Raw genomic sequence first — 204,162 nt, 5'->3', positions numbered from 1 at the left:
CAACCCAACCCAACCCAACCCAACCCAAGCCAAGCCAAGCCAAAAGGTAGAATAGTTATTTTGTTTACACTGCTCATCTTTTAAACACTCTATCTCCCCAATAATACGTAAAATACTTGGCATACAAAGTGCATATATATAAGTCACAAGGGGAAAAATATGAAGACTATTCTTAAGCTTACAATTGCACTTTTTATCACTTTAAACGCATTTTCTTATGATCAAATCTTTGCAACAACAGGTGACCTGAAAATAAGAGGACCTTATTATGGTGACCAAGAGATCCTTTCAATTAGAGTTTATGGAGATACTGTAAGCGCATATTCTAAAAATAGGAATGGTAGACAATATAATGACGTCCTTTTTAAAATCACTGAAGAGTACCAACCATACAAAGAATTCATGCTTGATATTTTAGAGAAGGGGGACTTTGTTGTTCTTCCAAATAGCTCAGGAAAAATTGAAGATCTAAGACTAATGTATAAAGGTAAGAAGTATAGCTTTCTTGAGGCAGCTTTATATTTAAATAATAAAGACCTTTGTGGGTTAGGAATGGATTGTCCAACAAGTAGTGTTGCTGTTAATGATGGAAGAAGAACAACTACACCTGGAACAAAGGGCCCTTTAAGAAGAACAAGTGCTAGAGATGTTGATTATATGACTCGCGTAAATATCTTTTAATTTGCAAGCTCTTTAGTTAAGTCATCGAGCTTTGCGGCCATAAGATTACGAGTTTTATTCATTAGCTCGTCAATATCGTCAACAGTTAACCCTTGTGTTGAGATAGGCTCCAAAGCTTCGATAATAACTTTACCAGGTACTATCTTTCCAAGATCAAATGAATCCTCATATTTAGAAAAAACTACTGGGTAAATTGGCATTTGCCCTTTAATAGCAACAATAAATGGGCCTTTTTTAAAAGGAAGAAGTCCTTTGCCTTTTGATCTCGTACCTTCAGGCATGATCCAAACATTGCAATTATCTTCTTTTATTGTCTGAGCAACCTTTTCCATAACAGACCAGGCTTTTCTCTTATTTGTTCGATTGATCAGGATATTTCCTGCAAGCCAGTACATTTGACCAAATACTGGTATCCAAACAAGAGACTGCTTTCCAAGTGAAACAGTTCGTCTTGGAAGGGCCGGGCCTACAAAGAATATATCTAGGTTTGATTGATGATTTGAGATAAAAACAGCATTGCGAGTACTCTTGTAACCTGCTGGTAGGCGTGTTTCGATTTTAATATTGAGAAATATTCTCGTCAGCCATGAATAGTAACGAGCAATAAAGAATGTATTTCCACGATTTGCAGGACGCAGCATGCATATAGGAATCCACACAAGGGTTCCAAGAACGAGAAATATACCAACTAAGAGTAATCTTAAATAAGCTAAAACCATAAGTTTCTTATAGCATAATATTTTAGCGGTGCTTACGTTAAATTTATTCTATTTTAACGCAATCTTTTAAAAATGTTAAAATAGCGTAATAAGAAGAACTGAAGCTATCGCCATAAGAACACCAAGTCCTTTTGGGACAGTCATTGGTATATTCTCTATGAATAAATCCCACATAACACTCGTCACCATTTGGGCGGCAATAAGTCCAACTGTCGTCTTAACAGCTCCAATTTGATAAATGCCGATTGGAAGACCGACTACGAAGAGGAATCCAAAGATACCAGGAATGACATACCACCATTTAAATTGAAATTCTTTTAGACGAACAAAATCAGGAAAGAATTCTGGGTTGGCCTTTGCAAAGAAATAGAATCCTATACAAACAACTAAAGTCACAAAGTTACCAAGAAGGGCCATCCAAGTAAGGCCAATGTCTTGGGTCATTACACGATTTAGTGCTCCTTGAAGGATACCAATAAAACCAATTAATACAGGTACTAGTACATATATATTTGTTGTCATTTATTTTCCTATTTCTTTAAAAGCGTTAAACCTTTTAGATAATCACCTTCAATAAAGCCTTTTAGAGAAGGGCAGTCGCCTGTCAGTCTTAAAGCTCCTGTGATACTTATCTTTCTTTTTCCAATATACTCTTTTACTTTTGTTTCAAACTTCTTTCTTGTAATTGAGTGAGTATTTAAAAAGATATGTGCTTTTCCACCTTTATTTAAAATCATATCGAATAAAGGGATCATATCTTTATATGCATCAATTGCCTTTGATACTTTCTTTCCATCACTTGAAGCACTAGGAGGGTCACAGATAATAAGATCAAATTTTCGACCTTCTTCTTTAAATTTTTCTAATGCCTTGATTGTAGGCATACAAAGAGAAGTATTTCCTTCCATCTTATTTAATTCTAAGTTCTCCTCAAGCCAGTCCAGGTATTTTTGTGAAAGATCAACACTTGTAACATCCTTTGCTCCTTGCTTTAGAGCAAAGAGAGTGTATGCACCTGTATAGCTATATAAGTTTAGAACTGACTTATCTTCAAAGTCATCCTTTACTCTATTTCTTATCGCTGCCATATCAGTGTAGAGACCAATATCGTAAAATTGATTGAGGCGGATTATATAATCGACTCCAAACTCATTTACAGTGAACTCATCTTCTTGAATCGATTTATTACTTGCACAGTAAAATTCTTTTTTACGTTTCAAGTTTCTCTTTTGTACCCAAACTTTATCATTCGGATAAAAGTCTTTGATAATCTTTAGAATATCTTTTTCAAAGTGATTCCAAAAGTTAGAGTAGAATTGAACAAGAATACGATCTTTAAGTCTGATTATGAAAAGACCTGGCAAGAAGTCAGTTTCACCAAACGCCAGATAGTAGTTCTCACGGTCTGTTATTCCTCGGCGGGCCTCAAAGCTATCTTGCATTCTTTGTCTTAATTCAAAGTAGAAATCTTTAGGGCCAAGGTGTGAGCCTTCTCCAATTCTCCATAAGCGAGCTAGCACACTATCGTGAGTAGGGTCATTTAATAAAATGGCAAATTTACCTTCTTCTAGTTTTGCCGTTACAAATGGAGATCCCTGAGGAAACTTCATTGAGAAGCGATCCTTTGTAATCCAAGGATGGCCTTTATAAAGATATTTGATACTTGCAGGGTGTAGCTCGACTCGTGGTGTACGGATGCGTGAGCGCCCTGTTGATTTCCCCTTGGATTTTCCAGAGGATGCTGACGTCTTTTTATTCATGATTATTTGTTCTCTTGTAACTTTATACGATACTGAAGGTTGTTCTCTAATAAGAGTAGTAATTTATTTGTGATATCAAATGGGTTAGAAAGATCAATTATTCCAAATTCTTGTAGACGGAATTTTGTCTCAAGATCTAGGTCTCGGTAAGGGTCAAAGTCTTGGCAGAACTTCTGAAGCTCTTCAAGTGTCTCATCATTTAGATAGAAGTCTGGATGAGAAACTTTCTCGCTTTCAGCTTGAAGTTGTCTGTTTTCATTTCGAATGTGAAATAACTCTTCTTTATTATCCATTAGTAATTGTTATTTCAGATACATAGCGTTACGTCAAGATATTGGAGGTTCACTTTGGCAATAATATCATTCCTTTCTATCTCAATCTTGGTCTTCTTACTTCCTGCAGAGAAGCTCATTCGTAAAACCAGTAACTTATCATATCGTTATCGTAGTCAATATCGGAGAGGAAAGGATCTGCTAATTGACTTGTCGCAACTAAACCTAATGGGAGATTTGACGCACCTCTCTCATTATAAGTTCTTTGATGAGTTAATTTGTGAAATTTCACAAGTTGCTAAGGAGTTTGGAGCTGCAACAAGTAAAACACTTTCAAAGCTTAGGCACTCATTGTCTACAGACTTACAGATCGAGAAGAAGAGCTCTGGTGTAATGAATGAAAGCTATTTCCAATTTCTTCTTGCTGCTTGCTTAACCTTATTCCTAAATATTTTCTCGACGAAGATTCTCGATTTTGAAATCGATACACTTTTTATTAGTTGTGCCCTTGCTTACAATCTAATAGGAATTATAACTTTTCATTATTTAATTAAGAAATTAGCACAGAAGCAAATTGTCCCAATTGGCCATGTGCTTCACAGTTTTTTAATTTTCAAGCTTATGTATGATGTTGGAACACCTCTTAATCAGTTAATAAGTAGTTCAAGAATCAATTCCTTAGTAGATATACAGTTGTCCTATGCAAAGGAGTTATTTCGCCGTCTAACGGCCCTCGTTGAGATGAAACAGGCACAAGGACTAGATATTGGGGATGACCTTGAGTCAATTGAAATAGGACTATGGGATGAATACAAGTCACAAAACGAACAACTACTATCAAGAATTAAAATATGTAAGTTTATCTGGCTGGTTGTCTTCTTTTTCATTCCTTATGTGGGAAACTTCTTTCGTTTGATAAGTCATTTAAATCTTTAGATTGGAACGCGCTGAGTGATTGATATTCCATACTTTTGTAGGTACTTTATTTGTGTAAGTATTTAACCAAATGGAGTTACTCGATGGCCTATCAAAACGATAAGCAAATTATTTATTCAATGAACCGTGTTGGAAAAGTTTATAAGCAAAAGCACGTTCTAAAAGATATCTCTCTCTCATATTTCTATGGTGCCAAAATTGGTGTACTTGGTCTTAACGGATCAGGGAAATCAACGTTACTTAAGATTATGGCCGGCCTAGATGAAGATCACTTAGGTGAGACACATTTAGCAAAGAACTATTCTGTTGGTTATCTGGAACAGGAGCCAAAGCTTGATCCTGAGTTAACTGTTAGAGAGGTTGTTCAGCAAGGTTGCCAGGAGACTGTTGATCTTCTCGCTAAGTTTGATGAGATCTCTGCAAAGTTTGCTGAGCCGATGAGTGACGATGAGATGAACGATCTTCTTGATAAGCAGGCCAAAATTCAAGATAAACTTGATGCAGTTGATGCATGGTCTCTTGATAGCCAGCTTGATCTTGCAATGGAAGCTCTAAATTGTCCTCCTTCAGAAGCAAAGTGTGGAAACTTATCAGGTGGGGAAAAGAGAAGGGTTGCGCTATGTCGTCTACTTCTTCAAAAACCAGATATTTTACTTCTAGATGAGCCGACAAACCACCTTGATGCTGAAACAGTATGGTGGCTTGAAAGACATCTTCAGCAATATAAAGGAACAGTAATCGCCGTAACACACGACCGTTATTTCTTAGATAATGTCGCTGGCTGGATTCTAGAACTTGACCGTGGACAAGGGATTCCTTTTGAAGGAAATTACACTGGTTGGCTAGAGACAAAAGCAAAACGTCTTGCTCAAGAAGAGAAGTCTGAGTCTAAAAGACAAAAGGCCATGAAGGAAGAACTTGAGTGGATTCGCTCAAACCCTAAAGCTCGTCAAGCTAAGTCAAAAGCTCGTATTAAAAACTATGAAGAAAGAGCAAAGTTATCTAATGAAAAGAGAAATGAAACAAATGACCTTTTTATTCCTGCAGGTCCTCGACTTGGTGATAAAGTAATCGAAGCAAAAGGTGTTTCAAAAGCATTTGGCGATAAGCTTCTTTATGAAAACCTTGAATTCTCTCTTCCTCCAGGTGGGATCGTTGGTATTATTGGCCCTAACGGTGCTGGTAAAACTACATTATTTAAGATGATTACCGGACAAGAAGAGCCGACATCAGGAACTTTTGATGTAGGTGAAACAGTTAAGCTTGCTTATGTTGATCAAGGACGTGACTTAGATCCAGAAAAAACAATTTATGATGTTGTTGCTGATGGGACAGAGTTCATTAACGTTGCAGGTACTGAAGTTAATTCTCGAGCCTATATTGCAAAATTCAATTTCTCTGGTGAAGACCAAAAGAAGAAAGTTTCTGAACTTTCTGGTGGGGAAAGAAATCGAGTTCACCTTGCAAAAGTCTTAAAAGAAGGTGGAAACGTTCTATTACTGGATGAGCCTACAAATGACCTTGATGTAAATACGCTTCAGGCCCTTGAAAAGGCCCTCGTAGACTACGCTGGTTGTGCTGTAATTATTTCCCACGACCGTTTCTTCTTAGATCGTCTTGCAACTCATATTCTTGCTTTTGAAGGAGAAGGAAAAGTTGTTTGGTTTGAAGGTAACTTTGATGAGTACGAAGAAGATAAGAGAAAGCGTCTAGGTGATGCCGCTCTTAATCCAAAACGTTACACTTATAAGAAATTAACAAGAGACTAATTTTTTGCGTAGTATTTATAAATTTGGTGGCAGCTCGATAAAATGTGCTGCCACTATAAAACAAATAGCAGACCTTATTATAAAGTGCCCAAATAATTGCTTGGTGGTTTTGTCTGCAACTTATAATTCCACAAACGAGCTAGAAGAGATCTTTGAAACTTCTAGTCTTGATCTCGTTAAAACTTTTTTTAATAAGCATCAAGTTATTATTGATGAATTAGAGACATCCACTGATCTATCTGATTTCCAAAGTGAACTTGAGTCTTATCTTAAAAATGAAAAGACTAAGTCTGTTTTAGATAGTGTTTATAGTATTGGGGAGAGAGTCTCAACGAGGATTCTCTCAGATTATCTTCAAAAGAGGGAAGTTCATAATCATCTTGCAGATGCTAGAGACTATATTACAACTAATCGTAATTTTAATGAAGCTAAGGTTCTCTTTAAAAATACAAAAGATAAGTGCCACCCATTAAATGAGAAAGAACTAATCATTACTCAGGGATTTATTGCAAAAACACTTAGCGGGGAAACTTCTACGCTAGGCCGAGAAGGATCTGATTATTCTGCTGCTATTTTTGCTTGGGCCTTAGATGATGTTCGAGAACTTGTGATTTGGAAGGATGTAAAAGGGATTTACGGCCATGATCCAAAGTTATTAGACTCTGCGCCACTCATACCAAATCTTAGCTATCGTCAGACTAAACTTCTAACAAATAAAGGAGCAAAGATTCTCTTTCACCGTACAATGAATCCATTGATAGAAAAGAATCTGCCCCTAATTGTTAAGAGTGTCTTTTTTCCTGATGAGTCTGGAAGTTGTATTAGTGAAGGTGAGGTTGCAAAACTTAAGGCAATCTCAACTCAAGAGATCGATGGGGCAAAAGCTTTATTAACTGTTTTTGGACTCGATTATGATCAGTCCTTGGTTACAAATGAGCATCCTTATGAACTTGATGAGAATAATGATGACTATTTTAGCTTGGAAGTTAGACAGCAAGATTTGGCGGCGTTGATAAACCTTTTTGGTGATCATCTTTTTTCTTCTCATAAATAGTAGAGTAAATAGGATTGTCTCCTTCACTTCCATAGACTTCTATAATCTCAGTGACTTCTTTGTTTTCAACAAAGACAACATTATCCACGCATTGGCAGATTAACTTTAAGACTTGATTAAATTCAATACCATTCTTACTCGATGAGAATATAGAAAATAGAGTACTAAGCCTTAGTAGAGTGTCTTTGGCATTATTTGCATGGATTGTTGTCATCATTCCTTTATGTCCCGTATTCATCGCTAGTATAAAGGGAACAATCTCTTCAGAACGAATTTCTCCTAAGAATATTCTCTTTGGCGACATCCTAAGAGCATAGGTACAATAATCATTTAAGCTCTTTCCTGAGCTCGAGTGCGAAAGGAGGTGAGTGGTATTTGAAATATCTCCATCTATTTCAGCGACATCCTCAATAATGACATGATGTTCATTTGAGTTTGCCATATCTTTGCAAACCTTTAGAAAGCTCGTTTTTCCACTTCCAGTCGAGCCAGCAATTACGATATTCTTATATTCATTAACTAATTTATATATATGTGACTTAACTTGATTGTCTTGTGTGAAATTATCTAAATTAAAAACTTCTTTACTATGAACTCGAATAAAAGCTTTCGCTTGCTTAACTGGGGAAAGGCAAGGATGTGTTAAACTTATTCTCATATCAATTGGTTTTTCTGTAATTATTCTTGAGACTTTGAATGATGCAAATGGTGAACTAAAGCTCCATTCAATATTTAACTTTCTTGTTAAGAAAGTCAGACTTAATTGAAAGTCTTCGTTAGATAGGAATTCTACTTTAAGCTTTTCATTTGTTTTTGCGTGAACCTCGATATCGCTCGGAGAGTGAATAATGAACTCTCTTGCATCATACATTTTAAGAAGATCATCGATATAGCTTTGATTGTATACATGCTCAAACCAAATCTTTATTTGATCGATATTATCTAAGTCAGATAGCCTAAGATTATTAATTGATAGAGCCTCCTCTACGATTAAATCGAAGCTTAAGAGATTTGATTTCTTTGACTTCTCAATTAATAAAGCTCTAAATTCATTAAAGAAAAACTGATTTAAATCTTCCATCTTTATATCCTTACTTAAGCTTTGCAATTGCAATGATTCGTTTATAAGTTTTAAATTTTGCTGAAGAAGAAAAGAGCTTTCCTAAAACTGGAATCTTTCCAAATAATGGAATTGATCTGCCGCTTTGATCATCTGTTGTGAGATCAATTTCAAACATTTGAATAGGTGAATCTTTTTGAATTAGAAAACTTGAGCACTGAGCGCTTCCATTTATATAAGTGTCGCCATTGTTTTGGGCCATGGGTCTGGTTAGTTTTGTTTGATATTCAATCTTAAATCGATTGTTAATTCTCTCAAGTGTCATTGAGATCTTTAAACCAGCAAAGCGCCATTGAGTATTATTTCCATTGTTGGCCGTTGTCGTTGTAAATGGGATCTCTGATCCAATCTGTACCGTCGACTTTTGTTTTGTACGCAGAAGAATCTTTTGCGTTGCTAGTGTTGAAACATTATATTCAGTATCTCTTAACACTATATTCTGATTACGAGTAAGTGCTATTGCTCCATTGTCGAGAAGATCAGTTAAGCCTACATCAATTTGATCAAGTCCAAAGTTAATTTCCTTACCATCAAGACGCTCAATTTGAATAATTCGCATCTCTAATTTGTGATTTCTCAAGTTATTAAACCGTTGAGATGTTCTAAACTTAACTTTGAATTTATCCTTGATAGGTGAGAGAAAACCTTCATCTGAAAGGATCTCTTCAGTTGTTAAGCATATAATATCAAGTTCTTGTTTTTGACATCGAATATCATCATAAAAGTTTTGGAAGAAACGATGGTGAACTTCAGATATAATCTTCTTGGCCACTTTATTTTGTAGCTCTCCTTTATAGATTATGTCCTCATTACTTTTTAAAAGTTCTTTGATTATTCGATATTGATCAATAGTTTTAATATCACTATAGATGAGAAGCTTATCTCCTTTTATTGTTCCTCTGATGCCAAAGTTTTTTAAATTTGATAAGGTCTCAAGGATTTTAAATTGGCCACTTTTAGACAATACATAGACTGTATAGACGACTTTTTTTCCATTGCTTTTCCAGACTGTAACTAGTGACTGTCCCTTCATTTTGCCTTTTATATATAATTTTTGTTTGGCTTTTATGACCTTGGAAGAGAGGATCTCTTTATTGGAAACACTGAAGTTCTCAGCATCTTTTAATGAAATTTCAGATACTTGACCGATACTGAGTGTTATTTGCTTGTGAACTTGTGCGTAAACGTTTAAATTTACTAAGAACATTAAGCAAATGACTTTGACAAACGGCATGAAAGTTAGTATAAAGCTATACTCGAAAACTGTTTTCAGATTAGTTTTAAATATATTGAGGAGATTTATCATGGTATCAAGAACTCGTGTTACAAGAAATAAGCGTAATGCTAAAAAAACAAAAATGGGTGCTAGAAGAAAAGCGCAAAACAGAAACAAGGGAACAACTCCTAAGTTTAAAATTCATCTAGATTAATAAATAAATTAATTTTTAGATATAAGAAAAGGGCCCTCTTCAGGGTCCTTTTTGCTATTTGTTAAAAGTATTATTTAAAGCGACTCTGTTCTGGCGAACAACTTTAAATTCTTCATTTTTCTCACTAATACAAATATGAAGAAGAGCATCTTTGTAGATGTCTTCACATGGATTACTCTTTTGAATAAACTTAATATCTTCACTCTTTACAGCATTTTCATCTAAAACAAGTTTCATGACTTTTTCAAACATGACGTCCTTAATATCATAAGTATAGACAACGACATTTCGTGCATTAGTGTTTAGGGAAATAAGTAGAAGTAGTAAGCTAAATTTCAATTTCATATACGCCTCCAATAGACTTTGGTTGATTAGTAACTGGATAGGAATCTAACTCAAGTGCCTTATATGGAGCTATTTTATTCAGTTCTGAAATAGATATTTTTACTAAGTAAATGGACTTCGTATTGTCTTCAAGCCTTTTTACAATCTTTGCCTTGTTTGTAAGGTGGTTATTTCCCGAATAAAGGGCAACATATTGGTCTTTTCCAACAAGATTAGTCATCTCATTAATTCTCAGTTTTAAAAGTCTTTCATCTTTAGCAATATTTATTTCTTTTTCAATTGTAGCCTTTGTCATGGGTTGGGATAGGATGAATGTGAAGATATTAGTTAGGACAAGTGCTACCCAAAATCTAAGATAGAGTGATTTTTTTAATTGTTGTTCTTTTTCTTTATTAAATAAAAGCTTAGAAGTACAAGAGTTATTTGATTGCGTTCCATTGCTTGGTAAAGTTTTTGATTTCTTGTTGTTTAGAATTTTCAATTTTAATCTCCAGGTTAATTATTAAAACGAGGGTACTTATAAGAATTGAAGACCATAGTATTCCTTCAATTGTTGAAAACCCATTGGTGCCATATGTCTTGAGTTGAGTGTGAAATCGTCTAAGACATAGCCTTTCTTTAACTTGAACTTTAGTGTAATTACGAACGAATGATTTTCTGATAGATCACTTCCTTTGTAGTGAAAAGGCATAAATCCCTTCCATTCTTTTTGAAATATTGCACCTCCATCGAATTGCCTTTTAATTTTCCAGACTTTTTGTCCAAGAGGATCATCCTTCATTAGAGAAACAATATTTAAAGAGTTACATTCACTGATTTGTAGCAACTTTAATCGAAAATAAAATCGATAACTTGCTTGTAGGATTTTTAATCCTTTTTCTCCATATGAAAGAAAGGGCCTTAGCCAGCTTAATATTGGTATAAATTTTCCATAAAAGAAGGAGCGAATAACGATATTCGTCTGAGAGATAAACTTGTAAAAGTCATTGTAATGTTTAACGGTTTTTTTTGCACAGATATATGATTTGTTATAGTGCTTGATAATATGAAGTTCTTCATAAGACTTTGCCATATTGTAGAAAGTGATAGCTATAAAAGTCATAAAGAAGAAAGCACCAATAAGACTAACGCTACCTCTTTCATTATTTAGAATCTTCTTATGGTTTAAGTCCATCTTTCATCCTTAGGTAGTGTTTTTTACCTTTATAGATAAGAAATTTTTCTGTCTTTGTTTTCACGAAAGTTAATTGTGAATTTGGATCAATCCATCTCTTAAGAGAAATAAGACTTTCACATGAGAAATGTTTGAATCGTTCATTTTTATGATGAGTATTTGCTAGGGTGTGAACATAACTTCGAAATACCATCATATTTTTACAACGGTATTTCTCGCTAACTGAAATACCCGCAAGAAATACCGTTAAAATTAGAATAGTTGATATGAAAAAAGGAATGACTTTCATTAGTCGATCTTAATGCTTTCTGTGATCTTTGATGAAGCATCCTCAAGTCTTGTTTTAACTCGGCTACCTAGGCCTTTTACTGCCGTTATACAGATGATTCCTACAAGGCTTGTAATGATCATATATTCCATAACACCTTGGCCTTTATTATTTCTTAGAATCTTTTTCACTTTGTACCTCCGAAAATTAAGTTAGAGGCGTTATAAATGATTGCATGAATGTTTTCATTAAGATGAGAGAAAAACTCGGGGATTATTTCATTTATGAAATAAAGGATTATTTTTCCTAGTATTTTCAGCAAGTTGCTAATAATTTGGGAGAGATTAAAATATCCTTATGAATGATAAAAGTAACTTCTACGTTTTTGAGAAAAAAGAAATCCTATTGGTTGTTATCTTCGTTATTTTAGTAGCGGTAACATCTTTCTTCTTTGGTTTAAAGATTGGTTCAAACTATGCTTTTGAAAAGTCTGGTTTAGATCAAGAAGCTGAAAAGGTTTTAGATTCACCGGTAACACAAAAAGAGAAGATCGAATTAACTTCACCAGAAGAAGAAAAGGTTCAAGAACTTGTTCAAGAGCAACGTACAAAAGACGTTTCAAAAGAAGATCTTAACAAGCGCATTGAGGAATCATTGAAAGAGAAAATGGTTAAGGAGTTCTCAAGTGAGAATAAAGAGTTCAATGACCTCGCTGCAGATACTCCACCTGTTCAAGAACAAGTAGAAGAAAGACAGGCCGAACCAGTTGTTCAAGCTCAAACAGAGACGACTCAAATTCAAGAGACATCAAGTGGTACAGATGAGTACACAGGTAAGTACACAATTGTTGTTGGTTCATTTGAGTCAATTGATGATGCTAAAGAATTTGCTGAAGGCTTTAGAGTTCTTGGTTTTAGTCCAATTATTAATGAGAAGGATATTCCAGGAAAGGGGAATCGCTTTCGTGTAAGCTTGGGAGCTTTTGAGAGAATTATTGAAGCGAAGCAGTATGTTAAGAAAAATCGTTCTCTTTTTGCAGGGCGTGATTACTTCTTTACCAAATTTGATTAATTCAGCATTTTAAAATTTTTATGATATGATGGCCCTTAATAATTAAGGGCTTTTTTTTATGAATATTTATACACTTATCATGGCCGGTGGCAAGGGAACTCGTCTGTGGCCAGAATCAACTGAATCTAAACCGAAACAGTATCTTTCATTAGTTGGTAGCGAGACTTTACTTGGTCAAACTCTTGAGCGATTTGATGGTGCAGTTGATATTGATAAGAGATTCATAATTACAACGCGTGATCAAAGTGAATTGGCCATCGATTGTTCTAAGGATCAAGTTAATAAGAATAATATCATTTATGAGCCAACAGGAAGAAATACCGCACCATGTATTCTCTTATCTCTTGCAGCAATAGAAGCAGCAGGAGCTAAAGATGAAGATATCGTAGCTGTTATGCCTTCAGATCATGTCATCTTAAATAAAACGGGCTTTCGCTCGAGTTTCGAAAAAGCTGTTAAGCTATCAAGTGAGTCAAAAACCATTACAACAATTGGTATTCCGCCTCACTTTCCACATACTGGATACGGCTACATTAAGGTTGCGGATGCTCTTGGTGATGGCTTTCAGGTTGAAGAATTTGTTGAAAAGCCAAATTTTGAAAAGGCCACGGCTTACCTAAAGACTGGTAAGTATGTTTGGAATGCCGGAATGTTTATGGCCCCTCTTGGTGTCTTCAAAGAAGAATTTAAGGCCCATTCACCAGAGATGTTTAATTTTTATGAAGATTTAAAGGCCAATCTTAATGAAGAGGCCAAACTGGAAGAAGTTTATAATAAAATTCCAAAAGACTCTATTGATTATGCCATCATGGAGAAGTCGAGCCGCATTACTCTAGTTAAGGCCGAGTTTGATTGGAATGATCTTGGTTCATGGGAAGCACTTGAACAAGTAGTTGACCGTGTGGAAGGAAACACTATAATTGATAGTAACGGAACTTTCTTAAAGGACGCTACGGGAAATATTATTTATGCACCGGATAAGCATGTTTCTTTAATTAATGTTCAAGATCTTGTTGTTGTTTCAAATGATAAGGCCGTAATGATTGTGCCAAAGGATGATTCGCAACGAGTGAAAGAAATTGTTCAACACTTAAAAGATAACAAACGCAAAGAATTATTATAGGAGAATTCATGGAAGTTGTTAAAAAAGTAGGCGAGTATACAATCGTTAAAAAAAGATCTGGCCGTTTTGCTGTTAAAGATGCAAATGGAAAATTTATCAACAAAGAAGAAAAAGTAAAAATCCTTTTAGATGCAGGCTTAATTAAAGCTCCTGCTCCAAAAGTAGAAGAAGCACCTGCAGAGGAAGCTCCTGCTGAAGAAACTCAAGAAGCTGCTGCTGAATAATTCCAATAAAAAAAGCTCCTTAGTGGAGCTTTTTTTTTATTATAGATAATTTGGTCTTTGATCGTACTCAATCGGATCTTCAATCCCGGCCTTTTGAAAGCCTCTAAGTCTTAGAGCGCATGAATCACAAACTCCACATGCTTTGTCCCCTCGAGCATAACATGAATAAGAAAATTGAAGTGGAGCACCTAGGTCTACCGCTTTTTGGACAATCTCATTCTTTGCCATGTCAATTACTGGAGTGATGATTTCAATATCACCATCTTTTGTTCCCTGCTTGATTAGCTCATTATAAGCTGCGTAGTAACTTGGACGACAGTCTGGATAACCAGATGAATCTTCGTTAACAGCACCTATGTAGATATTCTTTGCACCAACAACCTCTGACCAAGATACGGCCATTGCAATGATGTGAGTATTTCTAAAAGGTACATAACTATCAGGTATTTCTTCTGAGTCACCTTTGTATTGTTTTACATCAATTCCATCGTCAGTCAGTGAGCTTCCACCAATCTGCTTTAAGAAAGATACGTCGATTACTTTACGAAGAGATTTATCTACACCGTAGTGATCAGCGATTTTTTGGAAGCAATCAAGCTCTCGTTCTTCAGTTTTTTGTCCGTAGTTAAGGTGAAGAAATGCAAGGTTCTCATGCTTCTCATTTGCAATTGCAGCACAAACTAACGAATCCATACCACCACTAACTAATACAACTGCAAGTTTATCACTTTTCAAAATTTTTACTCCTTAACCTTATAGTCCTTCTGCTGTTTTATTAATAAACGCTAAGAACTCATCAGTTACTTTTGAAGCTTTTGCTTTTTTATCTGCTAAGCTTCCTTCTTTTTCCTGAATCATTATGTAGAACTTAATTTTTGGTTCTGTTCCAGATGGGCGAAGATACAGGCGGTTTCCATTTTTAAAGTGGTAACCAATTACATTACTTACTGGATACTCCAGCTTTGATTCTTCACCAGATTCAAGATCTTTAACAATACCTGTCTGATAGTCTTCTATAACGTGAATATCCTGACCACACAAGCTCGACGGAGCTAAGTCTCTAAAATGACTCATAATTCGTGTAATTTTTTCGGCCCCTTCTCTACCTTGGTAAACAAGATTTAAAAGGGTTTCTTGGCTAAAGCCAAATTCTTCATAGATTTTATCGAGGGCCTCAATTAAGTTTAGGCCTTGTTTTTTGAAGTAGAGAGCTACTTCTGACATGAATGTTATTGAAGCAACACCATCTTTATCTCGAACAAAATCATGAGGTAGGTAACCAAATGATTCCTCAGTTCCAAATAGGAAGTTTGCAGATGGATCTTCTTTTTCGATCTTATTCATAAGTCCACAGATCCATTTGAACCCAGTAAGAGTAGAATATGATTTAACTCCGTACTTATCTGCAATAAGTTCTTGTAGAGGAGTTGTTACAACAGTTTTAACAAAGTATGGATTTGCAGGCATTGTTCCATTTTCTTTTAGGCTATGTAACATATAGTAAAGCATCAGAATTCCGATTTGGTTTCCGTTGATATACTGAACTTCACCTTCGTGTTCAAAAGCAACTCCAAGACGATCTGTATCTGGGTCTGAACCATAAGCGATATCAGCTCCAGTTTCTTTCATTAAATCAACGGCCATTTTCATTGCCGATGGATTTTCTGGATTAGGTGAGCTTACTGTTGGAAAACTTGAATCTGGCTGGGCCTGCTCTTTTACTACTTCAACATTTGTGAACCCAAGTTGTGCTAAGGCCGTAGTACAAGGAATTAGTCCTGTTCCGTGAATTGGAGTATAGACGATTTTTAGATCCTTCCCATCTTTCTTACACATTTCAGGATTTACTGTTTTTGATAAGATATCGTTATAGAAGCTTTGTTCAACATCTTCGCCAACCCAGTGAATAAATCCTTCTTTTTCAGCTTGGTCAAATTCCATGAATTTAACTGCATCATAAGAAGTAATATCGTAGTAGCGATTAATAATATTCTTATCATTTGGAGGAGTAACCTGTGCTCCATCATTCCAGTATACCTTGTAGCCATTGTACTCAGGAGGATTGTGAGAAGCCGTTACCATAACTCCTGCTTGGGCCTTGTGATATCTTACAGAGTAAGAAAGCATTGGCACTGGATTAAGTCTTTTGTAGATATAAGACTTGATTCCATTGGCCGCCATAACGCCACAAACTTCCTTTGCAAATTCAAAAGAGAATTTACGAGAATCGTAGCTAACAGCAATTGATGGATTATCAATTCCGTTTTTAGAACTATAGTCCAAAACTTCACCGGCCAGAGCTTGTGTGGCACGACGTACAGTGTATTTATTAATACGATTATGCCCGGCCCCAAGAATGGAACGTAGTCCACCTGTACCGAACTCGATATCTTTATAAAATCTTTCTTCGATCTCTTTCATATCGTCAGCGTCGATTAATTTTTGGATTTCAGCGCGTGACTCGTCGTCAAAGTAAGGGTTATTGGCCCAAGCATTAGCTTTTTCAAGGCTCGTTGTCATTTTGAAAATCTCCTGTGAAATTTATGATTGAGTATCTTGTGCTATATTCTCAAATCTAGTAGACTTAGGCAAAATAATATCAACAATTTATTACGTTGTGTGTTAATAAAATCAAGGAGTTAACATGGCAAACAAAGATATGAAGCATAAGGATAATGTAGCAGGTAAGTGGTACTGTACAGATCCTGATGATGATAATGGAGAAGGATGCATTGCATGTAACGTTTGTTACACAGGTGCACCAGAGTTTTTCGCTGAAGATGAGGACGGAAATGCTTATGTTAAGAAGCAGCCTGAAACTCCTGAAGATGAAGAGCTTTGCCAAGAGCAAATGGATGCATGTCCAGTTGCTTCAATCGGTGATGACGGATAATTAAAATTTCATATCAAATCTAATATATGCGGAAGTCTGATCAGCTAGTCTGTTCAGACTGTCGTTATCTGTTGCATTCTGAGCGATGCCGTTTTTTCTAACTTCAAAAGTAACGATAGCATCATCAAATACATCAATTGATCTTCCAGCAACAAAATCGAAATCGCCATTTTCTGCTAAAATTGTACCTGTTTGAATAATCGTTGAGCCATTTAAACGAAAGTTATTATCAATTCGAGTATTTCGATTTGAGTCATATGAAATATCAGTTTCAAAATCAAAGTTCTTGAATCGAGGTGAGGCCATTGAAACACCGACTCGATAAGTTCCATCTGCTTCGACGTGAGCACTTGCACGTCTACGGCCATTTACTTCTAAGGCCATATCAAGCTCCTGATCTTTTGGAGAGAGCTCAAGATTACTTTTGAGATCAATTGTTTCTGTTAGTTTATTATCCACACCGATATTTAGTTCTTGATCACGATCTGAAATATCTAGATTACTTCTAATCGTTGTATTCTCAAAAGGCTTACTCTCAGTCTCCATATTAATCAGAGTGAGAGATGTTGGAATATAGTAATCTTGTCTAAGATGGAGGGCCTTATTAATTCTTACAGAACCTAGGCCTGTTTCGTAAGATCGATTCTCTAATGCAGACAACTCTCTTCTTCGAGGAATGATCTCTTCTTCTGAAGTTGTAAGATCTGGTAGGGCAAGCTTTCGATGAGCGATGGGATCAACAAAGGATTCACCTGCATAGTAAATCTGAAAATATGGCCTCTTATCTTTAATATTAACGACTTTGACAAATATATCTTCGCCAACTTCATCCGTGGCCCTAAACCACGTGATATGAGAAAGGATATTTGAGCTACTTTGAAGAGTCATTGAAGAAAACTGAGATAAATCTGCTTCAGATGTAAAAACAAGTTCGAAGTCCTCAAACAGCTCAGGTCTGTAAAAGGCCTCTTTACTGGCAAATGTATTCGTTATACATCTTGGCTGACCATCGTTGTCAGTTATTTTCGTATAGTCTAGTACTGCTTGTAATTTAAAGCTTTCCTGTGAGAGTTCAACATTGTCTTTTGTAGGGTTGTCTTCATTAAACTTTTGAACAATGTCGACAATTTGAGATGTAAAGTTTGTCATGTCTTGGCATTCGATACAGATCTCTCTAGTACCTTCATTTCTAACAGGGGTTTCACCGTATTCATGAGGTATTAGTCGAGGTGAGACGTGTTTTGGATCTCTGGCCCTGGCAATACGAACAATATCTGAAATAACATCTTTAGCTCGATAATTAGTGCCGTTGATATTGATAATCTGATTAGAAATCGAATCGATACCTGCAATGCTCTTGAGAGCAAGAATAAATGAAAATAGGAATATGCTAATTTTATTTAGTGACACGATATCTATTCGGTTTTCATAGAATGAAGGTTTAGAAAAACTTTAGGAAAATACTAAAATAAATTAATGTAGATGAAAATTTCAGTACTTGCGCAGTTTTGCCGACAGGAATAAAATAAAAGAGTATTTTTACTTACAAAGGACGTAACATGAATCCAACTAATCTACAGCTCGTAGGTACGATTCTATTTGCATGTGCCATCTTGCACACGTTTCTAGTTTCGAAAATTCAACATTTAGCACACAAGTACCCAGAAGGGTCGATGATGGAAAACCTTTTACACTTCTTAGGTGAAGTTGAAGCGGTTTTTGGAATGTGGGCAGCTGCTTTTATTGTTTATTACAGTGCAACTCAAGGTTTTGCTGTTTACGATGATCACCACAAGGTTGTTGGCGGTGCTCTAAAGTATCTTGAACAAGACGTTAACTACACAGAAGCAGCCTTTGTTTTTGTTATTATGTGTATGGCCGGTACGAGACCAATTATCGTTCTTGCTGAAAAAATTATTGGTATGATTGCTAAGGTTCTACCTTTCCCAGGAAAGATGGCCTTCTATATTTCAGCTCTTATCATTGGGCCTATTCTAGGTTCATTCATTACTGAGCCTGCGGCAATGACAGTTACTGCACTAATCCTTCTTGATTACTTCTTCACAGATGAGAAGATGAGTATGAAGTTTAAGTATGCAACGATTGGTCTTTTATTTGTAAACGTTTCAATCGGTGGTACTCTGTCTCACTTTGCTGCTCCACCTGTTTTAATGGTTGCTGGAAAATGGCACTGGGGATTCATGCACATGCTGACTAACTTCGGTTATAAAGCAACGATTTCAATTATTATTGGAACATTAGTTATTGCATTCCTATTTAAAAATGAACTTGCAGGAAAGCTTGAAATTAAAGAAAAGAGTGAAAATTGGCTTGCTCCAACTTGGTGGATGACATTAATTCATATCATCTTCATGGGACTAGTTGTTTTCTCTGCTCACCATATGGTTTTCTTCCTAGGTCTATTCCTATTCTTCCTAGGTTTCACAACAGTAACTAACGAATACCAAGATCAAATCAAACTAAAAGAATCACTTCTTGTTGGTTTCTTCCTTGGTGGTCTTGTTACACTTGGTGGACAACAAGGTTGGTGGCTACAACCGATCCTAACTCAGTTAGGTGATTTTGTTCTCTTTGTTGGTGCAACTTCACTTACAGCGATTACTGATAACGCAGCTCTTACTTATCTAGGGACACTTGTTGAACTTACAGATTCGGCTAAGTATAACCTTGTCGCTGGTGCGGTTGCCGGTGGTGGTCTTACTGTTATTGCCAATGCTCCAAACCCTGCTGGTTTTGGAATCCTTAAGGGGACATTTGGTAAAGATGGGATTAATCCTGGAAAGCTTCTTCTTGGAGCCTTATTTCCAACAATCCTAGCAATGGTATTCTTCCAAATTCTTCCTAATCTAGGAAAGTAGATATAACAAGGGCCTCAATTTGAGGCCCTTTTTTATTTGATCTAAAGTTTTACAACCCAGTTAAATTGATCTTCCACTGTTTGTTCTTGAATACCGAGAAGAGTCTCTCTTAGCATTTTTGTGGTTGGACCAAATTCTTCTTTCACATTATATCTTTCTCCACTTTCTTCATGAAGAGAGCATATTGGAGTGATAATAGCGGCCGTTCCACAAGAAAAGCATTCCGTGCATTTATTTGATTTAATATCTTCAATTAAATCATCGATACTCATCTTTCTCTCAATAACCTTAAGTCCTTTTGAGCGTGCAATATCAATGAGTGAGCGACGTGTGATTCCATCAAGAATTGTCTCTGTTAATTCTGGAGTGTGAATTTCTCCATCAATGACAGCAAAGAAATTCATTCCACTCAGTTCTTCAATAGAGCTTCTATCACTTGCAGATAACCAAAGACTTTGGTGAAGGCCAAGCTTTTGCGTGCGTACACCAGAGTTTAGAGCTCCTGCATAATTACCGCCTGTTTTTGCTGTCCCCATTCCACCTGGGCAGGCACGAACCATTTGTCTTTCAATTAAAACTTTATAGCTACCACCAGAAAAATAAGACTCAACAGGTGAGGCGATAACCATGAAGAGAAACTCTTCACTTGGCTTTATCCCAAGGTTATTTTCTGTTGCGATCATAAACGGTCTTATATAAAGAGATTCACCACTTCTTTTTGGGATGAAGTTTTCACCCATCTTTGTAATTGTATTTACCGCATTTACAAAAATCTCATTTGGAACTTCTGGCATGGCCATTCTTCTTGCTGAATGATTAAAGCGTTTGAAGTTCTCTAATGGACGAAATAGGTTTGGTCCATTTCCTTTGTAATTATATGCCTTCATTCCTTCAAAGATCTCTTGTCCGTAATGAAGAACTTTACATGTTGGATCTAGTTCAAGTTTTGCATATGGCCTAATCTCAAGCTCGCCCCATTCGCCACGCTTGAATTCACACGTTGCCATAATTGGTAAAAGAACTTTTCCAAATCCTACTTTATCAGGCATCGAAAAATTCTCGATGGCCTCTTTAGCACTTGCTAAAACTTTCATAATACTCCTCAATTAATTATTTGCAGTGATAACCCATTCCTGTCACTTTCCAGCGACCGCCTTCATTAACTGCTTCTTTGATAAAGATTGTATTTCCACCTTTATCTGCAACTTGATTGATAGCGTGGTTAATTGCAAGGTCTTTTATTCCGTTTTCATTTTCACCGATTACAGAAGTGAAGACAGTACAGTTCTTACGTGGTTTTTGGTATGTAACCTTAACTTTGCTTCCTTCTTCTGTAAGCTTTGTCTTTGAAACGGCACAACTACAAAGTAGTAGTATCATTAAAATATATTTCATATATCCTCCACGAATTTTGGTTATATTAGCAAATCAGAAACAATGAGGCTTAGGTTTGTGCGTCAATTTTATCTTTTGACGTTGTTTGAGAATTTTAATATTATTCTGAGTGATTTTAGGACTATAGCTCAGTTGGTTAGAGCGCTACCTTGACATGGTAGAGGTCTGCAGTTCGAATCTGCATAGTCCTACCATCTTTGATTTGATCTAGTACAATTCGATTCTTATACCCAGTACATTTCAACTTTAATCTCCATGACATTTAATGATGGATTTCTAATACGTCTTTATCTCGATTGCTAAGGCTTCTTTTTGCTACAATTTGTGTATCAATTGATGTGTCAACATATGCTGCATTTACGAATTTTAAGCGAAATGTCGATCCTATCTCGTCTCGATTATTAAATGCCTTAATATCTCCGCCGTAGAAATTCATATACTTCTTAACCACTGGAAGACCAAAGCCTGAGCCTTCTTCGCCATGAGTTCCTTCTCGATGAGTTTCATTTGTAAAAGAGAAAAGACCACTTAGCATGCTTTCTGGAATACCTATTCCTTGGTCAATAATATCAACCTGAATTGCTGAGTTTCTGTTGCTGACTTTGATTAGGATCTCTGATCCTTGTGGAGAGAATTTTGAAGCATTAGTAATAAGATTTGTGAAGACACTTTGATTTAAGGAAGATGGTTCGGCCATTGCTTTTAGGTTTTTATTAAGAATCTCAAGCCTAATATGCTGTCCTTTCTTATCGAGCCTCTTTCGCACTAACTGAATTGAGCTCTTTATTGTATCTTCTAATTTAACAGGCTCTAATTTGATTGTGGATTTTCCGGATTCGATGGACTGGATTTTTCTTATATGTTGAATTAATTCACTCATATTCTCAATCACGCCACTTACTCGACCAAGATTTTTAAGAATCCCTTCTTTATCTTTCATTGCCAATATTGTTGAGTCACTTAAAAGAGATAATAATGTTGTTGAATTAGAGAGGTCGTGGAAGAGGACAGATAATAAGTGCTGCTTTTCTTCAAGACTTTGAGAAAGATCGTTCTTATCGACCTCAAGCTGTTTATTTTTAATGACCATGTGCATTGTTGTTGCCATGGATACTAAGAGTAATACTAAGAGAATCGCGGCGATATAGGTCACAATGTTTCCTTTCAGAAGTGTTGTTGTTTAAATTATTTTTATGGATATTAACTGTAAAGTTATTCAATAAAAAGACGGCAGGTTTAAACTTAACTTAAATTAAGAAGGTATCTTCATATTTTGTTGATTGTTCATTATATAAATCACCATAAACCCTTGTATAGACTGATAGTTCTTATTCAAGTAGACTGTGCGCAATGAAAAGCTATCTTAATAAAAAATTAACTTCACTAGTTGTGAGCCAATTTATTCATTACTGGTATTACTATATAGGGGCTTTTATTTGTCTCTATTTAACTCATAATATTCAAAGTGAATTACCATTTATTGCTAAAGATTTGGCAGAGAAAATATCAGAGGGAATTTCAATTCCTGTGGGGCATTTATTTTTATTAGCTCTAGGGATTATTATCTTTAGAACTTCATCTAGGCTTCTCTTCTTTTACCCAGCACGAGTCCTGCAAAAAATCTTAAGATTTGAGTTAATGAAGAAGCTTGAGACAGTCAGTCCATCTCGTTATAAAGAATTTTCTAAAGGACAAATCTTTCAAATTATTGGAGGGGACTTAGAGCATGTTAGGGCCCTCGTTGGTTTTGCTCTACTTCAAATTGCAAATATTATTATTGCACTTTCGATTCTTGTTCCAAAACTTTTAAGTTTTAATAAAGAATTATTTGTTGCCTTACTGCCGATGTTCTTTGCTTTCATCGTCTTCAGCGTCATTGTCTCTACAAATAGAAAGTTTTATCGAAAAACTCAAGACCTACAAGGTGAAGTTCAAAATACAATTATTGAAACTTATGCAGGAAAGAAAACAATCAAAAACTTTCATGCAGAAAAAGCATTTATTGATTTATTCTCAAAGAAGTCTCAAGAAGAATTAGATAACTTCTATGAAGCCGGTAAACGAGTCGGTATCTCGATTCCTCTTATGCCTACTGGTGTGGGGCTATCGCTTGTTTGGGGTGCTTTTATTATTTATAAGGAACAGCTTGGTGCATCTTCACTGATCTTATTTTCTGGTTTTGTTTACCTATTCTTAGAACCAATTATGTTCCTAGCTTGGATTGGAGTTGTCTTTACTCGTTCTGCTGGTGCATGGGCCAGAGTAAGAGAGCTCGTTGGTGCCATGAATAGTGAAAGTGATTTAGAAAAGTCTTTGAAACGAGAGTTCTCATTAAAGAAGAAAGAGGAAATTGTAGAGTTACAACTTCCATTTTGGGAACGTGATTTAGCGCTTAAAGTTCATGTGGGACAAAAGAATGCAGTTGTTGGAAAGACTGGTTGTGGGAAATCTGAGCTACTAATAAAGATCAGTGAACTTTTAAAACTACAATCTCATACAACAAGTTATGTCGCACAAGATCCATATCTTTATAACGGAACTATTTTTGAAAACTTATCACTGGGCCAAGACTTTAGCGAAGAGGAGTCTAAAAGAGCCTACGAGTTATTAAAAATATTTGGATTAGATTATCTCGCCCAGGACCGTGAAAGCTTATTTAATTTAGTTGTAGGGGAGAATGGTAAGAGATTATCAGGTGGACAAATTAAACGTGTTGCACTCATAAAGTCTCTACTCTTTGATAGTGAGTTTATTATTTGGGATGATCCATTTTCATCGATTGATGTTGTACTCGAAAGAGATATTTTAAAGCGTTTAAACGATATGGGCGTTTTTGATGGCAGAACACTTATTATGTCTACTCACCGCTATACAACGGCCATGCAGTGTGATCACTTATCTCTTATTTGTGATGATGGTGGTCTCTTAGAAGAAATGACAGTTGAGGCCTTTAAGAAAAAAGAAGAAAACAGTAATTTAGAAGGAGAAATATATGAACATTTCAAAAAACAACTCCTCTAAGTTTTTATTCTTTGAAGGTAGTGGAAAGTATCTTCTAAGTATGACTTTATGCCTAGTTATCTCAAGTGCGCTTGGAGCATCCTTGCCACAGTTAATAAATAAATTAACGGCAAATTATGATAATGAAGCTATTTATCGCCAGACCCTTCTAATCATGACATTTGTCTTTCTAGGGACAGCTATAAACCGCGCTGTTTATAATTTGATTATAAATCGCTATGTTGTGGGAATGGTTCAATTTGTTAGAACTCATTGTTATTCGAAGTGGCTATCAAGTGTAGAGCTTCAAACGTCAAAAGAAAATCGTAATGATCGTTATCCTCAAGGAGAAGTTCTTGCACGTATCATGAGTGATACAGAGAGTTTAAGAGAGCTTGTAACGTCTGGAACATTTGGAATCATTATTGATATCTTCTTCGTTTTAGCTTCTTTGGTGAGTTTTGTTAGTTTAAATGCCATCGCTGGTGCATATCTTGCTGCTATTCAATTTGGTGCAGCCTTAGTTCTTATTTGGTGCTCTAAGTATATGAGAGCAGTATTTTTGAGTGTTAGAAACTCAAGAGCTAAGCTTTATCGCGTCGTTGCTGATTTAATCGGTGGGGTTCGTGAAAACTATTATAATCCGGCAAAGCAATATACTTCAAAAAAGTCGTTAGTGGTTTTTGATGAGTTCTTAAGAAAAATTCTTTCTTCAAATGTTTGGGATGCTTCTTATTATTCATTTGCTGAATCTCTTTTTCCTGTTTTCTTGGCCTGTGCAATTTTCATTATTCCAAATAGTGGTATAACTCAGGTTGCTTTAATCTTTGCATTAATTGATTTAATTCAACGCTCAATTAACCCAATTAAAGACGTTTCATCTAAGGTTGCAAATATACAAAGGGCAGCTACTGGGGTTGGGCGAATTGACGAATTTTTAACTGATCTAGAAAGAGAGAAGTCTTCAGATATAGACGCAAAAAGACGCAAATATGATGTTGATACAATGGATATTGATATCCAAAAATTTACTTATCCTGCAAAGGGTAAGAATTCGACGCCATTTACTCTTGAAGATATTAATTTCAGTGCAAACCAAGGTGACCTCATTGGTATTGTTGGCCTATCAGGTAGTGGAAAGTCGACTCTTTTAAATATTATGGCAGCAAATATTATTCCTGATGAAGGAAGGGTCTATGTTCAAAACCACGATGGACTGAAAAAAGAATATAATTTCGATTATATCGATGACTTTAACGAGTATCGTGAATTAATAGGAATAGTTTCACAAGATTCACATATCTTTTCTGAAAGTGTTGAGTTTAATATTACGATGGGTCAGCCTGGATTTGGTGACTTCGATAGTTTCTGGAATGAAGTCTGTACACAGATCTCATATATTTCTAAGTGGGGAATTAGGCCAGATACAGTATTAGACCAAAATGAGATTTCTTTGGGACAAAAACAACTTATCTCAGCTATCCGCTCTTGTTATTTAAAAAAGCCAATTGTTCTCTTTGATGAAATCTCATCATCTCTAGATAGTGATCTTGAAGAAGCATTGCGTAGAATGATTTTATTTGTACAAAAGCAAGCGGTAACAATTATTGTCGCTCACAGAGTTGAGACAATTCTAGAAGCACAACAAATTATTGTGATGGAAGGTGGACGTATTGTTGCTAAAGGAACACACGGAGAGTTGAAAAATACTTCACCGCAGTATGATCAATTTGTTAAAGAATTATCAAATTGACAAAAAAATGACGTACTCCTTAATGCATTATTTCTCTTTTTTACATATAATTAATTTAAATTGATGTGAAGGAGAACAAACATGATCAAAAAATCCAAGATTGCTCTTGGTCTGATTGCTATTTCTGCAATGGGACTAATTGCTTGTACGAGTGATGTAAATTCAAAGCCTAATTTTCTATTTAAGAAGGCTCCAAATGATACAGCTGTAATTAAATTCAATGGAAAAGAAGTAAGTCACGATGAATTATTCAAAGGTTCAGAGGCCGAAATCTATGAAATGAAGCAAAAGCTTTATGAGCTGAAGCTAGGGAAGGTAAAAGCCTACCTACTTGAACAATATAAGAATGAAGACCCAGCTCGTACTTCAATGAATATGGAAAACTTTATTGATACAGTTGTTGCTAAAGATATTGAGATCACAGAAGAAGAAATCAATGCTTTCGCAAAAGAAAGAAATATTCCACAGATGAATCCACAACTAAAAGTGAGAATTATCGACTTCCTAAAGAATACAAAAAAGCGTGATGCTATTGAAGCTTATATCGCTAAGAAAACAAAGGACTCACCAGTTGAGATCTATCTTGCAAAGCCTGAGAGACCTCGCTTCGATATTCCTGTTACAGGAAATGAGCCAACTTTTGGTGGAAAAGATGTAGCAGTAACTATTGTTGAGTATTCTGACTTCCAGTGTCCTTTCTGTGCAAAGGGTGTTGAGATTATGAACGAAATCAAAAAAGCTTATGGAAATAAGGTTAAGATTGTATTTAAGAACTTTCCACTTAGCTTCCATAAAGATGCTGCAAAAGCTGCTGAAGCTGCACTATGTGCAAATGAACAATCATCTGAAAAATTTTGGAAATTACATGATGAGATGTTTGCTGATCAGTCAGGTCTAGCAGTTGATGGACTTAAGGCCAAGGCGAAGAAAGTTGGACTTGATCAAAAGAAATTTAATGAATGTCTTGATTCTGGAAAGATGAAGTCACAAGTTGATGCTACTGTACAAGAAGGTGTAAAGGTTGGTGTTAAATCAACTCCAACATTCTACGTAAATGGTATGTTAATCAATGGAGCTCAACCATTTGAGGTATTTAAAGAGCTTATTGATTCAGAAATGACAAAGTAAAAGACTCTGATATTTACTATATAAAGAAGGCCGGGCATTTATTCCCGGCCTTTTTAAATTCTTCAGAATTGATAGAATAGTAAGGTAATCTGGCCAATTTTGGCCTATTTAATCTTCATATTTTAGGTAATTGGAAGAAAGTTTATGGACGTTAGAGACTATAGTAAGAGATTGTCACAGAGCAGAGAGGATTTTAATCGTAAGCGCGAAGAGCAGCGCCAAAATTATGATCGTCAGTTAGATGAGTTAAAAGAAACTCAAGAATATCGTCTTAATAAGCAAAGAAAGGCTTATGATAATTCAATTCAGAAGCTAGAAGAAACTCAAGATCGTTTCAGAGAAATCTCAACGGAAGATACTAAAAAGAAAATTGAAGAGCAGCAAAAAGATTACCTAAGTAAATTAAATACAAATAAGCGCGACTTTGAAAGAGAACGTAAAGATATACGTGATGATTTTAATAATCGCTTTAAAAATATCCGTGAAGCATATGAGGCCAAAGGTAAGAATGATGTGGCCACGATGGGAAATCGACTTTCAACGAATCAAAGACGTTTTGAAAATACTATCGATAAAATGGAAGGACATTTTAACGAAAAGATCAAAGATGTTTATGCTAATGCCCGCGATACAGCTCATGATCATGAATTAGCAACAAAGAATGATCGTCGTCGTTTGATTGGAAGATTTGAAGATGAGATCAGACAATCAAATAAGGCCCATGGTAGTGAAAGAGCAAAACTGTACGAAGAATTTAATGATGATGTAACAAATCTACGTAAAACTCATAAACAAAGAGAAGCATCTCTTAAATCATATCAAGATGAAAGAATAGAGGATTTGCGAGATCAAAAAGATAAACAACTTGCTGAAAATCAAAAGAGCTTTAAGGCCTCTATTGATGATATCAATATTCGTAACTCAAGAAAGAGAAAACTTGAACAACGTGATAATAAGCAAGCTGCAACAGATCTTCAAAATCAACATGCGCGTTCTCTAGATAGAGCACGTCGTGAAATGAACCAAAAACTTTCAGGTGGTAATCGCGAAGATATTTTCAATGATAAATTAGATCAAACAAAGCGTGGTTACGAAACTCGTATTAAGAATATTCGCGATCAAATTGAAGACGATCGATTTAATGCAGATATTCAAGAACGTCGTCGTACCCAGTCAACAAAAGAAGTTTTAAGAAATCAAAAACAAAAAGCATCAAATTATATCGCAGCTCTTGAAAAGGATATGGCCGAATTTAAGAGTGATAAGCTAAGTGAAATCAATGTTGAAGTTAATAATGACATTGAAGAGCTTCATGATAGTTATAAGAGAAAGCTTATGGCAAAAGATGTCAATGCTTACAACGAACAAGAACACGCTAAAAAGATAAATGAAAAACAAAGAAATCAATTTAGTGAAACGATTCAAAAGATCAATAATAGAAACTCTGAGGCAATTTCTCAAATGCAAGAAGACTTCTCTGATGAGTCAAAAGAATTTATTCAAGAGACGCGTTTCAAGCATGCAAAAGAGATGAAAGAAGTTAAAGAAAGCTTCCTGGAAAATAAAGAGAAGCTTACTAAGTCTATGACGCAAAAAATCGAACAACTAGAAGAACAAAACCAAAAGTTAATTTCTTCTTATGAAGGTAAGTTAAGTCGTCTTAAGAAAGCTAATGCTAAAGAGATTGAGCGTATAAAAACGACAAACCACTTACAAGCAGAGCATTTGAAAGAACAGACTAGAAATGCTATTGCTCTTAAAGATAGAGAAAATCAAAATCATCTAGCAGAAGTTAGAGGTGACTTTGATAAACGTTTATCTCAAGTTAAACAAAGAGCAGACATTCAAGTAAAAAGAATGGTAGATTACTATGAAGATATGCTTGCACGTGAACGTGATGAGTCTCAAAGAAAGTATATGAGTAAAGTGACAGAACTTGAAAATCAATATAATACTTTATATGAGAACTCTAAGCTTGAAAGAAGAAACCTTATTAATCAATATGAAAACCGTATTGAAGAGGTACGCGCTGCAAATGCAATGGCCTTAGAAGAAAGATCTAAGGAGATTAGCTCGGGAATGTTCTCAGAGCAGCAAGCAAGTCGAAAAGCTTAATTAGAAAGAATTGAAATATAAGAATTCAGGGAGAGATAATGGGAATGGGCAGAGTCCGTCGTGCGAAGATTGTTGCGACTTTAGGTCCTTCATCAAACACTGTTGAGATGATTGAAAAACTCATCAAAGCAGGGATCAATGTTGCTCGTGTAAATATGAGCCATGGTACTCATGAGGCACATGCACAGCTTATCTCAAATATACGTCAGGCTTCTAAGAACCTTGGACGTGAAATTGCGATTCTAATCGACCTTCAAGGTCCAAAAATCCGTACAGATAAATTACCAAATGGCCTTCAATTAGAAAAAGGCCAAACATGGGTAATAGGTCCTTCGTCTAAGCAAGAAGATTATCCTGAGTATAAAGATTGCTATATTCCTACGATATACGAAAAGCTTGTTGATGATTGTCATGATGGTGCAAGAATCCTCTTTGATGATGGAAAGTTAATAGCAAAAGCGACAACGCGTGATCGTGATGTTTATAAAATCGAAGTTATTGTAGGTGGCGAGCTTAAGTCTAATAAGGGAATTAATCTTCCTGACTGTGAAGTTTCTGCTCCTGCATTTACTGAAAAAGATGAAGCAGATTTAATGTTTGCTCTAAAACATAATATCGATTACATCGCACTTTCTTTTGTTCGTAAAAAAGAAGATATTCAAACAGTGAAGGCCTTACTTCATAAGCTAAAAGTAAGAGTTCCTATTGTTTCTAAGATAGAAAAACCACAGGCCCTAGATAATATCGAAGAAATTCTTGATATTACAGATGTCATTATGGTTGCTCGTGGTGATATGGGGGTTGAAGTAGGTAACCACCTTGTTCCTTCTATTCAAAAAGAGCTTATTCAAAAGTGTAATGATCGTATGATTCCTGTTATTACTGCGACACAAATGCTTGAGAGTATGACAGATGCACCAACACCAACTAGAGCAGAAGCAAGTGATGTTGCCAACGCTATTTGGGACGGTACAGACGCTGTTATGTTATCTGGTGAGTCGGCTTCTGGTATGTATCCAGTTGAAACAGTTACTATGATGAGTAATATTATTTATGAAGCAGAGAAGACTCCAAAGGAGAGACCTCTTCTTAGAAATATTGACCTTTCTTCTGTAAATTCATCAGTAATGGTTGCAGCATCAATGATTGCTGAAAAAGTCGAAGCAAAGAGAATTCTTGCAGTAACTGAAGGTGGTAATTCTTGTCGTAAGGTCTCGATGTTTAGACCACAAACACCAGTTGCAGGTGTGACTCATAATCTTCGTACCGCTCGTCGTATTTGTTTATACTGGGGTGTTTATCCATATCTTGTAGAAGAAGAAGTACAAGATACAGGCTCTTACGTTAAGTATATTGTGAATCATGCAAAAGAGAAGATGGGGCTTTTTAACGGAGATAAGATCGTTGTTACCTTAGGTGATGGAAAGATCTTCTCTAAAGGTTATTCTAACTCGGTGAAAGTTGAAATAATCAAACAAGCAAAGCATCATGAAGAATCTGGTGAAGAACCTTTTGATATAGCAGAAGATAAAAAAAAAAGAATTTTACTAGATCATAATATCTGCTCAACTTGTCAAAACTGTGTTTCAATTTGTCCGCATGAGATTTGGCAAGCTGATAAGAAAACAAAGCTTACAAAACTTAATAAAGACAATATTAAGCACTGTACTCTTGATTATGAATGTATCAGAGTGTGTCCAACAGGTGCTATCGAAATTATTGAAAAGTCATGATTAAAAGAGATGATATCCAAAATATCCTAAATGGCCAAGGCCTTAAAGTATGGGGTGTCGTCTCTGAATCAAAACCAAAGTCTCTTGATCGATTCAAAAAGTGGGTAAGTGATGGGCTCTATGGTGCCCTTGGCTATCTTGCGGATGAACGTGCTATAAAAAGAGAAGATCTTAAAAATTACTATCCTGATATTAAGTCAACATTAGTTATCGCTTTTGATTACTCTCATATCGCTCGTAGTGCTAAGAAGTTCTATGAAAGTAGCGACAGCAATGGGCTAAAAATCGCCAATTACGTTGTTGGATTTAAAGGTCGTGATTATCATTATGAGGTGAGAGATAAATTACAGGCCATAGGGGAAGAGTTACAAAAGCTTGACCCGAATCTTGAATTTAAGTTCTCTCTTGATACACAACCAATTCTTGAGCGTGACTTTGCTTATCAGTCAGGGCTTGGTTGGTATGGAAAGAATTCCATGCTTATTAATCGTCATATTGGAAGCTACTTCATAATCGGCTCACTCTTACTTAATAAAGAAGTGGAGGCCCCAAATGATAAATTTGAAACGGATCACTGTGGCCAGTGCACACGTTGTGCGGATGCTTGTCCTACAGATGCTATTGATTTAGAGAAGCGAACAATTATTGCAGATAAGTGTATATCAACTTTTACCATCGAACATTTTAAAGATATTCAAGCACCTGAAGGCTTTGATAAGGCCCGCGGAGAATTCTTTGGTTGTGATATTTGCCAGGATGTTTGTCCTTGGAATAAGAGGCTTGAGAGAAAGCTAGAAAGCGACTCTGAAGCGTTTAAAGAAAGTGGAAGGCAATTTATCGACTTCTTTTTAACAAGGCCTGTGGATGAGATTATTAATGATCTTGAGGCCATGAGTAATCGTGAGTATCGACGTCAATTCAAAGGCACTCCTCTTGAGCGCACTGGACGTGTTGGGATGCTAAAAAACCTTCGCTATTATCTAGATTAGATCAATTTTCTTTGCATACTTCTTTATAAAACTTCCGGCCATATCTGGTAGGTGATGGCCAAGCTTCTTAGGCTTCTCCATTGTCACTGTATTGCCAAGTTCTTCTAAGATCTTTGCAAAATTCTCCATTCCCTCTTTACCTACAACCACATCATCTTCACCTGAGATGAGGTGAATTTTGTGACCTGATAAGGTTAAATTGTGTTTTTGATCCTTGATCCAAGGAAAGATTGTATCTGGGCCAAGATGAGTTGAGACAAGCTCTGCTCTTGCTCTTACTGTGGCCTGATAAAAAGGCGTATCAAATACATGTGTGACACCTTCTGGTGGAACACCAAAGCCAACACCAACATGATGAATGTCAAAGCCTTCAAAGTAGTTATTTTGAACTGCTAGAATAGATGTAAGAGCTCCGAGTGAGTGGCCACCAACTAGAAGTTTCTTTTCTTGATTAGGATAGGCTTGAGTTAATTTAGCAATTGCTTCTTTAAAAAGTTCCGGTGCGTCATTTTTAAAGTCTTCAAATGAGTTCACATCGTGAAAAGATCCAGTAAAGTGACCCGGTTGGTCAAAGATTAAAGTTGGGACTCCATCGTCACAAAGCTTCTGTGCCCATGAAAAAATACTTATCTTGTGAGAAGTATATCCATGAGTAAAAATAGCGTAACCAGTATTTTTTAGCTTAGTTTGTGGTGGTCTAAAGAGTAGGGCGTTAACCGTAGTCTCATTTACTGTTAAAATAATTTTATCGATACTTAAAAATTTTTCATTCATAGAAGACATAATAATTAAAGATATCTCAAATTAAAATTAAAAAACTTTTTAATTTTCTATTGACGAAGAAGGCATAAACCATTAATTTATTGGAACCAAATCATTTATGCCCTGATAGCTCAGTTGGTAGAGCAAAGGACTGAAAATCCTTGTGTCCGTGGTTCGAATCCGCGTCGGGGCACCATAAAAAGCTACTTTTTTGAAGTAGCTTTTTTTTTGCCTTCAATCATCAAAACATTGCACACTAAAAAACTACAAGGACTTTTCTGGCCTTTGCTCGTTAGAGCAACCTGACCGAAAAAACGTGCCCAAAGTGCACGTTTTTATCTCTTAAGTACCAAGTAAAAAGATGATCTATATGAGTGCGAGTTCGGGCAGGCCGTAGCCCACGATGGGCGGAGGTGTCCAACGAGCAGGATGCGGGGGAGTTTGCATCGAGTATTTTTTTACCTTCAATCATCAAAACATTGCACACTACAAAACACTATTTTTTACAAGGGCATTTTTATACCCTAAAATAAGTTTTCAAATTAAATTAGAATGGGAGAGCAAGTGCACCTTGATTTTAATCCAAATAGTGAGCCAGCTGCTGAAATCAATTTTAATCAATTTCTTGATGTTGATATGAGAATTGGAGAGGTCGTTGAAGTTGAAGACTTTCCGGAAGCTAGAAAACCAAGCTTTAAGCTTAAAATAGACTTTGGTGAGGGTGTAGGTATAAAGAAATCAAGTGCGCAAATCACTGTACATTATTCAAAAGATCAGTTGCTCGGTAAAAAAGTATTGGCCGTAGTAAATTTCCCTCCAAGGCAAATAGGAAAGTTTATGTCGGAAGTTCTTGTTATGGGATTTTCAGACAAAAACAATGATATTGTTCTTTTCGATTTAGATAAAGACGTTCCAAATGGTGCTAGACTTCATTAATGTAAGGTAAATGAAGTAGCACCTGGATTAGAAAATTACACTAGTGTTATTTGGATCTTCTTCATTCGGCCTTCACCGATCGAGACTGTTTTAACTTCTTTGTGCTTATCAAGGTGTTGATGAACAAGCCTGCGATCTGAAGAGTTTAATGCTTTAAGTGTGACTGGCTCACGAGTGTCTAGCACTTTAGCTGTCTCGCGCTCAACCATCTTAATAAGATAGTCTTCTTGATTCTTAATACCCTTACACTTGAAGTTTAGTCTAACTTCTCTTGGGACTTCAACACTGTTGTAGAGGTGTAGTCTTGTCAGGTGCTCAAGAGCTTGGAGTAGCTCATTATTATCACGTGTTAACATCTTCTCATCTTTTCCTGAAAAGAAGATTTTAATATTCTTGCCATTAAATGAGAATTTTGCAAATAGCTTTAAGTTTGCCTTCTTTATCACATCAATTAAGAAAGGCATCACGATCTTCTTATACGTTGGTCTAAGACTATAAGTGAACTTTGTAAGCCTTTTTCCAAATAAGAAAAACTTCTTACGTCCTGGTGTCGATTCATCAAGGCTTAGTTGAGAATCATACTTTATCTTAAAGAATTCAAGAGCGGCTTTTTTTGCACTTTCTTGAGAGTCTGCTTGAATCGTAAACTTTGGTGTATTTGGTTTCTTTTCTATTTTCTTAACTGGTTTTGTTGTCGATTGCTCATTTGCAGGCGTTTTCTTCACTCTTTCTTGAGTTCTCTTCTTTGAATTATTTTGGGCGTTCTTGCGTACAGGTTTCTTTCGCTTATCTTTTTCCTCTTGAGTTAGAGGCTTGCCAGTCGTTCTATCGACAACTTTGTAAGTTTTACGATCAATGAATGGCTTCTTTGAAAGCTGCTTAGAAATATCATCTGGTCCAACTTCAAATTTTGGAATTTTATCGCCAATAAATTCTTGAATTGGGTCTAGGTATTCACAGTCATCAAAAGAGCAAAAGCTTATTGCTTCACCTTCTGAGCCTGCTCGCCCAGTACGACCGATTCGGTGAACATAATTAGCAGCATCTTGAGGAAGATCGTAATTGATAACAAGGTTAACATCTTTAATATCAAGCCCTCGTGCTGCAACATCTGTACAAACAAGAATTGTCGTCTCTTTCGATCTAAAATCTTTGATTAGCTTTGTTCTCTTACTTTGAGAAAGGCCACCTGAGATTGCCTTTGCTTTGAAATCCATTGCGATTAGCCACTCAGCGACTAAGTGTGTTTGAAACTTTGTATTACAGAAGACAAGTGCATATGCATCTTCGTGGTTTCGGATGAGGTTTACGAGAAGGCCCATCTTTTCATTTTCGTTAACCATCGCTAGCTTGTGATCAATGTGATCAACAACCATATTATCTTCATTTAACTTAAGCTCAATTGGTGTTGAGTTAAATTTATAGGCCGTATTTAAAACTGCCATATTAGTCGTGGCCGACACCATGATTAATTGCCTGTCATCTGGCATTTGAGCAAGAGTGTATTCGATATCTTTTTGGAAGCCCATATCAAATAAACGGTCAGCTTCATCAAATACGATTCCGTAAGTGCGATCAATGAGGACGGCCTTTTGCTTAAGTAGGTCCACTAAGCGGCCAGGAGTTGCAATAATGATATGCACACCCTTATTTATTTGCTCTTTTTGCTTTGCGAGGCTTTCACCACCAATAACGCAAATCGTTTTAATTCCAGAGTCATTACCGAGATCGTTAAAGACCTTTGCAGTTTGCTGCGCTAATTCTCTTGTGGGAGATAGGACAACATAGTGAACATCATCAATTTTCACGAGGTCATCGTGAATGATGTGTTCGATGATAGGAATGGCAAATGACGCAGTCTTTCCAGAGCCTGTTTCAGCAAGGGCAAGTATGTCTTTACCTTCTAAAATTGGATCAATTGTAAGTTCTTGGATGGCGCTTGCTGTTGTAAAACCACATTTTTTAATGGATTCAAGGAGGCCTGCGCTTAAATTAAAGTCTTCAAATGGTATATTATCTGTCATAGCAATGAATATACGCTATATGACACATTAATCTAAGTAATTTCTTAACTTTCCTTATAATAACTGCGTTTCAGTACTTTTTTGCCAACAATTATTAAATTATTGCATACTATAGTAGAACAAGGGCCATAAATACCATTTGTTCAACTTTCAAACTATTTAATAGGGATAAGTATGAGTAACAAGAATGCAGGGTCTTGCTTATGTGGAAAGATTAAATTTGAGCTTGAAGGAAGTTTTGAAAGCTTCTTTCTTTGTCATTGTAAGTATTGTCAAAAAGATACAGGATCTGCTCATGCGGCAAACCTCTTTACGACAAATTCAAAGCTAAGTTGGTTATCTGGAGAAGACCTCGTTAAGACATTTAATTTGCCTCAAACAAGACACGTTAAAAGTTTTTGTACTAATTGTGGCTCAGCTGTTCCTAGCATTCAAAATAATGGTGGCTTGATTGTAGTACCTGCAGGTAGTTTGGACGTTCCTGTTAGTATAAAACCTAATGCTCATTTATTTATTGGAAGTAAAGCGAATTGGGAAGATGAGTTAGATAAACTACCTTCATTTGAAGGGCTGCCTAGGTAGTGTTGCTAAGTTTATGATTCTTATGAATTGAGAATTTCCGCTAGTACTTCTTGGCAGCTTTGGGGCGGCCTTAAAAAGTCGGGGGCTTTTGCAAGAATATCTTTAGTTCGATAGCTGATTAGTCCAAAATCACCCTTAAGCTTTTTAATTGTTTCTGTGGCCTCTGGCGACTCTGTTGTATTAGAGAGTATTCTTTGAATATTATCAGAGATAATATTTGAGATATCGTCTTCAAGTTCTTCGTCTAATCCAATTTCATTCATTTTCTTATAGATGAACATAAATGCATCAAGGTCATAAATATTGGCCATGACTTTTTCTGCAAATTGAGAAAAGTAATAAGGAGAAAACTTTCCTAAGTGATTAAGAAGTAGTTCTAACTCTTGTTTCTTTAACTCACCAGATGGGAATTTGTTTAAGTGATTGGAGATAAAGTCCTTTTGTAATAAGGTGTAAAAAGACATTAAATGCTTTGTTTCAATTTCTTTGTAAACTTCTAAGATCTTCTTGTAATCTGTTATTTCACTAAGTTGTTGCTTTATTTTTTCAAGCTCAATTGTATCTAGTTCTGATTGTTTCGTTCTTTCTTCACTGACAATCTCGTTTAAGCTATTTAGTAAATTCGTTTCGTATTCTGTGATAGGACGTTTGCTATTTGTAAAAAAGTGTTGAGTAAATAGAGTTGGTGATGATGGCAGTCGTGCTAATTCATGGCCAGATGACCAATCTAATAGAAACCATTTACCTTTTGCCTTTGAATAGACAAGTTGTTCGACATGGAAATCTCCAATCGTTTGATAAATTGCACTTTGTTTTGCAAAGTCAAAAAGAGCTTCTTCAATATGAGCTTTTTCTACATCTGGTATTGATTCGATATTTGTAAGAAAGTCTTTCAAGTCAAAGTCATTTTCTATTACATCTACAAGAAGGTAAGAGCTATCCTCATATGAATGAATCATTGGAATTGGAAGTTTTGTTTCTTCTAGCTCACTAAATCCTGCAAAGGAATGATTTATATATCGCTTCCCATCATGAATATTATAATTCTTTTCTTGGTTTCCATGGGGAAGTCTAAGGGCCAAATCTTGTCCCATTTCATTGTCGTGTACTTTTAATATTAAGGTCGTATTCCCACTTCCAAGGACTTCTTTGTAGATGACGCTCTTTCCACGTAGATGGATACTTTCGCCAGCTTTAAGCTCCCCTGAAAGAATACTTTGTGCAAAGTTGTCATTGAAGACATCATCTGAATTAAACAGATGAAGATCTGCTGACCAAACTGAGAGGTTGAATGTGAATAGTATAAATAAGAATCTTATCATCATTAGTTTAGATGCAGATGAGGTGCCAAAAAAACGATCGTTATTTCAGTAGGTTACATGAGTCTTGTGTCTAAATAATGATCAAGTGTAGTATATGTAGAATAAAATTATCTTATATTCTAAGTCGCTATATTCCCTAAACAAAAAGAATACCCTATGATAATTTTTTTAAGTGTTAATTTAGTGAGGAGATATGCAGAAGGCAACAAAACTTCGAATTGTCATAAAAAGAGATGGCAAAGAAAAAGCAAATATAAAACTTCCTATTTATTCTCTAAAGCATATCGAAACATTAATGCCAGATGTTGCATTAGTTAAATTAAAAGAAAGAAATATTGATCTTAAGAATATTGTCAAAAAAGTTAAAGATAGTGATTATAGGCCTCAAACACTTTTTGAGATTAATGACCCTAAAAAATCATATCGAGTTTGGATTGAATAAATATGTCAGATTATGAGTACCGAGAATATACAAAGAATACCGATGAAGTTTTTGAAATCGTTTCAAAGGTTAATGGCTATATCTTTAGTCTTCCATATAGTATAGAAAAAATGCGAGATAAAACTCGTCATTGTAAGAAGTTTCTTGCGCAGTTCTTTTTTGATGGTGATGAGCCTATTGCCTTTAAAATTGGTTATGATCGCGAGGATTATTTCTATAGTTGGATTGGTGGTGTTTCATCAATTTATCGTGGACAAAAGTTAGCAACAAAGCTGATGGAAAGACAGCATCAATGGGTAAGAGAGCAGGGATTCCAAAAATTGCGTACTCATACAGATGATCGTTTTCCTGAAATGATAAGTCTTAATTTAAAATTTGGTTTCTATATTTTTGAAAAGCGTTTTAAAGATGATGGTATCGAGCAAATCATCATGGAAAAGGAAATATAAGTTTCCAAATATGTTCACATTGTAAGTAAAAAGCTTATTCTTTACCTTAATTAGTTAGTAGTTTTTATAAAATCAGGCGATGATGGTTATAGTCTCATACAGGAGGTCTCTATGAATCGTTCATGGGTAATTGTCGCCAATAAATCTAGTGCTCGAGTTTATGAGCGTATTAAACGAAAAGATTTAAAACTAATAGAAAGTTTAGAAAATCCTACGGCCAAAAGAAGTGAGTCTGAACAGGTTTCTGATCGTCGAGGTTCAATGTCCCAAAGTCATAGTCATGGGCAACAATCATTTTCCCCAAAGACAACTGCTAAAGAGCATAATGAAATTAGCTTTGCAAAAGAGATCAATGATTTTCTTGAAAAGAATCGTACAAGAAATAAATTTGATGAACTTGAAATTGTAGCGGCACCTTCCTTTCTAGGGATTCTTAAAAAGAACTTAGATAAAGAGCTAGGCAAGCAAGTCACTCAATATACAAATAAGGACTTTGGTGAACGCTCTGATCGTGAAATCAAAAAGTTAATCGCTTCTTAGGTGATTTAGTTCATTGTATTTAAGACTTTTAATTGAAACAAATGTAGGTGTAGGCAAACATCCTAAATACGCTGTAAAATAAGTAAGCTTAAAAACAAGGAAGTTTAAGTTTGCTATTTATTAAGTCTACATTTTTTAAAAGAGTTCTAATTTTATTCTTTTTTCTTATCTATAATCCAGTCAGCTCTCGTGCGAATGAGTGTGGTTGGTTCCTATCTGATTTCACTTCACCTGTTTGTACTGATGCTAAGTATATTTTTTGGACCGGAACAACAATTACTGCTGGTCTTCGTCTACTTAAACAAATTAAAGGCTTTGATGAAATCCAAAGAAGAGCAGTTGCTAAGAATCACCTAAAAGGCTTAGGTGAGTTTGGCGGGGATATTGGCTATGGTTATCTAAATGGAACATATATCTTAGGCAACTACTTATTAGGTGGTGCTAGAGGCGCTAAAAAAGCTTCTCATATGCTTCAGGCCACTTTCTATACTGTAGGGACAACAGTAGCGTTAAAAAGTATGATTCATGAAACGAGACCTGGTTATCCTCAAGAGCATGACTCTTTTCCTTCTGGGCATGCTTCGGCGTCTTTTGCATTTGCTTCTGTCGTTTTAGCGCAGGATGGTGTTTTGTGGGGGAGTTTGGCCCATCTCGCTGCAATATTTATTTCCTTTAGTCGTATAAACGACGAATGGCATTATCTTCATGATGTTACAGCAGGTATGACCATTGGGATGAGCTATGCATGGGGGATTTACTTCAATAATATGGATTATGGAAAACCATATTGGTTCACAGTACTTCCTACTGAGAATTTAGATGGCCTAAGCATAGGATATGCATTAAGTTTTTAGGTATGAAAAACCTATTCTTATCTGTATTAATTTGCGTTTCACTTCCGTCATTTGCTTCTGATGGACTAATCTGTGCAATTGAATCAGCTACATATTATAAAAGAGTTCTTGAAACACAGAATCTAGAAGTTGATAAGTATAAGCATTGTACAATTTCTTGTATTGTTGGAATTGAATGTGGAGTTAAGCCTACGGCAATGATTGGTGTAGCAAAAGAGCTTTATGACTTATTTGGTGGAGGGACACCGGAGTTAGAAGATCTCTTAGCAAATTTAAGAGGATTGAGATTAAGTCAGCGCGGTGATATTCAAAACTTCGAAGAGTGTTCATCTCATTGCCAAGTCTATTATTCAAAATAATAAAAAAGGGCACTTAAAAGTGCCCTTCATATTTCTATAATTTAAAAATATATTAGAAGTCTTGGATTTCTGAAACAAGTTCAGGAGCGTCGATAAATGGATTTCTATTTCCTTGAATACGCTCAATCTTTTCATTTCTTTCTCTTTCATCAGCATCCACAGGGTCTTGCTTATGCCACTGGCGAAATAGTCTTTCTTGATGAGAGTTTAAGCTGCGGCCATAACGTACTGAGAAGTAGAACATTGCACGAGCGACATTTCCTTTGTGAAATTCTGGTGGCTCAAAAGTGTGGTTGTCAAATTTTGATACCTGACAATCATCAAGTCTTGCATTCTTACTATCAACTTCACCAAAGTTATAATTTCCTCTGATGCTATTTGCACGACTTTGAGTAGGAAAGAGGTGGTGAAGGTCAGACACTTGGTATCTTTGATCAGCTCCTCCAAACTTTGATTGTGGCCATGTATGCTCACAATTTACGACTTGGTGATTTGGTATTCTATTTCTTCCAATTGTTCCGATATTTGGTGTTGAGTTCGTGTAGACCTCATCGCAATAAACATCGCGAATATATTGTCCATGGCCTCCATCTCTTTTTAAGTGAAGTTCTCCAAAGAGGTATTCACGGGCCGTACGATAAGAGTTTCTGTAGTGACCATCTGAAGTCATTCTTTTTAAATTATTTTTTAAGTCTGAATTTGAATAAGATTTTGAAATTAAGGTTTTAAGTTGTTGAGGGTTGTAGCTTGCTGTCGCAGCGAACGACAGTAGGGTTACGAAGAGTAGTTTCATCTTCATTTTTTTCTCCAGTGGTCATTTTTTTCTTTGTGTGTGTACTTAATTTATAGGCCAGTTTAATTAATCTGTCTAATAAGAAAAATTAGACCCCCTTATATGTAATAAAATATTAGGAACTTATCTTAATATTTTGAAGGCCTTTTTTTTGACAACACTTGTTAACAAATAATTAAGTTTAGAATGTTATGTAGATGACGATGTGAGTTAGGTGAAAATAAAAAAGGTCCTTAATGATGCGTGGCTTATCTAAGATTTCCATTGTGTTATTACTCTCTGGGTTGGCCTTCCTTGTCATTCTCTACTTTCAAAGGGATGGAGTGTTGAGGGAGAAGTATCATGAAGAGTTCAAAAGTGATGCAAGGAAACTGTCTGCAGGGATAGTGGCCGCTCGAAATTTAAGGAGTGAAGTTCTTAGTACAATTGCACAATTTTTTGCATCGTCGCTAAATGTGAATAAGTGGGAATTTCATAATTTCACAAATAATATGCTCTCAGATTTAAATATTTCTTCAATCTGTTATTTTGGTGAAGATGGAACAACATATAAAACTCTAAATAGTAGAAGAGATAATTGCGGTAAATATCAAAGTAAAAATTCCTCTGGTTTCGATAAAGACACTTCTAACGTTTATATCTTTCAAGATGTAAGCTCTGTTGACGGCACGAAAGGTCGCGCTCTAATGGTTTTTAAATTTAATTCTTTAATACCTAGAGACCTTATGGAAGGTGGTCTTTCAGGGATTAGGATTAACTTACGAACTAGTCAAAGTAATCTAGATTCAGGAATGATGAATTACTTTAATGAAGAAGTCTTTATTGTTGACGGTAATCAAAATTACTATATAGAAGTCACAAAACCTGTTTCTTTCTCTTCTCTAACTTTATCTTTTGACTATATTTTAATTCTTACTTTATTTGCGGCCTTATTTGGACTAGTTATCTACAACGTGGAATCAGCTTTAAAACGAGAGAAATTAATTTCTCTAAAAGTTAAAAAACAAAAAAGAGCAATTGAGAGACAATTTGATGAAATTGCGACACAGAAGAAAATAGCTAGTCAGAATGAAAGGCTTGCCTCAATTGGAGTTTTAGCAGCTGGAATAGGTCATGAGATAAATAATCCTTTATCTATTATTATTGGACAACTAGGGAAATTAAAAGAGCTAGTTAATCGTCAAACTGATGTCGGCGAAAGACTCTTTAAGGTAGATAAGTCAGTTAAAAGGATTGAGAAAATCGTTTCTGCACTTAGAAAATTTTCACGTCAGTCTAGAGATGATGCTGATGAGTCAGAAAAACTTTTTAATGTAAGTGCACTTTTTATTGATACAGTTTCAATGCTTAAGGAGTTGTATGAAAAAGATGGGATTAAAGTTCTTCTTTCACTATCAATTGATGAAGACCTCTATATCAAAGGAGATAGAGGTAAGTTTCAACAGGTGCTGATTAATCTAATTTCTAATGCAAGAGATGCCGTTGAAAATCGAAAAAATGCACTCATAAAAGTTATCGTAAAGTCAGATAGCGAAAACATAGCTGTTTCAGTTTTAGATAATGGAGCTGGTATTACTAAGGAAGATCAGGAAAGGATTTTTGATCTATTTTATACAACTAAAGACGTTGGACGAGGGACAGGTATTGGACTTTCATTAACTCGTGAATTCGTCCAGGATATATTTCATGGAAAAATAAATGTTAGTAGTGAGATTGGAAAGGGGACTGAGTTTCAAGTTGTCGTTCCTGCATATATGGACGAGTCCAAGAAAGAGGAGATAAAGCAAGAAATGATGAATCAAAGTGTCGAAGTTAAAGCTAAAGAAATTAAATGTGTAAAATGTAATGCCTTAGTCGTTGATGATGAAGAAGGTATTAGAGAATTATTACAAGAGATGTTAATGGACTTGGGAATTAATACTAAGACTGCTGAAGATGGAAAAGTTGCCTTAGAGATGTACTTAGATGATCCAAAGGAATTCGATATCATCATTTCTGATTTAAAGATGCCAAATATGAATGGCCCACAGTTATTGAGAGAAATTCGCTCACATAAGAACCTTGATCAACCCAAGTTCATATTAACTAGTGGGTGTGTAAACTTAAACTTTGAAGGTTCAGACAAGGATGTATATGAATATGTAAATGGATTTATCTATAAACCATTTACTGAAGAGCAGTTGATTGAAAAGATCAATGAAGTCTTGTCTAATCAGGAACTTAAATCGGCAGCATAAATTCAATGTAAACTTAATGTTAAGATTTGATCATTATTTTGCCGGGCCCTTTAAAATGCTCCCAAGGTGCAGTATTATTAACTTGTAGGGAAACTTAACGCATTTCAATTCCCGAAGGAAATGGGAGGTTATTTATGAAGCGTTTATTATTGTTTGCCATGATTTTTAGTTCGCTATTTTCATACGCTGAAAAAGATCGAAATATTTCAAGCGTAGGAAATGAAGGTAGTTACTCAAACTCAGCGGCTTATGTCGAAGACAAGATTCCTGAAGATTCAAGAGAGAAGGATGACTCTCGCCAAAGGATATCTCGAGACTATTTTGAAAAATATGTTCATCCAGAAATACACGATAAAAAATTTAGAGAAGATTAAACAAGGGCCACTTTTATAGTGGCCTTTTTATTTAATTACTATTCATTATGCTCTTTACTTGAGATTGGATATCTTTGAATTGTTTTGAGTCAAAATCAATATTCTTTGCCGCGCTTTCTACATCAAAATCAACATTTTTGTTATTCATCTGCTTTGAAGCAAGCTTTCTTCCTAAGTCTGATAATTGATTCCATTCTTGATCAGGCATCGCCGCAAGTTTAGACTTTGCATTATTTGCTTCTTCTGGGCCAATAATTCCTTTTGCTACCATCTTATCAATCATGGAGGCCGTCATATTTCTATCAACACCACTGGCCTGTAGTGAGAAATTAAATAAGAGGCCAAAAACAACTAGTCCTAAACACTTCATATTGTATCCTTTTTTTACTTCACAAAATTATACGATAAGGTCCAGGGCCTACAAAAACCTTACGAAATTTTAGTACGTTATCGCCATTTTTCTTGTTAATATGAGTTTAAAATTGACCACAAAAATTGGATAAAATAGGAGGTCGTGATGGAATTTCTCCACACAATGGTTCGTGTAACTAATCTTGATGAAAGTATGGACTTTTACTGCAATAAATTAGGGCTTAAAGAAGTCCATCGAATTGAGAGTGAAGCTGGACGTTTTACACTGGTTTACTTAAGTGCTCCTGGTGATGTTGAAAGAGCAAAGAAAGAAGAGTCTCCACTTATTGAACTGACATATAATTGGCCAAATGAAGATGGAAGCTTTGAGCAAATGCCAAATAGTAGCCGTAATTGGGGACATCTAGCATTTAGAGTTGAAAATATTTATGAAACTTGTGAGCGTTTACAAGAAATGGGGATAACGATAAATCGTCCACCTCGTGATGGATATATGGCGTTTTTAAAATCTCCTGATGATATTTCAATTGAGCTACTTCAAAAAGGTGAAGCTCTTGAACCAAAGTCTCCTTGGAAAGAAATGGAAAACACTGGAACTTGGTAGAATTATAAATAGACGTTGCCATGATTCCTACTTACAATGGAATTATGGCAATTTCAGATGATGAACTAAATGAAAAAAGAGACTTAAAATACTATTTCACTTTCGTGGTATTGGGAGTTTTAACAGGAATTGCTTCTTCAGTTTTTCTACATCTTCTAAAGTTAGTTACTACAACTCGATTTAAATACCCAGCTCTTATTTATTTCTTACCTATTGCAATGGTCGTTGCAAATTTTTGTTATAAAAAATTTTCTCCACTTAGTGAGCAAGGAAATAATCTGATCATTGATGAGGTTCATCGACCTAAAAGAAAAATACCATTTATTATGATTCCTCTCATTATGTTTTCAACTCTTATATCCCACTTATTTGGAGCAAGTGTTGGACGAGAGGGAAGTGCTGTGCAAATGGGAGGCGCCATCGGCGAGCAATTGGCAAAACTCTTTAAGCACTCAAAAAGAAAGCGTGCCGTTTTATTAATGGCCGGATGTGGGGCCGGATTTGGTACGGCCATAGGTGCACCATTGGCAGGTGCTATCTTTGGTATTGAGGCCATTTATTTAAATGTAAAGATAAAGCTTTCAACATTTCTAGAATGTTTGATCGCTTCATATATTGGCTTTTACACGACTCATTTACTATATGCACCTCATTCAACTTATATACGATTTACAAGTTTGGACTTTAATTGGCATTGGCTTTGGTATTCAATCATTGCAGGGCTATTCTTTGGTGCTCTTGCTAGAGGATTTATTTTACTGATCGATAATGTGAAGTCATTTATTAAAAGCTTTGGTAAGCCTCTACTTATAACTTTTCTAGGTAGTTTATTATTAATAATGATTTACTACGTATTAGATGACATCTCTAAGCAAAGATATACAGGCCTTGGTATCGAAGTTATTCAGCAGGCCCTTGTTGAGTTCGTATCGATAAAGGATGTTATTTTAAAATTTCTACTTACTGCAATATCCCTAATATCTGGAATTAAAGGGGGAGAGTTTACTCCCTTAGTATATATTGGTACGACTGCTGGTTCATGGCTTTCATCAATTCTAACGATAAACCCTAATCTTTTGGCCGCAATCGGCTTTTGTGTCGTCTTTGGAGCAGCTTCAAATACACCTCTTGCTTGTATCGTTATGGGAGCTGAAATATTTGGCCATCATATTTTACCCTATCTGATCGTTGCCATGATTATTGCTCAAATTGTTTCAGGCAAGGAGAGTATTTACTCAGCTCAAATTCTTAAAAAGATTAATAGTTGAGTAAAATGCTTCTGACTTAAACTCGCAAATAAAAATTTTTTCTTTTCAAATAGTTTTCAAAATTTCTATAATGACTTGTTTACATTTAATTATATACTTTCAGGGAGGAAAGAGATGAGAAAATCAACGCTATTGATTGCACTAATCACTGCAATCTTTTCAATTCAATCTTATTCTTGTGATATTCACGGAAAAACAGGTTTCATGCCAACAAACGATATGTATCGTGGAGTTGATGCTCTAACAGGTAATGGAATGACTGAAGAACTTTTCAATATCATTATCGATCGTGCAAATGAAGTTTATGCTCCAGTAGTAGAAACAGAAGGTGCAACTCTTAAGTTTCACCGTAAGTGGGAAGACGGAACAGTAAATGCATACGCTAACCAAGCTGGCGGAGTATGGAATGTTCACATGTTTGGTGGTCTAGCTCGTCATGAGCTTGTAACTCCAGATGGATTTGCACTAGTAGTATGTCACGAATTAGGACACCACCTAGCAGGTGCTCCAAAGATCAAGAGATTTTGGATCCCATCATGGGCATCAAACGAAGGTCAATCTGATTACTGGGCATCACTTAAGTGTTTCAGAAGAATCTTCCAAGATGACAATAATGCTCGTATCGTTTCAAAAATGGAAATCGATCCAGAAGTTGAAAAGAAGTGTGATTCAGTATGGTCTGATGAAAATGAAAATGCACTATGTAAGAGAATGGCACAAGCTTCTAAAGGTTTAGCAACTCTTTTAAACTCTGGACGTCCAGTATCTTTTACAACTCCAGATTCATCAGTAGTTAGAAAAACAGATGATAAGCACCCAGCAGGTCAGTGTCGTCTAGATACTTACTTCCAAGGAGCTCTTTGTGATAAAGATCTAAATGAAGATGTATCTAAAAGAGATGCAACTATTGGTACTTGTAATAGAATCGATAATTACGAAACAGGTATTAGACCACTATGTTGGTATAAGCCAAAAAATATGTAATTTCTTATTAAGTTAGATATTGATATAAAAGAAAGGCAGGTGAAAACCTGCCTTTTTTTATTTTAGAACTTCTTTTATTTTTTCTAGATTTCCATCTATCGTATATTGATTTTCAAGACCTAAGATTCTAAGGATAAGAGGGAAGATATGAATATTCTCTTTTGATTCTCCTAAGTAACTCTCTTTAAAGTCGGGGCCACTTGCATAGAATATTCCATGCATATCCATATCTGAATATTGATCCCAACCATGAGAGGCCTTAGGCATTTTAAATTCTGTTGCGGCAATCCAATATCCATCTTGAGCGATACAGGCAAAATTACCAACTCTTGGACTTGATCTGAAGTGTAGTTTTTCTGGAGTTGAATCTTTATCAAAACATTTAAAATTCTGTGCTAACTTATTGATAGAGCTAATATCTTGGGAGATATTTCTTTTGTTCTCTTTTAAATAGAATTGAACAATCGGACCTGAACCGTAGATTCGATAATCCTCTTTCATGCTTAGAAGTTCCTCATTCTTAAGAATTAATTCTTTCTTATTTTCGTCTACATCCTTCATTCCATGGTCTGAGACAATGATGATATTTAAGTTAGGGACAATCTTTCTTGCAGTGGCGATAAAACCTTCTAGCGTTTTATCTACTTTTAAAATCGCTTCTTTTACTTCTTTGGAGTTTGTTCCATAGTGATGTCCTGCTGAGTCTACGTCTGGAAAATAAAGTGTAATAAAGTATGGCCTTTCCTTTTGAGGAAGTTTTAGCCATTCAATGATTTGTTTCGTTCGCGCCTCATGTGGCATTGTGTGAATATAGTCATACCAATAACTTGGCCTTTGGCCACTGATCTCGGCTTCAGACCCTGGCCAAAATAGAGTCGCAGACCTAAGTCCTTGCTCTTCTACAGCTGACCAGATTGGAGTGGCAAGATAGAAGTCGGAGTTTTTAACTGCTTTGCGATCTCTAAGTGAGTAACTTTGGTTTAAATCAGGTGCATAAAAGTGATTGGCCACAATTCCATGATTCATTGGATATCGGCCAGTGGCAATAGATAAATGATTAGGAAAAGTCTTAGTCGGGTATGCTGGAACAAGGCTCTTTAATTGTGTCCCACTCTTTGCAAACTGAGAAAGAAACTTCGGTGAATATTTCTTAGTATAGTCGTGACGATAACCGTCAAGAGAGATGAGAAGAACTGGGTTGATGTTTTGAAGCTCTTCGACTGAAGCAGCATTGGGGTTCTTCTCTTCTATGTGATAGCTATTTTTAAATTCTGAGTCATTCTTTGTACATGATATTAAGAGTACAAGAATAGGTAAGATAATTCTTAACATGAATAAATCCCTTATTTTAAGTCATTAATAATGACATTTTAAGGGATGATCCTAACTTTTGTATATTAGGAATTAATAACAGTTATAATCATCAAACTCGATATCTTGATAGGCGAATTTCAATGTTCTTATATGATCAAGTGGAATATCAATTTCCTGGCGAAATAGGCCATCGATATCTTTTGTAAAAATGATCCCGTCAACTACTTGGTACTCTACTGTTTCTATCGTCATGGTAGAAACCTCCCTTTCAATCTTCTTCATTGAAGAATTCTAATAATTTGAAAGTTTAAGAACAAGTAAAGTTTTTCTTAAGAAAGCCGGTGATAGAGGAGTTCTAAAGGATTTCTTAAGGTTTGTTATCTGTTAAAAAGTGGGTGCGTTCCTATCCCTGTGTATTTAGTAGTGATATAGAAGATAACTGCAATAAAAGTTGTTACGATAACTGTGGATAGTAAGAACGTTAAATTATCTGAGATATTTTTGGACTCCATCAGCTTTACAAGCTTCTGTTGACCCCAAATGCCTCCACCAATGGCCAATGCAAAAACAATTGCCGTTGAAAAAAGGGTGAGTGTGATATTCATAGGTGCTGAATAGCTACTAGACTCTTGTGGAGCAGGGGACTTTGGGGCCTTCTTTTCTGGCATAATGAGATCTCCCCCTGATGTTTTAGCATCAAGGGATACTTCTCTTTTTACCGAGTTTGTTGGTAGATAAAACCTCGAAAATGCAGGCTTTTCATTGGACTGGTATGCCTCAATTGTAAAATTGATATGAACATCTTTATCCACGACGTTACCACCATCAAAAGTTTTGCTCCAGTTGATATCAAAATCAAAACGATCAATGATAAAGCTGCCTTGAAAATAATGTCCTTCTTTTTCTGTCCATGGATCACTTCTTTTACCAAGATAAGTGATTTTTACAGGTACTGTTTTTTGAACTTTCTTAATTTTGACCTGGATCTCAGTTTTTACTTCTTTTTCTTTTATTGAAAATGGTTGTACAGACTGAAACTTAATTACAGGATATTTCTTTGCATCAAAGAAATCGTCTTTTTTTAGGTGTTGATCACGCTTTTTATCAAAAGTATTAATCGAATTAACTTTGATTTGGCCAACAAGGTTTGAGATGGTCTTATTTTTCATATCAAAGTAGATTTTATAATCTTCAAATTGTCCCTCAACGTCTGTTAGGGCCATATACTTAACTTTGAACTTTAACTTAGAATGCTCTTTGTTAACTATATATGAAGCTGACTGTACATTTACAAAAGACAGGCAAAGAATTAGTGCAAAAAAAAGGTGCCAAATTTGGCACCCTTTATATTTCTTACTTAACGTATTTTTCATTATAATCTTCAATTCCAAGGTTAATTACTTTCATTGCATCTTCAGCACCGTATAGGTCTGTGATTTCAACTTTTGCTTCACCTTCTTTTACAGGAATTTCTTTATAAGTTAGGAAGTAGTGCTTAAGTTCTTCTAAAACAGCAGTTGGAACTTGATCTACATCTGTGATGTGCCCAAACATTGCATCGTCTTTTAGAACAGCAATGATTTTATCATCAATTTCACCACCATCTAGCATTCTGAAACCACCAATAGGTACACAGTTAACTAGGATATCACCTTGCTTAATATTCTTTTCTGTAAGAACACAGATATCAATTGGATCTAGATCACCAACAATTCCTGTTCTTCCTGTTTCTGACTCAGCAAAGTCAGCAGATTTCTTATCTGAGTAAGTGCGTGGAATTAATCCATATAGTTGTGGAATAATATTTGAGAACTTTTGTGGACGATCAACCATTAGGTAACCGCTTTCTTTATGAACTTCATACTTAACACGGTCATTTGGTGTGATTTCAATATATGCGTTTAGAACTCTCTTTGATTCGTCATCCCATGTCTTGATACCATGCCATGGATTTGGTCTAAACATTTGTCCGTACTTTTCTAAAAACTCATTTAGCTCTGCGTTATTCATTATTAATCCTTTGAAAAATATTTGCCAATAACTTAGCACAAAGAGAATTAACTAGGAAGTAAATAGGAGCTCAAATCTTATTTGGTAAAGAACTTGATGATTTCAGCAAAGGCCGACTTTCTTTTGACTTCAATCTCACTTTGAGACATCTTTTTCAGTGCTTCGGCGCTTTGTGTCGTGGCATTGTAAATACCAATCTTAGTCTCTATTTCTGCAAGAATCTTCTTTAGGTAAGCCTCTTCTTTAGGATCGAGCTCATCTGAACGAAATAGGATATTTGCTAAGTGATGCAGTTGAGAGAGGTGGGCCGGATAATTAACATGCCCAATGAACTCGTCTGGTCGATGACGTTGTTCAAGATCCTGACGTAAGATCTCCTTATCCTCTTCATTTAACTTTGCATTATGGATAAATTCCTGAATAAGCTCTCTTTCTTGCTCGGAAACAATATTATCGAGATGAGAGACCGCAATTAGGGTTCTCCACATATTAAGGAAACTTTCGTATTTCTTTGTATCTGTTAGCTCATTCATATAAAAATACTAACATAATTGAGAATTCAATGACTTATAGAGGATATACTTTGCCTAGTAAAAAGCATCCTATAAAGAAGGTATAATAAAGAAGTGTTTTAATGGGCGATTATTTTTATCGCATATAGGTTTATGAAAGTAGAAGATTACTCTAAGAAAATTTCACAGATGAATAGTGAGCAGCGTAAGCAGCTTGATCGTATTCGTTCAGGATATCGTGAAAATCTTAAGAACCTAGAGGATAATAACGAAGAGAAGTTAAATACTCTAAAGCACGAATACTCGAAAAAACAAGATGCTCTCATCAAAGATAATCAATCGAAATTAGAGATTGCTGCCAAAAAGGCCAAAGAGGCCATCGCTAAATCTAAAGAATTCTTTCGTAATAAGAATGAGCAAACACAAGAAGAATTTCGTAAAGTTTCAAAAGAGCAAAAAACAAACTTTGATGAAAAGCTATCTACTTTAAAAAAGTCATATTCAGATACAATTGAGCAGCGAGAAAAGACATTCTCTAATAGCCTAACTTCTCAAAAAAGAAGAGCAGATGAGCGTGTCGAGTTAAACCAAGACCGCTTTCAAGATAAGATTAAGGAACTTCATAAGCATAGTGAAGAATCGACTGAGAAGTTAAATAATGACTTTGCTAAACTTGAAAAAGAGCAAGTTAGAAAGAATCGAAAAGAATTAAATGAATTAAAGTCTCAATTCACTCTAGAAAATCATGAGTTAAAGAATGATGCTAATAAAACACTACGTAAGGTAGTTGATGAAGGCAAAAGACGTGAAGACTTCCTTGTTGAAACGAAGAAGCAAGCTTTAGAAGAGGCCAACGAATCATATGTTAGAGAATTAAATAAGAAGCAAGAAGGCGTTGATCAGATTGCTCGCGACCTACACCTTAAAACACAAAAAAATCTTCAAGAACAAAGGCTTGCTCATCAAGTTGAAGTCAGTGATATCCTTCGCGCAGAAAAGAATAAGCGTGAGGATATTAAGAGTAACCACAATGTTGATATTGCTCGATTTAAAAGTTCTCAATCAATGAAGGCCGTTGAGGATGCTGGCATAAAAGATACTTACGAACAAAAGCTTGAGCGTTTAAAGCAATTGAACGCTGATATTATTAATGATTTTGAACGAAAGTTAGTTCAAAAAGATATTGGTGTTACAAAGAGAATTAAAGAGCAGTCCCTTGATCAACAAGAGCGCTTTATTAATTTTAAAGATGATATGAGAGCGAATATGGATCAGATTCAGGCACGTTCTCAAAAACAACATGAGATAAAGAAAGCACAATATAATCGCAATATCACTCATGAAAAGAAAGTTGCTGAAGATAATATGCTTCATAAAGAAAATCAATATCGTGATCTAATGCAGAGTCAAAGAGAGCACTTTAGAGATAATCTTATTCGTACAGAAGAAAAGAGTGTGGAAACCGTAAACTCTCTTCAGGAATCATTTAGAGAAGAGAAAGAAGAGATTAATGCTCGTAATCGTCGTATGTATGAAGATACACTTATGACTCATCAAAAAGAGATGGATCAAAAGATCGGTGATATTCAAGCTTCTTATGAAAAGAAGTTTCAAGACCAACAGGCACAGCTTAAGAAAACACTTGCTGAAACAGAAGAGAAACTTCATATGCTTACTGAAACAGGCAAGCGTAGACAACAAGCTGAAAATGAGTTCTTTCAAGAGCAAAGCCGTATGCAACGAGCTGAAATGAAGGATAGTGTTGATCATATTAAGGATCAGTATGAGAAGCGTTTCCAATCACTTCGTGATGATTTCAACACAAAGCTTAAGATGATGAAACAAGAAAATGAAGTTAAGCTTTCACGTATGACTCATAACCATAATATGGAAAAACAGAAAATGACGGCCGATCATAATACAGATATGCGCCGAAAGCTAAATATGGCCCAAAAGAAATTAGAGCGTCAGATGAGTGATTCTAAAAGACTTAGAGATCAACTCGTATCTAGTTACGAAGAAAAAATTAAAAACTTAAAAAAACAATATGAATTAAAACAAATTGAAGAATATAAGAAAGTTTAATGAAGATAGTTGTCCAAAGAGTTTCAAGTTCCCAAGTCAAAGTTAATAATAAAATCGTCGGCCAAATAGAAAAAGGTCTTAACCTTTTAGTATGTATCGAACACGATGATACAATGCAGACTCTTAAAAAAGCCGCTGATAAGATTGTCGCCTTAAGAATTTTTTCTGATGAAAGCGGACGCATGAATAAATCCGTTGTTGATATTGAGGGAAGTATTTTGGCCGTCTCACAATTTACCCTTTCTTGGAATGGAAAGAAGGGGAATCGTCCAAGTTTTGATGGAAGTGCCAAACCTGAAGTCGCTCAGAATTTATTTAATGAATTTGTTAAATTACTAAATGAAAAAGTTCCAGTAGAAACTGGTATTTTTGGAGAAAGTATGGCCGTCGTCATAAATAACGACGGGCCAGTGACATTTCATATTGAATTCTAAGAATTGATAAAAGTTATGCTGTAACTTTTGAGTTTTCTGATGCTTTTTCTTTTCTTTCAATAGCAACAGCTGCTTTCCAGATCCCTGCAAAAATAAAAGCAAAGATAACAAAGAAAGTTGCGATGTGAAGTACTTCGATCGTCATCGATGAAGCAATCATTTCTTGATTTCTAACAGGCTCAAGCATTTCACCCTTAGGTACAATAGAAGTTTCGTAAACTTTAGCGTTTGCCATAAGGTCTCCGTAGTAGGTTTAAGTTGTCGATATCCCGAATATATTAAACAATTTTAAAATAAAGTCTAGTAATATCTTAACCTCTCTTAACTTTTTGAAACATGCTCTAGGTCATCTTTTCAGAAGTTTTAAAAATGAGTACATATTTCATAGTATTTATGCCAGTATGGACAAACAAAATTACGTTTGATAAATATTTTTTATTTTAACTTAGGGGGAGAAATGAAATTTTTAAAAATGGCCCTTCTTATGACTATTTTATTTAGCTGTAAGGAATTTAAGGGTAATTTATCTGTCACTTCAGAATTAAACTTAAAAACATCAAAAGATAGCCTAACTCTAGCTCCAGGTGAGTACCGTACAAAGGTTAAATTTGTAGGTAAGAGAAAAATGGTTATTAAAGTTGCAGATGAAAAACTAAAAGTTAAGTTTGATGATAAGCTTAAGCTTCCATCAAATGGTGAATTCTTTTTAGACAAGCTTGATACTTCATTAAATTATGACATTGCTGGAACAATTTCAACTGAAGTTGAAACGGGTCCAATCCGTCATCGTAGTGAGTTCTGTGAAATTACTCATCCACAAGTTGTTTGTAACAGACGTGGAGAGTGTCGTACAATCTATCGTCGATTCCCAGGACGTACTCACGTTGAATATCGTGTTGATACAGTGACTAAGGAATTTGCTCTAGACTTTACTGATGCAGGTCAGACTTATTCAACATTTAGCTCAACAGATGTTAGTAGAGATACTGTTTATCTTTATAGAGGACATTGCGCTATTTACTAGACTAAAAAAATATTCAAGCAAAAATATAAGGGCTTCTTTTTAGAAGCCCTTTTTATTTATTTCATCTATTTGTTCATTAAGAGTCCAGAAGTCGTATAGAATCCCGAATAGGAAGAATCCACCAGTTAAGAGATAGAGAACTCCCATAATAATTTTACCTTGGTAAAACTTATGAAAACCAAAGACTCCTAAGAAAGTTAGGAGAACCCAAGCAATATTGTAGTCCAATACTCCGTCGTAGTAGCGTACATCACATTCTTCATCCATGGCCGGAATGAGAAAAATATCAATAAGCCATCCCACACCAAAAAGACCTAGAGTTAGCATCCAGATTGTTCCTGAAACAGGTTTACCATAGTAGAAGCGGTGAGAGCCCATAAAGCCAAATAGCCATAGAATATAGCCCATGACTTTACTGTGAGTATTATTAGGTAGTGTATTTTGATTCATTACTTATACTCCTTAGTTGCCCATGGAGGTGCCTTACTGTCAGATAACATTTGATCAAATGAGTTTTCAATCTTTTCAAAAATCTCTTTTGCCTCAAAGAAGTCTTCCAATTCTTCAATTTGTTCCTCTTCTTCTAAAGAGAGGGGAATACCAGTGATGATGAAATTTAGTTCACTACCTTCACATTTTGCATTGATGTAAAGTGTGTGAAAGCGCATTTCTTCATTTTGATACTTGGTAAGCTTCGAACCAGAAAGAAAGAGATGGTATTTATCATTAGTATTTGCACCAATTTCTGTTTGGAAAAAATACTCAATATCGTTAAATTCGCAAGAGAACTTCATAATTTGCTCGTTGGTTTATTACATTTAAATTTCCTATACAATATAATTATACTAGACTTGGAGATATATGTGAAAGTTGATTATCTTAAATCACAAAATACTGATGACTTAAATGGAGATAACGTGAGCGAGCAGGATAACAAGCAAAGGCGAGAGCCGCGACGAATTTTAGTTGGTGGAGATAAGAAAACTCTGCCGCTTAATGATCAAGAAATTTTAATTGTTGCTTCAAAACTTAAGAAATATATTAAAGACAAGCATGGCCTTAATACTTCGGCCAACGTGATGCAGGTTCTATCTGATATTGTTAGAGTAAAATGTGATGCAGCAGCTGAGCGCGCGATGCAAAGTGGCCGCAAGACTCTTCAAGATAAAGACTTCTAATAAATGAGTAAATTAGAAGAAATTGCAAATCAGGTTGAGCTGTTTTCCTCAAAAGAAAAAACTTCAGTAACTCTCTTTGGTGGGAGCTTTCACCCATTTCATAAAGGACATCTTGAATGTCTTAACCAATGTTCTAAGTTTGAGGATAATATCATTATTGTTCTCGACTACAGTCATTGGAAGTCTAATGAGCAAGACGATCCATATGGAGAGTACTTGAAGATTAAGTACATGACTGAAGATCGTTTTCAGATCTATACGGGCTTTTGGGCAAAGAAGCAGCGTCGGCCTACGTATGAATGGTTAAAAGAAGTCGACTACCCTGAGGTTAATTGGCTTATGGGTGATGATACATTTGGTTCGTTCTTGCAATGGCATGAAGTTGAGAAAGTATGTCAAAAGCTTAGCAAGGTCTATGTTGTTCCTAGAGAAGAGAAGATGGCCCAATATCGTGAGGTTGAGAAAGTTATTAAAGAATATAACCCTAAGCTTGACGTAATTTATCTAGAGCCTCATGAGTTTCAGGACTTGAGTTCTACTGAGATTCGAGAAAATAAATAAGAGAAGATTGTTTATAATAAGCTAAGAATTAAGGCTAAGAATTAAGGCTAAGAATTAAGGCTAAGAATTAAGGCTAAGAATTAAGGCTAAGAATTAAGGCTAAGAATTAAAGCTAAGAATTAAAAAAGCTCCTGTAGGGAGCTTTTTTATTTCTATCGCTAAGGCTTTCCCATAGCTCCAGATACAACAAAGCCGGGCTTGAACCCGGCTTGTTGAATAGATAATTTGCCCTCTTCGAGGGGAGCTAGCATCGCGTCCAATAGGTTGCCTTTGGGCAACCAATGCCGCGAGTGCTTACTTAACCTTCCAGTAGTACTCAATTACTAGCTGAGAGTTGAAGTCAAATGGTACATCTGACTCAAGAGGTGCAGCAACCATAGTTGCTTTCTTCTTGTCTGAACCTTCAACATTGTAACAAGCTGGAACAGCTGCGAAACGTGGAGATTCTTGAGTTTGCTTGTAAAGTTGGTTGTTGTAACCTTTTTCAGTTAGAGTAACAACATCACCTTCTTTAACGATGTATGATGAACGGTCAACTTTCTTTCCGTTAACTTGTACTTGTCCGTGAGAAACCATTTGAGAAGCTGCCATCATTGATGGTGCAAATCCAAGTCTGAAAACAACGTTGTTCAGTCTTGACTCAAGGTTTGTAAGAAGTACTTCCATCCACGGCTTACCAGCAGTGTTCTTCTTAGCTTGCTTAACGTAAGTAACAAGTTGCTTTTCTCTTAGACCGTAGTGAAATACTAGTTTTTGTTTTTCTTTTAGACGAACGGCATAGTCAGAAATTTTCTTTCTTTTGTTACCGTGAACACCTGGACCGTATGGACGACGAGCTAGTGCTCCACCTTTACCAAGACCTGGAAGTTCAACACCTAGTGCTCTTTGGATTTTAAAGCGTGATCTCGCTGTAGTACTCTTTGCCATGAGGCTCTCCTTATGAATTAAGATTGGGTGGGACAAGGATAAAGTTGCATCACATCTCAAAGGCACAAAGCCTTAGGCCCATCAATCTTATCTAATATTTTCGGATGCAACTGAAGCTTTATAGCTAATAGTCATTACTTTTGTCAATGAATAAATTCGTAAATACAAGAAATTATAGAGGAATGCCTTGTTGCTTTTTAAAGATTTCAAGTACTTGTAACGTTTTTGCTCCTGGACGCCCTCCGCCAATGGCCTGATTATCAATTTTTACAATAGGAACAAGGTATTTTGTAGAGGAAGTTAGGAAGCACTCATCTGCTTCTTTTAATTGGGAGCCAGTGATATTTGTCTCTTCAAAAGGGATATTATTTTCACCTAGAATCTTAATGACATTTTCTCGAGTAATACCTTTTAAAAGTCCGGCCGCAATTGGGGGAGTTTTAAAGACGCCATCCTTAACGATCCACAGGTTACTTGTTGTACATTCAGTTACATTACCGTCTTGGTTGAGCATGATTGCATCAAAGTAGCCGGCTTCACGGGCCTCGTTGTAAGCTAGGATATTGTTGAGATAATTTCCTGACTTTATATTTGGGTCCATTGATTTAACTGGGTTTCTAAGTGTTGAAGAGACGATGACTTCAACACCATCTTGATACCAAGTTTTTGGATTTTCTTGTAAGTCTTTTCCAATAATAATGAGGTTTTGTTTGCTGGCCGCTTTTGGATCAAGTGTAATTTCACCTTCACCTCGCGTAACAACTAATCGGATATAGCAACGCTGGAATCCCTCTTTATGAAGCTTTGTGGCAACTTTCATAATTTGTTCTTCCAACTCTTTGGCCGTGAATTGAAGGTGCATATGCATCTTAAGAGCTGAGTTACGAAGACGTTCAAGATGTTCGTCGAGAAAACCAATCTTTCCATTTCGAACTTCAGTTACCTCATAGACAGAGTCACCATAGAGAAAGCCTCGATCAAATACTGAGATTTTGGCATTTTCTTCATCAATAATTTGGCCATTGATACTAATTACTTTCATGGAAGAATCGACTCATATCCCTTAGGAACGATATTCCAAGCGTCATTTTCAAAGCGTATCTTTTTCACTTCTTTATTATCTTTATAAATCTTTTCCCCACATTGAAGCCAGTCTAGAATTCCTCCAAAGAGGTTTTTAAATTCCGTTTTCTGATTTGACTTTGCTAGCTCAAGAATGGCCTTTGTTGCACGTGTTCCAATCGTTGAGTAAACGATAACTTCGCGTCCATCTAGGCTTTGGTGAGTCTCATGGAGTTTTGAAAGGGGAATGGCCCTTTGAATATGAGAGACATCGTATTGATAGATATTTCGAGCATCAACGAGAACTAGTCTGTTGTCGCGGCGTAATAGTCTTTTTGAAAGATATTGGCAGTCCACAGACTTTACACTTGGGTACTTCTTCCCAAGGGCCGTTGCCATACTTGTTATAACTTGTTTTTGGTTCTTTATACCTTCAGTGTCGATACACGAAGTAAGAAATAATAATGACAAGATAATATACTTCATTGTGCTTCCTATCTGCTCTTTGAATCTATGTTATTTAAGTAACTTATAAGTGACTTCATTCTTATCAAATCTATTATTATTTGACCAAGAAGAAAAGATAAACCATAATTTTAATATGCAAAAATTATTGAAATCACTCATCTTATTAAATTTATTCTTCATCGCAGGTCAACTCTCACACGCTGCCAGTTTGGGACTTGATGACATAGAGGAACCTATTTTTAGATTAAGAGGTGATTCAGGTACCAACCTTAATGAGCTTTTTATTAATATGGGTGGTGATAGCTCGACTCCAGAGGCTGCAATTACACTTTATGTTCCAGTAAAAGTTACGGCCAGCCAAGAAGCAGCTTATTATTTTGATACTTCAAGTGATCTACCGGATGTCGTTTCTACTGATGGAGGATTGTACTTTCAGGATATCGATACTAAAGGTTACAGCGATGAGGAATTATATGTTGCTGTAAAAGATAATAGTAATGGATCAGATGCCAGCTTTAGAATTGTGACTCAAATTCCTAGCTCTGATGTGGAGGCTCCTTTTGTTAGCTTCATTGATCTATGTTCAACATCGGAATTAAATTGCGCTGGTTTTACAGATAAGCTTGCAACAATTAAAGATGAGATCGAATTGGTTTTCTTTTTAAAGCCTGATGGAACTGACTATCCACCAAATGAAGATAATATCGTCATTCCAGATACTGTCGGGCAAGCACTTTATTTTAAATTAGTCATGAGTGCTGCTTCAGAAGATATTCAGACAAAATCCTCTCTTGTTATTAATGCAACTTTTGACGGGGATGCAACGGGGATCATTGAGTATACAGGTGATCACGGAGGAAATGGTTCTTATATTTCTAGAATGGCCTTATATTTAGTTAATCCATCAGCCGCTGTAGCAAAGGCTAACTTCAGAGAAATTATTGAAGAAAAAGGTGAAGATGGAACAATAAAAGTTTCTAGGCTGACAAATGGATTAAATTATCGTGCGGCCATCGCTTACGTTGATCATTTTGGTTTTATCGGAACACTTGTTGAAAGTAGTGATATTAACCCTAAACCAATTGAGAAATTATTGGCCAAGAATCAATGTTATTTAGTCACTGCAGGCTTTGGCCATGATCACTATGTCTTAAATTACTTTCGCCATATTCGAGATGAGTACTTAATGAGCTTTGGAGCAGGGCAATTATTTGTCGAGTTTTATTATGGAACAGCGCCAAAGTTTGTAAAATATATCTTAGAAAACAAAGCCTTGGCCTATACTATTAAACTGTATAGTTTATCAATTTATTTTATTTTACAAAATATAGTATTTATAATAGGATGCATTACATTATTATCGACTTATACATTTAGAAGAGAAATTAAAACATGCCTTACAAAGTACTAATCGTTGATGACGAACCAGATATTTTAGAGCTTTTAGCTGAAGAATTACAGTTTGAAGGTTATGAGACTGAATGTGCAAGTTCTGGAAATAGCGCTGTTAAACTAATCAATAGTGGTGGAACTTTTGATGCGATTATTTCTGACTATAAGATGCCTGATGGTAACGGAAAAGTCGTACTTGATTGTTCAAATAGTCACAAAGAACAAAAAGATAAGGTTTTCTACTTCGTCTCTGGCCAAGCAGATATTTCTCTTAAAGAGGCCATGAAAGAAGGGGTAACTCGCTTCTTCTATAAGCCATTTGATCTTGATGAATTACTAACGAGTTTAAAAGGCGATTTAAGCCAATAGATATATCAAGGCCCTGTTTAACAGGGCCTTTTTTTTAGTTTAGAATTGTTGAGTGAGTACCGCGAACAAAGCGATTTTTACCAAGGTGGTCTTCCTTACTTTCCTCAATTAATAGATCCCAAAAGTCATCCATTTCATCATATTGAGCAAGCAGTTCATAAGTACGGCCAAGGCCTTGTCTTGAAAAAGCACTTCTTTGAAACTCAACATTTGTACGAAGAGTATCAAATTCATCTTTTAGAGTATTAATTGTTTCAGTACTTAGGTCATCGAATTCCTCTTGCATTAGTTCAAGAATTCGAGTGGCCATTCTCTTAGGTCCAAAGTAGCTAGAGATGAAGTTGATAAATACCTTGGCATTAATCTTTCTAAGAATAGGGTTGGCCTTATTGTAGAAAGTTGCTAGGAAACATTCATCAATTTGTTGGTGTCTCACTTCATCAAGCATGTGGTAGTAATGGCACTGCCAGAAGTTCCAATCAACATCTTTTTCTTTTAGGGCCTTATTATATTTCTTCGAGATATCTAATGTACGTTCTTCAAAGAATAGGGCAATCCAAATCCACCATAGAAAGATTTGTGGAAATTTCGTCACAATTTTCATGATAAAGTTTTGAGTCTTAGAAAGCTTAAAAATTCTTAGAGGATTCTCTTTTGAGTAATTCTCAGGTTCAGCTTTCATTAGCATACGAAGAAAGATTTCACCGTGCTTATCTTCTTCTTCCATAAAGTGATCGATGGCCTCGTTCATTTCTGGATTTAGCTTATAGATTCTCTTACAGCTTCTAAGAGCTGGATTGAGAAGTACATTTTCAAACCATATAAATTGCTCGCAAATTGAAAGGCCAATTAATTGGTTAAAGCGAAGCTTTTGAGCATCAGTTAATAAGTCATAACTAGGAAGATATGAGATTGTAATCATCTCATCTGGTGTCCACTTTAAACTCTTATCAATTGGCTTTGTCCAATCAAGAGCTTCTACAGTGAAAGCACGGTCCACAGATTGTTTATTAAGTCTTTGCAGTCTTTCTACTAATCTTGTTTCCATAGTTCTTCCATCTCTTCTTTATGATTATTTTCTAAGTATTTAATTAAGTCTGTTGTTGTTTGGCACTGTAAGAAGATCGTAACAGGTAGATCTTCAAAGTCTTCTTTAAGTCTGGCGATAAAACTCATGGCATCGTATGAATCTAGTCCAAGAGTTGCAAACTTTGTGTCTTCACTTAGCACAACTTCTTTATCTGAAACTTCTGCTATTGCTTCATTTAAATATGTAAGAAGTTTTTGTGCCATTATTTATCCTATTTTTTCTCTTAATAAGAAATTAAACTTAAACTTATTTTTAATCCACTTTGATGCAAGTAAGTTAAGGCCAAAGCGTTTTTCAACTTTATTTAGCTCTCCCTTAAGAAAGCGCTGTCTCGCATCCTGTCTTTTTACTTTACCACTTGTGGTCTTCTTTAGGGTCAACTCTGGAACAATGATAATACTGTCTAAAGTTAGTGCAATTTTAGATCTAAGGATTTCAATAACTTGCTCCTTTATCTTATTGCGGCCCTCTAATGACTTCTCATTTGTTTCAATAACGATTTTGGCCAGTTCACCATCTAGTCCTGGTACACTGAAGGCCACGATGCGACCTAATTTTACTTGAGGTACTTTTGCGGCCTCAAACTCGATATCATTGGCATAAATATTGACTCCATTACAGATAATTAAGTCTTTGCTTCTTCCTGTAATATAGAGGTTTTTGTCTTCATCTAGAAAGCCTAGATCACCGGTATTGAGCCATCCATCTTCTAGGTGAGTGGCACGGCCATAGTAGTGGTCTGAAATTGATGGCCCCTTAATATAGATTTCTCCAATTCCATTTTCACTATTTCTTATCTCTAGCTCGGTAGGAGAGAGGACTTTCCCACATGAGATATACTCTTCATTATCACGAGACTGTTTTCTATACTGAGTTCCTACTTCGTGAAAGGTAACAGCAAGTGTTGCTTCTGCAAGTCCGTAAACAGGCATTATGGCCTTTGAGTTAAATCCATATTTCTTAAAGCGTTTGCTAAAAGCATCGAGAACATTTGCCTTGATTGGCTCAGCTCCACATTGAGCAAAACGAATATGACTTAGGTCAAGACCTTCTAGTTTGCTTTCTGGAATCTTTGTGGCACAAACATAGTAGGCTGAATTTGGTATACAAAGGGCACTACACTTCGTTTCACTCACTAGGTGTAGCCATTTGTGAGGGGCAATAACATAATCCTGAGTTCGCACAATATGACATTCTAAATTACTTAGAAGTGCTGTCATTAGACTTCCTATTAGTCCCATATCGTGATGAAGCGGAAGCCAAGTACAAATCGAGTCTTTATCTGTTAGCTTAATCCCAATATTAATTTGCTCATTATTTGCCAGTAGATTTTTATGACGAATAACAACACCCTTTGGTGCAGAAGTAGAACCTGAAGAGTATTGAATAAAACAAGTATCTTCAAGTGTTGGGTTTGCAAAGCTTGATGCCAGTTTTTTTGCTTCGTCTAATTTTAATATATTTGTGTATCCCGCTGGTGTCTTCTTTGCGGCGATATACTTTGTTTTTGCACTAGAGGCAAATTGAAAGAGTAGCTCTTCAAAGTCTTTCTTTAGCATCAGGGCATTTGAGGCCATTGGAACAGGTGTATTTCCAGATAAGATAATCCCAAAGAAGTAAGTGACAAAGTTTTCTTCGTTTTCAAAAGATAGAATTATATTCTCATCTTTAATATCGTTTTCAATAATCTTAGATGCAATCTGACATGCTTTTTCCATCATCTCATTAATGGATAGAGAAGACACAAGCTTATAATTCTTATAAAAGAATAAGACTTTCTTATTTCTTTCTTCAATCGAGTGTGAAAGTAGCTTTTGAATTAGATTATGCATCAAGCTCTCCTTCAATGAATTGGATGATTTCAAGCGTTTTATTAAAGATATGTGGCATAAATACATATTCATTTACACTGTGACCAACATAGTAGAAGAGTACGCGATTAAGTAAGTACTCATATGAGCATGCCAACATATTTTCTAATTTTTCATTTCTCGCTAGCTCAATACCGTCTTTTTCAAAGAATAAATCAATATCACTTGCAATCTCCTCACTTGGAGTTGTAAAGCTCATGAACTCTACTAGATCACGGTATGGAGAATTAAATCTTGATAATTCCCAGTCGTAAAAACATGGGCGACCTTTCTTAAAACAGATATTTCTTGGGTTAAAGTCATTGTGTGTAAGAGTCTTTGGACCTTCATCAATAAGCTTTGCCCATTTATTGATATTAGAAAGAATTTCTTCTAATTTACTTTCTGTTTCTGCACTTATGTAGCGCTGAGCACGGATATAGGTAATAATTGATTTAGTTAAATCAGCGTCAACTTTCGTCTTTCCTAAGTTTAGTGAAGAATTACTAACTTCTTCACTTGAAAGAAAGCTTGTGTGTACCTTTGAAATGGCATCATAAATAAGCTCTCTCGTTGAACTAATCCACAGCTCTGGAGAGGCTTCAGTATTAATAAGCTCTACTTGTGAGAAGTTTAAATTTTCAAGAAGAATTAAATATGCTTCTTTTTGAGTATTGATATAGGTACCGTGTAGAGTAGGTATATAACGTGAAAAATCACGTGATACCATACGGTAAGCTTCTATTTCTCTAATATGACATTTTGTAAATTCGTTATCTCGAATAGTCTTTAGGAATTTGCGTCTTATATCACTATCTGCAAAACCAGCAATTGCTGCAAGGCCTGCAATAACATCAGTATCTAGTGGTTTTGATTTTAAAATAACTTGTTTTTCTTTATCCACTTCAAGTGCAGTAAAGCCCAGCGACTTATTTACAACTCTTGATGTTGCTTCTGTGATGATTCCATTTTCAACGTTAACTTTTACATCGTGTTCAATAGTCTCACTTTCTTTTAGTGATTCTGAAAGATCAGAGAAGTTTTCTTTGATAAAGTCTTTTGTTATATCTTTTGTCTTAAGCTGATCTTTTGGATTATTTCTTCCAAGCTTGTCGTGAGCGTAAGCAAATTGTCCACCACAGATGGCCGACATTGTTGAAAGCTCAAGAGATAGAGCAGCTCCTGCAATAATTTTTGCAAAACGCTCAACCTTTCCAGCTCCTGCACAATCAATTGCTTGAAGACAATTCTTATAATGGCCAAGTCCTGTTCCACCACCAACTGTACCGATTACAAGAGATGGAAGAGTTAAGCTTACATATAAACCTTTTTCGTGTTTTTCAAAATTTAAAACCGCCGTAGATGACTCATGGATACAAGCAAGGTCTTGTCCCGTTGAAGCAAAGATTGCAGCAACTGCATTGGCAACGTTTACGTTATATCCTATCATCCCTTCAAGGCGTGTGATTGGAAGTGATCTAAGATATAGATTAATCAAGTCTGTACTTGAAGTTTTTAGGATTCTCTTTAGTACTTTTTCTGTGATCACACATTCCGCAGTCACGTAAGTTCCACGCGTTTGCATGGCCGATCCAACAGAAACTTTCTTATCACTTGAGCCATTTCCTTCTAAGAAAAATTCAATAAGATTAATCTTAGAAGTAAGAAGTTCTTCTTTAATCCATAGACATGACTGCCAAGTACAAACTGTAGTCATATTCTGACCAGAAGCATCTGCACATTCATAAATGAATTTAGCGTGAACATTGCGACCAATAAGAGTCGTCTTGATCTTTTTTAGATCAGCAAAATTAGAATATTTCTTTGTGATACTTTTGATTGTATTAAAATTATCTTCAAGCCATGCCTTAAATTCATCAGCATGATCAATATCTTCAAATGTAAAAACAGGTGCGCGATACATGCGCTTTCTTGTGACCTTTGCTTTAAAACCACCACATAGTGAAACAGCAAGTGCTCCACGAGTAATTGAAGAAACCAGAGCACCCTCTGAAGTTGCAATAGGGATGTAGAGCTCTTCCGTCTCTCCCTTTTCATTCATTTTCAGTGGCCCACAAATTCCCATAGGAATTGAAATACTTCCAGCGTAGGACTCGATATTTCCCTTTAAATTTAGGCCATCTAGGTCCGTTGTTGCAATGGCATCAAGGTCTTGCCCACATTGCTCTTCTAGAAGCTCGATACGCTTTAGACGAGCTGCCTCAGAGTAGTCAAAACGAGATGGGGCCGACAGCCTCTTCTTTGTCGCTTTCTGAGCAGTTTTTGGGGCAGGAGCAAGCTCCACATTTGCAGAATTTGTGTGTGTTTGTTCTATCTTCATCCTTCTAATATAGCGTTTTGAGCGTTTCACATGGGGGAGTTTGAAATTAATACTATAGGTGTTCAGAGTTTTTACGTTGTTTTGAGTCTCATTTATTAATTTTGTAACTGGTATAGATCTTAAGAATTTCAGGTGTTTATTTTTGGTTTCTTTGAACTGCCTAAATATAAAATATTTTTAACTTTTCTTTGTTTAGTTGCCGATAAGTGACTGTAATTATAGGGGAGTTATTTTGATTAATAAAATTTATTTTTTTGTGTTAGTTGTTTTATCGCTTCTTCAGTTAAATTCTAATGCTCGTTATGCAACTAAAAAAGATCTTAGTTTTCAGATTCTTGATAGTCATTCAACATACTTTTTTAAGTCTTCAGGGCATTTGAAGGAAGAACAAAAGCAAACATATGAGGTTTTAAACTCTCATGGCGTCGAAAAGTATAAGATCTTTAAGATACCTTATAATTATGTACGTGATAACTTAATCGTACATTCTATAAAAGTATCAAATGGTGATAAGACAATCGTTGTTGATCTGAGTAAATCACAAAGAATTCCTGCTTCTGCAAGTAATGATGGGCTTACATCGACATACTTCTATGCTGTTCCAATACCAAGTCTAGCTGTCAATTCTACTTTTACTGTAAAGTATACAAAACAATCAAAAATACCAAGAATGAATTTTGATAGTGTTTTTACATATGGCTATAATGTTTTAGAGCAAAATTCTACAGTAGAAATATATTCAGAAAAACCAATTTTTTATAAAGAAAATGATCCAACAAATTCTGTTCTTGTAGAGAGTTCAAAGAATGATAATGGCCATAAAATCACGATAAAGCAGATAAGGCCTGTTTTATCGATGCCGTATAGTGAGCAAGGTGCGATTGTTGAGTCTAAGGATGTACATTGGGTGACATTAAGCTCAGTTAAGAATTGGGATGAATATGCAGATTTATTTCGGTTAAAATATGAAAGTAGATTATCTGACAAATTACCTAAAAGCTTATTGAAGATTAAGGAGAAGGCCAAAGAACTTAAAGGTATCGATAAAATAGTTGATTTTATTCTAGCTTCAGTTGCAAAAAAATATAACTATATTGGAGATTGGCGAACTGCACAGAGTGGATACATTCCTCGTTTATTAAAAGATATTGAATCAACAGGTTATGGTGATTGTAAGGACTTTTCAATAACTGTTATTAAGATCCTAAGAGAGCTTGGACTCAAAGCATATCCTGCATTTATAAAGAGAGGAGTAAGTGGATATACTCAGTACTTTGATATGTCTATACCACGTAGCTCAGCATTCAATCATGCAATTGTCTATTTAGAATATGAAGGAAAGTCGTATTGGATTGATCCAACAAATGAGAGTTCATATGGACTTAAGTTAAGAGACGATATAGCGAATAGAGAAGCACTTATTCTATGGGATAAGAAGGAAAAATTAAAGAGAACTTCTAATGTCTCATATGATGACAATTTAATTAAAATTACAAAAAAATATAATGTTTCTAATAATTTAAACTTCAGAGTTTCAGGAAACCTCACATTAACAGGCTCAAATATTTTGTTATTAAGTGAGTTACAAAAGAGAGGCGGGAGTGAAGTTGTTAATAAGTTTCTTGTAAACTTAACAAAGGGAATAGACCCAGTCGATAATATTACATTTAATAATATAAATGTTGATAGATATTCATACAATGACCTTAAGTCTAGTTTCGAATATAAAGGTGTTTTTACTGATCGAGATAAAGATGGTGTTGAAATTGGCTCTCGTGGATTAGCTACGTTGAATACTATTACAAGTGCATTCCAAAGTAATAATAAATTCGCTAGGTATCTTGGTCCTATCATGAAATATGAAAAGAATTTATATTTTCAAAATGTGAAGCTAGGAGAATACCATAATTCGATTTGTGATATTAAGTCGGAGTGGATCGATTATAGAAGTGGTGTTGAATTTAAAGATAAAACACTTCATTTCTTTGAAAATTATACGCTAAAAAAGAACATCATCTCTCGTTCTGAAATAAAGAAGTCTGGCCATAGTAAAGTGAATACTGAGATTGATCGTTGTCGTATTGGAATGCTTGCTAAGTTTACAAGTTTAGATAAAGAAATAAAAAAGAATGACTCTGTAAAAATAGCGAAGATGTCTGTTGCCGAGCGATTAGCATATGCAAAGAATCAAATAAGAAAAGGTAGAGGAGGCGATAAGGTCGTAGACATTCTAATGGGAGTTATTGCAGATGATCCTTCTCAGATTGAGGCGCTGTATTTGGCATCTAAGATTATTGAAGGCTTTGCAAAACATCGTGGCTATATTGATAAAGGGAAGCTTAAGTATGCTCAGCTATTAGTGAATAAAGCACTTGAAAAAAATAGCGAGTACGTAGATGCTTTAGTACAAAAGATCTGGCTTGATTATAGAATTAATGGCCTTGGAATAATATTTAAAATAATTGAAGAAAAGATAAGTGAATTTCCGACTCAGAAGAAAAGCTTTTATCGATTACTTGGAAAGATATTTTATAATGAGAAGAAGTATGAAAAAGCAATTGAACTTTACACAAAAGGAAGCGAAGGTGTTTTAAATCCAGATATATTATACGATGTCTACCTTAATGTGGGGAGAAGTTATACTTTCTTAAAAAAGTTCAACGAAGCTCGCGAAAGTCTTAATATGTGCTTGAGCATAAAACCAAACAACCAAATGTGTACAATGCGCATGAGAGATTCTTATATTCAAGAAAAAGATTATGCAAATGCTATAAAGTGGGGAAAGAAGACTTATGAAATAAGTCAGAATGGATATGGTGTCGATACATATGCTTTTTCTTATATTTATTATGGAAATAATTTATTTCAAGAAAAGAAATACGAAGAAGCTATAAAACAGTATAGTGAAAGTTTTAAAATTCGGACTACGGGGGTCGCTCTGTTAAATACGGCCCGCTCATATAATAAATTAAAAAAGCATGAGAAAGCTTATGAATACCTAAGTCGTTTATTAAAAATTGAAGAGTATGAATATTATATAGATGAAACTAATAAAGAAATTGTTGAAACTTTAATAGCGCTTAAAAAGAATAAAGAGCTTCTTGAGTTTTCTCAGTCTATAACTCCAAATAATAAGAATTCAAAATCGCAAGTTCATTTAATGGCCCTTGCTTCTTATTATTTTGTTAAAAATAACCATATTGATGAGTTAGAAATCATTTATGACAGAATGAAAGAACTTTATAAGTTAGAGTCCGTTCGCGAGGACTTCTATCTTGTTAGTCAAATCGTAAATACAGTATATAACTATGCTTTCTTGAAATTTGACGAAGATGCTGTCAGATATGGAAAACAATTAACAAAGAAGTTAGAAACTTTAGTGAAGTCAAAAAAAGATAGATCTACAGCACGTAGGTTTAAAAAGAATTTTGCTAAATTCACTCCTGAAAATATTGCTCAAGTAAAACAAAGGAGAAAGATTGCTTCTGTAACAGGATCTGAGGAACCTGGCTTTATTGATTATATATTTATATTTATTACGTATTATAAGAAAGAGTCTATGGCGATTGGTGCTCTATTGTTCTTACTCTTTATTAATAGGAGACATAAAAAAATTAAAGCGGAAGAAAAAAGGCGTAGGAGAAGACGTAAGAAAAAAAGAAAGATGAAGAATAATAGAAAGAATGCAGCATAGCGATGTACAAGAACTTAAACGGTGACCTTCTCAAAAATCATTCCAGTTGATTTTATTAAGAGAAATATAGTCCTAAGACAGGTTATGAATATCAGTTCTAGGTTAATTTCCTTTACGCACGGTAAACGAAAAGTGAGCTGGAACTAAAACTTATCTACCAGAGTAGGAATGATATGAGATGTACAATCTGTAATGGTAAATTAAATAATAAATTCGATAAAAGGATCATTTGTTCTAATTGTGGTGCTAACTATAGTGTTCATTTCAATATCTTAGTCTTTTTAATTAGTATATGTGTTACTCTTGCTGGTTTGTATCTACTTCTTAAAAATGAAGAAGGTATTGGATATTATACGCTTACAGGATTAATTGGAATTGGAGGAGTTATATCTTATAAGGTTTCTATCCTATTAGGAAGTATCGTTCGAGTTCATGATGAATAAAGTTAGCAGTCATTATTCATCTTATCTTTATAGCTTTAGTATTACTTTCTTAAACTCTTATGCACAAGGTGAGCACTCTTATTCTGATGTAGAGTAGAGTATACTTTTCGAAATATATTCAATTCCTGATTTAGTATAGAATTGTTGATTAAATTTTGTCATAGAAACCTCCGGCCATAAATAATCGAACATAAATTTTCTTGAATAAGGCTTTGTTTATAAACCCTTGTTATTGTTGAAGAATTATCGTTTAGGATTTTCTTAAAATTTTGATGTTTGTAACTTCTATGATTACAGTAGTTTATCGTTTGTAACTATGATCTTTCTTAAGTTACTGATATTGCTCATGTTTTTTGACTATCAAACGATAAAGTGTCGTATATTACTAGATGTGTATTTCGAAAATTAGTCAGATTTTAAAAGAGATACGACTTATACGAATTACTTAGGCTACATCAAAATATTTATGATTATTGAATTTTATAACTACTTAATGACGCAACTGAAAGGGTTCATTCCTGTAGGAAGCTATACAGAGAAAGTATTACTACTTCTCATTGTCACCATAGCTGCGTTGATCTGGTTGAAGTTAATAACTTACTGTTTAAAAAAGTTTATTGATGAGAGAGCAAAAGAGAAGAGTATGGATATTGAGATGACTTTAGATGGTGATTTGAAAATGACAGAGCCCGCACTTAAGGATTTCAATATTCGTCCTTGTCCAAGTTGCGGGAAGCGCACAATCTCTTGGATGCATGCAATAAAGAAGCCTCAGACTTGTGGAAATTGCGCAAGACGATTTGTCGGTGTTATTCCTGAAAGCAAGAATCGATTCTGCTTTTGTCTTGCTATGATCAGTATTCTCGTGGGGGTGTTCTTACTATCGATACAAAGTGTATCAAGTAAAATTAGCTTTCTTGTGGCAATTGTTGGCCTTCTAATATTCTTTCTTTATAGGCTCTGGCCAAAAAAACTTGTTGAAGTTAAAGACTAATCAAAGACTAAATAAGTGATAATGGCGATCCTTTTGTGAAATATCCTTAGCAAAAAGTGATGGTAGATTTCCCTCTCGCATAAGACAGAGAAATGCCTGGTCGTAGTTTTGACGTACTTGAGGAATTATTTCTTTAAGTAAGTAGATAAAGCTTAGCCCCATATGGCGATGATCTGGATGAACTCCCATCGTTTTTATAAGAAGTCTCTTTCGGTCAGCGGCCGTGATATCAATGAAGTTTAAAATTATTCCCACTATTTGTTGGTTGTCTTTTGAAACGAGACAGCGAGAAGTAAATGGACAGATAAGTCCCGCTGCTTGTTCTCCATACTTTGCTTTAAAAGTCTCAAATGAAAGGGTTGAATAAGCTAGATTTTCTCCAAAGACTTGATCTGCACTTTTATAAAAGCGTTCGATATTATCCATCCAGTACTTTGTATCAATGACTTGGAGAGTGTATTGATCTTTCATGACACTATCATCGATTTCATCAAATTGCTTTGACCAGTCTAAGAGTTTTTCAAAGTCATTAATTTCATACGTTAGATAACTTTCAAAGATTTCACCATGTGACTTTAGTAATTGATAAAGCTCAGGCTCATATGGCGGCTCCATTAAGTGATGGGGAAGGTCTTCATTTTCTTTTAAGCGATATGTATTATAAGTTGAAAAGTTTAATGGCCCTACAATCTTCTCACTTTGATGCTTGGTCTTATATTCCCTGGCAGCATCAATGAAATCATTATTAAGCTTACCTTGGCAGAATCCAAAATAGGCCTTGTTATCAATGAGGAAAAAGACAGCGCTTGAGTCATCATCACTAAACTGCTCAATGCTTGAGATGGAATCATTGTCTTTAAAGAGTTCAAATTCCTGTTTATGTTGAATTGATAGGCCTTCTAAATTAATTTCCATACATACCTACTAGTAGTGCAACGTAGAGAAGAAGAGCAAAGAGTCCAAATGATTTTTCATTCTTCTTTCTTCCATCTAGGCTAGGTTTCTTTAAAAACTTTAAAAGAGTTGACTGTGCTGCTGCAAAGCCAGCTATTCCCATTCCTACAGTAACACCACGAAGGTTAGGGATAAGTGTTGTGAAATATAGAAAACAGGCAAGTGTAATAATATTCATAATTGAGATAATGAGCACACTTCCACCAATGCCGTAGATCTTTGTATAAGAATCAAGAGTTTCGCTTTCTTCTTCTGGGCCTCTTGTCTTTCTTGTAATTTCGTAAGAGAAGCCTGAAGTTAAGGCCATGACGAGAACAATAATAGAATAAGTTTCAAATTGAGGAACCTGCCACTTTGTTGAAAAGATCCAAATTATGATAAGAGGAGAGACCAGCATGTGAGAGAAAGAATAAAGAGTTAGTCTTTTTTCAAGCCAACTTCCAACAAAGAATTCCTTTGCCATAAGAACGGACCAAATATAGACGATCCCGTAGCAAATAAGACTTAAATAATTATTAGAGATTAATAATGAAAAGCTCACACAGATGACAGTGAAGATGGCCGCCATGATATCGAGATGCCAGAGCTTTATAAGTCCTCTTTGAAGTGCTCTTTCTGGATGATTGATACAATCAATTTCAAAGTCCTTGTGCTCATCAAAGACTCTTAAAATATAATAGTGTCCAATTACAGCAACGGCTCCAAGAAGATCCATTAAGACAAAATCTAGACTTTGATCAGTTAGAAAGAGTGCGATACGAGACATTACGAAATATGTAATGATACCTGAGATAACATTATCGATCGGAAATCTTTCCTGTGACCAAGCGAAGTATCTCTTTAAAAATGAATCTTCCATTGTAATGTGACTAATGTCTTTACTCATACACCCTCATTTGAATTTATTTTCTTAATATCATTATATAATGAAAACATTTATAATTGGACTATGGCGAAATATTTTACTGATAAACTTAATTATTCATTAGCTAACGAAGACATTGAGCTAGAGGCCAATATTTGTAAAAAGTTGAAGCCCAAGAGCATTGGTTCTATTTGTGGAGCAGGACCTCGCGGTCTCTACTTATTACCTCAAACTGGCTGTCAGCTAGATTTATTCGATGTCTCAGAGATTCAGATTGAATGGGCGAGGGCCTATGAGAAGGCCATTTGTGAGCTAGATGAAGTAAGCTTTCTTCGTGCTTATCACGATGATTCATCGATTTTAAAGAGTATTGGAATAAATATTGAGCTTCACGATATTCTCGATAGTAATGAAATTGCTGCCCTGGCTGGAAGTTGGGAGAAAACTTTTCTTAAGTTTTCTAAACTTGCCAGAAAGATTCTTGGCCACAAACTTATTCGCCAGTTAAAGAATTGCCAAAGTATAGAAGAGCAGAAATATATCATCACTTCAACTTCGTTTAGCGTGCGCTGGACGGTGGTTTTGGCCATTGTTGGTAATAAGGCCATGATGAATTCTTTACTTTATAGTGGGGATTTTATTAAAAAGAACTTGAAAGAAAGTTATGTGAAATTCTATCGTTCACGCTTTGCCCGACTTTTTTCTACAACTTTGATAAAGGATAATTTCTTCCTAAGTCTATGTCTGTTTGGTGAAGTAACGTTGACGAATACACCTCTTAGGTGTCGAAGCTTCAATGGCCTTCAAACAAGTGTAAAAGAATCTGAAATACATTATCAAATAGGTGATATCGTCTCTACTTTATCAAATGGCGAAAAACAATATGATTATTTTTCATATTCTGATGTTCCAAGCTATTTTGATGATGAGCTTGGAAATAACTTTATTCAAAAGGCCAAGCCTTCAATTAAAGTTGGTGGAGTAATTTGTGTTCGCTACTATCTAAGAGTATTTGAGCCTGATCTTGCAGGCTTTGAGGATATTACAGATCAATTTTCTTCAGAGATTAAAAATGAGAAGGTTGGTGTTTATAATATTAAACTTTATCGCAGAATCGCATAATAAAAAAAGGACCTAGTAGGTCCTTTTTATTTTACTATCTTTACAATTCCTCTTTCACAATCCATTTCAATTTCATCACCATTTTCAATAATTTTAGTGATGCCTGGTATACCTACAATTGTTGGTATCTTTAACTCTCTTGCAATGACTGCTGAGTGAGATAAAGTTGAGCCTTTCTCAACTAATAGGCCCTTGATCGAAGGAAAGAGCGGGGCCCATCCTGGATCTGTTCTAACTGTACAAAGAATTTTATCATTTACATCAATTCCTTCATCAGGCTTAAAAAGTAGGGCGACTTCACCATTGATCTGTCCAGGATAGCAACCAATACCTTTTAGGGCACCATCTGGATCGATTTCTGTGTGTCCTTCATAGATAAAGTCATTACCAGCATGTACGAAACCAAAAGTTTTAAAGTGATGGCCCGGCTCATCATTTTCATATGACTCGTACTCGGCCTTTCTAAGTTCAATTAAGTCTTTTAATCGTGTTTGCACAATCCTTGCATCTTTTAATTCTTCAATTTCACTTAAAGTTAAAAAGAAAATATCTTCTGGTGAATTAATAAGCTCAAAAGAGGCCATTTGATTTCCCATTTCTCGATAAATTTGACGGGAAATACCAAATGATTTTGTACGAAGTAGCCTTGTGTTTTCGCGGTAGCGAATCGCCTTACGTAGCTTTGCAAGGTCCTTATAGAAGCGCTTTCTTGCAAAGAATGATAATTTCTTTTTTACAACAGGAGCAACTTTCTTTTCTTCACTTTCTCTTAATTCGACTTCGCCAGCAATGAAGGTTTCATATCCTAAGCTCTTTTTAACGACATAATTTTTTAAAATATTTATTAAGAAACTTGGATCTTCACGTAGAGAAAGACTTTCAAGTTTTAATTCTCCAATTGTACGATCACCAAAGGCCTCAATATAATCTAAGCACATTTGATATACTTTCTTATCATTTAAATAGATAAAGTCTAAGACATTCTTATTTTCAACTTTAAGAAATTCATCAATAAGAGTATTGTCCCACTTTTTTATCTCATCACTTATTTTTAGTAATTCCTTAGTTGGCTGTGTTGAAGCAATATCAGACTCACCAGAGAGGAGATTCCCTAGAACAAGATCTGGATTTTCATAGCCTAATTTATCCATCCAACGATACATCTTCCCATTCATCATCATAACGTAGAAGTCATTGATGAGAGGGGCATGCCATTTTTCAGTGATTTTCTGATCCAGCTCTTCAGTTAAGTCGTAGAGCTGTGTAAGGTTAAGACGATTAAGCTTTGAAAAGTCGATTTTATTATATACTTCGTAGAAGCCATCCATAAAATCAGCAACGACCTTATCTATTTTAGAAAAATACCACAGTAGGCTACCAAAAGATTTAATCATATTTGGTATCATGGCCATGCGCTGGGAAAATGAAAGGTCCTTATCTTCGATAAAGTCGACTGGATCTGTAATTCCCATCATCTTTTCCATATCTCCTTTTGATTGTTTAAAAGATGGAAGTAGCAAAAGACCTTTGTACCATGATTGAATATTATAGAAGACGCGCCCATTGATAAGCGCAATCATATTCTTATGTCGTTTTTCGTGTTTCTTTAGTTCTTTCTCGCTTAGCCCCGTTAGACCTAGAAGTTGATGATAAACCTTGAAGTACATTTTAGATGCATATGAGAAAGTAAGGGGAGTTGTAACACCATTAAAAGATTCTTGAATATTTGAGTTATCAAAGACATTCATAAATTCATGTCTTTTATCCATAGGTAAAGAGGTAATATCTCTTGTTTGTACTATGTAGATTTCACCATCTTGAATGCAAAACTCTATATCTTGAGGCTTCTTTTTAATTTTAAGGATAGAAAAGGCAAGTTCTCTAATTGCTCTTATTTCATCATGAGATAAGACCGGTGATTTAACTTCATCTTTTTCTACATCGATTTTCTTTGTGGTCTTATTTTCGAAGTCAGCGATGATCTTGAAATCTTTTTCTCTAATTTCACTTTTAATCACGTCGCGATCATCAATAGTGAATTCATCAGTATTACATTCACCACTTACAACACCTTCACCTTGACCGAAGTTTGCTGAAATTAGCATTTCATCTCTGTGCCCATTTATAGGGTTTGCAGTAAAGAGAACTCCCGACTTTTGAGGATCAATCATTTCTTGAATGATAACGGCCATCTTGGGTGTTGTATGATGAATATTATTCTTAAATCGATATGTAAGTGCAGTTAGTGAAAAGTTACTTTTAAAGCAGTTTCGAATGGCCTGAGCGATTCTATCTTTACCTTGGACGTAGAGGAATGACTCCAGTTGTCCTGCAAATGAGAAATGACTTCCATCTTCATCTGCTGCAGAACTTCTTATAGCGTAGTGGAGCTCTCCATTAACATGGGCCATGACATCTTCAATTATATCAATTTCACATTTATCAATTTCACTATGAATGGCCGCGATCAATTGCTTTAGTGAGTCGAGATTTTCTAATCTTGTATAATCATCAATAAGATTCTTTAGCTTATCATTTTTGTCAATCAATGTTTGAAAATAATGAGTTGAGAGACAAAACCAATCAGGGGTCTGTACTTTACACTTCTCAAGTTTAGCTAAATTAAAAGCCTTTCCACCAATGTCATTCGTTGTTGCAAGCAATGCTTGCGATTTCGTTAATAGATACATTTCCTACCCAACATTACTTTTTAATAGATTTCATTTAATATTATCATATGAAAAAAATTGAGGATATAAGGAAAACTCTGGGGTACTCGGGGATACCAATAAATGGTTGCCATTATTTAGACGAGCATTTTCGCTCTCAGTTAAATAAGCGCTGTCTTGTTTATCAAGGCCAAGATCTTAATTATGAAGACTTTATGAAAGAAGTTGGAGCATGGATCAAGACACTTGAGTCTCAAGGCCTAAAGAAAGGGGATCGCATAATTGTTATTATGCCTCTTCGACTGGAGCTCTATCAACTCATGTGTGCTATTTTTTATTTGGGACTAGTTGTGGTGTCTGTTGATTCTACAATGCCTAAAGAGAAGTTAAAGCAGGCCCTCGTGGATGCTAATGCACAGGCAATCATTTCAGTAAAAGAGCTTCTCAAGTGGACACCTTTTCTACCAGCTCTTTGGAAGATGAAGCGTTTTACTTTTGATCAAAGTTGTCTTTTTTCAACTCAATTAACTAAGATAAAAGAAGATCCAACATTGGAGTTTAAACAAGTTCCTCTCCAATCAGATGCTCCGGTTCTTATTTCTTTTACAAGTGGCTCAACAGGAAGGCCTAAGGCCGCAAATCGAAGTCTTGATATCTTTTTATCCCAAAAAATAGTATCTGAATATTTTTGGCTTCACAAAGACGATGAAGTGGATATGCCATTTTTTCCAACTCTTGTTCTGCAGAATTTAGGACTTGGAATAACCACAATCTTTCCTGATATGGACTTTAGAAAAATTAGAGAGTTTGAACCTGAAAGAGTTGTAAAACAAATGAATCAATATGGTGTTACGCGCTTTAGTGCCACTCCTATGATCATTAAAAAACTTGCCAAGTACATAAGTGAAAATGAGATAAAAATTCCAAGCCTTAGAAGTATTATCATCGGTGGGGCAGAGATAACGACAAAGGATGCAAGTATTGTCTTAAATGCCTTTAAGTCAGCTTCTTCACAAGTTGAAATCCATATCATTTATGGCTCAACTGAAGTGGAGCCTATAAGTTTCACTCCTATTGATGAGTATATTAACAATGATGGAGTGGGGCTTAGACTCGGTCAAGTCATCGATGTTTTAGATGTAGAAATTAAAGAAGTTGATAATGCCTTTGATTTTAATCAAGATGTGCAGTGGGGTGAGATATGTTTAAGTGGGCCCCATGTAATTAAAGAATATATTGATAATCATCCAGCAAATAAAACCACAAAGCATAGAGATGAGAACGGGACTCTTTGGCATTTAACTGGGGATGTGGGTTATCTTAAAGATAATAAAATTTATCTCTTAGGAAGATTAAAAGATTGCCTGAAGATAGATGGAAAATTAATTCCTACATTTCACCTTGAAAATGAATTGGCCAAAGTTGATGGAATCTCTCGTGTTGCATTTGTTCAAGTTGATACAAAGGTCTTATGTCTTGTCGAGGGACAGGAGAGCTTAAAAGACGCTGTAGGTGTATTTATTGCCAAGTGGAACTTAGGAAATGTTGAGATTCGTTTTGGAGAAGTTCCTGTTGATACGAGACACTTTTCAAGAGTTAATCGAAATGAGATTCGAAGCTTTTTATAAGGAAATGGATAAAAAGCTTCGAATCACTATTTTAGTCCCTGCTCACAGGACTAATATTTATTACAGATATAATTAATTTTCTTTGTTAGCTTACTCGGTAGAGTACTTCTAAAGATCGACCAGAAACTTCTTTTGTGTCCACGACAACGAAGCCATGCTGGTATGTACATTGGTCCATCATCATCTACATTTGTTTCTCTCATAAAGTCTTTTAGGTGGAGATCAAGGAGTTCCTGAGAGTCTCTTTTTTCAATGACATCTCTTTGATACAGATTGTCTGCAATTTCAAATGGTGTCACAAAACTTCTTTGGTCTGGATAAAGAGCATTGCTCTCGTCAAAGTGGTATGCAGCTCTAATATACGTATAGAATTTAACTTCTGGATACTCTTGAGCAATATCGTGATAGAAAGTATTGTCATGCTCTCCGTTATCACCAACTAGAATTACATTTTTCGGATCTTCTCTTTCAATTAATTCTCTTAGCCTTTGTGCTTTAAATACTTTAGTTGATACCTTAATTGGCCTAATCTCAAGACTTCCTTGTGGAAAGTCACCAAGATATAAAAGAGTTGAATGAGACCACTTCATTAATTCTTCTGGAGCATTTGTAAGATAGTAAACTTCTGCTCCAGTTCGATCCTTAATAATATGATAAAGATCTGCCATTCCTAGAAAGATATTATTGACCTTGAATGCATTCTTTACGGTATCGATCTTATCTCTGATATGACCAATTTTAATTGTATCGTCGATATCAGAAATTAGGATTGTCTCAGCTGCAAGCCCTGCAGTTGAGAAAGTGGAAATAAGAAGTGTAAGTATCGAATTTTGAATAAGTTTCTTCATGATTTGATGTTAGGAAATTAAATCCTCAAAATCATGACGCACAGCTAATTTTTGAACATTATACAGAGATTTCGTTAAAGTTTTCCATCCAAGTGGCAAATTGCTTACAATTTCGCACCTCTAGGGTCTTTAAAATATAGAGTTTTTTATGTCCGTTAAAGCTTAGAATCTCGCCGCGGGCCTTAAGCTCCTTTAATCTTTCTAATTCTTTAAAGTGCTCAATATTTCGGTAATCACAGGTACTAATTGTTTCTGTGGTAAGTTTCTTCTTTTCTAATAATTCACTTTCTAGCTCTTTTAATAGCTTTAATTGGTCTCGATTTAACTCATTCTTCATGAGGTTAAGCTGCTCTAAATACTGCTCTCCATTTGAGAGACTTCTCTTTGCTAATGTTCCCATTCCGCGTGAAGTAAGCCTTGAGAACTCCTCAAGATTTGCTTGCGTATTGTAGAGATAACGACTTGCCAGTGCCGCTTGTGAAGCATTTGAACTAAAGTGGTAGACTCCAATTAATATGAGTAAGAAGTAACGTATTTTCATACTAAATAAGATGCAACGACGATGCCAATTTCACAGGGGTGATGAGACGGGGTTTCAGGGCCTTAGGCCGTTTATTTTATGGACAGTGTCTAAAAATATCGTTATTTAGGGTACTTAGTTTTTATTTCGTGTTATAAGGCATCTTATGTATTATTTCGATCACGCGGCCTCCACAAAGCTTTATCCAGAAGTTGTGGAAGTGCTATCTAAGAGTTTTGAATTAGATTACCCAAATCCTGCGGCCAAGCACGCAGCTGGAAAGGCCTGCGCTAAAAAAATCGAAAATGCCCGCCAAGAAATCTTAAAAGGTTTAGGACTTTCTGGAGAGGGACAATTTGAAATCATTTTTACTTCTTCTGCTACGGAGTCAAATAACCAGGTTATTAGAAGTATTGAGGATGGGATTGTCTACCTTGCTGGAGATCATCCATCTGTTACTAAGGTTATTGATGGTGGTGAAGGCCTAAGATCAATAGATGAAATTGTTGATGCCGTTAATGACACGACAAAGCTCGTTTGCATAAGCCTTGTCAATTCTCAGTCTGGACAATTATTTGATGTAGAGTCAATTACCCAAAAAATAAAAGAGAAGAATAAGAGTTGTCTTGTTCATGTTGATGCCACTCAAGGCTTTGGTAAAGTTCCATTCACTCTTAAGAATTCACAAATTGATTTTGTATCCTTCGGGGCCCATAAAATGGGAGGTCCTCGCGGTATCGCTGGGCTAATTTATCGCTCAAGTCTAAGTGAAAAACTAAAGCGCTACTTACGAGGTGGCGGACACGAAAAGGGGCTACGAGCTTCAACTCCAGCGACTTCACTTATCTTAGCGCTTGCTAAAGCATGCGAGCTTTCCTTTGCTGACTTAGATAAGAATATGGCCCGAGTTAGTGAGCTAAAAGAAGAAATAAAAACGAAGCTAGCTTCTTTTCACAATAATATCAGTTATCCATTTGAAGAGCGTAAGACTTCTCCTTATATTTTGTGTGTTCAATTTGCAGGTATTGCAAGTGACGTTCTAATGCGCCATTTAGAAATGAAGCAAATTATGATCTCTTCTTCAACTGCATGTTCGGCAAAGATAAAGGGAAAGAATCCTTTATTTGTAGGCCTTGGTATTGATGAGAAATATCATAAGAATATCCTTCGTATCTCATTAGGTAAGTCCACGACGAAAGAAGAGGTGGATGCAATGTTAGATGGATTTAAGCAAGTGATAGATGAAATTGGTTTTTTAATTAAGTAGGACTAAATATGTATAAGAGTTTAATTTTAACTGTTGATGAATTATGGCTAAAGGGAAAGAATCGCAAGAATTACTATCGTAAGCTGCAATCAAATCTTTCACCAATCTTTAGTAAGTTTCATCACACGAGTTGGAAATTAAAGAATAATCAACAAAGACTTGTTGTAGAAAGTGAGGAACCATTTAGCGATGAGCTAATTGATCGTCTTCGTTGGGTTCCAGGGTTAAGTTCTGTTACTCCAATGAGAAGCTGTCCACTTGATCTTGATTATGTTTGTGAGCTGGCCGTTAAAGAAATTGGTGCCCTTGAAAATGTAAAAACATTTAAAGTTCATACTAAAAGAGCATTAAAACAATTTCCTAAAAATAGTGATGAAATTAATCGCTACATGGCCACGGCCTTATTAAAAAATACTGATCTTAAAGTTGATGTTCGCAATCCAGATATCATGGTTGATATAAAAATCATGAATGAAGAAATCTATCTCTCATGGGAGAAGATTCCTTGTGTTGGTGGACTTCCTGTTGGAACAAGTGGTCACGGCGTGACACTTCTTTCTGGTGGGATCGATTCTCCTGTTGCTTCATATATGATGGCACGACGTGGAATGAGACAAACTTTCGCATTTTTCTGGGCCTATCCTTATGTGGGTGAAGAAGTAAAAGATAAGATTATTGAACTTGGTAAGAGTCTATCTCGTTTTCAAAATGATGGAATCAAGCTCTATGTCCTTCCTTTTGGTGATATTCAAAACTATCTTGCAAAACATTGTAAAGAAGATTACCGCACATTATTTTTTAGAAAGTTAATGATGGATGCATCGGCCTATCTAGCAAGGAGAGTAAAGGCAAATGCTCTCGTTATGGGAGATGCGCTTGCTCAAGTTTCGAGTCAAACAATTCATAATATGAGTGTACTTGATCGTTCTTGTCCGATGTTAACACTTAGGCCTTTAGTAGGTATGAATAAAATTGATATTATCTCTTATGCAAAAGAAATTGGAACTTTCGAGACATCGATTATTCCACATGATGATGCGTGTTCTATGTTTGCGCCAAAGCACCCAGTTATTAAAGCAGATATAAAATACTTTATGGAATTTATGGAAGAACACGATATGCATCAACTGATTAGAGATTGTGTCAATAATGCTGAAGTGTATCGCTATGACATTGAAGGGAACTTTACACAAAAATGACATTCGCTAATGGGCGAGTAATTTATTCCCGATATATTGTCCTTTCATAAACTAATAAGAAGCTTTAAAATAGAGGTTAGGAACTACCTAATTTTATTAGAATCGGAGCTTCAATGCACAAGAAATTAAGAACTACTTTTGGCCTAGTATTAGGTCTTGCCTTGTTGTCAACGCCACTTGCGCTTCATGCAGAAAATGGCCTTTTTAGTATCAATAAAGATCAAGTCTTAGGAAATCGTTTAATCGAAGTCCTTGAGCAACTTCATTATAAAAAGTTGAAAGTTAATAACGACTTATCAAAAAATGCTTTTCAAGAATTCATTAAGAAAATGGATTTCTCTAAGCAATTCCTATACAAGTCTGATGTCAAAAAACTTGAAAAATACGAACTTCTTATGGACGATGAAATGCGTTCTGGAAATTATAAGTTAGTTCTGGATGCCATGAAAATTAAGGTTGATCGAATCAACCAAGCAGACGAGTTACGTAAGAAGCTTTTTAAGGAAAATAAGTTTAACTTCAGAGGAAATGAAGTTATTGAACTTGACCCTGAAAAAAGACACTTTGCAAAGGATAAGAGTGAGTTTGAAAAGAACTGGCGCTTAACTTTCAAGCAATCGGTAATGGCACGTTATATTTCTATCAAAGAAGATCAAGAAGATCTTAAAAATGGAAAAAATAAGAAAGATAAAGATAAAAAAGAAAAGAAATCAAAAAAGAAGCTAGAGTCTGAAAAAATCTTAACGGAAAAAGAAATTCTAGCTAAAGCACATGAAGCAATTGATAAAAAATACCGTCTCTATTTTGAAAGACTATTAAAAGAGAGACGTGAAGATTATATGGAAATTTTTTATAACTCAATTGGTGCTGTATTTGATCCACATACGGCCTACCTCGCTCCAAAGAAGAAAGAAGATTTTGATATTGATATGTCAGGTCAACTTGAAGGGATTGGTGCCGTTTTATCTGAAGATGAAGGATATATCAAAGTTGTTGAGATCGTTCCTGGTGGAGCAGCTTGGCGTCAAAAAGAACTTGAAGTTGATGATCTTATTCTTGCTGTAAGTGAAGGTGATTCAAAAGAAGAGCCTGTTGATCTCGTAGGGATGAGAGTTGACGATGCTGTTCGCTATATTAGAGGTAAGAAAGGAACTGTTATTCGCCTACACGTTAAAAAAGCAGACGGAACAAGAAAGACAATTGGTATTACTCGTGATGTTGTAAAGATCGGAGCTTCATTTGCTAAGTCTTCTGTTCTTGAACTTGATGGTGTTAAAGGTAAGTATGGTTATATCAATGTTCCAAAATTCTATCGTGAATTCAATGGAACAATTAATTGTACAGACGATGTTAGGGCCGAAATTAAGAGACTTAAGAAACAGAAGGTTAATGGAATTATTCTTGATCTTAGAAATAATGGTGGTGGAGCTTTAACTGATGCACAATTAATGTCTGGGCTATTTATTAAGAAGGGTCCAATTGTTCAAACGAAGAACTATATGCACCAAGTAGAAACACTTGCTGATACAGATCCTGAGGTTGAATATGATGGGCCATTAATTGTTATGGTTAACCGTTACTCTGCTTCGGCATCTGAAATTCTAGCAGCAGCAATGCAAGATTATAAAAGAGCTGTCGTAGTTGGTGGTGAAGTTACTCACGGTAAAGGTACAGTACAAGTTGTTTACAACCTTGATCAAGGCCTTGATAAAATGCTTGGTGAGAAGTTTGGTGCTCTAAAGCTTACAATCCAAAAGTTCTATCGTATAACAGGTGGTTCAACTCAATATAAGGGTGTAACTCCTGATATAGTAATACCAGATCCAATGGCCTACGCTGAAAATCGTGAGCAAGATCTAACTTATTCACTTAAGTGGGATCAAATTAAGCCTAAGAAGTTTCAGAAGTGGACGAAGCATCAGTATGATCTTAAGAAACTAATTTCTAATTCTAAAAAGCGTGTTGCTAAGAATGATCGCTTACAAAAAGTACAAGAAAGTGTTGATTATTTAAGAAAAAGACGTAAAGATACAAAGCTTAAGCTAAACATCGATTCGTGGATGAAAGAAGAAGAAGCGAATAAGAAGAAGCTTGAAGAATTAAAATTAGATGAAGAAAATACGAAGCTTACTATCACTCACTTTGAAGAGTCATTAAAGTCTCATGAAACTGTTAAGAAAGGTGAAGAGAAGCAGTGGAAGGACGACTTTAAGCAACGTAAGGAAGAGTGGGTATCATCTCTTCGTAAGGATGCTGGACTTGAAGAGGCGATCCATATCATGCGTGATATGATCGATCAGCTAAAGAAGTAAGAATCGATTAAGGAAGAAAAATGAACTTAAAGGACTTAATAGATAATCAAGATATGAATAAGGTAATGGAAGTGCTCGAGAATATGGAAGATGAGCAACTTTCAGTTGAGCTTCTAAAAAAGTTTAATGATCGTACCAAGGAGTTAGGGGAGTTGATCATGAATCAGGATCCAAAACTTGATCACGGACATTGGAAGGCCCAGTGTGATGACGCTAAAAAGGCCGTAGAAGAAGTCGTAAAAGAAATATTTTCATATCAGAAATAACTATTTCAGGTTAAATGAAGTAAAACTTTCAATAAAAAAATATATTTATAATTAACTAAGGCCAAGTTCTCGTAACTTGGCCTTTTAGTTTTTATTAGCACTAATTTTGCGCACTTAAAAAAAAACGAAAAGTAACGAATAATAAGTACCATGTAAGTCTTTTCTTACTATCCTCACATCAAGTTAGTCTAATTTTGTTAGACGGATTGGCCCTGGCCCCCACCGGGGCCTTTCTTATTTTGTAAGCATAAGTTTTCTCATAAAGTCACCGGCGCTTCGAACCTCTTTAGATGCATCTTCTTCAGTGATATATCCACGCTCCAAAAGAGTGAAGATTGCTTGATCAAAACTTTCACAAGGAATGTCACCAGAGTTTGTTCCACCATTTTCAATAATTGATAGAATTCGGTCAATTGGTTCATCGCCTCGAATACATTCTTTTACACCTGGTCCTGTTACCATAATTTCTTGAGCAACACGGACACCATTTGGTGATTTTTTTGATTTAATCATTCTCTGTGAGATCGTTGAATAAAGAGCGTCAGATAGGCGCTTTCTTGCCTCTGTTTGCTCATCTGATGAGAACATTGAAATAATACGACTTATTGTTGAGATGGCATCTGTCGTGTGAACAGTTGCTAGAACGAGATGTCCAGTTTCAGCTGCCTTAAGAGCAATCTCAACTGACTTTTGATCCCTGAGCTCACCAAGTAAGATAATATCTGGATCTTGTCTGAGCGCAAACTTTAAACCGTCTTCAAAGTTTTCTGTGTCGATTCCAACTTCTCTTTGAGTAATACGAGATTTTTTTTGAGTATGGATAAATTCAATTGGGTCTTCAATAGTGATGATATGTTTGGCCCTTTTTGAATTAATATAATCAATCATACTGGCCAGGGTTGTTGACTTACCGGAGCCTGTTGCACCAGTTACTAAAATTAGGCCACGCTTGGCTCTTATAATTTGTTTTAAAGAATCACTAAGTCCTAGTTCTTTAAATGATGGAATTTCTTTTTTTACAACTCTTAAAACGATTCCATTTTTATTATTGTAGCGAAAGTAATTAAAGCGTAATCGACATATGTCTTCAAAGTCCACTGCACCATCAAGATCTTTTATGTCTTCAAGATTTCCAATTTGTTTATTATCTTTTGTAAGTAGTCTTAGAATGTCGAGTACACTTTCTGTTGTTAAAGTCTTATTGGACTTTACTGAAACCATATCGCCATTAATTCGAAAACAGGGCGTCTCTTCAGCACGGATATGAATATCACTGGCATTATTATCAATTGCCACATTTACTAGTGATTTAAAATGAGAGAATTCAAAACCCATCGCTTTCTTCCTAAAGTCTAAATAATCTGTCTAAACACTTGTCGGAAAACCGCGTAGAAAAGTTTAGTATTATTTAACATTTCAGTAGTTTAGCGTGGATTTAGCTAGCGTACCTTTTTCTCATCTCCCACAGGAGGTTACTAATATAAGGCCTTCTGGTCTCTTTTGTTGTGAGCATCAGAAGCTTGGTGATTTTTAGGTTATTTGCATCAGAGTAGAGAAGAATAAGCATCTCTCTAATGAAGTCAGTGGATAAGGTTATGTAATTATCTGTTCCAACACCTAAGTTTACACCTTTCTTCTCCCACCATGAAAATGGGTGGTCCTTAAAATCTGGAAAAGCTCCAGTAAGCTTTAAGTTTGAAGAGGGAAGTGCAACGAGAGAGACTCGTTTTTGAATAATTCGGTTTAGAATATCATGTTGATAGTGCTCAACTTCACGAGCGTTATGAAATTTAGTTTTTAAAAATAGCGTGATATCTTCTTCACTTAAAAGCTCTCCTTTTAAAAGCTTCTCTTTTACATGGGCCGCATCTTGTTCCCATTCCATCTCTTCAAGTTCTAATCCTTGAATTGATTTCGCATCAATTGGCTGATGCTTGCTATTAACCTCTATGATTCGTTGAAAGAGTCTATGATAGTAGTAATTAGGATTGATCCCAAGACTTAGTCCATGCTCAAGTGTATCGATATGCCAAATATTCATCGCATTATCAACGGACTGGATACCTTTTTTAAGAGTTAGCCATGTCTCCCCATGGTGAGAACGAATCTTTAGTCCACGATATTGTAGCTTTCTTAAACCGCTTTTAAGCTCTTTGAAATGGGCCTTTCTATAAAGGGCCTTCTCATCACCAACGGTATCAATTTCAACCAAGTTTTCTTTTAAGTATGGATACTTTTCTAAAAGCTCCAGTAGGGCGTCAACTTGATGCTCAAAGTGATCTTTCTTTGTTTTAAAATTATCATTATCAAAGAAATTTAATTCCTTTCTAAATGAAGGTGAGAGGATAAATTTAAAGCTTGGAACCTCTTGTTGAAATTTCTTAAAGCCCTCATAAAGTCCTAGAACAACATCCTCTTCTGTTACTTCTTTAATGCCTGGAATTTGTTCTGAGTCCATTTTTGAGGCACGAGAAAGCGTGAATTTAAGTCGAATACTTCCCACATTATAATTTTCATAAAGTTCTTTTGCCATGTGATAGGCAGCATCTTTATGTGCCTTCTTATTTGTTAGAATGAGTTTTGCAAGAAATAGGATTCTTAAATATGTCGCAAATTGCTCGCCTTCTTTTAGGCGTATGAGATTATCAACGTCTTCAACACTCTCAATTGGGATAGCATCTTTTCCATAAACGGCCTTAATCCTCTTTTCATAAATGGCCTTATTTTTACCGTTTAATAGTTTTTTTAATCGAGGATATATGAATTCTGCGTTGAGTGATCCTGTTAAGTGGATATGTTCTTCATAATATGGCAGTGGAAATTTTTTAAAGAAGTTAAAGACAGCATCAGATACTGGATGATTCAAAACTGTTTCAATATCAACTTCGTCAATTTGAAAAGAAGAAAGAAGCTTCATGAATTCCAAAACTGGTTTTTCCAGTAACTGATTATCGCGAATACTTGGAGAGTGAGCCAATAGCTCAAGAGTATCACTTAATGAGATTCCATTTGTCTCACTGATAATCTTGATGAGCTCTTTTTCAATACTGCTAATAATCTGTTCTTTTTTCTTTTGCATAATCTTCTCTTTTATTACTTATAAAGCTTTTGAATTAAATTAAAATTTTCTCTAAGCCTATCGTCGATGGCCTGTGATTTTAAATCTCCATGCCATTTATCTGGATGATAGATCTGCACTAATTTCTTATATTTCTTTTTTCGGTCACTCTCACTAAGATTATTAAATTCCTTTTCTAATTTCTCAGTTTTTAGAGGAAGTAGTGGATATAATTGATCAAACGTTTTATTTAGGCCACTAATCAAATCCCTGTACAAAATAGGGGACTCTTTTATGGAATCGATTGCTTCAGCGTTGATATAACTCTCTATTAACTTGATCTTGGCCTTTGTGTCTTTGATTGCAGCTAAATTTAATATAAGAAGCAATTGGTTTTGATCAGCAAAGCGCTTACTCTTTATTTGATTAATATGCCTGAAAATAAATAAAGTTGATGCTAGGCTTAGAAAGCTTTGTTTGTCTATTTTTCCACCATTTAACTTTTTCAATGATAGTAGAGTTTCTTTATTATATATTGATTTGATAAATTGATTTATTCCTTCGCTTGCGCTTTTATCAATTATTTCAAAGTCATTTTCAATTTGATTTAGTATTTTCTTTGCTTCTTGAAAATCACCCCATTGCATTGAAGAATTCATTCCCTCAAAGAACTGCTCATCTTCTGGTGAAGAAAATAAGTCTTTTTCTTTAAAATATGAAAGGAATGATCTCTCCTTTGGGCCTTGTCCTGATTGTCCTTTAACTCCTTGTGCTCCACCTGACATGGACATTCTTTCGATCTTTCTTTTAACCATTTCATCAAATTCTTCTTTTGAATGTGACTTCTTTTTTGGTCTATTTGAATTAAAGATACTATCAAGAATATCTTTAAAAAGTGGGGCCAGGGTATATAGGACAACAATGGCAATAAATGCTAGTGTGATATTTGAAATTATTTTTGGTAACATACTTTTGTCTTATTAGTTATCAATATACTTATTATTTTAAAGCTTTAGGTCACAATATGGAATGGGCAATAGATACTCAACTCGTAACACTAACAAAACCTTGGAAGATTTCAGGGGCAGAAGTTAATGCAAAACAAATTATTTATGTCACATTGAAAAATGGGCAATACATTGGTCGAGGTGAAGTTAGCTATGGATCTAAAGAAGACATAGATGTGGATTCATTAAGATCAGAACTTGATGAATTTGCTCGTGATTATGAAAATCACAGTGTTGTTCAATTTAATGAATTAAACCTATATTTAGATCAGTACGACTTTCAAACGCCTAGACTTAGACTAGGAATTGAAACGGCCTTCCTTGATTATCTTGTTAGGGCCACTGACTTATCTCCTTGGAAGATCCTAGGAACAAATACTGTAAAAAGTGTTAGCTCACTTGAGTCATTACCTGTTTTTTCAACTCTTGAAGAAGGCGAGAAGCTTGTAAAAGAAGCACAAACAGATGGTGTATTAAAACTTAAAATAACTAAAGAAACTTTTCCTACGCAAGTCGAGTTAATAAATACGTCTGCTAGAACTTTTGTTCTTGATGCAAATGAATCTTATGAAGCTGATGCAGAGCTTGTTTTAGAACATCTTGCTTTAATTAAAGGGGATAATGTCCTCTTTATTGAACAACCGCTGTATCGCTCTGAATTTGCTGGCTATCGTAAGCTAAAAGAGGAATCTCCAATTGATATCTTCTTAGATGAAGGAATTGAAGATCATCGCTATCTCGATTCATTTAAGGACCTATGTCACGGTGTTGTCTTAAAGGTTTCAAAGGCAAATAGCCTTATGAAGTGCTTTTCTCAGCTGCAACAAGCAAAGAAGCTAGAGCTTAAAACGATGCTTGGCTGTATGGTAGAGTCAACTGTTGGAATTTCATCGTTATTCAATATTGCCTATGGTTTTGATTACTATGATTTTGATGGTTTCACTAAAATTAAAGATGAGTCAGATCCTCAGGTAATTTGGGAAAATGGAAAAGTCTTTTTGTCTAATATGAATTAAATTCCCCCTCGAAAAATTAGGGTGTTCATTTAAAATAATAGGACAAGTTGTTTTATTATTTTATAACACATTTTTGAGCACGAAATTTGAGGGCCCATGAAAAAAATCAATATCTTACTACCACTAATTATTCTTGTATCTTGCGCGAACGTTAAACCTAAATACACTAAAGGTATTGACCACGAAAAAGTAGAACAACCGAGTGTTGTTTATAAAGAAGTTGTAAAATATAAAGAAAAAGAATTAGAAAGCCTTAAGTCTTACACCATCAATAATATGGATAGGCTAGAGCTACACTATCATAAGAAGCACTTTGACTTTTGGGTAAAATATTTTACTGAAAAACAAAGAGATCTTTTTATTCGTTATGTAAATAACGGAGCTAAGTATAGAAATGTTATCGAAAAGATTATGCGCTCACATGGACTACCGGAAGACTTATTCTTCGTAGGACTTATTGAATCAGGTTATAATACTTTTATCAAATCAAAAGCAGCTGCTGTGGGTCCTTGGCAATTTATTAAGGCCACTGGTAAAAGATATAAGCTAAGAGTTGATAGCTATGTTGACGAAAGAACTCATATCATTAAATCAACAGAAGCTGCTGCCCAATACTTTAAAGACCTTTATAATATTTTTGGTTCATGGGAACTTGCCTTAGTTGCTTATAATAAAGGTGAGTACGGGATTATTCGCTCTATCAGAAAGGGAAAGACTCGTGATTATATGAAATTAGTTTCAAGAAAGTTAATTCCAACTGAAACAATTTATTATGTTCCAAAAGTTGCTGCCGTAAGAGAAATTTATAATAATCCTGAAAAATACGGAATCAAGATTACTGAGTCGAAAGATAGTCCGTTTGAAAAAGTAAAGGCCCATCGTGTATCGAGTTCATTTAACCTTTATAAATTTGCAAAAGCTCGCGGGATTTCTGCCAAAACATTAAAAGTATTAAATCCTGATCTTAAGAGAAAGTGGATTAAAGTAAATCGTAGACGTGCTCAAGATATCTTCTTACCTTCAAGTAACTTCACAGACTATAAGTCACTTGCTGAATATGAGACTCGTAAGTATTTAAAGGGATCAGCATCAAGCTCATCTAAAACAGCTGGTGTTTACCGAGTAAGAAGAGGTGATAACCTAAGTACGATTGCAAGCCGTCTAGGAGTTAGAGTTTCTGATTTAAAGAGAATCAATGGAATTAGAGGATCTAAGATTCTTGTTGGACAAAGGCTTAAGTATTCAACTCGTGGTGAAATGGTTACTCACCGTGTAAGAAGAGGTGATAACTTAATCGAGATCGCTAGACGCTACGGTGTTTCAGTTAGAAGTATTAAGTCTCTAAATGGCCTTCGTTCAAGTAAGATCTTTATTGGTCAAAAGCTTAAGATCGCTTCTAATAATGCAAAAAGAGTTGCTCTTAAAAAGTATCGTGTTAGACGCGGTGATAATCTAACTGCAATTGCTCGTAAATTTAAAACTTCTATAAGAAAGATCAAGAAAGTTAATAGTATTAGAGGAAGTGCTTTATATGCTGGTCAGGTTATTAAAGTACCAAGTGAGGGTTAGGCAAATAGCTTGTCTTCCCTTAAGCCGGGCCTTATACTGTAAAGATGAAAATTGGATTCGATGCTAAAAGAGCATTTCATAACTTTCGTGGACTAGGGAATTATTCTAGAGATTTAATTGCAAGTTTAAGTCGCTATCACACAGAACATTCATATTACTTATTTACGCCAGACTTTAATGACGATAGGGCCATTCATTGGCTCGATCAATACAATAACCTTAATGTTGTTAGGCCTAAAGATTTTGTTTCACGTAAGTTTCCAGCTTCATGGCGTTCATTTAAAGTTGCCCAAGAGGCCAAGGATTTAGAATTAGATATCTTTCACGGCTTAAGTCACGAACTCCCACAAGGTATAGAGAAAACAGGGATCAAGACAGTAGTAACAATACATGATCTATTATTCTTACGTTTTCCTCAAAACTTTAAATGGCTTGATCGCCAGGTTTATTTTAAAAAAATTAAGTATGCTACAGAAGTTGCAGATGTGGTAATTGCAATTTGTGAACAAACTAAAACTGACTTAATTAATTATCTCGGTTGTTCGGCCGAAAAAATTCGTGTCGTTTACCAAACTTGTAATCCACGTTTTTATTCGCCAATACCTGTTGAAAAACAAGTGGCAACAGTAGAGCGTTACGGAATCCACGATAAATTCATTCTCTATGTTGGTGCAATTGAGCCAAATAAAAATACCATGACGTTGGTTAAGGCCTACGCTGATCTTAAGAAATCAATTAATCACAAACTCGTTATTGTTGGAAATGGCGGTAAGTATAAGAAGCAGGTTGAAAGCTATATTCATTCAAAGGGACTTGAAGATAGAGTTATTATCCTTTCAAATGTGACCAATGATGATCTTCCTGCCTTCTATCAACGTAGTGATCTTTTTTGTTTTCCATCTTTCTTTGAAGGATTTGGAATTCCAATTATTGAAGCATTATTTTCAAAGACACCAGTTATTACGTCTAAAGGATCTGTCTTTCCAGAAGCTGGTGGCCCAAATACGATTTATGTTGATCCAAATAACAAACAAGAGTTAAGTGAGCAGATTAGCAATGTGTTAACTAATCATGATCTTGCTTTTGAGATGGTTGAAATGGGCCGTAACTTTGTTGAAAAATTTCATCGTCGTCAAACGGCCCAGAACTTAGTTGATCTTTATAATTCTCTATAATTCTTTATTATCTACTTTTCAGTAATAAGTGAAAGATTTGTAAGACTGTACTTCTTTAAGACATCAAGAATCTTTACAAGTCTTGCATACTGAACTTCTTTATCTACTCGAAGATCAATAGGCTTATTCTTATCCTTAATTGCTGCTAGTTTTTCGTCAAGCTCATCCACTGTAAATTTCTTTCCAGCAATGGCCACTTCTTCTTTTGATAATTCTATTGTTAAAACTTTAGAGTCTTGGGAAGCTTTCTCTCCAGACTCTGTCTTAGGTAGATTTAACAGTAGCGCTAATTCTGACTTTTTAAAGACAGTTGAAGTCATAAAGAAAATAAGAAGGAGGAAGACAACATCAATTAAGGGGGTGATATCCGCGCTTGCTTCTTGTCTTGTTCTTTTTTTACTTCTGGAACTCATAGAATTTTTTCCATAATTTCTTGTTCTAATTTTGATTCTAATTTATCCACACTTCCTAGTAGGTAGTTGTGACCAACAAAGTGAGGAATTGCGACAATCATCCCACCAACTGTTGTAATAAGGGCCATTGAGATACCTTGTGCAAATGATGCTGGATTCGATAATCCTGTTTGAGACATTACGTGGAAGGCCTTTAATACACCAACAACGGTACCAAGTAGTCCAAGTAGTGGAGAGATTGTTGCAATAATCTTAACTGTATTTAGACCCTTTTCTGCACCCATAACGTGACCTGCTAGATACTGCTTTGCAATTTCGATTTTTGACGTTGCATCCTTTTCTCCAACATCAGTAATTCTTTTTTGAATGTCACTTGATGTTTGAGAAGTCATCTTCATCTCCACAGAGAGAAAGTATGCCTTAGATAACATAATTGCCCATCCAACAATATTGATGAATAGTAGAATGTACATAATCAATCCACCTTGCTGGATATATTCGTATAAGCGCATTAAAACTCCTTCTAATTTAATAAATGTAACTATCTAATTTTATGATAAATATGGTGTCATGAGAACACTAAAATATGATCTATTTCATACACCTTTCAAACAATTTATTACTTTAAATCTTTTTGACAAAAACCTAACATAAAACAGATTTCAAAAAAGATGAGAGTGCTATTATGTATTTGTAGAGATAAATAGGAAAAAACAAACGGAGGTCCTATGAAATACAATTTAAGCTTTCACAATGTCGATCACTCAGATGCTTTTGAAGACTATGTTGCAAAGAAATTAAAAGGTATCTCACACGATCATAGAAATGTGGGGCATATCCAATTCGTGGCCGACAAAAAAGGTCCAGAATATATGTTCTCTGCAAATGTTAATGGTCATAAGCATCAATTCCATAAAAAAGCTAAAGGAGACAACGTTTACCAAGCCGCAGCAGATGTTCTAGTGGCCTTTAAAAACTGGTATCGAGATCAAAAAGCTGCCAGTTAGTTGAGATTACTAGGTATTAGATAATCTTTTCATTTTAACTTCCAAACACCGCCCAGAGCTCAAGGAATTTTCTTAAGCTCTGGGCAAAAATTTCCGATAAATTCAATAACATTCAGTTTCACTCAAGGTTAGAGTGAATTTAACAAGTACTAACTAGGTAATATCAAGGATGAGAGTAGGTACTAACGTCACATCGCAATTAGCGAAGCGAATGTTAGGTAATGTGAATGATCGCCATATGAGCGAGACTCGCAAACTATCAGGCGCTAAGCGTATCTATGAAGCTGCAGTAGATCCTGCAGGTTCTGCTATTGCGCTTAAAATGACGGCCCAGAACCGCTCTAATCTCCAGGCCCAAAGAAATTCAAACGATAGCTACTCAATGCTAGAAATTGCTGATGCAACGATGGGGACGATGCATGATATTGCAATACGTCTAAAAGAACTTTCAATCCAAATGGCCTCCGACACATACGCGCCAAGTGAGAGAAGAAATGCTGATAGAGAATTTCAGCAGCTTACTAGTGAGATGATTCGAGTCCAAGAAAATGCTCAATACAATGGAACAAGACTTCTCGATGGCACAGGTCGAGACCTTGAGATGCAGGTGGGGATTCGAAATGATGCTAAGAATGATCGAGTTCGCTACAATATTAGTGAAATTATGACATCAAATCGCCACCTTAGTGCACACTCTGTTAATACCAAGGAGAGTGCTAGAAATGCCATGCAAGCGGCCGATGATATGATAGAGAAGATTTCACACTCTCGCTCAAAGGTTGGCTCAACAATGAAGCGCATCGAGAGTACGACAACAAACTTACAAATTAATTATGAAAACTCAGAGTCTGCGAGATCAAAGATTGAAGATACTGACTTTGGAGAGTCTGCTGCTAAAAAGGCCTTGGAGTCAATAAAGATGGAGTCAGCAACTGCCTTTTTAGCACAAGCAAATGTTGGGCCTTCAGCAGTTGCTAAATTACTTGATTAGTTTACACCAAGTGCCTTTTTAACTTCACTTAATGAAATTGTCTCACCAAGTTTAATAAGATTACCTTTGTCATCAATGACAAAGTAGGCCGGAACTCCTACCATTCCTTGTGACTTAAGCCATCTTCCGATATGCTCATCTTTCTTTGTCCAGTCTCCAAGTAGTAAGTCGACATTATTCTCATCAACCATCTCTTTAAATGAATCTGTATTTATAACGAGCTTCTCATTAACTTTACATGTGATACACCAACGTGCTGTGAAATCGATAAAAGTTAATTTCTTTTCATTAATTCGCTGGTTCATAGCATCTTCTGTCCACTTAACCCACTCTAGGCCTTCACGCTTTTTGTCTTCAATAAGAGAGTTCCCACTTCCACTAGTATTAAGTGGAGTTGTAACAGAAGTATAGCCTAAGTATAAAGTAGGGATTAGAACGAGAATTGTCGCATAGACTTTCTTGGTCATTTTCTTTCTCATGTAAAAGAAGAAGAAAGTAAATACCAGCGCTGATTTTATATACATCATGGCAACAGCAGAACCAACAAGAGCTGAGTAAACGTCTAGTAGCCAAACTACTGTAAGGATAAGTGTTAGGCCAAGTAGCTTTTTAACGTGCTCCATCCACATACCTGGCTTAGGTAAGAAACGGATAAGAGCAGGAAAGAATCCTGTTAATATAAATGGAGCACTTAGTCCTAGACCGATAAATAAAAAGATTAAAAAGATATTTAACGTCGACTCAGAAAATGCAAAAGTTAGTGCGGTTCCTAAAAAAGGAGCCGAACATGGTGTTGAGAGAATCGTTGCAAGAACACCGCTAATAAAATCACCTGAGTACGTATTCCTAATTTCAACATTTCCTAAGGTTGAACCTCCTGGAGTTTTGAATTCAAATAGTCCAAATAAGTTAAGTGCCATAATGAAGATGACAAAGACCATTAAAGAAACAAAGAGTGGAGATTGTAATTGGAAGCCCCAACCAACTTGTTCACCTGATGCCTTTAATCCAACAATCGCAGCTGCTAATGCTATAAATGTGGCCATAACACCAAGAGAGTAGAAGAGATTGTGCTTAAAGATTCGCCCACGACTTTCTTTTGAGTGTTTAATTAATCCAAAGAGCTTTAGTGAAATTACCGGTAATACACACGGCATGATATTTAATATTAAACCACCAATAAAAGCCATGAGTAGAAAGTAAGGTAGTGAAGAACCTGACTGGTTATTCATTACTTTTGAATCAACTTTCTTTTGAGTGTTATCTACTGGTGTTAAGGTTTTATAGAAACTAGAAAATGATTCACCATTTTTTCCAAAAGATGCCACTTCGTAATCAACTCTATAACTTTCATTAGTCACTGGATCATTAAAGACAAATTTGAACGTAATAGGCTCTTTAAAGTTACCATCTTCTGGTAGGGGATATTCTGGCTCAAGATATGCACCATCCCAGTCCATCATGAAAGAGCCGTAATGATTTCCCTTTTTATCTTGATAAATCTTTTCTCTCTTAAAAGTGAATGGACTCGTTGTATATGGTGTCAGAATATTTTGAGCTCTCTTAAGCTTTTGTCCTTCTCCAGTAATATTGTAGAAAAGGGCCATATCATCACCATGTTGAGTTAGTGTGATATTTAAATATGTTGGTAGAGTTCTCTTTCTTGGAAGATTATTGAATCGCTCTACAATTTCACTCTCAGAGACCGTAATATCATTTTGGCTTGATGAAAATTTTCCATCGCTAAATGTACCTTTAATGATTTTTTCTTGTGGGATACAAATATCACGACAGATTAAATATTTAAGATGAACTTGAAAGTTATCACTATTTTTAAATTGGTTATTTAAATAGAAGAAGTACGAGTAGTCGTTCTTATGACCAAATGTTTGAATATCTCCTTTTTCAATGAACTTATGAGGAGTAGGCCATTCAACCATCTCAAGGATTATCTTATCTCCTTGGTCTTTAAACTCAAACTCTGTGGCAAGTCCAGAATCACCAGGATTTTCCCAATAGGTGTGCCATCCTTCTTTATTACGTAGGTTGATGACGAGAAAGTTGGAGTCATTAATTTTAGTTGAGGTTACTTGTGTCTTTAGGAGATCAGAGTAGTCTTCTTTTTGAGCATGAGCTGTAAAACTGCTTAGGAGTACTCCCGTAAATACTATAGAGAGCACAAGTCTTAATTTATTCATCTTTTATCCTTAATGATTCTTAATAACTGATAAAGCCTTAGCGGTAATTATACGCTAAAAATTCACGCTAAATCCATGATTTGACAAAGATTTGACGTTAAAAACCGAGAAAAGACATTTAAAAGCTTAAATTTATTAAGTGCTTGAAATTACGTTGGTCTAATTTTTACTAAATATTTTAGTCTGATATCCGAAGAGATAATAGAAGAGGTACTAATAAACGAGGAAAAAAACGTGAAAACCTTGAATAAATTATTTTTTGCAATGGCCGTGGTTTCGCTAACATCTTGTAGTTATGTTGAGCATTTTGAAAAACGTGCTCAAGTTATTAACGGACTAGAGGATCGAATTCTTCTTTTATCTAAAGAGAATCAGGATCTAAAGAACAAGCTGATGCAGGCCAATTATAAGGTTAAGACTCTTGAAAGTCGCAATTTCTATCTTGAAACACAATTGAAGGATAAAGCGCCAAAGAAAGAGACTTATAAGCAACGTGAGATTGCAAGTGTTGCAAAGGTAAATAGTAACGACCTTGTTAAGTATGACGTGTATAAGTGGGATGCAAAAGAGATGATCTCTATTGCTCAAAAAGAATTTGATGCGAAAAATTATGAAAAGAGTGCACAGTTCTTTAACTCATACACAAAGAATTTTCCTAACTCAAAAGATGTCGATGCTGATTTCCTCTTTCAAGCTGGTGTCGCAAGTTACGAGTCAGGTAAGCATTATGATTGGAGTGAGAAGTACTTCACATATCTTACAAAAAAGTATCCAACTTCAAAGTATTACTTAGGTGCTAAGCTTTGGCTTGGAATGAGTTACCTAAAGCAAAATAGAAGAGATGAATTCTTTGCTGTCGTTGAAGAATTCAGAAAGAAATATAGAAACACTCCTGAATGGAATATTTTAAGTGGGCACTATGAGAAAATCGTACAGAAGTATAAAAAGAACTAGTTTACTCGTTCTAACATTAATAAGCTCTTTTGTTATGGCCGCACCTGAGTCCTCAGTTGAGAGAACTCCTCGTGCCGTTGTTGCCAAGGTTCAAGGGAATGTCTTTGTTACTAATGGCGATAAGACAAAGAAGGTCGATGCTGGAAGTTATCTTTATGATTTCGATGATATCTTTACAGAAGTCGGAGCAGAGCTTGTTTTTAGAGATTACTTCGATCACGAATACCATGTTTCTGGTTCAAGTTATATTTCAGTTCTAAATAAGATTGTTGAACTTAAGTCTGGATATATCTGGGTTAAGTCAATGGAAGAGACTGATGATTCATTTCAATTACAAACAGTAAACTCAACAATAAATTACAATAATGGAGAGTTCATTGCTTCTTATGATCCAGATAATGGAAAAACTCAAATTCTAAGTATTAAAGGAACACATACTTTTAATAATAATGTTTATGAATTTATGAAAGAAAAAGTTGGGCCAGGACGATTTTCATTTATAAAAGAAGATTATGAAAATGGTGCACCAAGAGTTCCAACGCCTATTTCTTCAAGTGCATATCAGGCAGTCACATCTTTATTCCCAGCAGTTAAGCCAATGGATGAGAGACGAATTGCTGCAAAGGCACCAACACACAAAGATAATAAAATCAAACAAGAGCTTTATTCAAAGAAGGCAAAGCGCTCTACGGCCTCAGTTCATTTAAGAGAGGAGATGAGAGTATCTAATAAGCCTGGTGAAATTGTTGTACGTCGTTCAACTTATGATCAAACAAGACGTAATATTGCTTCTGTTCCAGTAGAAGAAAACAGCAGAAGTGAAAAACTTGAGAGAATTTATAGAGAAAAAATGAGAAAACTTGCTTCACAGGCACCTGCGAAAAAGCCTGTAAAAAAGAAGTTTAAGCCAAGTTATACAAAGAAATCTGATGTAGAAGTAAATATTCATCGTTCGAACTTGCGAGTTCCGGCCTCTGATGATTCTTCAACTCCAGATCTGCCACAAATGGCCCCTGAGATCGCTCCGGAAAAGCCGGCACCAGTAAGAAAGTTTCGTCCAGCGAAGCCTGCGCCACAGGCGGCTCCAATTCCAATAAAGAAGAGCTCATCTCGTAATCCGGCATCTGTTCCAAGTCCTGTTAGGGATGATCTAAAGAACGATATCTTTGAGAGTTCTTTGCGTCGTGAATATATCAATCAAAAGAAGCATAACGATGCTATCAATAGCTTAATTAATGATCTTGAGAGTTATAGTCAGGATTATAAGCAAGCGTACTAAAAAAAAATCCAGCTATTATAAAAAAATGATCTCAGTTAAAATATAAGCAATTATTTTGCTTATATTTTAACTATTTAGCTGGGATTAAAAAATGTCAAACACACCAATTGAACAGGCCTTAACTTATGATGATGTCTTACTTAAGCCAGGCTATTCTGAAGTCCTACCAGGGGATGTAAATCTAAACACAAAATTTTCTCGAAATATTCATTTGAATATTCCAATTGTATCTGCGGCAATGGATACAGTTACAGAATCAAAAACTGCAATTGTTATGGCCCAACAAGGTGGAATAGGGGTTATTCATAAGAATATGAGACCTGAAGACCAAGCCTGGGAAGTGGAAAAAGTTAAGAAATTTGAATCAGGTGTTGTTTTAAATCCAATTACAGTTAAAGAAGATATGCATCTTGAGGATGTCATCCGATTAACAAGTAAGAATAAAATTACAGGTGTTCTAGTTGTTGATGATAAGGACTATCTAATCGGAATCCTAACAAGTCGAGATATTAGATTTGAGCAAAACCTCAATCAGAAAGTTAAAGATATCATGACGCCAAAAGATAAGCTTGTTACTGCTGTTGAAGGAATTGAATTAGATGAAGCACAAAAGATCCTTCATAAGAATCGCATTGAAAAGCTTCCTATCGTTTGTAAGGAAGGTAAGCTTAAAGGGCTGATTACGATTAAGGATATTTTAAAGAGAATTAATTTCCCAAATTCTAATAAAGATAGTCTCGGAAGACTTCGTGTTGCTGCTGCAATTGGAGTGGGAGATAAAGAAGTTATGCGTGCTCAACACTTAATTAATGCAGATGTTGATTGCATTATTATTGATACTGCTCATGGACATTCTAAAGGTGTCATTGAGATGGTTAAAACAGTACGCTCATTAATTAAAAAAGATCAAAATGTTGATATTATCGCCGGAAATATTGCAACACCTGAAGCTTGTCAGGCCCTAATTGATGCCGGAGTAGACGGAGTAAAGGTAGGAATTGGTCCAGGATCTATTTGTACAACTCGTGTTGTTGCCGGTATTGGGGTTCCTCAACTTTCGGCCATTATGGACTGTGCAACAGTTTGTCATAAGGCAGCTATTCCATTTATCGCAGATGGTGGAATCAAGTACTCTGGAGATATTGTTAAGGCCCTTGCTGCTGGAGCAAGTTGTGTCATGCTAGGTTCAATGTTTGCTGGCTGTGATGAAACTCCAGGTGAAATGGTTTTATATCAAGGACGAACTTATAAAGTTTACCGCGGAATGGGATCTCTTGGTGCCATGAAACTTGGTTCTAAAGATCGTTATGGTCAAGGTGATGTTGATGATCAAAAACTCGTTCCAGAAGGAATTGAAGGACAAGTTCCTTATCGTGGAAGCCTTGCTTCAAATATCTATCAATTAAATGGTGGTATCAGAAGTGGGATGGGCTATATCGGCGCAGAAACAATTGTTCAAATGCAAGAAAAAGCACAATTTGTAAAAATCACAGCGGCGTCTTTAAAAGAAAGTCACCCACATGATGTCATGATTACAAAAGAAGCACCAAATTATCAAATTGAGAAATAAAAGGTTTTAAAAAGATGAGTGCAAGACAAATATGGATCGTGGACTTTGGTTCACAATACACACAATTAATTACAAGAAAGTCTCGTGAACTTGGTTATTCAAGTGAGATTATCACAGTAAAGAAGGCCCGTGAATTCTTTAAAGAAGGCAAAAGACCTAATGCTTTAGTTCTTTCTGGTGGGCCACAATCTGTTTTCGAAGATGATACCAATTATGACTTTGTCTTTGATAATAAGGACCTTCCAATTTTAGGTGTCTGCTACGGTATGCAACTTATGGGGAAGTACTTTGGTGGCGTTGTTGAAAAGGGAACAATCGGTGAATATGGCCATGCTAAGATTCATCTTTTAAATGAATTTAAAATGGATGGTGTTCCTGATGAAGTCAATGTTTGGATGTCACACTCCGATCATATCTCGAAGCTACCAAAAGACTTTGATTTGGTCATGGAGTCTGCAAACGGTCTTGTTTCAGCTATTGAACATAAAGAGCGTCCAATGATGGGGCTTCAATTTCATCCTGAAGTTGAACATAGTGAACATGGAAAAGATATTTTAAATCATTTCTTTAAAGATGTAGCAAAGCTTGAAAAAGACTGGGATGCTACAGAGATGCTTGAAGAAGCAAAAGATCTTGTACGCGGAATTGAAAAATCAAAGGTTCTTTGTGCATTTTCTGGTGGAGTTGACTCACTAGTTGCAGCTCAACTCTCACATGAAGTTATTGGAGATAATCTCTATTGTTTCTTTGTTGATCACGGACTTCTTCGTCCACAAGATTATAATCATATCGAAATATTAAAAGAAAAAACAAATCTTAATATTGAAGTTATCGATGTTAAGGATGAGTTTATGGCCAATCTAAAAGGGAAGTCAGATCCAGAAGATAAGCGTAAGGCCATTGGTAAAACTTTTATTGATGTCTTTGAAAAGAAAGTAAAAGAATATCAGGATTCACACGATATTAACTTTGAATACCTTCTTCAAGGAACTTTATATCCAGATGTTATTGAGTCAATTTCTCCACATGAAGAAGATGGAAAGTCAGTAACAATTAAGTCTCACCACAACGTTGGTGGACTTCCTGAAAGAATGAACTTAAAGCTTCTTGAGCCTCTTCGTTACCTCTTCAAAGATGAAGTAAGAAAAATGGGTGAGGAATTAGGTCTTGAGCACGGCTGGGTTCATCGCCACCCATTTCCTGGTCCTGGAATTGGGATACGTGTTTTAGGAGAGCTCACAGAGACTCGTATTGCACAAGTTCAACAAAGTGATCAAATTTTATTTGAAGAATTACACGCAAATAATTTATACCAATCAACATGGCAGGCCTTAACAGTTTTACTTCCAGTTAAAACAGTTGGTGTAAAAGGTGATGGCCGTGCTTATGAAGAAGTTATTTGTCTTCGTATGGTTAATTCTAGTGATGGAATGACTGCTACTTGGACAGATATGCCTCATGCATTCTTATCTCGTGTCTCATCTCGTATCACTAATGAGGTTAAGGGAATCACACGAGTGGTTTATGATATTACGTCTAAACCTCCTGGCACCATTGAATGGGAATAGCACCCGCATCATTTTGCATACGCAAAATGGGATGCGGTGCTACCGCCCGTGGCTTAAAATGAAACAATACTTCAACCGACCGACGTTTATGTCGGTCGTGTTGTTTCTGGCGGTATGGGAAATACTTCGCAAAAAACGCGGCTATAGCGCCCCATGCTTGAATTTTAATACTTATCCAACAAGCCTGCTTTTAAGCAGGCTTTGTTGCCTTAGGCGCAATGGGAAGGTCTACGAATTGTAGTACCACCCAACCAGCGCCAGTTAATCACGAAGTGATTAATTAAGCGAAGTGATTAATTAAGCAAAGTGATTAATTTAGCGAATACTTTAACCCCTGGCCCAGTATTTACTCATTAAAAATTCTTTTTGATTATTTTCGACAGACTAGCTTATAAACAGTACCACCATTTACACTGGCCAATTCAAAGCGATTATTCATGTCAAAAGTTGCTGTTGAAGCAATACCTTTTGTATAATCTGGTCCAAATGTGATTTTAGCGACGTATTTTTCTTGATCGTATCTAGTGAAGACAAAGTATGCTTCTTCAATATCTGCATGAATCTTATCATCTGAGTAATCAAATGCCTTCTCAAGCATCACTTCTTTACGTTGTGAATTCCCAAGATTATCTCGAAATGTTTTTGATCCAACGCATTCCATAGCAAAAGTGCTAGAAGCAAGAATTAGTGCGAGTGTGATTTGTGTCATTTTCTTCATTTGAAATTCCTTTTTATTTGGGGACTTCAAATTCTAAGAAATGAACGGTTATTAAGCAAAGATAATCTAAGCCTAGTTAGAAAGTGTAAGATTTTTCTCGGTTTTAGTGGATTTTGAACTTACTGGATAAGTTTTACGAGTTCTCCACTAAAAGCACGTGACATTAGAGCTGAGAATAAGAATATAAAGAATGTGGCCAATACTTGTTTGATAAATTTCTTTTCCATGAAAGAAATCTTACTAAATTTTAACAATAGAAAATACTTTTTTAATAATTGCCTAGGCAGTGTTCAGAATTTTACTTAGTTACTGAGCAAAAAGGTTAAGCTGATCAAGGCGAGATTCGCTCTTAGAAAAGATTGTTTCAACTGAGTGTTCAAGAACTTCACGTTTTTCGAAACCGTTATCATAAGTTTGGATGACAAAGAATGACATACGTGGAAATTTTGCTTTAAGCTCTTTCATCGCATCTGTAATGAGATCAATATTTCCAGCATCGTCATCACTCATCCCAAAGCGGTGATAATCAGAGTATCCGTATTGCTTTATAGCGAGTTCAACTGATTCAATAATGGCCTTGTACTTTAATTCTGGCACATTGTAGTTTTCACTTTCACCACCAAGACGTACTCGTGTTTCAGGATTTGAAACGGCGTAGACAGTGTGAAAATTCGGCATATTCGGAAGATGGCCCTCATTGTAGATAACCTCAATTCCTTGCTTGATGGTATCTTCTCGGTGGCCGCGAGCTGTAATAATAGAAACAGGTCTTTTGTTATAAGTTGCATGATAGAAGTGATTCCAGCTTGGAGCTTTCCAAGTAGAATCACTTCTTTCAAGTGCATTCTGGATATCGGTGATTAGTGACTGCTTTCTTCCGGTTAGTCGTTGAGTAAGCGAAAGATCTGAATCTCTAAAGTTACGGAAAGTTCCCGTCTCATCATCGAAGTCCATATGATAATCTTTATATAAACCTTCTTTACCTATAATTTTGTTGTGAGCAGCGAATTCGTGAGAAGAAAGAAGCTTCTCTTCGCCAGTTTCATTATGAAAGATAATAATAGGTGTTGAAAGGAAGACAACATTATCGTCAAAGTCAAAGAAGTAAAAAGACTTTCCACCTAAGTGAAAGTTACGATCTTGCTCACGTGGCAAATCGAAACTTAGCTCAAGCTGTTCCTTATTCTTTGGGACTTTATGTCGATGGCGTCTTCTGGTAAAAACCATTTCCCTCTCTCATTATTATCTTTATCGCTGCATAATCGCAGAATAGATGGTCGTGTTCAACAAAAGAGAGGGGAGTGCGCATTTTTTACAGATGCTAAGGTGTTGAAATCTTAAGTTATATACAACGCTCGTCTCTTAAAACACCTAGTAGAGAAGAGATAATCATATTTATATCGCTCTTATCCACTACATATGACTCACTCGATAGTGAATTGAGGCTTTGCTCAATCCCTGTGCAGATAAGCCAATTTTCAGATGCAATACTTACGGCACTGATGAACTCAGATGTATAATTCTTAAGCATAGAAAGACTCTCTTGATTCACTTCAAGGTTGGCCATTCTTACCTTAAAATAGAAGTCCTTTAATAGAAGCAGTGTTAAAGAGTTTAGTATTTTATAGTTATTTTCACCCATAATCGTTTGGTATGAAAGCTTATCAACCATAGGTATAACATCTCTTAATAATTTGTAGTCTGCTCTCATTGTTTTTAATAATGAAAGCTCACCGGCATCCTTTTTTATAGCTTTTGAAAATTCAATATTAAGCTTTATCAGTTTTGCTAGTTCAATTGTATTATAGTTTTTTAACTTCTTATTTGCTTGTTCAAAGTAGTTTAATTCCTCTTCAATTGACTTTGAATGAAATGAGCGAAGTTGAGTCGTTTTCACAATATCAAAAGATTGCTTGGCCCACTTCATTCTGAAGTTACCAATGTCTAGAATATCTTGTTTCTTAAGAACAATGCTTGAGTACACATAATTATCATCATTAATCCCTTGCGCCCTAAGTAGTTCATGTAAAACCATTATATTAGCTAGGCGCGAGTTCTTAAATATATTATCCCAATGTAGCTCAGGTATCTCATCTCCCACATAAAGAGTAATACTTCCTGGCTCTCCAATTGCACTAACAGGGTTTCCAAGATTATCAATTAATAAATCTTTAGATGTTCTAATTGTTTGAATATTTAGATGTCTTTTAAGTAGAATAGGTGAGATGAGGACATCATCTATTGATTTAAAACCATCTTTATAATATTCAATTATTCCTTGGCCAGTACTAATAAATCTTAGTCTAACTGTGTCTCCACCATTTCCCACACCTGATCCACCAGAGCGAACTCTTGGTTTTGCAAATACAGCATTAGAAATTGTTAAAATCGATAGTGCTAAAATTAAAAGTACTTTCATTATTCAACCTTATTGGAAATAGCAAAAAAGTTAATTGCTAAATGATATAATTGATTACCTTCAAAATCCTTTTCTATAAATTTTTGTGAAAACTCTTCTCTGAATTTTCTTAGTTCTTCTTTGGCCTGAGGAAGGTTTTCTGTTTTAATACCGAAAGTAAATCCAGAAAACTCTCTTTCAAGTGGTGCCTGCTTAGAAACTGCTTCTTTTGCAAGTTCTGCGATATTTTTATGATATTCCTGCTTTGCTAGGTTAGGAATATCATTGGCCGTAAAAACAGTTCCATGTGCCTTTCGGTAGGAACCATCTTTAACGATTAGCATTTTGAGTTTTGTTAATAATTCAACACTCTTTCTAATCTCATTTAAAGGGTAGTGATGGATTAAACTCTTTTGAATCTTTAATGGTGTTAGTTGCCCATCAATAAGGCAAAATAGCTCTAAGATAAAGAAGTTTAGAGGACTTCTTATTAATTCGTAGCTATCGACTTCATATACCTCAACTGATTCATTATTTTTTTGTATCGATTGAAGATAAAATAGTCTTTCTTCTTCCGATTTTGCCGCTTGAAGTTTAACGAGTTTTTCAAAATAATCAGCTTCACTTGTCGTTAGTTTCAAATTCTTTGCAATGCTTATAATATACTTGCTTGGAAGATTTCTCTTTCCATTTAAAACCTGGTGTAGCTGAGTATGTGATTTGATACCGAGATTGTTGGCCCAAGATCTTATTGAAAAGTTGGGGTTATTTTCTTTCTTCTTTAGCCAAGTATCTCGTAGGTATAAAGATGCATTCACGTAGTTGAATATATCTACGTGATGCATATTATTTGAATTTGGGGAATTTGTTTCTAAGTTCAAGTCTATTTAAACCTAACGTTTAGTCCGTGCTCTAGATCCCATTTACAGTTGTAACCTTTGCGACCTTTTGTAAACATGCTCATATCTTCTGAGATTGATAAGTCAAACTTTCCGCCGTGAAAAGTTGCATTACCAAAGACTTCGTTTTTAAGATACGAATCTTTATTCTTGTAGAGATCATAACCTCCAAAACCATCACCTTCACCGATTAGTTTAAGAGTGAATCCAGCACACTTTTTCTTATCTTGTGATGTGACAACCATTGAAATTCGATCAGAACTTGTCTTTGTAACAGATGCTTTAAGTCTAATATTGTAGTTTTTCGTTTTAGTAACTGATTGATCAAAACAAAGAACACCAATCGTTCCTTGGGAAGCTGCTAGTGTTATTAATCCTGTGATTGGACTAACGGCATAAGCAATTCCAGTTCCTAGTAGTGCTAGGAGTTCATAGTCACCTAATTTATAACTTGAGCAGCCTTTTAAAAATGAAGCACCTAGATATTCAAGAGCGATTCTTTCTTTACCTTTATATTCTCCACTGATTTCTTTCTTTCCAAAGAAAGCATTTGTGTTAAAGCTTGCAAGCGTTAGTAATGTGAAAATCGTTATTAACTTTTTCATTTTTTCCCCCACTAATAAATTATTTTTTTAGACTAATATTTAGACCGTGCCTAAGATCCCAAAGACAATTGTGTCCATTGCGACCTTTTGTATAAAGTTCTAGTGCCTCAGTAACAGCGATATCAAGTTCTTTGTCAGCATAAGTCGCAGTACCAAAGACTTCATTCTTTAAATATGAATCCTTATTCTTATAAAGGTCATATGCGCCAAAACCATCTGGTTCACCGATTAACTTAATAGAAAAACCTGCACACTTCTTCTTATCTTTTGAAGAGATCATTAACGTAATTCTTTCTGAGTTTGTTTCAACTACTTTTGCCTCAAGTTTTACTTTGAAGATATTCGTGCGGCCAACGCTCTTATCGACACAGGCTGCTTGTTTCCAGCCTTGCATAAGGGCAAAAGTTGCTACGGATGCAGCAGGAGAAAGTAGTGTCGCTAAGCCTGCAGCTGCAACAGAGGCAACATTAAAACCAAATCGCGAATCACCATTACAGTCACCAAGTAATCTAATTCCATTATAGTTTAGAGATATCCTTTCTTTACCTTTGTATCTACCAGAGATTCCCTTTTCCTTGCCAAAGAAGGCCATTGAGCTGGTACTCATAACTGATACACATAAAATCGTTGCAATTAACTTTTTCATACTCTCTCCAATTAACTCTTTTTTCTTAGTTACAGCCGTTATTTCTCATTAGTCGATATGCACTCAGTACGTTTCTTCTCTTACTCATGACATCTCTAGTTTGAAGTGCAAAAGTTAAACTCTTTTTTGCACACTCATATTTTCTTGAGAATGTACTATCTTCGATAAGATCAATTGCCAGTGTTGATACTCGATCAAGAACAGCAAGTTCTGTCTCATCATTTTTTGCTCTTTCACCTTCAGTTAGTCCACGTGAGAGAACGTCTTGTACATATTCTTTGTGATTTCCGTAACACCAAAGACAAAGTTTTCTTGTTAGTCGGTAGTGGAATTTATCAAGATCACTAATGGCATCCCTTAAGTGTCTTCTAAGGAAGAGTACTTGATGCTCAGTTGACTCATATACTTGAGTTCCATCTACTGCACTTGCAAGAGTTGTGTAAAAGTAGAAGAAGTTTTTCTTAGGAGTACTTTCAAGTACATAGTGTGATGCATCGAGAAGAATTTCTAGTTCTTCTTCATATGTAGTTGTGTCAAAACCACTTACGATTGCATTCTCTAAAATAAAACTCGTATCTTTACACCATTTACTAACTTCAGCATTTGCCGTTAACGCTAAAAATGTACAAACCAAAACTAATAAATTCTTCATAACAAACCTCCAACATTATTTCGTTGAGGCTTTTTATCCAGTGCGACGAAGAATTAAAATGCGAATGTATACAATCTGTATCAAATTTGTAAACAGCTTGCCTGATTTCTTGTAAATGTTACGTGTTTATAGAGATTTACCAGTTGGTTCCCTTCATGTTGTGAATCACTTCAAAGACGGTTGTCCTTTCAACGATTCCAATGACTTGGCCATTCTCAATAACGGGAAAGGTGTGGTAGGGGTAGTGAAGAAATAATTCCACGATGAATGTTAGAGTTGATTCTTTTGGAATCGTCACAACATTTTCGCTCATATAATGTTCGACCTTAGATGATGCATGATTATAGTACTTGGCATCAAGGCTGTATTTGAGACAGTCTTTTTGAGAAAGAAATCCTACAAGACGCTCATGTTCATCAACAACGGGAAGTCCTGTTATTTGATGCTTAATAAAGAATTCTCCAGCTTGCTGAATATCCATATCTGCATGAAGTGGAAGCGATTCTTTAATAACTCGGTTTATAATATTGTAGCTTGATGTAAAGTGCTCATCCTTTTCTCGTTGTCTTGGGGCCTTATCCCTTTCAATTGGTGGAGTATAATTTACCATGGTGATCATTCCTTGAATTAAATTTGTATTTGGCTTTATGCTGATTTTATTGGGGAATTGTTAAAAGATTTTGCTTAATTGTTTGAAAATAATCATAATGATGAACAATGGACCTTATTCAAGAATATGGGGTTTTTGGCCTCTTCTTAATCTCATTTGCAGCAGCGACGATCCTGCCTTTTAGTTCTGAAGTATTTCTCTTTAGCGCTGTAAAACTAGGACTTCCCAAGACTTCAATTTTCTTGGCCGCAAGCTTTGGTAATTTTCTCGGTGGAGTGAGTTGTTATTACCTTGGCCATCTGGGGGAATTAAGTTGGTGTGAAAAATTCTTTAAAATTAGTAAAGAGAAAGTTCTTAATTTTCAACACCACATTCAACGCTTTGGGGCCTTACTTGCTTCACTTACATGGATGCCAATAATTGGTGATCCCATGGCCGTGGCACTAGGATACTTTCGATGTCGCGTCGCGCCTACTTTTATCATGATGTTCATCGGTAAAGCGTTGCGTTATGTCTTTGTTATTTGGTTAGCAAATGAATTATAAGAATATGACAAAACACCTGGAAAATGGGATAATTAAATGCACAACACACTAATAAAATAAGACATTTTGAGGAATCCATGGAACAAGATAGTAACATCGAATCGAATGACACTACCGAAGCCAACGAAATTCAGAAATCATTAAAAGAAACACACCCTGATAGTTTTGTACATTTACACCTTCATACACAGTATTCACTACTGGATGGAGCGATCCGTTTAAAGGATTTAATACCTGAAGCTCAAAAGCTTGGTGTTCCTGCAATCGCACAAACGGATCACGGAAATATGTTTGGTGCTATTGATTTCTACACTCGTTGTAAAGATGCAGGTATAAAACCAATTCTTGGTTCTGAAATTTATTTTACTCCTGGTTCTCGTTTTGATCGTCGTGCTGCCAAGAAGTCTGCTAATATTAGCTCTCAAGATGCTGAAGAGTCTTCAAGACAAATTCACCACTTAATTCTTCTTGCTAAAAATAATACTGGTTACCAAAACCTATGTAAGCTTCTATCAAAAGCCTACCTTGAAGGTTTCTACTATAAGCCTCGAGCGGATGTAGAATTACTTCGTGAATATTCAGAAGGTCTCATTTGTACGACTGCTTGTTTAAAAGGTGAGGTTGGTTATAACTTCTTTACTGGTCAAGATGAAAAGGCCATACGTGCAATTGAGAAACTAAGCGATATCTTTGGACCGGAAGACTTCTATTTAGAAATTCAAGAAAACGGTATTCCTGAGCAAAAAATTGTTAACGAAAAGGTTATCGACTTTGCTAAGAAAAATAATATCAAATTAGTTGCAACTAATGACTCTCACTATATGACGCCAGAGGATGCAACTGCACAAGAAGTTCTACTTTGTATTCAAACAGGTAAGACTTACGCCGATGAGAATAGAATGCGCATGACTTCAAATGCATTTTATTACAAATCACCAGAAGAGATGCGTGCCGCTTTTCATTATTGCCCAGAGGCCTGTGACAATACTCTGGAAATTGCAGATAAGTGTAATGTTGAACTTTCTTGGCATGATGATGATGGAAATCAAATTTATCATCTACCTGATTTTGAAATTGATACAGGTGAAACTCTTGATGAGTATTTCATAAGAGAGGTAAGAGAAGGACTTCAAGCTCGTTTTGATGGCCCGCAATTTAGAAATATTGTTAACCAACCGGATTGGGAAGAGCAGAAACCAAAGTATTATGAGCGTCTCCAGTATGAGATGGATCTCATTATGCAAATGGGATTCGTTGGATACTTCCTTATCGTTGCAGACTTCATTCAATGGTCAAAAGATAATGGAATTCCTGTAGGCCCTGGACGTGGTTCCGGAGCAGGTTCTCTCGTTGCTTATGCCTTAACGATTACCAATATTAATCCACTTCCATATAATTTACTATTTGAGCGTTTCATTAACCCTGAGCGTATTTCCATGCCTGACTTTGACGTCGATTTCTGTCAAGCGGGACGCCAGCGTGTAATTGAATATGTAACGCAAAAATATGGTGAAGATAAAGTAGGACAAATCATTACCTTTGGTAAGCTTCAAGCAAAGGCCGTTGTAAAAGACGTTGCTCGTGTATATGACTTAACATTTGCTGAAGCCAATATGATTTCAAAACTTATTCCTGATGAGATTGGAATTACACTTGATAAAGCAATTGAGATGGAGCCAAAACTTCAGGAGTTAATTGAAACTGATCCTAAGATTCGCCAAATCTTTACCATCTCAAAAAGACTTGAAGGACTCTATCGCCACGCTGGTATTCACGCGGCCGGTGTTATCATTACATCTGAGCCTCTTGTGAATTACTGTCCATTATTTAAAGGGGCAAAGGGTGAGAAGGTTGTTCAATTTGATAAGGACTTCTCTGAGTTAATTGGACTTGTTAAATTTGACTTCCTTGGGCTTAAAACTCTAACCGTTATTGACTACGCTTCTGACTTTATTAAGCGTGACTATATGCCTGACTTTGATATCGAGGCAATCGACTACGAAGATAAGAAAGTTTATGACTTGATTTCTGAAGGGGATACAATTGGTGTTTTCCAACTGGAATCTTCAGGGATGCAGGATTTATGTCGTCGTATTTCACCAGATACTCTCGATGATATTACGGCCATTAATGCTCTTTATCGTCCAGGTCCGATGGGCTCGGGAATGCACGATGAATTCGTTGAGATCAAACACGGCCGAAAAGAAGAGACTTATCCATTTGAAGATCTTAAGCCAATTCTAAACGATACTTACGGAATCATCATCTACCAAGAGCAGGTTATGAATATTGCTCGTAAGGTTGCTGGTTACTCTCTTGGACAAGCGGATATGCTTCGTAAGGCCATGGGGAAAAAGAAACTTAAGGAGATGGAGCGCCATAAGCAAATCTTCTTAGATGGTGCAAAAGAAAGAAATTACGATCTAAAGATTGCAGAAACTCTTTATGATCAAATGGCAAAGTTTGCGGAATATGGTTTTAACAAATCACATGCCGTTGCTTATTCTTATATTGCTTATCAAACAGCATTCTTAAAAACTTATTATCCACCAGAGTTCTATGCAGGACTTCTAAGTACAGAACTTTCTAATACAGATAAGATCACGACAATTATTAACGATGCTAGAAAGCATGATATTGAAGTGCTTGCTCCTTGTGTTAATGAGTCCCTTTGGCTCTTTAACGTTGTTGATGGAAACCTTCGTTTTGGTATGGGTGCCATTAAGGGTGTTGGTGAAGGTGCTGTCGAAGAAATTATTCGAGAGCGTACAGAAAATGGGCCATTCGTTGGCTTTGTTGACTTCTGTGAGCGTGTAAATTTACGTCAAGTTAATAAGAGAACTATTGAAGCATTAATTCGCGTTGGTGGATTTGATGGTTGTGAAAAAGAACTTAATCGTCGAACGATGGTTGAGAATATGGAGATGGTTGTTGCCTTTGCTCAGAAGCGTCAAAAAGAAAAAGAGATGGGACAAACGAATCTCTTTGATCTTGGAGAAGGTGCAGAAGATACAGGTGCAAATAAATTAGATATTGATTATGTTAGCGACTGGGATGATCGAGATAAACTCCTTCAAGAAGCAGAGCTAATCGGAGTCTACGTTTCAGGTCACCCGCTTGATCGTTACCAAGGTGTTATTGAACAAATGGCATCGATGCCAATTGGGAAGATTCAAGACATTGATGGGCAGTCAAAAAGGGATATGGTTCTTGCGGGGATGATTGTTGAACGTAAGAATATCATGACAAAGAAAGGGGACCGCATGTGTTTTGCTACCCTAGAAGATTTGTCGGGTAAGATTGAATGTATCATTTTCCCAAAGACCTTTGTTCAGTATGAAGAAATTCTGGCAACAGATGATCCTCTCATTATGACTGGACAAGTGAACCTGGCAGAAGAACCGCGAAAATTCTTCCCATCTAAGATACAAAAACTTAAAGAACAGGCCGAGGAGCGAGTGTCATCAGTTAGACTAAATGTTGATACAGGTTCACTAAATGAAGGCCGTCTAAACCGTCTTAAGCAAACAATATTAGGTCATAGAGGGACTGTTCCACTGCATATTATTTTTGAACATGAAAATGGTAAGGCCCGTATGCCACTTGGAAGTGATTATCTTGTTAACCCAACGCCACAGATGGCCGCGAAAATTAATGAGATTTTTGATGCAGACGCGGTGAAGTTTATTATTGATGGAAAAATCAGTGATGTAAGGTAAAATAAATACGTAAGTTATTAAAGATTAGAATAAATCTAGGGATGGATATGAGAAAACTGATAATTTTACTCGCTTTTTTAGGCACAAGTGCGACTTTTGCGGCCAGTGTAACAGCGAAGGGTCAATTCACATCAAAGCCAGGTGACACCCTCTCTTTCATAAAAAAGCAACTTTATGCCAATACAGTTCGTAATGTATTAGATTCAGAACTTCAAAAACTTGGCCTTGATCGAAAAACATTTTGGCAAAATTACGAAACAAAGTTTGAAGAGCACTTTGCTCCTATAAAAGAAAATTATGATCAAAAATTTGGTGCAGTAGATGAAGAGGGGAATCCTGTTCAATTAAGTGCTGCCCAAAAAGATCGATACGATCGAGGACTTCGATATAAGAAACTTACTTCACAAGCTTCTTATGGAAAGTTCAATTCTATTATCACTTCATATGCGATTAAGAAGATGTCGAAGTCTCTATCTCGAGCTGATACTCACTACATTACAATTAACGCTAAAGTTAATCGTAAACTTGTTTCAGAGATCTACTATCGATTTATTGGTACAGGTAAGAACCGTACATTCTCAAGACTATATTTGAATATCAATTACAAGTTAAATGATCTGACTTGGGAAGAAGTAGGTGTAAGTTCAAAATCAAAATTTACTGATGTTGTTGAAGAACATTGGTTGCAAGAGCTTTCTGCCAGCGTTGGTGGTGTTTTCCTAGATGGTATTGAAGTTGTAAACCCGTCAACTCGACAAGAAATCTATGAGCATTTAAAACAGCCCCTTGCTCAACTAAGAGAGGGCAATGACACTGCTATTTTTGGCTCACGCCAAAATGAACTTAGAAACTCTCTTATGATGAACTTAGATATTACATTATCTAAAGAGTACAAGGACGAAAAGCAGCAGATCATTAATATCAAAACCTTTGGTGGTTTTGTTCTAACTGACTTACGTGATGGTGCTGTGGTTACTTTTACTGATTTTGCTCCAGCTTCTCAGGAGTATTCGACAAAAGACCCACATAAGCAAAGCTCTGAGATCGCAAGTTTTGTTTATCAGCTTCCAATTAGTGAAATGAAGTCATTAAAGAGAACTGTTAAAGAAAAAGTCTCTATCAAGAACTCATTTGAGATCGTATTAAAAAATACGAAAAATATTAATGAAGCTTTTGATTTTGCAGGAATGCTAAAAGAAGAAGGTGTTGTTTATTTCTTTGATCCACAAATTTCTGCAACTCTTCGTAATGTTGTTAATATAACAATCACTTTTTCTGGTGATAAAGATAAGGCAATGGAAGTCTTAGAAAAGTTTAAAACAGTTAAACTTGGTGATGAGGCCATCGTAAAAAGAGATGATACTCTTCCATTTGTTTTTAATGTTATTCATAATAATGAAAGTCCATTAACAAAAAAAGTTGAATCAAAGAGACAGTAATAAGGCATAAGAGTTATGAGGAAATATTTTTTACCAATTTTATTAATCTTAGCAACTTCTTGTTCACTGCTTGCTCCACCTCAAAGAAGAGATAATCGTGGACGTCAAGCGAGACCAATGGAGAGGACACACTTTACAGGTGTTAAGAAGAAAGTTGCCCTTTTAACTTTTTTCAATGAGTCGCCGTTTGGAGGTCAGGACCTTGGTGTTGTGGCAACAGAAGAGCTTAGACGTGAAATAAATCGAACAGGTCAATTTATTGTTGATCCAATGTCTGCAAGACTTTTTGGTTCCTCAAAACAGGTTTACTCACAAGGTGGATCTAAGCTTGTACAGATGACAAGAAAGGCCAAAGGTGAAGGAATTAACTTCGTGATTTTTGGGCGTATCATTGAGGCCCGAGTCAGAGAAAAGTCAGATGAGGTTGGCTTTGTTAGAAGTACAAAGAGTTATAGTGAGGCAAAAGTCGAAATTCGCATCTTTGATGTAAATTCAAATAAAGAAATCTATACTGACACCTTAAATGGTTATGCTGATGATAAGAGTTATCGATTCTTTAAATCAGATCAACAATCTAAATCAAAATATAGACAAGACCTTCTAAGGTATGTCGTTAAGGTTGCAGTTAGAAGGTCTATTCCTCGAATCCTAGATACCGCCGCAAAGCTTGAATGGGTTGGACGTGTTGCAAAGATTATAGGAAATAATATCTATGTTAATGCTGGAAGAGATTCAGGACTTAATATTGGTGACGTCTTAAAAGTTGTAACAGAAGGTGTTGATATTTACGATCCTGAAACTGGAGCTCTAATTGGTGTTTCTAAAGGTGAAGTGAAGGGAACTATTGAGATCATTGACTATGTTGGACCTGATGCTTCAATTGGTATTCTCCATTCTGGGGGCTCTGTTCACGAAGGTGACTTTGTAAAGTTATACTAATGGTTTATTCAGCTTTAAAATCTCTTCTTTTTAAACTCGATGCCGAGGATGCTCATGATTTAACGATAAAGTTAATGGAGAGCTTTCCTCTTTTTGCATCTTTATTTAATACTCATATTGATCCCAAAACATGTTTAAAAGTTGGGAACCTAACGTGGAAGTCTCCCGTTGGACTTGCTGCTGGGCTTGATAAGAATGCAAGGGCCTATGAATTCTTATCTCAAGTTGGCTTTGGCGCTATTGAAGTTGGAACTGTTACACCTCGTCCACAAATCGGAAATGAAAGGCCAAGGCTTTTTCGCTACATAGAAGAAGAGTCTATTAGAAATTGTATGGGCTTTAATAATCTGGGCTCAGACTTTATGTATCAGCAAGTATTAAAGCTAAAATCAAAAGGCCTAAGTATTCCTCTAGGCGTCAATATTGGCAAAAATAAAACAACACCTGATGAAGAAGCTCCTAAGGATTATGGACTTCTTTATCAAAAGTTTAAGGATATAGCGGATTATATTGTTATCAATGTATCTTCTCCTAATACTCCTGGCCTTCGTTCTCACCAAACAAAAGATGCGTTAGAGAAATTATTTAAGGCCTTAGATAGGAAAGAAGAAGAGGTGGATCTGTATCTAAAAATAGCACCAGATATTGAAATGGATGAGATCGATGCAATTCTAGAAACAGCTGCTAAGTTTCATCTAACAGGTATTATCGCTACGAATACAACGATTATGCCAGAAAGGGGAGTTGGTGGCATTTCCGGAAAGCTTCTTTATAAGAAAGCACATAATATTCGTAAGGCCTGTTTAGAAAAGATTAAAAACTATCCTTCACTTGAATTTATCGGTGTTGGTGGTTTTGCTAGCTACAATGATGTGGTTGAGTATTGGAGAGCTGGGGGGCGAGCACTACAAGTTTATTCAGCTTTCATTTTTCAAGGACCTAAATTACTTTCTTCTATAAATGAATCAATTCAAAGTGATTTGGCCCGTCTTGAGTTAAAGTCTATTGATGAACTCATAAATTATTATCAAAGAAAAGCGCTCTAAGTACCTGATTATTAGAGCGAGAGATAAAGTATTGCTTAATATTTTCTTGATCTTGACCGACAAGTGATTAGGTTGGTTAATATTAAAGGAAAGCAATGATAAAGAGCTTTATCAACACTGTCGTTCTCGCTTCTATATGTGGGGCGGTTTTTCTAACAAGCAGTGATATCGAAACAACAATTATGCAAGAAATTGGTCAAGGAACGAATCCGTATAAGCATGTGGATCGCTCACCTGATTTCGTTAAAAGAACAATTGCTTCGATTTCTGATGATGTTAACACACGAGCATTAAAGAAGAGAAGAGTTGAAGATATGCATATTTATAAGTCATATGAAGAATCTCTTTCTCAGTTAAAATCATGCTTGCGCACTATCTGTGATGAATATTTTAAAAGTGATGAAGTTTCTGAAAACTATGATCGTTATGAGCAATTAGTTGCTTCAAAGATTAGTGATAAGGTTAATAAGCTTTATAATTTCACACTTAAAAGAGGTTTTAGGTCACATTCTATTGTTACAACGGCCCTTGATCTAATTGATATTCCACATGATGAACTAAAGAAGAATTCAGTTTTATTATTAAGTACTCAAAAGAGTGATATTAGATCTCTCAATGCTATCGTTAAGCTTGCAAAGAAATCTCAAAATCGAGAGCTTACTAATTTACTAATTCATGAGCTAGATCGTTATTCTAAGTCCGAAAGCTTTAAGCATAAGGTAAGTGATCAGATAATTAGTGAAATACAAGCTTCTCCTGCTTCAAGTGACTCTATTCTTGCAACTCAGATGTCTCGTTTTATTACTAAAGAGAATTATCTTAAGTTTGGAGAACTACTAACAAAGATTCCAACTGAGAGTAAGGTCTACTCAAGTATTATTGGTCAAATTGAAAAGATTGAATCAACAAACTTATAATTTGATTGGAATTTTCTTTGCTAATTTTATTTCTTCTTCATTCATACTTAGCTGATAAGCAAGGATTTTAACTCCTTTTTTCTTGGCCTCATGGAGAAGCTCTTTATATCTTTTGTCCACATCGCTTACATTAAAGCTTTTAATATCTTCCCTTGAAACAACGTAGAGCATGGTTGCTTCATGGCCTTGTTCCTTTAATTGCATTAACTCTTCTAAATGCTTTTGTCCTCTTGTGGATACAGCATCTGGAAATTGTGCTTGATCATCAACTTTTAGAGTAACATTTTTTACTTCCATAAAGTTGTACTTTACTTGTGAGTTATCTAACTCAAGGTTTTTCTTATCAATCTCTTTATTGCTAAGTAGAAAGTCGATACGACTTTTTCCAATTTTTACTTCGCTTTTAAAGTGAGAATATTTTGAAAGCTCCTTTATAGCGCCATTTTCTAATGCTTCTTGAACAAGTTTATTTGTTAATCCAGTATTGACCATGATCCATGATTCTCCATTTGAGATCATCTGAGCAGAGAACTTAAGTTTTCTCTTTGGGTCATCACTATGGGTCATTAAAACCTTCCAATTAGGCTCCCAGCAGCTTTTCATGCTCCCTGTATTGGCCAAGTGAGCTGTATGAATTTCATTCTTATCGTAATCCTTGAATTTCTTAGTTAGTTTAAAATCGAGTAGGAAGCGCTTGTAGCGCTCAACAATTTTTCCTGTTACTAAATCTTTCTTATTCAAATGCATTTTTTTCCTTTTGGTTTGTAATGCTAACTATCTGTAATTGTATATGCTACAATATCTGTAGAATATCATTTAAAGAGGAATTTGTGAAAACTGCATTAATTATCTGCGATAATGAGGTCTTAAATTCAATTTATAGCGTTAATTTGAAAACCTATACAGAGTTGAACCTTATTTTTGAATCGAACTTAGACAAGGCGTTGATTCATATTGAAGATCCAGATGTGGCAATTGATGTATTAGTTACGATGGCAAGTATTGATGGAGAGGATACTGCATTATTGGCATATCATAACTGCATTGAGAACGACCGAGATATTCCTTCTATTGTAATTGGTGAAGGTGACTTGATCCCAGATGAGAATCATATCGTTAAAAACCAATTTGATATTCCTGGAATTATTCAAAATATTTTCAAATCACTTGGAATGAATCCAAAAGAGGTCTTAGCAGTTATTACTGAAGACTTATATGAGATGCCAATCCGACTTTTCTTCCCATTTAAGAAAGCATTCTGTGACACATATTATATGCTAGAAAATAATGGCCAATCTGCTCCAACTAAAATCTTTGATAAAGAAAGTGATGTGTGGCCAAAGGTAAGAGAATTCCTTGATCAAGGTGTATCAAATTTACTCATACCAGCTAAAGAGCGTTTTGCTTTCACAAAAAAAGTTACTCAACTACTTATAGAAAGTATGGAGCAAATAACTCCAGAGACTCCACAACAGGAATCTTTAGACTTTGTTGAACAAAGTATTGATGCTGTTGCTGAACAATTATTTGAAGATCAAGAAGTTACAAAAGAAGTCATTCAATTATCTCAGATGTGTATGGATACAATGGAAGAGGTTATTGAGGATGTTCCTGATCTTAAATCTCTGCTTAAAGACCTTGCGGCACTAAAGTCTGGATTTCTCTATAGTCACTCAATTATTGCAGGTTACGTTTCTACTCATATTCTCGATAATGTTGAATGGGGCGGTGATGCGCACAAAGAGAAGTTAAAGTTTGTTCTTTATTTTCATGATATGTACCTAGTTCAAATCTACAAGAAACATCCTGATCTAATGTATGAGGATAAGCTTATCTTTGATCCAAATATCACTGAAGATGAAAAAGAAATCATTATCAATCACGCAAGTGAGGCAGCAGATGCTATTAGACGCTATCCAGGTTGTCCTCTAGGTGCAGATGTTATTATTATGCAACATCATGGTACTCCTAATGGTCAAGGTTTTGCCACAAGCTATAAAGATGATATTTCACCACTCGCAAAAGTTCTTATTATCGCTGAAGCCTTTACGGAAGAGATCTATCAAAAAATTGAAAATAAAGTTCCTGTAAATGTTGAAGAGATAATGGAAAAACTAAAAGAGCGCTTCACAAAGCACACTTATAAGAAAATTATCAATACACTGGCAAATATTAAAATATAAGATATGAGGCTAGTAGAATAGATTTAGTCCTGCATAACCTTGTTGGTAAAACTTATCTAAATATTCGTATCCAATTTTAAAACTCATTTTCTTATTTAAGTGATAACGACTTTCAAATTCAACTTCTTGTGTCTTATTAAATTTCGACTGATTACGAAATAGGTATTGGTAGGAGCTATGAATAGAGTATTTATCGTGACTATAAACGAAGAATAGCTTTGGGCCGTAGCTTAACATATAATCTAAATTTGAATTATATATATAAGCATTCTGAGTAGCTGCTAAAAGTCCAAATATAAAGCTATCATTACCATATACTTGTCCAATATTTAGATCTAAGTATGGACTCAAGTTACGATTACTAAACATTTCTCTTTCTTTGTATCCAACCTCGAGTTGGAAACTAATATTATTAGCAAAGCTTCTTACTGGTCGATATGCTTCAATATTGGCAAGCCTCACTTCACTTAGACGAAATTGTTGATCTTGATATTTATTATATGTAAATTCTAGACTAAAGAGTTCTGTCGTACTCATTGGCAGAAAGCCGTTTGGAGTATCAAGTTTATCGTGTAAAGCTCCACGCCAGCCAATTTGTAAATAATCTCCATTAGTATCAACATTATTTCTAATATCAAATCGTCCCGTTAGGTGTCCTTTATGGGGAGCTTTATCATAAACTTCCTGATAGCTAATTTGCTTTGGCCTTGCGGTTAATTTAGATCTTGCCTTATTGATTTGAAATTTCTGCTTTCGGTATTCAAGTTTTTCTTTATTGGCCAAAGTTGTCGTCGTATCGACTTCTGCATTTTCAAAATCAACATAGAGATTATATGTGTCTAGGACAAATATATCACTTTCATTATTTTTAATTTCGCTTAATTGATACCTCTTATTTATGAGATTTTGAAAAAGGCTACTTTGATACTTATCCATATTCTTGATATTTAAATTTATTTTGGTATAAGAAGCCGGTCTAAATTTTACGTTTCTTATAATCTCGTCATTCTTATAAAGAGCATAAACTGTATCAACAGGAGGTACCGCTATACCCAACTCTTCAAGAAGCTTCCATTCAGGTTTTATCGCGTCTAAGAATGCTAGAATATGATAAGAGCAATTTTCACTAAGGTAGTAATAATCAAAATAGGCCCTATTCATTTCATAGAGATGGGCCTGAAAATAATCGACTTCATTATCAGATAAATTTAATTCATAATCCCATAAATCTCGAGATTCCATATCATTGTATTCTTTGACCTTCACGTAATAGGGCATAAGGGTAAATTCGCCTTTAAAGCCACCTGTAATTCCTTTATATCCGTAGACAATAGGATTTACAGTGTCTACTTGGGCAGAGAAATCAACTCCATAATCAAGGAGATCATTATTTTGTTTAATAGAAGTTTTTGATCTTAGCCTTAAAAATGTATGACCGAATGTTGAGGCAGGTTTTTCTATAAAATAAGACGAAAAAATTAGGGAAACAGAATCGACACTGAGTTTTTTTACAAAGGCCTGATAGACTTCACAGTCTTTTAAATTAATTGATGAAGGTATCTTTTTATACTTTTTTAGAAATTTCACTCGTGCTGGAAAAAGACATTTAGGGTGCTTATTCATGTCTTTAATAGGGGCTGAAGTGATTTCTTTTATTGATGCATTCAGCTCACTTGTTGGGTTTGTCATTCCATCTTTTGCCAAAAAGTATTTTTTTGATTTAACAGCAGACTGATAACCACCAAAGAGTGTTTTTTGATAACGCATTAATGATAAGAATTGTGAAGAAAACTCGATATTACTTTGTTGGCCATAGGTATATGGCCCTAAGATTAAAAGAGATATTATTATGATAACTTGTTTTAACATTGTATTTCTTTAAAATAAGAAAGAGGGAGGCATCTCCCTCTTTTTTTTTATATTAATAAAACAGACTTAATATTTTCATGAACCATCTGTGCAGTTGCATTATCTGCAAAGATTAGATCAAAATTACTTTTTAAAATGTTCTTATCTGCGTTAGTTGCATTAATAAGGGCAAGGTAAGCATCTAGACTTTCACCTTCACCTTTTGCAATATCAGAAGAGAGTGCAATCATATTGTTTTCAACAAATGAAACTGCAGCAACTCTTGCTGTTTTAGCATCTTCACATTTTAAAGTTCCTGTAGACATTGCAAATGTCTGGTTACTAAAGATTCCGTTTGTAATACCAGCTAAAGCATTAAGAGCTAAACCTGACTTTCCTTCAAAGATTACGGCACCAAGACCACAACCTGCTGGGCCATGGGCCGCAAATGCAGTTGATGTAAGTACTGTAAAAAGAGCTGCGCATAATAATTTTTTCATCAATAAACTCCTTAATATTGAATGTATGATTTACAATAAATAGAGTTTATCTCAGGGCCAATAAATGTAAACTAAAGAACGGAAGTTTTTTAGATGAGAAATCATAATGAAAATTAAGATTTTTTTTACTTACACAATCGTTCTTTGTAATGCATTTAGTGGGTCTTTGAAGTTTCCTTGGTTGTAAACTTCTTTCATCTCTCTAAAGATATTGAGAAGATTCTTCTTTCCACCAGTACTTGTACAAAGTCTTAGGATGAAATTATTTGCTAAGATAAATGCACATGAATGTGCTGTAAGTTTATTGGTACTTAGGTTATTAGGAAAACCGTCACCTTTAGGTTTTTCGTGGTGTTGCGCGATAACAAAGTCTGCTTCAGGATAGCCTGTAAAATACTGTGCTATTTCTGCTGCCTTAATAGGGTGGATACGATAATTTTCCTGTTCTTCTTCTTTAAACATTTTCAGCTGTGGATCTTCTAATGATTGAATACTAATAAGGTCTTCATTCTCAAGCATTGAATCATATAAAAGAGAGGCAAGACCAAGTTTTTTCTTAGATGTCTCAGACGCCCAGCCAAGCGCTTGTAAGATAAAGTGCGATAAATAAAGAGTCATAATTGCTTGAGTGGCAATATCAAATGGCCCACTCTTTGGAAATAAAGAGAGTACGTTACGATACTTCTTATTCTCAAGAACAATATCGCGACTACAAAGAATAACCTTGTCGCATAGATTAATCACATTCTCTGATACACCAACAGTCTTCACATATTGATGTATAAGAAGTACGGCCTTAATTTGGTTTTCGATAACCTCTTCTTGCTTTAACTTCTTCTTGCTCTCAAAGACTTTTAATAAGTTCTCAATTCCTTCCTCTAAAAACTTTAAGTAATCATTCTTTTTTAAATAAAGTACCTTAATATTCTTTCTTGCATAAGAATGAATCGTTGAATGAGAGTATTTCTTATTTGCAGAAATGATTTTTGTATATTTTGTTTGAGTTAGTTCTAGATAAACATCATAGGCCAATGTTTCAAAAAGATAGAAACCTCTAATCTTCATAGGTAGAAGGTCATCTTCTTCAAATTCTTCAATACTTGAACCAAAGTCTTCACTTTTTACCCAAGCGAGTGCTTTATTGACCGCCGTTACAAAGTCTTCTTCTTCGATAGGTCTAAAAAGGGCCGAAGAAGATTCACTTCTTGCATATAGCGCATCAGGAATCCTTTCTTTTACCATTGCCTCCATACCAAGGAAGATAAAAGGTCTTTGACCAGTAATGGATAGAATTTTTCCAGCAAGTTGAGAAGGGTCCTCATTCTTTAATGAGACTTCGATTAGGATCATAGCAAATGGACCTTCGAAGCTTAGTAAATCGATTGCATCGTCACCACTGATTGCACAGTGTAGTTGAATATCAGGAAAGCAGTTAGAAAATGAGTCTCTTATATATCCCCATTCATCTTTCTCATCACAAATATACAATGCCTTCAAAATAACCCCTTAATTCATTATTTCATCTTAATTATGTATTTCTTATGCCCACTCATCGGTAAGTTATTGAAATAATAAAATTTAGTTAGTTAAATATTTGTAAATCAGTTGATTATTATACAATGATTCTTCTTTTTAAGATGGATAATTTTGATTAAACTAATTTAAAGGGGTTAGCATGCATTCTAAAATTCAAGATCTTGTAAAAGAGATGATAAAATTTGGCTTAATTAAAATTTCACCACAAAATCCATTTAAATATGCTTCTGGTAAAGAAGGGCCGATTTATTGTGATAATCGTCTCATGTCTTCAGATCCAAAAATGTGGGCCTTAGCAATAGAGCTCTTAAGTGAGACGATAAATAATAAAAATCTTAAATATGACTTTATAACTGGTGTCGCCACTGCTGGAATTTCACATGCGGCCGCATTGGCATATGCTCGAAAAGAACCAATGAATTATGTTCGCTCTAAACCTAAGTCTCACGGGACAGGTAAGATAGTGGAAGGAAAAGTTGGCGAAAACAGTAAACTACTTTTAGTTGAAGACCTGGTAAATCAAGGCTCAAGTATTGAAAAAGTCATAAGGCTTATTCGCGATCAAGGCCATGTGGTAGACTCTGTTTTGTGTTTGGTGGACTACCAGACACCTAATGCGAAGAAGGTGGCAAAAGAGTTGGAGATTGATATCTTTTCACTAATAAATTTAAATCAATTAGCCGATATCTGTTTGTCTGAAGATATTATTAATAAAGAAGGCCATCAATTACTGATGAGATGGCAGCAAGACCCTGATAATTGGCAGGTCTAAATTGTGCGACGCATGTTTTAGACGCAAGACGTGTCGACATATCTTGCAAAAGAATATATGTATCATACTAATATTATTCGTATTACCTTAACATCTATATGTTTTTAAGTTATTCCAACTTAAATTTTGGAGGAAACAAATGGCCGAAAGTGCAAAAATAGAAATCAATGGTCAAACGATCGAAGTTCCAACTCTTAAAGGAACTGAAAATGAGCTCGCTTTAGATATCTCAAAGCTTAGAGCACAAACTGGAGCAATTACTCTAGATATCGGTTTTGTAAACACTGGATCATGTACGTCAAAGATCACTTTTCTTGACGGAGAAAAGGGGATCCTAAGATACCGTGGTTACCCAATTGAACAACTTGCTGAATCTTCAAACTTTGCTGAAGTATCTTATCTTCTATACAACGGGGAGCTTCCAACAGCTGCTCAATTAGAAGCATTCAACAAAGATATTGCTGCTTCAAGTAAGCTTCCTGGTGGAGTCGAGAAGATCATTGATCAATTCCCTGGTTCAGCACACCCAATGGGTGTTTTAGCTGCTGCTATTTCATCATTAAGTGGGTTTTATCCTGAATTCCTAAACCCTGAGGCAACTGAGGAAATTAAGAATAAGGCAATTACTCAAATGATGGGACAAGTTAAAGTTATGATGGCGCAATTCTATCGCAAGACGATGGGGAAAAGCCCTCTAGCTTCAAACGCTAAGCTTGATTACTCATCAGACTTCTTAAACTTAATGTTTGATGGTGAAGTTGATAAAGATGTAGCAGATGCTCTTGATACTTTATTAATTCTACACGCAGACCACGAACAAAACTGTTCAGCATCAACTGTAAGAGTTGTTGGTTCATCTCATGCTAACGTATTTGCTTCAATTGCAGCTGGTGTTACAGCTCTTTGGGGACAATTACACGGTGGAGCAAACCAAGCTGTACTTGAGATGCTTGAAGAAATTAGAAAAGATGGTGGTGATTACCAAAAATTCATCGAAAAAGCGAAAGACAAGGAAGATCCATTCCGTCTTATGGGATTTGGTCACCGTGTTTACAAGAATTTTGATCCACGTGCAAAAATCATTAAAAAAGCATGTGATACAATTCTTGAAAAGCTTGATATTCAAGACCCTCTTCTTGACATTGCAAAAGGTCTTGAAGAAGTTGCTCTTAAAGATGAGTACTTTGTTAAACGTAACCTATATCCAAACGTAGACTTCTACTCAGGTATCATCTACAAGGCACTTGGTATTCCAACTAATATGTTTACAGCAATGTTCGTATTAGGACGTCTTCCAGGTTGGCTATCTCAGTGGAAAGAGCTTAGAGAAGATGGTGTACGTATTTCACGTCCACGTCAGGTTTACATGGGTGAGAATGAAAGAGATTACACGCCAGTAATCAAAAGATAATTTTAAGATAAAATTATGACGATATTTAGGGCCTCGATATGAGGCCCTTTCTTTTGGCCTTTACTTAGCCTCTAATTAGGAAAGAAAATGTTTGATTATGATGCAATTTTAAACTCTCTATTAAATCCAAAGTTAAATAAGCAACAACTTGGCAAGCTTGTTCAGATTCAGTCGCAACAATTTACAAGTGAGCGTAAAAACTTAAAGGAGAACTACTCAAATGAGGATTTGATAAGTGCATATACAGCATTCTATTTCCCAACAAATGCATATAAATTAGACTTTCTCTTTTCTCAATTAAGTGAGGAGAGTTTGTCTGCAATCTCAGAAACGACGATTATTGATATTGGTTGTGGCCCTGGAACTTATACTTATGCTGCTGCCAATCTCTTGCCTAATGTAAAAGAGTTCATTGGTGTTGATGAAAGTGAGTTAATGCTTAAACAGGCCAAGAAGCTTAACGATGAATATTTTAAAGAAGATAGGGTTTTCTTTAAAAACCGTGTCCCTCAAATTGAAAACTCAACGCTAATCTTTGGTAACTCTTTAAATGAAATGGGAATGAAGGTAGCTTTTAAGCTAATAAAGAACCTCAAGCCTAAGTTCATCATCTGTATTGAGCCGGGAACCAAAGAGGTCTTTAAAGAAGTTTTAGAGCTTAGAAGAAAACTATTAAACCTTGAGTATAAAGTTAATTATCCATGCATGGGGCAGGGAAGTTGTCCTCTTCAAGAAACTGATGATTGGTGCCATCAGTCTATTAAAGTAAGTCTAGACTATGAACTTGAGTCTTTATCACAAGTGGCAAAGCTTGATCGTAAGGTTATGCCTGCAACAATTCATCTCTATAGTTTAAGTGATGAAAATAAGCCCGTCGTTGAGAATGAGGCGCGCTTAATACGTCTAAAGAGAATTGTGAAACATGCTTATCTTTGGGAAGTTTGTACAATAGAGAATAAGATTGTGAGCTTAGAAGTTCCAAAAAAACTCTTTAAAAAGAAAATGCTTAAACAATTAGATGCTATCTCTTCTGGGATAAAGCTTTCTTATACGATCGATAAGAAGCTTGAAAATTCTACTTTTAGAGTTAAAGAGATTGAAGTTGAAATTGATTAAGATAAGTATCTAATGATGAAAATTAACAAATAAAAAAGGCCTGTTTTTCACAGGCCTTTTATTTTTTAATTACTTGCTGGAAGTCTTTGTAGTTTTACTGGAATAATATCTCTAAGTTCTATTTCATTTTTAAACTCAGTGACTTTCATTTTTTTGATTTTATTCTTTCCGTAATAATAAGTTTTCTTTGAAATCTCTTGAGTCATAAATGCCGTATCAAGATCATCTAATAGTCTTCTGCGATTATTTTCTAAAGAGCTTACATAATTCTTTGTTGCATAATAATTTTTTTCCTGTGCTCCAGCAACACCTCCGAAAGGGGCCCAAAGGACTGAGGCCGGCCAAAATAATAGGTTTGTAATTCCATGACCTACATTGCCATTATAAAAGTCACCAACACCAGGAAGTACATTTAATACTGCGGCAGTTACTTCATCTTTTTCTTTTACTGCAATACCTTCAGCTTCCCATTCTGCTAACTCTCTTTTTTGTTGTGAATTCATATTTGCACAACTTGTAACAAGTAAGGCCAATGAAACTATAGCTATTGTTCTTGAAATTGATTTCTTGATCACACGTCCCCCTTAGAAAAGAAAATCTTATTTTTGATATAATAACTTCGGTAAATTTTGATAAGTTCTTTAAAGAAATCTTTTCTAAGTTGTTGAAATCACAGGCTTTTCTTTAGGCGGTCTATAAGTATAACTCTCAAGTACTTAGAATATCTAAGCTTAAAAATATATGTTGGGATAGGATTTTTTTCTAATATTACTGAGACTTCTTTAATTCTTTTACTTCATAAATGATTTTTTCTTTATTCATTTTAAAGTGGGGCATCAATAGAATAGGGGATAAGACATCTTTAGCAAGCTTTCTCATTTCCTTTGTCTCAAGGATTGCCATGAGCTTATTTATTTCTTCTTCGGAGTATTTGTCTTTAATACGTTTGACTATCTCTTTCTTCAGGTCGATGAACTCTGTATTCTCGTCAATAATCTTTTCAAGTTTTTTATTATCAAGACTTTTAGCGGACTTTTCAATAAGCTGTCTTTTAACGAAATCGGCACGCTCTTTTGAGTCATTAATTAAATACTGTTCTTTAAGTAAGATATCAGCAATATAGTTAATTTTATTTTCAAGCTTAGCAAATGCTACTTGAGTAATAAGGATTAGGATTAAGAATTTCATTTCTTAATTATAAACAAAAAAGCCTCGCGATGCGAGGCCTTTATATATCTTAAATTTAAAAAGTAAATTAAGACTTTTTCTTCCCAAGTGAAGCGTAAGAAGTACCAAATTTCTTTCTGAATTTGTCGATACGACCTTCAGTATCAAGTACTTTTTGCTTACCAGTATAGAATGGGTGAGATGCACTAGAGATATCAAGTTTTACGTATGGGTAAGTTTTCCCTTCAAACTCAAGCTCAGCATCTGCTTTGATTGTTGATCTAGTGATAAATTTTAAGTCAGCAGAGATATCGTGGAATAGAACGTCTCTGTACTCTGGGTGGATACCTTTTTTCATTTTAAACCTCTTTTTCTCGCATTGCTTGTTACAATGCTATTTTCTACGTTTAAGTGTTCTAACATTTAAGTTTGAGATTTGAGCAATTTCGCTTATATAGCAGAAATTGTCAAGAGTTTTACTCCTTGCGGCTAGTGAGCACTGCAAGAACTACAACCTCCGCCAGACTTATCTGTCGGGTCGTTAAATTGCCAATGTCCATAGTTTTCATTTATTAATGAAATTGCTGACTTTAACGACTTGAAATCACGTTGAAATACTTCTTTATCCTCACCATCGACTACTGTTACAGAGTAGAGGATGACCTCTCTTATTGCTCCGTTTGTCTCTTCTACATCGCCAGTCATGCCAATAAAGGCCTTAAAATGCTCACTATTGTAGTGGGCGAAGTTCCAATTCTTCAAATTGACTAAGTTTTGTATTTCCATGCAGTATTTTTAACAGTTGGCCCTTGCCATGACAATGTATTTCTAGTAAGTTTCTTACCTACGATTACTAAGTTATAAGAGAAATTTTAGGTTTATATATTTTTAGGAGGCAGTTATGGCAAAGGGGCCAAGAGTTATTATTACACTTGAGTGTACAGAAGCGAGAAAGAATGGACAAACTCCATCTCGTTACACAACAACTAAGAACAAGAAGACTAATCCAGAAAGATTAGAAATCAAAAAGTACAACCCTTTCTTAAGAAAGCACACTGTACACAAAGAAATTAAGTAATTAATTATTTAAATTCAGATATAAAAAAGGCCCACTTTTTAGTGGGCCTTTTTTATTAGCTATTTTATTTCTGGTTCAAAGCAGAATTCTTGAAACTCATCGTAGTTAACTGGACCGTAGTCATCATCATAAGTTACTGTATAATCCATGATGTAGCATACTTCTGCTTGTGTTTCTTCAATCGCATAAATATCGTTAATTCGATATCCACCTTCATTTGGTCCACAATTAAAACACATAAACTCAACCATTTGCTCATAGTATGGGTGAGACGAAAATTGATCTTCGTTTTCAATCCAAGCATGTGTTGAAGTAGAAATTGTTAGTATTAAAGCAAGTAGAAGTGATTTCATAGGGGGCCCCTTGTTAAGAATACATAAAATAGTGTCGTACTTGGGGTTTATGTAACAATACTAGACACCATCGTCAATTTTTACAATTGAGTAGAGACTAAAGCTACTTATTGTTATTTTCTCTCATATAAATATTTCACATATCCTGGGGGGGAAGAATGAAAAAAGTAATCTTGGTCATTTCCATGGCCTTAGCAATATCATCTAATGTTTACTCACAGACATGTTCCAAACAATATAAGCAAGATGTTGCAAAGTTTAATGATAGTAGATTGGTTAAGATGTCGACTCATGCACATAATGGAGTTCACTACGTTTCAACTTATGCATTAAATGCAATATTTGGTTTACATGTTTTTCCTGCATTTCTAGCCTATCCTATTTTCTTAAGGGTGATTAAAGCGCATCAAGATAAACTGCATTTCTATATCGATTTACTTGAAGGTGATAATGGTTCTGAACAAATGAATGAACTTCTTAATGCATTATATGAGCCTGGGATGACAATTGATATCAGTGCAGTAAGAAGTGAATTAAATTATTTGAATGAGTCTGGTGCCCTTTGTGATGGCTCAGTTTTTAGCCGAGTAACTGGACATGGGCCACGTCATCGTCGTCGTAAGGTTGCAATCAAGGTTCCTTCTAAGGAGCGCTTGGTAAAGCATTTAAAAAATGTATTAAAATAGAATATAGGCCTCGCTGAGCGAGGCTTTTTTAATTGGCAATTACTTCGTGGCAGAAAACACTTCTTTGGTCGATATCACGACATTCAGGAATTTCGCTCTTACAGGATTCTACAGCAAGCGGACAACGAGTATGAAAGTTACATCCTGATGGAGGATCAAGAGGTGATGGTAGTTCCACATCCTTAAGAGGAGGGAAGGCTTTTATCACTTCATTTTCCACAGCGTGCGCACTTTTTAAAAGTGTCTTTGTATATGGATGGTGAGGCGTCTCAAATATCACATCACTCTTTCCATATTCACATACCTTTCCAAGATACATGACAAGAACTTTGTCTGCGATATAGCGTACAACAGAGAGATCGTGAGAGATAAAGATATATGTTAGATTAAATTCTTTTTGAAGATCTCTTAAAAGATTTAGAACTTGTGCTTGAACAGAGACGTCTAATGCTGAAACAGGCTCATCCAAAATAAGAACCTTTGGCTTTAAGATCAGGGCACGTGCAATACCAATTCGCTGGCGCTGGCCACCACTAAACATATGTGGGTACTTATGGGCGTGCTCGCGTCTTAGTCCAACTGTTTCCATTAGATCACAGGCCCTTTTAAAAGCTTCTTTCTTTGTCACTTTCTCATTTATTAAGAGTGGGTCTGCAATAATCTCCCAGGCCTTTTTTCTAGGATTAAGGGATTCCAGTGGGTTTTGAAAAACCATTTGAATATTGTGATATAACTCCTTAGAGCTCATTTGAGAAAAGTCTTTTCCAGCTATTGTGATACTTCCACCCGATAAAGATTCAAGTCCCATGAGGCATTTTGCAAGAGTGGATTTTCCGCAACCTGATTCACCTACAATTCCTAGGGTCGATCTTTCTTGTAAATTAAAACTCAGGCCATCAACGGCCTTTACAGTTTTATCTCCCACTGGGTAATGCTTCTTTAAATTTGTAACTTTTATTGTATCAATCATTATTTTATTATCCGTTAGATTAGTTGTTTAAAGGGTGAATACATCTTAGAGAGCGATCATCATGAATGATTAGTTTTGGTAGATGATTACATTCATTACTAGAGTATTCACAGCGCTCCTTGAATTGGCAGCCTGTGGGCCTACCTGCAAGGTCTGGTACCATTCCTTTGATTGAATAAAGGGGAGCGTCTATATCGTTTGCAAATGATGGTATTGATTGTAGAAGTCCAAATGTATAAGGATGCCTTGGGTGTGCAATGACATCATCTGTTGGTCCTTTTTCAATTACTTCACCTGCGTACATAACTTGTAATGTTCTCGTAAAGTCTTTTACAACAGCAAGATCGTGAGAGATGAAAATTACGGCCATACCTGTCTCTTTCTGGATCTCGATTAAAAGGTCCAGAATCTGTTGTTGAACAGTTACATCAAGTGCTGTTGTTGGCTCATCTGCAATTAGAAGCTTAGGATCTGATGCAATGGCCATGGCAATCATCACTCTTTGTGCCATTCCTCCAGAAAGTTCGTGAGGATATGATTTCATTCTCTCTTTTGGAGCCGGAATACCAACGAGTGTTAAAAGCTTTTCGACTCGATTCTTTCTATCGGGCTTAGCCATTGTTGGATTATGAATTTTTAAAACTTCTTCAATCTGATTTTCTACTGTGTAGCAAGGATTTAAGCTACTCATGGCATCTTGGAAGATCATACTAATCTCACCACCGCGAATCTTTTGCCATGATTTTTCGTTAAGGCCTTGAAGATCAACTCCATCAAAGCTTAATTCATCAGCAGTGACTACGGCGTTGTCATCGAGGAGTCCCATAATGGCCATACTTGTAATACTCTTACCACATCCGGATTCTCCAACAATTCCTAAAGTCTCACTTTTTTCAACGTCAAAGGAAACATTTCTAACCGCGTGAACAAGACCTTTTTTTGTCTTGAAGTGGATATTTAAATTTTTAACTTTTAATAAATTCATAGCAATATTTCTCTTTTCTTATCTCTTAAGTTTTGGATCAAGTGCATCTCTAAGCCCATCACCAAATAAGTTTAGGCCAAGTACGACTGCTAGAATGCAAAGTCCTGGTAGCGTGACAAGCCATGGAGCACTTTGTATATAAGGCCTAGCATCACTTAGCATAATTCCCCATTCAGGAGTTGGAGCTTGAACACCTAGTCCTAAGAAGCCAAGGGCCGCAGTGGAGAGAATCCCTTCTGATAGTCCTAGAGTAATTTGAACAATTAATGTTGCCATACAATTTGGAAGAATTTCCTTTAGCATGATGCGAATAGGAGAGGCCCCAAAAGTTTTAGCAGCTTGAACGAATTGTAGGTCTTTGATTTCCATAACATTGGCACGAATTAAACGTGTAAAAGATGGAACACTTACAAGTGAAACGGCAAAGACCGCATTCATAAGTCCTGGGCCAATTACAGAGACAACTATAATAGCGAGAAGAATACTTGGGTAGGCCATGAGAATGTCAATAAATCGCATAATCACAGCATCTGTCTTTCCACCAAAGTAGCCTGCAAGAAGTCCAAGAATAGTTCCAATTACAGCTGATATACATACAATTGATATCCCAACAAAGAGTGAGACTTGAGCACCGTAAATAAGTCGGCTTAAAACATCACGTCCAAGATCATCTGTTCCTAGTAAGAAAGAAATATTTCCACCTTCTGCCCAAATTGGTGGAATACGAAGTTGTCCTTCAAAGATTTCACTTTGCCCATGAGGAGCAATGATAGGAGCGAGTAGTGCTATAAGAATAAATCCTATAACTAAGGCCAGTCCAAAGACTGCACCTTTGTTATCACTAAAATGATCCCAAAAGTCTTTTAATAACTGAATATTTGTTATGTTTGAATCTTGTTTAATTACTTGGTCACTCATTATTTTGAACCTGAAATTTTAGGGTTAACAATCGAGTAGATTATATCCACGCATGTATTGATGAAGATAACCATCAGAGCAATGAAGAGAATACCTCCTTGTATTACAGGGTAGTCTCTAGCGTGAATACTTGCCACTAGCCAACGGCCGATACCTGGCCACGAGAAGATGGTCTCTGTAAGAATTGCTCCTGTAATGATACTTCCAAAAAGAAGTCCAATAACAGTTACGATTGGTATAAGTGCATTCCTTACAGCGTGTTTCCATACAATCTTTTGATAACTTTGGCCTTTTGCTTTAGCTGTTTGGATATATGGTGCTTTTAAGACCTCAAGTACACTTGATCTTGTCATTCGAGAAATAACAGCAAGTGGAATTGTCCCCATAGCAATTGTTGGCAGGATAAGGTGTTTTAGGGCCGAGAAAAATGGTGCTAAACCATCAAATTCAATGACCTCAGGATTAAGCGTATCAAGTAGCATGAAACCTGTAATACTTGGTACTTCATAGAAGACATCTAACCTTCCTGAAACAGGTGTGATTCCCATATTAACTGAAAAGACAATAATGAGAATTAATCCCCACCAAAATATTGGCATTGAATATCCCACTAGTGATGTACCCATTAATAGATAGTCTATAAAAGAATTACGCTTTAAAGCTGCATAGACTCCAGCAGGGATTCCTATTAGGATGGCAAATACCATCGCACATACTCCAAGCTCTAAAGTGGCCGGAAAGCGAGAGAAGAACTCATTAACTACTGTTTGCTTCGTCACAATGGATTGGCCAAAATCTCCTGAGAAGATATTTTGTATGTAGAGAAAGTACTGCTCTAGAATTGGACGATCGAGTCCTAGTGTTTTTTGCATGGCCGCATAGACTTTAGGATCAGCACCACGTTCACCTAAAAGAAGAAGAACGGGGTCACCTGGAACTAAGCGAACAATGATAAAGGAAAATAAGCTAATCCCAATTACTGTTGGGATTAGCTGAAGAAAACGTTGTTTTAAGAAGTTTTTCATATAATTTAATTACTTATTCGATAGAGATATCAGTAAAGATGTCATTTCCAAGAGGATGAATTTTGAATCCCTTTACATTATTTCTCATGGCACGGTGAACTGTTGAGTGAAAGAGTGTTATCCATGGAACCTCTTTTTTAAATACTTCTTGGGCCTCAAGATAGTAGTTAGCTCTTTTCTTTGGATCGTTTAGCCTCTTTGCCATTATAACCTGACGGTCATAATCCTTATTACACCAATTTGCATAATTAGAGCCGGCCTTAGCTCCTTCACAGCTTAATAACATATATAAGAAGTTATCAGGGTCTCCATTGTCACCAGTCCATCCCATTTGAATCATTGAATGTTCACCAGCGTGTGCCTTCTTTAAGTATGTAGGCCAATCATATGTCACAAGCTCAACCTTGATACCTATTTTTGCAAGATCTTCCTGCATTAATTCACCCATTTTCTTTCCATTTGGATTATATGGACGAGATACCGGAAGAGTCCAAATTGTTGTTTCAAAACCATTTGGAAGACCTGCTTTTTTTAATTCTTCTTTTGCCTTTTGAATATTGTATTCATATGGAGTGATATTGTCGTTATAACCCCAGATTGTTGGTGGCATTGGGTTCTTTGCAACATTTGCAAACCCAAGATAGATAGGATCAATATAAGAGTCACGATTTAGGGCATAGTTTATTGCTCGTCTTACATGGATATTATCAAAAGGCTTCTTTTCAGTGTTCATAGCAAGGTATGCAACATTGAGACCGGCACCATCTAATACTGTTATATCTTTATTTGCTTTTAGTGCTGCAATATCTGTTGGTGCAGGCTGAGTCGCAAGGTGGCATTCTCCTGCAACAAGTTTCTGCGTTCTAACTGAAGGATCAGGAATAATAGAAAAAACCATTCTCTTAATTTTTGGAGCACCTTTAAAATAGTCTTTATTAGCAGTATAACGGATCATTGTATCTTTCTGATATGATCCAAAAATAAATGGGCCTGTTCCAACTGGTTTACGATCGAAATCTTCAGGTGTTTTGGCCGCTAGCATTTTTTCACCATACTCACGCGAAAGGATACTTGTGAAGGCCATTGCAAAGTTTGCAAGTAGGGGAGCTTCTGGGTGATGAAGTTCAATTTGAACTTGGTACTTATCAGTTTGTTTAATATCTTTGATAATATTAGACATTCCCATTCCATCCCAATATTCATAGATACCACCGCTTACTTTATTATATGGATGGTCCTTTTTAAACATACGGTTTAGAGACCACACAACATCACTTGCATCAAGCTGTCTTGTTGGTTTGAAATATTTTGTCGTATGAAATTTAACACCTTTTCTTATATTAAATGTATAAGTTAGTTGATCTTGAGATACAGTCCAACTCTCAGCAATGGAAGGAATGATATTAGTGCTTCCAGTTTCAAAACTTACAAGTCGATTAAAGAGTGGGTAAGCTGCCGCATTGTGAGATGGGCCATCAGTTAGAAATTGAGGATTAAATCCTGAAGGTGAACCTTCTGAACAGTATACAAAAGTACTCTTGTTTGCTCCGTTCTTTCCTGAACAAGACACAACGAGTAGGGCCACCATTAAAATGGCCATTAGGTTTTTAATCATTACTAAGCTCCCTTAATGATTTATTTATTTTTTATTTATAAAATGGTACGTAGCATTTGCTATAACGTAAACAACACTGCGCATTACATTGCTTAATCTTTAATTTCTTAACTATTCAAGTACTAGAGATTGTGATGACCACAATTGATAAAGGTAGAAATGAAGTGAGAAAAGAAGGCCCCTGTAACTAAACAGAGGCCTTCTTGTTCAATTTATATTTTCATGGCCTTCAAACAATTCCCTAAAATTGAATGAAGACCTTAAGTGTGTGCTTAAGGTCTTTTTTCTAAAGTTCAGCTTCTGCTTTTAGCGTATGTGTTACTGGCTTTAGCTCTTGCCCTGGAACAGTTGAATCCAGTGGAAAGAAAGTAAGAGTAACTTTAAGCTTACGCTCTTTTTCAAATGGACCAAAGAAGCCTTTTTTGATTTTTTCAAAACCGTGCTCTTTTAGTTCTCCTGTAAGAAGAACGTTTCCATTATCAAGAAGAGTTTTGTTGAAAGTTAAAAGATCAATAGTCTTCTTAAAGTGAAGTCTCTTCTTTTCACGATCGTAGATTACGATTTCTGTCTTTAGCGCTTCAACACCTTCTAGATTAGATACTTCTAATTCAAACTTTCCTCGCTTGCTAATATCAACTTTAGCAGGAGTTACTTGAATAGGAGCACGTGCTTTATCTAGGTCAAAGAATTCAACTTTTAGAGTCGATTCATAGTTATAATCTTGAACCTCGTTAAAGTCTGCAACTTGGAAGTTAATCTGAGTTGATTCTTCATTTAAGTTTTCAACTTCAGTTTGGAAACTCTTCATTTCGTTTGCAAAGTTTAGCGTGAAGTTTGCATCGGCTTTCTCGATTGCACCAATATATTCAACTTTTACTTTGTGAGTTACTTTTTCAGTATCTTTGTAAGGTACTGTACGTGTCTTTGTACAAGCGTATGGCTCTGAACGATACTTTGTTACTGTACGACAAACGTAGTCTTGGTATGGCTCATCTGTACAAATATTTCTTCCTGGCTCCCAGTGACAACGTTGAACTGGGCGTGAGCGACAAACACGGTCTTGGTATGGTTCACGGCTACATGTACGACGACCTGGCTTTGTTTCACAAACACGACGACCTGGTCTTTGCTTACATTCGCGACGTCCATTAACATCACGACATATTCTTTGCCCTGGTACATTTCGACAAACTTGTCTTGATGGGCCAGTTGTACATCTTTCACGATATTTTGTTTCATAGCGACACTGACGTTCGTAGTCTGTGTGGCAAACATTTCTTCCTGAGCGGTAGCGACAAGATTGACGATACTTCGTTTCGTATCCACATTCTTCGTCTTGGTATGGAATTTGATTGTAACAAGTACCTTCGTATTCTTCTTGTTTGTACTTTGTTACCTCAATTTCTTTGGCAAGAATTTGAACATCATTTTGTCCACCATTGAATGAGAAGTTTAATTGGTTATCACTGGCAAAAGCAGTGAGAGTGATTAGAACAAGCATTATGCTCTTAATAAACTTAGACATTTCTCCCCCTTAAAAGAATTAATGAATAACTTTTAGCGAGATTGAGGTAAAAATGAAAAATATATTGAAGTTAATTTATGTTAACTCCCTAAATGTAAGATATTTTGAGAAAACTAACACTTTAAATCAGTGAATTATCGAGAAAGTTGAGCATTTTGGTTAGAAAATGACCCCAGTTGTAAATTTGATAGGTTATCTTGAGAGAGATGACGGGGTGAGTTAGATTAAGACATTATATTTAGGGGGAAATATGAAAAAACTAATCACACTTGCGATGATTCTCGTGTGGATCTCGTCTCATGCAATTAATTTAAATAAAATTTCAGGTAGTTATCAAGGAAATCAAGGTAATTACACTTGTGGAGTTGAGCTCGTTGAATCACAAAAGGATTCAAATGTTCTTATTTTAAAGATTATAGATGCTAATGGTAAGGCATCATCTAAGACTAAAATTAAAAAGGATCGCTTTGATAAGATTAAGAAGCTAAGCGATTACGAGTTTAATATCGTGGCCAAGAAAGGACTTTTTCCTGGTTATAATCATATTGTTAATTTTCAATTAAATAACGATGGTCAATTATCTGATCTGACAATTAGCCTTGGAGAGAGACTTTTCTTTGGTGATCACTTTATTATTTTAGGTCAGAACTCTTGTTCAAACTTATCTAGAAAATAATAAAAAGGGCCTTTGTAGGCCCTTTTCTTATATTAATCAATATTTAGTGGAGTGTATTCAAGGTTAAGGTCATCAGCTACTTGCTTGTAAACGAGTTTACCTTTGTAGATATTGATACCTTTTTTGAATGCTGCATCCATTCTCGCTGCTTCTTCAACACCATATTTTGCAATCATACGAGCATACTTAAGAGTTACGTTAGTAAGTGCAAAAGTTGAAGTTTGAGCAACAGCACCTGGCATATTAGCAACACAGTAGTGAACAACACCATCTACTAGGAAAGTAGGATTTTGGTGAGTTGTTGGCTTACATGTTTCAATACAACCACCTTGGTCAACTGCGATATCAACTACGACAGATCCCTTTTCCATTTTAGAAATCATCTCTCTTGTTACAAGCTTTGGAGCTTTTGCACCTGGTACAAGTACCGCACCAATAACAAGATCTGATTCTTGAACAGACTTTTCGATATTTTCAATATTTGAAAATAGAGTCGTGATTCTGTTATCAAATAGGTCATCAAGCTCAGCAAGACGCTTAGTCGATAGGTCAATTGCTGTTACGTCAGCACCCATACCCATGGCCATTTTAATTGCGTTAGTACCTGCAACACCACAACCAATAACTGTTACTTTTGCTCTTCTTGTTCCTGGTACACCACCTAGAAGAACACCTTTTCCACCGTGGTCAATTTGTAGGTAAGAAGCACCAATTTGAGTTGCCATTCTTCCTGCAACTTCTGACATAGGAGTTAGAAGAGGTAGTGAACCATCTGCTGGTTGGATTGTCTCGTATGCAATAGAAGTTGATCCAGACTCCATTAAACCAGTTGTTTGCGGCTCATCTGCTGCAAGGTGAAGGTATGTATAAAGAATATGGTGTGGCTTTAAAAGAGCAATCTCTCTAGCTTGTGGCTCTTTTACTTTGATGATCATTGTCGACTTTTCAAAAACTTCTTCAAGTGAGCCAAGAATCTTAGCACCTGCTTGGATGAAGTCTTCATCGCTAATACCAATTCCATAACCAGCATTTGTTTCTACGTACACTTCGTGACCGTCGTGAACTAGTTGTCTAACACCGCCTGGAACTAGACCAACGCGATTTTCATTATTTTTAATTTCCTTTGGAACACCAATAATCATACTAAACTCCATCAAAGCTAAAGGCGTAATAAAATATCTTAAAATTGTTAAGAATATATAATGTTTTTAACGTGCAATTACAATAATTTAAACATCGAATTTCATGCCGTCGTAAGCGACTTTGACATTTTTAGCAGGAAAGTGCTCATTGCACTTAGATTGCAACGAGTCATGTTCCAATTCGTGGCCCATATGTGTAAGAAAACTCTGCATTGCGCCAATTTCTTTGATATATGAGAAGCACTTGTCCACGTTTAGGTGGCTGCGGTGAGGCTCTTCTCGAACACAATCTATAATAAGCGCATCAAGGTTTGAATTTTTAAGCTTCAAAAGTGTCTGGTCCGCAATCTCATGACAATCTGAAATTATGGCAAGCTTATCCGTTAATAAACCTAATGAAGTTCCATTTCCGTGGGGAAGCTGAAGGAACTCACATTCTAGCTCACAAATTTTCATCTTTTCATTAATATTGATCTCATTCATTAAGAGTCTGGGACTTGAGCCGATATGCCCCTTATTACTTCCAAAGATATAGCCAAATCGTTCATGGATAACTCTTGCACAATCACTTGATGTGTAGAGGTTGATTGGATGATTGAATGTGAATGGCCTTATATCATCAATCCCGTTGAGATGATCAGCATGAGGGTGAGATATAATAACACCATTAACATCTTGGACGTTTTCTCTTAATAGTTGAGTCCTTAGGTCGGGACCAGTGTCAAAGACGATAGTCGTCTTTTTCGTTTGCAAGAGAAAAGAAGTGCGAAGACGCTTATTAAATGGATTTGAACTTGTACATACATTGCAATTACATCCTAACATTGGGATGCCTGTACTTGTTCCTGTTCCTAGAAATGTGATTGATAAATTCATAAGTATATATTGCCATGAAAATTATAAGCTTTTAAACTACTTATGTTAACTTTTATTGGAGATTTAATGTTTAAAACGACAAAGTACTTTGCCTGCCTGGTATTTTTATTTCTTGTCTCGTGTTCATCGACGCAGGATCAGGGCACAAATCATAAAGATATTGGACTTGGTGACTTAGAGTTAAATATCGATATTCAAAAACATACGTTAGATAATGGATTGAAGTTACTTCTAGTACGGGACTCTAAGCTTCCTATTGCATCAATTTATACATTCTACGATGTAGGTGGAAGATATGAGAAAGTAGGCACGACTGGTGCGACTCACTTTCTAGAGCATATGATGTTTAAGAAGACGAAGAATTATCCAGCGGAGTATTTCTCAGATTATATTGAAACTTACGGTGGTGATTCAAACGCATATACGACATTTGATAACACTGTTTATTATGAAAATATTGCGGCCTCTACTGTTGAGAAGATGATTGAGCTTGAAGCGGAGAGAATGCAAAATCTTGTTCTTGAAGAAGTTCCTTTTGAAAAAGAAAGACAAGTCGTTCTTGAAGAAAGAAAAATGCGTTATGAAAATAAGCCAAATGGAAAAATTCATCTTGCAATGATGAAGGCGATCTTTAAAGGAACTCCATATGGAGGCTCTGTTATTGGCGATGCAAAAGACGTAAAGGCACTTAAAAGAGATCAGATGATGGAGTTTTATCATAACTTCTACGCACCAAATAATGCGACGATGATCATTGTTGGTGATATCGATCCTTCTTCGGTACTAGATAAAGTTAAGGATACAATTGGAAAGATTAAAACAAATAGTGACCTTGATAAGAAAAAAGAGAAGCTTGATAACGTTGATAATTATAAGCGCACTTCGAAGCTTCCTTATATTAAAGGCCTTAATGGACAGGCAAAGAATCCAATGTTTCGTTTAGCATTTCCTGCTGTTTCAATAACTCATGAAGATGCACTTGCCCTGGACTTCTTAGCTGATATTTTAGGAACTGGTACAAGCTCTTATCTTGTTAAAAACTTTGTCGTTTCCAAAAGACCTCGTCTTTCAAGCGTTTATGCTTTCAATTACGGCCTAAAGAATGGTGGTGTTTTTGTTATTGGAGGAGAGATTCTTCCAAAGTTTAGTATTCGCACAAGTCGTAATAAGCTTTTAAAAAGTTTACGTCGTTCATGCTCAAAGGCCATTACACCTCGTTCAGTACAAAAGACTAAGAACTTACTATTAAAGCAATACTTCCAAGCAATTTCTACAAATGATGGCCTTGCAAGCTTCTTAGGCTCAACTGAATTCTACTTTGGTGATTATCGTGAGTATAAGAAACAACTGAAGAGCTATGATGAAATGACTGTGGAGAAGGTGAGAGACGTATGTAAGCGTTATATCTCGGGTAATAACTATGCCTTCTTATCAATTTGGGATCGTAATAAAAGGTAATTTATATGAAAAATATTTTAAATAAAGTTCTAATCACATCTCTTCTTTTGGGGGCAGGCCAACTCTATGCAAATGAGTTAGTTGATCGCATTGAGAAAATGAAGTGGGAAAATATCGATGTCACTTATATTCAAGATGATAAGTTTCCAACTTATAATGTAACAATTTTCTTTGCAGATGGAGCAATGAAAGATGGCCGCACAAAAGGTGTAACAAATATGATGTTTGACCTTTTGGAGAGTGGTACTAATCGATTTAGCTTAAATGAGATCGCAGATAATCTCGAATTCTATGGTGTTTCAACATCTTCAAATGTTACTCATGAGTATTCAAGCTATTCGTATAATGGCCTATCTAAAGATATCATTCCTACAACAAAGAAGATCTGTCATATTTTTAGGGATGCTGTTTATCCAAAAAAGGAACTTGCAAAGGCAAAGAAGCTATTACGTGCTCAAAGACAAAACTTAGTTTCAAATCCTGGGGCCCTTGCCTCAACGGCTTTTCGTGATATTAGCTTAAGAGGAACTCCTTACGTCTCTGATGTAAAAGGAAGACTTAGTGATCTTAAGCGCATGAGAAGAAGCTACCTTCTAGATCGCCTAAAGTACTTTAGAGAAGATGTGAAAAAGAAAGTCTATATAACTGGGCCAAGAACAGTTTTAAATATTAAAAATATTATTACAAATGAATGTGGATTTAATTCAAAAGCAAGCTTCACAAGAACTCTTGATTCAAAAGTTAAGGAGCTAAGGCCATTTGACCCACAAAAGCCTGTTATCCATTTTGTTGAAGTACCTAAGGCAAATCAAGCACAAGTTAGGGCCGGAATCTTTATGGCAAAAGATAAAGATCCAGGATTTGAGAACCTTGAATTTATGTCCCAATATCTTGGTGGTGGATTCACTTCTATTCTTGTTAAAGAGCTTAGAACAAAAAGAGGCTTAACTTATTCTGCTTGGGCAACTGCTGGCATGCAAAAAGATTATGGACGCTCAGTTCTTTCTACTTTTACAAAAGAAGAAACAGTAGGGCAGATGGTTCAAGAAGTAATAAAGATTCTTAAAGATAATTCTGAAGCAAAGAATATAGCAATGAGTGAAATTGAAAAAGTAAGAAAGGCCGTAAAGGGTGGTTTTGCTTTTCAATTTCAAAAGCCATCAAGCTTTATGAGACAATTAGTTAACCTTGATAATGCAAATGTCGATATTAAGCGCTTTCTTGAATACACAAGCTTTGTTGATAAAATCTCTCAAGAAGATGTCGCAAAAACAGTATATGCAGCTTTCCCATATGATAAAGTTAAGATTGTTGTTCTTGGTGACAAGTCAATGAAGAAGGCCTTACGTAAGATTGGTAAGGTTAAAGTCTATAACTACAAAAACTTTCTATAAATAAAAAAGGGTAGGACTTCGCTTCCTACCCTTAATATTTTTCTAAATATTTAAGATATTAAATTTATGATTGTGATTCGAGAGTATGCCCTTGCATATTAACAGTTGCCCCTGGAGCAATATTAATATTCTTAGCAACGATCTGACCTTTGACCACACCTGTAGGGAAAACCTTTACCTTACCTTGGGCCGTGATATCTCCTGAGACTTCTCCATAGATATTAAGGTCTCCGCAGCGAATTCGACCTTCCACAATTCCTTGTGGCTCAATTGTGAGAGTAAAGCTCTCATCAATTTGAATATCGCCTTCAATCGTTGAGCAAATATGTGATGGCCCTTTAAGAACAATATCGCCCTTTATAACGGATCCAATTCCTACAAATGTGAAGTTTTGATCTCTTAAGTCCATTATTTGATCTCTTCTCTGAATAATTGTTGATGAACAATATCACCAAGACGATTAAAGATAAAAACCTTAAACATTGCTGTACTGGTCTTTGGAAGATCAAACTTAGCTGTTACAGGACGAAAGCGTGAAGTGGCAAATGACTCACCCTTTGTGTAATTAAGAGAGAAGTTTCTGATTGAATCTCCACCTTCAGGGTAGTGAAAGTAATTATTCCCATCAAATAAGAAGATGTGAATATAGCCAGAAACGCGATTATTATCTTGTGTAATATTGATAAGATTAAAGCTTAACTCAACCTTCTCATTTCCTTTGTTAACCTTAATATCTTCAATCTTGATACTTGCAGGACTTGTTAAGTCTTTTTGTCCCTTTACTGGGGCAATGATATTAAGTGAACTTGCAGAAGCTCCACTAATCGTTTCATTGGCAAGTCGGTTTGTTAGATCAAGGTTTAGTGTTGTAAGTTCTGAGTTCTTTTGAGTAAGTCCAGAATTCTCGTCGCGAAGATTTTTGATAATTAACGGCTCTTTTGCCTTAATTAGGTTTTCGATATTCTTTGTGTAAAAGTATGAACCGGCCAAAGCAAAGATTGAAAATACTGTTAAGACAACAGGCACATAAAGAATGGCCTTATATTCTCGAGGTGTTAATTGAAGGTATCTTGGCACCTTATTATTTTCATAAAGAATAAATGAAAGATTATTCTTTGCCGCTTCCTTGGTATTTGAAGACATCCGTTTCCCTTTTAATTTTCGCTATATGGCCTAGTTAGAGTTAGGTTCAATGTGAAAATTTGTTTTGGGTCTTGTGAAGTAAAGAACCTTTGTGACGGCTCAAAACTTAAGTGCTCCCTCTCATTTGTAATATCCATTGGAATTCTCTGCCATCTCTCAGCGACGATTTTCCACTTATAATATGGATCACGCTTTAGATAGAGAGTCTTCTTTCCTATATCGTTTACAGTGTTACTCTTATAGTCTTGCTTAAATGTAACAACAACATAGTCATCAGCTTTTAATACTGTAAGGTTTGAGATTTTAATCTCTGGCTTTCCTGGGTTAGAAAAGACTGCTCTCTTATATTGAGCGAATGTATTGTAGCGACCTCTAAATGGGTCCTCAAAGTCTGTACGAGAGTAGTGAGAAAGGTACTTATCAGTATCTTCCTTAGACCAAGCATCTAGCCAACCATTAAAAGTATCAATGACTTCGTTCTTTTCTCTTTTCCATGTTTCTTCACTGAAGAATTTTAAATTATGGACAACAACGATATTCGTTTTATTGATTTCAATATATCTAGCGATATCAATTAGGTTAACATTGTGGGCAACAAGACATCCCTTAGAATCAAGACCTTTATCAATTCTTGGTTCATTATCTGTTGAGTGTAGCCAAATTCCGCCACCTGTTTTCCCTTGTGCTTTATCAATAGGATTAGGGTAGTCAAGAACGAAGGCACCAACTCCGTATTGTGCTCCAAGTTCACCATGACGTTTGATTAAGTCATTGTGATCCAGGAATTGGTTAAAGAAGTAAACACCTTCAGGAGTTCGCTTGTCTCCTTGATATTCTTTATTTCCAACTTTTTGACCTGTGGCCATTTGGAAGGTTTTTATTAGTCTTGGTTTCCCCTCATCATTTTCATAGAGATATAATGTATGAGTAGATTTCTCTGCAACAATCACATGGTGAGCAAAGTAATCATTCATCAAAAGTAGATTTGATGGTAGAAAGTCTTGAGCATTCGCTCTTAGCGAAATTAATGTCGTTGTTAAAATACTGGATAAAATTAGTAGTTTCTTAATCATGGATAGCCTTTATCTTGATAACTGCTTAATATTGTAGAACATTTCCTCACTAGTTCTCAAGTGGAAACCTCATCTATTTTGAATATTCTTAAACAGAATGACTTTATGCGACGTAAATACTTAACTTTTTTCAAAAAAAGGCGAAAAGGAGAGTGTAGGAAAGCAAGAAAACTTAGATTTAAACAAATTTAGTGCACTTTATTGGGGAAAAATATGTCAGCACACAAGAAAGCACAAGAAGAATTGACGGAAGAAAGTGACAAGATTCAGAGCGCTGTAGACGATGTTCTAGGTTCAGACTCTGATAATTCAGCTCAAATGGCCGATCAAGAAGATAAGACTTCATTAACACTTGTGGAAACAGATATGGATCTGTCTCAATTTAACTCTTCAAATGAAGAGGCAGATGAGGGTGGAATTGAATTAAATTTCGATGATGACTTAGATATGTCTCTTTGTGGGGATGGTGATGAAGTAGAAAATGCCCCAGCAGATGCAAGTTCCCCAACTGATATGGATCTGGATATTTCTGGAAGCCTTTCTATCGATTTAACTGCCAAAGGTGAAGATATTCCCAATGCACCAGCAGAGGCAGCAAGAGAAGATGACTTAGACTTAGATAATAATCCGATCATAGTAGAAAAAAAGGTCGAAGCAGTTACACAAGAAGATCAAGAGCTCCCATCTGAAGAAGATACTCAAGAGTTAGAAGCTTCAAGTGATATTGATAATGAATTAGATGATCTTGGTGAATTAGACGACTTGGATGATCTTGGTGACCTAGACGACTTAGGTGATTTAGACGATCTAGGTGAACTCGATGACTTAGAGGCGAGTGCTGATTTGGATGATGATCTGGATATTGATCTTGATAGTAGTCTTGATGATGAGCTTGACGAGGACCTGGACTCTCTTGATTCTGAGGTTGAAGATACAGCAGAAGTGGAGCTAGGACTTAGTGGAGATGATCATGATGAAGACTTAGTTCAAGGGCAAGAACAAGAAGAAGATACTCTGGCCCAACTGGATGGTATGGTAAATGAAACACCTAGGCCACAAGAAGAGGAGGCCACTGTTACTGCGGTTGCTTCAAATGAAGCTGAAGAAACAAAAACAGTGCATGCTCCGATGAATTCAAATGAGCAAACAGCAAGTTATAATATCGGTGTTGGTCAAGATAGTAAATCACAACAACATGATTCATTTGTTCATGATTCTAGTGGCGTTGCACAGTCTCCTGCAGCTACGATTCACCCTGGGCATATTCTTTCGTCTATGAGTGAAGAGCAGTTAATGGATCTACGAGTTACTGTAAATGAGTTAAAAACGGATCGTACTAATTTATTAAATGAGATAAATGAACTTCAATCTATGGTTGAGATTTTAAAAAGAGAAAATCTTAATTTAAGAACTGAAGCAGATGAGAAATCAATTGAATTAACTATTGCTAAAAAGCGACATGCTTTTGAAATAGAAGAGACAAAGTCTCAGTTGGATAATTACAAGCATGGGCTTGAATTAAGTGAAGCTAAAAATAAAGCGATGAAAGAAGAAATGAATGAAATCGGCAGTCGCATGAGATTAGATCACGCAAGCGTTCGTGCTCGTGAGCAAGAACTTGAGAGTCAGCTAGAGCTTATGGCAATTGATAGTGATAATAAAATAAAAGCTCGCGATGAGAAAATCTTAGAACTTAAGAGAAAGATTGATACATTAGAGTTTAATATGGAAAATATGGCCATCAATGAAAAACAGGCCAAGAAAGAGCGCATGCTCGCTCAACAGAAACTTGAAAGATTAATTAATAACTTAAGAGGATCTTTAAGTATTGTTTCAGATACAATTGATTTGGATTTGAGCGATATTGAAATGGAAAACTAAAAACGATTATGTTGGAAAAACAATACGAAGCACTATTAAATTATATCTGCCAGAATGTGGAAGAAGAGAACTTCAATATTGTTCTTAAATCTTTTCGTGATTTTATCAAAAATGAGTTTAACTCAAAGACTCCTCTGGTATTTGCGACCATCCAAACTGATGATGGTAATCCTATTATCCGAGACTTCTATAATAATAAAATATCTGGGGAGTACCCAGATAAGGTTTATCAGGAATTAATGGGGGCGCTTAAAACTCAGCACCTACATGTGGATATTGAAGGGGATAAGTACCGATTTATTGATGTCGGCTTTAATGGAAGCCAAAATCTTTTTATCGTTGTTAATGGTGAATTCTCTACGCAAGTATTTTCACAGTTGGAAAATTATATTCAATCTAAATTTAGAAGTCTGTTACATATAAAAGAGCTTAAGCGACTACAATCTCTTGCTCATGTTGATGATGTAACTGGACTGTATAATCAAAGAAAGTTTAAAAGTGATATTGAAGCATCAATTAGAGAATATGAAACTCTAGAGAGATCATTTTCACTTATTTTTATCGATATCGATTACTTTAAAAGTATCAATGATGGTCATGGCCATTTAATTGGGACAAGTTTATTAAAACAAGTAGCTGAAACAATTCGCTCAACAGTAAGAGAAGATGACTTATGTTATCGCTATGGTGGAGATGAATTTGTTGTCTTGGCCCCATATTCAACATTGGAAGATGCCAAGCATATTGGAGAGCGAATTCTAAAGAGAGTAAAGTCGACAATATATAAGATTGAAGCTGACCTTGAAATCAATTCTAAAGAGGATGAGGACGTACAGTTAAGTGTTTCTATTGGTGTCGCTAATTACCCTGTAAATGCTTCGAGTCGAAATGAAATTATCGGTATGGCCGATAAAATGATGTATGAAGCAAAAAAGTCTGGACGTGGTAAAGTCTGTGTTGCAGACTCATAAATATGAAGTACCTAATTTTATCTGATCTTCACATTGGAAAAGGCAGCTATCTGCAAAACGGAGAATTCAATATTCTTGAAGATTTCTTCGAGGATGATCGCTTCTATGAGTTTTGCGATTATTTTTCCACAAATGAGTATTATTCAAAGCCTGTAACCATTGTCTTAAATGGTGACATACTAAATCTTATTCAAATTGATACTGATGGGGTTTTTACTCATGTTGTCGATGAGCACATGACTGTAAGACAGATTGACGATATTGCAAAAGGACACCCGCGCTTCTTTGCTGGCCTTAAGAAGTTTTTGCGCGCACCACATAAGCGTGTTGTTTATGTTGTTGGCAATCACGATGCAGGAATGCTCTTTGAAGGAGCTCAACAAAGATTCAAAGAAATCTGTGGCAATGAAATTATCTTTACTGAAACATTTATAGAAAATGGGTTACATGTTGAACATGGACATCGTTTTGAAGCAATTAATACAGTTCCAAAAACAAAGCAATTCATTAAAGGTCCAGCTGGAAAAGAGATTCTAAACTTTCCTTGGGGATCTTTATTTTGTATCAATGTTCTTCCTCGTTTAAAGAAGGAGCGCCCTTATATTGATAAAGTTAGGCCTATGTCGTCTTATGTGAAATGGTGTCTATTCAATGATACACGCTTCTTTTGGCGACTCATGTTTACTTGTGTAAATTACGTTATTAAGACTTATTCAAATTATTACACACGTCAAAATACAAACTTTAAAACGACGATAAAAATTCTTCAACAGATTACCATCTATCCAAAGTACGAAAGGATGGCCAGAAGGATTCTTGATCGCAATTCGTCCATTCATACGGTTGTTATGGGGCATACTCATCTTCAGGAGTGGCGTCGTTTTCCGGAAGGACGATACTATTTCAATACTGGAACTTGGAATAATATCCCTTCAATTGATGCTGGAAAACATCAGGATACTCTTAGCCTAACTTATTGTAGCGTTAATGTTCATCAGGAGAGTTCTTCTCTAATAAATGCATCGATGAATCAATGGATGGGACAATGGAAGCCATATATCGAAGAGCTTCGAACTAGTTAAAATTTAAATGATTTGGGATTGTTTTTTTGAATGAAATAAAAGACGACGTTCCTAAAAAGTCCTTTCCCGAAACGCCGAAGTGTCTTTATTTCGTCTCTGCTTATTAATAAGTTTATTCGATTTTACAGAAAGAACAAGGGATTTTTTCTTACAGTAACTCGCATGAGAAATTAACTTAGTCCATTATTCTAATACGTTACTGTATAGGCATTTACATGCTCTATAAAATATGTTTTCTTGATTTCTGACATCAATAAAAAATAGGTTTAAATTAGTTTAAAAGAAGCTAAAAGCTGACTATTCTTTTCTTATTTGTTATGAATACTAGTGTTTATAGGTTTTTCTACTTATAGGATATAAAAAGTGAAAAAATACGAATCAATTAGAATATTTAAGAACCCTGTTCTTGAGTCTATGACTCACGTACACCCAATAATACCATTACTACTTTGGACGCCCTTTGTCATTTTTCTTATCTATCGCTCTTACTTTGCTTTAGGTTATACACATTTTGAAATGATTATTTGTGCCATTAGCGGACTTCTTATTTGGACTCTGACAGAGTACTTACTTCACCGCTTTGTTTTTCATTTAAAACCTATTGGGCCACTGACAAAACGATTTGTATTCCTATTTCACGGACTCCATCACGATGATCCAAATGATCCAACAAGACTTGTGATGCCACCTGTTCCGGCCATTTTAATTATGGCATTGATATGGGGATTCTTTTCACTATTTATTCCAGCGTATTATCTTTCGGGTTTTATGGCATTCTTTACAGTAGGCTATCTTTGTTACGACTATATACACTATGCAACTCACCACTTTAAAATGACTGGTCGAGTAGGGCGCTACTTAAAGAAGTTTCATCTTCAACATCACTTTCGTCATGAAAAGGCAAAGTATGGTGTAAGTTCACCACTTTGGGACTATGTATTTCGTACGGTTACTGGAGAAAAAGAAGAAGGTTATTAGAGCCAGTTGCGCCCTTGATAATCTTTTGCTGTCATCTCAATAGTCGATCTTAGATCGTGTTGAGGTATATGTCCTAAGGCCTTGATCTTTTCACTTTTACAAAGCCACGCATGTGCCTCAAGCTCATTAATCTTATCTCTCGTTAATGGAAGGTGAATAGGCAGCGTATAAAGTGCACCTGCTACAATTCTTAGTATCCAAATTGGGATAGACATAAAGAATACTTTCTTCACACCAAGAGTACTTGAGATTGTATTGATTAATTCCTCAAAAGTTACTTCATCAACAGATGTGACATAGTAAACTTCATTCTTTGGACTTTGTTGTTTTGCACATAAGATAATTGCATCAACAAGATCAAAGACATTTACAACACTGTAGCGCTTTGATCTAAATCCAAGGCCAGGGCCAGTGACAAATCTCGATTTTACCATCTTAAAGACATCAAGTACGGCACTATCTCTTGGTCCAATTACCATTGGAGGCCTAATGATTGTACTATTCCAACTTTCAGGAGCTAGCTCTTTTAGCGCCTGCTCAGCTGCTAGTTTTGAATGACCATATGCTGACACTGGATTACATTCATGGGCCTCATCAATAGGTGATTGAGATGGGCCAGCAGCTGCTTGTGATGAGATTAAAAGAAAATGTAATTTCTCAAAACGCTTACTTAATTCATTTATTAAATCTTGTGTTGCTAGCTGATTTGTTTTTGCAAATGTTAATGAATGCTTAGCAGAGACAACACCAGCTGTGTGAATAACACAGTCGAGATCTGAGGGAAGTTTCTTTACCCATGATGAAATTGATTCTTCATCGAGGTTTCCTGTAATATATTTTCCAGGCAGCTCTAAGTTTAGTGCTTTTTGTTCATTTCTTACTAAAGCGTAAACTTCATGTCCTTGTTCTGATAATTTATCACATAGGTGGGAGCCAACAAAGCCAGTCGCTCCAGTAATTAAAACTTTCATACGAGCTCTTTTTGAAAAATACGATACTTTCTATATGGAACCGCATTCATTTTTAGAAGTGGTTTATTCATATTTAAGTTGTCTTCTAAAATCCAACTCATTTCAATATTCTTATACTTCTTATAGCTTGCAATATTTTCGTGAGCTCGGAAATAGAGAATTGATTCTAGTCCATAAAGCCTGTATTTCTTCTTCACACCCATTGTAATAACTCGAACACCGTCGATTAATTTAGGTGCCCTTAGGACTTGAAATATACCTGTTGGTAATAGCTTTCCATTTGGGATTTTATGTAGAACTTGATTAAAGTCGGGTAGGCATACAATAAAGCCAGCTTCAACACCGTTTACAAGAGCGAATAAAATAAGCTTTTCATCTGCTACTGTTTTTAGGTCTGCGGCCATGGCAAAGAACTCATCCTTGGTCATTGGGACAAATCCCCAATTCTCTTCCCAAGCATCGTTGTAAATCTCATACATGAGTTTTATTTCTTCTTGCCATCTCTTTTTAGAAACACAACGATAAGTAATGGACTCTTTCTTTTCTGCACGCTCTGCAATCTTTTTAATAACTTCAGGCATCTGAGTTTCAGTTTTCATATGATAAGCAAGTAGATCCATTGCTTTTGTGAAGCCAAGAGACTCAATATGTTGCTGATAGTATTCGTAGTTATACATCATCATAAGAACAGGAATCTCTCCATATCCCTTGATTAGTGTTCCACATTCATAATTTGTTGAAGGATTAAATGGGCCAATAAACTTTTCCATGCCTAGTGATGAACACCATTCTGCCGCTGCATTAAATAAGCTTTCAAAAACTTTTATATCGTCGATGGCATCGAGGAATCCCCAATGTCCTTCTTTTGAATTATGAAATTTATTATAGTTATGATTATTGATGGCCATGATTCTTCCAACATCTTTTCCATCTTTAATGGCGATATAGAAAGCACATTGGGCCGTATTGTAGAAAGGGTGGCCTGACTTGAATAACTTATTTAGCTCCATTCTTAATTGAGGAACCCAAAACTTATCATCTTTATATATTTCAAATTGAATATCAATGAATCGTTTACGGGCCTTTTTATCGTTTAAAACGTCTACTTTCTCAATATAGATGGCCATCTAAGCTCCTTTCTTTCTAGTGTCCCATTGTTGAAGGAAGATCAAATTCCTTCTTGGCCTTTGCAAATACCTCAAGAACTTTTGTTAGCTCACTCTTACTATGAGTTGCCATATAACTTGTTCTAATAAGGGCCTCTCCCTTAGGTACTGCTGGTGGAACAACTGGAGTTGCAAAAACTCCGTGATCACTTAGGAATTTTGTTACAAGCATCGACTTCACATCGTCACCGATGAAGATTGGAATAATTGGTGTTTGCGAATTATATGTATAGAACCCAATTTCTTGGAATCCATTTCTCATAAATTGTACGTTATCCCATAGTTTCTCATGAAGAGTGTCGTCTTCATTGATAACGTCGATACATGCAGATACTGTCGCAACTGCTGAAGGGGCCATTGAAGCAGAGAACATAAATGATCTCGCTAAGTGCTTTACGTAGTTGATAGTTTCAGCATCACCTGAAAGTACACCACCAATAGAAGCAAATGATTTAGAAAACGTTCCCATATTTAAGTGTACTTTATCAGTTACACCAAAGTGGTTCATCGTTCCTGCACCTTTTTCTCCCATCACACCGATACCATGAGCATCGTCAACGTAGATATAGGCACCATATTTTTCTGCAAGTCTTACCATTTCTGGAAGGTTTGCAATATCACCAGTCATTGAGAAAACACCGTCAGCTACGATGATAACTTTTTGGAAGCGATCGATATTAGCTTCAAGTTGCTCTTCAAGAGACTCCATATCGTTGTGACGATATTTAAAAGTTGTTCCCATTGCTAAACGTGAAGCATCAATGATTGAAGCATGATTTTCAGAATCAAAGAGCATACAATCTCTTGGCCCACAAATAGCAGATAGAGCACCAAGGTTCGTTTGCATACCTGTTGAAAAGATAAGGGCCTTTTCATGCCCAAGGTATGTAGCTAGCTTTTCTTCAAGTTCTTCGTGTATCGTTAAATTTCCATTAAGAAATCTTGAACCAGTACAACCTGTACCGTATTTTTCAATGGCCTTTATGGCCGCTTCTTTCACATGTGGGTGGTGAGTTAGACCAAGGTAGTTATTTGAGCCGATCATGATTTGATCACGGCCATCAATTTTTACAACCGTTCCTTCTGAGTCACCAATTTGACGAAAGAATGGATAAAGATCTTTAGACTTAAGCATATTTGCTTTGTCCATTAAACGGTCAGCTGCACTTGAAAATTTCAACGACATATTTCACATCTCATTAGAATTGTATTAATAAATAGAGGTAGCAGTGAATTTATCCATATATTGTTGACAAGTCAACTTAGATATATGCGTTAAGGTAGTACTTATCATGTTTAAATTATTCAACTTTTCTTCTTTTTTAAGTGCCATGATTCACTTCATCATCTTAACGATTTGTGCATCGTGTATTGGGGGAGATAAAGAGCTCTCTCAGACTGTAAGTTCTGAAGTGCAAGACTGGAAAATACCTTGTGATTTAAGTACTTTGTGTACGAAAAAACAACTTATTAGCTCACTTAATGGCCCAATTGAATTTAGAAAAACTCTAAAAGAGAAGATTGATAATAACTTTAATCAATTCTTTGATATGTATGGAAACGACTTATTCTATGTCTGCGCAAGCTTAATTAGTGTCGGAGGATGTCGTGAAATACAAATTGATAAGGCCTCTAAAGTATCTTTTGAATTGTATATGAAAGGTCTTGCAAGTTGCCATCACCGTCTATGTCATGACTACTTTCAACAAAATAAGGCCCAGCTTTTAAAATTGGCCAACTCTTTTGATTCACAGCTCTCACTTAAATCATATTATCTTATGGCAGTTAAGTTACCGCTTCCTTGGTATGATAAGGCCGGCTATTTAAAGAAATACTTAGAGTTAATAGATGCTAAAGTCCTAAAATATGAAGAACTAGGGCCACTTATAAGTGCAATCCCAAATCATCAGGGACTGAAAACCTTTATTGCTAAGAGGTTTTTTAAAATAGATGAGAATCTTGATGGTGTCGCTGTTTACTTAGCTCGTTATCAAAATGGATGGCATGATATTTATTATAAGAAGTTTCTAGCTAGTGATAATAAAGTTGCAATAAACGCCTTTATTAATTCTATGCCTATTGGTTGTCCTCAAATATCAACGATATTGTCTTTTAAAGATTTGATAGATCATAAAAATAAGAAGGTATTAGAAGAGACTCTTAATCAAGAAGAACTTGATAAGTATTTTTCGTCTTTAAAGCTTAAGAGCAATAAGGAGTCTAAGTGCCTTTCTTCATCGCCGCCTGCTTTCTAAGCTCTTCTCCACGGGCCTCAGAGTTAATTGAAAGAACGAGGTCTTCCTCAACATCTTTATCCATATTTTGAAAAGCGGCACCAATACCTAAAGGCTTTTCTGAGTCAGAATCATTTGGCCAAGTTGCTGCAATCTTAAGTTGAGGAATCTCAAAGCGCTTAGAAGCAAGTCTTACAGTGGCCTTGGCAAAGATGGTCTCTTTTGCAAACTTCTCTTTGAATTCAGAAGAGCAATTAAAGCTTATTCCACCAGCAGAAATATCATTGCAGTCAAATACATCTTCTTCAATTTTAATTTGAATAGGGATATATGAGTTTGCGTGTAGTCGATAGTTAGTACGTTGCTGACTTTTATAGAAAGGTCGATCAGCTTTAAGACTATATAATTCACTTGCTGAATTGAAACTTAGAAACGAGCTAGAGAATAGGTATACAGACTTAAAAGTGATTTTAATTAGAACTTCACTTTCTTTATTCTTTGAACCAGCAAGTTTCGCAATGATGCTTGCGTCAAAATCTACTGAAAGTTCAAGGTTGTCTTCATCGAGAGATTTTATTTTAAATTTTTCGACTTTGTCTTTGTCTTGACCTTTTTGCCAAACCTCTACGCTAAGTCCGTCACTTACGGCCCTTCTTAAAAAACTTAACCTCTCATCCTTGGGGATTTCAGAGAAATAAAATTTCTTATTAGCATCCATCTTACTAGCTCACTTTAAATTATTGAATTATTGCGTTAACTATTTAATATTAAATATATTTTAATCAAAGTTTTCATTCAGTTCAAATTGTGGCAAATTCTAGAAATAAATGCCTTATAATGAGCAAAATCGTTATTTTAGATACTTATAGATAGTTAAAAAGGACGTACGTATGAAAACAGAAACTCCAGTAGTCAAGTATTTGGCCGACTACAAGGCCCCAACTCATAAAATTGAAACAGTGGACCTTGAATTTCATCTCGATGATACACAAACTCAAGTTTTTTCAAAAATGAAAATCACACCAGTTAATGGAAATACTCTTGAATTAAATGGTGAAGAGTTAAAGCTTAAAAGCGTAAAAGTTAATGGAGAAGAGTTTTCAAATTATAAGGAAGAAAACGAGATTCTAACTCTTACTGGTCTTCCTAGCGAAGCTTTCACTTTAGAGATTCATAATGAAATTAACCCTAAAGCAAACACTGCTCTTGATGGCCTTTATAAGTCAGGTGGGATGTTTTGTTCACAAAATGAACCAGAAGGCTTTAGAAGAATAACTTACTTTATCGATCGTCCAGATAACTTAAGTGTTTTTACGACAAAGATCATTGCAGATAAGAAAGACTATCCATTTCTTCTTTCAAATGGAAACTTAATTGAAAGTGGAGATCTTGAAGATGGAAAGCATTTTGCTGTATGGAATGATCCATTTGCAAAGCCTGCTTATCTATATGCTCTTGTGGCAGGAGATCTTGCTGTTATTGAAGATACATTCAAAACGAAGTCTGGACGTGACGTTAAGCTTCAGGTTTTCGTTGATAAAGGTAATGAAGAAAAGTCACATCATGCAATGGAATCACTTAAGAAGTCGATGAAGTGGGATGAAGAAAGATTTAGACTCGAATACGACCTTGATATTTATATGATCGTCGCTGTTGATTCATTCAATATGGGGGCGATGGAAAATAAAGGCCTTAATATTTTTAATTCAGCTTATGTACTTGCTTCAAAAGAAACTGCTGAAGATAGAAACTTCTTTGGTATTGAGTCAGTTGTTGGTCATGAGTATTTTCACAATTGGACAGGAAACCGTGTAACTTGTCGTGACTGGTTCCAGCTAACACTTAAAGAAGGTCTAACAGTGTTTAGAGATCAAGAATTCTCTGCCGATCTAAATTCAAGATCAGTATGTCGTATTAATGATGTGAGAAACCTAAAGGCCGCTCAATTTCCTGAAGATGCAGGTCCTCAATCACACCCAATTCAGCCAAAGTCATATATCGAAATGAATAACTTCTATACAATGACGATTTATGAAAAAGGTGCTGAAGTAATTCGTATGTACCATACACTTCTAGGAGAAGAAGGCTTCCAAAGAGGGATGGATAAGTACTTTGAGCTTTATGATGGACAGGCCGTAACAACGGCAGACTTCACTCATGCTATGAGTGTTGCCAATGATAATTATGACTTCTCACAATTTAGAAGATGGTATGACCAAGCGGGAACACCTGTTTTAGATATAACAACTAAATATGATGAAGCAGCTAAAGAATTTACTTTAACAGTTAATCAATCGACTCCTGCAACTCCTGGGCAGCCAACGAAAGAGCCTTTTCATATGCCTTTCTTACTAGGGCTTCTTGATAGTGCTGGAAATGATATGACATTAGCTTTAAAGAACCGTGATGATCAAAATGATCTCGATCGTGGACTCCTTCATATAAAAGCGGATACTGAGACATTTGTATTTGCCAATGTTAATGAAAGACCAGTTGCTTCACTAAATAGAAATTTTAGTGCGCCAGTTGTTCTTCGCTCTGACTTAACTGATGAGGACTTCGTTTTCTTAATGGCAAATGATAATGATGACTTTAACCGTTATGAAGCTGGACAAGCTCTTGCCTTAAAGAATATTCACGCCATGCTAAAAGATGAAAATCATCAAGTTGATGAACTATTCATTAAAGCATGGGGATCGATTCTAAATGATAATAATATTGATGAAGAATTTAAGGCAGTTTGTCTTTCTCTTCCATCGATGATTGATGTTGCTGCAACAATTGATATTCCAAATTACCGTGCAATCCATGAAGCAAAAGATAAGCTATTTAAGCTTCTTGCTAATACTTACAAATTAGAATTAGCTTCAATTTATAATGACCTTAGTACAGAGAGACCATTTAAGGTTGATGCTAAGGCGATGGGAGAGAGAAAGCTAAGAGGATTTGCTCTAGCGTGTCTTTCAACAGTTGAAGAGCATAAAGAGCTTGCTCGTGAATGCTTCAAGTACGCAACGAATATGACAGATATGATGAACTCATTAAGTGTTATGGTTAATGAAAACTTACCAGGTTGTCAGGAATCATTAAAAGAGTTCTATGATAAGTTCAAAGACCAAACTCTTGTTATGCAAAAGTGGCTAAGTGTGCAAGCTTCATCTTGCGATGATACTACTTTTGATAAGGTTCAAGAGCTAATGAAAGACGAAGTCTTTGATATGAATGTTCCAAATCTTGTTTCAGCTCTAATTGGTTCATTTGCACGTAATAAAGTTCAATTTAACCATGAAAGTGGACGAGGGATGAAATTTATTGCTGAAATGATTAGAAAGGTTGATGCAATTAACCCACAATCTGCTTCAAGACTTGCTGGTGCATTTAATGATTACCGTAAGATGCCTGCTGATCTTAAAGAGATAGCAAAGGCCGAACTTACTGCTATTGTTGAAAGTGATAAAACATCTAAGAATGTTTACGAAAAATTATCTAAAACATTAAATTCATAAAGGATATTAGACGTGAGTGATGACATTTTTACAGAGAAACTTGAGTTGAATTACACAGAGGTTGCTCCTGAGATCAACTTTGAGGAATTTGAAAAGGTTATCACTTCACGTCGAAGTGTCCGTGTTTTTGGTGATGAAGAAGTTCCTGATGAAGTTGTTCAAAAGGCAATCGAACATGGACTGCTGGCACCAAACTCATCAAACTTACAACCATGGGAATTCCATTGGGTTAAAAGTGACGATACGAGAAGTCGTTTAGCAAAGTTTTGTTTTGGACAAAATGGAGCTAAGACGGCCAAACACTTAATTGTCTGTGTGGCAAAGACTGATACTTGGAGAAAGAATTCAAAACGAATGATTTCTTCGTTAGAAGAGGTAAATAAAAAGAAAGGGTTGGAAGTGCCAAAGGCAGTAAAGGCCTACTATAGTAAGGTCACTCCGATGGCCTATGGTTATATGGGACCTTTTGGAATCTTATCTCCTTTTAAATGGCTCTTCTTCAATACAATTGGTCTTTTCCAAGTGATCTTTCGCGAGCCAATGTTTCCATCCGAGCTTAAAACTTGGGCCCATAAAACAACAGCATTAGCTTGTGAAAATATTATGCTCTCTGTAAGAGCTCAGGGATATGACACTCTTCCGATGGAAGGCTTTGATGCTAAGAGAGCAAAGAAGTTACTAGGTCTAGGATGTCATGATCATATTACGATGATCTTGGGCGTTGGGAAGAGATCTGAAAATGGGGTATATGGGCCACAATTTCGATTCCCTAAGGAAGAGTTCATTAAGAAGCACTAATGTAAGAATTGGTTGTTTGTTTCTTACACAGATCTTTATTAAAATAGTAATTCAATTATAGAAAAAGGATTTTCTTATGAAGTACTTATTATGCTTATTAATTTCTATTAATATTTTTGCATTAACTCCAAATGATCTAATGGGGTGTTTTGAAACAATTAAAATTAATGATTCATCTATCTCGTATGGGCCAGATTACGAACGTAATTTATCAACCTTCGAGGACTTTGGGACTTCTTATACTTACCGTAATATTCAGTCTAATCGTGCAGAGCAGATTAATGTTTTCACTTTCTTTCAAGGTGTTAGAGATGAAGTCTATTATTCCTACTCACCAATGGTATTTTTTAAGAACTTAGGAAAGTATGAATCAGGTGAGGCAAGTCTTTCTTATGAAATTGATGAAGATATCTATATGAGAGATTCAAGAACTTATGCTTATAAGAAAGTGGATCATCGTATGAGCTTTTTTATAGAAAAAAGAGGTGATTTCTACGAGGGGAGCGTTGAGTTGATTTCTCATATCAGAAATATTGACCGCGGATTCTCTTTTATTTTAAAGAAAGTTACTTGTCCTACATCATACTAATGTCATAAATGGATTTTACTAATAGGCCAACGAGGACGACATTAAATGCTGTTGTTACCGTTGTCCTATTTTCTTTAAGTACCTGGTTTGATCCAAGGTAGTTTCCAATTAAACCGGCCGGAAGTGCAATGGCCACAACTTTCCACATGATTACTCCTTTTATAAGAAAGGTTATAAAGGCCGCAACATTACTTGTGTAATTAATAAACGCAGCATGTGGTGAAGCTTTTAAAATATCAAAATGAAGAAAGAACATCATGGAGATAATGAGAAACGTTCCTGTTCCAGGGCCAAAGAAGCCATCGTAGCCACCAATCATTAAGCCGATTATCGATGATCTGATGATTACTTGAGTTTTTTCAAGTTTACTTGGGTCCACAAGTCCACGTCTTCCTTTCAAATACTTCATGATGAAAATAAAAGGTATAACGAGGATTAATATGTAGACCATATGCTTTGAATCTAGAATAGAACTTAGTCGTGCACCTATTAAGGAAGCAATGAATGCTGCTATCGTAGGGGGAAGAATAAACTTAAAGTCGATTTTCTTATTCTTTATATAGCGAAAAATTGATAAGGACTTTGAACAACATGAAACACATTTATTAGTTCCAAGAATAAAAGGTGCGGGAACTCCTGCTGCAAGGTATGTCGGTATTGTTATAAGCCCACCACCTCCGGCCATGGAATCAATGAAGCCTGCAAAGAGTATAAATATAAATATTCCAATTCCTTGAATTAGAGAGATATCTTCCATTAAGGCATTATGCCTTATTTTAGATACGATTGCGAAGAGTATCTCTTAATGCCGCCTCAAGAAAATTAAATGAGTATTCAAAGCCACAGTCCTTTGTTTCTTCACATGAAACCTTTTGGCTATCTAGTAAGACATGTGACATTTCACCAAATATTGTTTTCGCAGCAATCTCCGGTAATGGAATGAAAGTTGGCCGATGAAGAACACGTCCAAGAGTTTCCGTGAAGTCAATATTCTCTATTGGATTTGGTGCAACACCGTGAATAATATCTTTTTCCGTTTCATGTTCAACCAAGAATCGATATAGGTCTGCGAGATCCCTAATATGAATCCAGCTCATATACTGATGGCCGTCACCAATTCTTCCAGCAACTCCCATCTTAAAAGCAGGAAGCATCTTTGCTAGTGCACCTCCTTCACTTGAGAGGACGACACCAACTCGAATAATTTTCACACTAATACCAAGCTTTGAAACTTTTTTTGCGGCCGCTTCCCAGTCACGACAAACTTGTCCCAAGAAGTCATCACTTGCATCACTATCTGTTTTAAGTTCCTCATCTGCTCGGTCACCATATATTCCAATGGCCGAAGTACTAATTAGTTTATTGGGAAGAGGAAGACCTCTGGATTGCAGCTGCTTTAATTTTTCATAAAGAAGGTTTGTCGCATTAATTCTTGAATTATAAATGCGATCCTTCTTCTCTGTCGTCCACCTACCATCTGCAATATTTTCACCGGCCAAATTAATAATTGCATTAACACCCATGAGTGCGGCCATATCCATTTGACCTTTTTCAACATCCCACTCAAAGTATTTCACTTTAGGAGTGCTTGTTTTTCCTTCTAGGTTGCGAGTTAAAATACGTACCTCATCATAACCATGCTCTAAGAATGAGTTTGTTAGAAATGAGCCAATAAAGCCTGTACCACCTGTTATTAATACTTTCATGGCGTCAGTATAGAAAGAGAATGTGATAATTTTGTCGAGAAACTATGAGTAGGCACTAGGATTTAATTGTACCTACTCATTTATGAACATTTTAATTATAGAATGATTGATTTTCCATCGGACTTAAGGTCACGACAAGCTTGTGAAATACGTTCAGTCATTGCATTTTCTGCTTTCTTCATCCAAGCGCGAGGATCGTACTTCTTCTTGTTTCCAACTTCACCTTCGATCTTAAGCATTTCATCGTAATTCTTGAACATGTGATCCACAACTGGACGAGAGTAGGCATATTGAGTATCGGTATCGATATTCATTTTAATAACTCCATATCCAAGTGTCTCGTGAATCTCAGAAAGTTCACTTCCTGAACCACCGTGGAAAACAAGCCAGTTTTCAGCATCTGCACCTAATTCTTTTGCAACTGCTGCTTGTCCTTCTTTTAATACTTCTGGACGAAGCTTAACATTTCCTGGCTTATAAACTCCGTGTACGTTTCCAAAAGTGGCAGCATACATAAATTTACCAAGAGGGCGAAGTGCTTTTGTTACCTCAACCATCTCTTCTGGAGTTGTGTATAATTTATCAGCTGGTGCATCTTCGTTATTAACACCATCTTCTTCACCACCTACAACACCTGTTTCAATCTCGAGAATGATTTCACTCTTAGCACATCTCTCTAAAAGCTTCTTACTCATTTCGATATTTTCATTTGTTGGTAGGACTGATCCATCAAACATATGAGAATGGAATAGATTAGGCTGGCCTTGAGCTCTTCTCTTTTCTGTTTCTTCAATTAGTGGAATTAGGAAGCTATCAACTTTTTCTGGATGACAGTGGTCAGTGTGAAGAGCAATGAGCACATCGTATTTAGCTGCAACAAGGTGAACGTGTTGCGCAAGAGAGATGGCGCCAAGGACTTCATCATTTAGACCTTGCCCAGATGCAAACTTTCCTCCGCCAGTTGAGACTTGAATGATTCCATCTGATTTCATATCGGCAAAGGCCTTGATTGCTGCATTTGCAGTTGACGTTGAAGTGACGTTAATGGCCGGATATGCGTATCCGCCTTTTTTTGCGCTATCTAACATATCGCAATATTGTTCGTAAGTAGCTATTGGCATCCAGTGCTCCTTTTAGTTATAGTAAGTGAGTTCAAAAACATTATAGAGGTCAAAGATGTCACTTGCAAATAAGGAAACACAAAAATTATCACCTAAAGAGTTAAGAGAGGTCTTAAAGACTGCTCGCGGCGATGGTGAAATTGATTTACTTATTAAAAATGTAAAAATCCTTGATCTCGTCAATGGTGAAGTGGTTGAGAGCTCAATTGCTATCTCTGGTAAAACGATTGCTGGAATTGGTAAGGAATACGACGATCAACCAGCAAAACGTATTTATGATGCCCAGGGGGCGACAGCGGTTCCTGGCTTTATTGACGGACACCTTCATGTTGAATCTTCAATGATGCATCCATTTGAATTTGAAAGACTAACGCTGCCTCTTGGAACAACAACGGCCATTTGTGATCCACATGAAATTACAAATGTAATGGGAGATCGTGGGTTTTCTTGGTTTTTAAGATGTAGTGAATTAATGGATCAAAATCTATTTGTTCAGGTGAGTTCGTGTATTCCTGCACTACCTGGGTTTGAAACAAATGGCGGGCAATTTGATATTATTGATATGAAAAAATACAAGGAGCATCCTCGTGTTCTTGGCCTTGCTGAAATGATGAATTTTCCTGGGGTCATTAATGGTGTAGAAGGTGTGCTTGAAAAAGTCGAAGAATTTGCAGAGTTAAATCTTGATGGGCACTCACCAATGCTTCGTGGAAAACAGCTTAATGCCTATATCGCAGCAGGGATTCAAAATTGTCACGAGACTATTTTTGCAGATGAAGCAAAAGAGAAGCTTCAAAAGGGGATGGGACTAATCATTCGTGAAGGCTCTGTTGCAAAGAATTTAAAAACTCTTGCTCCTGTTGTAAATGAGTTCAACTCTTGTCAGTGCCTTCTTTGTACTGATGATCGCAATCCATATGAAATATTCAATGAAGGTCATATCAATTATATGATTAAGAAGATGATTAATGAGCTTGGTACACCTGCTCATATTGCTTATAGGCTATCAAGCTTTTCAGCAGCAAAACATTTTGGATTAAAGAAGCTAGGCTTAATTGCTCCTGGCAAACAAGCAGATATTGTTCTTGTTGGAAAACTTGAAGATGTCGATGTGAAAGAAGTTTTCAAAAAAGGTGAGCTTGTAAGTGAGTTAGATCTTCCATCTAAAGTTATGGATAAACTTAATAAGTCTGAACCTCCAAAAGAGAATACAATCAAACGAAGCTTCTTAGCACCTACAGATTTTAATTATGATTTAAGTGCTGGAACTTATAATGTGATGGAAATTGTAAAAGATGAAATCATCACTAATCACTTAAAAGTTAAGTATGATGGTGAAGAATTTGCTGAAGATGATATTTCATATATCACTGTGATTGAGAGATACGGTCAAAAAAGAAAACCAAGCCTTGGTTTAGTAAAGGGGATGGGGCTTACGAGAGGGGCCATCGCTTCAAGTGTTGCTCATGACTCTCACAATATTGTCGTCATCGGAAAGACTCCACAGGATATTGCAACAGCGGCAAACGAAATTATCGAAAATGCCGGTGGTTTCTGTGTCGTTGATAAGGGGAGAGTAACAGCATCTCTATCTCTACCTATTGCTGGACTTCTTAGTTTAGAGTCAGCTGAAACAATTAATGAAGGAATTATCCAATTAAAAGAAGCCTGTAAGGAAATTGAAGTAGCAGTAAATGAACCATTTATTCAAATGGCCTTCCTTGCACTACCTGTAATTCCAACTTTAAAAATAACAGATATGGGATTAGTTGATGTAACGAAGTTTGAGTTCATCGATCTTAAATGTGAAGATTAAAAAGTTATTAGATTATATTCCTGGTTGGTTATTCCTAACAATTATTGTTGGTATTACCGTCATATTTCTTGATCCTATCATGGCCCTTTTAGAAAAGCGGGTAGTTCAAGTTGAGGCAAATAAGCTTCGCTCTGATGCAAAAACTATATGTTTTCGTGACGATTTTCCCCAAGGACGTCAATTACAAGCTTGTCGTGATGGAAGTTTCTATGCTCAAAAAGACAATGACGATGAGCTTCATCAAACATATCTAAAACGTTTGTGTGACCTTGATGACCCTCGATCGTGTTATGAGTATGCGAGCAAAAATTTTTCAAAAATAACAAGCGCTGATTACCAAGTACTCTTAGAAAAGGCCTGTCGAAATGGTGCTGGAGGGATTATGCTGGCCTGTGGAAAGCTTGCTCCACTCATTGAAGACACCTCACCAGAATTTGCTAAAAAGTATCTCGAATATGCCTGTGCGGCAGGTCATAAAAAGTTCTGTAAGTAGCTCTTTATTCACGCTTTATGCATTGCGTTTTACCTTGTTATACCTGTCCCATATTTGCTTCCCAAATTTAGTAAATTATGGTTAAATTCCGTCTCACTCAAGATTTATAACTAAATGAAAATACGAGGTTTGAAATGGCAAATGTTCTTAAGCCTAAGAAGAAGTACACTTGGAAAAATACAGATAAGGCCACACTAAAGCAGTGGTATGAACTACTGACACTTGGACGCATGTTAGATAACCGTGCACCAAACTATCTTAAACAAGCAATTGGTTGGTCTTACCACGCACCATATGCTGGACATGATGGAATTCAACTAGCTATCGGTCAAACATTTGAGCTTGGTAAGGATCATTTATACCCATACTACCGTGATATGATGACAGCATTTTCAGCTGGTCTAACGACTGAAGAAATTCTTTTAAATGGTATTTCAAAAGCAACTGACCTTGCTTCTGGTGGACGTCACATGTCTAATCACTTTGCAAAGCCTGAGTGGAATATTCATAATGTTTCTTCATGTACAGGTAACCACACACTTCACGCTGTAGGTACTGCAAGAGCATTTAATCGTTATAAGCACGATGGTGTTGTTTATTCTTCACAAGGTGAGTCTTCAGTTTCTGAAGGTTATTGTTATGAAGCGATCAACGGTGCATCTCGCGAGAAGCTTCCTGTCGTATTCGTATTCCAAGATAATGGATACGGTATTTCAGTTCCAAAATGTGATCAAACAGCTAACGAATACGTTGCAGATAACTTCACAGGTTTCCTAAACCTTTCAATCATCCATTGTGATGGGAAAGATATTTTTGATTCAATGAATGCAATGGCAACAGCTAGAGAAATTGCAGCTACTCAACAAGAGCCTGTAATTGTTCACGCTCGTTGTGTTCGTATTCACTCTCACTCTAACTCTGATAAGCACGAGCTATATCGTTCAGAAGAAGAAAGAGCAGAAGCAGCAGCACAAGATCCGCTAGTTGCATTTAGAAAAGAGCTTATTGCAAAGAAGATCTTTACTGAAGCAGAGCTTGATGAAATGGATGCAGTTGCAAAAGCTGAACTTCTTGAAGCACACAAGAAAGCAATGAAAGCTCCAAATCCAACTCCAGAGTCAATTTATGATTTCGTACTTCCTGAACCACACGTTCCAACGAAGTATGTTGATGGAACTCATAACGAGTCAGGTGAAGAGATGAAGTTCATTGATGCAATTAATGGACAACTAAAGAAAGAATTTAGAAACAACCCTGACACTTATATTTGGGGACAAGATATGGCCAACAAAGACAAGGGTGGTATCTTCAATGTTTCTAAAGGAATGCAACAAGAATTCGGTAAAGAGCGTGTATTTAATGGCCCAATCGCTGAAGACTATATCCTAGGAACGGCAAACGGTTTTTCTCGCTATAATAAAGATATCCGCGTTGTTGTTGAAGGTGCAGAGTTCGCTGATTATTTCTGGCCAGCAATGGAGCAATACGTAGAGTGTTCTCATGACTACTGGAGATCAAACGGTGCCTTTGCTCCAAATATTCTCATCAGATTAGCTTCTGGTGGATATATCGGTGGTGGTCTTTACCACTCTCAAAACTTAGAAGGTAACCTTGCAGGTATCCCTGGTGTACGTATCGTATGCCCAGCATTTGCTGACGATGCTGCTGGTCTTTTAAGAACTGCAATGAGAAGTGAGGGGCCAACGCTATATCTAGAGCCAAAAGCTCTATATAACGCAAAACAAGCTATGACTGTTGTACCAGAGGACTTTGAAGTTCCTTTTGGTAAGTGTCGTGTAAGACGTGAGGGGACAGATCTTTCACTAATTACATATGGAAATACTGTTCATCACTGTCTTGAAGCAGCTGAGAAATTATCTGAACAAGGTTACAGCGTAGAAGTTGTAGACCTTAGATCAATTGCTCCACTAGATGAAGAGGGAATTCTTGCTTCAATTAAGAAAACAAATAGAGCACTTGTTGTTCACGAAGATAAGGTCTTTGGTGGATTTGGTGGTGAAGTTGCGGCCATGATTAACGATAAAGGATTTGAGCTTCTTGATGCTCCAGTTCAACGTGTTGGTTCAACTTTCACTCCAGTTGGTTTCAATAGAATCCTTGAAAAAGCAATCCTTCCAAACACTGATCGTGTTGTAGAAACGGCCCTAAAAGTATTAAATTACTAAGCATTCGCAAAATTTAGATATTGCAAAGGCCTACATTATGTAGGCCTTTTTTATAGGTAAGTATCAGATATCACGTAAGATTTTTGTACAATTTGATGTAAAACTTTCAATTATATAGAATTTATTGGATACGGGTTCCTCATTAATGTACATTTTCATATATACAAATATTTTTGAGGCTACTTTGAAGATTATATCTATCATTGCTATTTTGTTATTAATTTCTTGCGGAGATAAGAATACTTATCAAGTTAATGAAGTTTCAACTATCTCAAATGATAATGAGAATACACAAAGTAGTGAAGATAATAATCGTTCATCTCAAGATGATGTCCAGCTTAGTACGTCAGTCTTAGCTCCTTCTGCAATACCTTTTATTGGTAAGAGATTTAGTATTAAAAATACTTCAGACTTGAAATACGTCGATTTTAGTTATCAAAGAGTCTCTGATACAAGTCAACTTAATAATATTGAATTTAAAGAAGGTCCAAGATACGCAAAGCTTAATGGTATAAAACTTGTCATTAATGAAGGTAATAGACTTTATACTTATTTGGCCAATAATCTTGATATTAAAATTCTTGAAATTAATGCTGAAGAAGTTGTCATTAATTCTAAAATTTGGCTTCCTTCGACAAATGTTACAATTAATGCAAAAAAACTTATCATAGGCCCTCTTGGTTCTCTTTCAACAACACCAACCTTTCTCCCAGATAATGCTAACAGCTTTGAAGATGGTAGAAAGGGATTAAAAGCAGGTGATATCAATTTAAATATTTCTGAGCTCGATATTAGGGGACATGAAAGAGTTATCTTTAATTTAGTTGGTGGAAAAGGCCAAGATGCTGGCCCTGGTAAAGATGGGAGAAATGGATCAATCCCTGGTCTTAACGATTTAGGAGATGGTGTTGTTTATAAGCAATACGCAACTCAGATCGTTGAAGATATTAATCCTCGAAATCCAAATCGATTTTTTACGATACCTGTAAGTGTAAGAGTGGATAAAGAAATTGGTAAAAAGCAATGGCCACAAGATGGTGGAGATGCTGTATCAGGTGGAAGACCTGGTATCGGTGGAGATGGAGGGAATCTATTAAGCCGTATCTCAATTAAATCAAAGTATTTTACAAGTGTTGGTGGGAAATCAGGTAAGCGAGCTCCTGACTATAAAGGAGGAGCTGCTGGACTTCCTAATCCTGCAATTCATGAATACTGGGTGAGTGGTAAACTTAGACAGCGTGAGATTAAAGAGTTTAGGCCAGGAAAAGATATTGATTCACCAAAAGCCAAAAGAGAGTTTGGAAATGATGGCCGTTATAAATTATTAGAAACCACCTTAGATGATCACTGGCTAACAAATGGATATCTTGCTAATGCAATAAAGTATGGTAAGGATTTATTTCTTGGAAATCATGTTGTTGAAGCACACTCTTACTTCTTAAAACTATCACAGTTTTGCACTGATATTTCATCAGAGGACGTGGTACGAGCTAATCATTGTCTTTCGATTTTATCAAATCTTCAAAACCTCAATCTTGGTAATAACTATTTTGGTAATTCTTTAAATAATGTACCTCTAATTAGCCTAGAGACATCAACCTCTATCTATAAAAATGAGTTATTAAATGCTTTAGAGGTTATTTATTTTGCGACTTTAAGTAAGAGTAAGAAACTTGACACCAAAGATAAGGTACGAATCTTATCAAACTTACAGGATTCAATATATAAGGAACTTGAAAAGAGTAATAATCAAATTCCAAAACTTCTGTGGCAAATACCAGATGTTAATACGTTGATTGATGAGTTAAGAAGAGACGAAAAAATCTTTACTGCTGAACTGCTCAGAGTTCAAGCTATTATTGAACAAAGAGCGAGAGATAATATAATAGATAGAAGAAGAAAAGCAAAGTTGTCTAAAGTTTTAAAATCAATTGCAACGGTAGCTTCAGTTATCCCTGTTGGAAAACCAGCATTGGGAGCCTCAGTAGAGGCGTTGACGAGTTTTATTGATAAAGGGATTGATTCTAATAGTCTCAGCGATACTATTGAAAATGTAAGTGGCCTTTATAAAGCTGTAAAAAAGATCGAACCAACAATTGCTAAGTCTAAAGAAGATTGGAACAATGGATTTCAAAAAATTAGATATAGCGTACTTCGTGATAAATTAGATGAAGAAAATAAGAGAGAGGAAAGAAATAAGATATTAAAAACGTATATGAAAGATATTACTAAGTTCGCTTATCCTATCGTTGAAAATACTCTTGCAGAAATTAATTCATATCGAAAAATTTCTTATCCAAAAGATGAAGTAGAAAAGGAAATCTTACGTCTTCAGCAAACTGATCCGATGTTTAATGAGTTAACTCTATTATTAAATAATATTCTCGAAAATAGAAAAAGTGCAGCTCAAAAAGTACGCCAAATAAATTCAAGAGTATCTAAAATAATGTCAGATATTAATGAAGGCTTTAATAAAATTGCTAACATTTCCAATGAAAAGTTTCTCTTATTGGAGCGAAATACTTTTTTACTAGGTCAGGACTTTGAAAGTATTATTGATGATGCTAAATATCGAATCCTTTTTTATAACTACAATCTGTATAGTTCGTATCAATATCGTTTATTCAATAATGAAGAAGTTGGCTTTTACGAGTCTCTGAGTTCTATCATTGAAAAAATGGAAAATGATATATTGATGAATGATGGCAATGAGAGTTCTGATTTAATGACCTACTATAGGTTAAATCAGGATAATCTCTCAAAAATATTTTTCAAATCAATTAATTCATTACGAAGCGAAGAGTTAATTAATGATTCAACTACTATCCATCTCAATGAAGCTCAGATTAGAGAATTAAACAAAGGTAATGAGATCTTTCTTAATCTGTATTCAATAAAAGACCATTTCTCAGGGCAAGAAAATTTAAAGATTCGTGATGTAAAAATTGATACAGACTTCAATGATTCTTATAGCGATCAATCCATTTCTAAGTTTCTCTTAACTATAGAACATGGCAATGATCATATTATAGAAAAAAACGGAATTACATATAAGCTCGGACAAGAAAGAACTTATGAATGGGGAGTTAGTGTTGATACTGTTTCAGGACATCACAGTGTCCTTGAGCCATCAAAGTTAAATTATTCTTTTCTTGAAAGATTAATTGGTGAAGATTTATCTGAAAATGAGGCATCTCAATTCTATGCAAGACCTTCACTTTTAGGAGAGTATAAAATTAAGTTTATCAATAAATCGTATCCTAAGACACAAATAGACTTAAAAGAAGTTAGTATTAAAATTGACTATGATTATATGAAAAAGAATTAGTATAATGAAAGGCCCATTAAATGGGCCTTTTTTATTTACTAGTTAATGTGAAAACCCCATCCCATTCTGGTGGCGGTGGAAGTTTCTTATAATCCTCACAACGCTTAATATAAATCTCACTAGGATTTGTCTTTACGCCTTTTAGATCAGGAAAACGCATATATTCTAATTCAAGAGTTACCTTGAATAACTCAATGGCCTCATCCCACTTTTGTGCTTTATATAATAAAATTGCAGCAGAGAATTTCTCTGATAGTTCTTTAAGGTAGTCAGGAGCAGTCTCTTTAAGCCCAAGGAGATCATATGTCGTTACAGGAATTGATTTTCCTACAACCTTAATTGTATCAAGTTCTCTCCATAGGAATTTATCACCGGCCATCTCAACTGTTTCTTTGGCAACTTGAGTAAAGATACCATACTGCTTTGCTGACTCTTCTAATCTCGCTGCAAGGTTTACAGAGTCTCCCATCATTGTGTAATTCATACGTGAAGCGGATCCCATATTTCCTGTCACAATATCACCAGAGTTAATACCGATTCTCATACGCATATCATGAACAATCTTTGGCCATTTATCTCCTTCAGAGACCCATTTCTTTCGAAGCTCTAGTAGCTTCTCTTGCATACGATGAGCCACCATACATGATCTTTGGGCATGATCAGGTAATTCCATTGGAGCACCAAAGAAAGCGATAATAGCATCTCCTTCATACTTATCGAGAGTTCCCTTTTCTTCTAAGAGAATATCAGTCATTGCTGTTAAGTATTCATTTAGTAATTCAACCAATTGAGTTGCGCTTAACTTTTCAGAAAAGCTTGAGAAGCCCTGAATATCTGTGAAGTAGGCGGTTCTAATTCCAGATGTACCACCAAGAGTCGGTGCGTGACCTGATTCATACATTTCATCGATTAACTCTGGAGAAATATAGTTCCCAAATGCATTCTTTAGAAAGGCCTTGTCTTGATTGGCCATGTAGAAATTTACAATGGTGTTCCATCCATAGCACATTGTTAGCGCAAAGAAGCACCAAAATAATTTTGTCTCATATCCTTGTTCAACAAAGTAATAAGTATCTGCATAAAATAATACCGTTACGAGTACAACTAAGATGGCCAAGTCATAAATTGGATTTTCTTTTAATTGAACTAATAGAAGAATAATAACTGAAATAATAAGTAGCAGCCAAGATAGTTTAGCCGACTCTTTAAATGGTTTAAAATAATAACCATCAATAAGCATCTGAGCAAAGTTCATATGAACCATTACTCCTGGAAGCATTGGGTGAACTGGCGTATTTCTTAAATCGTGTGCACCATAAGCAGTTGCACCCACAAAGACGAGAGCATCTTCAAATAAGTTTTTTAGCTCCTCATCATTTGGATCCTTTGTGATAATGTCATAAATTGGAATACGCTTGTAGGTTTCTTCTCCACCTGTCCATCGTACCTTTGTTTCACCTTTGAGATTTAATTCAATATCGCCTTTCTTTGTTTTTAAAATGGGCTTCCCACCGGCGGTACTAAGATCAAGTTGGGTTTTAAAGATTTTATCCATTTTTGATGGATCATCGTATTCGTCAAATTCCCCAATCCAGTGCATATAGGCAGTTAGTCCATATGATGGAACATGAACTTCACCGTAAGGGAAGGCGAGTGCTTTATAATGTCTAATAACACCATCTGTATCTGCTGTTGCTTCAATAAAACCAAGTGAGGTTTCTGCATCAATAAGCTTTTGTAGAGGATAGACTGAGTCTGAGATAAATGTTGGATACATCTCATAATTTGCCCCTCCAACTTTTGTCGTTAGAGCAAAAATATAAAGATCATCTGGAATTGATGTGTAATGTTCAGTTCCTCCGACTTGTAGATTGTATGGAAGAATAACTCTATTATTTGGTACTTCTTGAAAATACTCGATAGCTGCAACGAGATCATCATCAGGGTTTTGCCCATTACATGTCATTGAGTCTTCCGAGAAGAAAACATCAAATGCAACAATTTTTGCTCCATAACCACGTAACTTCTTAAGCATTTCTGCCCATTTTGTTCGAGGGATTGGCCATGAGTTTAATTTTTTAATCGAGTCGTCATCGATATCTGCTAGGATGATTTTTGGGTGTGGCTTTCTCTTATGCATTGTTTGAAGCATTCTAAAATCATAGAAACGGTTTTCAAAAAATGATGCATATGAAGTTAGATCACGCCATTTTGCTTCATAGTCTTTACTGTAAAGTGAGAAGAACACACTGACACATGAAAAGATAATAATTATAAAAAGCCCAATATTCTTAACAATATTCTTCATAAAAACCTATTTTAGTAATCGTAATTTAATTCAAATGATGTTTGATGGGCCGTATAATTACTGGCATCTTCATCTGATATATTATTTGTGTAGAGGTATTCAACACTAAAAGATAGATTTCTATTAATGACTCGAATGAACTTTGTATTGAAACTAATATTACTCTCAAGACCTCTTGCCGCATCTTGTGACACGTCATCATAATTTATAAGCATATCTGCAAGGCCAATATTTAAAGTCGTATTAGGAAATATTCCAGGATAGAGATAATCAAGTCTAAATAAGTGTGAGTTTGTACTAAGTGTCTCATTATTTTCGTAATCACTCATATCGTATTGGTAGAGAAGAATAAAGATACCATAATTCTTTTTAATAATTTGATCGATTGAGAAAATTGTTGATGAACGGTTTAAGCTGTCGTTGTAGTAAGTAAAACTTTGAGACTTAATAGAGATTGATGTATTGCCAATTTCAAAATGTGGTAGTTCTGTACCTAAGCTGAATTGATTTGATCGATAAGTATATTGTCTATCTTTTTCACTATTAATATCTCTGGCCTGATAATCATATGTGTAGTTTAGAAAAAAACGAGCAGGTTTCTTCTTATATTTATAGGCAAAAGAAAAGTCTACTTCTGGAGTGATATTATAACTATCATTTGAAAAAATAGCAGTATCATTTCGGTCTGAGTAAGTCGTACTTGTAAGTTCAAATCGAGGCGTTAGCGTATATCTTCTTTTAAAATTATAGGCCTTACTAATATTAAAGCGTGTTTGAGAATAGAATGAATCTTTATTTGTACCAGTTGAAGATGGAAGGTCATCAGATCTCGTCACGTTATTATCATAAGCAATCTTTTCACTTACACCTAGGTTTAGTCTTTGACTTGGTAGGGGAGCGCCATTAACAAGTTTGTCTTCTTCTAAATAGAACTCTTTTCTTATATCCGAAATTCTCTTATCAATATCATCAGCAGTTGAGCTATTTGGAAGTATATTAATAGCACGGTAAAGATCTGGAAGGATGTATTTTTCAACAATTTCAGATGCTCTATTGGTACCTCTTGCAATATCTAAGTTTATAAGGGCAACTTGATAATAAGCAATTTGCTTCATCTCTATTGAAGTATCTTTATTCTTTAAAAGTAATTTGTAGTATTTCTTTGCTTGTGGAAGATCCTCTTTAAGCTGATTGATATATGCAATGTAATAGGTTGATTGTTCAACTTTGTACTTTATTTTTATCGAGTTTTTAAAGTTATTAATGGAATCATCAAGTTGATTAATTGCGTATTGGGCCTGCCCTAATTCATAATAGATTTCTTTAGCGTCATTCTTATTTTTTAATGCATCCTTAAAGTATTTTATGGCCAACTCAAAGTCTTGAAGTCTAGCGTGAGAGACTCCTAAAAGATAACTTCTTACTCCTAAGTATTTCTGATCTTGTCTTTTCTTATATTGCTCTTCATTAAGCTTTTCTATTACATCTTCGTAATTAGCATTTTCAAACTCTTGATATATAGATTGTAGGCCTTGAGCAAATAGAGAGCAGCTCAATAGTGATAGAAGTAATAATTTCTTCAAAGTCATTCCTTTAACTTTAATTATAATTTTAGGTGCTTGCCAATTAATTTTACTGATAATTAGGGCAGTTGAACAGAGGGAATTTGGCCGCATTAGACTTAATGCGACCTATAGTTGATTTTTCTAGTTGGTTTATGGCTGCTTTTCTAAGATAACTCGGATAACAGCTCGATTTGTTGAAGATAGTGGGTCCTTTGTCGATTCAATCATATCGTCACGATCACTCATCGTATCTTCCATCATTTTATCTTCTTCTGTTGAAGCTGTCGTTCGATTTGGATCAGTAAGAGATATTGTTGTATCGTCCATCTTCATTGTATCGTCCATTTGCTCGTCCATGACATCGTATACATTGGTTACTTCTTTCATGTCTGAATTTGTTGTATCCATAGTAGAGGTTGAAGCTGGTAGTCTCGTTAATGAATCATCTTCTTTTTCGATAAAGTTACCGCTTTCATCAACTTCATAGTAGTCATTTGTGTACATACCTGTTTCTTTATCAAAACTCCCCATTTGAACAGGAACGATTACTTCATTTGTCATTGGGTCCATCGCTGCATTCTTTGGCGGTGGAATATAAAGTGCGTTCTCTGTATCAACATATCCACCATCTTTTAAGGAACCTTTAGGAGTATCTTGTGAAATTTGAACTTTCTTCTTTTTCTTTGCTTCACTAGCAGGGCCTCTAATGCTGCTGTCAACTTTTGCCATCTGATCAGCTACTTCTGTATTAGTTGAAGCACTAAAGCTCTTGCTATCAACTCCTGGAGGGATAATATTTCTTGCCATTGGCTTTGCTTTCTTATTCTTCTTATCCTTAGCATTTGTCATTTTTGAGCCATCGTTATTTTCAAGGGCCTTAAGTTGTTTTTTATTAATTTTAACTGGAGCAATTGGTTTTGAGTCGATTGCAGGCATAACTCCTGATAACTGACCTCTTTTAACCATTACGGAAGTAGGTGAAGAAACAACTTTTTCTAGGCGATCTTGTCTAAAGTCAGATACTTTAAACTTTGAAAGAGATCCCATTGCAACAGCACCTTCAAATGTAATAAGTGTTGTATTCTGGTTTTTCGAGTTGTAGTTAACTTGAAAGTCAGTTCCTCTTACACCCATGGCCGCTGTTTTCGTTTTAATAAAAAGCTTTGATTTCTTCTTATCTATTTGTAGATAGTTCTTAGAAACCTTTGATCTTAGTTGTCCGTTTACGAGATTAATAATTCCGGCCTTCTTTTTAGGAAATTGCTTAATTTCCATTTGTGAGTTGGCCCCAAGTGTTAGGTTTGATTTATCAATGAAGAGCAATTTAACAAAGCTTCGACTCTTTGTTGTAATACTGGCCCCTTCTGGAACCCAGTCTCCCTTCTTAAGTTTTTTCTTTGTCTGAGTAATAAAAACTTTCCCTCTTTTTTTCATAACCTTAGCAACACCTTTGTCACCGGCCGCATTGAGTATCGAAAAGTTCAATACTAGTGCAATTTGAAAAATGATGAATTGTTTTAATAGCTTCATGACGTCGTCCCCAACAAATTAAACTCATTTATACTTATCGTAATTCAAAGTTATTTCTTAAGCTTAAATATACGTAAATATTGAGAAATAAAGGGACTTAGGGATTTCTTATATATTTGATATGACAAGAAACTGTGGCGGTGAGGGCCACCACAGTATGAGTTTTCAGCTATTTATATAATTGGATCAAAACTATGGGCATCCGGCCTACCAATGGCCGCTTTCTTATCATCATTGACAAGAATAGGGCGCTCTAAAAGTTTTGGATTTTCATGAACTAGTTTTGCCCATTCCATATCACTTAATTCTTTACCAGCAAGACCTAGGTCCTTAAATAGGGCCTCTTTTGTTCTGATTAGTCCATCAAGTGGTGCAAGTCCTGTGTACTTGATTAGATCAAGGAATTCTTTTTCCTCGACACCGTCTTTTAAGTATTCTTTCACGCGAAAGCCAACTCCTTCTTGGATTCCTTTTGACTCAAGATACTCAAGTCCTTTACGACTTTTAGAACAACGTGGGTTGTGGTAATAAAGCATTAATTCTACTCCTGATTAATTATCATTTTTATAAAATTTTGGTATGTTAAATTCAGTAATTTAAATAACCTATATAGGATTTTAGCTATGTCTTTCGATATTGAAAATATAAAAAACGAATTTGCCGCTCACGTTCAAGATTTACAAAATCAAATTAGTGAGGAACTTAAGAGAATCGATACAAAAATTAACTTGAATGAAGATATATGGGAACGCAAGGACTTCGCTGGAAACCCTGGAGGTGGCGGGATCACTCGTGCTTTTGAAGGTGAAATATTTGAAAATGCAGGAGTTAATACATCCCTTGTTTTTGGAGAAGTTGACCCAAAATTTGCTGCTAATATTGGCGGTGATAATAATCAAATGTGGGCAACAGGTATTTCTCTTATCATTCATCCAACAAACCCAAGAGTTCCAACAACTCATGCAAACTTCCGTATGATTCAAGCGGGCTCAAAAGTCTGGTTTGGCGGTGGAGCTGATCTAACTCCATTTTATCCTCATGAAGATGATTTTGAGTACTTTCACAAGGTTTGGAAAGATGCTTGTGAACCATATGGCCATTGGGATGAGTGGAAAGAAAAGTGTGATAATTACTTCGTTAATAAGCACCGTGCCGACGAGATGCGCGGAATTGGTGGCTTCTTTTATGATCACTTCTTTTCTGGCGATCCTGTAAAAGACTTGGCCATGTTTAAAGAGGTTTCCTCAAATTTCATTAAGTCATACTTTCCAATCGTTGAAAAAAGAATGGATGAGGAATTTGATGATGAAGATGTAGACTTCCAATTACACCGTCGTGGACGATATGTTGAATTTAACTTACTTCATGATCGAGGAACTCACTTCGGTTTAAAATCTAATGGAAGAACAGACTCAATCCTAATTTCACTACCAAAAAGAGTGAAGTTTACTTATCGCTATGAGCCCAAAAAGCCGGAGCATAAGAAAATGATGGAGTATTACTTCCCTAAAGACTGGGCCTAGTTAGCTTGCTTGTTTATTGATTAATTCTTGAAGTAACTTATCTGTATCAATCTCAAGGCCATGTGTTTTGGCCAATGATTGAACTTCTTCAATTTTTTGCTCAAGCTTTGTAATTTCGCATAGTAGGCGGTAGCAATTGTTAATCATCATATCCTTGGCCCCTTTGTTAGATCTCTTAAATATAAGTTTGACATATCAAACAATCGGCGTCTAGAGGAAAAAACTTAACTCTTTTCATTTTTTTGTATTTAACTAGTAATTTTAAATACTTCCATGTATGGTTCCAGCTGACTTTTACGTAAGCATAGCTTAATCACGAGGTACCAATGTCAAAAAAACTACAAGAGCTACTAGCTGATCTTGAGAACTTTTCACCAAAACAAATGAGAACATTGAGAAATAATTTAAATAATCGACTACAAAGTTTCTCAAATGAATATAAAGAACCAAAAGAGCTTCAACCTTCGCATAAACTTTATGGGCTTGAAGAAGGTGAGTGTCGTGAGCTTCTTGGTGTTGTTAAAAAGAAACTAATTCAGGCCAAGTTTAGTTAAATAATAAGGCCGTTCTAATCACTTGTTCAATGTTTGTAATATAAATGTAAAAGCTTTGCTAATCGCTTTAATTGAACATTGTATCCGCGTATGCTTTCAACATGGAAAAGCAAAAACCCATATTAAGAGGTTGGTCACACCAGGTAATGTTCTTTGTTTCCCTTGGTGCCTGCTCTCTACTTATCGCAAAGAGTGCAAATACAACTCAATATATATCGACGATTGTTTATTCAATTGGACTACTAATGATGCTTGGGGTGAGTGCTTTTTATCACCGCATTCATTGGGAGCCTCGTAAAAGAGACCTTTTAGGTCGACTTGATCATAGTGCTATCTACGTTATGATTGCTGGAACGTGTACACCAATTACATTGCTTGTATTAAACGGTGAATCTGGATCAACCCTTCTAATAAGTATTTGGACAGTTGCTGCAATTGGTATTTTAAAATCAATCTTCTTTCCAAATTTACCTGAAAAGGTAAGTGCTCTTATTTATCTAATTCCAGGCTATATGGTATTGCCTTATGTCTCAGAGCTTATGCCAAAGCTTGGCGTTTCAAATATTGTTCTCTTAATTACTGGTGGTGTGCTCTATACAATTGGAGCGTTATTCTATGGATTAAAAATGCCTGGCCGAAATGCTAAATGGTTTGGTTATCATGAGATCTTTCACCTCTTTGTTTGTGTGGCAGCAGTTCTACACTTCATCATCATTTATTCTATTGTAGGTTAATCTGACATCGTAAACGTCAGAATGTCAGGATTTGAGGATTTATATATTCTGTGAATTTAATAATATAGAGATAGAAAATGAGTGATAGCAATATCAATTCATAAAATCTTCTTGTTTGTTTTATTTAGGGCACCCATGTGGGTGTCCTTTTTTATTGGTGCCATGCTCTTTTTGTTTCGCTTGTGCTAAGAGGGGTTGCTTATTTTAGCTGCGCTAAAATATCGCTTTTCCTTTGCGTGACCTTTCTCTTTGGCCTAGGAACAACAAAGCCGGGCTTGAACCCGGCTTGTTGAATTATTTTAATTTCTTTTGCATGGGGGCCTAGCGCCGCGTCCTATTGATTGGCTTTGGCCAATCAATGCCGCGTGCGCTTACCAATCAGGAGCAATATAAACATCAATCTCTGGATTATATTCTGCTCTCAAAGTTGATTTAATTGCCTCAAGCGTTCCCGTTGTTGAAGATGGACATGTTCCACAAGCACCTTGGTATCTCACAAGTAGAATATTATCTTCATATGATACAGTTTGGATATCTCCACCATCTGCCTGAAGGTATTGACGTACAGTTCTATCGAGAACTTCTTCGATATCTTTAAGTTCTTTAGGAAGGTTTTCACGCCTTTCTTTTTCTGGGTCAAACTCTTCAAACTCTGGATTGTGATTTGGAAGATCATGCTTGATTGTTTCTACTACTTTTTCTTCGATATCTTCCCAGTCTTCATAATTAAACTTTGTAATCGTAATCACATTTTCAAAAAAATGGATTTGATCAATACCTCTAATTGTAAAGAGGTTAATACCTAAGTTTACCTCTCCACACTCCATAGGAGTTCTAAAAGTAGAAGATCCATTCTTTTTTACGTCCATATTTAAAATGAACTTCAATGCATTTGGGTTTGGAGTTGGTTGAATATCAATATTTACTTCACTCATATAATTATCCTGTGTATTACTTCTTTAAAGAAAGTTTAATGCCTTATTTAATGCTTTGATAAAAATATCAATTTCTTCTTTTGTATTATACAACGAGAATGAGGCGCGTGCAGTAGCACTTACGTTGAACCTTTTCATTAAAGGCTGTGTGCAGTGATGGCCAGTTCTAATTGCAACACCTTGGCGGTCAAGGAGAGTCCCCAGATCATGTGGGTGAGCTCCATCCACAACAAATGAAAGTACTGATGCCTTTTGTTTTGCTGTCCCTATTACTTGAACCTTTTCAATCTCAGTAATTTTTTGAGTTGCATAATCAAGTAGTTCTTTCTCGTATTTCTTAATCACATTCAAGTCTGTATCTATTAAGAAATCAATAGCAGGCTTAAGGCCAATACCACCAGCAATATGTGGTGTACCAGCTTCAAACTTGTGTGGTAATTCGTTATATGTTGTTTTTTCAATAGTTACGACATCAATCATATCGCCACCACCTTGATAAGGAGGCATGCTTTCTAGTAACTTCTCTTTTCCATATAGTACGCCAAAGCCTGTTGGCCCAAACATCTTATGAGAAGAAAAAGCTAGGAAATCACAATTTAAGTCTTGTACATCGACTTTCTCATGAGCAATTGATTGTGCAGCATCAACACAGAAATAGGCACCATGATCATGGGCCAAAGAAATATATTTCTTTATGTCATTTATTGTTCCAAGACTATTTGAAATATGTGCCATTGAAACAAGTTTAACGTTACCTTCTTTTAAAAGCTCGACATAGGCTTCTTCATCAATATCCCCATCATCTGTAATAGGAATCTCTTTTACCTTTGCTTCAATCTTTTCTGCTTGAATCTGCCATGGAACAATATTTGAATGATGCTCCATTGTTGAGATTAAAATAACATCATCTTTTTTTACATAATGTGGAACAAAGGAAGCAGCCACTAGGTTTAAGCTATCTGTTGTACCTTTTGTGAAAATGATTTCACAACGAGACTCAGCATTTAAAAGATCTTGAATAGAGTCACGAGTTTGTTCATATTGAATCGTCCCATGCTCACTAAGGTAGTGAACACCTCTGTGAATATTAGCAACATCATTAGTGTAATGATTATTCAAAGCTTCAATAACACTGATGTGCTTTAAAGTTGAGGCTGCGTTATCTAAGTAGATTAGAGGCCTATCATGAACTTTTCTTTCAAGTTGTGGAAATTGGTTTCTAATATTATCAATTTCTAATGCCATTATTTAGCCTCGCTTTGATCTAGGTGATCAAATGCCTCTTTCTCAAACGAATCAAATAGGATTTCACTTAAGAAGTCCTGTAGCTTTTGGTTTTCAATTTTCATTATTGCATCTGAACAAAATGCATGAATAAGAAGCTTTTGTACGCGCTCTTTTGAAAGTCCACGTGATTGTAGATAGAAAGCTTCCTCATCACTCATTTGACCAACAGTTGCACCGTGTGCACATTTAACATCATCGGCGTAAACCTCAAGTTGTGGACGTGTATCAACGTGGGCCTTCTTCGATAGAAGAAGGTTTTTATTAAGTTGTTCAGAGTTAACTAACTGAGCATCACGACAAACAAGTACTTTTCCTGTGAATACACCGCGGGCCTTGTCATCAAGTACACCTTTAAATAATTGTGAACTTTCAGTTCTTTCTTTTATATGTGAAATCAATGAGAAGTTATCAGTGTGTTGCTCACCATTGATGGCATAGAGTCCATCAACACTACAAGTAGCTCCAACTTCATTCATGCGAACACGAATCTCATTACGCGACTTCTTTGCACCTGTTGTAAAAGTAAATGAATTGAAGTTTGCATCTCTTGCAATGTCTGCGTTTACACTTCCAGCATGAAAGGCGTTTAGGCCTTCTCTTTGTACCTTGATATGAGAGATATTCGCACTATCTGCAATTTTGAAATTTGTAACAGAGCTAATATTATATGCTTTAGTTTCACTTCCAGTGAAGATCTCTACAAATTCTGCTTTTGAGAATTTATCCGCATTTACATGAATTCTTGGAAGTGAAAATTCTCCTTCAAAATCAGATAGGTGAACAATTGAAATAATATCATCAGCAACATAGTTTTTTGGAACTGTGATATTGATAACTTTTTCAACTGCTGAAGCGTTTAGCATTGCAAAGATATCTTGTTCGTCACAATTTGCATCTTCTGCTACTAGATCGACTTCTTCTAAAGTGATTTCTTCAGGTAGAAATGAGTCAGCTTTTGAGTATTTACCATTTAGAAATACTGCTTGGTACTTACCAGCTACTTTTACGTTCTTTAACATCGCTTCTTGTGTTGTCACTTTGAAGCTTTCAGGGAGAACATCAGTAAGCTTTGTGTAAAGCCAATCTTCCATTTTCGTATGTGGAAGACCACGGGCCTTGAAATTATCAAAGGCCTCTTTATTTGATTGTGATTTAGTATAATTTCCTAAGTCACTAATATATTGATCTGTCAGTTCTTGGATATTCATAACGATACCTTTCGCTTTCTTATTAGTATTACTTAACTAGCCAGTCGTAACCTTTCTCTTCTAGCTCTAGTGCAAGTTCTTTTCCACCTGACTTGATAATTTTTCCACCACTAAGTACATGAACATAGTCAGGAACAATATAATCAAGAAGTCTTTGGTAGTGAGTTACAAGAACAATTCCATTATATTTTGATTTAATAGCATTAACACCTTTTGCAACAATCTTAAGTGCATCGATATCTAGGCCAGAATCTGTTTCATCTAGTAGAGCAAGTTTTGGATTAAGTACGGCCATTTGAAGAATTTCGTTCTTCTTTTTTTCACCACCAGAGAAACCAGTGTTTACTGGGCGATCGAGGAATTCTTCTCTCATCTCTAGTAGTTCTAGCTTTGGTCTTAGGAATTCTCTAAACTCTTCTTTTTTCATTTCAGCAGCACCTTGTGCCTTTGAAACTTCATTAAATGACTCTAGTAAGAAATCTATATTTGAAACTCCAGGTACTTCAATAGGGTATTGAAAACCAAGAAAGATCCCATTCTTTGCTCTTTCATCTGGCTCTAATTCAAGAAGGTCTGTTTGTTTACCATTGATATTGTAATCAATTGTACCATCTGTTACTTCAAATGATGGGTGACCAGCAATTACCTTTGATAGAGTACTTTTACCTGAACCATTTGGCCCCATAATAGCGTGTACTTCACCAGGTTTAACCTCAATAGAAATTCCTTTTAGGATTTCTTTTTCTTCAACTCTTGCGTGAACATCTTTAACTGTAAGTAAGCTCATATTTATCCTTTATATAATTTAAAATTATCCGATTGAATTTTCTAATTTCATCTCAATTAACTTTACTGCCTCAACAGAGAACTCAAGTGGAAGCTCTTTGAAAACTTCACTACAGAAACCGTTTACAACCATTGAGATACATTTCTCCATATCCATCCCACGTTGTTGTAGGTAGAAGAGTTGGTCTTCTGAGATCTTAGAAGTTGAAGCTTCGTGCTCTACTGTTGCGCTGTTATTTTTCACATCAATATATGGAAATGTATTAGCGGAACATTTATCACCAACTAGCATCGAATCACATTGTGAGTAATTCTTTGCACCGACTGCAGAAGGCATAACCTTTACGAGTCCACGGTAGTTATTTTCTGATTGCTCTGCAGAGATACCTTTTGAGATAATAGTCGATTTTGTATTCTTACCAATGTGGATCATTTTTGTTCCAGTATCGGCCTGCATTTTGTTATTTGTCAGAGCTACAGAGTAGAAGGCGCCTTGTGAATTATCACCGATAAGATTACAAGAAGGGTACTTCCAAGTAATTGCAGAACCTGCTTCTACTTGTGTCCAAGAAATCTTAGAGTTCTTTCCTAGGCAGTTACCACGCTTTGTAACGAAGTTGTAAATTCCACCTTTTCCTTGCTCATCTCCTGCATACCAGTTTTGAACAGTTGAGTACTTAATCTCTGCATCATCTAGTGCAATAAGTTCAACAATGGCCGCGTGTAATTGATTTTCATCTCGTTGAGGTGCTGTACAACCTTCAAGGTAGTTTACGTAACTTCCTTTATCAGCAACAACAAGTGTTCTCTCAAACTGACCTGTCTCCTTAGCGTTTATTCTAAAGTATGTCGATAAATCCATTGGACAAGTTACACCCTCTGGGATGTAGACGAATGAACCATCAGAGAATACTGCTGCATTAAGTGCTGCATAGAAATTATCTGCTGGAGGAACTACTGTTCCTAAGTATTTTTTCACAAGCTCTGGATAGTCTTGTACAGCTTCTGAAATAGAGCAGAAGATAACACCAACTTTTTCAAGCTCTTCTTTGTAAGTCGTTCCAACTGAAACGGAGTCAAAGACAGCATCAACAGCTACACCTGAAATCCTCTTTTGTTCAGATAGGGGAATCCCTAACTTTTCAAAAGTTGCTAAAAGCTCAGGATCAAGATCATCTAAGCTTTTTGGAGCACTCTCTGTCGACTTTGGAGCTGCATAGTAATATAAGTCTTCAAAGTCGATCTCTGGAATTTCTAGCTTTGCCCAATTTGGCATTGGCATTTTCTTCCATAGACGAAATGCTTTAAGACGGTATTCTAGTAACCATTCTGGCTCTTTCTTTTTTGCCGAGATCATACGAACGATGTCTTCGTTTAATCCCTTTGGAAATTCTTGTGTTTCAATGTCTGTAAAAAAGCCATATTTATATTCTGACTTTGTTAACTGTGTATCACTCATGTGTGACCCCTGTTTTATTCATTAGTAACTCCTCAAGTGAAACCGAAATCAAATGGTGATTCACATGAGAGTTAATTTTTTCTATTGGTGAAATTAATTCGCAAGCTAAGTATTTGTCACATTTTCCTTTAAGAGCATCACATGCTGTCTCTTTAACCTTTCCTTCGATAATATTACTTACTTCAAAAAGATTAAGATTACTTAGGGGACGACTTAGGAAGTAGCCTCCTTTGATACCTTTAATGGAAGAGAGAATTCCCGAGTTATTTAACTTCTGCATGACCTTAGAAACTGGATCAAATGGCATATCGTATTTGTCACAAATTTCTCTGGCCGAAGTAAGATTTTCTTCGCACGTGTGTCCATACTCTTGCATATGCTTAAGAGCTGTAAGTGCGTATTGTGTTTTCTTACTTACTTTATACATACTCGTAGTTAAATACCCCTTAGGTATTCCCATTTATTAATAATTTACGTTATGATTCATACTTAACGTAAAATAAGTCAAAAAACAACTTATTTAGGTCTATCTTATCAAAATTCTATAGTTAAACCTATCTCTTCTTCGATATATTTTGTTGGTTGCTCGACTTTTATAGAGGCCTGTAGCAGAATATGGTCATGACAAATCAAGAAAATGACGCAAACCAAGATAACGACCTGAAAAGACTACACTATATTGGCTCTCTAAGAGATGAACAGATTGTAAGTGTAATAGAGAAGCAATTACTAAATGAAGGTATTCATATAAGAAAAGAATTCGAAAACGACTTCTTTCATCTCTTTGTCGTTGAGTTAAAAGATCTCTCTCAAGCACGTGAAGTTTATCGTGTCTATATTGGGGGAGCAAAACCCATGGAAGTTAATAAAGACTGGCAATATGTACAAAGCCTAAGAATGGGACCAGCTACTATTATAATTCTCGCCTTGTGTGCAATTGTTTTCATATTTGGTTGGATTCTAAAGAATGAAAATCTCTATTATCTCTTCGCATTTTCAACTTCTAAGCTAGACCCGTATCATAATTTAAATGCTGGGGAGTATTGGCGAATCATTACCCCGGCCTTTATTCATTTTGGATTCATGCACGTATTCTTTAATCTTTTATGGTGGAAGGAATTAGGAAAGTTAATTGAATTCACAAAAGGAAGCTTCTTTCTTATTCTCCTTCTTTTATTTACAGGGATTATTTCTAATTTTCTCCAAGCTGCAATGAGCCCTGGATTCTTTGGAGGCCTCTCTGGAGTTGTATACGGTTTACTTGGGTTTCTTTGGCCTTATTCGCGATTAAATCCCAATTTCAAATTTAAGCTGCCAACGACAGATATCGTTTTGATGACTGGATGGCTCTTTCTTGGCTTTTTTGATGTCTTTAATTTTAAGATGGCCAATTGGGCCCATGGTGGTGGATTAGTAAGTGGTGCTATTTTAGGAATTATTTTTGCTCTTATTGACCGTCAAAAAACTCAAACTGACCAAGCTTAAGTTCACCAAGTTTAATATTTCCAATTGCGGTACGAATAAGCCTAAGTGTCGGAAAGCCAACTGCCGCACACATTCGGCGTACTTGACGATTCTTTCCTTCTGAAATTCTCACTTCAATCCAGCTTGTTGGAATATTTTTTCGATAGCGCACAGGGGGATCTCTTTGTTCTACTTTCACAAGATTTGATTCAATTTTTTTAACTTTTGCTGGCTTTGTCTTGTAATTATCTTTAATCACAACGCCTTTTTTAAGCTCTTCAATTGCCTCATTCGTAATATCACCATCAACTTGTATCAAGTATGTTTTTTCAACTTTGCTCTTAGCATTTGCCATACGGTCTTTATATTTTCCATCATTAGTTAAAATTAAAAGTCCTTCGCTGTCTTTATCAAGTCGTCCAACAGGGTAGAGCTCTTTTGGAAGATTGTAATCAATAAGGCTTAGTTGATCTTTATGATCCTTTCCAAATTGGCAAAGGACATTATAAGGCTTATTAAAAATAATATACTTAAATTCATCACTAATTTTTGTTCTAAAATTATCAAGATCAAACGCTGGCTTAATTTCTAAATTAATCATCTGATTTGAGAACTTATCAAAGAAGCTCAACTTATAAGCACATAACCTTTGTCCATCTTGTTCTTTTGAATTTGAATAAATTGGATCACCAAAGATAGGATGACCAATAGACTTTGCATGAAGTCTAATTTGATGCTTTCTTCCTGTTAGAATCTGAAATTCAATAAGTGAGTAGTCGTTTTTAAAGTCCTTTACCCAGTAATTTGTAATGGCCTTCTTTCCTCCAGAGGAAACAACCACCATCTTCTCTTTACGGCCTTCTCTTTGGCCTTTGATAAAATTCTCTATTGTGCCCTCATCAGCTTCTGGCCTACCACTGCAAATTGCAAGATACCTCTTATCAATCTTATCTGCTTGGTGAGAGCTAAATAGCTCTTGTAGATACTTATTTGCTTCTTTTGATTTTGCAAAGAGAAGAATACCTGCTGTTTCAACATCAAGCCTATGTACTAAGACGAGATAAGGTGACTTTCCATCCTCTCTGAATTTGAGATAGCTTTTAAGGGCGTCTGTACAATTATCTCGCATTGGATCGAGAGTTTTGTGTACAGGCCAGCCGGCCTTTTTATTTAAGGCTATATAGTTATCATCTTCAAATATAATATCATTTTCAGATAATCGAATTTTAAGTCTTTTTTTCACGAAATCTATTGTATCATGTTTAACATGACTGATTTACCAATTTCTGAAGCATGTGAAAGAAATAAAGAACCAATTTTTAATATTATTGCCCCTTATTTGGAAAAGGGTAGTAATCAACGCATCAAAAAGCCTAAGTTCTTTGAAGTTGGCTCTCTGACTTGTCAGCACAGTGCTTACTTTGCAGAAAAGTTTAGTGATGTGGACTTTATAACTTCTGAAATTAGGGCCAATCAAGAAACACTTAAGAAGTGCCTAAGTTATTATAAGCAAAGCTTTAAGAACTTAAATGGCCCAGAGGTCTACGAGGCTGGCTTTAATAAAATTCCTAAAGGATATGGTGCATATTATACGGCAAATACAATGCATATTATGTCTTGGAAGGAAGCTAAGACCTTCATTAAGGATCTAGCGGCCGCCATGGATGAGGATTCTGTCCTATTTATTTATGGCCCATTTAAGTATCATGGAAAGTTCACTTCGGAGTCTAATGAGCAATTTGATAAGCATCTCAAAGAGCGAGACCCACAAAGTGGAATAAGAAATTTCGAAGACATCTGTAATAACTTCTTAAAGAAAGGAGTCTTTCTAAAAGAAGATATTAAGATGCCTGCAAATAATCAATTATTGATTTTTTCTAAGTAATTTAATTACATTCGGCCAGGTACTTTGATTCCTAAGATAGCAAGTCCATGCTTAATGATTTCACTTGTTGCATAAGCAAGTTCAAGTCTTGCTTGTTTAAGACTCTCTTCACTTGAAGCGATAGGACAGGCTGCATAGAAGCTATTAAATAACTTTCCAAGCTCAAATAGGTAAGTTGTTAAAAGACTTGTTTTGTTTTGCTCATGGGCCTTAATTGCAACATCATTAAATAATGAAATCTTTTGCATTAGCTCATATTCTTTAATATTTTCTAGGCTTGCAGCATTGGCAAGGTTAAATTCTTTAGATTTATCAAAGCCTTGTTTTGCAAGTAATGAGTTGATACGAGCATAAACATACTGAAGGTATGGACCTGTATCTCCATCAAGTTTAAGCCATTCATTCATATCAAAAACAATCTTACGATTATTATCAATTTTGATCATCCCGTACTTGATGGCACCATTTGCAATTTTAGTTGCTGTCTCATCAATCTCTGTTTGATCCCATTCGCCTTGATATTTATTTAAGTAGTCCTCTTTGATCTTAGCTTCCATTTTATTAATAAGATCAGTTAGAGGAACGATATTACCCTTACGTGAGCTCATTGCTCCATCTGTAAGTTCAACCATCTCATATGGTAGGTGATAGCAATCTTTAGCTTGCTCAAAACCAATCTTTTCTAAAACTTTAAATACTTGTTTAAAGTGAAATGCCTGACGTGAGTCGACAATGTAGATATTTTTTTCCACACCAAATTCTTCAAACTTCTTAATAGCTAGGGCCACGTCTTTTGTAGAATAAAGGCCTGTTCCATCTGATTTAATCAGAATACAAAATCCTAATTTATCGTCACTTAGATCCATTCCAATAGCGCCATCATCTTTAATAAATGTTCCATCTTTGTAATAGTCTTCACAAATCTTAAGTGATGGAGCATCCATCTCTGATTCAAAAAACCAGCGTTCAAACTCAACGTCTGCCCATTCATAAGTTTTTTTCATTAGATCAATAGACCACTGTCGTGTCTCTTGCCAAAGATCATAGAATTCACCGCTTTCACTATGAAGCTGCTTTAAGATCTCTGTAAGCTTAGCTCTATTATCATCTTCTTTATCACTTCCAAGCTCGTCTTCTAGCTTTGTATTTGCAAGTGTATAGATTCTTCCTAGCCATTCTCCCTTATTAGTTTCTGGGATCGTGTCTTGATTGTGGTATTTTAAGTACCATAGACATTTTGCAACGTGAGTTCCAGAGTCTCCTGGATAAGTCACAGGGTGAACATCCACATCACAGTATTCTTTAATTCTAACCAAGGCATTACCTAAACATAGGTTTCTCATATGTCCCACATGGAGCTCTTTATGAGTATTTGGCTGAGAGTACTCAATCATAGTCTTAGGCTCATTAGACGTAAGCTTCTTTGTGAAAAAGTTTCCACTTCTAACTTCACTAATTAAGTTTTCAAAATATGCATCTGCACTAAGAGTGAAGTTTAGGTATGGGCCTTGTGCTTTAACATCTTTTATTAGCTTTGATGTCTCTTGTTCTTGGATTTTATCTAAGATTGCACCTGCTATTTGTGGTGGTCCTTGTTTAAGGGCCTTTGCAAAACGAAATGTTGGGAATGCGTAATGGGCCATCTCAATATTAGGAGCTTGGCCTATTGAATCGTAAATATCTTTTCTATTAAATTGCGCATCTGGGTAGGCTAATTTAATTGAAGATTCAAGAATATCTGTAAGTTTTGTTAAAATTGTATTCGTTTCCATTTGCATTTCACCAATCGTACTTTATCGCTATTTATTATATTTATGATATTATCGTATTATATTATTATAGTAAATTTTTTAAAAGTTGGCCTTAAAAGCTTTAAGTAGAAGCGGATAATAAATCAATGGATAACAAAATAAAGCCTATTTTCCTTATTTTTTCGATCATAATGACTATGCTCTTTACTATTTCTAGTGATGTTAAAGCACAGGAGACACTTACTCCGCTTGAGGACTTCACTCGTCAAAAACTCAAAGAACAGCGCGAAGCGGATGAATTTCGTCGTTTTCAAACAGAGTCTTCAATTGGTAATGGACTAAATAAGGGCCCTCATCTCATTTACTTGTGTTCTCGTCGCCATTTCGCATGTGTTAATAATGACACTATTAGAAATTGTGCTCAAAGACCTCAAATGAGTTGTCTTATAATCAAGAAGTTTCAAAACCAAAAACAATGTTTTAGTGAGCAATATGAAGTTATGTTAAAATCAAGAATTGATAATTTTTGTGACTCTGTGGATTAATTGATCTCACGATACATGAGAATATGTTTTCCTATATTCTCAACATCAAATTCGTCTCCACTTATTTCAAAACCAAGCTTCTGGTAGAAAGGAGCAGCTTCAACTCTTGCATTACACCATACAAGATTACAAAAGTTCTGTTTTATTATTGGAAACGCGACATTTAAAAGCTCTCGTGAGAGGCCTTGTTTTCTGAAGTCTTCAAGTGTTGCCATTCCCTGAAGTTGATATTGATTATCGATATTAAACTTACTGTTTCTATTAAAGTAAAAAGAGGCTACAGATACGAGATTATTTTCTATAAAAGCTCCTAAGTGGAAAGTTCCCGACTCAGTATCACCTTCAAATAGATAACTAGATTCAACGTTCTCAATTCCAAGAACCTTCTTCCTAATCCCGTAAGTATCTTTTAAATGGATTCTTTTTACTATCATAGTCTGTCTTTATAACAGATATTTGAGGTTATGTCACAATAAAGACCTAATTAAGAACAAGTTAAGTTGTTATGATAGTCGGTATTTTACATATTATAGGCAATTATACCCATATATTAAGGAATTAGGTGCTTGGTTATAATAAACACATGTCATTTAGCATCAAACAAGTTCAACAATTTTTAGAGAAACTCTTTCTTATGTTTAAGGAGGAGTCGCAATTAATAATCAGTCGTGTTGATCATTTTATTATATCAACGCCCTTAAAGGCCTTTATTATCTTCGTATGTGGAATAATTGGTCTTAGGATTATCACTTTAGGATATCGAAAGTATCGACTTAGAGAATTAGACGAATTGGATCGAGCACGTTCTAGCTTATATCGATTTATTGATTTCAATTCGTATTACATTATTATCTTTTTATGTCTTGATATTTTCAATGGCTATTTAGAGAAATTTAATCGTGCTGATTATCTTCTGGCCATGCATATTTTTGGAAATTTTCTACTCGTCTACATTCTCTATATAAATATTGGCTACCTACATAGTTTTCTAAATTTAAACTTTAGAGTCTATTTTAAAAGAAGTAATAAAGACTTTGTAAAAGATAGTAAGAAATTAAGATATATAATCACACTTACAACACTAATATATATCGTATTGTACAATTTATTCTCAACTTTTCTTGGGCATAATATTATAAGTATAATTTTCTTTATTATTTATACAAAAATTTTACTGGACTATGAAAAGTATGCAGACATCATACTTGCAAAGATTATCCCTTCTTCCATATCAATTGGAGCAAAGCATATTCCGAAGTTTGTAATTCATTATGTACTGCCTCTAGTCTTTTATATTTATACGCTTTTATATTCTCTTTACCTCGTTATTTTACTTGCTAATAACACTAGAGATTGGAGTCGTAATATATTATCAGGACTCCTCGAGCAGCACCTTGAAAACTTTAGACAAGATAGCTTTAATGAAATTGATATTCCTGAAGATTATAAAGCTTGTTTTGAAAATGAAGAAGATGTTCAAATCGTTCGTAAACCCGATCCTGCCGCAATGGCCTATGATCGCATTGATGAATGGTTAAATGGTGTTAATCCTTCTTACCATCTGGCCTTCTCTGGTGGTGCGGGAAGTGGTAAGAATCATATCTTAAATAAGATTCTAAAACGTTACTCTTCAGTGAATTCTTTTAAAATAAATATTCATGAAAAGATTACTGAAGGGAGTATTCTACATAAAAGACTCGAACAATTTGTAGGTAATGGGGATGAGGATGAGAAGAAATTTGTTATTGTAAACTCCGCTCATAATCTCTTCTTGTCAAAGCTTAATGGGTTTAAGGCCTTTGATGCGCTTTTTAATATTATAAATAGTAGTTCAAAGAATGTATTTTGGCTTACGATTTGGAATGCTAATTCTTTAAATCTTATCAAGCATATTTATAATAAATATGAACTTTCTGCAGACTCCGTTTTCATTAGACCATGGGATAAAGAAGAGCTTAAAAATCTCATTATTAAACGTCATGAAAAAAGCGAATTAGAGATACGTTTTCAGCCGGAATTATTTGAAGTTATGTGCCATTTTGGTGCTGATCGAAGCATTGAAAATGCACTTGATATATACTTTAGAATTTTAGGAAAACAAACTGGTGGTAATCCTCAGGCCGCGATTAATACGTGGTTGAAATCAATATTGAGTATCGATGATAAGAGTATCGAATTACACCTTCCAAGTAAGAAACCAATACATGAGATAGAGAGTTTAACAGATGAGTCTCTCTTTGTTCTTTCTACAATACTTTCGCATGAAAGACTAAATATCGATCAGATATCAGCAACAACTGATCTTAGTGAAAAGGTTGTTAACTTTGTTCTAAAAAATGGTCTTAATAAAGGCATTATTGATAAGGATAAAGAAGATAATAGCTATCTTATCAGGAAGGATTGGTTATACGATTTAAAGAAGATTTTAAAGAAAAGGAACTTTATCTATGAATAAAGCGCTTAAGGATACAATTCAATCTAGTGAGAAAGTAGCAAGCTTATTTAGTTCGATTAGTTCTGAAGTCATATTGAGTATTTTCTTTGGGTTTTTATTTCTTTATTTATTTGCAAAGACCTTAAACTGGGCACTTGAATACTTAGCTATAAAGATACCTTCTTATCGCTTATCGATTCTTCAATTTAATACAATTGCGACTCATATCACTTATATCGTAGGAAGCTTATGGATTCTCTATGTTGCTATTAACCCTTCTAAAGAAATGGTTTATGCCATTATGGGCTCTGGAGCAGTTGCGATAGGTTTCTCTCTAAAGGACTTAGTTTCTTCAATTATTGCAGGGATTATTCTCATTTTTGATCGCCCGTTTCAGGTGGGGGATCGTATTAGCTTTCGAGATAATTATGGCGATATTATTAGGATTGGTCTCAGATCTGTAAGAATTCGAACACTAGAAGACTCTGTTGTTACAATCCCAAATAATTTATTTCTAAGTGAAAATGTCTCTTCTGCTAACTCTGGTGAAAGAGATATGATGGTCTGTAGTGATTATTACTTTAAAAACAATGTTGATTTGAATCAGGTTTTACCAATTTTAGATGAAGTAACGAGAACTAGTCGTTTTGCTTATCTAAATAAGCCTGTTAAGATTATTACATCGAGTGAAAAATTTGAAGAAATAGTAGGCTTAAAAATTACTGTTAAGGCCTATGTTTTAGAAACAAAATACGAAAAAGATTTCACGACCGATATTACAAAACGCTTTTATCAAGGCCTAAGAGATGAGAGTTTGGAAGACTCACTGATTTCTTCTACATCGTCTTAGTCGTCATATATTTATTAGAGGGAGTTGATATGGAATTACAAATTTTTTACCGCTACTGCGGTGTACTCGGTCTTATTTACTTATTACTAACTTTCTACGTCATTCGAATGAGATGGAAGCATCGTGTAGGTCTTGGGCATGGTAAGAATGAGCATATGACCAAAGCAGTTCGAATTCATGGAAATTATAATGAATATGTTCCATTTATTCTTATGCTTACTTATTTTGCTATCCAAAAGAATGCAATTAATCTGATGGCGATTCACTTTCTTTTAGGTGGTCTGGTATTATCGAGAATTTCACATTTTATTGGACTTAGAAAGTCGGCCGGCTCAACAATCTATCGAATGTTTGGTACCGGCGTCATTATCGTGGCATTATTTGCTATAAGTATTACTTTATTAGGTTAATACAGATATCAAGGCTTCCCAGCTTTTCTTTGACTTGTTGGGAAGTCATCTCACCGAAAAGGTCTTTAAGCCTTTTATGAATTGAGCCATCAGTCTTAAAACGATCTTCATCACTTGCTTCAAATGAAAATGCTTCTCTAAATGATTGCCAAAATTTATCTTCTACACATGCCATAACGACAAAGTGTGAATCTTTTGTTTGGTAGATATTGTAACAAGGGTAGAGTCCATTATGGAGAAACTTGTGATCTGTATCTCTAATATCTTTCGGCCAAAATGCATCAAATACTTCTTGAGTTGATTCATAAAGATATGAGTTTATTGTTTCAACTTTATTTGATTCTTTAGACTTATACATTGCTCCAAGAAGATCAAATGCCATTTTTTGTCCAAAGTTAATACCTGCAAGAGGTAAAAACGGTGGAGCTACATCTTCAACAGAATTAATATTTCGCAGATGAAGACTTAGTAGGCCAGTCATGGCCAGTGCATTAAGGTCATGCATGTGGCTCATGGCCTCTTTTGAGGCAAGTGGAATCACTGCTGCAAAACTTTGTTTTACATTCTTTTGTATGTCTTCAATTGTGATACCAAGTTTTTGTTGAATCTTTTTTGGAATCCCCATAATTATGGCATCGGCCTTAAAGATTGTTTCTCTAATTTGCTCTTGTGCAGCCTCATTATTGAAGTCTAGTCTTAGAATCGTTTTATTTGCATTCAATTCTTCGTACCACTTAGGAAAAGAATTATCCATTTCTGCAAATAGGCCATAGATAAATGGGTCCTTAAACTTTGCATCTTCTATCTTGATTACATCAGCTCCAAGGCCTGCAAGTAATTTCCCTGCAAGTGGCCCTGGTAGGCGATGTGAAAAGTCTATAATCGTTTTTCCGGCCAATGGCCTTTCGTGTGTACTACTCATTTGTTGCCTGTGGTTGGTTTGGCTTTAAAGTTTCAATGAAGTGATCTAGTCCTTCACCAGTCATCTCACATTCATTTGTTCCACAAATTTCCCATCTTTCACCTTTGTCTTCGTGGAAGTCGAAAACAAAACGTGGGAGGAAGTAGCAGATAAAACCTGCAAACTCTTGATTTGTGAGCCATGCTTTTGGACATTTAATTACTTTATAAGCATTTGCTGGATATGAAAGTGCTCTTAGACCTTCTCCTGAACCCGCTGGGTTTTTTAGTACATCGTGAGTTACATTTTCCATAAGCTCTTTGATATCTTCAAGCATATCGACTTCACCAAATAGTACACTTGATCTTCTTACAAGTTGAATAAGCGTGCTAACAGGTGAGCGGAATGATTGATCAAAACTTGTGAAGTCTTGATTTGGATAAAGTTCCGCATCTTGATCTCTTATTGCTCGTGACTTAAGACGTCCATCTACTAAGAAGTCTTTTATAATAAAACCTAGAGTATCTTTTAGGTTCTCTTTAAATACAGGATTACCACTAAGCTCATAGATTCTTAATTGTGCTTCAGCAAAGAATACGTAGTCTTCTAGTAGTGAAACTCCAACTGGACGTGTTGTTGTATGTCTTAGTCGCATTCCCTTTGGTGTTGTTTCAAGGAACTTCTTATATGTTCCTTCAACGATACGATTAAATAGAGTACTTGCTGCACTTCTTATTGCTGGAATTTGAGTAAATTGCATTACATCTGAAAGTGCAGAGATCATATGAAAGTTCCAACTTGCGATCCCTTTATTATCTGTCATAGGAGGAATACGTAGCTTTCTTTCATTTAATAATGCTTTTTTAGCATTTCTAATTAAGTCCCAAGACTCAGGTGTGAAAATCTCTTGGGCCTTTTCGTTATTAATAGTTAAAACATTTAAGCCAGAATCAAAGTTTCCTTTTTCTGTTACGCCAAACCATTCCTTTAATTTATCCATATTCTTAGTAAGGGCTTCATCTTCTGTATCGAATCGTCCAAGTGCATCTTCAAACTCTTGTTGAGTATATGTGAAATATAGTCCTTCGACTCCTTCACTGTCAGCATCTTGAGCAGAGAAGAAGAAGTTTTCTTCTTCATTAAGCATTTCTGCTTTTAAGTACTCAAGCGTATTAAAGATACCATCAAAGATTAAAGGTGATGGGTAGAGCATACTTGTTTTTGCAAGAAGCTTTAAAAGACCAGCTTGGTCATAGAGCATCTTTTCAAAGTGAGGTACAGTCCAGTTATTATCTGTACTATAGCGATGCATTCCACCTCGAACTTGGTCGTAGATACCACCCATAAGCATTCTTTCAATGGATTTTATTATATGCTCACCATGTTCTTTCTTAACAACACCTTCAAGCATTTGCTCAATGGCCCATTCATAGAAAGCTAGTTGTGGAAATTTTGGAGCCTCTCCAAAACCGCCGTTTTCATTATCTTTAAATTGCTTAAGAACATCCATTACTGAATTTGGGTGAGGGAAGTGTCCCTGGAAGTCTACCTTCTCTGGAGAGATGAAGCCTTTTTCAATTGCCTCAAAAGCTTTATTCGAATTCTCAGTAACTGTTTCAACCTCTTCGTTATAGGCCCTAACAAGTTCTTTTAGAACATCTTTAAATGCAGTTGATTTTCCTTTTGCTTCTTTAGGAAAGTACGTTCCAACAAAGTATGGCCTTAAGTTAGGCATAAGAAACGCGCTTAATGGCCAGCCACCACCGTTTGTAAACAATTGACATGCTTGTTGATAATAATTGTCGATATCTGGATGCTCTTCACGATCAACTTTGATATTGATGAAATGCTCATTTAGATACTTTGCTGTTTCCTCATCACAAAATGACTCTTCTGCCATGACATGACACCAATGACATGAGCTATAACCAATTGATAGAAAGATTGGTTTATTATCTTCCTTTGCTTTTGTTAGGGCCTCTGGTCCCCAGGCATACCAGTGGACTGGGTTGTCCTTATGCTGTTTTAAATATGTTGATTCTTCATCCTTTAATCGATTAAATCCAATATCTGTCATTTCAACTCCTAAAAATTTATATATCTATTATGCGTGAAATATATGAAATTTAAAGGATAACCTCTTAATATCCTGTAATTAAATGAATATTTTTTGTAAATACTACTATAGTAGTGCGTTATAAGTTTATTTTAACTAGACGAGAGCGTTCAACGGGGGTAAAAAGCCCGTTATGAAAGCTTCGAGTGAGCGATATAACTCACATCTTGAACATTTTAGTGCTTACTGCATGAACGTAAGATCTTTGTTTATTTTAGGTCTGTGTGCAGTGACGGCCGTGATTTCTTTTGACTTCTTTTGGACGCCAGCAACGAAAAATTTTCGTGATCTAGGTCTACTTGCAGGAATCTCTTCTGAGGGGAAAGCCTTCACTCCTTATAATACTTATAATTTTAAGGATACAAACCCATTCTTTAAAAGACTTCATTTAGGATACCTTTCTTCAATCGATAAAAAGACTCTTGAAGACGCTCTTATCGATCATATGGAACATCCAATAGATAAAAGAGCTAAGAAGTATATTTCTTCACTTCTACACTTTGCTGAACAAAGACAACTTGATCCTCTTTGGGTAATTTCAATTGCATGGACAGAAAGTCATTTTAATCCGAAGGCCCAAAGTTATGTAAAGGCACAAGGTTTAATGCAGATTATGCCAAAGACAGGAGTATTTCTTCATAAGCTTCTTAAAAGATCACTAAATAAAGAAGATATTATTCAAATCTTACGAGTTCCTCATGTGAATATGGAGCTAGGCGTATATTATTTAAGTCGTCTATATAAGAGATTTGGTCTTTATCGTTATGCAACTGTTGCATATAATATGGGACCAGGCTTTGTTCGTCGTAGTCTTCGTTATAATCGTCCAGTAGGAATCAAGAATGTCTATTACGACAAGGTAAAGAAGAATTACAAGAAATTGTTAGCAGCTGTTGACTCGCTAAGAGAAAAATCACGTGAATATGGTCACGAGAGTATAATTCACGTTAAAAATCATACTTTTGACATTAATTACTATTTAGGTCTTGATATTGTTCCAACTAAGGAAGAGCTAAAGCTAGCTAGTAAAGATATGAAAAACTCACGCCTTGCGAAAAATTAACGACTGCATTGAGTCATCTTTTCAACTTCAAATAGTTTTCAAAAATTGTTATATTCATTCCTTATAATTCACAGGATAAGGAAGTTGTATGACATATTCATCAGTTATTGCCATTGATGGCCCAAGTGGAAGTGGTAAATCAACTGTTGCAAAACTATTGGCCAAGGAATTGGGGATTCTCTATATCGACACTGGAGCGATGTTTAGAGCGTTAGGCTTAGCTGCCCATGATGCCGATGTTGATCTTCATGATCACCAAGCAGTAGAAAAATTCTTAAAAGAAATCAAACTCGAGTACGGACAAGCTGATGCTCTTGTAAAAGTCGATGGTAAGGACTTAAGTCAAAGAATACGTGAGCACCACGTATCAAAGCTTGCCTCTATTATTTCACAAATTCCTGTCGTAAGAACTATGCTTCTTGATTTCCAAAGATCAATAGCTAAGGAAAAAGTGTGTGTCATGGAAGGCCGAGATATCGGTACAATTGTTTTTCCAGATGCTTTTATTAAGTTCTTTGTTACAGCTTCAATAGATATTAGAGCACAAAGAAGATACGACCAACTAATAGAGAAAGGTCAAAGCGATATCGATCTAGAACAACTTATAAAAGATGTAAAAAAACGAGATGAAAAAGATATGGGTCGAGAAGTTGCTCCTCTTGTTAAAGCAGATGATGCAACACTTGTTGATACTAGCGAGATGGATATCTCAAAAGTTATCTCAACTCTAAAACAAGACGTTCATGCTCGTGCAAAAGAGGTTGGAATAGATCTGTGAAATATCTCATCAGTCGTACTGACGCCATTGGATCAAATATACTTACAATGCCAATGGCACAGGCCATAAAAGAAATGGACCCAAATGCGACTGTTGCCTTTATAACGTCAAAAACTTCTGCTGTGCTTTTTAAGAACCATCCTTATGTTGATAAGGTTTTTATTTTAGATCGAGCAAGCTCCTATCCAAAGAAAGTAAAAAAGTCTCTGCAAATATTTAATGAATATAAGCCAGATGTCTATCTGTATACAGGAGGCTCTCAAACGCCAAACTTTGTTGCCTGGCTCAAAAAGATACCTTTTCGCGGAGGTCATTTAAAGAGATGGCAATCAAACTTCACTTTAAATCGAGCGATTAGACAAGTACGCTCTGAGGTTGAAGGACATGAAGTTTTCTATAATCTGGCCTTACTTGGTGAGCTTGAAAATTATTCAAAAGTTCAAGATAAAGAATATCTGCCATTTTTTAATTTTAAAGAAAGTGATTCAGATATAAGTGACTTTAATAAAGAATTAGAGGCAAAAGGACTTGATTCTAGTAAAGAGCTTATCTTCATACATCCGGGTGCATCTGAGGGGATTTTAAGTTGGCCTGCGAAGAATTTTGCAACTTTTATCAAAAGAATTAACAACATCTATCCTAACCGATTTAATTTCATTATTTCTCATATACCTTCAGATATGAAGTATGTGGCGCCAATAAAGAATGAGCTGGTGGATCATGAAGAAAAAAACATATTTTACTTTGATGGAAAGAAAGGTGGAATTGTTAACTTTCTAAATATCTTAAAACACGCTAAACTATTTATCGGGCCAAGCTCTGGAGCAATTCAGATGGCCGCAGCTCTTGAAGTGGCGTTAATTGCAATTTTTTCTCCCATCAAGAGCCAATCTTCTTTACGCTGGGGAGCAAAAGGTAAGGGCTTTATTAAAAATATTACCCCAAATGTTGTATGTGGCGAGCCTGATACATGCCTAGGAATAGAGTGTCCTTATTATGATTGTATGGCAAAATTAGAAGAAGATAGAGTAATTGAAATAGCAAAATCAGTTTTAAATAAATAATGGAATAACTATGACAAAATTAATTTCACCTCAACGCTTTGATGCAATTGTATCTAACCTTAGTAATATCAAACCGATCTTAGTGGTTGGAGATGTAGGGATCGATAAGTATACATCTGGAGTCGTTAATCGAATTTCCCCAGAGGCACCTGTTCCTTTAGTTGAAGTACAAAAGGAATGGCAAAAGCTTGGTCTTTCAGCAAACGTATCAGAAAACTTAAAGACCTTGGGAGTAGAGTCTACTCTCTGTGGAGTAATGGGTGATGATCTTAACGCTAATGTTCTTGAGGATCTTCTAGAGGAAGCAGGGCTTTCTACATGGGGAGTTGTTCGTTGTGAAGAAAGGCCAACTGTTTTTAAAGAAAGAATTGTCACTGATCACCAACAAATATGTCGTATCGACTATGAATCAAAGAAGCCAATTAGTGAAGATGTTGAAAAGAGACTAATTGGGCGAATTAACGAATTAAAAGAAAACCATGGTGCCCTTATCTTAGAGGATTACTCTAAAGGTGTTCTCACTGAAAGTCTTATTTCAAGACTTGTTAATGAATTTAAAGAGTCAAAGAGTTTAATCGCTGTTGACCCAAGTCGCACTACACCTCCATTATTTTACAAAGGGGTTTCTCTTCTTAAACCAAATCATGTTGAGGCCAAGTTAATGGTAAATCAATTAGGTTACTCGCAGGATATGCAGGTTGAAGAAATTGCAGATATTCTAGTCGATAAGTTGCAGCTAGAAAAAATCATCATTACTCTTGGAGCACGTGGTATGGCAATGCTTGATACTAAAGGTGATGGTAAGCTACATATGATCCCAACTGTTGCAAACGAAGTTTATGATGTTTCTGGTGCAGGAGATACGACGATCTCACTTCTTGTTGCCTGTTTAGAAGCAGGAGGCAGTCTTGAGGAAGCAGCATGGGTTGCCAATTGTGGTGCTGGTGTTGTTGTTGGAAAAGTAGGAACGGCAACTGTTTCTCAAGATGAGCTAAGAAATTACTACGAAGTTCTTAAAGAAAAGATGAAATAGGTATTTCTTGAGTGATTTAAGGCCAGCTACAGATGCATTGCTATTTATTAGCGTTCTCTATAATCATAAGAAGTGTAATTTAGAAGATATCATTGCCACTTTGGGAAGTGGTTATGAACGACCTATTATTTTTAAGCACGATTTTTTTCCAATGAAAGAGTATTATAGTAAGGAGATGGGTGAGGAGCTTTCACGCTCTTTTATTTTCTATCCTAAGCCTATTTCTCGTGAAGAGCTTGTCAGCATTAAGGTGTATTGTGATGAGCTTGAAAAAGGCCATCAGCAAACAAGTGGCCGATCGTTCAATCTTGATCCTGGTCTTATAACTCTTGATCAAGTTCTATTAAGTAGTGGTAAACCATACTCTCATCGAATCTATCTAAAAGACGGCGTTTACGCGGAACTAACTTATCAGTTTAAAGCAAATAGCTACCATCAATTAGAGTGGACATATCCTGATTACCAGCATCCCGAAATCATCCAGCAATTTAACTGGTTTCGCTCATTTTTATTGGCACTTTAAACACCCCACGTCTTGCCTTTTCGCACACCGCATGAAAAACTCCCAAGGTTATTATTGAATGTTTATAAATAGTCGAATAGGTGGGAATTATGATTGATAAGCTAAATGAGGCTTATGAAAAGTTTCAAGCTGAAATTGAAACTCTTAGTGCACAAGCAGATGTTTTATCTCTTAAGTCGAGTTACCTTGGGAAAAAAGGTGCCGTTTCTGAGATCCTTAAATCACTAAAGGATGCAACTCCAGAAGAGAGAAAAGAGATTGGACCAAAAGCAAATGAAATTAAACAAGAAATTGAGAAATTAGTTGCTAAGAAGCTTTCAGATATTGAATTAGCTCAAATAAATGAAAAACTTAGTAAAAATAAGATCGATATTACTTTTACAGATGCTGTAAAGGCCAAAAATAATAATCATGGTGGATTTCACCCAAGAACTCTAGTTCAGCAAGAAGTAGAAGATATTTTCTTATCAATGGGCTTTGAGGTCCTTGATGGCCCACATATTGAAACAGAATTCTATAACTTTGAGGCACTAAATATCCCAGGAGATCACCCTGCACGAGATATGCAAGATACTTTCTGGTTTAAAGATGAGAAATCTCCTGAAGGTAATAAGCACCTTCTTAGAACTCACACGTCAACAATTCAGGTCAGAGGGATGCAGTCTCGCAAACCTCCATTCCGCTTTATTGCTCCTGGAACTGTATTTCGTTGTGAAAGAACAGATGCTTCTCATGAGATGGTCTTCCAACAATTAGAAGGAATGATGGTTGGAAAAGATATTTCTGTTTCAAACCTAATCTACTTCATGAAAGAAATTCTAACGGAGATCTTCAAAAAAGACGTCGAAGTTAGACTTCGCCCTGGATACTTCCCATTTGTTGAGCCTGGATTTGAGCTTGATATTAAATGCCAAGTTTGTAGCGGTAAGGGATGCTCTGTTTGTAAACAAGTTGGTTGGGTCGAGCTACTTCCGTGTGGAATGGTTCATCCAAATGTTCTAAGAGCAGGTGGCATTGATCCTGAAGAATATAATGGATTTGCATTTGGTCTTGGTTTAGATCGACTTGTAATGATGAAGTATGGGATTGATGATATCCGCCACCTACAATCAGGTGATCTAAGATTTAATTCACAATTTAAAGAATATTAGAAAGGTTTAAGGAATATATATGTTAATTAGTATCGATTGGATTAAAGACTTCGTAAAAGTTCCAGACTTAGATGCAAATGAAATTGGATCAAAATTTACTCTGGCCACAGCAGAAGTAGAAGATGTTCTCTCTGTTGGAGATCACTTAGAAGCTATTACTGTTGTTGAAGTATTAGAAAAAGAAAAGCACCCTGAAGCTGATAAGCTTAATCTTGTTACATTCACAAATGGAAAGGATAAGTTTCAAGTTGTTTGTGGTGCTGCAAACGTTCGCGTTGGAATGCGTACTGCATATGCTCCATTGGGAATTACATTACCAAATGGATTAACTCTTGAGCCAAAGAAGATTCGTGGCGTTTTATCTGAAGGAATGCTTTGTTCTGAAGAAGAGCTTGGTTTCGCTGAAGACTCTGCAGGGATCATTGAACTTGATAAAGTTTTTGATAACCCAGAGCTTGGTAAGAATATGCTTGAGCTTTATAATGAAAAGAAAGATGTTCTTTTAGATGTAGATAATAAGTCTTTAACTCACAGACCAGATCTTTGGGGACATTTTGGTATTGCTCGTGAATTTGCAACGATTTTTGAAAATGAGTTACAAAACCCATTTAATGAATCTTGGTCAAAGGACTTGAAGTCTAAGTTCTCTAGTGATGCAGCTCCAATGAAAATTAAAGTTGAAGAAGGGACAAGTTGTCTTGGTTACTTTGGCCTTAGTGTCGATAACGTAAAAGTAGGAGAGTCTCCTCTATGGATGAAGAAACGCCTTCAAGCTGTTGGCCTTCGTCCTATTAATAATATCGTTGATATCTCTAATTACGTTATGCTTGAGCTAGGGATTCCTCTACATATCTTTGATCGTGAAAAGATTAGTGGTGATACTGTTGTAATCAGTTCTCTAAAAGATGAAACTGAATTTACAACTCTTGATGAAGAAAAACGCAAGCTTGTTGCTGGAGATACTGTAATTGGTGATAGTGATAAGCCTCTTGTTCTTGCAGGTATTATGGGCGGGCTTAATAGTGGAGTTGATGAAAATACTTCTAAGATTTTCATTGAAGTTGCTAATTGGAAAGCTGCTGAAGTTAGAAAAACATCAACGCGTTTAGGTCTTCGTACAGACTCTTCATCTCGTTATGAAAAAACTCTTGATTCTTTAATGCTAGAGAGAACACTACTAAGAACTCTAGAATATATCCTAAAAGAAAACCCTGAAGCTAAAGTTATTGGTGATATTCAATATGATGGCCCTAATCTTTCAGAGATTAAACCAGTATCAATTGAATCAAGTGCTGCAAAAATTAATAAGGCACTTGGTAAAGAAGTTTCTTTTGATGAAATGAAGAGAATCTTTACAAGCTTAGATATTCAAATTGAGGGAAGTGCAGACAAGTTTATTGCACATATTCCAAGTTATCGAGCTACGAAAGATATTGAAACAGGATCATGTCTTGTGGAAGAAATTGGACGTGTTATCGGCTTTGATAATATTGCTCCGACTTCTCCAAAACTTGATATCTCTCCAGTAAAGCTCTCACCAGCACAGAAACTTCATCGTAGCATGAAAAACTTTATGGTTAACCATGCAAGTGCTTTTGAAGTCATGACATATCCTATGATTGGACCAAAACTTTTAAAGAAAGCAATGTATGATCACAAAGGTGGTTTAGAGCTCATTAATGCCCTTTCTAAAGACGCTGCACTTATGCGAGAGTCATTAGTCCCAAGTTTCTTAGAAGCAGCTGCGGCCAATGCTAAGAACTCTAGTGCATTCAAATTCTTTGAGATTGGTCGTACGTATCATGCAAATGATAAAGACTTTGTTAAAGAAGAGAGTGTGTATGGAGCACTTTATTTTGATAAAGAAGCAACTCCGTTCATGGATCTCTTAAACGATACAACTCGCTTACTTGATAGTGTTAATATTAATCATCAATTAAATGATCGTAACCCTAAGTTTAAAAGTAATGCAGTTGATGAAGATTGGAATGGTATTCATCCTTACGAGTTTTATAACTTAAGAATTCAAGGAAAGATGGATGGTGTAATCTTCTCTGTACATCCTCTAGTACTAAAACAATTTAAGATTAAAGGTAATGTTTCTATTGCTCTTGTTAATATGAGTGCTTTTGAATCGCGCCCACAAAAAGATAAAGTAAAGTATCAACCGCTAGCAAAATTCCCTGGTTCTACTTTTGACTGTACAGTTGAAGTAAGTGAAGAAGTCGCTGTAGGTGATATCTTAAAGAGTTTATCTAAGCTTAAGATTAAAGAATTAACTTCTACAACTATTGCAGACATTTATAAGCACGATAATATGAAGTCAGTAACATTAAGAAGTGAGTTCTTGGATCCAAATAGCACTTTATCTGGAGAATTTATTACTGAAGCAAGTAATAAGATCGTTGAAACTCTCGAAAAAAATGGTTTTCCACTAAAAAAATAGTTAAAGATTTTAGATTTTTACCGATTATAAAAGGCCACTCACTGAGTGGCCTTTTTTTATGCATTTTTTACATATCTCGACTTTTCGAATTTTCAGTATGTTACAGGTTTGTCAGTAGGTTAAGCTACTATCTAAATTAAGTACACTCTAATAATCGTAAGTAATTAATATTGTTATTGAAATTAAGATAAAAAAAAATGAAAAAAACTTAAAAAAAGTATTGACGGACCAGGTACGGTTTCATAATATGCATCTCGTTCCAAACAACAAACGAAAAAAAACAAACGTTGGAAAACAACGCTGATAACTTTTTTTCACATTGTTAAAAAAAGGCTTTACATGTTGAACATGAACATGTAGTCTCGGACAGCTCTTTAACATTCAAATAAAGTAATAAAGATTTGCTGCTTCGGTAGCAATCAAGATGAGAAGAAATCCAAAAAAAGTTTTAAACGGTTTTTGAAAGATCTGACGTAACTGAATCATTGAAGTTACTTCAATCAGTCAGATGCCA

195 protein-coding genes and 2 tRNA genes are annotated in these 204,162 nt (G+C 35.7%); 98 read left to right on the top strand and 99 right to left on the bottom strand.

The genetic code is table 11. The features are described 5' to 3' along the window. The first annotated feature begins 159 nt into the window (after positions 1–159). Complete coding sequence (locus VCM44_RS15085) at positions 160–681, top strand: hypothetical protein (protein ID WP_120404525.1); 522 nt, start codon at positions 160–162, stop codon at positions 679–681. Here the strand turns inward: VCM44_RS15085 and VCM44_RS15080 are convergent. The 4 genes from VCM44_RS15080 to VCM44_RS15065 form a co-directional block, all read right to left on the bottom strand. Next, positions 678–1,400 (bottom strand): lysophospholipid acyltransferase family protein, encoded by a 723-nt coding sequence (locus tag VCM44_RS15080; RefSeq protein ID WP_120404526.1) that lies wholly within the window; start codon positions 1,398–1,400, stop codon positions 678–680. The genes VCM44_RS15085 and VCM44_RS15080 overlap by 4 nt on opposite strands. Before the next feature lie 75 nt (positions 1,401–1,475). Further along, entirely contained in the window at positions 1,476–1,922 is a 447-nt protein-coding gene (locus VCM44_RS15075; protein ID WP_114706444.1) for a DMT family transporter, read from the bottom strand. 8 nt (positions 1,923–1,930) lie between these two features. Continuing rightward, positions 1,931–3,160: a class I SAM-dependent rRNA methyltransferase gene (locus VCM44_RS15070; protein ID WP_114706443.1), complete on the bottom strand. Its 1,230-nt coding sequence runs from the start codon at positions 3,158–3,160 to the stop codon at positions 1,931–1,933. A 2-nt stretch (positions 3,161–3,162) separates the two neighbouring features. Next, positions 3,163–3,453 (bottom strand): hypothetical protein, encoded by a 291-nt coding sequence (locus VCM44_RS15065; protein WP_334679271.1) that lies wholly within the window; start codon positions 3,451–3,453, stop codon positions 3,163–3,165. A 54-nt stretch (positions 3,454–3,507) separates the two neighbouring features. Between VCM44_RS15065 and VCM44_RS15060 the strand changes: the two genes are divergently transcribed. The 3 genes from VCM44_RS15060 to VCM44_RS15050 all read left to right on the top strand — a co-directional run bounded on the left by VCM44_RS15060 (position 3,508) and on the right by VCM44_RS15050 (position 7,191). Further along, entirely contained in the window at positions 3,508–4,368 is an 861-nt protein-coding gene (locus VCM44_RS15060) for a hypothetical protein (protein WP_334679270.1), read from the top strand. An 83-nt stretch (positions 4,369–4,451) separates the two neighbouring features. Continuing rightward, positions 4,452–6,137, top strand: coding sequence for an energy-dependent translational throttle protein EttA (gene ettA, locus VCM44_RS15055; protein ID WP_114706440.1), 1,686 nt, complete (start codon positions 4,452–4,454; stop codon positions 6,135–6,137). Between the two features lie 4 nt (positions 6,138–6,141). After that, complete coding sequence (locus tag VCM44_RS15050; protein WP_334679269.1) at positions 6,142–7,191, top strand: aspartate kinase; 1,050 nt, start codon at positions 6,142–6,144, stop codon at positions 7,189–7,191. On the opposite strand, the gene VCM44_RS15045 is transcribed toward VCM44_RS15050, so the two are convergent. Beyond that, on the bottom strand, positions 7,124–8,272 hold the full coding sequence (locus VCM44_RS15045; RefSeq protein WP_334679268.1) for an ATPase, T2SS/T4P/T4SS family: 1,149 nt from the start codon (positions 8,270–8,272) through the stop codon (positions 7,124–7,126). The two genes, VCM44_RS15050 and VCM44_RS15045, sit on opposite strands and share 68 nt — an antisense overlap. Positions 8,273–8,282: 10 nt before the next feature. Continuing rightward, positions 8,283–9,545: a pilus assembly protein N-terminal domain-containing protein gene (locus tag VCM44_RS15040; RefSeq protein ID WP_334679267.1), complete on the bottom strand. Its 1,263-nt coding sequence runs from the start codon at positions 9,543–9,545 to the stop codon at positions 8,283–8,285. A 70-nt stretch (positions 9,546–9,615) separates the two neighbouring features. Here VCM44_RS15040 and VCM44_RS15035 point away from each other — a divergent pair, with 70 nt between their 5' ends. Next, positions 9,616–9,741, top strand: a complete 126-nt coding sequence (locus VCM44_RS15035) for a hypothetical protein (protein WP_255509261.1) — start codon at positions 9,616–9,618, stop codon at positions 9,739–9,741. A gap of 54 nt (positions 9,742–9,795) precedes the next feature. Here the strand turns inward: VCM44_RS15035 and VCM44_RS15030 are convergent, their stop codons facing one another. From VCM44_RS15030 to VCM44_RS15010, 5 genes are read right to left on the bottom strand one after another with little or no spacing between them, the layout of a single operon-like run. Further along, positions 9,796–10,086 carry a hypothetical protein gene (locus VCM44_RS15030; protein WP_114706436.1) on the bottom strand — a complete coding sequence of 97 codons (291 nt, stop codon included), beginning with the start codon at positions 10,084–10,086 and terminating at the stop codon, positions 9,796–9,798. Then, positions 10,070–10,567: a hypothetical protein gene (locus tag VCM44_RS15025; protein WP_334679266.1), complete on the bottom strand. Its 498-nt coding sequence runs from the start codon at positions 10,565–10,567 to the stop codon at positions 10,070–10,072. Before VCM44_RS15025 ends, VCM44_RS15030 begins: the two co-directional genes overlap by 17 nt. Positions 10,568–10,603: 36 nt before the next feature. Next, entirely contained in the window at positions 10,604–11,260 is a 657-nt protein-coding gene (locus tag VCM44_RS15020; protein WP_114706434.1) for a hypothetical protein, read from the bottom strand. Continuing rightward, positions 11,244–11,549: a hypothetical protein gene (locus tag VCM44_RS15015; protein ID WP_120404534.1), complete on the bottom strand. Its 306-nt coding sequence runs from the start codon at positions 11,547–11,549 to the stop codon at positions 11,244–11,246. The genes VCM44_RS15020 and VCM44_RS15015 overlap by 17 nt, the downstream gene beginning before the upstream one ends. Next, positions 11,549–11,719, bottom strand: a complete 171-nt coding sequence (locus VCM44_RS15010) for a hypothetical protein (protein WP_199506624.1) — start codon at positions 11,717–11,719, stop codon at positions 11,549–11,551. The genes VCM44_RS15015 and VCM44_RS15010 overlap by 1 nt, the downstream gene beginning before the upstream one ends. A 166-nt stretch (positions 11,720–11,885) precedes the next feature. On the opposite strand from VCM44_RS15010, the gene VCM44_RS15005 reads away from it, so the two are divergent. The 3 genes from VCM44_RS15005 to VCM44_RS14995 are packed head-to-tail and all read left to right on the top strand — an operon-like array spanning position 11,886 to position 13,946. Then, complete coding sequence (locus tag VCM44_RS15005) at positions 11,886–12,599, top strand: SPOR domain-containing protein (protein WP_114706432.1); 714 nt, start codon at positions 11,886–11,888, stop codon at positions 12,597–12,599. A gap of 58 nt (positions 12,600–12,657) precedes the next feature. Next, complete coding sequence (locus VCM44_RS15000; RefSeq protein ID WP_334679265.1) at positions 12,658–13,722, top strand: mannose-1-phosphate guanylyltransferase; 1,065 nt, start codon at positions 12,658–12,660, stop codon at positions 13,720–13,722. Positions 13,723–13,730: 8 nt separating this feature from the next. Next, positions 13,731–13,946 (top strand): hypothetical protein, encoded by a 216-nt coding sequence (locus VCM44_RS14995; protein ID WP_114706430.1) that lies wholly within the window; start codon positions 13,731–13,733, stop codon positions 13,944–13,946. Positions 13,947–13,985: 39 nt separating this feature from the next. Here the strand turns inward: VCM44_RS14995 and queC are convergent, their stop codons facing one another. Both queC and VCM44_RS14985 read right to left on the bottom strand, forming a co-directional pair. Continuing rightward, positions 13,986–14,681, bottom strand: a complete 696-nt coding sequence (gene queC, locus VCM44_RS14990) for a 7-cyano-7-deazaguanine synthase QueC (RefSeq protein WP_114706429.1) — start codon at positions 14,679–14,681, stop codon at positions 13,986–13,988. A gap of 18 nt (positions 14,682–14,699) precedes the next feature. After that, on the bottom strand, positions 14,700–16,466 hold the full coding sequence (locus VCM44_RS14985; protein WP_334679264.1) for a phospho-sugar mutase: 1,767 nt from the start codon (positions 16,464–16,466) through the stop codon (positions 14,700–14,702). A gap of 124 nt (positions 16,467–16,590) precedes the next feature. Between VCM44_RS14985 and VCM44_RS14980 the strand changes: the two genes are divergently transcribed. After that, positions 16,591–16,839 carry a ferredoxin gene (locus tag VCM44_RS14980; RefSeq protein ID WP_114706427.1) on the top strand — a complete coding sequence of 83 codons (249 nt, stop codon included), beginning with the start codon at positions 16,591–16,593 and terminating at the stop codon, positions 16,837–16,839. Here VCM44_RS14980 and VCM44_RS14975 read toward each other — a convergent pair whose 3' ends face one another. Next, entirely contained in the window at positions 16,840–18,249 is a 1,410-nt protein-coding gene (locus VCM44_RS14975; protein WP_334679263.1) for a hypothetical protein, read from the bottom strand. A gap of 149 nt (positions 18,250–18,398) precedes the next feature. On the opposite strand from VCM44_RS14975, the gene VCM44_RS14970 reads away from it, so the two are divergent. Next, a complete protein-coding gene (locus tag VCM44_RS14970; protein ID WP_334679262.1) occupies positions 18,399–19,718 on the top strand; it encodes a putative Na+/H+ antiporter in 1,320 nt (439 codons plus the stop codon). A gap of 41 nt (positions 19,719–19,759) precedes the next feature. Here the strand turns inward: VCM44_RS14970 and VCM44_RS14965 are convergent, their stop codons facing one another. Further along, on the bottom strand, positions 19,760–20,812 hold the full coding sequence (locus tag VCM44_RS14965; protein WP_334679261.1) for a branched-chain amino acid aminotransferase: 1,053 nt from the start codon (positions 20,810–20,812) through the stop codon (positions 19,760–19,762). Between the two features lie 16 nt (positions 20,813–20,828). Then, a complete protein-coding gene (locus tag VCM44_RS14960) occupies positions 20,829–21,113 on the bottom strand; it encodes a hypothetical protein (protein WP_114706423.1) in 285 nt (94 codons plus the stop codon). Positions 21,114–21,230: 117 nt separating this feature from the next. Between VCM44_RS14960 and VCM44_RS14955 the strand changes: the two genes are divergently transcribed. Next, positions 21,231–21,307: transfer RNA gene (locus tag VCM44_RS14955), tRNA-Val, on the top strand. A 68-nt stretch (positions 21,308–21,375) separates the two neighbouring features. Here the strand turns inward: VCM44_RS14955 and VCM44_RS14950 are convergent. Continuing rightward, positions 21,376–22,266: a sensor histidine kinase gene (locus tag VCM44_RS14950; protein WP_114706422.1), complete on the bottom strand. Its 891-nt coding sequence runs from the start codon at positions 22,264–22,266 to the stop codon at positions 21,376–21,378. 197 nt (positions 22,267–22,463) lie between these two features. Between VCM44_RS14950 and VCM44_RS14945 the strand changes: the two genes are divergently transcribed. The 6 genes from VCM44_RS14945 (at position 22,464) to queG (ending at position 31,831) form a co-directional block, all read left to right on the top strand. Further along, positions 22,464–24,134 carry an ABC transporter transmembrane domain-containing protein gene (locus VCM44_RS14945; protein WP_114706421.1) on the top strand — a complete coding sequence of 557 codons (1,671 nt, stop codon included), beginning with the start codon at positions 22,464–22,466 and terminating at the stop codon, positions 24,132–24,134. Next, positions 24,106–25,866 (top strand): ABC transporter ATP-binding protein, encoded by a 1,761-nt coding sequence (locus tag VCM44_RS14940; RefSeq protein ID WP_334679260.1) that lies wholly within the window; start codon positions 24,106–24,108, stop codon positions 25,864–25,866. The genes VCM44_RS14945 and VCM44_RS14940 overlap by 29 nt, the downstream gene beginning before the upstream one ends. Before the next feature lie 81 nt (positions 25,867–25,947). Next, positions 25,948–26,994 (top strand): DsbA family protein, encoded by a 1,047-nt coding sequence (locus VCM44_RS14935; RefSeq protein WP_114706419.1) that lies wholly within the window; start codon positions 25,948–25,950, stop codon positions 26,992–26,994. Between the two features lie 171 nt (positions 26,995–27,165). Next, positions 27,166–29,109, top strand: a complete 1,944-nt coding sequence (locus VCM44_RS14930) for a hypothetical protein (RefSeq protein WP_162929563.1) — start codon at positions 27,166–27,168, stop codon at positions 29,107–29,109. A gap of 38 nt (positions 29,110–29,147) precedes the next feature. Further along, positions 29,148–30,842 (top strand): pyruvate kinase, encoded by a 1,695-nt coding sequence (pyk, locus tag VCM44_RS14925; protein ID WP_114706417.1) that lies wholly within the window; start codon positions 29,148–29,150, stop codon positions 30,840–30,842. Next, positions 30,839–31,831: a tRNA epoxyqueuosine(34) reductase QueG gene (queG, locus tag VCM44_RS14920; RefSeq protein ID WP_334679259.1), complete on the top strand. Its 993-nt coding sequence runs from the start codon at positions 30,839–30,841 to the stop codon at positions 31,829–31,831. The genes pyk and queG overlap by 4 nt, the downstream gene beginning before the upstream one ends. Here queG and VCM44_RS14915 read toward each other — a convergent pair. After that, positions 31,823–32,605: an alpha/beta hydrolase gene (locus tag VCM44_RS14915; RefSeq protein ID WP_334679258.1), complete on the bottom strand. Its 783-nt coding sequence runs from the start codon at positions 32,603–32,605 to the stop codon at positions 31,823–31,825. The two genes, queG and VCM44_RS14915, sit on opposite strands and share 9 nt — an antisense overlap. Before the next feature lie 108 nt (positions 32,606–32,713). On the opposite strand from VCM44_RS14915, the gene VCM44_RS14910 reads away from it, so the two are divergent. Continuing rightward, positions 32,714–32,789, top strand: a tRNA-Phe gene (locus VCM44_RS14910). 368 nt (positions 32,790–33,157) lie between these two features. Beyond that, the gene (locus VCM44_RS14905) at positions 33,158–33,529 is read left to right on the top strand and encodes a tRNA-binding protein (protein WP_334679257.1); all 372 of its coding nucleotides are present in this window, start codon (positions 33,158–33,160) and stop codon (positions 33,527–33,529) included. Between the two features lie 35 nt (positions 33,530–33,564). Here VCM44_RS14905 and VCM44_RS14900 read toward each other — a convergent pair whose 3' ends face one another. Continuing rightward, the gene (locus tag VCM44_RS14900; RefSeq protein WP_334679256.1) at positions 33,565–35,553 is read right to left on the bottom strand and encodes a DEAD/DEAH box helicase; all 1,989 of its coding nucleotides are present in this window, start codon (positions 35,551–35,553) and stop codon (positions 33,565–33,567) included. A 174-nt stretch (positions 35,554–35,727) separates the two neighbouring features. On the opposite strand from VCM44_RS14900, the gene VCM44_RS14895 reads away from it, so the two are divergent. Continuing rightward, positions 35,728–36,135: a GFA family protein gene (locus VCM44_RS14895; protein WP_334679255.1), complete on the top strand. Its 408-nt coding sequence runs from the start codon at positions 35,728–35,730 to the stop codon at positions 36,133–36,135. A gap of 20 nt (positions 36,136–36,155) precedes the next feature. Here VCM44_RS14895 and VCM44_RS14890 read toward each other — a convergent pair whose 3' ends face one another. Beyond that, positions 36,156–37,457 (bottom strand): hypothetical protein, encoded by a 1,302-nt coding sequence (locus tag VCM44_RS14890; RefSeq protein ID WP_334679254.1) that lies wholly within the window; start codon positions 37,455–37,457, stop codon positions 36,156–36,158. Between the two features lie 193 nt (positions 37,458–37,650). Between VCM44_RS14890 and VCM44_RS14885 the strand changes: the two genes are divergently transcribed. The 5 genes from VCM44_RS14885 (at position 37,651) to VCM44_RS14865 (ending at position 40,101) form a co-directional block, all read left to right on the top strand. Next, positions 37,651–37,899, top strand: a complete 249-nt coding sequence (locus VCM44_RS14885; RefSeq protein ID WP_334679253.1) for a hypothetical protein — start codon at positions 37,651–37,653, stop codon at positions 37,897–37,899. 2 nt (positions 37,900–37,901) lie between these two features. Continuing rightward, on the top strand, positions 37,902–38,348 hold the full coding sequence (locus tag VCM44_RS14880) for a GNAT family N-acetyltransferase (protein WP_334679252.1): 447 nt from the start codon (positions 37,902–37,904) through the stop codon (positions 38,346–38,348). A 111-nt stretch (positions 38,349–38,459) separates the two neighbouring features. Continuing rightward, positions 38,460–38,888 carry a host attachment protein gene (locus VCM44_RS14875; RefSeq protein ID WP_114706408.1) on the top strand — a complete coding sequence of 143 codons (429 nt, stop codon included), beginning with the start codon at positions 38,460–38,462 and terminating at the stop codon, positions 38,886–38,888. Positions 38,889–38,998: 110 nt separating this feature from the next. Further along, on the top strand, positions 38,999–39,742 hold the full coding sequence (locus VCM44_RS14870) for a phosphatase PAP2 family protein (protein WP_334679251.1): 744 nt from the start codon (positions 38,999–39,001) through the stop codon (positions 39,740–39,742). Between the two features lie 2 nt (positions 39,743–39,744). Continuing rightward, on the top strand, positions 39,745–40,101 hold the full coding sequence (locus VCM44_RS14865) for a hypothetical protein (protein WP_114706406.1): 357 nt from the start codon (positions 39,745–39,747) through the stop codon (positions 40,099–40,101). A 52-nt stretch (positions 40,102–40,153) separates the two neighbouring features. Here VCM44_RS14865 and VCM44_RS14860 read toward each other — a convergent pair whose 3' ends face one another. Continuing rightward, positions 40,154–40,900, bottom strand: a complete 747-nt coding sequence (locus VCM44_RS14860) for an endonuclease I family protein (RefSeq protein WP_334679250.1) — start codon at positions 40,898–40,900, stop codon at positions 40,154–40,156. A gap of 320 nt (positions 40,901–41,220) precedes the next feature. Between VCM44_RS14860 and VCM44_RS14855 the strand changes: the two genes are divergently transcribed. Both VCM44_RS14855 and VCM44_RS14850 read left to right on the top strand, forming a co-directional pair. Next, positions 41,221–43,131 (top strand): hybrid sensor histidine kinase/response regulator, encoded by a 1,911-nt coding sequence (locus tag VCM44_RS14855; protein WP_334679249.1) that lies wholly within the window; start codon positions 41,221–41,223, stop codon positions 43,129–43,131. Between the two features lie 134 nt (positions 43,132–43,265). Continuing rightward, complete coding sequence (locus tag VCM44_RS14850) at positions 43,266–43,505, top strand: hypothetical protein (RefSeq protein WP_114706403.1); 240 nt, start codon at positions 43,266–43,268, stop codon at positions 43,503–43,505. 31 nt (positions 43,506–43,536) lie between these two features. On the opposite strand, the gene VCM44_RS14845 is transcribed toward VCM44_RS14850, so the two are convergent. Next, positions 43,537–43,875: a hypothetical protein gene (locus VCM44_RS14845; protein WP_334679248.1), complete on the bottom strand. Its 339-nt coding sequence runs from the start codon at positions 43,873–43,875 to the stop codon at positions 43,537–43,539. Between the two features lie 147 nt (positions 43,876–44,022). Between VCM44_RS14845 and VCM44_RS14840 the strand changes: the two genes are divergently transcribed. The 3 genes from VCM44_RS14840 (at position 44,023) to VCM44_RS14830 (ending at position 46,733) form a co-directional block, all read left to right on the top strand. Next, on the top strand, positions 44,023–44,481 hold the full coding sequence (locus VCM44_RS14840; RefSeq protein WP_114706401.1) for a VOC family protein: 459 nt from the start codon (positions 44,023–44,025) through the stop codon (positions 44,479–44,481). A gap of 44 nt (positions 44,482–44,525) precedes the next feature. Next, entirely contained in the window at positions 44,526–45,749 is a 1,224-nt protein-coding gene (locus VCM44_RS14835; protein WP_334679247.1) for a chloride channel protein, read from the top strand. 114 nt (positions 45,750–45,863) lie between these two features. Further along, entirely contained in the window at positions 45,864–46,733 is an 870-nt protein-coding gene (locus VCM44_RS14830; RefSeq protein WP_120404555.1) for a hypothetical protein, read from the top strand. A 57-nt stretch (positions 46,734–46,790) separates the two neighbouring features. Here the strand turns inward: VCM44_RS14830 and VCM44_RS14825 are convergent, their stop codons facing one another. The 5 genes from VCM44_RS14825 to VCM44_RS14805 form a co-directional block, all read right to left on the bottom strand. Continuing rightward, a complete protein-coding gene (locus VCM44_RS14825; RefSeq protein WP_334679246.1) occupies positions 46,791–48,065 on the bottom strand; it encodes an alkaline phosphatase family protein in 1,275 nt (424 codons plus the stop codon). Positions 48,066–48,137: 72 nt separating this feature from the next. After that, complete coding sequence (locus VCM44_RS14820; RefSeq protein WP_133296905.1) at positions 48,138–48,329, bottom strand: hypothetical protein; 192 nt, start codon at positions 48,327–48,329, stop codon at positions 48,138–48,140. Positions 48,330–48,424: 95 nt separating this feature from the next. Continuing rightward, positions 48,425–49,420, bottom strand: coding sequence for a YceI family protein (locus VCM44_RS14815; protein WP_334679245.1), 996 nt, complete (start codon positions 49,418–49,420; stop codon positions 48,425–48,427). Beyond that, positions 49,401–50,057 (bottom strand): inorganic pyrophosphatase, encoded by a 657-nt coding sequence (locus tag VCM44_RS14810; RefSeq protein WP_114706396.1) that lies wholly within the window; start codon positions 50,055–50,057, stop codon positions 49,401–49,403. The genes VCM44_RS14815 and VCM44_RS14810 overlap by 20 nt, the downstream gene beginning before the upstream one ends. A 77-nt stretch (positions 50,058–50,134) precedes the next feature. Beyond that, complete coding sequence (locus tag VCM44_RS14805) at positions 50,135–50,590, bottom strand: tellurite resistance TerB family protein (RefSeq protein ID WP_120404558.1); 456 nt, start codon at positions 50,588–50,590, stop codon at positions 50,135–50,137. 132 nt (positions 50,591–50,722) lie between these two features. On the opposite strand from VCM44_RS14805, the gene VCM44_RS14800 reads away from it, so the two are divergent. Beyond that, entirely contained in the window at positions 50,723–52,654 is a 1,932-nt protein-coding gene (locus tag VCM44_RS14800; protein WP_114706394.1) for a hypothetical protein, read from the top strand. Beyond that, positions 52,654–53,088, top strand: a complete 435-nt coding sequence (gene dtd, locus VCM44_RS14795; RefSeq protein WP_114706393.1) for a D-aminoacyl-tRNA deacylase — start codon at positions 52,654–52,656, stop codon at positions 53,086–53,088. The genes VCM44_RS14800 and dtd overlap by 1 nt, the downstream gene beginning before the upstream one ends. 13 nt (positions 53,089–53,101) lie before the next feature. On the opposite strand, the gene VCM44_RS14790 is transcribed toward dtd, so the two are convergent. Continuing rightward, complete coding sequence (locus VCM44_RS14790) at positions 53,102–53,323, bottom strand: hypothetical protein (RefSeq protein WP_114706392.1); 222 nt, start codon at positions 53,321–53,323, stop codon at positions 53,102–53,104. A 222-nt stretch (positions 53,324–53,545) separates the two neighbouring features. Between VCM44_RS14790 and VCM44_RS14785 the strand changes: the two genes are divergently transcribed. After that, complete coding sequence (locus tag VCM44_RS14785) at positions 53,546–54,112, top strand: hypothetical protein (protein WP_114706391.1); 567 nt, start codon at positions 53,546–53,548, stop codon at positions 54,110–54,112. Positions 54,113–54,151: 39 nt separating this feature from the next. Here VCM44_RS14785 and VCM44_RS14780 read toward each other — a convergent pair whose 3' ends face one another. Together VCM44_RS14780 and VCM44_RS14775 are read right to left on the bottom strand one after the other, a co-directional pair. Continuing rightward, entirely contained in the window at positions 54,152–54,562 is a 411-nt protein-coding gene (locus VCM44_RS14780) for an NINE protein (RefSeq protein WP_114706390.1), read from the bottom strand. Continuing rightward, a complete protein-coding gene (locus tag VCM44_RS14775) occupies positions 54,562–54,906 on the bottom strand; it encodes a hypothetical protein (RefSeq protein WP_334679244.1) in 345 nt (114 codons plus the stop codon). Before VCM44_RS14775 ends, VCM44_RS14780 begins: the two co-directional genes overlap by 1 nt. A 69-nt stretch (positions 54,907–54,975) precedes the next feature. On the opposite strand from VCM44_RS14775, the gene VCM44_RS14770 reads away from it, so the two are divergent. Beyond that, on the top strand, positions 54,976–55,290 hold the full coding sequence (locus VCM44_RS14770) for a hypothetical protein (protein WP_334679243.1): 315 nt from the start codon (positions 54,976–54,978) through the stop codon (positions 55,288–55,290). 3 nt (positions 55,291–55,293) lie between these two features. Further along, positions 55,294–55,851, top strand: coding sequence for an adenylyltransferase/cytidyltransferase family protein (locus VCM44_RS14765; RefSeq protein ID WP_334679242.1), 558 nt, complete (start codon positions 55,294–55,296; stop codon positions 55,849–55,851). 294 nt (positions 55,852–56,145) lie between these two features. Here VCM44_RS14765 and rpsD read toward each other — a convergent pair whose 3' ends face one another. From rpsD to VCM44_RS14750, 3 genes are all read right to left on the bottom strand, one after another. Next, entirely contained in the window at positions 56,146–56,778 is a 633-nt protein-coding gene (gene rpsD / locus VCM44_RS14760; RefSeq protein ID WP_114706387.1) for a 30S ribosomal protein S4, read from the bottom strand. 172 nt (positions 56,779–56,950) lie between these two features. Continuing rightward, positions 56,951–57,820 (bottom strand): aminotransferase class IV, encoded by an 870-nt coding sequence (locus VCM44_RS14755; RefSeq protein WP_114706386.1) that lies wholly within the window; start codon positions 57,818–57,820, stop codon positions 56,951–56,953. Then, positions 57,817–58,326 carry a rhodanese-like domain-containing protein gene (locus VCM44_RS14750; RefSeq protein WP_114706385.1) on the bottom strand — a complete coding sequence of 170 codons (510 nt, stop codon included), beginning with the start codon at positions 58,324–58,326 and terminating at the stop codon, positions 57,817–57,819. The genes VCM44_RS14755 and VCM44_RS14750 overlap by 4 nt, the downstream gene beginning before the upstream one ends. 115 nt (positions 58,327–58,441) lie before the next feature. Between VCM44_RS14750 and VCM44_RS14745 the strand changes: the two genes are divergently transcribed. After that, entirely contained in the window at positions 58,442–59,719 is a 1,278-nt protein-coding gene (locus VCM44_RS14745; protein WP_334679241.1) for a CFI-box-CTERM domain-containing protein, read from the top strand. Next, complete coding sequence (locus VCM44_RS14740) at positions 59,701–60,069, top strand: response regulator (protein ID WP_114706383.1); 369 nt, start codon at positions 59,701–59,703, stop codon at positions 60,067–60,069. Before VCM44_RS14745 ends, VCM44_RS14740 begins: the two co-directional genes overlap by 19 nt. 34 nt (positions 60,070–60,103) lie before the next feature. Here the strand turns inward: VCM44_RS14740 and VCM44_RS14735 are convergent, their stop codons facing one another. From VCM44_RS14735 to VCM44_RS14720, 4 genes are read right to left on the bottom strand one after another with little or no spacing between them, the layout of a single operon-like run. Then, positions 60,104–61,117, bottom strand: coding sequence for a diiron oxygenase (locus tag VCM44_RS14735; RefSeq protein ID WP_334679240.1), 1,014 nt, complete (start codon positions 61,115–61,117; stop codon positions 60,104–60,106). Next, positions 61,102–61,362, bottom strand: a complete 261-nt coding sequence (locus VCM44_RS14730) for an acyl carrier protein (protein ID WP_114706381.1) — start codon at positions 61,360–61,362, stop codon at positions 61,102–61,104. Before VCM44_RS14730 ends, VCM44_RS14735 begins: the two co-directional genes overlap by 16 nt. A 3-nt stretch (positions 61,363–61,365) precedes the next feature. Beyond that, positions 61,366–62,991, bottom strand: a complete 1,626-nt coding sequence (locus VCM44_RS14725; protein WP_334679239.1) for an AMP-binding protein — start codon at positions 62,989–62,991, stop codon at positions 61,366–61,368. Further along, positions 62,984–65,350: a phosphotransferase gene (locus VCM44_RS14720; protein ID WP_334679238.1), complete on the bottom strand. Its 2,367-nt coding sequence runs from the start codon at positions 65,348–65,350 to the stop codon at positions 62,984–62,986. Before VCM44_RS14720 ends, VCM44_RS14725 begins: the two co-directional genes overlap by 8 nt. Positions 65,351–65,582: 232 nt before the next feature. Between VCM44_RS14720 and VCM44_RS14715 the strand changes: the two genes are divergently transcribed. From VCM44_RS14715 to VCM44_RS14705, 3 genes are all read left to right on the top strand, one after another. After that, positions 65,583–69,044, top strand: a complete 3,462-nt coding sequence (locus tag VCM44_RS14715; protein ID WP_334679237.1) for a DUF3857 domain-containing protein — start codon at positions 65,583–65,585, stop codon at positions 69,042–69,044. A 173-nt stretch (positions 69,045–69,217) separates the two neighbouring features. Beyond that, on the top strand, positions 69,218–69,487 hold the full coding sequence (locus tag VCM44_RS14710; RefSeq protein ID WP_334679236.1) for a hypothetical protein: 270 nt from the start codon (positions 69,218–69,220) through the stop codon (positions 69,485–69,487). Positions 69,488–69,980: 493 nt separating this feature from the next. Then, a complete protein-coding gene (locus VCM44_RS14705; protein WP_334679235.1) occupies positions 69,981–70,481 on the top strand; it encodes a hypothetical protein in 501 nt (166 codons plus the stop codon). Here the strand turns inward: VCM44_RS14705 and VCM44_RS14700 are convergent, their stop codons facing one another. Continuing rightward, positions 70,482–71,396, bottom strand: a complete 915-nt coding sequence (locus VCM44_RS14700; RefSeq protein ID WP_120404571.1) for a GNAT family N-acetyltransferase — start codon at positions 71,394–71,396, stop codon at positions 70,482–70,484. It lies immediately after the preceding gene. After that, positions 71,386–72,321, bottom strand: a complete 936-nt coding sequence (locus tag VCM44_RS14695; protein ID WP_334679234.1) for a hypothetical protein — start codon at positions 72,319–72,321, stop codon at positions 71,386–71,388. The genes VCM44_RS14700 and VCM44_RS14695 overlap by 11 nt, the downstream gene beginning before the upstream one ends. 63 nt (positions 72,322–72,384) lie before the next feature. Here VCM44_RS14695 and VCM44_RS14690 point away from each other — a divergent pair, with 63 nt between their 5' ends. Continuing rightward, on the top strand, positions 72,385–73,422 hold the full coding sequence (locus tag VCM44_RS14690; protein ID WP_120404572.1) for a DUF3419 family protein: 1,038 nt from the start codon (positions 72,385–72,387) through the stop codon (positions 73,420–73,422). A 26-nt stretch (positions 73,423–73,448) separates the two neighbouring features. Here the strand turns inward: VCM44_RS14690 and VCM44_RS14685 are convergent, their stop codons facing one another. Beyond that, a complete protein-coding gene (locus VCM44_RS14685) occupies positions 73,449–76,112 on the bottom strand; it encodes a PEP/pyruvate-binding domain-containing protein (RefSeq protein ID WP_334679233.1) in 2,664 nt (887 codons plus the stop codon). A gap of 47 nt (positions 76,113–76,159) precedes the next feature. Here VCM44_RS14685 and VCM44_RS14680 point away from each other — a divergent pair, with 47 nt between their 5' ends. Continuing rightward, complete coding sequence (locus VCM44_RS14680; RefSeq protein WP_334679232.1) at positions 76,160–77,719, top strand: AMP-binding protein; 1,560 nt, start codon at positions 76,160–76,162, stop codon at positions 77,717–77,719. Between the two features lie 50 nt (positions 77,720–77,769). On the opposite strand, the gene VCM44_RS14675 is transcribed toward VCM44_RS14680, so the two are convergent. Continuing rightward, positions 77,770–78,567, bottom strand: a complete 798-nt coding sequence (locus VCM44_RS14675) for a phosphatase domain-containing protein (protein ID WP_114706372.1) — start codon at positions 78,565–78,567, stop codon at positions 77,770–77,772. 58 nt (positions 78,568–78,625) lie between these two features. Then, positions 78,626–79,108: a hypothetical protein gene (locus tag VCM44_RS14670; protein WP_114706371.1), complete on the bottom strand. Its 483-nt coding sequence runs from the start codon at positions 79,106–79,108 to the stop codon at positions 78,626–78,628. Between the two features lie 145 nt (positions 79,109–79,253). Here VCM44_RS14670 and VCM44_RS14665 point away from each other — a divergent pair, with 145 nt between their 5' ends. From VCM44_RS14665 to VCM44_RS14650, 4 genes are all read left to right on the top strand, one after another. Then, complete coding sequence (locus tag VCM44_RS14665; RefSeq protein WP_120404575.1) at positions 79,254–80,354, top strand: cysteine desulfurase family protein; 1,101 nt, start codon at positions 79,254–79,256, stop codon at positions 80,352–80,354. A gap of 8 nt (positions 80,355–80,362) precedes the next feature. Next, positions 80,363–81,553, top strand: coding sequence for a tRNA uracil 4-sulfurtransferase ThiI (thiI, locus tag VCM44_RS14660; RefSeq protein ID WP_114706369.1), 1,191 nt, complete (start codon positions 80,363–80,365; stop codon positions 81,551–81,553). 113 nt (positions 81,554–81,666) lie between these two features. Next, positions 81,667–83,865: a carboxy terminal-processing peptidase gene (locus VCM44_RS14655; protein WP_334679231.1), complete on the top strand. Its 2,199-nt coding sequence runs from the start codon at positions 81,667–81,669 to the stop codon at positions 83,863–83,865. 20 nt (positions 83,866–83,885) lie between these two features. After that, entirely contained in the window at positions 83,886–84,131 is a 246-nt protein-coding gene (locus VCM44_RS14650; RefSeq protein WP_114706367.1) for a hypothetical protein, read from the top strand. A 234-nt stretch (positions 84,132–84,365) separates the two neighbouring features. Here VCM44_RS14650 and VCM44_RS14645 read toward each other — a convergent pair whose 3' ends face one another. The 3 genes from VCM44_RS14645 to VCM44_RS14635 form a co-directional block, all read right to left on the bottom strand. Then, a complete protein-coding gene (locus VCM44_RS14645) occupies positions 84,366–85,466 on the bottom strand; it encodes a type IV pilus twitching motility protein PilT (protein ID WP_114706366.1) in 1,101 nt (366 codons plus the stop codon). Between the two features lie 100 nt (positions 85,467–85,566). Beyond that, positions 85,567–87,210 carry a hypothetical protein gene (locus VCM44_RS14640; RefSeq protein WP_114706365.1) on the bottom strand — a complete coding sequence of 548 codons (1,644 nt, stop codon included), beginning with the start codon at positions 87,208–87,210 and terminating at the stop codon, positions 85,567–85,569. A gap of 14 nt (positions 87,211–87,224) precedes the next feature. Further along, positions 87,225–88,157 (bottom strand): hypothetical protein, encoded by a 933-nt coding sequence (locus VCM44_RS14635; protein ID WP_334679230.1) that lies wholly within the window; start codon positions 88,155–88,157, stop codon positions 87,225–87,227. A 56-nt stretch (positions 88,158–88,213) separates the two neighbouring features. On the opposite strand from VCM44_RS14635, the gene VCM44_RS14630 reads away from it, so the two are divergent. The 3 genes from VCM44_RS14630 (at position 88,214) to VCM44_RS14620 (ending at position 91,956) form a co-directional block, all read left to right on the top strand. Continuing rightward, entirely contained in the window at positions 88,214–89,212 is a 999-nt protein-coding gene (locus tag VCM44_RS14630) for an enolase C-terminal domain-like protein (RefSeq protein ID WP_334679229.1), read from the top strand. A gap of 96 nt (positions 89,213–89,308) precedes the next feature. Beyond that, entirely contained in the window at positions 89,309–90,781 is a 1,473-nt protein-coding gene (locus tag VCM44_RS14625) for a lytic transglycosylase (protein WP_114706362.1), read from the top strand. 44 nt (positions 90,782–90,825) lie between these two features. Next, positions 90,826–91,956 carry a glycosyltransferase family 4 protein gene (locus VCM44_RS14620; protein ID WP_334679228.1) on the top strand — a complete coding sequence of 377 codons (1,131 nt, stop codon included), beginning with the start codon at positions 90,826–90,828 and terminating at the stop codon, positions 91,954–91,956. Positions 91,957–91,967: 11 nt separating this feature from the next. Here VCM44_RS14620 and VCM44_RS14615 read toward each other — a convergent pair whose 3' ends face one another. After that, the gene (locus tag VCM44_RS14615) at positions 91,968–92,369 is read right to left on the bottom strand and encodes an ExbD/TolR family protein (protein WP_114706360.1); all 402 of its coding nucleotides are present in this window, start codon (positions 92,367–92,369) and stop codon (positions 91,968–91,970) included. Then, positions 92,366–92,881, bottom strand: a complete 516-nt coding sequence (locus VCM44_RS14610; RefSeq protein ID WP_114706359.1) for a MotA/TolQ/ExbB proton channel family protein — start codon at positions 92,879–92,881, stop codon at positions 92,366–92,368. Before VCM44_RS14610 ends, VCM44_RS14615 begins: the two co-directional genes overlap by 4 nt. A 216-nt stretch (positions 92,882–93,097) precedes the next feature. Here VCM44_RS14610 and VCM44_RS14605 point away from each other — a divergent pair, with 216 nt between their 5' ends. After that, positions 93,098–93,376, top strand: a complete 279-nt coding sequence (locus VCM44_RS14605; protein WP_120404581.1) for an HPF/RaiA family ribosome-associated protein — start codon at positions 93,098–93,100, stop codon at positions 93,374–93,376. A 169-nt stretch (positions 93,377–93,545) separates the two neighbouring features. Further along, positions 93,546–94,367: a flagellin gene (locus tag VCM44_RS14600; protein WP_334679227.1), complete on the top strand. Its 822-nt coding sequence runs from the start codon at positions 93,546–93,548 to the stop codon at positions 94,365–94,367. Here the strand turns inward: VCM44_RS14600 and VCM44_RS14595 are convergent. After that, complete coding sequence (locus VCM44_RS14595) at positions 94,364–96,565, bottom strand: cytochrome c biogenesis protein CcdA (protein ID WP_334679226.1); 2,202 nt, start codon at positions 96,563–96,565, stop codon at positions 94,364–94,366. The two genes, VCM44_RS14600 and VCM44_RS14595, sit on opposite strands and share 4 nt — an antisense overlap. 234 nt (positions 96,566–96,799) lie before the next feature. On the opposite strand from VCM44_RS14595, the gene VCM44_RS14590 reads away from it, so the two are divergent. The 4 genes from VCM44_RS14590 to guaA all read left to right on the top strand — a co-directional run bounded on the left by VCM44_RS14590 (position 96,800) and on the right by guaA (position 101,936). Next, entirely contained in the window at positions 96,800–97,519 is a 720-nt protein-coding gene (locus VCM44_RS14590; protein WP_114706355.1) for a hypothetical protein, read from the top strand. Continuing rightward, a complete protein-coding gene (locus VCM44_RS14585) occupies positions 97,485–98,798 on the top strand; it encodes a hypothetical protein (RefSeq protein WP_334679225.1) in 1,314 nt (437 codons plus the stop codon). Before VCM44_RS14590 ends, VCM44_RS14585 begins: the two co-directional genes overlap by 35 nt. 91 nt (positions 98,799–98,889) lie before the next feature. Then, complete coding sequence (guaB, locus tag VCM44_RS14580; RefSeq protein ID WP_114706353.1) at positions 98,890–100,368, top strand: IMP dehydrogenase; 1,479 nt, start codon at positions 98,890–98,892, stop codon at positions 100,366–100,368. Positions 100,369–100,382: 14 nt separating this feature from the next. Continuing rightward, on the top strand, positions 100,383–101,936 hold the full coding sequence (gene guaA / locus VCM44_RS14575) for a glutamine-hydrolyzing GMP synthase (protein WP_334679224.1): 1,554 nt from the start codon (positions 100,383–100,385) through the stop codon (positions 101,934–101,936). A gap of 370 nt (positions 101,937–102,306) precedes the next feature. Here guaA and VCM44_RS14570 read toward each other — a convergent pair whose 3' ends face one another. The 8 genes from VCM44_RS14570 to VCM44_RS14535 form a co-directional block, all read right to left on the bottom strand. After that, positions 102,307–102,654: a hypothetical protein gene (locus VCM44_RS14570; RefSeq protein ID WP_334679223.1), complete on the bottom strand. Its 348-nt coding sequence runs from the start codon at positions 102,652–102,654 to the stop codon at positions 102,307–102,309. A 306-nt stretch (positions 102,655–102,960) separates the two neighbouring features. Next, the gene (locus VCM44_RS14565; RefSeq protein WP_114706350.1) at positions 102,961–103,881 is read right to left on the bottom strand and encodes a hypothetical protein; all 921 of its coding nucleotides are present in this window, start codon (positions 103,879–103,881) and stop codon (positions 102,961–102,963) included. A 115-nt stretch (positions 103,882–103,996) separates the two neighbouring features. After that, positions 103,997–105,073: a hypothetical protein gene (locus tag VCM44_RS14560; RefSeq protein ID WP_334679222.1), complete on the bottom strand. Its 1,077-nt coding sequence runs from the start codon at positions 105,071–105,073 to the stop codon at positions 103,997–103,999. Next, entirely contained in the window at positions 105,073–105,897 is an 825-nt protein-coding gene (locus VCM44_RS14555) for a TIGR02147 family protein (protein ID WP_334679221.1), read from the bottom strand. Before VCM44_RS14555 ends, VCM44_RS14560 begins: the two co-directional genes overlap by 1 nt. Positions 105,898–105,935: 38 nt before the next feature. Beyond that, positions 105,936–106,556, bottom strand: coding sequence for a hypothetical protein (locus VCM44_RS14550; protein ID WP_334679220.1), 621 nt, complete (start codon positions 106,554–106,556; stop codon positions 105,936–105,938). Between the two features lie 19 nt (positions 106,557–106,575). Then, a complete protein-coding gene (locus VCM44_RS14545; RefSeq protein ID WP_114706345.1) occupies positions 106,576–107,202 on the bottom strand; it encodes a hypothetical protein in 627 nt (208 codons plus the stop codon). Positions 107,203–107,227: 25 nt separating this feature from the next. Beyond that, positions 107,228–107,854, bottom strand: coding sequence for a hypothetical protein (locus tag VCM44_RS14540; protein WP_334679219.1), 627 nt, complete (start codon positions 107,852–107,854; stop codon positions 107,228–107,230). 136 nt (positions 107,855–107,990) lie between these two features. Continuing rightward, on the bottom strand, positions 107,991–108,464 hold the full coding sequence (locus VCM44_RS14535; RefSeq protein WP_334679218.1) for a CBS domain-containing protein: 474 nt from the start codon (positions 108,462–108,464) through the stop codon (positions 107,991–107,993). 107 nt (positions 108,465–108,571) lie between these two features. On the opposite strand from VCM44_RS14535, the gene VCM44_RS14530 reads away from it, so the two are divergent. The 6 genes from VCM44_RS14530 (at position 108,572) to VCM44_RS14505 (ending at position 117,069) form a co-directional block, all read left to right on the top strand. After that, positions 108,572–109,009: a YqaA family protein gene (locus tag VCM44_RS14530; protein ID WP_334679217.1), complete on the top strand. Its 438-nt coding sequence runs from the start codon at positions 108,572–108,574 to the stop codon at positions 109,007–109,009. Positions 109,010–109,086: 77 nt separating this feature from the next. Further along, positions 109,087–112,728 (top strand): DNA polymerase III subunit alpha, encoded by a 3,642-nt coding sequence (dnaE, locus tag VCM44_RS14525; protein WP_114706341.1) that lies wholly within the window; start codon positions 109,087–109,089, stop codon positions 112,726–112,728. Positions 112,729–112,775: 47 nt separating this feature from the next. After that, a complete protein-coding gene (locus VCM44_RS14520) occupies positions 112,776–114,167 on the top strand; it encodes a hypothetical protein (protein ID WP_334679216.1) in 1,392 nt (463 codons plus the stop codon). 15 nt (positions 114,168–114,182) lie between these two features. After that, complete coding sequence (locus VCM44_RS14515) at positions 114,183–115,106, top strand: hypothetical protein (RefSeq protein WP_114706339.1); 924 nt, start codon at positions 114,183–114,185, stop codon at positions 115,104–115,106. Next, positions 115,106–116,152 carry a quinone-dependent dihydroorotate dehydrogenase gene (locus VCM44_RS14510; protein ID WP_334679215.1) on the top strand — a complete coding sequence of 349 codons (1,047 nt, stop codon included), beginning with the start codon at positions 115,106–115,108 and terminating at the stop codon, positions 116,150–116,152. The genes VCM44_RS14515 and VCM44_RS14510 overlap by 1 nt, the downstream gene beginning before the upstream one ends. A gap of 95 nt (positions 116,153–116,247) precedes the next feature. After that, a complete protein-coding gene (locus VCM44_RS14505) occupies positions 116,248–117,069 on the top strand; it encodes a hypothetical protein (RefSeq protein WP_114706337.1) in 822 nt (273 codons plus the stop codon). Here the strand turns inward: VCM44_RS14505 and sfsA are convergent. Continuing rightward, complete coding sequence (sfsA, locus tag VCM44_RS14500; protein ID WP_334679214.1) at positions 117,064–117,816, bottom strand: DNA/RNA nuclease SfsA; 753 nt, start codon at positions 117,814–117,816, stop codon at positions 117,064–117,066. The genes VCM44_RS14505 and sfsA overlap by 6 nt on opposite strands. An 83-nt stretch (positions 117,817–117,899) precedes the next feature. Here sfsA and VCM44_RS14495 point away from each other — a divergent pair, with 83 nt between their 5' ends. Further along, positions 117,900–119,252 carry a hypothetical protein gene (locus tag VCM44_RS14495; RefSeq protein ID WP_334679213.1) on the top strand — a complete coding sequence of 451 codons (1,353 nt, stop codon included), beginning with the start codon at positions 117,900–117,902 and terminating at the stop codon, positions 119,250–119,252. 9 nt (positions 119,253–119,261) lie between these two features. Here VCM44_RS14495 and VCM44_RS14490 read toward each other — a convergent pair whose 3' ends face one another. The 3 genes from VCM44_RS14490 to VCM44_RS14480 all read right to left on the bottom strand — a co-directional run bounded on the left by VCM44_RS14490 (position 119,262) and on the right by VCM44_RS14480 (position 123,097). After that, the gene (locus VCM44_RS14490; RefSeq protein WP_334679212.1) at positions 119,262–121,121 is read right to left on the bottom strand and encodes an Lnb N-terminal periplasmic domain-containing protein; all 1,860 of its coding nucleotides are present in this window, start codon (positions 121,119–121,121) and stop codon (positions 119,262–119,264) included. A gap of 47 nt (positions 121,122–121,168) precedes the next feature. Further along, the gene (locus VCM44_RS14485; protein ID WP_114706333.1) at positions 121,169–121,600 is read right to left on the bottom strand and encodes a DUF3015 family protein; all 432 of its coding nucleotides are present in this window, start codon (positions 121,598–121,600) and stop codon (positions 121,169–121,171) included. A 129-nt stretch (positions 121,601–121,729) separates the two neighbouring features. Continuing rightward, positions 121,730–123,097: a hypothetical protein gene (locus VCM44_RS14480; protein WP_114706332.1), complete on the bottom strand. Its 1,368-nt coding sequence runs from the start codon at positions 123,095–123,097 to the stop codon at positions 121,730–121,732. A 178-nt stretch (positions 123,098–123,275) separates the two neighbouring features. On the opposite strand from VCM44_RS14480, the gene pyrE reads away from it, so the two are divergent. The 3 genes from pyrE to VCM44_RS14465 all read left to right on the top strand — a co-directional run bounded on the left by pyrE (position 123,276) and on the right by VCM44_RS14465 (position 126,435). Next, entirely contained in the window at positions 123,276–123,908 is a 633-nt protein-coding gene (pyrE, locus tag VCM44_RS14475) for an orotate phosphoribosyltransferase (RefSeq protein WP_334679211.1), read from the top strand. A gap of 139 nt (positions 123,909–124,047) precedes the next feature. Next, the gene (locus VCM44_RS14470) at positions 124,048–125,319 is read left to right on the top strand and encodes a citrate synthase (protein WP_120404599.1); all 1,272 of its coding nucleotides are present in this window, start codon (positions 124,048–124,050) and stop codon (positions 125,317–125,319) included. An 87-nt stretch (positions 125,320–125,406) separates the two neighbouring features. Then, positions 125,407–126,435, top strand: a complete 1,029-nt coding sequence (locus VCM44_RS14465; protein ID WP_334679210.1) for a small ribosomal subunit Rsm22 family protein — start codon at positions 125,407–125,409, stop codon at positions 126,433–126,435. 65 nt (positions 126,436–126,500) lie between these two features. Here the strand turns inward: VCM44_RS14465 and VCM44_RS14460 are convergent, their stop codons facing one another. From VCM44_RS14460 to VCM44_RS14445, 4 genes are all read right to left on the bottom strand, one after another. Further along, positions 126,501–127,010 (bottom strand): hypothetical protein, encoded by a 510-nt coding sequence (locus tag VCM44_RS14460; RefSeq protein ID WP_334679209.1) that lies wholly within the window; start codon positions 127,008–127,010, stop codon positions 126,501–126,503. A 193-nt stretch (positions 127,011–127,203) separates the two neighbouring features. After that, entirely contained in the window at positions 127,204–127,623 is a 420-nt protein-coding gene (locus tag VCM44_RS14455; RefSeq protein ID WP_120404602.1) for a hypothetical protein, read from the bottom strand. Between the two features lie 67 nt (positions 127,624–127,690). Beyond that, positions 127,691–127,960 (bottom strand): type B 50S ribosomal protein L31, encoded by a 270-nt coding sequence (locus VCM44_RS14450; protein WP_120404603.1) that lies wholly within the window; start codon positions 127,958–127,960, stop codon positions 127,691–127,693. Positions 127,961–128,091: 131 nt separating this feature from the next. Next, positions 128,092–128,388 carry a hypothetical protein gene (locus VCM44_RS14445; RefSeq protein WP_120404604.1) on the bottom strand — a complete coding sequence of 99 codons (297 nt, stop codon included), beginning with the start codon at positions 128,386–128,388 and terminating at the stop codon, positions 128,092–128,094. A gap of 115 nt (positions 128,389–128,503) precedes the next feature. On the opposite strand from VCM44_RS14445, the gene rpmG reads away from it, so the two are divergent. Continuing rightward, positions 128,504–128,680 carry a 50S ribosomal protein L33 gene (gene rpmG / locus VCM44_RS14440; RefSeq protein WP_120404605.1) on the top strand — a complete coding sequence of 59 codons (177 nt, stop codon included), beginning with the start codon at positions 128,504–128,506 and terminating at the stop codon, positions 128,678–128,680. Between the two features lie 59 nt (positions 128,681–128,739). On the opposite strand, the gene VCM44_RS14435 is transcribed toward rpmG, so the two are convergent. Beyond that, complete coding sequence (locus tag VCM44_RS14435) at positions 128,740–129,033, bottom strand: hypothetical protein (RefSeq protein ID WP_334679208.1); 294 nt, start codon at positions 129,031–129,033, stop codon at positions 128,740–128,742. A gap of 158 nt (positions 129,034–129,191) precedes the next feature. On the opposite strand from VCM44_RS14435, the gene VCM44_RS14430 reads away from it, so the two are divergent. Continuing rightward, a complete protein-coding gene (locus tag VCM44_RS14430) occupies positions 129,192–129,719 on the top strand; it encodes a hypothetical protein (RefSeq protein WP_334679207.1) in 528 nt (175 codons plus the stop codon). Positions 129,720–129,747: 28 nt separating this feature from the next. On the opposite strand, the gene VCM44_RS14425 is transcribed toward VCM44_RS14430, so the two are convergent. The 6 genes from VCM44_RS14425 to VCM44_RS14400 all read right to left on the bottom strand — a co-directional run bounded on the left by VCM44_RS14425 (position 129,748) and on the right by VCM44_RS14400 (position 136,757). Further along, positions 129,748–130,689: an ABC transporter ATP-binding protein gene (locus tag VCM44_RS14425; RefSeq protein ID WP_334679206.1), complete on the bottom strand. Its 942-nt coding sequence runs from the start codon at positions 130,687–130,689 to the stop codon at positions 129,748–129,750. Between the two features lie 19 nt (positions 130,690–130,708). Further along, on the bottom strand, positions 130,709–131,674 hold the full coding sequence (locus VCM44_RS14420; protein ID WP_334679205.1) for an ABC transporter ATP-binding protein: 966 nt from the start codon (positions 131,672–131,674) through the stop codon (positions 130,709–130,711). A gap of 18 nt (positions 131,675–131,692) precedes the next feature. Beyond that, a complete protein-coding gene (locus VCM44_RS14415; protein WP_334679204.1) occupies positions 131,693–132,592 on the bottom strand; it encodes an ABC transporter permease in 900 nt (299 codons plus the stop codon). Then, positions 132,592–133,617: an ABC transporter permease gene (locus tag VCM44_RS14410; protein ID WP_120404609.1), complete on the bottom strand. Its 1,026-nt coding sequence runs from the start codon at positions 133,615–133,617 to the stop codon at positions 132,592–132,594. The genes VCM44_RS14415 and VCM44_RS14410 overlap by 1 nt, the downstream gene beginning before the upstream one ends. A 13-nt stretch (positions 133,618–133,630) precedes the next feature. Further along, positions 133,631–135,232: an ABC transporter substrate-binding protein gene (locus VCM44_RS14405; RefSeq protein ID WP_240406493.1), complete on the bottom strand. Its 1,602-nt coding sequence runs from the start codon at positions 135,230–135,232 to the stop codon at positions 133,631–133,633. Positions 135,233–135,518: 286 nt separating this feature from the next. Continuing rightward, positions 135,519–136,757: a hypothetical protein gene (locus VCM44_RS14400; protein ID WP_334679203.1), complete on the bottom strand. Its 1,239-nt coding sequence runs from the start codon at positions 136,755–136,757 to the stop codon at positions 135,519–135,521. A 250-nt stretch (positions 136,758–137,007) separates the two neighbouring features. Here VCM44_RS14400 and VCM44_RS14395 point away from each other — a divergent pair, with 250 nt between their 5' ends. Further along, the gene (locus VCM44_RS14395) at positions 137,008–137,433 is read left to right on the top strand and encodes a hypothetical protein (RefSeq protein WP_334679202.1); all 426 of its coding nucleotides are present in this window, start codon (positions 137,008–137,010) and stop codon (positions 137,431–137,433) included. Positions 137,434–137,465: 32 nt separating this feature from the next. On the opposite strand, the gene ald is transcribed toward VCM44_RS14395, so the two are convergent. Continuing rightward, positions 137,466–138,575, bottom strand: a complete 1,110-nt coding sequence (gene ald, locus VCM44_RS14390; RefSeq protein ID WP_334679201.1) for an alanine dehydrogenase — start codon at positions 138,573–138,575, stop codon at positions 137,466–137,468. 87 nt (positions 138,576–138,662) lie between these two features. Further along, positions 138,663–139,451 carry an MBL fold metallo-hydrolase gene (locus VCM44_RS14385; RefSeq protein ID WP_334679200.1) on the bottom strand — a complete coding sequence of 263 codons (789 nt, stop codon included), beginning with the start codon at positions 139,449–139,451 and terminating at the stop codon, positions 138,663–138,665. Positions 139,452–139,517: 66 nt separating this feature from the next. On the opposite strand from VCM44_RS14385, the gene VCM44_RS14380 reads away from it, so the two are divergent. Together VCM44_RS14380 and VCM44_RS14375 are read left to right on the top strand one after the other, a co-directional pair. Then, positions 139,518–140,909 (top strand): M16 family metallopeptidase, encoded by a 1,392-nt coding sequence (locus VCM44_RS14380; RefSeq protein WP_158536814.1) that lies wholly within the window; start codon positions 139,518–139,520, stop codon positions 140,907–140,909. 5 nt (positions 140,910–140,914) lie between these two features. Next, positions 140,915–142,303, top strand: a complete 1,389-nt coding sequence (locus VCM44_RS14375; protein WP_120404613.1) for a M16 family metallopeptidase — start codon at positions 140,915–140,917, stop codon at positions 142,301–142,303. 64 nt (positions 142,304–142,367) lie between these two features. Here VCM44_RS14375 and VCM44_RS14370 read toward each other — a convergent pair whose 3' ends face one another. Genes VCM44_RS14370 through VCM44_RS14360 form a run of 3 tightly spaced genes read right to left on the bottom strand, consistent with a single transcriptional unit; the run spans position 142,368 to position 144,519 of the window. Further along, positions 142,368–142,712 carry a bactofilin family protein gene (locus tag VCM44_RS14370; RefSeq protein WP_114706307.1) on the bottom strand — a complete coding sequence of 115 codons (345 nt, stop codon included), beginning with the start codon at positions 142,710–142,712 and terminating at the stop codon, positions 142,368–142,370. Next, positions 142,712–143,446 carry a hypothetical protein gene (locus VCM44_RS14365; protein ID WP_114706306.1) on the bottom strand — a complete coding sequence of 245 codons (735 nt, stop codon included), beginning with the start codon at positions 143,444–143,446 and terminating at the stop codon, positions 142,712–142,714. The genes VCM44_RS14370 and VCM44_RS14365 overlap by 1 nt, the downstream gene beginning before the upstream one ends. An 11-nt stretch (positions 143,447–143,457) precedes the next feature. Then, positions 143,458–144,519, bottom strand: coding sequence for a L,D-transpeptidase family protein (locus tag VCM44_RS14360; RefSeq protein WP_114706305.1), 1,062 nt, complete (start codon positions 144,517–144,519; stop codon positions 143,458–143,460). 213 nt (positions 144,520–144,732) lie between these two features. Between VCM44_RS14360 and VCM44_RS14355 the strand changes: the two genes are divergently transcribed. The 4 genes from VCM44_RS14355 to VCM44_RS14340 all read left to right on the top strand — a co-directional run bounded on the left by VCM44_RS14355 (position 144,733) and on the right by VCM44_RS14340 (position 149,431). Continuing rightward, positions 144,733–146,400 carry a hypothetical protein gene (locus VCM44_RS14355; protein ID WP_334679199.1) on the top strand — a complete coding sequence of 556 codons (1,668 nt, stop codon included), beginning with the start codon at positions 144,733–144,735 and terminating at the stop codon, positions 146,398–146,400. Positions 146,401–146,408: 8 nt separating this feature from the next. Beyond that, complete coding sequence (locus VCM44_RS14350) at positions 146,409–147,371, top strand: GGDEF domain-containing protein (RefSeq protein ID WP_120404615.1); 963 nt, start codon at positions 146,409–146,411, stop codon at positions 147,369–147,371. A gap of 2 nt (positions 147,372–147,373) precedes the next feature. After that, the gene (locus VCM44_RS14345; protein WP_114706302.1) at positions 147,374–148,453 is read left to right on the top strand and encodes a metallophosphoesterase; all 1,080 of its coding nucleotides are present in this window, start codon (positions 147,374–147,376) and stop codon (positions 148,451–148,453) included. Positions 148,454–148,816: 363 nt separating this feature from the next. Beyond that, positions 148,817–149,431 (top strand): sterol desaturase family protein, encoded by a 615-nt coding sequence (locus VCM44_RS14340; protein ID WP_114706301.1) that lies wholly within the window; start codon positions 148,817–148,819, stop codon positions 149,429–149,431. Here VCM44_RS14340 and VCM44_RS14335 read toward each other — a convergent pair. From VCM44_RS14335 to spt, 3 genes are read right to left on the bottom strand one after another with little or no spacing between them, the layout of a single operon-like run. Continuing rightward, positions 149,428–150,402 (bottom strand): NAD-dependent epimerase/dehydratase family protein, encoded by a 975-nt coding sequence (locus VCM44_RS14335; protein ID WP_334679198.1) that lies wholly within the window; start codon positions 150,400–150,402, stop codon positions 149,428–149,430. The genes VCM44_RS14340 and VCM44_RS14335 overlap by 4 nt on opposite strands. Next, a complete protein-coding gene (locus VCM44_RS14330) occupies positions 150,399–151,529 on the bottom strand; it encodes an N-acetyltransferase (protein WP_114706299.1) in 1,131 nt (376 codons plus the stop codon). The genes VCM44_RS14335 and VCM44_RS14330 overlap by 4 nt, the downstream gene beginning before the upstream one ends. Before the next feature lie 16 nt (positions 151,530–151,545). Continuing rightward, positions 151,546–152,754, bottom strand: coding sequence for a serine palmitoyltransferase (gene spt / locus VCM44_RS14325; RefSeq protein WP_114706298.1), 1,209 nt, complete (start codon positions 152,752–152,754; stop codon positions 151,546–151,548). Positions 152,755–152,860: 106 nt separating this feature from the next. On the opposite strand from spt, the gene VCM44_RS14320 reads away from it, so the two are divergent. Further along, on the top strand, positions 152,861–153,823 hold the full coding sequence (locus tag VCM44_RS14320) for a hypothetical protein (protein WP_334679197.1): 963 nt from the start codon (positions 152,861–152,863) through the stop codon (positions 153,821–153,823). Here VCM44_RS14320 and VCM44_RS14315 read toward each other — a convergent pair. Continuing rightward, positions 153,789–154,520 carry a PilZ domain-containing protein gene (locus VCM44_RS14315; protein ID WP_114706296.1) on the bottom strand — a complete coding sequence of 244 codons (732 nt, stop codon included), beginning with the start codon at positions 154,518–154,520 and terminating at the stop codon, positions 153,789–153,791. The two genes, VCM44_RS14320 and VCM44_RS14315, sit on opposite strands and share 35 nt — an antisense overlap. Positions 154,521–154,692: 172 nt before the next feature. Here VCM44_RS14315 and pepN point away from each other — a divergent pair, with 172 nt between their 5' ends. The 3 genes from pepN to VCM44_RS14300 all read left to right on the top strand — a co-directional run bounded on the left by pepN (position 154,693) and on the right by VCM44_RS14300 (position 158,695). Then, the gene (gene pepN, locus VCM44_RS14310) at positions 154,693–157,308 is read left to right on the top strand and encodes an aminopeptidase N (RefSeq protein WP_334679196.1); all 2,616 of its coding nucleotides are present in this window, start codon (positions 154,693–154,695) and stop codon (positions 157,306–157,308) included. Positions 157,309–157,320: 12 nt separating this feature from the next. Further along, positions 157,321–158,106, top strand: a complete 786-nt coding sequence (locus VCM44_RS14305; RefSeq protein ID WP_114706294.1) for a nitroreductase family protein — start codon at positions 157,321–157,323, stop codon at positions 158,104–158,106. A 76-nt stretch (positions 158,107–158,182) separates the two neighbouring features. Next, positions 158,183–158,695, top strand: a complete 513-nt coding sequence (locus VCM44_RS14300) for a hypothetical protein (protein WP_114706293.1) — start codon at positions 158,183–158,185, stop codon at positions 158,693–158,695. On the opposite strand, the gene VCM44_RS14295 is transcribed toward VCM44_RS14300, so the two are convergent. From VCM44_RS14295 to fbaA, 3 genes are all read right to left on the bottom strand, one after another. Further along, positions 158,682–159,452: a sulfite exporter TauE/SafE family protein gene (locus VCM44_RS14295; RefSeq protein WP_114706292.1), complete on the bottom strand. Its 771-nt coding sequence runs from the start codon at positions 159,450–159,452 to the stop codon at positions 158,682–158,684. The two genes, VCM44_RS14300 and VCM44_RS14295, sit on opposite strands and share 14 nt — an antisense overlap. A 19-nt stretch (positions 159,453–159,471) precedes the next feature. Next, positions 159,472–160,401, bottom strand: a complete 930-nt coding sequence (locus VCM44_RS14290) for a TIGR01777 family oxidoreductase (protein WP_334679195.1) — start codon at positions 160,399–160,401, stop codon at positions 159,472–159,474. Between the two features lie 95 nt (positions 160,402–160,496). After that, positions 160,497–161,522 carry a class II fructose-bisphosphate aldolase gene (gene fbaA / locus VCM44_RS14285; RefSeq protein WP_114706290.1) on the bottom strand — a complete coding sequence of 342 codons (1,026 nt, stop codon included), beginning with the start codon at positions 161,520–161,522 and terminating at the stop codon, positions 160,497–160,499. 55 nt (positions 161,523–161,577) lie between these two features. On the opposite strand from fbaA, the gene adeD reads away from it, so the two are divergent. The 4 genes from adeD to VCM44_RS14265 all read left to right on the top strand — a co-directional run bounded on the left by adeD (position 161,578) and on the right by VCM44_RS14265 (position 169,345). Further along, positions 161,578–163,338, top strand: a complete 1,761-nt coding sequence (gene adeD / locus VCM44_RS14280; RefSeq protein WP_114706289.1) for an adenine deaminase — start codon at positions 161,578–161,580, stop codon at positions 163,336–163,338. Next, positions 163,328–163,831 (top strand): hypothetical protein, encoded by a 504-nt coding sequence (locus tag VCM44_RS14275; RefSeq protein WP_334679194.1) that lies wholly within the window; start codon positions 163,328–163,330, stop codon positions 163,829–163,831. The genes adeD and VCM44_RS14275 overlap by 11 nt, the downstream gene beginning before the upstream one ends. A gap of 134 nt (positions 163,832–163,965) precedes the next feature. Next, complete coding sequence (locus tag VCM44_RS14270) at positions 163,966–166,017, top strand: alpha-ketoacid dehydrogenase subunit alpha/beta (RefSeq protein ID WP_120404622.1); 2,052 nt, start codon at positions 163,966–163,968, stop codon at positions 166,015–166,017. A 184-nt stretch (positions 166,018–166,201) separates the two neighbouring features. Further along, positions 166,202–169,345 carry a hypothetical protein gene (locus tag VCM44_RS14265; protein ID WP_334679193.1) on the top strand — a complete coding sequence of 1,048 codons (3,144 nt, stop codon included), beginning with the start codon at positions 166,202–166,204 and terminating at the stop codon, positions 169,343–169,345. A gap of 31 nt (positions 169,346–169,376) precedes the next feature. On the opposite strand, the gene VCM44_RS14260 is transcribed toward VCM44_RS14265, so the two are convergent. The 4 genes from VCM44_RS14260 to VCM44_RS14245 form a co-directional block, all read right to left on the bottom strand. Beyond that, the gene (locus tag VCM44_RS14260) at positions 169,377–171,653 is read right to left on the bottom strand and encodes an adenylate/guanylate cyclase domain-containing protein (RefSeq protein ID WP_334679192.1); all 2,277 of its coding nucleotides are present in this window, start codon (positions 171,651–171,653) and stop codon (positions 169,377–169,379) included. Between the two features lie 11 nt (positions 171,654–171,664). After that, positions 171,665–173,236, bottom strand: coding sequence for a hypothetical protein (locus tag VCM44_RS14255; RefSeq protein ID WP_334679191.1), 1,572 nt, complete (start codon positions 173,234–173,236; stop codon positions 171,665–171,667). A gap of 132 nt (positions 173,237–173,368) precedes the next feature. Further along, the gene (locus VCM44_RS14250; protein WP_114706283.1) at positions 173,369–174,748 is read right to left on the bottom strand and encodes a FecR family protein; all 1,380 of its coding nucleotides are present in this window, start codon (positions 174,746–174,748) and stop codon (positions 173,369–173,371) included. Positions 174,749–174,921: 173 nt separating this feature from the next. After that, the gene (locus VCM44_RS14245; RefSeq protein ID WP_114706282.1) at positions 174,922–175,284 is read right to left on the bottom strand and encodes an ArsC/Spx/MgsR family protein; all 363 of its coding nucleotides are present in this window, start codon (positions 175,282–175,284) and stop codon (positions 174,922–174,924) included. An 87-nt stretch (positions 175,285–175,371) separates the two neighbouring features. Between VCM44_RS14245 and hemF the strand changes: the two genes are divergently transcribed. Continuing rightward, positions 175,372–176,271: an oxygen-dependent coproporphyrinogen oxidase gene (gene hemF / locus VCM44_RS14240; RefSeq protein ID WP_334679190.1), complete on the top strand. Its 900-nt coding sequence runs from the start codon at positions 175,372–175,374 to the stop codon at positions 176,269–176,271. Here hemF and VCM44_RS14235 read toward each other — a convergent pair whose 3' ends face one another. Further along, positions 176,272–176,421: a hypothetical protein gene (locus VCM44_RS14235; RefSeq protein ID WP_158536813.1), complete on the bottom strand. Its 150-nt coding sequence runs from the start codon at positions 176,419–176,421 to the stop codon at positions 176,272–176,274. It abuts the gene before it with no gap. Positions 176,422–176,597: 176 nt separating this feature from the next. Between VCM44_RS14235 and VCM44_RS14230 the strand changes: the two genes are divergently transcribed. Both VCM44_RS14230 and trhA read left to right on the top strand, forming a co-directional pair. Next, entirely contained in the window at positions 176,598–176,825 is a 228-nt protein-coding gene (locus VCM44_RS14230; RefSeq protein WP_114706280.1) for a hypothetical protein, read from the top strand. A 101-nt stretch (positions 176,826–176,926) separates the two neighbouring features. After that, complete coding sequence (gene trhA, locus VCM44_RS14225) at positions 176,927–177,559, top strand: PAQR family membrane homeostasis protein TrhA (RefSeq protein ID WP_114706279.1); 633 nt, start codon at positions 176,927–176,929, stop codon at positions 177,557–177,559. A 371-nt stretch (positions 177,560–177,930) separates the two neighbouring features. Here the strand turns inward: trhA and VCM44_RS14220 are convergent, their stop codons facing one another. From VCM44_RS14220 to VCM44_RS14195, 6 genes are read right to left on the bottom strand one after another with little or no spacing between them, the layout of a single operon-like run. Further along, positions 177,931–178,494, bottom strand: coding sequence for a NifU family protein (locus tag VCM44_RS14220; RefSeq protein WP_114706278.1), 564 nt, complete (start codon positions 178,492–178,494; stop codon positions 177,931–177,933). Between the two features lie 24 nt (positions 178,495–178,518). Continuing rightward, positions 178,519–179,739 (bottom strand): aminotransferase class V-fold PLP-dependent enzyme, encoded by a 1,221-nt coding sequence (locus VCM44_RS14215; protein WP_334679189.1) that lies wholly within the window; start codon positions 179,737–179,739, stop codon positions 178,519–178,521. Next, positions 179,739–180,989: a Fe-S cluster assembly protein SufD gene (sufD, locus tag VCM44_RS14210; RefSeq protein WP_334679188.1), complete on the bottom strand. Its 1,251-nt coding sequence runs from the start codon at positions 180,987–180,989 to the stop codon at positions 179,739–179,741. Before sufD ends, VCM44_RS14215 begins: the two co-directional genes overlap by 1 nt. Positions 180,990–181,017: 28 nt before the next feature. Then, positions 181,018–181,776: a Fe-S cluster assembly ATPase SufC gene (gene sufC, locus VCM44_RS14205; RefSeq protein WP_334679187.1), complete on the bottom strand. Its 759-nt coding sequence runs from the start codon at positions 181,774–181,776 to the stop codon at positions 181,018–181,020. A gap of 24 nt (positions 181,777–181,800) precedes the next feature. After that, positions 181,801–183,234: a Fe-S cluster assembly protein SufB gene (sufB, locus tag VCM44_RS14200; protein WP_114706274.1), complete on the bottom strand. Its 1,434-nt coding sequence runs from the start codon at positions 183,232–183,234 to the stop codon at positions 181,801–181,803. Continuing rightward, a complete protein-coding gene (locus tag VCM44_RS14195) occupies positions 183,227–183,661 on the bottom strand; it encodes an RrF2 family transcriptional regulator (protein ID WP_158536812.1) in 435 nt (144 codons plus the stop codon). The genes sufB and VCM44_RS14195 overlap by 8 nt, the downstream gene beginning before the upstream one ends. A gap of 194 nt (positions 183,662–183,855) precedes the next feature. Here VCM44_RS14195 and VCM44_RS14190 point away from each other — a divergent pair, with 194 nt between their 5' ends. Then, positions 183,856–184,719 carry a rhomboid family intramembrane serine protease gene (locus VCM44_RS14190; RefSeq protein WP_334679186.1) on the top strand — a complete coding sequence of 288 codons (864 nt, stop codon included), beginning with the start codon at positions 183,856–183,858 and terminating at the stop codon, positions 184,717–184,719. On the opposite strand, the gene VCM44_RS14185 is transcribed toward VCM44_RS14190, so the two are convergent. Further along, positions 184,682–185,941 (bottom strand): pseudouridine synthase, encoded by a 1,260-nt coding sequence (locus VCM44_RS14185; protein WP_334679185.1) that lies wholly within the window; start codon positions 185,939–185,941, stop codon positions 184,682–184,684. The two genes, VCM44_RS14190 and VCM44_RS14185, sit on opposite strands and share 38 nt — an antisense overlap. A 24-nt stretch (positions 185,942–185,965) precedes the next feature. On the opposite strand from VCM44_RS14185, the gene VCM44_RS14180 reads away from it, so the two are divergent. Continuing rightward, positions 185,966–186,583, top strand: coding sequence for a DUF938 domain-containing protein (locus tag VCM44_RS14180; RefSeq protein WP_158536810.1), 618 nt, complete (start codon positions 185,966–185,968; stop codon positions 186,581–186,583). Positions 186,584–186,588: 5 nt separating this feature from the next. On the opposite strand, the gene argS is transcribed toward VCM44_RS14180, so the two are convergent. Further along, the gene (gene argS / locus VCM44_RS14175) at positions 186,589–188,355 is read right to left on the bottom strand and encodes an arginine--tRNA ligase (RefSeq protein ID WP_334679184.1); all 1,767 of its coding nucleotides are present in this window, start codon (positions 188,353–188,355) and stop codon (positions 186,589–186,591) included. A gap of 125 nt (positions 188,356–188,480) precedes the next feature. On the opposite strand from argS, the gene VCM44_RS14170 reads away from it, so the two are divergent. Then, a complete protein-coding gene (locus VCM44_RS14170) occupies positions 188,481–188,879 on the top strand; it encodes a hypothetical protein (RefSeq protein ID WP_334679183.1) in 399 nt (132 codons plus the stop codon). Here VCM44_RS14170 and VCM44_RS14165 read toward each other — a convergent pair. Further along, positions 188,876–189,313, bottom strand: a complete 438-nt coding sequence (locus VCM44_RS14165) for a GNAT family N-acetyltransferase (RefSeq protein WP_114706267.1) — start codon at positions 189,311–189,313, stop codon at positions 188,876–188,878. The genes VCM44_RS14170 and VCM44_RS14165 overlap by 4 nt on opposite strands. 149 nt (positions 189,314–189,462) lie before the next feature. On the opposite strand from VCM44_RS14165, the gene VCM44_RS14160 reads away from it, so the two are divergent. Genes VCM44_RS14160 through VCM44_RS14150 form a run of 3 tightly spaced genes read left to right on the top strand, consistent with a single transcriptional unit; the run spans position 189,463 to position 192,573 of the window. After that, on the top strand, positions 189,463–191,334 hold the full coding sequence (locus tag VCM44_RS14160) for a hypothetical protein (RefSeq protein WP_334679182.1): 1,872 nt from the start codon (positions 189,463–189,465) through the stop codon (positions 191,332–191,334). After that, complete coding sequence (locus VCM44_RS14155) at positions 191,327–192,163, top strand: mechanosensitive ion channel family protein (RefSeq protein ID WP_334679181.1); 837 nt, start codon at positions 191,327–191,329, stop codon at positions 192,161–192,163. The genes VCM44_RS14160 and VCM44_RS14155 overlap by 8 nt, the downstream gene beginning before the upstream one ends. A 29-nt stretch (positions 192,164–192,192) precedes the next feature. After that, positions 192,193–192,573: an MAPEG family protein gene (locus VCM44_RS14150; RefSeq protein ID WP_114706264.1), complete on the top strand. Its 381-nt coding sequence runs from the start codon at positions 192,193–192,195 to the stop codon at positions 192,571–192,573. Here VCM44_RS14150 and VCM44_RS14145 read toward each other — a convergent pair. Together VCM44_RS14145 and VCM44_RS14140 are read right to left on the bottom strand one after the other, a co-directional pair. Then, positions 192,557–193,495 carry a CoA transferase gene (locus VCM44_RS14145; protein ID WP_334679180.1) on the bottom strand — a complete coding sequence of 313 codons (939 nt, stop codon included), beginning with the start codon at positions 193,493–193,495 and terminating at the stop codon, positions 192,557–192,559. The two genes, VCM44_RS14150 and VCM44_RS14145, sit on opposite strands and share 17 nt — an antisense overlap. Then, positions 193,488–195,551: a thioredoxin domain-containing protein gene (locus VCM44_RS14140; protein WP_334679179.1), complete on the bottom strand. Its 2,064-nt coding sequence runs from the start codon at positions 195,549–195,551 to the stop codon at positions 193,488–193,490. The genes VCM44_RS14145 and VCM44_RS14140 overlap by 8 nt, the downstream gene beginning before the upstream one ends. A gap of 172 nt (positions 195,552–195,723) precedes the next feature. Between VCM44_RS14140 and VCM44_RS14135 the strand changes: the two genes are divergently transcribed. From VCM44_RS14135 to pheT, 7 genes are all read left to right on the top strand, one after another. Continuing rightward, positions 195,724–196,653 carry a lytic transglycosylase domain-containing protein gene (locus tag VCM44_RS14135; RefSeq protein WP_114706261.1) on the top strand — a complete coding sequence of 310 codons (930 nt, stop codon included), beginning with the start codon at positions 195,724–195,726 and terminating at the stop codon, positions 196,651–196,653. Positions 196,654–196,741: 88 nt separating this feature from the next. Next, complete coding sequence (gene cmk, locus VCM44_RS14130; protein WP_114706260.1) at positions 196,742–197,431, top strand: (d)CMP kinase; 690 nt, start codon at positions 196,742–196,744, stop codon at positions 197,429–197,431. Continuing rightward, complete coding sequence (locus VCM44_RS14125; protein ID WP_334679178.1) at positions 197,428–198,495, top strand: glycosyltransferase family 9 protein; 1,068 nt, start codon at positions 197,428–197,430, stop codon at positions 198,493–198,495. Before cmk ends, VCM44_RS14125 begins: the two co-directional genes overlap by 4 nt. 10 nt (positions 198,496–198,505) lie before the next feature. Beyond that, positions 198,506–199,528 (top strand): bifunctional heptose 7-phosphate kinase/heptose 1-phosphate adenyltransferase, encoded by a 1,023-nt coding sequence (locus VCM44_RS14120; RefSeq protein WP_114706258.1) that lies wholly within the window; start codon positions 198,506–198,508, stop codon positions 199,526–199,528. A 7-nt stretch (positions 199,529–199,535) separates the two neighbouring features. Further along, positions 199,536–200,051 carry a DUF4416 family protein gene (locus tag VCM44_RS14115; protein ID WP_114706257.1) on the top strand — a complete coding sequence of 172 codons (516 nt, stop codon included), beginning with the start codon at positions 199,536–199,538 and terminating at the stop codon, positions 200,049–200,051. 89 nt (positions 200,052–200,140) lie between these two features. Continuing rightward, complete coding sequence (gene pheS / locus VCM44_RS14110; protein WP_114706256.1) at positions 200,141–201,202, top strand: phenylalanine--tRNA ligase subunit alpha; 1,062 nt, start codon at positions 200,141–200,143, stop codon at positions 201,200–201,202. A 19-nt stretch (positions 201,203–201,221) separates the two neighbouring features. Continuing rightward, positions 201,222–203,648 (top strand): phenylalanine--tRNA ligase subunit beta, encoded by a 2,427-nt coding sequence (pheT, locus tag VCM44_RS14105; protein ID WP_334679177.1) that lies wholly within the window; start codon positions 201,222–201,224, stop codon positions 203,646–203,648. Positions 203,649–204,162 lie beyond the last annotated feature (514 nt).

This window comes from Halobacteriovorax sp. DPLXC-1, assembly GCF_036903125.1.
GTDB classification, from domain to species: Bacteria; Bdellovibrionota; Bacteriovoracia; order Bacteriovoracales; family Bacteriovoracaceae; genus Halobacteriovorax_A; species Halobacteriovorax_A vibrionivorans.
This window is presented reverse-complemented; position numbering and strand designations above follow the sequence as displayed.

Bases quoted from the DNA above. Each gene is read 5' to 3' on its own strand.
- VCM44_RS15085 (WP_120404525.1), top strand. From the start codon at position 160: ATGAAGACTATTCTTAAGCTTACAATTGCACTTTTTATCACTTTAAAC.
- VCM44_RS15080 (WP_120404526.1), bottom strand. From the start codon at position 1,400: ATGGTTTTAGCTTATTTAAGATTACTCTTAGTTGGTATATTTCTCGTT.
- VCM44_RS15075 (WP_114706444.1), bottom strand. From the start codon at position 1,922: ATGACAACAAATATATATGTACTAGTACCTGTATTAATTGGTTTTATT.
- VCM44_RS15070 (WP_114706443.1), bottom strand. From the start codon at position 3,160: ATGAATAAAAAGACGTCAGCATCCTCTGGAAAATCCAAGGGGAAATCA.
- VCM44_RS15065 (WP_334679271.1), bottom strand. From the start codon at position 3,453: ATGGATAATAAAGAAGAGTTATTTCACATTCGAAATGAAAACAGACAA.
- ettA (WP_114706440.1), top strand. From the start codon at position 4,452: ATGGCCTATCAAAACGATAAGCAAATTATTTATTCAATGAACCGTGTT.
- VCM44_RS15045 (WP_334679268.1), bottom strand. From the start codon at position 8,272: ATGGAAGATTTAAATCAGTTTTTCTTTAATGAATTTAGAGCTTTATTA.
- VCM44_RS15040 (WP_334679267.1), bottom strand. From the start codon at position 9,545: ATGCCGTTTGTCAAAGTCATTTGCTTAATGTTCTTAGTAAATTTAAAC.
- VCM44_RS15035 (WP_255509261.1), top strand. From the start codon at position 9,616: ATGGTATCAAGAACTCGTGTTACAAGAAATAAGCGTAATGCTAAAAAA.
- VCM44_RS15030 (WP_114706436.1), bottom strand. From the start codon at position 10,086: ATGAAATTGAAATTTAGCTTACTACTTCTACTTATTTCCCTAAACACT.
- VCM44_RS15020 (WP_114706434.1), bottom strand. From the start codon at position 11,260: ATGGACTTAAACCATAAGAAGATTCTAAATAATGAAAGAGGTAGCGTT.
- VCM44_RS15015 (WP_120404534.1), bottom strand. From the start codon at position 11,549: ATGAAAGTCATTCCTTTTTTCATATCAACTATTCTAATTTTAACGGTA.
- VCM44_RS15005 (WP_114706432.1), top strand. From the start codon at position 11,886: ATGAATGATAAAAGTAACTTCTACGTTTTTGAGAAAAAAGAAATCCTA.
- VCM44_RS15000 (WP_334679265.1), top strand. From the start codon at position 12,658: ATGAATATTTATACACTTATCATGGCCGGTGGCAAGGGAACTCGTCTG.
- VCM44_RS14995 (WP_114706430.1), top strand. From the start codon at position 13,731: ATGGAAGTTGTTAAAAAAGTAGGCGAGTATACAATCGTTAAAAAAAGA.
- VCM44_RS14985 (WP_334679264.1), bottom strand. From the start codon at position 16,466: ATGACAACGAGCCTTGAAAAAGCTAATGCTTGGGCCAATAACCCTTAC.
- VCM44_RS14980 (WP_114706427.1), top strand. From the start codon at position 16,591: ATGGCAAACAAAGATATGAAGCATAAGGATAATGTAGCAGGTAAGTGG.
- VCM44_RS14970 (WP_334679262.1), top strand. From the start codon at position 18,399: ATGAATCCAACTAATCTACAGCTCGTAGGTACGATTCTATTTGCATGT.
- VCM44_RS14965 (WP_334679261.1), bottom strand. From the start codon at position 20,812: ATGAAAGTTTTAGCAAGTGCTAAAGAGGCCATCGAGAATTTTTCGATG.
- VCM44_RS14960 (WP_114706423.1), bottom strand. From the start codon at position 21,113: ATGAAATATATTTTAATGATACTACTACTTTGTAGTTGTGCCGTTTCA.
- VCM44_RS14945 (WP_114706421.1), top strand. From the start codon at position 22,464: ATGAAAAGCTATCTTAATAAAAAATTAACTTCACTAGTTGTGAGCCAA.
- VCM44_RS14940 (WP_334679260.1), top strand. From the start codon at position 24,106: ATGAACATTTCAAAAAACAACTCCTCTAAGTTTTTATTCTTTGAAGGT.
- VCM44_RS14935 (WP_114706419.1), top strand. From the start codon at position 25,948: ATGATCAAAAAATCCAAGATTGCTCTTGGTCTGATTGCTATTTCTGCA.
- pyk (WP_114706417.1), top strand. From the start codon at position 29,148: ATGGGAATGGGCAGAGTCCGTCGTGCGAAGATTGTTGCGACTTTAGGT.
- queG (WP_334679259.1), top strand. From the start codon at position 30,839: ATGATTAAAAGAGATGATATCCAAAATATCCTAAATGGCCAAGGCCTT.
- VCM44_RS14915 (WP_334679258.1), bottom strand. From the start codon at position 32,605: ATGAATGAAAAATTTTTAAGTATCGATAAAATTATTTTAACAGTAAAT.
- VCM44_RS14900 (WP_334679256.1), bottom strand. From the start codon at position 35,553: ATGACAGATAATATACCATTTGAAGACTTTAATTTAAGCGCAGGCCTC.
- VCM44_RS14895 (WP_334679255.1), top strand. From the start codon at position 35,728: ATGAGTAACAAGAATGCAGGGTCTTGCTTATGTGGAAAGATTAAATTT.
- VCM44_RS14890 (WP_334679254.1), bottom strand. From the start codon at position 37,457: ATGATAAGATTCTTATTTATACTATTCACATTCAACCTCTCAGTTTGG.
- VCM44_RS14885 (WP_334679253.1), top strand. From the start codon at position 37,651: ATGCAGAAGGCAACAAAACTTCGAATTGTCATAAAAAGAGATGGCAAA.
- VCM44_RS14880 (WP_334679252.1), top strand. From the start codon at position 37,902: ATGTCAGATTATGAGTACCGAGAATATACAAAGAATACCGATGAAGTT.
- VCM44_RS14875 (WP_114706408.1), top strand. From the start codon at position 38,460: ATGAATCGTTCATGGGTAATTGTCGCCAATAAATCTAGTGCTCGAGTT.
- VCM44_RS14865 (WP_114706406.1), top strand. From the start codon at position 39,745: ATGAAAAACCTATTCTTATCTGTATTAATTTGCGTTTCACTTCCGTCA.
- VCM44_RS14860 (WP_334679250.1), bottom strand. From the start codon at position 40,900: ATGAAGATGAAACTACTCTTCGTAACCCTACTGTCGTTCGCTGCGACA.
- VCM44_RS14850 (WP_114706403.1), top strand. From the start codon at position 43,266: ATGAAGCGTTTATTATTGTTTGCCATGATTTTTAGTTCGCTATTTTCA.
- VCM44_RS14845 (WP_334679248.1), bottom strand. From the start codon at position 43,875: ATGAAGTGTTTAGGACTAGTTGTTTTTGGCCTCTTATTTAATTTCTCA.
- VCM44_RS14840 (WP_114706401.1), top strand. From the start codon at position 44,023: ATGGAATTTCTCCACACAATGGTTCGTGTAACTAATCTTGATGAAAGT.
- VCM44_RS14835 (WP_334679247.1), top strand. From the start codon at position 44,526: ATGGCAATTTCAGATGATGAACTAAATGAAAAAAGAGACTTAAAATAC.
- VCM44_RS14830 (WP_120404555.1), top strand. From the start codon at position 45,864: ATGAGAAAATCAACGCTATTGATTGCACTAATCACTGCAATCTTTTCA.
- VCM44_RS14825 (WP_334679246.1), bottom strand. From the start codon at position 48,065: ATGTTAAGAATTATCTTACCTATTCTTGTACTCTTAATATCATGTACA.
- VCM44_RS14820 (WP_133296905.1), bottom strand. From the start codon at position 48,329: ATGAAGAAGATTGAAAGGGAGGTTTCTACCATGACGATAGAAACAGTA.
- VCM44_RS14815 (WP_334679245.1), bottom strand. From the start codon at position 49,420: ATGAAAAATACGTTAAGTAAGAAATATAAAGGGTGCCAAATTTGGCAC.
- VCM44_RS14810 (WP_114706396.1), bottom strand. From the start codon at position 50,057: ATGAATAACGCAGAGCTAAATGAGTTTTTAGAAAAGTACGGACAAATG.
- VCM44_RS14805 (WP_120404558.1), bottom strand. From the start codon at position 50,590: ATGAATGAGCTAACAGATACAAAGAAATACGAAAGTTTCCTTAATATG.
- VCM44_RS14800 (WP_114706394.1), top strand. From the start codon at position 50,723: ATGAAAGTAGAAGATTACTCTAAGAAAATTTCACAGATGAATAGTGAG.
- dtd (WP_114706393.1), top strand. From the start codon at position 52,654: ATGAAGATAGTTGTCCAAAGAGTTTCAAGTTCCCAAGTCAAAGTTAAT.
- VCM44_RS14790 (WP_114706392.1), bottom strand. From the start codon at position 53,323: ATGGCAAACGCTAAAGTTTACGAAACTTCTATTGTACCTAAGGGTGAA.
- VCM44_RS14785 (WP_114706391.1), top strand. From the start codon at position 53,546: ATGAAATTTTTAAAAATGGCCCTTCTTATGACTATTTTATTTAGCTGT.
- VCM44_RS14780 (WP_114706390.1), bottom strand. From the start codon at position 54,562: ATGAATCAAAATACACTACCTAATAATACTCACAGTAAAGTCATGGGC.
- VCM44_RS14775 (WP_334679244.1), bottom strand. From the start codon at position 54,906: ATGAAGTTCTCTTGCGAATTTAACGATATTGAGTATTTTTTCCAAACA.
- VCM44_RS14765 (WP_334679242.1), top strand. From the start codon at position 55,294: ATGAGTAAATTAGAAGAAATTGCAAATCAGGTTGAGCTGTTTTCCTCA.
- rpsD (WP_114706387.1), bottom strand. From the start codon at position 56,778: ATGGCAAAGAGTACTACAGCGAGATCACGCTTTAAAATCCAAAGAGCA.
- VCM44_RS14755 (WP_114706386.1), bottom strand. From the start codon at position 57,820: ATGAAAGTAATTAGTATCAATGGCCAAATTATTGATGAAGAAAATGCC.
- VCM44_RS14750 (WP_114706385.1), bottom strand. From the start codon at position 58,326: ATGAAGTATATTATCTTGTCATTATTATTTCTTACTTCGTGTATCGAC.
- VCM44_RS14745 (WP_334679241.1), top strand. From the start codon at position 58,442: ATGCAAAAATTATTGAAATCACTCATCTTATTAAATTTATTCTTCATC.
- VCM44_RS14740 (WP_114706383.1), top strand. From the start codon at position 59,701: ATGCCTTACAAAGTACTAATCGTTGATGACGAACCAGATATTTTAGAG.
- VCM44_RS14735 (WP_334679240.1), bottom strand. From the start codon at position 61,117: ATGGAAACAAGATTAGTAGAAAGACTGCAAAGACTTAATAAACAATCT.
- VCM44_RS14730 (WP_114706381.1), bottom strand. From the start codon at position 61,362: ATGGCACAAAAACTTCTTACATATTTAAATGAAGCAATAGCAGAAGTT.
- VCM44_RS14725 (WP_334679239.1), bottom strand. From the start codon at position 62,991: ATGCATAATCTAATTCAAAAGCTACTTTCACACTCGATTGAAGAAAGA.
- VCM44_RS14720 (WP_334679238.1), bottom strand. From the start codon at position 65,350: ATGAAGATAGAACAAACACACACAAATTCTGCAAATGTGGAGCTTGCT.
- VCM44_RS14710 (WP_334679236.1), top strand. From the start codon at position 69,218: ATGAGATGTACAATCTGTAATGGTAAATTAAATAATAAATTCGATAAA.
- VCM44_RS14705 (WP_334679235.1), top strand. From the start codon at position 69,981: ATGACGCAACTGAAAGGGTTCATTCCTGTAGGAAGCTATACAGAGAAA.
- VCM44_RS14700 (WP_120404571.1), bottom strand. From the start codon at position 71,396: ATGGAAATTAATTTAGAAGGCCTATCAATTCAACATAAACAGGAATTT.
- VCM44_RS14695 (WP_334679234.1), bottom strand. From the start codon at position 72,321: ATGAGTAAAGACATTAGTCACATTACAATGGAAGATTCATTTTTAAAG.
- VCM44_RS14690 (WP_120404572.1), top strand. From the start codon at position 72,385: ATGGCGAAATATTTTACTGATAAACTTAATTATTCATTAGCTAACGAA.
- VCM44_RS14685 (WP_334679233.1), bottom strand. From the start codon at position 76,112: ATGTATCTATTAACGAAATCGCAAGCATTGCTTGCAACAACGAATGAC.
- VCM44_RS14680 (WP_334679232.1), top strand. From the start codon at position 76,160: ATGAAAAAAATTGAGGATATAAGGAAAACTCTGGGGTACTCGGGGATA.
- VCM44_RS14675 (WP_114706372.1), bottom strand. From the start codon at position 78,567: ATGAAGAAACTTATTCAAAATTCGATACTTACACTTCTTATTTCCACT.
- VCM44_RS14670 (WP_114706371.1), bottom strand. From the start codon at position 79,108: ATGAAAATACGTTACTTCTTACTCATATTAATTGGAGTCTACCACTTT.
- VCM44_RS14665 (WP_120404575.1), top strand. From the start codon at position 79,254: ATGTATTATTTCGATCACGCGGCCTCCACAAAGCTTTATCCAGAAGTT.
- thiI (WP_114706369.1), top strand. From the start codon at position 80,363: ATGTATAAGAGTTTAATTTTAACTGTTGATGAATTATGGCTAAAGGGA.
- VCM44_RS14655 (WP_334679231.1), top strand. From the start codon at position 81,667: ATGCACAAGAAATTAAGAACTACTTTTGGCCTAGTATTAGGTCTTGCC.
- VCM44_RS14650 (WP_114706367.1), top strand. From the start codon at position 83,886: ATGAACTTAAAGGACTTAATAGATAATCAAGATATGAATAAGGTAATG.
- VCM44_RS14645 (WP_114706366.1), bottom strand. From the start codon at position 85,466: ATGGGTTTTGAATTCTCTCATTTTAAATCACTAGTAAATGTGGCAATT.
- VCM44_RS14640 (WP_114706365.1), bottom strand. From the start codon at position 87,210: ATGCAAAAGAAAAAAGAACAGATTATTAGCAGTATTGAAAAAGAGCTC.
- VCM44_RS14635 (WP_334679230.1), bottom strand. From the start codon at position 88,157: ATGTTACCAAAAATAATTTCAAATATCACACTAGCATTTATTGCCATT.
- VCM44_RS14630 (WP_334679229.1), top strand. From the start codon at position 88,214: ATGGAATGGGCAATAGATACTCAACTCGTAACACTAACAAAACCTTGG.
- VCM44_RS14625 (WP_114706362.1), top strand. From the start codon at position 89,309: ATGAAAAAAATCAATATCTTACTACCACTAATTATTCTTGTATCTTGC.
- VCM44_RS14620 (WP_334679228.1), top strand. From the start codon at position 90,826: ATGAAAATTGGATTCGATGCTAAAAGAGCATTTCATAACTTTCGTGGA.
- VCM44_RS14615 (WP_114706360.1), bottom strand. From the start codon at position 92,369: ATGAGTTCCAGAAGTAAAAAAAGAACAAGACAAGAAGCAAGCGCGGAT.
- VCM44_RS14610 (WP_114706359.1), bottom strand. From the start codon at position 92,881: ATGCGCTTATACGAATATATCCAGCAAGGTGGATTGATTATGTACATT.
- VCM44_RS14605 (WP_120404581.1), top strand. From the start codon at position 93,098: ATGAAATACAATTTAAGCTTTCACAATGTCGATCACTCAGATGCTTTT.
- VCM44_RS14600 (WP_334679227.1), top strand. From the start codon at position 93,546: ATGAGAGTAGGTACTAACGTCACATCGCAATTAGCGAAGCGAATGTTA.
- VCM44_RS14595 (WP_334679226.1), bottom strand. From the start codon at position 96,565: ATGAATAAATTAAGACTTGTGCTCTCTATAGTATTTACGGGAGTACTC.
- VCM44_RS14585 (WP_334679225.1), top strand. From the start codon at position 97,485: ATGAGAAAATCGTACAGAAGTATAAAAAGAACTAGTTTACTCGTTCTA.
- guaB (WP_114706353.1), top strand. From the start codon at position 98,890: ATGTCAAACACACCAATTGAACAGGCCTTAACTTATGATGATGTCTTA.
- guaA (WP_334679224.1), top strand. From the start codon at position 100,383: ATGAGTGCAAGACAAATATGGATCGTGGACTTTGGTTCACAATACACA.
- VCM44_RS14570 (WP_334679223.1), bottom strand. From the start codon at position 102,654: ATGAAGAAAATGACACAAATCACACTCGCACTAATTCTTGCTTCTAGC.
- VCM44_RS14565 (WP_114706350.1), bottom strand. From the start codon at position 103,881: ATGGTTTTTACCAGAAGACGCCATCGACATAAAGTCCCAAAGAATAAG.
- VCM44_RS14560 (WP_334679222.1), bottom strand. From the start codon at position 105,073: ATGAAAGTACTTTTAATTTTAGCACTATCGATTTTAACAATTTCTAAT.
- VCM44_RS14555 (WP_334679221.1), bottom strand. From the start codon at position 105,897: ATGCATCACGTAGATATATTCAACTACGTGAATGCATCTTTATACCTA.
- VCM44_RS14550 (WP_334679220.1), bottom strand. From the start codon at position 106,556: ATGAAAAAGTTAATAACGATTTTCACATTACTAACGCTTGCAAGCTTT.
- VCM44_RS14545 (WP_114706345.1), bottom strand. From the start codon at position 107,202: ATGAAAAAGTTAATTGCAACGATTTTATGTGTATCAGTTATGAGTACC.
- VCM44_RS14540 (WP_334679219.1), bottom strand. From the start codon at position 107,854: ATGAAGAATTTATTAGTTTTGGTTTGTACATTTTTAGCGTTAACGGCA.
- VCM44_RS14535 (WP_334679218.1), bottom strand. From the start codon at position 108,464: ATGGTAAATTATACTCCACCAATTGAAAGGGATAAGGCCCCAAGACAA.
- VCM44_RS14530 (WP_334679217.1), top strand. From the start codon at position 108,572: ATGGACCTTATTCAAGAATATGGGGTTTTTGGCCTCTTCTTAATCTCA.
- dnaE (WP_114706341.1), top strand. From the start codon at position 109,087: ATGGAACAAGATAGTAACATCGAATCGAATGACACTACCGAAGCCAAC.
- VCM44_RS14520 (WP_334679216.1), top strand. From the start codon at position 112,776: ATGAGAAAACTGATAATTTTACTCGCTTTTTTAGGCACAAGTGCGACT.
- VCM44_RS14515 (WP_114706339.1), top strand. From the start codon at position 114,183: ATGAGGAAATATTTTTTACCAATTTTATTAATCTTAGCAACTTCTTGT.
- VCM44_RS14510 (WP_334679215.1), top strand. From the start codon at position 115,106: ATGGTTTATTCAGCTTTAAAATCTCTTCTTTTTAAACTCGATGCCGAG.
- VCM44_RS14505 (WP_114706337.1), top strand. From the start codon at position 116,248: ATGATAAAGAGCTTTATCAACACTGTCGTTCTCGCTTCTATATGTGGG.
- sfsA (WP_334679214.1), bottom strand. From the start codon at position 117,816: ATGCATTTGAATAAGAAAGATTTAGTAACAGGAAAAATTGTTGAGCGC.
- VCM44_RS14490 (WP_334679212.1), bottom strand. From the start codon at position 121,121: ATGTTAAAACAAGTTATCATAATAATATCTCTTTTAATCTTAGGGCCA.
- VCM44_RS14485 (WP_114706333.1), bottom strand. From the start codon at position 121,600: ATGAAAAAATTATTATGCGCAGCTCTTTTTACAGTACTTACATCAACT.
- pyrE (WP_334679211.1), top strand. From the start codon at position 123,276: ATGCATTCTAAAATTCAAGATCTTGTAAAAGAGATGATAAAATTTGGC.
- VCM44_RS14470 (WP_120404599.1), top strand. From the start codon at position 124,048: ATGGCCGAAAGTGCAAAAATAGAAATCAATGGTCAAACGATCGAAGTT.
- VCM44_RS14465 (WP_334679210.1), top strand. From the start codon at position 125,407: ATGTTTGATTATGATGCAATTTTAAACTCTCTATTAAATCCAAAGTTA.
- VCM44_RS14455 (WP_120404602.1), bottom strand. From the start codon at position 127,623: ATGAAATTCTTAATCCTAATCCTTATTACTCAAGTAGCATTTGCTAAG.
- VCM44_RS14450 (WP_120404603.1), bottom strand. From the start codon at position 127,960: ATGAAAAAAGGTATCCACCCAGAGTACAGAGACGTTCTATTCCACGAT.
- VCM44_RS14445 (WP_120404604.1), bottom strand. From the start codon at position 128,388: ATGGAAATACAAAACTTAGTCAATTTGAAGAATTGGAACTTCGCCCAC.
- rpmG (WP_120404605.1), top strand. From the start codon at position 128,504: ATGGCAAAGGGGCCAAGAGTTATTATTACACTTGAGTGTACAGAAGCG.
- VCM44_RS14435 (WP_334679208.1), bottom strand. From the start codon at position 129,033: ATGAAATCACTTCTACTTGCTTTAATACTAACAATTTCTACTTCAACA.
- VCM44_RS14430 (WP_334679207.1), top strand. From the start codon at position 129,192: ATGAAAAAAGTAATCTTGGTCATTTCCATGGCCTTAGCAATATCATCT.
- VCM44_RS14425 (WP_334679206.1), bottom strand. From the start codon at position 130,689: ATGATTGATACAATAAAAGTTACAAATTTAAAGAAGCATTACCCAGTG.
- VCM44_RS14420 (WP_334679205.1), bottom strand. From the start codon at position 131,674: ATGAATTTATTAAAAGTTAAAAATTTAAATATCCACTTCAAGACAAAA.
- VCM44_RS14415 (WP_334679204.1), bottom strand. From the start codon at position 132,592: ATGAGTGACCAAGTAATTAAACAAGATTCAAACATAACAAATATTCAG.
- VCM44_RS14410 (WP_120404609.1), bottom strand. From the start codon at position 133,617: ATGAAAAACTTCTTAAAACAACGTTTTCTTCAGCTAATCCCAACAGTA.
- VCM44_RS14405 (WP_240406493.1), bottom strand. From the start codon at position 135,232: ATGATTAAAAACCTAATGGCCATTTTAATGGTGGCCCTACTCGTTGTG.
- VCM44_RS14400 (WP_334679203.1), bottom strand. From the start codon at position 136,757: ATGTCTAAGTTTATTAAGAGCATAATGCTTGTTCTAATCACTCTCACT.
- VCM44_RS14395 (WP_334679202.1), top strand. From the start codon at position 137,008: ATGAAAAAACTAATCACACTTGCGATGATTCTCGTGTGGATCTCGTCT.
- ald (WP_334679201.1), bottom strand. From the start codon at position 138,575: ATGATTATTGGTGTTCCAAAGGAAATTAAAAATAATGAAAATCGCGTT.
- VCM44_RS14385 (WP_334679200.1), bottom strand. From the start codon at position 139,451: ATGAATTTATCAATCACATTTCTAGGAACAGGAACAAGTACAGGCATC.
- VCM44_RS14380 (WP_158536814.1), top strand. From the start codon at position 139,518: ATGTTTAAAACGACAAAGTACTTTGCCTGCCTGGTATTTTTATTTCTT.
- VCM44_RS14375 (WP_120404613.1), top strand. From the start codon at position 140,915: ATGAAAAATATTTTAAATAAAGTTCTAATCACATCTCTTCTTTTGGGG.
- VCM44_RS14370 (WP_114706307.1), bottom strand. From the start codon at position 142,712: ATGGACTTAAGAGATCAAAACTTCACATTTGTAGGAATTGGATCCGTT.
- VCM44_RS14365 (WP_114706306.1), bottom strand. From the start codon at position 143,446: ATGTCTTCAAATACCAAGGAAGCGGCAAAGAATAATCTTTCATTTATT.
- VCM44_RS14360 (WP_114706305.1), bottom strand. From the start codon at position 144,519: ATGATTAAGAAACTACTAATTTTATCCAGTATTTTAACAACGACATTA.
- VCM44_RS14355 (WP_334679199.1), top strand. From the start codon at position 144,733: ATGTCAGCACACAAGAAAGCACAAGAAGAATTGACGGAAGAAAGTGAC.
- VCM44_RS14350 (WP_120404615.1), top strand. From the start codon at position 146,409: ATGTTGGAAAAACAATACGAAGCACTATTAAATTATATCTGCCAGAAT.
- VCM44_RS14345 (WP_114706302.1), top strand. From the start codon at position 147,374: ATGAAGTACCTAATTTTATCTGATCTTCACATTGGAAAAGGCAGCTAT.
- VCM44_RS14335 (WP_334679198.1), bottom strand. From the start codon at position 150,402: ATGAAAGTTTTAATTACTGGAGCGACTGGCTTTGTTGGCTCCCACCTA.
- VCM44_RS14330 (WP_114706299.1), bottom strand. From the start codon at position 151,529: ATGGCCATCTATATTGAGAAAGTAGACGTTTTAAACGATAAAAAGGCC.
- spt (WP_114706298.1), bottom strand. From the start codon at position 152,754: ATGTCGTTGAAATTTTCAAGTGCAGCTGACCGTTTAATGGACAAAGCA.
- VCM44_RS14320 (WP_334679197.1), top strand. From the start codon at position 152,861: ATGTTTAAATTATTCAACTTTTCTTCTTTTTTAAGTGCCATGATTCAC.
- VCM44_RS14315 (WP_114706296.1), bottom strand. From the start codon at position 154,520: ATGGATGCTAATAAGAAATTTTATTTCTCTGAAATCCCCAAGGATGAG.
- pepN (WP_334679196.1), top strand. From the start codon at position 154,693: ATGAAAACAGAAACTCCAGTAGTCAAGTATTTGGCCGACTACAAGGCC.
- VCM44_RS14300 (WP_114706293.1), top strand. From the start codon at position 158,183: ATGAAGTACTTATTATGCTTATTAATTTCTATTAATATTTTTGCATTA.
- VCM44_RS14295 (WP_114706292.1), bottom strand. From the start codon at position 159,452: ATGGAAGATATCTCTCTAATTCAAGGAATTGGAATATTTATATTTATA.
- VCM44_RS14290 (WP_334679195.1), bottom strand. From the start codon at position 160,401: ATGAAAGTATTAATAACAGGTGGTACAGGCTTTATTGGCTCATTTCTA.
- fbaA (WP_114706290.1), bottom strand. From the start codon at position 161,522: ATGCCAATAGCTACTTACGAACAATATTGCGATATGTTAGATAGCGCA.
- adeD (WP_114706289.1), top strand. From the start codon at position 161,578: ATGTCACTTGCAAATAAGGAAACACAAAAATTATCACCTAAAGAGTTA.
- VCM44_RS14270 (WP_120404622.1), top strand. From the start codon at position 163,966: ATGGCAAATGTTCTTAAGCCTAAGAAGAAGTACACTTGGAAAAATACA.
- VCM44_RS14260 (WP_334679192.1), bottom strand. From the start codon at position 171,653: ATGAAGAATATTGTTAAGAATATTGGGCTTTTTATAATTATTATCTTT.
- VCM44_RS14250 (WP_114706283.1), bottom strand. From the start codon at position 174,748: ATGAAGCTATTAAAACAATTCATCATTTTTCAAATTGCACTAGTATTG.
- VCM44_RS14245 (WP_114706282.1), bottom strand. From the start codon at position 175,284: ATGCTTTATTACCACAACCCACGTTGTTCTAAAAGTCGTAAAGGACTT.
- hemF (WP_334679190.1), top strand. From the start codon at position 175,372: ATGTCTTTCGATATTGAAAATATAAAAAACGAATTTGCCGCTCACGTT.
- VCM44_RS14235 (WP_158536813.1), bottom strand. From the start codon at position 176,421: ATGATGATTAACAATTGCTACCGCCTACTATGCGAAATTACAAAGCTT.
- VCM44_RS14230 (WP_114706280.1), top strand. From the start codon at position 176,598: ATGTCAAAAAAACTACAAGAGCTACTAGCTGATCTTGAGAACTTTTCA.
- trhA (WP_114706279.1), top strand. From the start codon at position 176,927: ATGGAAAAGCAAAAACCCATATTAAGAGGTTGGTCACACCAGGTAATG.
- VCM44_RS14220 (WP_114706278.1), bottom strand. From the start codon at position 178,494: ATGAGTGAAGTAAATATTGATATTCAACCAACTCCAAACCCAAATGCA.
- VCM44_RS14215 (WP_334679189.1), bottom strand. From the start codon at position 179,739: ATGGCATTAGAAATTGATAATATTAGAAACCAATTTCCACAACTTGAA.
- sufD (WP_334679188.1), bottom strand. From the start codon at position 180,989: ATGAATATCCAAGAACTGACAGATCAATATATTAGTGACTTAGGAAAT.
- sufC (WP_334679187.1), bottom strand. From the start codon at position 181,776: ATGAGCTTACTTACAGTTAAAGATGTTCACGCAAGAGTTGAAGAAAAA.
- sufB (WP_114706274.1), bottom strand. From the start codon at position 183,234: ATGAGTGATACACAGTTAACAAAGTCAGAATATAAATATGGCTTTTTT.
- VCM44_RS14195 (WP_158536812.1), bottom strand. From the start codon at position 183,661: ATGTATAAAGTAAGTAAGAAAACACAATACGCACTTACAGCTCTTAAG.
- VCM44_RS14190 (WP_334679186.1), top strand. From the start codon at position 183,856: ATGACAAATCAAGAAAATGACGCAAACCAAGATAACGACCTGAAAAGA.
- VCM44_RS14180 (WP_158536810.1), top strand. From the start codon at position 185,966: ATGACTGATTTACCAATTTCTGAAGCATGTGAAAGAAATAAAGAACCA.
- argS (WP_334679184.1), bottom strand. From the start codon at position 188,355: ATGGAAACGAATACAATTTTAACAAAACTTACAGATATTCTTGAATCT.
- VCM44_RS14170 (WP_334679183.1), top strand. From the start codon at position 188,481: ATGGATAACAAAATAAAGCCTATTTTCCTTATTTTTTCGATCATAATG.
- VCM44_RS14165 (WP_114706267.1), bottom strand. From the start codon at position 189,313: ATGATAGTAAAAAGAATCCATTTAAAAGATACTTACGGGATTAGGAAG.
- VCM44_RS14160 (WP_334679182.1), top strand. From the start codon at position 189,463: ATGTCATTTAGCATCAAACAAGTTCAACAATTTTTAGAGAAACTCTTT.
- VCM44_RS14155 (WP_334679181.1), top strand. From the start codon at position 191,327: ATGAATAAAGCGCTTAAGGATACAATTCAATCTAGTGAGAAAGTAGCA.
- VCM44_RS14150 (WP_114706264.1), top strand. From the start codon at position 192,193: ATGGAATTACAAATTTTTTACCGCTACTGCGGTGTACTCGGTCTTATT.
- VCM44_RS14145 (WP_334679180.1), bottom strand. From the start codon at position 193,495: ATGAGTAGTACACACGAAAGGCCATTGGCCGGAAAAACGATTATAGAC.
- VCM44_RS14140 (WP_334679179.1), bottom strand. From the start codon at position 195,551: ATGACAGATATTGGATTTAATCGATTAAAGGATGAAGAATCAACATAT.
- VCM44_RS14135 (WP_114706261.1), top strand. From the start codon at position 195,724: ATGAAAGCTTCGAGTGAGCGATATAACTCACATCTTGAACATTTTAGT.
- cmk (WP_114706260.1), top strand. From the start codon at position 196,742: ATGACATATTCATCAGTTATTGCCATTGATGGCCCAAGTGGAAGTGGT.
- VCM44_RS14120 (WP_114706258.1), top strand. From the start codon at position 198,506: ATGACAAAATTAATTTCACCTCAACGCTTTGATGCAATTGTATCTAAC.
- pheS (WP_114706256.1), top strand. From the start codon at position 200,141: ATGATTGATAAGCTAAATGAGGCTTATGAAAAGTTTCAAGCTGAAATT.
- pheT (WP_334679177.1), top strand. From the start codon at position 201,222: ATGTTAATTAGTATCGATTGGATTAAAGACTTCGTAAAAGTTCCAGAC.